This window comes from Actinacidiphila yeochonensis CN732 (assembly GCF_000745345.1).
GTDB lineage: Bacteria > Actinomycetota > Actinomycetes > Streptomycetales > Streptomycetaceae > Actinacidiphila > Actinacidiphila yeochonensis.
The window spans coordinates 3,973,702-4,204,387 of record NZ_JQNR01000005.1; the positions used below are offsets into that span (position 1 = coordinate 3,973,702).

Annotated in this window: 161 protein-coding genes, 14 pseudogenes and 3 riboswitches (2 of these 178 running past the window's edge); of the genes and pseudogenes, 107 read left to right on the forward strand and 68 right to left on the reverse strand. The window is 74.6% G+C overall.

What is annotated here, in order from left to right; all coding sequences use genetic code 11:
* Positions 1–1,341, forward strand: a pseudogene (locus BS72_RS28150) (primosomal protein N') (it extends 701 nt beyond the left edge of the window).
* A gap of 277 nt (positions 1,342–1,618) precedes the next feature.
* Here BS72_RS28150 and BS72_RS28155 read toward each other — a convergent pair.
* Positions 1,619–2,056: a hypothetical protein gene (locus BS72_RS28155; protein WP_037914571.1), complete on the reverse strand. Its 438-nt coding sequence runs from the start codon at positions 2,054–2,056 to the stop codon at positions 1,619–1,621.
* A gap of 514 nt (positions 2,057–2,570) precedes the next feature.
* Here BS72_RS28155 and def point away from each other — a divergent pair.
* The 3 genes from def to BS72_RS28170 all read left to right on the forward strand — a co-directional run bounded on the left by def (position 2,571) and on the right by BS72_RS28170 (position 5,867).
* Positions 2,571–3,116 (forward strand): peptide deformylase, encoded by a 546-nt coding sequence (gene def / locus BS72_RS28160; protein WP_037914572.1) that lies wholly within the window; start codon positions 2,571–2,573, stop codon positions 3,114–3,116.
* Positions 3,117–3,292: 176 nt separating this feature from the next.
* A complete protein-coding gene (fmt, locus tag BS72_RS28165) occupies positions 3,293–4,225 on the forward strand; it encodes a methionyl-tRNA formyltransferase (protein ID WP_037914573.1) in 933 nt (310 codons plus the stop codon).
* A gap of 211 nt (positions 4,226–4,436) precedes the next feature.
* Positions 4,437–5,867 carry an RsmB/NOP family class I SAM-dependent RNA methyltransferase gene (locus BS72_RS28170; protein WP_037914575.1) on the forward strand — a complete coding sequence of 477 codons (1,431 nt, stop codon included), beginning with the start codon at positions 4,437–4,439 and terminating at the stop codon, positions 5,865–5,867.
* Between the two features lie 90 nt (positions 5,868–5,957).
* Here the strand turns inward: BS72_RS28170 and BS72_RS28175 are convergent, their stop codons facing one another.
* Together BS72_RS28175 and BS72_RS28180 are read right to left on the reverse strand one after the other, a co-directional pair.
* Complete coding sequence (locus BS72_RS28175; protein ID WP_037914577.1) at positions 5,958–7,592, reverse strand: glycoside hydrolase family 27 protein; 1,635 nt, start codon at positions 7,590–7,592, stop codon at positions 5,958–5,960.
* A 220-nt stretch (positions 7,593–7,812) separates the two neighbouring features.
* A complete protein-coding gene (locus BS72_RS28180; RefSeq protein ID WP_037914580.1) occupies positions 7,813–9,960 on the reverse strand; it encodes an MMPL family transporter in 2,148 nt (715 codons plus the stop codon).
* 370 nt (positions 9,961–10,330) lie between these two features.
* Between BS72_RS28180 and rpe the strand changes: the two genes are divergently transcribed.
* The 6 genes and pseudogenes from rpe (at position 10,331) to BS72_RS38880 (ending at position 15,598) form a co-directional block, all read left to right on the forward strand.
* Positions 10,331–10,996: a ribulose-phosphate 3-epimerase gene (rpe, locus tag BS72_RS28185; RefSeq protein WP_037914581.1), complete on the forward strand. Its 666-nt coding sequence runs from the start codon at positions 10,331–10,333 to the stop codon at positions 10,994–10,996.
* A gap of 325 nt (positions 10,997–11,321) precedes the next feature.
* Positions 11,322–12,307, forward strand: a pseudogene (locus BS72_RS28190) (sugar-binding transcriptional regulator).
* Positions 12,308–12,462: 155 nt separating this feature from the next.
* Positions 12,463–12,711: a hypothetical protein gene (locus BS72_RS28195; RefSeq protein WP_157856348.1), complete on the forward strand. Its 249-nt coding sequence runs from the start codon at positions 12,463–12,465 to the stop codon at positions 12,709–12,711.
* A 214-nt stretch (positions 12,712–12,925) separates the two neighbouring features.
* A complete protein-coding gene (locus BS72_RS28200; RefSeq protein ID WP_037914585.1) occupies positions 12,926–14,365 on the forward strand; it encodes a GuaB1 family IMP dehydrogenase-related protein in 1,440 nt (479 codons plus the stop codon).
* A 244-nt stretch (positions 14,366–14,609) separates the two neighbouring features.
* Positions 14,610–15,185, forward strand: coding sequence for a PRC-barrel domain-containing protein (locus tag BS72_RS38875; RefSeq protein ID WP_232792550.1), 576 nt, complete (start codon positions 14,610–14,612; stop codon positions 15,183–15,185).
* Positions 15,182–15,598, forward strand: coding sequence for a YsnF/AvaK domain-containing protein (locus BS72_RS38880; RefSeq protein WP_232792551.1), 417 nt, complete (start codon positions 15,182–15,184; stop codon positions 15,596–15,598). The genes BS72_RS38875 and BS72_RS38880 overlap by 4 nt, the downstream gene beginning before the upstream one ends.
* A 122-nt stretch (positions 15,599–15,720) precedes the next feature.
* On the opposite strand, the gene BS72_RS38885 is transcribed toward BS72_RS38880, so the two are convergent.
* From BS72_RS38885 to BS72_RS28225, 4 genes are all read right to left on the reverse strand, one after another.
* On the reverse strand, positions 15,721–16,830 hold the full coding sequence (locus BS72_RS38885) for a DUF5995 family protein (RefSeq protein WP_051951776.1): 1,110 nt from the start codon (positions 16,828–16,830) through the stop codon (positions 15,721–15,723).
* Positions 16,831–17,855: 1,025 nt separating this feature from the next.
* The gene (locus tag BS72_RS28215; protein WP_037914588.1) at positions 17,856–19,139 is read right to left on the reverse strand and encodes a S53 family peptidase; all 1,284 of its coding nucleotides are present in this window, start codon (positions 19,137–19,139) and stop codon (positions 17,856–17,858) included.
* 23 nt (positions 19,140–19,162) lie between these two features.
* Positions 19,163–21,550 (reverse strand): hypothetical protein, encoded by a 2,388-nt coding sequence (locus BS72_RS28220; protein ID WP_037914590.1) that lies wholly within the window; start codon positions 21,548–21,550, stop codon positions 19,163–19,165.
* 394 nt (positions 21,551–21,944) lie between these two features.
* Positions 21,945–24,893, reverse strand: coding sequence for an ATP-binding protein (locus tag BS72_RS28225; protein WP_198545970.1), 2,949 nt, complete (start codon positions 24,891–24,893; stop codon positions 21,945–21,947).
* Positions 24,894–25,396: 503 nt separating this feature from the next.
* Here BS72_RS28225 and BS72_RS28230 point away from each other — a divergent pair.
* Complete coding sequence (locus BS72_RS28230) at positions 25,397–26,785, forward strand: uracil-xanthine permease family protein (protein WP_037914592.1); 1,389 nt, start codon at positions 25,397–25,399, stop codon at positions 26,783–26,785.
* Between the two features lie 30 nt (positions 26,786–26,815).
* Here BS72_RS28230 and BS72_RS28235 read toward each other — a convergent pair whose 3' ends face one another.
* Positions 26,816–27,307, reverse strand: coding sequence for a GNAT family N-acetyltransferase (locus BS72_RS28235; protein ID WP_037914595.1), 492 nt, complete (start codon positions 27,305–27,307; stop codon positions 26,816–26,818).
* Between the two features lie 96 nt (positions 27,308–27,403).
* Between BS72_RS28235 and BS72_RS28240 the strand changes: the two genes are divergently transcribed.
* On the forward strand, positions 27,404–28,300 hold the full coding sequence (locus BS72_RS28240) for a LysR family transcriptional regulator (RefSeq protein WP_037914597.1): 897 nt from the start codon (positions 27,404–27,406) through the stop codon (positions 28,298–28,300).
* 22 nt (positions 28,301–28,322) lie between these two features.
* On the opposite strand, the gene BS72_RS28245 is transcribed toward BS72_RS28240, so the two are convergent.
* Entirely contained in the window at positions 28,323–29,549 is a 1,227-nt protein-coding gene (locus BS72_RS28245; protein WP_037914599.1) for an MFS transporter, read from the reverse strand.
* Positions 29,550–29,727: 178 nt separating this feature from the next.
* Here BS72_RS28245 and BS72_RS28250 point away from each other — a divergent pair, with 178 nt between their 5' ends.
* From BS72_RS28250 to BS72_RS34830, 10 genes and pseudogenes are all read left to right on the forward strand, one after another.
* Entirely contained in the window at positions 29,728–30,933 is a 1,206-nt protein-coding gene (locus BS72_RS28250) for an ROK family transcriptional regulator (protein ID WP_037914600.1), read from the forward strand.
* A 256-nt stretch (positions 30,934–31,189) separates the two neighbouring features.
* A riboswitch (FMN riboswitch) is annotated at positions 31,190–31,320 on the forward strand.
* 508 nt (positions 31,321–31,828) lie between these two features.
* Entirely contained in the window at positions 31,829–32,446 is a 618-nt protein-coding gene (locus tag BS72_RS28255; RefSeq protein WP_037914602.1) for a riboflavin synthase, read from the forward strand.
* A complete protein-coding gene (locus BS72_RS28260; RefSeq protein ID WP_063836157.1) occupies positions 32,443–33,180 on the forward strand; it encodes a nicotinamide mononucleotide transporter family protein in 738 nt (245 codons plus the stop codon). The genes BS72_RS28255 and BS72_RS28260 overlap by 4 nt, the downstream gene beginning before the upstream one ends.
* The gene (locus tag BS72_RS28265) at positions 33,177–34,448 is read left to right on the forward strand and encodes a bifunctional 3,4-dihydroxy-2-butanone-4-phosphate synthase/GTP cyclohydrolase II (protein ID WP_037914604.1); all 1,272 of its coding nucleotides are present in this window, start codon (positions 33,177–33,179) and stop codon (positions 34,446–34,448) included. Before BS72_RS28260 ends, BS72_RS28265 begins: the two co-directional genes overlap by 4 nt.
* 100 nt (positions 34,449–34,548) lie before the next feature.
* A complete protein-coding gene (gene ribH, locus BS72_RS28270) occupies positions 34,549–35,034 on the forward strand; it encodes a 6,7-dimethyl-8-ribityllumazine synthase (protein WP_037914605.1) in 486 nt (161 codons plus the stop codon).
* Between the two features lie 33 nt (positions 35,035–35,067).
* The gene (locus BS72_RS28275) at positions 35,068–35,340 is read left to right on the forward strand and encodes a phosphoribosyl-ATP diphosphatase (RefSeq protein WP_037914607.1); all 273 of its coding nucleotides are present in this window, start codon (positions 35,068–35,070) and stop codon (positions 35,338–35,340) included.
* A gap of 269 nt (positions 35,341–35,609) precedes the next feature.
* The gene (hisG, locus tag BS72_RS28280) at positions 35,610–36,467 is read left to right on the forward strand and encodes an ATP phosphoribosyltransferase (RefSeq protein ID WP_037914609.1); all 858 of its coding nucleotides are present in this window, start codon (positions 35,610–35,612) and stop codon (positions 36,465–36,467) included.
* Between the two features lie 53 nt (positions 36,468–36,520).
* Complete coding sequence (locus tag BS72_RS28285; RefSeq protein WP_037914611.1) at positions 36,521–36,997, forward strand: PH domain-containing protein; 477 nt, start codon at positions 36,521–36,523, stop codon at positions 36,995–36,997.
* A gap of 288 nt (positions 36,998–37,285) precedes the next feature.
* Complete coding sequence (locus BS72_RS28290) at positions 37,286–38,614, forward strand: hemolysin family protein (RefSeq protein WP_037914613.1); 1,329 nt, start codon at positions 37,286–37,288, stop codon at positions 38,612–38,614.
* Positions 38,611–39,705: pseudogene (locus BS72_RS34830) on the forward strand (hemolysin family protein); the annotation flags it as partial. The gene BS72_RS28290 and the pseudogene BS72_RS34830, both read left to right, overlap by 4 nt.
* A gap of 174 nt (positions 39,706–39,879) precedes the next feature.
* Here BS72_RS34830 and BS72_RS28300 read toward each other — a convergent pair.
* Together BS72_RS28300 and BS72_RS28305 are read right to left on the reverse strand one after the other, a co-directional pair.
* Positions 39,880–41,853: an AAA family ATPase gene (locus BS72_RS28300; RefSeq protein WP_037914617.1), complete on the reverse strand. Its 1,974-nt coding sequence runs from the start codon at positions 41,851–41,853 to the stop codon at positions 39,880–39,882.
* Between the two features lie 681 nt (positions 41,854–42,534).
* A complete protein-coding gene (locus BS72_RS28305) occupies positions 42,535–43,122 on the reverse strand; it encodes a uridine kinase family protein (protein ID WP_037918030.1) in 588 nt (195 codons plus the stop codon).
* Positions 43,123–43,387: 265 nt separating this feature from the next.
* Here BS72_RS28305 and BS72_RS28310 point away from each other — a divergent pair, with 265 nt between their 5' ends.
* The 6 genes and pseudogenes from BS72_RS28310 to BS72_RS28335 all read left to right on the forward strand — a co-directional run bounded on the left by BS72_RS28310 (position 43,388) and on the right by BS72_RS28335 (position 52,890).
* A complete protein-coding gene (locus tag BS72_RS28310) occupies positions 43,388–44,518 on the forward strand; it encodes a M24 family metallopeptidase (RefSeq protein ID WP_037914619.1) in 1,131 nt (376 codons plus the stop codon).
* A 344-nt stretch (positions 44,519–44,862) separates the two neighbouring features.
* On the forward strand, positions 44,863–46,101 hold the full coding sequence (locus BS72_RS28315) for a peptidase C39 family protein (RefSeq protein WP_107498904.1): 1,239 nt from the start codon (positions 44,863–44,865) through the stop codon (positions 46,099–46,101).
* A 206-nt stretch (positions 46,102–46,307) separates the two neighbouring features.
* A pseudogene (locus BS72_RS28320) lies at positions 46,308–47,545 on the forward strand (carbohydrate-binding protein).
* Between the two features lie 452 nt (positions 47,546–47,997).
* On the forward strand, positions 47,998–48,816 hold the full coding sequence (locus tag BS72_RS28325) for an SAM-dependent methyltransferase (protein WP_037914620.1): 819 nt from the start codon (positions 47,998–48,000) through the stop codon (positions 48,814–48,816).
* Positions 48,813–50,987 carry a putative bifunctional diguanylate cyclase/phosphodiesterase gene (locus BS72_RS28330; RefSeq protein WP_037914622.1) on the forward strand — a complete coding sequence of 725 codons (2,175 nt, stop codon included), beginning with the start codon at positions 48,813–48,815 and terminating at the stop codon, positions 50,985–50,987. The genes BS72_RS28325 and BS72_RS28330 overlap by 4 nt, the downstream gene beginning before the upstream one ends.
* A 727-nt stretch (positions 50,988–51,714) precedes the next feature.
* Positions 51,715–52,890: an acyl-CoA dehydrogenase family protein gene (locus BS72_RS28335; RefSeq protein ID WP_037914623.1), complete on the forward strand. Its 1,176-nt coding sequence runs from the start codon at positions 51,715–51,717 to the stop codon at positions 52,888–52,890.
* Positions 52,891–52,955: 65 nt separating this feature from the next.
* Here the strand turns inward: BS72_RS28335 and BS72_RS28340 are convergent, their stop codons facing one another.
* Positions 52,956–54,428 carry a carboxypeptidase regulatory-like domain-containing protein gene (locus tag BS72_RS28340; protein WP_051951777.1) on the reverse strand — a complete coding sequence of 491 codons (1,473 nt, stop codon included), beginning with the start codon at positions 54,426–54,428 and terminating at the stop codon, positions 52,956–52,958.
* A gap of 382 nt (positions 54,429–54,810) precedes the next feature.
* Here BS72_RS28340 and BS72_RS39335 point away from each other — a divergent pair, with 382 nt between their 5' ends.
* Positions 54,811–55,611 carry a PaaX family transcriptional regulator gene (locus tag BS72_RS39335; RefSeq protein ID WP_037914626.1) on the forward strand — a complete coding sequence of 267 codons (801 nt, stop codon included), beginning with the start codon at positions 54,811–54,813 and terminating at the stop codon, positions 55,609–55,611.
* A 166-nt stretch (positions 55,612–55,777) separates the two neighbouring features.
* Here the strand turns inward: BS72_RS39335 and BS72_RS28350 are convergent, their stop codons facing one another.
* Complete coding sequence (locus BS72_RS28350; RefSeq protein WP_051952054.1) at positions 55,778–56,164, reverse strand: hypothetical protein; 387 nt, start codon at positions 56,162–56,164, stop codon at positions 55,778–55,780.
* Positions 56,165–56,767: 603 nt separating this feature from the next.
* Between BS72_RS28350 and BS72_RS28355 the strand changes: the two are divergent.
* The 5 genes and pseudogenes from BS72_RS28355 (at position 56,768) to BS72_RS28375 (ending at position 63,765) form a co-directional block, all read left to right on the forward strand.
* A pseudogene (locus BS72_RS28355) lies at positions 56,768–58,020 on the forward strand (D-arabinono-1,4-lactone oxidase).
* Between the two features lie 147 nt (positions 58,021–58,167).
* Entirely contained in the window at positions 58,168–58,608 is a 441-nt protein-coding gene (locus tag BS72_RS28360; RefSeq protein WP_037914628.1) for an Lrp/AsnC family transcriptional regulator, read from the forward strand.
* A gap of 101 nt (positions 58,609–58,709) precedes the next feature.
* Positions 58,710–60,389, forward strand: coding sequence for an amidohydrolase (locus tag BS72_RS28365; RefSeq protein WP_037914630.1), 1,680 nt, complete (start codon positions 58,710–58,712; stop codon positions 60,387–60,389).
* A gap of 980 nt (positions 60,390–61,369) precedes the next feature.
* Entirely contained in the window at positions 61,370–62,998 is a 1,629-nt protein-coding gene (lnt, locus tag BS72_RS28370) for an apolipoprotein N-acyltransferase (RefSeq protein WP_037918036.1), read from the forward strand.
* Entirely contained in the window at positions 62,995–63,765 is a 771-nt protein-coding gene (locus BS72_RS28375; RefSeq protein ID WP_037914631.1) for a polyprenol monophosphomannose synthase, read from the forward strand. Before lnt ends, BS72_RS28375 begins: the two co-directional genes overlap by 4 nt.
* 134 nt (positions 63,766–63,899) lie before the next feature.
* Here the strand turns inward: BS72_RS28375 and BS72_RS28380 are convergent, their stop codons facing one another.
* On the reverse strand, positions 63,900–64,667 hold the full coding sequence (locus BS72_RS28380) for a DUF1345 domain-containing protein (protein ID WP_037914633.1): 768 nt from the start codon (positions 64,665–64,667) through the stop codon (positions 63,900–63,902).
* A gap of 304 nt (positions 64,668–64,971) precedes the next feature.
* Between BS72_RS28380 and fxsA the strand changes: the two genes are divergently transcribed.
* Entirely contained in the window at positions 64,972–65,580 is a 609-nt protein-coding gene (gene fxsA / locus BS72_RS32875) for an FxsA family membrane protein (protein ID WP_078901696.1), read from the forward strand.
* Between the two features lie 74 nt (positions 65,581–65,654).
* Here the strand turns inward: fxsA and BS72_RS28390 are convergent, their stop codons facing one another.
* Positions 65,655–66,566, reverse strand: coding sequence for an SDR family oxidoreductase (locus BS72_RS28390; RefSeq protein WP_037914635.1), 912 nt, complete (start codon positions 66,564–66,566; stop codon positions 65,655–65,657).
* A gap of 119 nt (positions 66,567–66,685) precedes the next feature.
* Here BS72_RS28390 and BS72_RS28395 point away from each other — a divergent pair, with 119 nt between their 5' ends.
* Positions 66,686–67,276, forward strand: coding sequence for a TetR family transcriptional regulator (locus BS72_RS28395; protein ID WP_037914638.1), 591 nt, complete (start codon positions 66,686–66,688; stop codon positions 67,274–67,276).
* A 433-nt stretch (positions 67,277–67,709) separates the two neighbouring features.
* Here the strand turns inward: BS72_RS28395 and BS72_RS28400 are convergent, their stop codons facing one another.
* Together BS72_RS28400 and yczE are read right to left on the reverse strand one after the other, a co-directional pair.
* A complete protein-coding gene (locus BS72_RS28400) occupies positions 67,710–68,084 on the reverse strand; it encodes an RNA polymerase-binding protein RbpA (RefSeq protein WP_031517570.1) in 375 nt (124 codons plus the stop codon).
* Positions 68,085–68,499: 415 nt separating this feature from the next.
* A pseudogene (yczE, locus tag BS72_RS28405) lies at positions 68,500–69,060 on the reverse strand (membrane protein YczE); the annotation flags it as partial.
* A 99-nt stretch (positions 69,061–69,159) separates the two neighbouring features.
* Between yczE and yczR the strand changes: the two are divergent.
* A pseudogene (yczR, locus tag BS72_RS28410) lies at positions 69,160–70,667 on the forward strand (MocR-like transcription factor YczR).
* Positions 70,668–70,751: 84 nt separating this feature from the next.
* Here the strand turns inward: yczR and BS72_RS28415 are convergent.
* Positions 70,752–72,485 (reverse strand): hypothetical protein, encoded by a 1,734-nt coding sequence (locus BS72_RS28415; protein ID WP_078901698.1) that lies wholly within the window; start codon positions 72,483–72,485, stop codon positions 70,752–70,754.
* A gap of 226 nt (positions 72,486–72,711) precedes the next feature.
* On the reverse strand, positions 72,712–72,906 hold the full coding sequence (locus BS72_RS28420) for a hypothetical protein (RefSeq protein ID WP_037914642.1): 195 nt from the start codon (positions 72,904–72,906) through the stop codon (positions 72,712–72,714).
* Between the two features lie 364 nt (positions 72,907–73,270).
* On the opposite strand from BS72_RS28420, the gene BS72_RS28425 reads away from it, so the two are divergent.
* The 3 genes from BS72_RS28425 to BS72_RS28435 all read left to right on the forward strand — a co-directional run bounded on the left by BS72_RS28425 (position 73,271) and on the right by BS72_RS28435 (position 76,518).
* Complete coding sequence (locus BS72_RS28425; RefSeq protein WP_037918044.1) at positions 73,271–73,897, forward strand: nucleoside/nucleotide kinase family protein; 627 nt, start codon at positions 73,271–73,273, stop codon at positions 73,895–73,897.
* Positions 73,898–74,446: 549 nt separating this feature from the next.
* The gene (locus BS72_RS28430) at positions 74,447–75,130 is read left to right on the forward strand and encodes a GNAT family N-acetyltransferase (protein WP_232792552.1); all 684 of its coding nucleotides are present in this window, start codon (positions 74,447–74,449) and stop codon (positions 75,128–75,130) included.
* Between the two features lie 407 nt (positions 75,131–75,537).
* Positions 75,538–75,689, forward strand: a riboswitch (cyclic di-AMP (ydaO/yuaA leader).
* A gap of 4 nt (positions 75,690–75,693) precedes the next feature.
* Entirely contained in the window at positions 75,694–76,518 is an 825-nt protein-coding gene (locus BS72_RS28435) for a M23 family metallopeptidase (protein ID WP_037914644.1), read from the forward strand.
* A 120-nt stretch (positions 76,519–76,638) separates the two neighbouring features.
* Here BS72_RS28435 and rho read toward each other — a convergent pair.
* The 4 genes and pseudogenes from rho to BS72_RS28455 all read right to left on the reverse strand — a co-directional run bounded on the left by rho (position 76,639) and on the right by BS72_RS28455 (position 83,204).
* Positions 76,639–77,807: pseudogene (gene rho / locus BS72_RS28440) on the reverse strand (transcription termination factor Rho).
* A gap of 551 nt (positions 77,808–78,358) precedes the next feature.
* Positions 78,359–80,485, reverse strand: coding sequence for a restriction endonuclease (locus BS72_RS28445; RefSeq protein WP_037914647.1), 2,127 nt, complete (start codon positions 80,483–80,485; stop codon positions 78,359–78,361).
* Between the two features lie 106 nt (positions 80,486–80,591).
* Positions 80,592–81,890 (reverse strand): D-alanyl-D-alanine carboxypeptidase family protein, encoded by a 1,299-nt coding sequence (locus BS72_RS28450; protein ID WP_037914650.1) that lies wholly within the window; start codon positions 81,888–81,890, stop codon positions 80,592–80,594.
* A gap of 312 nt (positions 81,891–82,202) precedes the next feature.
* Complete coding sequence (locus BS72_RS28455; RefSeq protein ID WP_037914652.1) at positions 82,203–83,204, reverse strand: LLM class flavin-dependent oxidoreductase; 1,002 nt, start codon at positions 83,202–83,204, stop codon at positions 82,203–82,205.
* 164 nt (positions 83,205–83,368) lie between these two features.
* On the opposite strand from BS72_RS28455, the gene BS72_RS28460 reads away from it, so the two are divergent.
* Positions 83,369–84,664 (forward strand): transglycosylase family protein, encoded by a 1,296-nt coding sequence (locus BS72_RS28460; protein ID WP_037914653.1) that lies wholly within the window; start codon positions 83,369–83,371, stop codon positions 84,662–84,664.
* 89 nt (positions 84,665–84,753) lie between these two features.
* Here the strand turns inward: BS72_RS28460 and BS72_RS37555 are convergent, their stop codons facing one another.
* Entirely contained in the window at positions 84,754–85,170 is a 417-nt protein-coding gene (locus tag BS72_RS37555) for a phosphatase PAP2 family protein (RefSeq protein ID WP_198545971.1), read from the reverse strand.
* Between the two features lie 656 nt (positions 85,171–85,826).
* Positions 85,827–86,828 carry an aldo/keto reductase family protein gene (locus BS72_RS28470; protein WP_037914654.1) on the reverse strand — a complete coding sequence of 334 codons (1,002 nt, stop codon included), beginning with the start codon at positions 86,826–86,828 and terminating at the stop codon, positions 85,827–85,829.
* 536 nt (positions 86,829–87,364) lie between these two features.
* On the opposite strand from BS72_RS28470, the gene BS72_RS28475 reads away from it, so the two are divergent.
* Entirely contained in the window at positions 87,365–88,183 is an 819-nt protein-coding gene (locus BS72_RS28475; protein WP_037914656.1) for a class I SAM-dependent methyltransferase, read from the forward strand.
* Positions 88,184–88,202: 19 nt separating this feature from the next.
* On the opposite strand, the gene BS72_RS28480 is transcribed toward BS72_RS28475, so the two are convergent.
* Positions 88,203–88,889 (reverse strand): hypothetical protein, encoded by a 687-nt coding sequence (locus BS72_RS28480; RefSeq protein WP_037914658.1) that lies wholly within the window; start codon positions 88,887–88,889, stop codon positions 88,203–88,205.
* A gap of 490 nt (positions 88,890–89,379) precedes the next feature.
* Here BS72_RS28480 and BS72_RS28485 point away from each other — a divergent pair, with 490 nt between their 5' ends.
* From BS72_RS28485 to BS72_RS28495, 3 genes are all read left to right on the forward strand, one after another.
* Positions 89,380–90,570: an argininosuccinate synthase-related protein gene (locus BS72_RS28485; protein WP_037914660.1), complete on the forward strand. Its 1,191-nt coding sequence runs from the start codon at positions 89,380–89,382 to the stop codon at positions 90,568–90,570.
* A gap of 128 nt (positions 90,571–90,698) precedes the next feature.
* On the forward strand, positions 90,699–91,994 hold the full coding sequence (gene egtA / locus BS72_RS28490) for an ergothioneine biosynthesis glutamate--cysteine ligase EgtA (protein WP_037914663.1): 1,296 nt from the start codon (positions 90,699–90,701) through the stop codon (positions 91,992–91,994).
* A gap of 217 nt (positions 91,995–92,211) precedes the next feature.
* Complete coding sequence (locus tag BS72_RS28495; protein WP_037914666.1) at positions 92,212–93,171, forward strand: nitrilase-related carbon-nitrogen hydrolase; 960 nt, start codon at positions 92,212–92,214, stop codon at positions 93,169–93,171.
* Between the two features lie 81 nt (positions 93,172–93,252).
* Here the strand turns inward: BS72_RS28495 and BS72_RS28500 are convergent, their stop codons facing one another.
* Positions 93,253–93,987 carry an SDR family oxidoreductase gene (locus tag BS72_RS28500; RefSeq protein ID WP_037914667.1) on the reverse strand — a complete coding sequence of 245 codons (735 nt, stop codon included), beginning with the start codon at positions 93,985–93,987 and terminating at the stop codon, positions 93,253–93,255.
* Positions 93,988–94,300: 313 nt separating this feature from the next.
* Between BS72_RS28500 and BS72_RS28505 the strand changes: the two genes are divergently transcribed.
* The 7 genes and pseudogenes from BS72_RS28505 to BS72_RS28535 all read left to right on the forward strand — a co-directional run bounded on the left by BS72_RS28505 (position 94,301) and on the right by BS72_RS28535 (position 106,011).
* A complete protein-coding gene (locus BS72_RS28505) occupies positions 94,301–94,813 on the forward strand; it encodes a TetR-like C-terminal domain-containing protein (RefSeq protein WP_051951781.1) in 513 nt (170 codons plus the stop codon).
* Between the two features lie 239 nt (positions 94,814–95,052).
* Positions 95,053–97,802: pseudogene (locus BS72_RS28510) on the forward strand (alpha/beta fold hydrolase).
* Positions 97,803–97,881: 79 nt separating this feature from the next.
* Complete coding sequence (locus tag BS72_RS28515) at positions 97,882–98,688, forward strand: ABC transporter permease (protein ID WP_051951782.1); 807 nt, start codon at positions 97,882–97,884, stop codon at positions 98,686–98,688.
* 362 nt (positions 98,689–99,050) lie between these two features.
* Positions 99,051–100,430: a S53 family peptidase gene (locus BS72_RS28520; RefSeq protein ID WP_037914669.1), complete on the forward strand. Its 1,380-nt coding sequence runs from the start codon at positions 99,051–99,053 to the stop codon at positions 100,428–100,430.
* Positions 100,431–101,122: 692 nt separating this feature from the next.
* On the forward strand, positions 101,123–102,553 hold the full coding sequence (locus BS72_RS28525) for a glycosyl hydrolase family 18 protein (RefSeq protein ID WP_407639026.1): 1,431 nt from the start codon (positions 101,123–101,125) through the stop codon (positions 102,551–102,553).
* A gap of 198 nt (positions 102,554–102,751) precedes the next feature.
* Entirely contained in the window at positions 102,752–103,588 is an 837-nt protein-coding gene (locus BS72_RS28530) for an undecaprenyl-diphosphate phosphatase (protein ID WP_037914671.1), read from the forward strand.
* 146 nt (positions 103,589–103,734) lie between these two features.
* A complete protein-coding gene (locus BS72_RS28535) occupies positions 103,735–106,011 on the forward strand; it encodes an RICIN domain-containing protein (protein WP_407639027.1) in 2,277 nt (758 codons plus the stop codon).
* Between the two features lie 192 nt (positions 106,012–106,203).
* Here BS72_RS28535 and BS72_RS28540 read toward each other — a convergent pair whose 3' ends face one another.
* From BS72_RS28540 to BS72_RS28555, 4 genes are all read right to left on the reverse strand, one after another.
* The gene (locus BS72_RS28540) at positions 106,204–107,319 is read right to left on the reverse strand and encodes a Gfo/Idh/MocA family protein (RefSeq protein WP_037914674.1); all 1,116 of its coding nucleotides are present in this window, start codon (positions 107,317–107,319) and stop codon (positions 106,204–106,206) included.
* Positions 107,316–108,074, reverse strand: a complete 759-nt coding sequence (locus tag BS72_RS28545; RefSeq protein ID WP_037914676.1) for a sugar phosphate isomerase/epimerase family protein — start codon at positions 108,072–108,074, stop codon at positions 107,316–107,318. The genes BS72_RS28540 and BS72_RS28545 overlap by 4 nt, the downstream gene beginning before the upstream one ends.
* A gap of 159 nt (positions 108,075–108,233) precedes the next feature.
* Positions 108,234–109,154: a sugar phosphate isomerase/epimerase family protein gene (locus tag BS72_RS28550; protein WP_037914679.1), complete on the reverse strand. Its 921-nt coding sequence runs from the start codon at positions 109,152–109,154 to the stop codon at positions 108,234–108,236.
* 2 nt (positions 109,155–109,156) lie between these two features.
* A complete protein-coding gene (locus BS72_RS28555) occupies positions 109,157–110,236 on the reverse strand; it encodes a Gfo/Idh/MocA family protein (protein ID WP_078901700.1) in 1,080 nt (359 codons plus the stop codon).
* 262 nt (positions 110,237–110,498) lie between these two features.
* Between BS72_RS28555 and BS72_RS28560 the strand changes: the two genes are divergently transcribed.
* Positions 110,499–111,668, forward strand: a complete 1,170-nt coding sequence (locus BS72_RS28560; RefSeq protein ID WP_037914682.1) for an ROK family protein — start codon at positions 110,499–110,501, stop codon at positions 111,666–111,668.
* Between the two features lie 123 nt (positions 111,669–111,791).
* On the opposite strand, the gene BS72_RS28565 is transcribed toward BS72_RS28560, so the two are convergent.
* Complete coding sequence (locus tag BS72_RS28565; RefSeq protein WP_051951783.1) at positions 111,792–112,226, reverse strand: NTP pyrophosphohydrolase; 435 nt, start codon at positions 112,224–112,226, stop codon at positions 111,792–111,794.
* Positions 112,227–112,233: 7 nt separating this feature from the next.
* Positions 112,234–113,322: an aldose epimerase family protein gene (locus BS72_RS28570; RefSeq protein WP_037914683.1), complete on the reverse strand. Its 1,089-nt coding sequence runs from the start codon at positions 113,320–113,322 to the stop codon at positions 112,234–112,236.
* Between the two features lie 994 nt (positions 113,323–114,316).
* Here BS72_RS28570 and BS72_RS28575 point away from each other — a divergent pair.
* Positions 114,317–116,548 (forward strand): SpoIIE family protein phosphatase, encoded by a 2,232-nt coding sequence (locus BS72_RS28575; RefSeq protein ID WP_078901701.1) that lies wholly within the window; start codon positions 114,317–114,319, stop codon positions 116,546–116,548.
* Positions 116,549–116,587: 39 nt separating this feature from the next.
* On the opposite strand, the gene BS72_RS28580 is transcribed toward BS72_RS28575, so the two are convergent.
* The gene (locus BS72_RS28580; RefSeq protein WP_232792553.1) at positions 116,588–118,249 is read right to left on the reverse strand and encodes an immune inhibitor A; all 1,662 of its coding nucleotides are present in this window, start codon (positions 118,247–118,249) and stop codon (positions 116,588–116,590) included.
* A 502-nt stretch (positions 118,250–118,751) separates the two neighbouring features.
* Between BS72_RS28580 and BS72_RS32885 the strand changes: the two genes are divergently transcribed.
* Positions 118,752–119,540 (forward strand): hypothetical protein, encoded by a 789-nt coding sequence (locus BS72_RS32885; protein ID WP_051951784.1) that lies wholly within the window; start codon positions 118,752–118,754, stop codon positions 119,538–119,540.
* 461 nt (positions 119,541–120,001) lie between these two features.
* On the opposite strand, the gene BS72_RS28590 is transcribed toward BS72_RS32885, so the two are convergent.
* Entirely contained in the window at positions 120,002–123,433 is a 3,432-nt protein-coding gene (locus BS72_RS28590; RefSeq protein WP_037914685.1) for a SpoIIE family protein phosphatase, read from the reverse strand.
* Between the two features lie 446 nt (positions 123,434–123,879).
* On the opposite strand from BS72_RS28590, the gene BS72_RS28595 reads away from it, so the two are divergent.
* From BS72_RS28595 to BS72_RS28620, 6 genes are all read left to right on the forward strand, one after another.
* A complete protein-coding gene (locus BS72_RS28595; protein ID WP_037914687.1) occupies positions 123,880–124,809 on the forward strand; it encodes an NADP-dependent oxidoreductase in 930 nt (309 codons plus the stop codon).
* Positions 124,810–125,251: 442 nt separating this feature from the next.
* Positions 125,252–125,860, forward strand: a complete 609-nt coding sequence (locus tag BS72_RS28600) for a lamin tail domain-containing protein (protein WP_037914689.1) — start codon at positions 125,252–125,254, stop codon at positions 125,858–125,860.
* Between the two features lie 531 nt (positions 125,861–126,391).
* Entirely contained in the window at positions 126,392–127,648 is a 1,257-nt protein-coding gene (locus BS72_RS28605; protein ID WP_051951786.1) for an aromatic acid exporter family protein, read from the forward strand.
* 381 nt (positions 127,649–128,029) lie between these two features.
* The gene (locus BS72_RS28610) at positions 128,030–132,304 is read left to right on the forward strand and encodes a discoidin domain-containing protein (RefSeq protein ID WP_051951787.1); all 4,275 of its coding nucleotides are present in this window, start codon (positions 128,030–128,032) and stop codon (positions 132,302–132,304) included.
* Positions 132,305–132,631: 327 nt separating this feature from the next.
* Positions 132,632–134,131 carry a ricin-type beta-trefoil lectin domain protein gene (locus BS72_RS39340; RefSeq protein WP_078901703.1) on the forward strand — a complete coding sequence of 500 codons (1,500 nt, stop codon included), beginning with the start codon at positions 132,632–132,634 and terminating at the stop codon, positions 134,129–134,131.
* Between the two features lie 255 nt (positions 134,132–134,386).
* On the forward strand, positions 134,387–134,899 hold the full coding sequence (locus BS72_RS28620) for a mycothiol transferase (protein WP_037914691.1): 513 nt from the start codon (positions 134,387–134,389) through the stop codon (positions 134,897–134,899).
* A gap of 62 nt (positions 134,900–134,961) precedes the next feature.
* Here BS72_RS28620 and BS72_RS28625 read toward each other — a convergent pair whose 3' ends face one another.
* Positions 134,962–135,366: a VOC family protein gene (locus BS72_RS28625; protein WP_037914692.1), complete on the reverse strand. Its 405-nt coding sequence runs from the start codon at positions 135,364–135,366 to the stop codon at positions 134,962–134,964.
* Between the two features lie 117 nt (positions 135,367–135,483).
* On the opposite strand from BS72_RS28625, the gene BS72_RS28630 reads away from it, so the two are divergent.
* The gene (locus tag BS72_RS28630; RefSeq protein WP_037914693.1) at positions 135,484–136,569 is read left to right on the forward strand and encodes a helix-turn-helix transcriptional regulator; all 1,086 of its coding nucleotides are present in this window, start codon (positions 135,484–135,486) and stop codon (positions 136,567–136,569) included.
* Positions 136,570–136,609: 40 nt separating this feature from the next.
* On the opposite strand, the gene BS72_RS28635 is transcribed toward BS72_RS28630, so the two are convergent.
* Positions 136,610–137,239, reverse strand: a complete 630-nt coding sequence (locus BS72_RS28635) for a signal peptidase II (protein ID WP_051951788.1) — start codon at positions 137,237–137,239, stop codon at positions 136,610–136,612.
* A 285-nt stretch (positions 137,240–137,524) separates the two neighbouring features.
* Here BS72_RS28635 and BS72_RS28640 point away from each other — a divergent pair, with 285 nt between their 5' ends.
* Together BS72_RS28640 and BS72_RS28645 are read left to right on the forward strand one after the other, a co-directional pair.
* Entirely contained in the window at positions 137,525–139,243 is a 1,719-nt protein-coding gene (locus tag BS72_RS28640) for an MFS transporter (RefSeq protein ID WP_078901704.1), read from the forward strand.
* Between the two features lie 30 nt (positions 139,244–139,273).
* Complete coding sequence (locus BS72_RS28645) at positions 139,274–139,711, forward strand: MarR family winged helix-turn-helix transcriptional regulator (RefSeq protein ID WP_037914695.1); 438 nt, start codon at positions 139,274–139,276, stop codon at positions 139,709–139,711.
* Between the two features lie 20 nt (positions 139,712–139,731).
* Here the strand turns inward: BS72_RS28645 and BS72_RS28650 are convergent.
* Positions 139,732–141,284: pseudogene (locus BS72_RS28650) on the reverse strand (MFS transporter).
* A gap of 357 nt (positions 141,285–141,641) precedes the next feature.
* On the opposite strand from BS72_RS28650, the gene pgm reads away from it, so the two are divergent.
* Complete coding sequence (gene pgm, locus BS72_RS28655) at positions 141,642–143,282, forward strand: phosphoglucomutase (alpha-D-glucose-1,6-bisphosphate-dependent) (RefSeq protein ID WP_037914699.1); 1,641 nt, start codon at positions 141,642–141,644, stop codon at positions 143,280–143,282.
* 169 nt (positions 143,283–143,451) lie between these two features.
* On the opposite strand, the pseudogene BS72_RS28660 reads toward pgm, so the two are convergent.
* The 3 genes and pseudogenes from BS72_RS28660 to BS72_RS37560 form a co-directional block, all read right to left on the reverse strand.
* A pseudogene (locus BS72_RS28660) lies at positions 143,452–145,217 on the reverse strand (ABC transporter ATP-binding protein).
* 1,046 nt (positions 145,218–146,263) lie between these two features.
* Positions 146,264–146,515 (reverse strand): DUF5133 domain-containing protein, encoded by a 252-nt coding sequence (locus tag BS72_RS28665; RefSeq protein WP_037914701.1) that lies wholly within the window; start codon positions 146,513–146,515, stop codon positions 146,264–146,266.
* 670 nt (positions 146,516–147,185) lie between these two features.
* Positions 147,186–147,359 (reverse strand): hypothetical protein, encoded by a 174-nt coding sequence (locus tag BS72_RS37560; protein WP_198545972.1) that lies wholly within the window; start codon positions 147,357–147,359, stop codon positions 147,186–147,188.
* Positions 147,360–147,900: 541 nt separating this feature from the next.
* On the opposite strand from BS72_RS37560, the gene BS72_RS28670 reads away from it, so the two are divergent.
* A complete protein-coding gene (locus BS72_RS28670) occupies positions 147,901–149,145 on the forward strand; it encodes an MFS transporter (protein ID WP_051952058.1) in 1,245 nt (414 codons plus the stop codon).
* A gap of 414 nt (positions 149,146–149,559) precedes the next feature.
* On the opposite strand, the gene BS72_RS40070 is transcribed toward BS72_RS28670, so the two are convergent.
* Together BS72_RS40070 and BS72_RS40075 are read right to left on the reverse strand one after the other, a co-directional pair.
* Positions 149,560–149,838 carry a YchJ family protein gene (locus BS72_RS40070; protein ID WP_037914703.1) on the reverse strand — a complete coding sequence of 93 codons (279 nt, stop codon included), beginning with the start codon at positions 149,836–149,838 and terminating at the stop codon, positions 149,560–149,562.
* 66 nt (positions 149,839–149,904) lie between these two features.
* Positions 149,905–150,180, reverse strand: a pseudogene (locus tag BS72_RS40075) (hypothetical protein); the annotation flags it as partial.
* A gap of 113 nt (positions 150,181–150,293) precedes the next feature.
* On the opposite strand from BS72_RS40075, the gene BS72_RS28680 reads away from it, so the two are divergent.
* Positions 150,294–150,665: a hypothetical protein gene (locus BS72_RS28680; protein WP_037914706.1), complete on the forward strand. Its 372-nt coding sequence runs from the start codon at positions 150,294–150,296 to the stop codon at positions 150,663–150,665.
* Positions 150,666–150,715: 50 nt separating this feature from the next.
* On the opposite strand, the gene BS72_RS28685 is transcribed toward BS72_RS28680, so the two are convergent.
* Both BS72_RS28685 and BS72_RS28690 read right to left on the reverse strand, forming a co-directional pair.
* A complete protein-coding gene (locus BS72_RS28685; RefSeq protein ID WP_037914708.1) occupies positions 150,716–151,393 on the reverse strand; it encodes a hypothetical protein in 678 nt (225 codons plus the stop codon).
* A 136-nt stretch (positions 151,394–151,529) separates the two neighbouring features.
* Positions 151,530–153,074: an ATP-dependent DNA ligase gene (locus tag BS72_RS28690; RefSeq protein WP_037914712.1), complete on the reverse strand. Its 1,545-nt coding sequence runs from the start codon at positions 153,072–153,074 to the stop codon at positions 151,530–151,532.
* 86 nt (positions 153,075–153,160) lie between these two features.
* On the opposite strand from BS72_RS28690, the gene BS72_RS28695 reads away from it, so the two are divergent.
* From BS72_RS28695 to BS72_RS28705, 3 genes are all read left to right on the forward strand, one after another.
* Positions 153,161–153,799: an alpha-ketoglutarate-dependent dioxygenase AlkB gene (locus tag BS72_RS28695; protein ID WP_232792554.1), complete on the forward strand. Its 639-nt coding sequence runs from the start codon at positions 153,161–153,163 to the stop codon at positions 153,797–153,799.
* A gap of 376 nt (positions 153,800–154,175) precedes the next feature.
* Entirely contained in the window at positions 154,176–154,715 is a 540-nt protein-coding gene (locus BS72_RS28700) for a type 1 glutamine amidotransferase domain-containing protein (protein WP_037914717.1), read from the forward strand.
* Entirely contained in the window at positions 154,712–155,218 is a 507-nt protein-coding gene (locus BS72_RS28705; protein WP_037914720.1) for a DUF5709 domain-containing protein, read from the forward strand. The genes BS72_RS28700 and BS72_RS28705 overlap by 4 nt, the downstream gene beginning before the upstream one ends.
* 115 nt (positions 155,219–155,333) lie before the next feature.
* On the opposite strand, the gene BS72_RS28710 is transcribed toward BS72_RS28705, so the two are convergent.
* A complete protein-coding gene (locus tag BS72_RS28710) occupies positions 155,334–156,155 on the reverse strand; it encodes a hypothetical protein (RefSeq protein ID WP_157856349.1) in 822 nt (273 codons plus the stop codon).
* A 569-nt stretch (positions 156,156–156,724) separates the two neighbouring features.
* Between BS72_RS28710 and BS72_RS28715 the strand changes: the two genes are divergently transcribed.
* The 4 genes from BS72_RS28715 to BS72_RS38905 all read left to right on the forward strand — a co-directional run bounded on the left by BS72_RS28715 (position 156,725) and on the right by BS72_RS38905 (position 161,470).
* Complete coding sequence (locus BS72_RS28715; RefSeq protein WP_157856350.1) at positions 156,725–157,855, forward strand: lactonase family protein; 1,131 nt, start codon at positions 156,725–156,727, stop codon at positions 157,853–157,855.
* The gene (locus tag BS72_RS28720; RefSeq protein ID WP_157856351.1) at positions 157,852–158,349 is read left to right on the forward strand and encodes a hypothetical protein; all 498 of its coding nucleotides are present in this window, start codon (positions 157,852–157,854) and stop codon (positions 158,347–158,349) included. The genes BS72_RS28715 and BS72_RS28720 overlap by 4 nt, the downstream gene beginning before the upstream one ends.
* Positions 158,350–158,879: 530 nt before the next feature.
* On the forward strand, positions 158,880–159,296 hold the full coding sequence (locus tag BS72_RS28725; protein WP_037914727.1) for a hypothetical protein: 417 nt from the start codon (positions 158,880–158,882) through the stop codon (positions 159,294–159,296).
* Positions 159,297–160,045: 749 nt separating this feature from the next.
* Positions 160,046–161,470 (forward strand): GH12 family glycosyl hydrolase domain-containing protein, encoded by a 1,425-nt coding sequence (locus tag BS72_RS38905; protein WP_037914730.1) that lies wholly within the window; start codon positions 160,046–160,048, stop codon positions 161,468–161,470.
* 266 nt (positions 161,471–161,736) lie between these two features.
* On the opposite strand, the gene BS72_RS28735 is transcribed toward BS72_RS38905, so the two are convergent.
* The 9 genes from BS72_RS28735 to BS72_RS28780 all read right to left on the reverse strand — a co-directional run bounded on the left by BS72_RS28735 (position 161,737) and on the right by BS72_RS28780 (position 175,743).
* Complete coding sequence (locus BS72_RS28735) at positions 161,737–164,385, reverse strand: discoidin domain-containing protein (RefSeq protein WP_051951789.1); 2,649 nt, start codon at positions 164,383–164,385, stop codon at positions 161,737–161,739.
* A 493-nt stretch (positions 164,386–164,878) separates the two neighbouring features.
* Entirely contained in the window at positions 164,879–166,852 is a 1,974-nt protein-coding gene (locus BS72_RS28740; RefSeq protein WP_051951790.1) for an alkaline phosphatase family protein, read from the reverse strand.
* Between the two features lie 210 nt (positions 166,853–167,062).
* On the reverse strand, positions 167,063–168,340 hold the full coding sequence (efeB, locus tag BS72_RS28745; RefSeq protein ID WP_232792555.1) for an iron uptake transporter deferrochelatase/peroxidase subunit: 1,278 nt from the start codon (positions 168,338–168,340) through the stop codon (positions 167,063–167,065).
* Entirely contained in the window at positions 168,337–169,806 is a 1,470-nt protein-coding gene (locus BS72_RS28750) for an EfeM/EfeO family lipoprotein (RefSeq protein ID WP_232792556.1), read from the reverse strand. Before BS72_RS28750 ends, efeB begins: the two co-directional genes overlap by 4 nt.
* Positions 169,807–170,056: 250 nt before the next feature.
* Positions 170,057–170,272 (reverse strand): SH3 domain-containing protein, encoded by a 216-nt coding sequence (locus BS72_RS36855; protein ID WP_051951791.1) that lies wholly within the window; start codon positions 170,270–170,272, stop codon positions 170,057–170,059.
* Positions 170,273–170,816: 544 nt separating this feature from the next.
* Positions 170,817–172,184 (reverse strand): glycoside hydrolase family 3 N-terminal domain-containing protein, encoded by a 1,368-nt coding sequence (locus tag BS72_RS28760; RefSeq protein ID WP_078901709.1) that lies wholly within the window; start codon positions 172,182–172,184, stop codon positions 170,817–170,819.
* 237 nt (positions 172,185–172,421) lie between these two features.
* Positions 172,422–173,345, reverse strand: coding sequence for a carbohydrate ABC transporter permease (locus BS72_RS28770; protein WP_037914736.1), 924 nt, complete (start codon positions 173,343–173,345; stop codon positions 172,422–172,424).
* The gene (locus BS72_RS28775; protein WP_051951792.1) at positions 173,342–174,361 is read right to left on the reverse strand and encodes a carbohydrate ABC transporter permease; all 1,020 of its coding nucleotides are present in this window, start codon (positions 174,359–174,361) and stop codon (positions 173,342–173,344) included. The genes BS72_RS28770 and BS72_RS28775 overlap by 4 nt, the downstream gene beginning before the upstream one ends.
* Positions 174,361–175,743: an ABC transporter substrate-binding protein gene (locus BS72_RS28780; RefSeq protein ID WP_078901710.1), complete on the reverse strand. Its 1,383-nt coding sequence runs from the start codon at positions 175,741–175,743 to the stop codon at positions 174,361–174,363. The genes BS72_RS28775 and BS72_RS28780 overlap by 1 nt, the downstream gene beginning before the upstream one ends.
* 665 nt (positions 175,744–176,408) lie before the next feature.
* Here BS72_RS28780 and BS72_RS28785 point away from each other — a divergent pair.
* Positions 176,409–177,410: a beta-ketoacyl-ACP synthase III gene (locus BS72_RS28785; protein WP_037914738.1), complete on the forward strand. Its 1,002-nt coding sequence runs from the start codon at positions 176,409–176,411 to the stop codon at positions 177,408–177,410.
* Between the two features lie 479 nt (positions 177,411–177,889).
* Here BS72_RS28785 and BS72_RS28790 read toward each other — a convergent pair whose 3' ends face one another.
* Complete coding sequence (locus BS72_RS28790) at positions 177,890–178,960, reverse strand: phosphotransferase family protein (RefSeq protein WP_078901711.1); 1,071 nt, start codon at positions 178,958–178,960, stop codon at positions 177,890–177,892.
* Between the two features lie 331 nt (positions 178,961–179,291).
* Here BS72_RS28790 and BS72_RS28795 point away from each other — a divergent pair, with 331 nt between their 5' ends.
* The 6 genes and pseudogenes from BS72_RS28795 to BS72_RS28820 all read left to right on the forward strand — a co-directional run bounded on the left by BS72_RS28795 (position 179,292) and on the right by BS72_RS28820 (position 185,703).
* Positions 179,292–180,554: a phosphodiester glycosidase family protein gene (locus tag BS72_RS28795; RefSeq protein ID WP_037914741.1), complete on the forward strand. Its 1,263-nt coding sequence runs from the start codon at positions 179,292–179,294 to the stop codon at positions 180,552–180,554.
* A 42-nt stretch (positions 180,555–180,596) separates the two neighbouring features.
* Positions 180,597–180,992 carry an RNA-binding S4 domain-containing protein gene (locus BS72_RS28800; protein ID WP_037914743.1) on the forward strand — a complete coding sequence of 132 codons (396 nt, stop codon included), beginning with the start codon at positions 180,597–180,599 and terminating at the stop codon, positions 180,990–180,992.
* A 97-nt stretch (positions 180,993–181,089) separates the two neighbouring features.
* On the forward strand, positions 181,090–183,357 hold the full coding sequence (locus tag BS72_RS28805; RefSeq protein ID WP_051951793.1) for an MMPL family transporter: 2,268 nt from the start codon (positions 181,090–181,092) through the stop codon (positions 183,355–183,357).
* Between the two features lie 175 nt (positions 183,358–183,532).
* Positions 183,533–184,120: pseudogene (locus BS72_RS40080) on the forward strand (metallophosphoesterase); the annotation flags it as partial.
* A 214-nt stretch (positions 184,121–184,334) separates the two neighbouring features.
* Positions 184,335–185,000: a 4'-phosphopantetheinyl transferase family protein gene (locus tag BS72_RS38910; protein ID WP_078901713.1), complete on the forward strand. Its 666-nt coding sequence runs from the start codon at positions 184,335–184,337 to the stop codon at positions 184,998–185,000.
* Between the two features lie 112 nt (positions 185,001–185,112).
* On the forward strand, positions 185,113–185,703 hold the full coding sequence (locus tag BS72_RS28820; RefSeq protein WP_051951794.1) for a hypothetical protein: 591 nt from the start codon (positions 185,113–185,115) through the stop codon (positions 185,701–185,703).
* Positions 185,704–185,768: 65 nt separating this feature from the next.
* On the opposite strand, the gene BS72_RS28825 is transcribed toward BS72_RS28820, so the two are convergent.
* From BS72_RS28825 to BS72_RS28835, 3 genes are all read right to left on the reverse strand, one after another.
* Positions 185,769–186,629 (reverse strand): DUF6227 family protein, encoded by an 861-nt coding sequence (locus tag BS72_RS28825; protein WP_051951795.1) that lies wholly within the window; start codon positions 186,627–186,629, stop codon positions 185,769–185,771.
* 283 nt (positions 186,630–186,912) lie between these two features.
* The gene (locus BS72_RS28830; protein ID WP_232792557.1) at positions 186,913–187,560 is read right to left on the reverse strand and encodes a ThuA domain-containing protein; all 648 of its coding nucleotides are present in this window, start codon (positions 187,558–187,560) and stop codon (positions 186,913–186,915) included.
* Between the two features lie 733 nt (positions 187,561–188,293).
* Positions 188,294–188,938, reverse strand: coding sequence for a TetR family transcriptional regulator (locus BS72_RS28835; RefSeq protein WP_037914748.1), 645 nt, complete (start codon positions 188,936–188,938; stop codon positions 188,294–188,296).
* 143 nt (positions 188,939–189,081) lie between these two features.
* Here BS72_RS28835 and BS72_RS37570 point away from each other — a divergent pair, with 143 nt between their 5' ends.
* Positions 189,082–189,234: a hypothetical protein gene (locus tag BS72_RS37570; RefSeq protein ID WP_198545974.1), complete on the forward strand. Its 153-nt coding sequence runs from the start codon at positions 189,082–189,084 to the stop codon at positions 189,232–189,234.
* 146 nt (positions 189,235–189,380) lie between these two features.
* Positions 189,381–189,653, forward strand: a complete 273-nt coding sequence (locus tag BS72_RS33365) for a hypothetical protein (protein ID WP_037914751.1) — start codon at positions 189,381–189,383, stop codon at positions 189,651–189,653.
* 143 nt (positions 189,654–189,796) lie between these two features.
* On the opposite strand, the gene BS72_RS28845 is transcribed toward BS72_RS33365, so the two are convergent.
* A complete protein-coding gene (locus tag BS72_RS28845) occupies positions 189,797–191,257 on the reverse strand; it encodes a glycine hydroxymethyltransferase (RefSeq protein ID WP_037914753.1) in 1,461 nt (486 codons plus the stop codon).
* Positions 191,258–191,281: 24 nt separating this feature from the next.
* A riboswitch (ZMP/ZTP riboswitch) is annotated at positions 191,282–191,369 on the reverse strand.
* 286 nt (positions 191,370–191,655) lie between these two features.
* Here BS72_RS28845 and BS72_RS28850 point away from each other — a divergent pair.
* From BS72_RS28850 to BS72_RS28870, 6 genes are all read left to right on the forward strand, one after another.
* The gene (locus BS72_RS28850; RefSeq protein WP_037914755.1) at positions 191,656–192,645 is read left to right on the forward strand and encodes an enoyl-CoA hydratase/isomerase family protein; all 990 of its coding nucleotides are present in this window, start codon (positions 191,656–191,658) and stop codon (positions 192,643–192,645) included.
* Between the two features lie 272 nt (positions 192,646–192,917).
* Positions 192,918–193,064: a hypothetical protein gene (locus tag BS72_RS36860; RefSeq protein ID WP_157856352.1), complete on the forward strand. Its 147-nt coding sequence runs from the start codon at positions 192,918–192,920 to the stop codon at positions 193,062–193,064.
* Between the two features lie 10 nt (positions 193,065–193,074).
* Positions 193,075–193,842, forward strand: coding sequence for a class I SAM-dependent methyltransferase (locus BS72_RS28855; protein ID WP_037914756.1), 768 nt, complete (start codon positions 193,075–193,077; stop codon positions 193,840–193,842).
* 233 nt (positions 193,843–194,075) lie between these two features.
* The gene (locus tag BS72_RS28860; protein WP_198545975.1) at positions 194,076–195,101 is read left to right on the forward strand and encodes a LacI family DNA-binding transcriptional regulator; all 1,026 of its coding nucleotides are present in this window, start codon (positions 194,076–194,078) and stop codon (positions 195,099–195,101) included.
* A gap of 265 nt (positions 195,102–195,366) precedes the next feature.
* Positions 195,367–197,271 (forward strand): ricin-type beta-trefoil lectin domain protein, encoded by a 1,905-nt coding sequence (locus BS72_RS28865; protein ID WP_407639028.1) that lies wholly within the window; start codon positions 195,367–195,369, stop codon positions 197,269–197,271.
* 603 nt (positions 197,272–197,874) lie between these two features.
* The gene (locus tag BS72_RS28870) at positions 197,875–198,852 is read left to right on the forward strand and encodes a lysylphosphatidylglycerol synthase domain-containing protein (protein ID WP_063836158.1); all 978 of its coding nucleotides are present in this window, start codon (positions 197,875–197,877) and stop codon (positions 198,850–198,852) included.
* Between the two features lie 349 nt (positions 198,853–199,201).
* Here the strand turns inward: BS72_RS28870 and BS72_RS28875 are convergent, their stop codons facing one another.
* Positions 199,202–200,788 carry a bifunctional 3'-5' exonuclease/DNA polymerase gene (locus tag BS72_RS28875; protein ID WP_407639029.1) on the reverse strand — a complete coding sequence of 529 codons (1,587 nt, stop codon included), beginning with the start codon at positions 200,786–200,788 and terminating at the stop codon, positions 199,202–199,204.
* A 341-nt stretch (positions 200,789–201,129) separates the two neighbouring features.
* Positions 201,130–201,507, reverse strand: coding sequence for a thioredoxin (gene trxA / locus BS72_RS28880; RefSeq protein ID WP_037914760.1), 378 nt, complete (start codon positions 201,505–201,507; stop codon positions 201,130–201,132).
* Positions 201,508–201,628: 121 nt separating this feature from the next.
* Here trxA and BS72_RS28885 point away from each other — a divergent pair, with 121 nt between their 5' ends.
* Positions 201,629–201,853 carry a hypothetical protein gene (locus tag BS72_RS28885; RefSeq protein ID WP_037914761.1) on the forward strand — a complete coding sequence of 75 codons (225 nt, stop codon included), beginning with the start codon at positions 201,629–201,631 and terminating at the stop codon, positions 201,851–201,853.
* On the opposite strand, the gene BS72_RS28890 is transcribed toward BS72_RS28885, so the two are convergent.
* A complete protein-coding gene (locus BS72_RS28890; RefSeq protein ID WP_078901715.1) occupies positions 201,840–203,384 on the reverse strand; it encodes a citrate/2-methylcitrate synthase in 1,545 nt (514 codons plus the stop codon). The two genes, BS72_RS28885 and BS72_RS28890, sit on opposite strands and share 14 nt — an antisense overlap.
* 121 nt (positions 203,385–203,505) lie before the next feature.
* On the opposite strand from BS72_RS28890, the gene BS72_RS28895 reads away from it, so the two are divergent.
* The 4 genes from BS72_RS28895 to pspAB all read left to right on the forward strand — a co-directional run bounded on the left by BS72_RS28895 (position 203,506) and on the right by pspAB (position 207,493).
* Complete coding sequence (locus BS72_RS28895) at positions 203,506–204,657, forward strand: citrate synthase/methylcitrate synthase (protein ID WP_037914762.1); 1,152 nt, start codon at positions 203,506–203,508, stop codon at positions 204,655–204,657.
* Positions 204,658–204,833: 176 nt separating this feature from the next.
* Complete coding sequence (locus BS72_RS28900) at positions 204,834–205,787, forward strand: quinone oxidoreductase family protein (RefSeq protein WP_037914763.1); 954 nt, start codon at positions 204,834–204,836, stop codon at positions 205,785–205,787.
* Positions 205,788–206,030: 243 nt separating this feature from the next.
* Positions 206,031–206,936: a zinc metalloprotease HtpX gene (gene htpX / locus BS72_RS28905; RefSeq protein ID WP_037914764.1), complete on the forward strand. Its 906-nt coding sequence runs from the start codon at positions 206,031–206,033 to the stop codon at positions 206,934–206,936.
* Positions 206,936–207,493, forward strand: coding sequence for a PspA-associated protein PspAB (gene pspAB / locus BS72_RS28910; RefSeq protein WP_037914765.1), 558 nt, complete (start codon positions 206,936–206,938; stop codon positions 207,491–207,493). The genes htpX and pspAB overlap by 1 nt, the downstream gene beginning before the upstream one ends.
* Before the next feature lie 148 nt (positions 207,494–207,641).
* On the opposite strand, the gene BS72_RS28915 is transcribed toward pspAB, so the two are convergent.
* Both BS72_RS28915 and BS72_RS28920 read right to left on the reverse strand, forming a co-directional pair.
* Positions 207,642–209,195: an APC family permease gene (locus BS72_RS28915; RefSeq protein WP_037914766.1), complete on the reverse strand. Its 1,554-nt coding sequence runs from the start codon at positions 209,193–209,195 to the stop codon at positions 207,642–207,644.
* Positions 209,196–209,607: 412 nt separating this feature from the next.
* Entirely contained in the window at positions 209,608–210,561 is a 954-nt protein-coding gene (locus BS72_RS28920) for a hypothetical protein (RefSeq protein WP_037914767.1), read from the reverse strand.
* Between the two features lie 315 nt (positions 210,562–210,876).
* On the opposite strand from BS72_RS28920, the gene BS72_RS28925 reads away from it, so the two are divergent.
* Positions 210,877–212,307 carry a hypothetical protein gene (locus BS72_RS28925; protein WP_232792559.1) on the forward strand — a complete coding sequence of 477 codons (1,431 nt, stop codon included), beginning with the start codon at positions 210,877–210,879 and terminating at the stop codon, positions 212,305–212,307.
* Positions 212,308–212,507: 200 nt separating this feature from the next.
* Here the strand turns inward: BS72_RS28925 and BS72_RS28930 are convergent, their stop codons facing one another.
* Entirely contained in the window at positions 212,508–212,948 is a 441-nt protein-coding gene (locus tag BS72_RS28930; protein ID WP_037918122.1) for a nitroreductase family deazaflavin-dependent oxidoreductase, read from the reverse strand.
* Positions 212,949–213,402: 454 nt separating this feature from the next.
* Here BS72_RS28930 and BS72_RS28935 point away from each other — a divergent pair.
* The 9 genes and pseudogenes from BS72_RS28935 (at position 213,403) to BS72_RS28975 (ending at position 224,470) form a co-directional block, all read left to right on the forward strand.
* A pseudogene (locus BS72_RS28935) lies at positions 213,403–214,451 on the forward strand (CaiB/BaiF CoA transferase family protein).
* A 51-nt stretch (positions 214,452–214,502) separates the two neighbouring features.
* Positions 214,503–215,717 (forward strand): acetyl-CoA C-acetyltransferase, encoded by a 1,215-nt coding sequence (locus BS72_RS28940; protein ID WP_037914769.1) that lies wholly within the window; start codon positions 214,503–214,505, stop codon positions 215,715–215,717.
* A 176-nt stretch (positions 215,718–215,893) separates the two neighbouring features.
* Positions 215,894–218,068, forward strand: a complete 2,175-nt coding sequence (locus tag BS72_RS28945; RefSeq protein WP_037914770.1) for a 3-hydroxyacyl-CoA dehydrogenase NAD-binding domain-containing protein — start codon at positions 215,894–215,896, stop codon at positions 218,066–218,068.
* A 370-nt stretch (positions 218,069–218,438) separates the two neighbouring features.
* Entirely contained in the window at positions 218,439–218,960 is a 522-nt protein-coding gene (locus BS72_RS28950) for a GNAT family N-acetyltransferase (protein WP_051952063.1), read from the forward strand.
* A 176-nt stretch (positions 218,961–219,136) separates the two neighbouring features.
* Positions 219,137–221,497, forward strand: coding sequence for a Tex family protein (locus BS72_RS28955; RefSeq protein ID WP_232792561.1), 2,361 nt, complete (start codon positions 219,137–219,139; stop codon positions 221,495–221,497).
* 164 nt (positions 221,498–221,661) lie between these two features.
* On the forward strand, positions 221,662–221,844 hold the full coding sequence (locus BS72_RS28960) for a hypothetical protein (protein WP_037914771.1): 183 nt from the start codon (positions 221,662–221,664) through the stop codon (positions 221,842–221,844).
* A 59-nt stretch (positions 221,845–221,903) separates the two neighbouring features.
* On the forward strand, positions 221,904–222,449 hold the full coding sequence (locus BS72_RS28965) for an MOSC domain-containing protein (protein WP_037914772.1): 546 nt from the start codon (positions 221,904–221,906) through the stop codon (positions 222,447–222,449).
* Positions 222,450–222,456: 7 nt separating this feature from the next.
* Entirely contained in the window at positions 222,457–223,083 is a 627-nt protein-coding gene (locus BS72_RS28970) for an NADAR family protein (protein WP_051951796.1), read from the forward strand.
* 7 nt (positions 223,084–223,090) lie between these two features.
* Positions 223,091–224,470, forward strand: a complete 1,380-nt coding sequence (locus BS72_RS28975) for an FAD-dependent oxidoreductase (protein WP_037914773.1) — start codon at positions 223,091–223,093, stop codon at positions 224,468–224,470.
* 47 nt (positions 224,471–224,517) lie between these two features.
* On the opposite strand, the gene BS72_RS28980 is transcribed toward BS72_RS28975, so the two are convergent.
* Entirely contained in the window at positions 224,518–225,486 is a 969-nt protein-coding gene (locus tag BS72_RS28980) for a hypothetical protein (RefSeq protein WP_232792562.1), read from the reverse strand.
* Positions 225,487–226,427: 941 nt separating this feature from the next.
* Between BS72_RS28980 and BS72_RS28985 the strand changes: the two genes are divergently transcribed.
* The 3 genes from BS72_RS28985 to BS72_RS40085 all read left to right on the forward strand — a co-directional run bounded on the left by BS72_RS28985 (position 226,428) and on the right by BS72_RS40085 (position 229,813).
* Positions 226,428–226,763 (forward strand): YnfA family protein, encoded by a 336-nt coding sequence (locus tag BS72_RS28985; protein WP_037914780.1) that lies wholly within the window; start codon positions 226,428–226,430, stop codon positions 226,761–226,763.
* A 161-nt stretch (positions 226,764–226,924) separates the two neighbouring features.
* Complete coding sequence (locus tag BS72_RS28990) at positions 226,925–227,329, forward strand: roadblock/LC7 domain-containing protein (RefSeq protein ID WP_037914782.1); 405 nt, start codon at positions 226,925–226,927, stop codon at positions 227,327–227,329.
* Between the two features lie 546 nt (positions 227,330–227,875).
* Positions 227,876–229,813 (forward strand): DUF6397 family protein, encoded by a 1,938-nt coding sequence (locus BS72_RS40085; protein WP_107498907.1) that lies wholly within the window; start codon positions 227,876–227,878, stop codon positions 229,811–229,813.
* Here the strand turns inward: BS72_RS40085 and BS72_RS29000 are convergent.
* Positions 229,720–230,686 carry the final stretch of a DEAD/DEAH box helicase gene (locus tag BS72_RS29000; protein ID WP_037914786.1) on the reverse strand. Its footprint extends 1,547 nt past the window's final position, so 967 of the gene's 2,514 nt are visible here — the last part of the coding sequence; the start codon falls outside the window, past its right edge; its stop codon occupies positions 229,720–229,722. The two genes, BS72_RS40085 and BS72_RS29000, sit on opposite strands and share 94 nt — an antisense overlap.

Here is a 230,686-nt window from a genome sequence, read left to right on the forward strand (position 1 = left end):
CTGGTCGGCGCCGGCCGGCACGTGCTGCTCACCGCCGACGCCGGCCCCGAGGAGCGCTACCGGCGCTGGCTCGCGGTGAGCAGGGGAGCGGTGCGCGCCGTCGTCGGCACCCGGGCGTCGATGTTCGCCCCGGTCGCCGACCTGGGCCTGGTCGCCCTGTGGGACGACGGCGACGGCAGCCACGCCGAACCGCACGCGCCCCAGCCGCACGCCCGTGAGGTGCTGCTGCTGCGGGCCCGCGAGGAGCGCGCCGCGCTGCTGCTCGGAGGTGTCACCACCACGGCCGAGGGGGCCCAGCTCGTCGACAGCGGCTGGGCGCTGCCACTGGCCGCCGCGCGGGAGCAGGTGCGGGCCGCCGCTCCGCTGGTCCGCACCGTCGGCGACCTGGACCAGGCCCGGGACGAGGCGGCCCGCGCGGCCCGGCTGCCGTCGCTGGCCTGGCAGGTCACCCGCGAGGCCCTGGCCCGCGGCCCGGTGCTGGTCCAGGTGCCGCGGCGCGGCTACGTACCGCGGCTGGCCTGCGACAACTGCCGCGAGCCCGCCCGCTGCGCCGCCTGCGCCGGGCCGCTGGAGATCCGCGAGGGCGGCGGCCCGCCCGCCTGCGGCTGGTGCGGGCGGCCGGCGGCGGACTGGCACTGCCAGGAGTGCGGCGGCTTCCGGCTGCGGGCCCGGGTGGTGGGTGCCCGCCGTACCGCCGAGGAGCTGGGCCGGGCCTTCCCGCAGGTGCCGGTGCGCACCTCCGGCCGGGACGCCGTGCTCGCCACGGTCGGGGACGCGCCCGCGCTGGTGGTCGCCACGCCCGGCGCCGAGCCGGTGGCCGACCGCGGGTACGCCGCCGCGCTGCTGCTCGACGGCTGGGCCCTGCTCAACCGCCCCGACCTGCGGGCGGGGGAGGAGGCACTGCGGCGCTGGGCGCTGGCGGCGACCCTGGTCCGGCCGGCGGGGGAGGGCGGCACGGTCGTGGTGCTCGCCGAGCCGACGCTGCGCCCGGTGCAGGCACTGGTGCGCTGGGACCCGGCCGGCCACGCCGTGCGGGAGCTGTCCGAGCGGGCCGAGCTGCGCTTCCCTCCGGTCGCCCGGATGGCGGCGGCGGCCGGGCCCTCGGCGGCGCTCGCCGAGTTCGCCGAGCTGGTCCGGCTGCCTCCGGGCACGGACGTCCTCGGCCCGGTGGCCTATCCGCGGCCCTCCGGGGAACCGTGGGAGCGGCTGCTGTACCGGGTGGCGCCGGGCGGCGGCGCCGCGCTCGCCGCGGCGCTGAAGACCGCGCAGGTCGCCCGCGCGGCCCGGCCCGGCCACGGCGGGCCGCTGTACGTCCGCATGGACCCGCCGGACATCGGCTGAGGCGCCCGGACCGCCCGGACCGGTACGGCGGGCGCGCTCCGTGGGCAGCCAGCCAGCCGTACCCGTCCGAGGCGCGGCCGGCGCCGAGGGGTGCCGACGGCGGGGGTTCGCCTCGCGCGGGACCGGCGGGCGGCGCCTGCCGGGGCGACCTGGCCCTGGGCGCCCGAACCTCCCGCGCGCGGGGGGCGTGAACCCCGTCCGCTGTCTGGAGGGGCCCCTGCCGCCTGCCGCCTGCCGCCTGCCGCCTGCCGGTCTCCGGGGCCGGGGACCGCGGCGCCTACGGGTTGCGGGGGCCGGGGAAGACGGGCGCCGGGTCGTCGCGGACCGTGCGGGCGGCCGGGACCGTCGGGGCGGCCTCCTCGGCGGCGGGGCGGCGCCCTCCGTAACGGCGGTGCACCGCCTGCTTCGTCACACCGAGTGCCGAACCCACGGCGTCCCATGAGAAGCCCAGCGAGCGGTCGAACTCCACCGCCGCCGTCACGAGGGTCTCGACGCTGTCGCGCAACTCCTGCGCGAGCCGGACGGTGGGCGCCGGGGCCCGGCCGTAGACCACGAAACCCGCGCTGGGGCCGCCGCGCCGCGGCCGGTAGACGTTGCCCAGCTGGGCGGTCAGGGTGCGCAGGGCGTCCACCTGGCGGCGGACCCGCTCGATGTCCCGCACCAGCAGGTGCAGGCTCGCTCGCGCCTGGGCGTCGGGGGTTGCGTGGTCGGGCATCGACAAGCCTCTCCAACCGGCGGTTCCATGGACGGGCGGCGCGATCGAGCCCTGCGCCGACCCGGTTTCAGTCACACTCTCTTGCCCAACGCGCCACAGCCCCGCTGGTCACGCTCAGCAGGCGCGGCCCGCCGGTGAGGGGGCGTGCGCCCCCTCACCGCGCACCCCCTGGCCCGCCGTCCACGCCCCAGTCGCGCCGGGGCGCGCGGACCCGAACCGGCCCACCACGAGTGCCCGCCCGTACGGGTGTTCTGGAGGAATCCGCACAGCGTCCGGTCCGGGAACGTCACGGTCTGCCCGCTCGCCGCCCTGGCACGGCCGTCCGCCGCGTTGCGGTACCGGCCGAGCAGGCCCACTACGAGGCCGGTTCGGCGCCTTGCGGCTGACCGCGCCAGGACACCTCGCCACCGGGCGAACCTCGCCAGCCACGGCACTAGAATCGGACGCCCGCCCGGACCCGCGGCCCCCGCCCGGGTCCCGCGGCCGAACCGCCCGACCGCAAGGGAGGGGCCCCGTGCCCGTCAAGCCCATCCGCCTGTTCGGTGATCCGGTGCTGCGCATGACGGCGCAGCCGGTCACCACCTTCGACAAGGAGCTGCGCACCCTCGTCAAGGACCTCACCGAGACCATGCTGGAGGCTCCGGGCGCCGGCCTGGCCGCACCCCAGATCGGCGTGTCCCTGCGGGTGTTCACCTACAACGTCGCGGGCGAGGTCGGCCACCTCGTCAACCCCGAGCTCACCCTCGGCGAGGAGGAACAGGACGGGGCCGAGGGCTGCCTGTCGCTGCCCGGTCTGACGATGGACTGCGTGCGCGCGCTCACCGTCGTCGCCAAGGGGTTCGACATGCACGGCGAACCGGTGGTCCTCCAGGGCAGCGACCGGCTCGCCCGCTGCATCCAGCACGAGACCGACCACCTCGACGGCGTGCTCTTCATCGACCGGCTCGACCGGGAGCGGCGCAAGGCCGCGATGAAGGCCATCCGGGAGACCGACTGGGGCGCCGAGGGCGCCCCGCAGGTGAAGATCTCACCCCACGACACGTTCGGCCGCGCCTGGTAGGTCCCGCGAGCCGGCCCGGGCCGAGCCGTACGGCACCAGGCACGGCTCGTACGACACGCCGGCGCTGACCGCCGCCGCCCCCGTTCCGCCCCCGTTCTCCTTCCGCGACTCTCCGCGACTCTTCTCGACCGTCCACCTTTTCCGCGACCGCCCACCCGAGAGGCACACCCAGCACGATGAGGCTCGTCTTCGCCGGCACCCCCGAGGTAGCCCTGCCCGCCCTGGACGCCCTGCTCGCCTCCGGGCGGCACGAGGTGGCCGCCGTCGTGACCCGGCCCGACGCCACCGCCGGCCGCGGGCGCAAGCTGCTGGCCAGCCCCGTCGCCCAGCGGGCCGAGGAGGCCGGCATCGAGGTGCTCAAGCCCGCCCGGCCGCGTGACGAGGACTTCCTCGTCCGGCTGCGGGAGATCGCCCCCGACTGCTGCCCGGTGGTCGCCTACGGCGCCCTGCTGCCGCGCACCGCGCTGGACGTGCCCCGGTTCGGCTGGGTCAACCTGCACTTCTCGCTGCTGCCGGCCTGGCGGGGCGCCGCGCCGGTGCAGCACGCCGTGATGGCCGGCGACGAGGTCACCGGCGCCTCCACCTTCCTCATCGAGGAGGGCCTGGACTCCGGCCCCGTCTACGGGGTGACGACCGAGCTGATCAAGCCCGCCGACACCAGCGGCGACCTGCTGGAGCGGCTCGCGCACAGCGGCGCGGGGCTGCTGGCCGCCACGATGGACGGCATCGAGTCCGGCGAGCTGACGGCCCGGCAGCAGCCCGAGGAGGGCGTCAGCCTGGCCCCCAAGATCACCGTCGAGCACGCCCGGGTGGACTGGAGCGCCCCCGCGCTGCGCGTCGACCGGCTGGTGCGCGGCTGCACCCCCGCGCCGGGCGCCTGGACGCTCGCGGCGGGGGAGCGGCTGAAGCTCGGTCCGGTCTCGCCCGCGCCCGAGGTGACCGGTCTGGCCCCCGGCGAACTGGCCGTCGGCAAGAACGCCGTGCACGTGGGCACCGGCAGCCACGCTGTCGCCCTCGGCGAGGTGCAGGCCGTCGGCAAGCGCCGGATGGCGGCGGCGGACTGGGCCCGCGGCACCCGCGTCGCCTCCGGGAGCCGACTCGGGGAGTGACCCCCCTCGGCCCCCGGCGGCACCCGGTTCGGGCCGTGGCCCGCGTGGCGCAGGGCGGCCGACCGGCGGCCCCGCGCCGCGCCGGCCAGCCACCCCGTACCCTTGACTGGCGGGCCACTTCCCGCAGGTCGGAAGGCCGGACGCCCGCAGCGTCCGGCGGTAGCGACGGCCTCCCCGCCCTCCAGCTCGACCCCAGCACACCGGAGCACCTTTGAAGACCACGCAGGCGAAGCCGTACCGGCGTCCCAAGCGCGACCCGGTCCGCATCCTGGCCTTCGAGGCGCTGCGGGCCGTCGACGAACGGGACGCCTACGCCAACCTGGTGCTGCCCAGCCTGCTGAAGGACGCCGCCGAGGAGGCCGTGGCCAAGGGCCGCACCTTCGACCGGCGCGACGCCGCGCTGGCCACCGAGCTGGTCTACGGCACCCTGCGCAACCAGGGCACCTACGACGCGGTGATCGCCGCCTGCGTGGACCGGCCGCTGCGCGAGGTCGACCCGCCGGTGCTCGACGTCCTCGCGCTCGGCGCCCACCAGCTGCTCGCCACCCGCATCCCCAGCCACGCGGCGGTCTCCGCCACCGTCGAGCTGGCCCGGGTGGTGCTCGGCGACGGGCGGGCCCGGTTCGTCAACGCGGTGCTGCGCCGGATCAGCGCCCGGGACCTGCCGGACTGGCTGGAGCAGGTCGCGCCGCCGTACGACGAGGACCCGGAGGAGCACCTCGCGGTGGTCCACTCCCACCCGCGGTGGATCGTCTCCGCGCTGTGGGACGCGCTCGGCGGCGGCCGGGCCGGGATCGAGGAGCTGCTGGCCGCCGACAACCAGCGGCCCGAGGTGACGCTGGTGGCCCGGCCCGGCCGCGCCACCCCCGAGGAGATCGCCGCCTCGCTGCCGCCGGAGGCGGCCGTGCCCGGCCGCTGGTCCCCGTACGCGGTGCGGCTGGCCGAGGGCGGCGATCCGGCGGCGGTGCCGGCCGTGCACGAGGGCCGGGCCGGCGTCCAGGACGAGGGCAGCCAGCTGGTGGCCGCGGCGCTGGCCGCGGCGCCGCTGGAGGGCCGCGACACCCGCTGGCTCGACGGCTGCGCCGGCCCCGGCGGCAAGGCCGCGCTGCTGGCGGCGCTGGCCGCGCGGCGGGGCGCGACGCTGGCCGCGGCCGAGAAGCAGCCGCACCGGGCCCGCCTGGTCAGCCGGGCGCTGGCCGGCAACCCCGGCCCCTACCAGGTGGTGGTCGCCGACGGCACCCGCCCGGTGTGGGCCGAGGGCTCCTTCGACCGGGTGCTGGTCGACGTGCCCTGCACCGGGCTGGGCGCGCTGCGCCGCCGCCCCGAGGCGCGCTGGCGGCGCCGGGCCGAGGACGTCGACGGGTTCGGGCCGCTCCAGCGGGCCCTGCTCACCGAGGCGCTGCGGGCGGTACGGGTCGGCGGGGTCGTCGGCTACGCCACCTGCTCCCCGCACCTGGCCGAGACCCGGGCGGTGGTGGAGGACGTGCTCGCCTCGGCCCACGCCCCGGCCGCCGAGCCGATCGACGCCCGCCCGCTGCTGCCGGGCGTCCCCGACCTCGGCGACGGCCCGACCGTCCAGCTGTGGCCGCATGTGCACGGCACCGACGCGATGTTCCTGGCCCTGCTGCGCCGCACGGCCTGAAAACCGGCCGCCGCCCCGCCGCGTACGGCGGGGGCGGGGCTCACGGGCTCGCTGGGCCGGGGTTCAGGCCGGGTTCGGTCCGGGTCGGGATCAGGTCAGCGACCACTGCTGGTTGGCGCCGCCGTTGCACGTCCACAGCTCCAGGGCGGTGCCGTTGACGTTGCCCGACGCCTGGTCGCCGCCGGTCACGTCCAGGCAGAGCCCGGACTGGACGCCGGTGACGGTGCCGTCGGGGTTGAGCCGCCACTGCTGGTTGGCGCCGCCGTTGCAGCCCCACAGCTCGACCTTGGTGCCGGTCGAGGTCTGGTTGTTGTAGGCGTCCAGGCACTGCGTCCCGTTGTAGAGGCGCAGTTCGCCGGCCGCGGTGGGCGTCACGGTCTGGTTGGCGCCGCCGCCGCAGTCCCAGATCTCGATCTTGGTGCCCGCGGCGGTCTCGTTGTCGTAGGCGTCCAGGCAGCGGTGCGAGGACGCGCCGAGCAGCGCGTGCGTGGTGCCGGTGCTGCTGCCGCTGCCGGTCGCCACCCGGTACATCACGGTGCCGTGCGCCGGGACGGTGGCGGAGATCGATCCGGAGGTGCTGCTGACGGCGTTCGACCAGAGGTTGGTCAGCTTGTACGACGATGCTGACGGCAGGCCGACGGCGGCGGCGGTGGTGGAGACCGTGGCCGCCGAGGAGTTCTCGTTGAAGAGCACCACCGACACGTCGCCGTTGCTCAGCGGCTTGGCCAGCACGTCCAGCCCGCCCGAGGAGGAGACCTCGGTGCCCTGGCGGCCCAGCGAGTCCTGGTCCACCGCGATCACCGAACGGTTGCCGTACAGGGACAGCGTGGCCGCGCTCGCCTGGCGCAGGTCGGTGCCGGCGATCAGTGGCGCGGCCATCTCCGCCCAGAGGCTGAACTCGCTGCGGTCCTCGGTGAACGACATGCCGTTGCCGACCTCCAGCATGTCCGGGTCGTTCCACGCGCCGGGGCCGGCGTACCGCGCGAGCCCCACGTTGGAGTGGAAGATCGACAGCATCGAGCCGAAGGAGGCGTTGATGTCCCCGGTGGTGCGCCACAGGTTGCCGGTGGGCGCGCCCCACGTCCACACCGAGTCCTCGCCCCACTCGCACATGCTGAAGACGATCGGCCGTCCCGTGGCGGCCAGAGCGTCGCGCATCGCGTCGTAGCGCTGCTGCCAGTCCACGCCCTGGTTGTTGCAGTTGTCGTACTTGAGGTAGTCGACGCCCCAGGCGGCGAAGCTGGCCGCGTCCTGCTGCTCGTGGCCGAGGCTGCCGGGGTAGCCGGCGCAGGTGGCGGTGCCGGCGTCCTCGTAGATGCCGAGCTTGAGGCCCTTGGCGTGGACGTAGTCGGCGGTGCCCTTGATGCCGTCGGGGAACTTGGCGGGGTCGGGTACGAGGTTGCCGGACGCGTCCCGGGACTTGGTCAGCCAGCAGTCGTCGATGTTGACGTACGTGTAGCCGTCGTCCTTGAGGCCGGAGGAGACGAGGTAGTCGGCGGTCTGCTCGATCAGCTGCTCGCTGACGTTGCAGCCGAAGGCGTTCCAGTCGTTGAAGCCCATCGGGGGCGTGCGGGCCAGCCCGTTGTCGAGGGCGTGGGCGCTCTGCGCCGGGCCGAGCAGCAGCAGGGCCGGCAGGAGCAGCAGCAGGGCCGCCGCGACGGCCGTGGCGGCGCGCGGCAGGGGGCGGGCGGCGGGGATGGAGAGCGGGTGGGGCGAGGAGCGCATGGGCCTTCTCCCGGGTGGGGGGCGGAGAGAGTGCGTGGACGACGGCCCGGCCTCCGGCAGGAGCGCGCGGACGTGTGCCAACGTGCGCGGACCTGTGGGAAGTTGGCCGGTCGCAGTGTCGGCTTATGATGGGGTCACGTCAAGATGCCGCGTCGTGGTGCCGCCCGGCGCCCAGGTCAGGGAGCGGACATCGACCAGGCCCCGCCGTACTGGCGCCCCGTCAGGAGTCCGTGTCGTGCCCCCGCGCCGACTCCGCCGCCGTCCCGCGGCCCCGCGACTGCGCCGGCACCCGGCTGGGCAGCCACACCCGGTCGCCCAGGTCCAGCGAGATCGCCGACACCAGCACCGAGCGCACCACGAAGGTGTCCAGCAGCACGCCGAACGCGACCGCGAACCCGATCTCCGCGAACGCCACCACCGGCAGCGTGCCCAGCACCGCGAAGGTGCCCGCCAGCACCAGGCCGGCCGAGGTGATCACGCCGCCGGTGGCGGCGAGGCCGGTCAGCACGCCCTCGCGGGTGCCGCGGCGCATGCTCTCCTCGCGGATACGGGTCATCAGGAAGATGTTGTAGTCGATGCCCAGCGCGACGAGGAAGACGAACACGAACAGCGGGAACGCGGTGTCCTCACCGGCCCAGTGGAAGACGTGACGGAACGCCAGCGCGCTCACCCCCAGCGCGGCGGCGAACGACAGCACCACCGTGGCGATCAGCACCAGCGGAGCCACCACCGCCCGCAGCAGCAGCCCGAGGATGACCAGTACCACCACCAGGATCAGCGGGATCAGCAGCTTGTTGTCCCGGTTGGCCGCGTGCGCGGTGTCCTTGAGCACCGCCGCCCCGCCGCCCACCTTCGCGTCCGCCCCCGGGATCGCGTGCAGCGCGGTGCGCGCCCGCTCCACCGTCTGCCGGGCGGCGTGGCTGTCCGCCCGGGCGGTGGTGGTCGCCTCCAGGTAGACCAGCCCGTCGCGTACGGCCGGCACCCCCGGCGGGGTGCCCACGCTGCGCGGCACCACGCCCGCCACGCCCGCGAGCGCGGTGCGCACCCGGGCCGCCTGACCGGCGTTCGCGATGACGACCAGGGGCTGCCCGGTACCGGCGGGGAAGTAGCGGTCCTCCAGGCGCTGCCCGACCACCGACTCCGGGGTGTTGGTGAAGCCCTGCGCGCTGGACAGGCCGACCGCGTTCAGCGCGACCAGGCCGAAGGACAGCGCCGCCAGCACCAGTGTGGTGCCGACCCACACCGTACGCGGACGGCGCGCCACCCGGCCCCCGATCCGCGACCACACCCCGGTCGCGGTCGGCTCCGGCGTGCCCAGGTGCGGAACCACGGGCCAGAACACCCAGCGGCCGAAGACCACCAGCAGCGCCGGGAAGAGCGTCACCATCGCCAGCAGCGCCACCGCCACGCCCACCGCGGCCACCGGACCCAGCCCCGAGGTCGAGTTCATCTCGGCCGCGAGCAGGCACAGCATGGACAGCGCCACGGTGGCGGCGCTGGCGATCACCGCGGGGCCGGCCCGGTGCAGGGCCAGCGCCATCGCCTCGTGCCGGTCGGCGTGCCGCCGCAGCTCCTCCCGGTACCGGGCCACCAGCAGCAGCCCGTAGTCGGTGCCCGCGCCGAAGACCAGGACGGTCAGGATGCCGGCGCTCTGCGCGTTCACCGTCAGGCCGCCGTGCCGCGCCAGCAGGTAGACCACCGCCTCGGCGGTGAACAGCGCGACCACCACCGAGACCACCGGCAGCACCAGGAGGGTCGGACTCCGGTAGGTGATCAGCAGGATCACGATGACGACGGCGAGCGCCGCGAACAGCAGGGTGCCGTCGATCCCCTGGAACGCCTTGCTCTGGTCCGCGCCGAAGCCGCCGGGCCCGGTCACGTGGACCTGGACCCCGGTCAGCCCCCGGGCGGCGGTCGACCTGACGGAGTCGACGGCGTCCGGCAGCTTGTTCCAGCCGTGCTCGCCAACGACGATCGGCACCACCAGCTCGGCCGCGCGGGGCGCGTGCGCCCGGTCCGGGATCGGCCCGACGGTACGGCTGCCGGAGATGCCGTGCGCGGTCAGCTGCCGCACGTCGGCGGTGTTCCGCTCGATCTGCCCGAGGTCGGCCGCGGTCAGGCCGCCGTCCCGGGTGAACACCACGACCGCGGGCGCGGTCTGCGGCACGAACGCCTTCTGCAGGTTCAGCACCTTCGTGGACTCCGCGGAGCTCGGCAGCCAGCTGGCCGCGTCGTTCTTCTCCGCGTCGGACAGCTTGCGGGCCAGCGGGCCGAGCGCCACCAGCAGCACGATCCACACCAGCAGGACCGCCCACTTCGCCCGCCGCCCGCACACCAGGTGCGCCACCCGTCCCGCTCCGTCCGCCATCGCCGCGTCCCCTGGTCGGTTGCGCCGTCCCCGACCCGCCTGCCGCGCCCGGGAGCTGAACGGGCACCAGCCTGGCACCGGGCGGCGCGGTCCGCGCGCAGGAAGGCGCACCCGGAGGACCGCCCGGCGATCCGACGGCCGATCCGGTCCTGCCACCGGTCTCCGGTCTCCGGTCTCCGTCCCCGCTCCCGGCACCCGGTCCTGTCTCCGGCTTCCGCTCCCGGTGCCCGGTCCGGGGGCCCGGGAGTCCCCGGCGGACCGCCGGGAAGTGCGGGCGGCCGGCGCGGACCGGGGGCGCCCGGTGCCCGGTGCTGGAGGGCGGTGCGGGGCCGACTTCGCACCCCGCGCGGCCCTCTGCTTTGCTGACCCCATGAGTGTGCAGATCAGCCCCAGTATCCTTTCCGCCGACTTCGCCCGGCTCGCCGAGGAGGCGCGGGCGGTGGAGGGCGCCGACTGGCTCCACGTCGACGTGATGGACAACCACTTCGTGCCCAACCTGACCCTGGGCGTGCCGGTGGTGGAGTCGCTCGGCAGGGCCACGTCGACCCCGATCGACTGCCACCTGATGATCGAGGAGCCCGACCGCTGGGCGCCCGCCTACGTCGACGCCGGGGCCGGCTCGGTCACCTTCCACGTCGAGGCCGCCGCCGCGCCCGTCCGGCTGGCCCGGGAGATCAGGGCCAAGGGCGCCCGCGCCTCGATGGCGCTCAAGCCCGCCACGCCGATCGAACCGTACGAGGACCTGCTGCCCGAGCTGGACATGCTGCTGGTGATGACGGTCGAGCCGGGCTTCGGCGGCCAGGCGTTCCTCGACATCATGCTGCCGAAGATCCGCCGGGTGCGCTCGCTCATCGACCGGCACGGCCTCGACCTGTGGCTCCAGATCGACGGCGGGGTGTCCAGCGAGACGATCGAGCGCTGCGCCGAGGCCGGCGCCGACGTGTTCGTGGCCGGCTCGGCCGTCTACGGTGCCGAGGACCCGGCCGCGGCCGTCCGCGCGCTGCGGGCCCAGGCGCAGGCGGCGCGCGCCCGCTGAGCGTCCGCCGGCGCGGACACACCGGACGCCCAGAGGCCGGCGGAGACGCCCGGAGGCGGGCGGGGGCTGCACGAGGGATACGCGGGTGAGCCGGGGCCGGCCGGGTACAGGGCGAGGGCGCGGGGTCCGGTGCGGTCCGGGGGCGCCCGGCCGGTTCGAACCGGCGTGCAGGCCGCGCGAGTCGGCGTCCGCGCCGGGCGGACAGGCCCCGCGGGCTTGCGCCCGTAGGCCCTCACGTCTGGGAGGATGGGCGCGCGGGCCGACAGCGGACCGCGACGGGTGACCGGGGAGAGGCGACGTGAGCACAGGCCGCGCACAGGTGCGCATGGGCCCGGGTGAGATGGTCCAGGCCGCGGCGATGGCACGGCGCTTCTACCTGGAAGGCCGGTCCAAGATCCAGATCGCCGAGGAGTTCGGCGTCAGCCGGTTCAAGGTCGCCAGGGTGCTGGAGACCGCGCTCGAACGCGATCTGGTGCGGATCGAGATCCGGGTGCCGGCCGAGCTCGACGCCGAGCGCTCCGACGCCCTGCGCGCCCGGTACGGACTGCGCCACGCGGTCGTCGTGGAGACGCCCGCCGACCAGGCCGACGTGCCCGACCCGGAGAACCTGGGCGCGGTCGCCGCCGACCTCCTCGGCGAGCTGGTCAGCGACGGCGACGTCCTGGGCCTGGCCTGGGGCCGCTCCATCATCACCATGGCCAACGCGCTGGAGCGGCTGGCCCCCTGCACGGTCGTGCAGCTCACCGGCGTCTACGACGTGGGCACCGCCGAACGCGGCTCGGTGGAGGCCGTGCGCACCGCGGCGGCCGTCTCCGGCGGCGAGGCACACCCCCTGTACGCGCCGATGGTGCTCGCCGACCCCGCCACCGCGGGGGCGCTGCGCGCCCAGCCCCAGATCGCCGCGGCCATGAGCCACTTCGAGGAGGTCACCGTCGCGGTGGTCTCCGTCGGCTCCTGGGAGGCCGGCATCTCCACCCTCCACGACGCCCTCACCCCCGCCGAGCGCGAGCACTACGCCGGGCTGGGCGCGGCCGCCGAGATGTCCTCGCACCTCTTCGACGTACGGGGCCGGCGGGTCGGCCGCGACCTCGGCGACCGCTGCATCACCATCGACACCGAGCGGCTGCGCCGCATCCCCGAGGTCCTGGCCATCGCCGGCGGCCGCCGCAAGGGCGACGCGATCGACGCGGTGCTGCGCTCCGGTCTGGTCACCAGCCTGGTCACCGACACGGCCGCCGCCGACTACCTGATGGACACCGGCCGCCCGGCCCCCGCCCCGCCCTGGACCGGGCCGGCCCTGACGGAGCCTGATCCGGCCGGGGGCCGTCCCTGACGGAGCCGGATTCCGGCCAGGAACCGCCCCTGACGGAGCCCGATCCCCGCTCCCGGACCCCGTTGCGGGTCTGTGACACTGCTGTGACGCCGACGTGCGCGGTCCGCCCCGCCGGAACCGTAGGCTGCCGCGCATGCCTATGGGGGACTACGCACAGCACACGAGCAGTCATACGAGCAGCCATTCCGGCAGTCATTCCAGCAGTCACTCGATCGGCCGTTCCAGCGGCCACTCGTCCCTGCTCTCCCGCCACACCACGCACCACTACGGCAACAGCGGTGGCGGTGGCGGCGGGGGGTTCGGGGCGGTCGTCGCTGTCATCGTCGTCGTCGCGGCGGTGGTGCTGGTCGTCTGGCTCGTCAAGCGCAACGGCCGGCAGTGACGGATGGGACGGCGGTGGCGGCGGCCACGCCGGTTCGGGCGAAGACACAGACCTGCCGCGCGTGGTTGGGGCGATGGTACGAAGCCCGTGCCCGGGAGTGCCGCGACCAGCGGATATGGGCGATGATGGAGCAGGAGCCGCAGCCGGGAACCCGCGCGACGGGCCGGGCTGACTCCCCGCCCGCCCATGTACCGCCGCAGGTGAGAGAGTCGGAATGCGCTTCCTCAATGATGTCAAGCCCGCGTACGACCTGACGTACGACGACGTGTTCATGGTGCCCGGCCGCAGTGCGGTGGGCTCCCGCCAGGACGTGGACCTGCGGGCGCCCGACGGCACCGGCACCACGATCCCGCTGGTGGTGGCCAACATGACCGCCATCGCCGGCCGCCGGATGGCCGAGACGGTCGCCCGCCGCGGCGGCCTCGTGGTCATCCCGCAGGACATCCCGATCGATGTGGTCACCGAGGTGATCGGCTGGGTCAAGCAGCGCCACCTGGTGCTGGACACCCCCATCACGCTCGCGCCCTCGCAGACCGTCGCCGACGCGCTGGCGCTGCTCCCCAAGCGGGCGCACGGCGCCGGCGTCGTGGTGGCCGACGGCCGCCCCGTCGGTGTGGTCACCGAGTCGGACCTGACCGGCGTGGACCGCTTCACGCAGCTGTCCGAGGTGATGTCCCGCGACCTCTTCCTGATCGCCGCCGCCGCCGACCCGCGGCAGGCCTTCAACCAGCTGGAGGACGCCCACCGCAAGTTCGCCCCGGCGGTCGGTGCCGACGGCCGGCTGGCCGGCATCCTCACCCGCACCGGCGCGCTGCGCGCGACCCTCTACCAGCCGGCGGTCGACGCCGACGGGCGGCTGCGGGTGGCCGCGGCCGTCGGGATCAACGGCGACGTCGCCGGCCGGGCCAAGCTGCTCCTTGACGCCGGTGTGGACACCCTCGTGGTGGACACCGCGCACGGCCACCAGGAGTCGATGCTGAACGCGCTGCGGGCGGTGCGCGCGCTGGACCCGCAGGTCCCGGTGGTGGCGGGCAACGTGGTGGCCGCCGAGGGCGTGCGCGACCTCGTCGAGGCGGGTGCCGACATCGTCAAGGTCGGCGTCGGCCCCGGCGCCATGTGCACCACCCGCATGATGACCGGTGTGGGCCGCCCGCAGTTCTCCGCGGTGCTGGAGTGCGCCGCCGAGGCCCGGCGGCTGGGCAAGCACGTGTGGGCCGACGGCGGTGTGCGGCACCCCCGGGACGTGGCCATGGCGCTCGCGGCCGGCGCGTCCAACGTGATGATCGGCTCCTGGTTCGCCGGTACCCACGAGTCCCCGGGCGACCTCCAGCAGGCGGCGGACGGCCGGCTGTACAAGGAGTCGTTCGGTATGGCCTCGGCCCGCGCGGTGCGCAACCGCACCAGCGAGGAGTCCGCGTACGACCGGGCCCGCAAGGGGCTCTTCGAGGAGGGCATCTCCACCTCGCGGATGTTCCTGGACCCGGCCCGCCCGGGCGTGGAGGACCTGATCGACTCGATCGTGGCCGGGGTGCGCAGCTCCTGCACCTACGCCGGGGCGGCCTCGCTGGCCGAGTTCGCCGAGCGGGCCGTGGTCGGCGTGCAGAGCGCGGCCGGGTACGCCGAGGGCAAGCCGCTGTACGCCAGCTGGCAGTAGCCGCCCGGCGGGGACGCAGGGAACACGGGGTGCGGGTCCGCCGGACGGCGGGCCCGCACTCGTACGTTTGTCCGGGTGGGACTGCGGCGCCCGGGCGGGGCGGGTCGGAACGGGGGCGACGACACGCTGACTTCACGGGGTTTAGTGGTCATTTGTCCGGCCTGTGATGTTTTGCTCCCCCCGATGGGGTAACGCGCTGGAGTGAGGCCGAAACCGGCCGCGGCAGCCCCCAAGGAGGCCACACATGATCACGCGCGACCAGATCCCCCAGGTCGTGGGCCATCCGGTCCATGACGCCCAGGGGAAGAAGATCGGCGATGCCAAGCACATGTACCTGGACGACGCCAGCGGCGACCCGGAGTGGGTGACGGTCAAGACCGGCCTCTTCGGCAACAACGAGACGTTCGTGCCGACGCGCGCCGCCCGGATCGTGCAGGACCACTTGGAGGTGCCCTACGAGAAGGAGCAGGTCAAGGGCGCGCCCAACGTGGACGTCGACTCCGGCGGTCACCTGTCGGCCGAGGAGGAACGGCACCTCTACAGCTACTACGGCCTGGAGAGCCGCAGCGGCGGGCAGACCGGGGAGCGCTCCCGGGACACCGGGGACATGGGGCCGGCGGCAAGGCGGCCGCGGCCGGCGCAGCGGGCGGGATGGCGGGAGCCGCCGCAGGCGGCCAGAGCTCCCGAGGCGCGGTGGGGGAGGACGCGGGCGGCAAGGCGGCGGGCACGCGCGAGGAGGGCACCGGCGGCGCCGCCTACGCGGCCGGCACCACCGGCGCGGCGGAGCGCCTCGGCGGGGTCGAGACCGGCGAGGCCATGACCCGCTCCGAGGAGGAGATGCACGTCCACGTCGAGCGGCAGACCACCGGCCGGGCCCGGCTGCGCAAGTTCGTCGACGTCGAGGAGGTCGAGGAGACCGTGCCGATCCGGCACGAGGAGGTCCGGCTGGAGCGCGAGCCGATCACCAAGGCCGACCGGGCCGCCCTCGGGGGTGACATCAGCGAGGCCGACCAGTACGTGACCCTCCACGAGGACCAGGCGGTCGTCGACACCGAGATCGTCCCCAAGGAGCGCGTCCGGATGCGCGTCGAGGAGCACGTCGAGCAGAAGACCGTGCACGGCCGGGTCCGCAAGGAGCGGATCGAGACCGAGATGACGGGCGCTGACGAGGCGACGCGGAAGGGGCCGTCCGAGGGCGGCACCGACCCGTCGTCCGACAAGCGCTTCCGCTGACGGCGCCGCGGGCAGGGCGCCCCGCCTCCCGGACCACCGGGGAGCGGGGCGCCCGCACGCGTGCCTGCCGACCTGCCCGGCGCTGTCCGTCCTGCGGCCGGGCCGCCGTGGCCCCGACCGCCTCAGGAGCGGGCCGGGGACGGGACCGGCGCGGGCTCCGCCGGACCGGCGACTGCGGCGTCCGCGGCAGACGCGGCGGGTGCCGGGTGGCGGGGGGCCGGGGCGAGCAGGGCGCGGACGGCCAGTGCGGTGGTGCGGTCCAGCCCCGTCGCGCAACGGGCGAACCCGCGGGGGTGGTCCCGCAGCGCCCACAGCACCCGGGCCGCGCCCCAGGCGCCCGAGCGGGCCCGGGCCAGGCTCCAGCAGCCCACCGCGTGGGTGACGGCGTCGAACCGTTCCAGCAGGTCCGGCCCGGGCATCAGCTCCTCCCGGACCCGCTCCTCGACCGCGGCGAGCACCGCGCCGACCTCGGTGAAGTCCGCGTCGAGCCCGGCCGGCGGGCAGCCGGCCTCGCGGCAGGCGTCCACCACGGCCAGCGCCAGGTCGTGGCCGACATGCGCGGTGATCCCGGCCAGCGCGAACTGGAGCGGTGCCGCCGTCCGCCGCCCCCGCGCCCGCAGCAGCGCCCGCCAGCAGGCAGGGGCCGCGGCCGGCGGGCCCTCCACCGCCGCCAGGTACCGCTCGGCGAAGACCACGGTGAGCCGCGCGGCCCGCGGCCCGTCGGGGAACTCACCCGCGGCCATCCGGTGCCGCACCTCGTCGGTGACCGCCAGGTAGACCCGGTTGAACACCGCGACCCCGTCGTTCGGCGGCAGGTCGGCGGCCAGGGCCCGCATCCGCGCGGCCACCCTCCCGACCCCCGCGGTCCGGGTCCGGGGCCGCCGGGGAGTCACCGGCCCGGGCACCAGGGAGCCGGCCGGCAGCGGGAAGAGCGTCCGGGCGGCGAACGCGGCACCGGCGTCGGGCGCGCGCCTGCCCGTGCCCGTGCCCGTGCCTGTGGCTGTGCCCGTCGCCGCGCCGAGGGTCCGACCGCGGGCCTCCCCGCGCCCGTCCGTGCCGGGCGCCACGGTGTCCAGGACGGCGGCCCCGGCCGGAGAACCTGCTGACGGGCCGGTCGACGCGGCGGCCTTCGGGACCGAGGGCGAGTCGGCCTTCCGGTCCGAGGGCGAGCGGGTGGTGGGCGGGTCGAGGAGCAGGCCGGGGAGCGTGGCGGGAGGCGAGCTTGCGGTCATACGGTCAGCTTGTCGCTTCTGCCAATCGGCGCTGCCCCGCCGCGCCCCACTCGCTCCCGCCCGGTCCCCAGGACGGACCACCGGCCTGGAGAACCGGCGGCCACCGGCCGTGCCCCGGAGCACCGGCCCGCAGGGTGGGGCCGGACCGGAGGGCACCCGCGCCGCGGGCCGTCCCGACCGTCGGGGAGAGCGGACGGGAGCCGGGCTCGGCGCGCGATCACGCGCCGCGGCCGCGGGCGGTGGCGGCGTCCCGGCCGGAGGAGTGCGGGCCCGGCTGGAGGAGTGCGGGGCCGGCTGGGAGGACCGCCGACCGCTCTGGTCGCCGAACCGCGAGCGTCCAGCGCGCCGTTCGCGCGGCTCGGGGACGACCGCGAGGTCGCGGCGCGCCCTTCCGGCGCCAGGCACTTCCACCCCCTGTGGCCGGGTGGACCGGAGCCGGCGGGCGAGCTGTCGCCCACCGGCGGCCGCGGGCGGCGACTGGCGGTGTTCGCCGCCCGGCCAGGCGCCGGGTCGTACGAGCGGTGCAATTGCTCCGGGCGGCCGAGCCCCGGGGCCGGGGCGCCGGGCCGGAATCACCCAGCTGACCTGCGCTGACGCTCTCCCCGGCGGCCTGGGTCCCGCGATCCTGTGCCATGGCGTGTTCGCGCGGCAGGAATTCTCCGGCTCCCGGTCCGACGGTGCGTGAGGCGACGCTAACGTGGAGGCACGGTCCGGCGGGCTCGATTCCCCCGTGCGCGCCCGCTGGACCGCCCACGCCCGATCGGCGGCGCCCCCGTGCGCCGCGCGCCGCCACGTGACGCACCCCGCGGCGGCGCTTCGGAGCAATCCCGTCTCCACGGCAGCTGTTCCGCGGCACGCCCCGGCTGCCGGGGCGGCACGCGGAAGGGGCGACCGCGCGGCGCTGAGTGCGCCGCACGGCCGCCCCGGGGCGCCGTTCACCTCCGACCGCGGCTCCCGAACCGGGCTGAGTGCCCCGGGCCGGGCCAGGCCAGGACAGGTCGGGTCAGGACGAGCCAGGCCAGGCCCTAGAAAGCGGCGAGGCCGTTCGGGGTGCCCAGGCCCGTGGGTCCGTCGTAACCGCGGGCGCTGTTGCACAGGTTGTCGCCGCCGCAGTCGAAGCCGTAGGCCGCGTTGGAGCCGCCGGTCACGTCGTACAGGTCGGCGGTGTGGGAGTAGAGGCGGGAGGCGTCGGAGAAGTCACCCGGGTTTCCGGCCAGCGCGATGACGGAGGCGACGATCGGGGAGGAGAGGCTGGTGCCGCCCGCCTCGACCCAGCCGGGGTAGGGGAAGTCGTCCGGGGTGGTGTCGTAGACGGCGAGTCCGCCGGTGTCGGGGTCGGCGTCCGCGGACACGTCGGCGGTGACGCGTCCGGGGCAGTCGGGAACGCCCGTCTGCCAGTCGGACTTGCCGTACCAGGCCGAGCAGCCGCTGCTCGACTGGCCCCAGGCCGTCTCCGACCAGCCCCGCGCGGTGCCGGGGTCCCGTACCAGTGACGTGCCGCCGACGGCCGTCACGGAGGGCAGCACCGCGGGGAACTTCGGCACCGAGAAGCCGAGGTCGCCTGAGGCAGCGGTGATCGCCACCCCGGGGTGGCGGTAGGCCGACTCGTACGCGAACATCCCCCACCCCTCGTCGTCCCCGTAGCTGTTGGAGATCTCGGTCGCGCCCAGACGCGCGGCGGTGTTCTCCGCGGCGGCCATGTCCTCGTCGTTGTTGCTGTCCGCCTCGACCAGGAGGATGTGGCAGGCCGGGCAGACCGCCGACACCGCGTCCACGTCGAGCGCCGTCTCCAGGCTCCAGCCGGAGTACTGGTCGTTGGCGGGGTAGCCGGACCGCTTGCCCTCCTGGTTGGCCTTGGTGAAGCAGCCGTTGGCGGTGGTGCAGGCGGGCAGCCCGTAGGTGGCGCGGTAGACCGCGAGGTCGGCCTCGGCGGTGGGGCTGTCGTAGGCCTCGACGACGGCGACGGTCTGCCCGGCGCCCCCGGTGGACGGCAGGTTGTAGGCGGAGCGGATGTCGGCCGGGCTGTACCCGGTCGGCAGTGCGTCCGCCGCACCGGCCGCGTGTGCGGCGCGGCCCCTGGCACCGCGGCCGCCGTGCACGTCGGTGCGGATCAGGGCCATGCAGCGGACCTGGCCGGGCGAGGCCGCCGGGCAGGCGTCCTGGAGGTTGGCCGGCTGCTGGTTGTGCTGCTCGTGCTGTGCTGGGTGCGCGGCGAGGCCGGCGGCCGTCGCACCCGGCGCCGCGCAGAAGAGGGCGACCGCGGCCAGCGCGGCGGATATCGCCGTGGCTGGGAAGAGGCGTCCGAACATAGGGCTCGTTCCTTCCGGCTGGATCAGCGCGCGTGCGCGGCGATGGTGTAGGCGTTGTCGACGACCTGGGTGATCGACCCGCCGTCGGCGTCGGTGGCGGTCACCCGCAGCGCGGGGCTCGTCCCGCGGGCGGAGGCCGGGTTGGGCCAGCGCGCTGTGTAGGAGCCGTGGTGCCCGCCGACCACCGCGTGCCGCCAGGTGGTGCCGCCGTCGAAGGACACGTCCACCGAGGCGGAGGTGATCGCGGCGTGCGACCCGATGCCGTCGTAGGTCAGGTGGCCGACGTTCAGCTTCAGCTGCTGCACCGGGGCGGAGCTGGTGTTCAGCTCGTCGGCCGCCAGTTCGTAGTTCAACGTGAGCACCGGCAGGATCTCGCAGGAGCCCTGGACGGGGTACTCGGAGCACTGGTAGCCGGCCGGCAGCGCCATGTCCGCGGGCGGCTGCTTCTTGTAGGCGAAGCGGAACGTCAGGTCCGTGTGGGTCGAGGTGGCCTGGCTGTACTGGGGCGTCTGGGGCGACAGCACGGTGTCGTACACCAGGCGGTACGTCCTCGGCTCGGCCGGGGTGCTGCCCGCCGAGAACGGGTGGTCCTCGATGCAGGCGGGGTAATCGGAGAACTTCTGCCCGTCGATGGAGCAGGTCCCGCTGTCGTAGAGGTACCGGATACCGGTCGCGGCCTGCTGGCTGTCCTGGGCGTCGGTGGCGTAGAACGCGGTGAGGTAGTCCTCGTCCGCGTTCTCGGTGACGCACGCCGAGCAGTTCTCGTACAGGGCGTCCGGCCGCGGCAGGTGCTGGCCCCACTGCGGTGTCAGCGGTCCGCGGCCCCAGTCCGTCGAGTACGTGTGGCCGCCGGCGTAGGTGCGGGGATCGGCCATGATCTCGTTCAGGCTGTAGCCGGGGCCGATGCCAGCGTTGAAGATCCAGTCGCCGCCGTCCGCGGTGCCGACGTAGTCGGTGAAGTCGCCGGGCGCCACGCGGGTGAGCCCGTCGTTGACCTGGACCGCGGCGATATCCGCCGGCAGGACCGGGTCGATGGAGGCCTTGGAGAACTCGAAGTTCGCGGGCGTCTGCGCCGGGTCGGCGTAGAGGTGCTCCTTGACGGTGGCCAGGTCGCCGCCGCGCACCTTGTACGGGCCCTTCGGGATCGTGTTGTCCCAGCCGAACGCCAGGTCGTACCGGTAGGGGTAGGCGCTCTCCCCCTTGTACGGGAAGCTGCCGCCGGACGCGGGCGCGATGCCGTCCCACTGCACGAAGTAGCGCAGCCTTCCGGCGGACGGGCCCGAGGACGTCGGTGCGACGTAGATGTCGGCGCCGGGGCTGCCCTGGATGTCGGTGCCCTTCGCGCCGTAGAGCGTCGCCGAGATGACGTCCCAGTCGCCGGTCGCGCTCTGCAGCCCCCAGGCCGCGGTCTCGTTGATCTGCCGGGAGGGCCGCGGGGTGGCGGCGGCGGAGCGCGACGTGGCGCTCTTCTCGTCCAGGGACACCTCGGTGACGGCGCCGCTGCTGGCGGGAACGGTGAAGCTCGCGCTCACGTACCGCAGTTCGACCGGGTTGCCCTCGTCGTCGAACTCGGCGAACTGGGCGACGGCGAAGTAGTGGCCCTCAGGGACGGCGATCCGGGCGACACCGCCGGCGGACGCGAACGTGGTCGACAGGGTCTTGAACGAGTCCATGTCCCACAGCCTGATGATCGCGTTCGCCGGGCCGGTCAGACCCGGCGTGTCGAGCTGCGCGATCTGGTAGGCGTACTGCGGGGTCGCGCCCTGGCCGGGCGCGGCCGCTGCCAGCGCCAGCCGGTTCACGCCGGGCAGGGGAGTGGTGCCGGCGGCCCGGCCGGCGGTGACGTCGGCGGCGATCCGCTCGCGCAGGTACGCCGCGAACTCCCCGGCCGAGGAGGGCGTCATGTAGCCCACGGCGCTGATGCCGCCGCCGGAGGAGGTGAGGGTGATGCCGGGCGGCGGGGTCGCGTCGGCCGTGCTGAAGGACAGCGCCACGGGGATCCTGGCCCCGTCGGTGATGTGGTCGCGCACCAGCGCGGAGACATCGAACAGCGCCCAGTCCAGCGACCGGCCGGCGTAGGGCGCGGCCTCCGCGGGCACGACGTAGCGGTCGCCGTTCGGGCCGGTGTAGTTCAGCGTCGGGCCGCCGCCCTGGACCACCTGCGTGCCGTCGGGGCGCACCAGGATCTTCCCGCCGGTCAGCGTGGTGACGGTCTGTCCGCTCCCGGGGGTCTGCGGCCCGGCGGTCGCCTGCGGGGCCGGTGCGGCGGCCGAGTCGGCCCGCGCGGGGTCCGCGTCCAGCGTCGCGGTCAGCGACAGCGCCAGCAGCGGCGCCGCGAGGACGGCCAGCCACCGCACGGTCCGGCGGCTCACCCCCGCCGGCGGCCGCGGGCGGCTTCTGTGGTCACTCATCACTCGACTTCTCCTTGTGCCAGGGATATGCGGAGGAACGTGCGGAGGAACATGTGGAGGGATGCGTGGAGGGATGTGCGGAGGAACGCGTGAGGGGTCGCGCGGTTTCGGCGGCGTTGCCGAGGCGGGCTGGCGGAGTCCGGTCCGGCCGGGGGCGTCCGGCACGTGCGCTCGGGGCGCCGCCGGCCGTCGGCCCGGACCGCTGCGCGCCCACCTCCCGGACCTGCCGGGCCGGGAGGTCCCCCTGGCCCGGCAGGTCCGGGAGGAGCCCCCCGTACTCCGCCCTACGGGCGGCTGACACCGTTGTCGACAGACGCCTCGCCGGACTCGGCGACCTGTGGCGCGCTTGTCCGGCCACTGTGGCCCGGGCGAGCCCGGCCGAGTATCCGACGGATCACCTATTTTTGGCCACGGCGCCGGGTTCCTGGTCCGGTACGTCCCGCTGTGCGAGTTCCGCGACCGTGCTGCCCGCACCGGTGGCGAGCACCGCCAGGGCGGTACGCGAGGAGACACCGAGCTTGCGCATCGCGGAGCTCAGGTGCTGGGCGACCGTCTTCGGGGACAGGAACAGCGCCTCGGCGATCTGCCGGTTGCTGCGCCCGGTGGCCACCAGGCGGGTGACCTCCGACTCCCGGGGCGACAGGCCGTTGCCGTAGCCGCGGCGGCCGCCGCGCTGCGGCCGCTTCGCCGCGACGCCGTGCTCGCGCAACGTCGCCACCACCCGGTCGGCGTCGCCCAGGGCGCCCAGCGCGATCAACTGCCCGCGCACGCCGGCCAGGAGGGCCAGAGCGGTTTCGGGCCGGCCCGCGGCGAGCTGGCAGCGGGCCTGCTGCTCCTGGGCCAGCAGCGCCTCGTAAGGGCGGGGGAGGTCCTGCCAGGCCGCGGCCGCCCGGGCGAACAGCCGGGCGGCCGCGGTGTTCTCGCCGCGCGCCTGGGCCAGGATCGCCCGGCAGGAGGCCAGTCCGGCCTGCGGCCCCGGGGCGTCGCGGCCGCGCAGCCCGCGGGCGAACGCCGCGGTCAGCCGTCCGGCCTCCTCGACGCGGCCGGCGGCGGCCAGCGCGGCCACCCGCGCCGGGCCGAGATCCGCCGCCCAGACCCAGGTGCGCTTGCGGGCGATGACGGCCGCCGGCTCCTCGGTGATCTCCAGCGCCTCCTCGGCGCGGCCGCCGATCAGCGCCAGCCGGGACAGCGCCGCGGCGGCCTCCATGGAGTCCGCCAGCGCGCCGCTCCGCACCTCCTCGGCCAGCACCAGCCGCAGGCGCTCGGCCGCCGGCTCGTACGCGCCCGCGGCGGCCTGCAGCAGCCCGGCGACCAGGAGCGACTCCAGCCGGGCGAGCGGGAGGATGTCCTCGCCCTCGGCCAGCGCGGCGGCCCGCTCGGCGAGCCCGTCCCAGGCGCCGGTGAGCCAGTCCAGATGGGCCCGGGTCACCATGGCGGCGGACTGGTAGCGCCGGTACCGGCGGCGGCCAGCCAGCGCGAGGGCCCGGTCCAGCCGCCGCTCGGCGACGGCGTACCGGCCCCACAGCATCGCCATGTCACCGATGTTCAGGTTCGCCCGGGATATCTGCTGCCACTCCGCCGGGACGGCGGCGTCGTCGGGGATCCGCGCGGCGAGCGCCCACCCGTCCATCTCACCCAGCATCAGCCGGGCCGTGGCCTGGTCCGCGGCGAAGCCGAGCCGGTCGGCCGCCGTCATCGACGGAACCTCCACCTGGGCCGCGCGCTCCAGCCAGCGCAGATGGGCCGCGACGGGCCAACTGCTGCTGCGCGGCCAGCCCAGCCGCATCATAGCCCTGGCCGCCTCGGCCGGGTCGTGGGCCAGATGCGGGAGCGCCCGCTTCAACTCGGCGCGGCCGGCGTCGTCCTCGCCCATGAACAGCAGCAGGTTGCCGAGCTGTACGCGGACGTCCGCCTCCTCGCCGGGCCCCCGTACCCCGGAGTCCAGCGCGGCGCGCAGGGGAGGCAGCAGCTCACGGAACCGGGCCGGCCCCGCGAACGACGCGAACGGGAACTTCCTGATCAGCCGGACCACCGACGCGGCCGGCAGGCCGGCGTTGACGACCAGGTCGTGCAGCAGCGCTCCGGCGGTCGTCTCGTCACCCGAGGCGAGCGCCAGGTCGGCGGCCCATTCGCCGTACCGGCACCACTCGCTTCGCTCGCCGGCCGCGCGGAAGTGGCCGGCCAGTTCGGCCACCGGCTGCGGCGCCAGGCCCTCAAGCGTCCGCCCGGCGCGCCGGTGCAGGGTCCGCCGCCTCGGCCGCGGTATGGCGTCGTACACCGCCTGGCGCGCCAGCACATGACGGAACGCCACCTGCCCCCAGCCGTCGTCGTCCAGCAGCCCGCCGTCCAGGGCCTCGCACAGGCCGGCCTGCGCCCGCCCCGCGGCAAGGCCCGCCACCGCCTGCACCGTTGACTCCTCGGCCGGCCGGCCGAGCACCGCCGCGGCGCGCAGCACCGCCTGCGCCTCGGGCCCGAGCCGCCCCACCCGCTCCAGCACCATGTCGCGGACCGTGGCCGGAACACCGATCTCGTCCAGGTGCCGGCGCTCCCACCCGCCGCCGTGGAAGGTCAGATCGGCCCGGTCGGCCAGCAGCCGCACCGCGCCCTCCACCGCCAGCGGCACCCCGTCGGTCCGCCGGTGAAGGAACCCCGCGAACCGCTCGGACACCTGCACGCCGGACAGCATGGACGACACCAGCCGCGCCGTACCGGCCACATCGAGCGGCGCGAGGGTCAGCCGCAGCCGCCCCGCCGCCGAGGCGGAGTCCGCGGCGAGCCGGGTGGCCAGCCGCCGCAGCAGCGAGCCGCTCGGCACGTCCTCCGGGCGGCAGGTGACCACCAGGCCGACGGGCTGCGGCACCCTGGAGGTCAGGAACAGCAGGAACTCCAGCGTGGCCTCGTCCGCCCAGTGCACGTCCTCCACGACCAGCACCGCCACGCGCAGGCAGCCCAGCAGTTCGGCCAGCGCCCGGAAGGCCCGGTGCCGGACCGCCGTCGCGTCCTCGGCCGGTCCCGGCGCGGCCGGAAGGACCCCGGCCCACTCCGGGAACAGCGGCCGCAGCGCCCCGGCCAGCGGGCTCAGTGGCAACCCCTCCACGGTGTCCGCCGCCTGCCGCACCGCGTCCACCAGCGGGGCCAGGGTCTGCGGGTGGTGCAGCGGCGGGCAGCGCGCGACCAGCACCCGGTCCGCCCTGGCCGTCCGCGTGGCCAGGTACTCCCGCAGCAGCCTGCTCTTGCCGACCCCGGCCTCGCCGTCGATCCACACCACCGGCGGCGGCGCGGCGAACGCCCGGCGGAGCTCGGCTATCTCCCGCCCGCGGCCCACGAACTCGGGAGCATGCACGGCCGCCGCCCGGCCACTTCCCCCACGTACGGAAACATCCATGCCGGCCCTTCGTTCCTCGTGCCTCTCCCGGCAAGACGTGCCCCGCTCACCCCCCTGGCACGCCCTGCCCCAGCCCCCGACCGGGGGTGTCCCGGGCTCCGTCGGCCGGCCCCCGAGCAGGCGCGCCACGGGGCTTGCGGCCGCCTGGCGTCCACACCTGCCAGACCGCCTCGCCACCAGGCCGACCCCGCCGGTCCCGGAACCATCTGTTCCACCAGGCAGGAGGATACGGCGCCGAGTTGACCAGACCGGCTGCCGCCGACCGCCGCTCAGGACCGCGGCCGACCCCGGGGCCCCGTCCCACCGCGCCGCGGCTCCCGGGCAACTCCTGGCCGCCGGGCTGAGCGGTTCCCGTGCCGTGGGCGTCCGCGATGCGACGATGGGCGCCACCGACGCGGCGCGAGCCGCGACGCAGGACGCCGGCCCGGCCGCGGGCGGCGGAGCGCGAGGAGGAGCCGGACATGGGGCGAGTCGCGGGCTGGAAGCTCCACGGGGACGGGCGCAGCCCGGCGCCCGGCGCCGTCGTCCGGCCGGACGAGCGGCTGTCCTGGGGCCGTACCGCCGGCCTGGGCGCGCAGCACGTGGTGGCGATGTTCGGAGCCACGTTCGTGGCCCCGGTCCTCATGGGGCTCGACCCCAACCTCGCCGTGATGATGTCCGGCTTCGCCACCGTGCTGTTCCTGCTCACCACCGGCGGCCACATCCCCAGCTACCTGGGCAGCAGCCTGTCCTTCGTCGGCGTGGCGGGCGTCATCCGGGCCCAGGGCGGCGGCAGCGCCACCGTCACCGGCGCGCTGCTGGTCACCGGCGCGGTGCTGCTGCTGTGCGGCCTGGTCGTCCGGGGCCTGGGCGCGCGCGTCGTGCACGCCGTGCTGCCGCCCGCCGTCACCGGCGCGGTGGTGCTGCTCATCGGCTTCAACCTGGCGCCCGTGGCGGCCGGCACGTACTGGCCGCAGGACCCGTGGACGGCGCTGCTGACGCTGGCCGCCACCGGCATCGGGCTGGTGGCGCTGCGCGGCTTCCTCGGCCGCGTCGCGATCTTCCTCGGCCTGGTCTTCGGCTACGCCGTCTCCTGGCTCTTCGACCGCGTCTTCGGCCGTATCCACAGCCCCGACAGCGCCGGACACGCCGTCACCCGGTGGCGGCTGGACCTCGGCGGGGTGGGGAAGGCCGACTGGTTCGGCTTCCCGCCCACCCACGCGCCCGACTTCAAGGCGTCCGCCGTCCTGGTGGCGCTGCCGGTGGTGATCGCGCTCATCGCGGAGAACGCCGGGCACGTCAAGGCCGTCGGCGAGATGACGGGCGAGCCGCTGGACGAGCGGCTGGGCACCGCGGTGGCCGCCGACGGCGCGGCCACCGTCGTCTCCACCGCGTTCGGCGGCCCGGCGACCACCACCTACGCCGAGAACATCGGCGTCATGGCCGCCACCCGCGTCTACTCCACGGCCGCCTACTGGGCCGCCGCGCTCTTCGCGATCCTCTTCGGGCTGTGCCCGAAGTTCGGCGCGGTCGTCGCCGCGGTGCCCGGCGGGGTGCTTGGCGGCGTGACCGTCCTCCTCTACGGCATGATCGGGCTGCTCGGCGCCCGGATCTGGGTCGACAACCGGGTCGACCTGGGCGACCCGCGCACGCTGGTGCCGGTCGCGGCCGGCGTGATCATGGGCATCGGCGACGTCACGCTCACGTTCACCGACACCTTCTCGCTCAGCGGGATCGCGCTCGGCACCGTCGTGGTGCTGGCCGGCTACCACGCGGCCCACCTGGTCCGCCTCCCCGCCGCGTCCCCGCCTCCCCTGGACCCGCCGCCGGGCTCCGGGAGCTCCTCGGCCTCCGCACCGGCGGGGGAGTAGGCGGCGGGACCTGCCGAGCGGTGCCGGACGTCAGGGCAGTTCCATGAAGATGTCGGCGCGGGCCGGGTAGCCCTCCACCGGGATGCGGTCGCGGGTGGTCCTGACGAACCCGGCGTCCTCGTACAGGTGGACGGCGGCGGCCAGCCTGCCGCTGGTGCCGAGGAACAGCCGGGCCGCGCCGAGCGCCCGGGAGCGGTCGATCGCCGCGGCCACCAGCAGGCGGCCGATGCCGCGGCCCTGCGCGGCCGGGGCCACGGCCATCTTCGCCAGCTCGAACACGGCGTCGGGATAGCGGAGGAGCGCGACGCACCCGACGACCTCGGCGCTGCCCGGCTCACGGGCCAGGAGCACGTCGCCGCCGGGTTCCACGACGCGGCCGTACGGGTCTTCGAGGACGGCCCGGTCCCAGTCCTGGAGGGTGAACAGCCTGGAGATCCACTCCGCGTTGAGCTCGCGGAACGCGGCGGCGTCGCTCGGTGAGGCGATCGGGGAGACCACGGCCGGGGCGGGGGCGATCGACATGGGACGGGCGTCCTTTCGTACGGCTGCCGTCAGCCTCCGGCTCCGGACACCCATATGTCCAATACCCGCTGCGGCCTCCATCGATAAGCTCGAACTATGGATCAGCGCGTCGAGCTCCGCCACCTGCGGTACTTCCTGGCCGTGGCCGAGGAACTGCACTTCGGCCGCGCCGCACAGCGGCTGCACATCGCGCAGCCGGCCCTGTCCCAGCAGATCAGGCAGCTGGAGAGGATCGTCGGCGTCGAACTCCTGCGGCGGACCTCCCGCAGCGTCCGCCTCACCGACGCCGGAGCCGCCTTCCGGCCCCGGGCGGCCGAACTCCTGGGGCGGCTGGCAGCCGACCTCGACGAGGCCGGCCGGGTCGGCCGCGGTGAGGCCGGCCGGCTGGACATCGCCTTCATCACCTCCGCCACCGTGATCCTCGGCCAACGGCTCCGCGCGTTCTCGCTCCGCCGCCCGGACGTCCAGGTCCAGCTGCACGACGGCTTCACCGTCGAGGTCCTGACGGCCCTCCGGCGGGGCACGGCGGACGTCGGGATCGTGCGGGACCCCGAGGAGCACGACGAGATCGACCTCTCGCCGCTGGCCACGGAGCGGTTCGTCGCCGTCGTCCCCGCCGAGCACGCCGCCGCCGGGCGGGACCGGGTGGACGTCTCGGAGCTGGCCGCCGACCCGCTGATCCTCTTCCCGCGCGTGGCGGGCGCCCACGCCTTCGACGTGAACACGCAGCCGCTGCGGGACGCCGGAATCGACGTCGAGGTCGCCCAGGAGTGCTCGAACTGGCACACCATCGTCATGCTCGTCGCCGCCGGTCTCGGCGTCACCATCGCGCCCTACAGCATCACCACCCTGCTCCCGCCGGGCGCGCGGCGGCTCGAACTCGACGGCTCCGCCGGCCCGAGCCGCATCTTCATGGCCACCCGCCGGGGGGACGACCGCCCCCTCGTACGGGCCTTCGTCGCGGCGCCCGAATCCGCCGCCGGCGGGCGCTGAGCGGGGACGGGTCGGGGCCCGGCTACTCCGCCGCCGCGCCGGCCCGGGTGCCCGGCCGGGCGGGTGCCGGGGTCTCCGTCGCGGGGGCCGGGCGCAGGACGCCCGCGCCGGCCACCAGGCCCAGCGTGAGGAGGGTGACCAGGGCGAACGACACGGTCAGGGAGGTGGCGCCGGCGATGCCGCCGATGGCCGCGGGGGCGATCAGGCCCGAGGTGTAGGTCACGGTCGCCACACCCGCGATGGCCTGGCTCGGCACCGGGCCGCGCCGTCCGGCCGCCGCGAAGCACAGGGGTACCGTCACCGACACGCCCACCCCGATCAGCGCGAAGCCGATCACCGCGGGCACCGGGGTGTGCGCGGTGACCACCAGCAGCCCGCCGACCGTCGACAGCGCCCCGCCGGCCCGCACGGCGCGGACCGCGCCCACCCGCCGTACGACCAGGTCGCCCAGCAGCCGCGCGGAGGTCATGGTGCAGGAGAAGGCCGTGTAGGCGAGCGCGGCCACGGCGGGGGAGGCGTGGGCCACGTCCCGCAGGTAGACCGCGCACCAGTCGGAGCTGCCGCCCTCGGCGAACACCCCGCAGAAGCCGATCGCCCCGATCACCAGCGCGGCCTTCGGCGGCAGCGCGAACCTCGGCGGCGCCGCCTCGTCCTCGTCCGGGCGCACGTCCGGGGTGCCCGCGGTGACCGCCAGCGCCGCGGTCAGCAGCACCGCCGCGGCCAGCGCCAGGTGCAGCCGCCCGTCCAGCCCGGCGTGCACGGCCGGGACGCCCACGGCGGCGCCGAGCAGGGTGCCGCCGCTCCACATGCCGTGCAGCCCGGACATGATCGAGCGGCCCTTGTGCTCCTCCACCGCCAGGCCGAGCGCGTTCATCACCACGTCGGCCAGGCCCGCGGTGGCACCGAAGACCAGCAGCGACAGGCACAGCCAGGGCAGCCCCGGGGCCAGCGCGGGCAGCGCCAGGGAGGCGCACCACAGGGACAGCAGCAGCCGCAGCGCCGTACGGGAGCCGAACCGGTGCATCACCCGGCCGGCCAGCGGCATCAGGGCGGAGGAGCCGATCGCCGGGCAGACCAGCGCCAGGCCCAGCGACGCGGCGCTCAGGCCCAGGTGGTCCTTGATCCAGGGGATGCGGGTGGCGAAGCTGCCCTGCACGGCGCCGTGCACGGCGAAGGCCGCGCGCAGGGTCAGATGGGCTCGGCGGGTCCGGGCCGGAGACCACGGGTCAGGGGCGGCGGGTCTGTGCATGGGCGGGAAACTATCAGGAAGCTTGCCTGAAAATTAAGCTGATGATCGGACGGTGGTATCCGGTGGGGAAGCGCGGGCCCGGTGCCTGAGGGCGCGCCCGCCCGGCGGGGGCGCCTCGGGCGCCGGGCCGCCCCACCACGCTCCGCCGGGCGCGGAGACCTCTGGAAGGATCGACCGCATGACCGCCACCCGCGAGCACCCCGGGAGGGGCGCCTCACCCCGCACCGCCCGAGCCATCAACGACCGGTTGGCGCTGAGCCTCCTCCAGCGCGAAGGGCCGCTCACCGCGGGGCGGTTGAAGGAGCTGACCGGGATGTCCCGGCCCAGCGTCGCGGACCTGGTGGAGCGGCTGCGGGAATCCGGCCTGATCGAGGTGGTCGGCGAGTCCGCCGAGACCCGGCGCGGCCCGCGGGCCCGGATCTACGGCATCGTGGCCGACCGCGCGTACGTCGCCGGGCTCGACGTGCGCGTGGAGAGCGTCGGGGTGGAGATCGCCGACCTGCTGGGCCGCACCGTCCTGCGCGACGAGTGGGCCGTACCGCCGGGCGCCGACCCGGCGCGGGTCGTCGAGGACGGCGTCGCACTGCTGCTCGGCGCCGTCGAACGCAGCGGCACGGGCGGGCGGCTGCACACCGCGGCCCTCGGGGCGCCCGGCCTGGTCGACCCCGGCACCGGACGGCTCAGCCCGTTCGGGGCGCTGCCCGCCTGGCACGGCGCCCTCGTCGACGAGCTACGCGCCCGGCTCGGCGTCCCGGTGCTGCTGGAGAACGAGGTGAACCTCGCGGCCGTGGCCGAGCAGCGGGTGCGGAACTTCGGCGACGAGACGTTCGTGCTGCTCTGGATCGGCGGCGGCGTCGGCGCCTCGGTGGTGCTCGACGGGCGGCTGCGCCGCGGGGCGTCGGGCGGCGCGGGCGAGGTCGGGTTCCTGCCCGTCCCCGCCGAGGGCGGCCTGCCCACCGCCGCGGACTGCGACCACGGCTACCACGGCATGGTCGGCAGCCGGGCGGTGTGCGCGCTCGCCCGCGCCCACGGCCTGGCCGCCGCCGGGGGGCCGCAGGACGCCGACGCCGCCGCCGACGCGGTCCGGGCGGCGGTGGAGCGGCCGGGCGCCGGGGCGTTCCTGGACGAGCTCGCCGGCCGGATCGCGGTGGGCGCCGCGGCGGTGTGCGCGGTGCTCGACCCGGGCCGCGTGGTGCTCGCCGGCGAGGTCGGCGAGGCCGGCGGCGCGCGGCTCGCGGCCCGCACGGGGGCGGCCTTCGCCCGGATATCCCCGCTGCGGACGTCCTTCGAGACGACGGCGGTGCGGGGCGGCGCGATCCTGCGCGGGGCGGTCATCACGGCGATGGAGGCCGCGCAGTCCGACCTCTTCGCGCCCGCGGTCTGAGCGGCCACCCGCGGCGCCGCCCGTCAGGGGCGCCGCCTGCCCGTCCGCCGTCCTCGTGCCACGACCGCCGGCGGGCTCGCGCCGGGCCCGCCCGCCGAGCCGCCGCGCCCGGCGCGTGAGCCCCGATGCGAGCCCCGGGTCGGGCCCCGGGCCGGGCCCCGACGCGAGCCCGACGTGAGCCCGATGTGAGCCAGGGCACAGGCGGCCGGCGGATGACCGGGCGAGGAGCGTGGCAGACTTAAGGCAGAAGTGACGTTCGCGCACTCCGGGGTCGGTGTAATTCCGAACCGGCGGTTACAGTCCGCGACCCGACCGCAGCCTGCGGCCGGTTGACCAGGTGAAATTCCTGGACCGACGGTGAAAGTCCGGATGGGAGGCAGTGCGCGGCGGGCGTTCACTCGTCAGGTCCGCGCCAGCGTGACCCGTGCCCACCGCACGGGTTCGTGCCGCCGAGGCCCCGGCGTTGCGGACGGACCGCTGTCAAGAGCCCCGGAGTCCGTGCCCTATGAGGCAGGAGGACCCGGTGGCCACCACCACGGAAGCAGGCGCTCGGCGCCGCGCCGTCGTGCTGCCCGCGCCCACCCCCGGCTCCGCCGGGTACCCGTGCGCCCCCTCTCACCGCCGTACCGGCCAGGCCCGTTCCGTGCCCCGCCGGCACCGGCTTCCCTCCGCCGCCACGGCGGCGCCCCCCGCACCGCCGCGTCCGGAATCAGCCGCGCCCCGCGGGCGTTCCGCCCCGACGTACCCGGCGACCGCTGCCGGGTGCGCCTCGGCGGGACCGGACAACGGCGCCCGGCCCCGCCCGGAGCACCGCGAACGCCACGCAGGCGGCCGACGCCGCCGTGCCTCCCCGCTGTTCCTCCCGCCGTCCCCACAGCCCACCAGGAGAGCTGACGTGTTCACCGGAATCGTCGAAGAGCTGGGCGAGATCACCGCCGTCGAGAAGCTGACCGACGCCGCCCGTTTCACCGTCCGCGGCCCCGTCGTGACCGCGGACGCCCGGCACGGCGACTCGATCGCCGTCAACGGCGTCTGCCTGACCGTCGTCGACCTGCTGGACGGCGCGTTCACCGCCGACGTGATGGCCGAGACGCTCAAGCGCTCCAGCCTGGGCGTCCTCGCCCCCGGCTCGCGCGTCAACCTGGAGCGCCCGACCGCGCTCGGCGGGCGGCTCGGCGGGCACCTGGTGCAGGGCCACGTGGACGGCACCGGGACGGTCCTGGAGCGCACCCCCGGCGAGCACTGGGAGGTCGTCAGGATCGCGCTGCCGGCCGAACTCGCCCGCTACGTCGTGGAGAAGGGCTCCATCACGGTGGACGGCGTGAGCCTCACCGTGGTCGACGCCGGCGCGGACTCGTTCACCGTCAGCCTGATCCCGGCCACCCTCGCGGCCACCACGCTGGGCGTCAAGCAGCCGGGCGAGCCGGTCAACCTGGAGGTCGACGTGATCGCCAAGTACGTCGAGCGGATGCTCGGCGGCCGCGCCGCGGCAGGGCCGGAGGCCGTTCGATGAGCGTGGTCCACTGGCTCAACTCGCAGGCGTTCACCGCCTTCGACCAGCACGTCATCTGGTCCGACCTGATCGGCAACCTGCTCGGCCTGGCCGCCCTCGCCCTGGGCTGGCGGCGGGCGATGCTCACCTGGCCGGTCCAACTCCTCTCCGGGGTCGTCCTGGTGGCCGCCTTCTGGGGCGCCCACCTCGGCGGCGGCGTCGGCAAGCAGTTCGTCGTCATCACCGTGGCCGTGTGGGGCTGGTACCAGTGGCGGCGCGGCAGCGCCGAAGGCGCCCGGGTCGGCGTCCGGTTCGCCACCTGGCGGGAACGGGCCGTGCTGGTGGCCGCCACCGGCCTGGGCACCGCCGCCGTCGCCGCGGTCTTCCTGGCCTGGCCCACCCTGTCGTGGAACCCGTGGCCCGACGCGTACATCTTCGTCGGCACGCTCGCCGCGATGTACGCGCAGGCCCGCGGCTGGGTGGAGTTCTGGATCGCCTGGCTGGCCGTCGACGTGGTCGGGGTGCCGCTGAACTTCCACAGCGGGCTGCCCTTCTCCGGCCTGGTCTACATCGTCTACTTCGCGCTGGTGATCGCCGGCATGGCCGCCTGGTGGCGGCAGGGCCGGGGCGGCGCGGCCGCGGCGGTGCCCCAGGCGCAGGCACCGGCGCAGGCACGGGAACAGGCACAGCTTCTGGAGCAGACCCAGGTACAAACCCAGGCACCGGCCCAGGCCCAGGAAGGAGTGGCGTCATGACCGTCACGACCGCGTCCCCCGAGCGGGGCCTCACCGAGGAACTGGTCCTCGACCCGATCGAGCGGGCCGTCGCCGACATCGCCGCCGGCCGGCCGGTCGTGGTCGTCGACGACGCCGACCGGGAGAACGAGGGAGACCTCGTGGTGGCCGCGGAGAAGGTCACCCCCGAGATCGTCGCGTTCATGATGAGCGAGTGCCGCGGCCTGATCTGCGTGCCGATGGCCGGACCCGACCTCGACCGGCTGGAACTGCCGCAGATGGTCGCGGACAACACCGAGTCGATGAAGACCGCCTTCACCGTCTCCGTGGACGCCTCGGGCGCCCACGGCGTCACCACCGGCATCTCCGCCGCCGACCGGGCCGCCACCATCCGGCTGCTGGCCGAACCCGCCAGTGCCGCGGGTGACTTCGTCCGCCCCGGCCACGTCTTCCCGCTGCGCGCCCGGTCGGGCGGGGTGCTGGTGCGCCCCGGCCACACCGAGGCCGGCGTCGACCTGGCCCGGCTGGCCGGGCTGCGGCCCGCCGCGGCGATCGTGGAGATCGCCCGTGAGGACGGCACCATGGCCCGGCTGCCCGACCTGGTGCCCTTCGCCCGCCGGCACGGGCTGTCCATCGTCTCCATCGCCGACCTGGTCGCCTACCGCCGCGACGCGGCGCCGGCCGTCCGCCGCGAGGCCAGCACCACGCTGCCCACCGCGTACGGCGACTTCCGCGCCTACGGCTACCGCGGCACCGAGGACGGCGTGGAGCACGTCGCCCTGGTCGCCGGGGACCTCGGCGACGGCCAGGACGTGCTGGTGCGCGTCCACTCCGAGTGCCTGACCGGGGACGTGTTCGGCTCGCTGCGCTGCGACTGCGGCCCGCAGCTCCAGGCCGCGCTGCGCCGGATCGGCGAGGAGGGCCGCGGCGTGGTGCTCTACCTGCGCGGCCACGAGGGGCGCGGCATCGGCCTGATGTCCAAGCTGCGCGCCTACGAACTCCAGGAGCGCGGCCGCGACACCCTGGACGCCAACCTGGAGCTGGGCCTGCCCGCGGACGCCCGCGACTACGGCGCCGCCGCCCGCGTCCTGGCCGACCTCGGGGTGCGCTCGCTGCGGCTGATGACCAACAACCCGGACAAGACCGGCGCGCTGGTCCGCCACGGCCTCGACGTGCTCGGCCGCGAGCCGATGCCCGTCCAGGCCGGCGAGCACAACCTCCGGTACCTGCGCACCAAGCGGGACCGGATGGGCCACGACCTGCCCTGGCTCGACGCGGCGGCGCGCTGACCGCCGCCCGTCCCCGGAGCGTGAGCCCGCCCGGCTCCCGCCCCCCGATCTGCCGTACCCGTCCCACCACCCCTGAAGAGAAAGCACCGAGGACCGAAAAGTGAGCGGTAAGGGCGCCCCCGAGCTGACCGTGAAGAACTGCGGCGACCTGCGTGTCGCGGTGATCGCGGCGCAGTGGCACACCGAGGTCATGGACGGCCTCGTCGACGGAGCCGTGCGCGCGCTGCACGAGCTGGGCATCGAGGAGCCGACCCTGCTGCGGGTGCCCGGCAGCTTCGAACTCCCCGTCGTGGCCAAGGTGCTGGCCGGCCGCGGCTACGACGCGATCGTCGCGCTGGGCGTGGTCATCCGCGGTGGCACCCCGCACTTCGAGTACGTCTCCCACGGCGTCACCCTGGGCCTGACCCAGGTCGCGGTGGAGACCGGCGTGCCCGTCGGGTTCGGCGTGCTCACCTGCGACACCGAGGAGCAGGCCCTGGACCGGGCCGGACTGCCGGGCTCCAGCGAGGACAAGGGGCACGAGGCCGTCACCGCGGCCGTCGCCACCGCGGCCACGCTGCGCTCGGTTGCCGAGCCCTGGCGCTGAGCGGCAGCGGCGGCACCGTAGGCTAGGACCACCATGGCCAACAAGACATTCGAAGAGCTCTTCGAGGAGCTCCGGCAGAAGGCCGCCACCGGCGACCCCGGCACGTCCCGCACCGCCGAACTGGTCGGCAAGGGCGTCCATGCCATCGGCAAGAAGGTGGTCGAGGAGGCCGCCGAGGTGTGGATGGCCGCCGAGTACGAAGGCGCCGACGCCACCGCCGAGGAGATCTCCCAGCTGCTCTACCACGTCCAGGTGATGATGGTCGCCCGGGGGATCTCCCTGGAGGACGTCTACGCCCATCTGTGAGCGGGCCGGCCGTACCCGGCCGCCCCGCCACCGCCGAGGGCCCGTGCCGGCCGGGGCGCCACCGCGCCCCGGCCGGCCTCTGACCTGCGGCGACCCCGCCACCCGCACTGACGTGTACTGACGTGTACTGACCCCGCACCGCACGGCGAGCCGCCGGCGGCGGGCCCGGGCCGGGACGTCCCGGCCCGGGCCCGCCGCCGGGCGCCTCCCCGAAGCCCACGCATCACCAAGATCCCGACCGGCTCCTCCGAACAGAAGGAACACGCACCATGCTGCGCATCGCCGTCCCCAACAAGGGCTCGCTCTCCGGACCCGCGACGGCCATGCTCCATGAGGCCGGGTACCGCCAGCGCAAGGAGTCCAAGGAGCTCGTCCTCGTCGACAGCGCCAACGGCGTCGAGTTCTTCTACCTGCGCCCCCGCGACATCGCCATCTACGTCAGCTCCGGCCGCCTCGACATCGGCATCACCGGCCGCGACCTGCTGCTGGACTCCGGGGCCCAGGCCGAGGAGATCCTCCAGCTCGGCTTCGCCCGCTCCACCTTCCGCTTCGCCGCCCGCCCCGGCACCGCCCAGAGCATCGCCGACCTCTCCGGGCAGACCGTGGCCACCTCCTACGAGGGCGTGGTCGCCAAGCACCTGGCGGACAACGGGGTGGACGCCTCCGTGGTGCACCTCGACGGCGCCGTGGAGACCGCGATCCAGCTCGGCGTGGCCCAGGTCATCGCGGACGTGGTGGAGACCGGCACCTCGCTGCGGAACGCGGGCCTGGAGCCGTTCGGCGAGCCGATCATGGAGTCCGAGGCCGTGGTCATCCGCCGGACCGGCGCCGACCCGGCCGACCCGCAGGAGCCGAAGGTGCAGCAGTTCCTGCGCCGCCTCCAGGGCGTCCTGGTCGCCCGCCGCTACGTGATGATGGACTACGACATCCGCGCCGAGAACGTCGAGAAGGCCGTGGCCCTCACCCCCGGCCTGGAGTCGCCGACGGTCTCCCCGCTGCACCACGAGGGCTGGGTGGCCGTGCGGGCCATGGTCCCCGCCGTCGAGGCCCAGCAGATCATGGACGCGCTCTACGACCTCGGCGCCCGCGCCATCCTCACCACCGGCATCCACGCCGCCCGGCTGTGACCCCCGAGGGCGCACGCCCCGGTCCGGGACCCCGGCCGGGGCCGGACACCCCGGTGTCCGGCGCCCTGGCCGGGCTGCCGGTCGTCTTCCGGCCGGTGCTGACCCGGGTGGTGCTGCTGACGCTGGCCGCCGCGGTGCTGGTGGCGCTCTGCTCCCTGGCGGTGCTGGTGCCGCACGACGGGGCGCAGCCCTGGGGGTTCGGGCAGCGCGCCGGGGTGGTCGTCTCGGCGGTCCTGGTGGCCGGCCTGCTGGTCCTGCTCAGCCGCCCGAAGGTGGTCGCCGACCGGGACGGGCTGACTGTGGTGAACCTCACGCGCCGCCGCCGGCTGGCCTGGGCCGAGGTGCTGCGGGTCAACCTCGGCCACGGCGACGCCTGGGTACGGCTCGACCTCGCCGACGGCACCACGCTGCCGGCCATGGGCATCCAGCCCGGCATCGCCCGCCGCCAGGCGCTGCGCGACGCCCGGCGGTTGCGGGACCTCGTCGACGTCCTCGGCACCGCCCACGTTCCGGAGCGCCCCGGCCGCTGACCCGCGCCCGGCCCGGCCCGGCCCGCGCCGGGCGAAGCGGGGCGCGGCGCCGTACGGGCGCCGACGCGGAGCCCGCACGGCCGCTGTCTCTTCGCCACCGCGGCCGGAATGACTACCCTGGAGCGAGCGGCGCCCCGCGCGCCGCCCGACCGCCCGCCGAGCGCGGGCGGCCCGCGGTCGCCGCGGGAACCCGAACCACCCGAGGAGTGACACCCACACCCCGATGGACGAACCGTCCGGTAGTACCTGCGCCGCCCCTCCCGCACCACACCGGGGAGTGGCGGCCCGATGAGCACGTCCCTGCTGCTGCTCGCGGCAGCCTTCCTCCTGATCCTCGCCAACGGATTCTTCGTCGCCGCCGAGTTCGGCCTGGTCACCGTGGAACGGTCGGCCGCCGAGCGGGCCGCCGAAGCCGGCGACCGGCGGGCCCGCACCGTGGTCGCCGCGCTGCGCGGACTCTCCTTCCAGCTGTCCGGCACCCAGCTCGGCATCACCATCACCTCCCTGGTGGTCGGCATGCTCGCCGAGCCCGCCCTCGGCGACCTGCTCGCCGGCCCGCTGCGGGCCGCCGGGCTGCCCGCCGGCGCCGCCCCCGGCGTGGCCGTGGTGGTCGGCATGATGGCCGCCTCCGGCGTCCAGATGGTCATCGGCGAGCTCGTTCCCAAGAACTGGGCGGTCTCCCGCCCGCTGGCCGTGGCCCGGGTGGTCGCCGGCCCGCAGGGCGCGTTCTCCCGCGCCTTCCGGCCGGTCATCGACCTGCTCAACCGGGTCTCCAACCGGCTGGTGCGGGCCCTGGGCGTCGAGCCGGCCGACGAGCTGGCCTCCGCCCGCACCCCCACCGAGCTGGTCTCGCTGGCCCGGCACTCCGCGCTGGCCGGCGCCCTGGAGCCGGACACCGCCGACCTGTTCGTACGGACCATGGCGCTGGGCGAGCTCACCGCCGAGAACGTGATGACCCCCCGGGTGCGGGTCAGCGCCCTGGAGGACACCGCCACCGCCGCGGACGTGCTCAACCTCACCCGTGCCACCGGCCTGTCCCGCTTCCCCGTCTACGACGAGCGGGTCGACGACATCACCGGCATGGTCCACCTCAAGGACGCGCTGGCGGTGCCCGCCGAGGAGCGCTCCCGTACCCGCGTCGGCGCCCTCGCGAAGGCCCCGCTGCTGGTGCCCGAGAGCCTGCCGGTGCGGCAGCTGCTCGGCCTGCTGCGCAGCCAGCAGCCGATAGCCGTCGTCGTCGACGAGTACGGCGGCACCGCCGGCCTGGTCACCCTGGAGGACATCGTCGAGGAACTGGTCGGCGAGGTGCGCGACGAGCACGACGCCGCCGACCGGCCCGAGCTGGCCCGGCCCCGCCGAGGGCGGCGCCCCGCGTGGACCGCCGACGGCGGCACCCGTGTCGACACCCTGGAGCGGATCGGCCTGGCCGCGCCCGAGGGCCCGTACGAGACGGTGGCCGGGCTCGTCGCCGACCTGCTCGGGCGCATCCCCGCGCCCGGCGACACCGCCGCGCTGCCCGGCTGGCGGCTGCGGGTCGAGGAGGTCGACCACCACCGTGCGGCCCGGGTGCGGATCGTGCGTACCCAGGACCCGGCGGGGGAGGTGAAGGAGCGATGAGCTTCCTCCAACTCCTCTTCACCGCCCTGCTGATCCTCGGCAACGGCTTCTTCGTCGGCGCCGAGTTCGCCCTGGTGTCGGTCCGGCGCAGCCAGATCGAACCGCTCGCCGCCGGGCAGCGGGCCGCCCGCACCGTGCTGTACGGGCTGGAGCACCTGCCGCAGATGATGGCGGCGGCCCAGTTCGGCGTCACCGTCTGCTCGCTGACCCTCGGCGCGGTCGCCGAGCCGACCGTCGCGCACCTGGTGGAGCCGCTGTTCTCGGCGGCCCGGGTGCCCGACGACCTGGTCCACCCGGTCGGGTACGTGCTGGCGCTCGCCCTGGTGGTGTCGCTGCACCTGGTGATCGGCGAGATGGTGCCGAAGAACCTGGCGATGGCCGACCCGGAGAAGGCGGCGCTGAAGCTGGCCCCCGGCCTGGTGGGCTTCGCCCGGGTGTTCCGGCCGGTCATCGCGGTGCTCGGCGCCTGCGCCCGGCTCGTCCTGCGGGCCTTCCGGGTCGAGCCCAAGGACGAGATCGAGGCGGTCTTCACCAGCTCCGAGCTGACCGTCCTGGTGGACGACGCCCGCGCCGCCGGACTGCTCGACTCCGACGAGCAGGAACGGCTGGAGGACGCCCTGGAGCTGGGCTCGCGCCCGGTCACCGAGGTGCTGCTGCGGCCGGACCAGCTCGTCACCCTCGCCGCGTCGGCCACCGCGCGCCAGGTCGAGGAGCTGACCGTGCGCACCGGGTACTCCCGCTTCCCCGTGACCGCGCCCGGCGGCGGGGCCGGCTACGTCGGCTACCTCCACGTCAAGGACGTGCTGGACGTGGAGGACCGCGACCGGCCGGTGCCGCCGCGGCTGTGGCGGCCGATGACCACGCTCCGGGCCGACCTGCCGCTGGACGACGCGCTCACCGCGATGCGCCGGGCCGCCAGCCACCTGGCGTCCGTCACCGACCAGGCCGGGCGCGTCCTGGGCCTGGTCACCATGGAGGACGTGCTGGAGATGCTGGTGGGCGAGGTCCGCGACCCCGCGCACCGGGACGACGGGCCCGAACCCGAGCCCGCCGCGACGGCCCCGGCCTCCGCCGTGCCGCAGCCCGCCGCCGGACCCGACCCCGCCGCGTCGGCGCGGGCCGGCTCCGGGCCGCGTCCGGCCCCGGTACCCGAGGCGGCGCCGGGCCGCAGCGGGGCGAGGTGTCCGGGCCGTCCGCCGGGGAGCTGGTGCGCTGACCCGTTCCCGGCCCCCGCGCGCCCTCGTGCGCGGGGGGGCCGGGAACGGTCAGTCGGACTCGGGCGGCTGCGGGATGCCGGGGCCGCGCCCGGACAGCACCTCGCCGTACGCCTGCATCAGGTCCGGCAGCCGCAGCGTGGACAGCTCCTCGCGGCCGGGCAGCTCCGGGTACTCCGACAGCCGCAGGTCCCGGTAGGCGCAGCTTTTCTCGTACAGGGTGCGCAGCAGGCGGCCGTTGCCCAGCTCGTCGATCCACCCCTCCTCGACCACGTGGCCGCTGATCGCGCCCAGCTCCTCCAGCGCCTCCTCGTCCCACCGGTCGCCGTTCTCCGCGGCCAGCACCTCGCCGATCCGGGTCAGCTCGGCCGGGCGGTAGCTGGGGAAGTCCACCCGGGTGGTGAAGCGCGAACCGAGCCCCGGGTTGGCCGCCAGGAGCCGGTCCATCCCCTCCGGGTACCCGGCGAGGATCACCACCAGCCGGTCCCGGTTGTCCTCGGCCCGCTTCAGCAGCACCTGGAGCGCCTCGTCCCCGTACGCGTCGCCCTTGCTGTAGCCGGAGTTGGACAGGGCGTACGCCTCGTCGACGAAGAGCACCCCGCCCAGCGCCGAGTCGATCAGCTCGTTGGCCTTGACCGCGGTCTGCCCCAGGTACTCCCCGACGAGGTCGGAGCGCTGCGCCTCCACCAGGTGGTCCCCGCCGAGCAGCCCCAGCGCGTAGAAGACCCGGCCCAGGATGCGGGCCACCGTGGTCTTGCCCGTACCGGAGGGGCCGGAGAAGACGAAGTGCCGTTTCGGCGGCTGCACCGGAAGGCCCTGCCCGGCCCGCAGCCGGGCCATCCGCAGCTGCGCGGACAGCGCCCGTACCTGCCGCTTCACCGGCTCCAGGCCCACCATCCGGTCGAGTTCGGCCAGTGCCTGCGCCAGCAGCACCGGATCGGAGCCGCCGAGCCGCACCTGCGACCCGCCGGGCGGCGCCCCGGCCCGGCCCCGGCCCATGTCCTCCAGGGCGCCGGCCAGCAGCAGCGACTCGTCCAGGTCCGGCGCCGAGCCGCCCGGCGGCGGACCGGCGCCGAACTCCGCGGGGAAGCCGGCGCCGAACTCGGCGGAGAGGCCGGCACCGTAGTCAGCCGGGAACTCGCCGGCGAACTCCGGGGCGGCCTCACCCGGCACCGGCTCCACCCCGTCGGCCGCCTCCGGGACCGCCTGACCGCCGCCGGCCAGCGACACCGCGGCCAGCCCGGCGCCCTCGTCCAGCCCGTCGTCGGCCTCGTGGATCGCGGCCAGCCTGGCGGCGGTGTCCATGAACGCCGGGTCCACCCGGTGCACCGCCCGGTACAGCGGCAGCGCCGCCGCGGTGCGGCCGGTGCCCTCGTAGGCGCGCGCCAGCCAGTAACGCAGCTCCTTGCGCTGCGGCTGCTCGCTGCGGCAGCGCATCAGGGCGGCGGCCAGCAGCGGCTCGGCCTGCCCGCACATCTCCAGCCGCACCCGGGCCATCCCGCCGAACAGCCCCGCCTCGATGCCGAGTACGGGATCGCCCAGCAGCGGCTCGGTGTGCCGCACCAGGTGCTCCCAGTCCTTGACCAGGTACGCCCGGCAGGCGTGCAGGAACCGCACCTGCGGGTCGGTGTCCACGGGCGGGCAGCCGGCCAGCGCCTGGTCCAGCTCGGCGACGTGCCTCCCGTCCAGCCAGTGCGAGGCGTGCGCGAGCAGCAGGTCCCGGCTGGTCTCCAGCACCGGCTGCACCCACCAGCCGAGCCAGTACCAGGAGTTGAGGGTGCGGCGGTGGGCGGCGCGCTGGTCGCCGAACCGGTCGCGGTGGCGGTACATCTGGAGCAGCGCCGTGGCGGTGTCGGCCCGCAGCGCGTGCAGGCCCAGCCAGGCGTCGGCCATACCGGGGTCCAACCGGACCGCTGTCCTGAACTCCTCCTCGGCCTGCACGTAAGCGCCCACGGTGTAGGCGTCCACCCCGCGCAGCCAGGCCAGATCGGCTGGTGAGCCCGGGCGGTCCGTACCGTAGTCCATCAAGTCCCCACCAGCCCCACCCTGTCCTTCCCCCCTGCCCTCGCCGACTCGCCCTCCAACCCGTGGCCGACGGGGAGGAGTTGAGGCGGTGGCGGACGCCTCCCCAGGCACCGCGTCCCGCCCCTTCGCCGCATCGTACCCGCGATACCTGGAACACCGAAGGGCGCGCCGAGGCTGCCCGCGAGCGGGGTCGACCGCCGGAGCCGCCTTTCACGGGCGCGCGGGACCCGCGAGCGGGACGGCGCGGGGTCGCGGACCGGGGCGCGGGAATCCGGCGGTTGCTCCGGAAGCGGGGGCATCGCGGCGGGGCCGCCCGCCCGTTCGAGGAGGCGGCCGGCCGTCCGTACGGGGTTCGAGCGCTGCTCCGCAGGACCGGCGGAGGATGTCGGATGATCACAGCGGGTGAGATCACGGGGGTGGTGGACGGCGCGGCGCCGGCCTGCTCCGGACAGGACGAAGCCCCCGGTCACGGGGGAACAACCGAGGGCTTCGTGTTCGAGGAGCGGTCACTCTCACCGCTAGTTGAAAACGTAATTGCTCAATACCCCCGTGGTCAAGCAGACAAGCCGACGATCGTACCTGTTGCGTGGTGCGGTCGGCCGTCCCGACTGCCGCCCGGCCGGGGGGTGTTCGCGCCCCCGTGGCGCCCTCCCGGGCGGAGCTCCCGGCCACCACCTCCGGTTACCTACGGTCACCTCGGGTGCGGGCCGCCGGACCGGGCAGTGCCGTGTAACCGCCCGGCGCGGGCCGGTCCTGACGGACCAGCAGGTCGGCGAAGGGCCGCGTCGGGTCGGCGGCGAAGTGCTCGTCCTCCGCGCGCGTCCAGCCGTTCCAGAAGTGCTCCAGCTCCGGACCGTCCCGCCGCCGGCCGCGCACCCGCGCCTCGTGCGGGGGCACCTCCAGCCACAGCGTCAGCGCGAGGTACGGCCGCACCGCCGCCTGCCCCGACCCCACCCCCTCCACCAGCACCACCGGAGCCGGCGGCACCTCGCGGACGGTCGCGAAGGTACGCGCGTGCCAGTCGTAGACGTCGTGCCGCACGGGGCGCCCCTCGGACAGCGGGGCCAGCACCTGCCCGGCCAGCCGCCCGGCCCAGCCGAACGGCTCCTCGTGGGTGGCCAGGTCGTCGGTGTGCACCACGGGTGCCCCGCCCAACTCCTCGGCCAGCCGCTCGGCGAGCGTGCTCTTGCCCGCCCCCGCGTGGCCGTCCACCGCCACCACCCGGGCCGCCCCGCAGCGCGGGCGGGCCCGCAGCACGGCCGTCGCCATGCCGCCCAACGTCAACTCCTCCGCGTCCGTCACGGACCGACCCTATGCGCCCCGGCGCCCCCGCCCACCGCACGACGCGTCCGCCGGGCGGCGCTTCCGCCCGCTCCGGCGAGCCGGTCCCCCGGGGCACCGTGAGGACCCCGCCGGCGCCGCCGAGACCCCTCCCGGACGCCGCCGCGGGTCCTCCTGACGCCGCGTCGAAGCGGGCCCGCCCGTCCGGCGGGGCTCGCTGGCCGCGCCGGACGGGCCCGTCTACCGTGAGCGGATGAGCGATGCGACGGAGGAGGGCGGCCTCTACCCGCCCGAGCGGGTGGCGCGGGCCCAGGAGGCGGCGCGGGACGCCGGGCTGGACGCCCTGCTGGTGACGCCGGGCGCGGACCTGCGCTACCTGACGGGCTACCAGGCGCTGCCGCTGGAACGGCTGACCTGCCTGGTGGTGCCGGCCGAGGCGGACCCCTTCCTGGTGGTGCCCGCGCTGGAGAAGGCCGCGGCCGAGGCGTCCCCGGCCGGGCGGCTCGGCATCGAGATCACCGGGTTCGCCGAGACCGACGACGCCTACGAGCTGGTGGCCCGCCGGCTGCCGCCGGGGACCACCCGGTTCGCGGTGGACAACCACATGTGGGCCGAGAAGCTGCTCGCCTTCCAGGACGCGCTGCCGCGGGCGCGGGCCGGCCTGGCCGGGGACGTGCTGGCGGGCCTGCGGATGCGCAAGAGCGCCGCCGAGGTGGAGGCGCTGCGCCGGGCCGGCGCCGCCATCGACCGGGTGCACCGCCGGATGGGGGAGTGGCTGCGGCCCGGACGGACCGAGCGCGAGATCGCCAGGGACGTCGCCGACGCGATCCTGGCGGCCGGGCACGCCACGGTGGACTTCGTGATCGTCGGCTCGGGGCCCAACGGGGCCAGCCCGCACCACGAGGTCTCCGACCGGGTGGTGCGGGCCGGCGACCCGGTGGTCGTCGACATCGGCGGCACCACCCCGGACGGCTACTGCTCCGACTCCACCCGTACCTACGCCGTCGGCGAGCCGCCGGCCGAGTTCCGGGAGCTGTACGAGGTGCTCCAGGGGGCCCAGGCCGCGCAGACGGGCGCGGTGCGCCCGGGGATCACCGCGCAGGAGCTGGACGCCGTCGGCCGGGACCGGATCGCCGCGGCCGGCTACGGCGAGCACTTCATCCACCGCACCGGCCACGGGATCGGCCTGGAGACGCACGAGGAGCCGTACATCGTGGCCGGCAGCGCCCGGCCGCTGGAGCCCGGCATGGCGTTCTCCGTCGAGCCGGGCATCTACCTGCCGGGCCGGTTCGGCGCCCGCATCGAGGACATCGCGGTGTGCACCGAAGCGGGCGGTGAACGGCTCAACCTCACCGGCCGCGACCTGGTCGTCCTGCCCGCGTGACCGCCAGTGGTCTGGACCAAAGTCGCTACGGGTCGGAACACAACAGCCCTGGTGGAAAAGGCATCCAGCAGCAATAGTTGGGCGACCCGCCGTTGTCCGGAACGGACCCGCCGGGCCTTTTCCCGTTCACGTCAAGGGGAACCGAGGTACCCGCACATGAGCAGAAACGCGCCCCGGCGTGCCGTGCTGACCGCCGCCGTCGCCGCTGCCGCCGCCGTCGCGGCCGGCGCCGCCGCGCAGAGCGCCGCGGCGGCTCCGGCCGCGGCGGCCACCGACAAGGGGCCGAGGCGGGCTCCGCGCCGGCCGCCGGCAAGGCCGCCGCCCCGGCCGCCGACGACGCGCCGGTGGAGTACCACGCCTGGTCGTCGTACCCGGACTGGCTGTTCGGCTCGCACCGGGGCACGCTGCCGGTGCCCGGGGCGCGTCCCGGAGTGGCGATCGCCCGCGCCGCCGGCACGCTGGACTACGCCGACCCGCACACCGGCACGACCACGGCGTACGAGTACGCCTCGTGGACCTCGCCGGCGCACCGGCTGCCGTTCCCGGCCACCGAGCTGGTCTCGTCCTGGAACGCGCACACCCCCACGGGCACCTGGATCCAGGTGGAGCTGCTGGGCACCTACACCGACGGCACCGCCACGCCCGCGTACGTGATGGGCCGTTGGACCGCAGGCGACACCGACGAGGACATCCGCCGCACCTCGGTGGACGACCAGGGCGACGACACCAGCAGCATCTACACCGACACCTTCTCGGTCGACGACCCGAGCGCGGGCCGGCTGCTGGCCTCCTACCAGCTGCGGCTGACGCTGTTCCGCAAGCCGGGCAGCCGCGAGACGCCGACCGTGTGGCGGCTGGGCGCGTTCGCGTCGAACGTCCCCGACCGCTTCACGGTGCCCGCCTCCACCCCGGGGCTGAAGGGCGCGGTCGAGCTGCCCGTGCCGCGCTACTCGCAGGACGTCCACTCGGGCCAGTACCCGCAGTACGACAACGGCGGCGAGGCGTGGTGCAGCCCGACCTCGTCGACGATGGTGATCGAGTACTGGGGGCGCGGCCCGAGCAAGGCCGACCTGGCCTGGGTCGACCCCGCGTACGTCGACCCGCAGGTCGACCAGGGCGCCCGCTACACCTACGACTACCAGTACGAGGGCTGCGGCAACTGGCCGTTCAACGCGGCCTACGCGGCCACGTACCAGGACCTCCAGGGCGTCATCACCCAGCTGCGCTCGCTCAACGACATCGAGGTGCTGGTCAGGGCCGGTATCCCGGTCATAACGTCGCAGTCGTTCCTGTCCACCGAGCTGGACGGCGCCGGGTACAACACCTCCGGCCACCTGATGTGCATTGTCGGCTTCACCGCCGAGGGCGACGTCATCGCCAACGACCCGGCCAGCCCGGACGACGACGCGGTGCGCCACGTCTACAAGCGGGCGCAGTTCGAGACCGTGTGGCTGCGTACGAAGCGGATCACCGCCAGCGGCGGGACCGGTTCCGGTTCCGGCGGCGTGGCCTACCTGTACTTCCCGGTCGCGCCGAGCCCCGGCCAGCGCCGGGCGCTCGCCGCGGTGGGCGTGCGGGCCTGACGCTTCCTCAGGGCCCCGCCGCCGCGCTTCCCGCGCGGCGGCGGGGCCTTCGCCGTGCCCGGGGACCAGTGCCGCTACCGGGCAGGCCCTGCCGGTCGCGACACGGGACCGATCTTGTGGGTTGGTCCAAAGGTCTGGACCAACATATTGACGTGTTCCCGCCAGACGGTCCACGCTGCTGCCACGTTCCCCCACAGGAGGTTGACGTGAACCGTCTCAAGGCCCTGGGTACCGGGCTGGCCGCCGCGGCGCTCGCGGTGGCCGGGCTCGGCACCGCGGCGGCGGCCGGCTCGGGCGGCGGCGCCGCGCCCGCCGCCGGCGCGGCCCTCAGCAGCAACTGGTACGCAGCCGCCCCCTACCTGATGCCGCTGGACAACAACCCGCCCAGCGCCACCGCCATCATGGACGCCACCGGGCTCAAGGCGTTCCAGCTCGCCTTCGTCCTGGCGCCCAACGGCGGCGGGTGCAGCCCCACATGGGGCGGCACCAGTGCCGTGTCCTCCGACACCGCGGTGGCCTCGACCATCTCCGCCATCCGGGCCAAGGGCGGCGACGTGTCGGTCTCCATCGGCGGCTACGGCGGCACCAAGCTCGGACAGGCGTGCTCCACCGCAGCCGCCACCGCCGCGGCCTACCAGCAGGTCGTCGACAAGTACCAGCTCAAGGCGATGGACTTCGACCTGGAGGAGCCGGAGTACGAGAACACCGCCGCCGTCGCCAACGAACTGGGCGCGGCCAAGATCCTCCAGCAGAACAACCCGGGCATCTTCATCTCCGTCACCACGGCGGGCACCGCGGCCGGCACCGGCTGGTTCGGCACCCAGATGCTGAACGAGGCCAAGTCGATCGGCTTCACCCCGAACAACTTCTCCATCATGCCCTTCGACGGCGGCTTCAGCGGCGCCGCCTCCCAGACCGCCGCGCTGACCGCCTTCAACGGCCTGCTCCAGTCCACCTTCGGGTGGGACGCAGCGACCGCCTACGCGCACGAGGGCTTCTCCGGCATGAACGGCCGCAGCGACTCGGGCGAGTACTTCTACCAGTCCGACTTCCAGACCGTGCTGGACTACGCCACCAGCCACGGGATGGGCCGCTTCACCTTCTGGTCGCTCAACCGGGACCGGCAGTGCACCCCGGCCGACAACAACGGCACCACCTCCGGCACGTGCAGCTCGGTGCCGCAGGCCGACTGGGACTTCGCCAAGTACTCGGTGAGGTTCGCCGGCGCCACCCCGCCCACGGCGCCCCCGACCACCACGCCCCGACCACTCCGGTCGGCGGCGGCTGCGCCGGGGTGCCGGCCTGGAGCGCCTCGGCCGTCTACGTCGGCGGCAACGAGGTCTCCTACAACGGCCACAAGTGGCTGGCCCAGTGGTGGACCACCAACGAGGTCCCCGGAACCACCGGCGAATGGGGCGTGTGGAAGGACGAAGGCGCCTGCTGACGGCTCGTACACCGCACGCCGGCGGATTTCCGGAAGTCCGCGAGGCCGTCGGTCGGCTTTCCCCGCGGTAACGGCCGCCGACGCGGGATACGCCCCGGCGGGATACGGAATGACCGCCTGCGATAAGGGCTCGCGGCGCAATTGCGCCGCGAGCCATCGTATTCCCGGCGTCTTCGTGCCGCTGCGCAGACGCGCACGTGCACATGCCGGTGGTTGTTGTCCAAAACGGACGGTGGATCTCCAGTTCTGTGTTCCGCTCCGAACACGTGATCAGTAGCCTCTGAGAGGACCGCGCGCCACCCCGCCGGCGCCACCCCCTCGAAACCGGGTACCGGCCCGTCGCCCACCGGCTCCGTCCGGCTCCGACAGGCTCGGTCCGGTTCAGCCTCCGGCGCCGTCCCGGCCGGCGCACCGGTGCCACCGCCCCATCCGCCCACGACCTGGAGTACCACGTGACCGACCGCCCCTCCTGGGCCCCGCAGGGCATCGACCTCAGCGTCCCGAGCGTCTCGCGGATCTACGACTACTTCCTCGGCGGTTCCCACAACTTCGAGGTCGACCGGGAGGCCGCCAAGGTCGCCCTGGCCGCGCTGCCGGGCATCCCCAAGGTCGGGCAGGCCAACCGCGCGGTGATGCGCCGCGCGGTGAACCTCGCGGTGGAGCGCGGCATCACGCAGTTCCTCGACATCGGCTCCGGCATCCCCACCTTCGGCAACGTCCACGAGGTCGCCCAGGCCCGCCGCCCCGGGGCCAGGGTGGTCTACGTCGACAACGACCCCGTCGCCGTGCAGCACAGCCGGGCCGTGCTCAGCGACAACCACGACGCCACCATCGCCGCCGCGGACCTGCGCGACCCCGTCTCCATCCTGGAGGCCCCCGAGACCCGCGCGCTGCTGGACCTGGACCGGCCGGTCGCGCTGATGCTGGTGGCCGTCGTCCACTTCCTCAGCGACGCCGACAAGCCGGCCGAGATCATCGCCACCCTGCGCGACGCCCTGGCCCCCGGCAGCATGATGCTCATCACCCACGGCACCGCGTCCGAGGCCGGCATCCTCCCCGGGCAGCGCAACGTCCAGCAGGTCTACCAGCGCACCGCGACCCCGCTGATCCTGCGCAGCGCCGCCCAACTGGAGCCGTTCTTCGAGGGCTTCGAGATCCTGGAGCCCGGCATCGTGCCGCTCCCGCACTGGCGCCCCGAGGGCGACGGCGACCCGCAGTACGACGACCCGATCGTCCTCACCGGACTGGCCGGCGCGGGGCTGAAGCGGTGAACTCCACCGCGGGCGACGGCCCGGAACCCACCGGAGCGGTCGCCGAACCCCTCGACGGGCTGCGCCGGTTCGCGGCCATCTGGAGCCGCGCGGTCTACCCGGCGACCGCCACGTCCATGAACCGCGAGGAGTTCGAGGCCCACCTCGTCCCGCTCGCCGGCCTGCTGCGCGAGGCGCTGAACGCCACCCCCTTCGAGCCGAGGGCCGCCGTCCCGGTCGGCGCCGCGCTGGTCGACGCCCACTGCACCGACCCCGACGCGCTGCCCAGCATCCTCGGCGTCATCGACGCCTACCTGGTGCTGTACTGCCCGCCGGGCCCGGCGCTCACCGCGGAGGACGCGCGCGCCCGCTGCGCCCGCCTCCAGCACAGCGTGGCCTACGGCTTCGCCCAGGCGCTGCGCGAACGCACCCTCGCCGAGCAGGAGGCGATCTCCCGCGCCGCCCTCGCCGCCCAGTCCGAGGCCGAACGCGCGCTGGCCGCCAGCGAGGCCCGCTTCCGCGCGGTCTTCGAGGGGGCCGCCATCGGCATCGGCATCGCCGAACTCGACGGCCGGGTCGTGGAGGTCAACGGCGCCCTCGCCAGGATGTTCGGCGGCGAGCACCACCTGCGCGGCCGTACCGTCGCCGACCTCGCCCACCCCGCGAACCCGCCCGACGCCACCGACCTCAACGGCGCGCTCGTACGGGGCGAACGCGACAGCTACCACCTGGACAAGGTCTTCCCGCGGGCCGACGGCTCGGCGCTGTGGGGCAACCTGAGGGTGTCGCTGCTGCGCGACGCGGCCGGCCGCCCCCAGTACCAGCTCGCGCTGCTGGAGGACGTCACCGAGCGCCGCCGCCTGCTGGACCGGCTGCGCCACCAGGCCACCCACGACGCGCTGACGGGGCTGCCCAACCGCGCCCTGTTCTTCGAACGCCTCGGCAAGGCCCTCACCGACACAGGCACCGGCGCCGAACGCCGGATCGGCGTCTGCTACCTCGACCTGGACGGCTTCAAGGCGGTCAACGACAGCCTCGGCCACGCCGTCGGCGACCGGCTGCTGGTCGCCGTCGCCGAGCGCCTCGCCGGCTGCCTCACCGACACCGACCAGATCGTCGCCCGCATCGGCGGCGACGAGTTCGTCGCCCTCTACGCCGACCCGCCCTGCCAGGACGCGGTCACCGCCCTCGCCGACCGCATCCTGGACGCGCTGTCCGCCCCGCTGCTGCTGGACGGCCGCGAACTGCCGGTGCACGGCAGCATCGGCATCGTCTACGGGCCGGTGGCCGGCCGTGCCGCCGCCGACGTGCTGCGCAGCGCCGACATCACCATGTACCGGGCCAAGGAACTCGGCGGCAGCCGCTACGAGATCGCCGACCCCGACGCGGACGCCCGTGCCATCACCCGGCACGGCCTGACCAACCGGCTGCCCGGAGCCCTCGAACGCGGCGAGTTCTTCATCGAGTACCAGCCGCTGATCGGCCTGGGCGACGGCCGGGTGCACGGCGCCGAGGCCCTGGTGCGCTGGTGCCACCCCGCGCACGGGGTGCTCGGCCCGGACCAGTTCATACCGCTGGCCGAACGCACCGGCCAGATCGTGCCGCTGGGCCGCTGGGTGCTCCTGGAGGCGGCCCGGCAGGCCCGCGCCTGGCACGACGAGTACGGGCCCGAGTCCTGGCGCCGGGTCAACGTCAACCTCTCACCCATCCAGCTCCACCAGGGCGACCTGGCCGGGGAGGTGGCGCGGGTACTGGACGAGACCGGCCTCGCCCCGCAGGCGCTGTGCCTGGAGGTCACCGAGAGCGCGCTGATCGGCGCCGAGCCGGACACCGTCAAACCACTGCGGCAGATCGCCGAACTCGGCGTCGAGATCGCCCTGGACGACTTCGGCACCGGCTACTCCAACCTCTCCTCGCTGCGGTGGCTGCCGGTCAGCGTCCTCAAGCTCGACCGCGCCTTCAGCCGCGGCATGCGGCGCAAGCCCGCCGACCCGCTGGACCTGAAGATCGTCGAGGGCATCGTCTCCCTCGCCCACGGCCTGGGCCTGTCGGTCACCGTGGAGGGCGTCGAGACCGGCGCCCAGGCGGAGCAGCTCCGCCTGCTCGGCTGCGACACCGCCCAGGGCTGGTACTTCGGCCGCCCCGGCCCGCCGGACCGCCTCGCCAGCCTGGCCCTCGCCCAGACGGTCTGAGCACCGCCCCACCGGAAGGCGGGCGGCCCCGGCCCCCGGAGCCGCCCGCCTTCGGCCCCGGCCTTGGCCGAGCCGTGCCGCGCCGTGCCGTGCCGTGCCGGGCCGGGGCGCGCTGTGCCGTGCCGGGGCGCTCCCGACCGTCGGGACGGCGCGGAGCGCGCGCGGACGAGAGGGTCCGACGCGATTCCCCTCGCGTCGCCGCCGAATGGACCGGCGGATTCCGGGTCGATTCCGGGCCGGTTCCAGGATGCTTCCGGGCTGTTTCCGGGTGAAATCCGAGTGAAAGCCGGGTCGATTCGGGCGCGATTCGGGTTCGATTCGAGGCCGAATCGGAGGCGGATCGCGATCGGTCGGAGGCTGGTTCGGAGTCGCCGCGGAGTCGGCGCGCGGGTGAATCGAGTGACGGAGGCCCCGCGTATCCCTCTCAATACCTCCGGAACCGCTCCAGGCCGGTCGTGGGCAGGTCGTGGCCCGTTTTCCGGGCGGCGTTGCCGGGCTCTCTCCCCGCGGCCGTTCCCCGGGCCGACGGAATCGGGGTGAAGACCGTCCGGATACGTGTGGTAGCCGCCCGCGCTCTTGGGCATACTCCATTCGCCGGACCCGTCGATCACCCTTCCCGCGACCCGGAACGGGGGTGGTCGGCCGTGCCCGGGGCCACCCACCTCGGACGGCCGCCGAACCCGGCGCCCGGACCGCCGCCCACCCGTACCAGGGAGGATGTGCCGCAATGCCGCAGCAAGGCCCCCCGCCGGTCGTCCGGCAGCTGCCCACCGAAGAGTCCCGCGCGCTGCTGGCGCTCACCCGGGACCTCGCCCAGCGCGAGATCGCGCCCGCGGCCGCCGCGGAGGAGGAGGAAGGGCGCTTCCCGCGCGAGACCTTCCGCCTGATCGGCCGCTCCGGCCTGCTCGGCCTGCCCTACGGGGAGGAGCACGGCGGCGGGGGCCAGCCCTACGAGGTCTACCTCCAGGTGCTGGAGGAGCTGGCGGCGGCCCGGCTGACGGTCGGCCTGGGCGTCAGCGTGCACACCCTGGCCTGCCACGCGCTCGCCGGCTCCGGGAGCAAGCAGCAGCGGGCCGACCACCTCCCCGCCATGCTCGGCGGCGAACTCCTCGGCGCCTACTGCCTGTCCGAACCCGGTGCGGGCTCCGACGCCGCCAGTCTGACCACCAGGGCCGTACGCTCCGGCGACCGGTGGACGATCGACGGCACCAAGGCGTGGATCACCCACGGCGGGGTCGCCGACTTCTACACCGTGCTGGCCCGTACCGGCGGCCCCGGCGCCCACGGCGTGTCCGCCTTCCTCGTGCCCGGCGACGCCCCCGGTCTGAGCGCGGCCGCGCCCGAGCGCAAGATGGGCCTGAAGGGGTCGCCCACCGCGCAGGTCCACTTCGACGGCGTCGTGGTCGGCGACGAGCGGCGGATCGGCGAGGAGGGCCAGGGCTTCGCCCTGGCTCTGGCCGCCCTGGACGCGGGCCGGCTCGGCATCGCCGCCTGCGCGGTCGGCGTCGCCCAGGCCGCCCTCGACGCGGCCGTCGCGTACGCCGGGGAGCGGCGCCAGTTCGGCCGTCCCGTCGGGGACTTCCAGGGGCTGAGGTTCCTGCTCGCCGACATGGCCACCCGGATCGAGGCCGGCCGCGCCCTCTACCTCGCGGCGGCCCGGCTGCGCGACACCGGGCAGCCGTTCAGCCGGCAGGCGGCCATGGCCAAGCTCTTCTGCACCGACGCGGCGATGCAGGTCACCACCGACGCCGTCCAGGTCCTCGGCGGGTACGGCTACACCGCCGACTTCCCGGTGGAGCGCTACCTCCGCGAGGCGAAGGTGCTCCAGATCGTCGAGGGCACCAACCAGATCCAGCGGGTGGTGGTCGCCCGCTCACTGCTCGGCCCCGAGTCCGCGGCCTGACGCCGCCGCGGCGGCCGGAGTACCACCCGGCCGCCTCGGGCCCCGTCGGGCCGGGGGCGTACGGCTCAGGACACGGTCGCTCCGGTCGCTCCGGTCGCTCCGGCAACTCCGGTCGCTCCGTCCAGCGCGAAGTCGGCCTGGACCACCGCTCCCGGTCGCAGGTGCCTGCGCTGGACCGCGGGTGTCCGCCCCGCCGCGGACGCGATGATGATCAGGTGGCCCTCGGGCAGCCCGGCCAGCGCATACCCGCCGTCCTCGTCGGTGGTGGTCCGGACCAGCCGGCGCCCGTGGCCGTCCACGACGGTGACCGCGGCGTGGCGGACGGGACCGAGACCGGCGCCGTGCACGGTGCCCACCAGGTCCGGTTCGCGTTCCCCGAAGTGGTGGCGGTGTGCCGGCAGGGCTGTGGGGGCGGGATAGTCCAGGGCCGGATCGTCCGCCGGCGGCTCCGCGGGCTCCGCGAAGCCCGCGCTCTCCGCGCTCTGTGCGAAGCCCGCGCTCTGTGCGATCTCCGCGACGTCCGGGACGTCCGGGACCCCCTCCCGCGCCGCGAGGTCCCGCCGCGCGGCGTCCCGGGCGTCGCGGCGGTGGTGCAGCAGCGCGTCCAGGGCCATCAGGCCGGCGCCGGCCGCGATCCACCCGAGCAGGACGAGGACGGGTTTGAGCGTCCCCGCCCCGTCGAAGTAGACCGTCCCCCGCAGCGCGTCGACGGCGTTGCCGAGCGGCATGACGGAGTGCAGGAACCGGAAGACGGGCGGCAGCAGCGGCGCCGGGGCGGGCCCGCCGCTGGTGGGGATGCTCAGCACGATGAACATCCCCATGCCGACCGCCGGGAAGAACTGCCGGGTGAAGGGCGCCAGTCCCGAGGCCGCGGTGGCGACGGCGGTGGTGAGCAGGAAGGCGATGCCCATCGTCGACGGCGTCACGGGCAGGTAGCCCAGCCCCGCGCTGACGGCCGAGCCGGCGGCGCTGAACAGGGCGGCGACGCCGAGGACGACGAGGAACCTGCGCCGCCGGTCGAAGGCGACGGCCCGCAGCAGCGCCGTCGCCAGGAGGTAGCCGGGGACGCTCCAGGCGATGGCGAGGTAGACCGCGGACGTGCCCAGCGGGTCTCCGGCGGTCGTGGGGACGACGTCCCGCACGGTGAGCTTCTGCCCGTGCCCGGCGGCGACCGCGGTCATGATCGCGCCCATCTTCTGGGAGAGCGACGCCCCGTCCGCCGTGGCCACGTACAGCACGGGGGAGTCGCCGGTCACCAGGCCCGCCGCCGCGTCACGGTCGAGCACCGCCTGCCGGGCCGCCGCCGCGTCGGACACCGAGGAGACCTCGAACCCGCCGGGGTACTGCCGCCGCAGGTCCGAGGCGACCTGCGACGCGGAGCCGGCGACGGCGACCCGGGCGTGGTGGGGTGCCGGCGAGTGCAGCGCCGGGGCGAAGCAGAAGAGGAAGCCGAGGAAGAGAGCCGCCGGGAACCAGAGGGTCTCCGCGAGGGTCCGGCCCGGACGTATCCGGGGGGCGGCGTGCGACGGCTCGGTCATCGCCCCACCCGCGGCGCGGGGGTGGACGCGGCCGCGTACGCCGCCGGGGCCGTGGGCCGCGGGGCGCGTACGGCCCCCGCGAGCGCGTACCCGGGGCCGGCGGTCGGCGGGGCCTGCGGGGCCGGGCGGACGTGTTCCTTGTGCATGCGTGTCCGTGCTCTCGGGCAGCCGGTTCGCCGGCCGCGGCGGGTGGCCCGGTGTGCGCCGCCGACCGTCGGGACGTGCCGTCGGGACGGTCGGCGCGGCGGGCCGGGCGTCATGTGTGTCAATAGTACGACGGCCGTAGTCAGGGTGACACACACGCTGCGCGGGTCTGCGGGAGAATGCCGGAGGGCCCGTCCACCGGCGGCCTCGGTCCGACGCGAACCTGGGAGACGCGGAAGTGAAGCCACGGCAGCTGGTCTTCGAGCTGTTCGGCGACTACCTGCGGCACCGCACCGGTGAGGTGCGGCTGCGGGGACTGGTCGCCGTCATGGCCTGCTTCGGCATCCCGGACACGACCGTCCGCGTGGTCGTGGCGCGGATGCGGAAGGAGGGACTGCTCGCGGCGCGGCGGGAGGGCAGGGAGACCGTCTACTCGCTCACCGACGCGGGCCGGGAACTGCTGGAGGAGCGCGGCGAGCGGATCTTCGGCCGGGCGCCCGCACCCTGGGACGGCCGCTGGCACCTCGTCACCTACTCGGTGCCCGAGACAGAACGGCTCCTCCGGGAGCATCTGCGCCGGAAGCTGGCCCGCCACGGGTTCGGTGCGCTCTCCCCGGCGCTGTGGGTCAACCCGCACGACCGCACGGAGCCCGTCCTGGCCGCCTTCGCCGATCAGCCCGCCGTCAGGCTGGACGTCTTCCGCTCCGACGCCGCCGGGCCGGAGGCCGATCGGAGCATCGCCGCCCGGGCCTGGGACCTGGCGGCCCTGGACCGCGCCTACGCGTCACTGCTCGCGGCGCACACCCCGGCGCTGGCGGCGCTCCGCGGCGGCGGCACGGCGGGCCGGACGGCTCTGACGGAGCGCGTCACCCTGATCCACGACTTCCGCCCGATCGTCTTCACCGACCCCGACCTGCCGCCCGAGCTGCTGCCCGCCGACTGGCACGGCGGCGCGGCCCGCGCGATGTTCCTCGAATCGCTCGCCCACTCCCGCGAACCGGCCCACGCCTTCGCCGACGAACTCGTCGCGAGCGCCTGACGCCCGGGCGCCGAACCCCCCGAGCGCGCGGGCCCGCCCGCGCGGCCCGTGCGGTGCGGACGGGCCGCACGGGCGCCGGCGGGGCGGGTGCGCGCGTCGTTGGAGGAGCGGGCCGTCCTGGGCCGTCCTGGTCCGGTCCGGCCGGAGGCAGCCGGGGGAGAGCGGGTCAGGCCGCCAGGTGGGGGGTCCGCACGGGCTGCGCCGGCAGCCGCATCGGGCGCGAGCCGGGGCCGCCGACGTGCGAGAACGGCTGGGTACGCCAGTCCAGCCCGGCCGGCAGGGTGAGCAGGGTGCCGAAGTCGGCCCCCTCGCGCCGCGCGGTCGCGGTCACGTCGGCGACCTGCGGCAGGGCCTCGGCGACCGCGCGGCCCGAACCGGCGCAGACCGTCAGGCCGAACGGGTCCCAGGGCGTGGGGCACAGGGCGTGCTGGGGGAGGAGATCCCCGTCGCCCAGTACGGTGATCGGGCGGCCGCAGTCCGGGCAGGTCACCCGCAGCAGGTCCGCGTCGTCGTCGAAGCCCTCGGCGGTGCCGGCGTCCTCCGCGTCCTCGATGTCGTCGCCGTCGAAACCGTCGGCACCGTCGAAACCGGGGAATCCGGCGGAGTGGTCGAGCTCCGCCTCGCCGTCGTCGTCGAAGCCCTCCGGCACCCCGGTGCCGAACGCGCCGAACGCGCCGCGCCCGCCGAACGCCCAGGACCCGTCCGCCGGGCCGGTGACCTGCGACAGCGCGGCGCCCTCGCGGGCGGGGCGCAGGCCGGACACCCGGCGGTCACGGGAGGCGGAGGCGGCGGGTGTCCCGCGTTCGTGCCCCTCCTCGAACGCCGGCTGGGTCCGCTCACCGCGGCTGTGACGCACATGGTTACGCATACTGCGCTCCCCCTTGGGTTATGCCCTGGCGTTGGGCCGGCCCGGCCCGGCTGCCTGGCCTGCTCGGCCTTAGCGAGGATTTCCCGTCGCGCTCCGCGGGTAATCACGCCACACCGCACCCAGGGGGCGGCCCTGGTGTGGCCTTCGTCACATGATAGGGAAGCGCTGGGGGCGCGCCCCCAGCGTGCGCCCGGGCGCCCCCGATCCGCTCCGGCCCGCACCCCGTACTAGGGTTCTGGGACGCGCGCGACCAGGAAGGTTGGCGCGCCAGCCGGGAACCCGGCGGGAATGGGGCGGACCATGCGGAGCAACTGGGCGGGCAACCTCACCTTCGGAGCGGCGCGCGCGCACCGCCCCGCATCGGTCGACGAACTGCGCGCCCTCGTGGCCGGAAGCACCCGGGTCAAGGCCCTCGGCAGCGGCCACTCCTTCAACGCCGCCGCCGACACCGACGGCGACCTCGTGGAGCTGTCCGGGCTGCCGCCCGAGATCGACGTCGACTCCGCCGCCGGCACCGTCCGGGTCGCGGCCGGCGTGCGGTACGCCGAACTCGCCGCCGCGCTCGACGCGCGCGGCTTCGCGCTGGCCAACCTCGCCTCCCTGCCGCACATCTCCGTGGCCGGCTCCGTCGCGACCGGCACCCACGGCTCGGGCGACGCCAACGGGTCGCTCGCCACCGCCGTACGCGGCGTCGAACTGGTCACCGCCGACGGCACCACCACCGCCCTCACCCGCGAGGCCGACGGCGACACCTTCGAGGGCGCGGTGGTCGCCCTCGGCGCCCTCGGCGTCGCCACCCACCTCACCCTCGACGTCGTGCCCTCCTTCCAGGTCCGCCAGCGGGTGCGCACCGGGCTCGCGCTCGCCGACGCCCTCGACCACTTCGACCGGATCACCGGCGCCGCCTACAGCGTCAGCCTCTTCACCGACTGGCGGGCCGAGCGGTTCGGCCAGGTCTGGCTCAAGCAGCTCGACGGCGCCCCGACCCCGACCTGCCGTGGACCGCCCCCGCGCCCGGCCCGTTGCACCCCGTGCCCGGCGTCGACCCCGTCCACTGCACCCCGCAGGACGGCACCCCGGGCCCCTGGCACGAGCGGCTGCCGCACTTCCGCCCCGACTTCACCCCCAGCAACGGCGAGGAGCTCCAGGCCGAGTACCTGGTGCCGCGCGAGCACGCCCCCGACGCGCTGCGGGCGCTGGCAGGGCTGCGCGAGGCCATCGCGCCGGTGCTCCAGATCTGCGAGGTCCGCACGGTCGCCGCCGACCGGCTCTGGCTCAGCCCGGCCTACGGCCGCGACAGCGTCGCCCTGCACTTCACGCTGGTCAAGGACGAGGCCGCCGTCGCCCCGGTGCTGGGCCGCGTCGAGGCCGCGCTCGCCCCCTTCGGAGCCCGGCCGCACTGGGGCAAGCTCTTCACCACCGCCCCGGCCACCGTGCGCGCCCTGTACCCGCGGATGGACTCCTTCCGCGCGCTGGCCGCGCGGATGGACCCCCGGGGCACCTTCCGCAACGCCTACCTGGACCGCCTCCTGGAGGGCTGACCCCCCCACGGCCCTCCTCGGACCGGCCCCGGACCGGCCCCTCCGCCGGGCGGCGGCGGACCGCCCGCCGGAGCCCGCGAACGGCCGCGAACGGCCGTGAACTGCGCGGGCGTACCGCTCCGCGCGCCGGACCGGTAAGGTCGATCCGTGGAGGAGCTGGACCGTCGCATCGTTGAACTGCTCGTCGCCGACGGGCGGATGAGCTACACCGACCTGGGCAAGGCCACCGGCCTGTCCACGTCCGCCGTGCACCAGCGGGTGCGCCGGCTGGAGCAGCGCGGCGTGATCCGCGGCTACGCGGCGGTCATCGACCCCGACGCGGTGGGGCTGTCGCTGACCGCCTTCATCTCGGTGAAGCCGTTCGATCCGAGCGCCCCCGACGACATCGCGGAGCGGCTGACCGAGGTCCCCGAGATCGAGGCGTGCCACAGCGTGGCCGGCGACGAGAACTACATCCTCAAGGTCCGCGTCTCCGCGCCCATGGAGCTGGAGCACCTGCTCAGCCGCATCCGCACCCTCGCCGGCGTCTCCACCCGCACCACCGTGGTGCTCTCCACCGCGTACGAGGCCCGCCCGCCGCGGATCTGAGCCGGCCCCTCGGGCGCGGCCGCCGCGGCCCCGGCGGCCCGCGCGGCCCGCCCGCCACCCCTGCGCGCGGACGGCGGCGGGGCCGGGGGAGACTGGGCGGTATGCGCACCACCTCCGCGGCAGCGGCCACCGACACCCCGGAACCCCGACGGCCACCCGGCGGCCCGCCGCCCGGCACCCTGCTGCTGCGCGGCGGCTTCGTCTACAGCCCCGCCGACCCGTTCGCCACCGCCATGGTCGTCGAGGGCGGCACCGTCGCCTGGGTCGGCTCCGAGGGCGCGGCGGACTCCTTCGCCGACGGCGTCGACGAGGTCGTCCACCTGGAGGGCGCCCTGGTCACGCCGGCCTTCACCGACGCCCACGTGCACACCACCAGCACCGGCCTGGCGCTGACCGGGCTCGACCTCTCCCCGTCCGGCTCCCTCGCCGACGCCCTGGCCCGCACCACCGCGCACGCCGCCGCCCACCCCGGCGAGCGGGTCCTCCTCGGCCAGGGCTGGGACGAGACCGCCTGGCCCGAGGGCCGCCCGCCCACCCGCGCCGAACTCGACGCGGCGACCGGCGGACGCCCCCTGTACCTCGCCCGTGCCGACGTGCACTCCGCCGTCGCCACCACCGCCCTGCTCGACCTCGTACCCGGCATCCGCGACCTGCCCGGCTTCCGCCCCGACGGCCCGCTGACCCGCGACGCCCACCACGCGGTGCGGGCCGCCGCCCACGCGGCCGTGACCCCCGCCCAGCGCGCCGCCGCCCAGCGCGCCGCCCTGCGGCACGCCGCCGCCCGCGGCATCGGCAGCGTCCACGAGTGCGCCGGCCCGGACATCTCCTCCGAGGACGACCTCACCGCCCTGCTCGCCCTGGCCGGACAGGAGCCCGGCCCCCGGGTCCACGGCTACTGGGCCGAGCCCATGCTGGAGGAGGCCGACCTGGAACGGCTGCGCGACCTCGGCGCGGTCGGCGCGGGCGGCGACCTCTTCATCGACGGCTCCTTCGGCTCGCACACCGCCGCCCTGTGCGCCCCCTACGCCGACGCCCCCCACACCGGCACCACCTACCTCGACGCCGACACCGTCGCCCGCCACCTTGCCGTGTGCACCCGTGCCGGGGTCCAGGCGGGCTTCCACGCCATCGGGGACGCCGCCACCGCGGCCGTGGCCGCCGGAGCCCGCGCGGCGGCCGAGGAGGCCGGTACCGGCCGCGTACGGGCCCTCCGCCACCGGGTGGAGCACGCCGAACTCCTCTCGCCGGAGACGATCGCCGCCTTCGCCGAGTTCGGCCTGATCGCGTCGGTGCAGCCGGCCTTCGACGCCACCTGGGGCGGCGAGGACGGCATGTACGCGGCCCGGCTCGGCGGCGAACGGGCCCGCGCCCTCAACCCCTACGCCGCCATGGCCCGGGCCGGCGTGCCCCTCGTGCTCGGCTCCGACAGCCCGGTCACCCCGCTCGACCCCTGGGGCGCGGTCCGCGCCGCGGCCTTCCACCGCACCCCCGAGCACCGGATCTCGGCCCGCGGCGCCTTCCACGCCCACACCCGGGGCGGCTGGCGCGCGGTGGGCCGCGACGACGCGGGCGTGCTGGTGCCCGGGGCGCCCGCGGACTACGCGGTGTGGCGGGTGGGCGACCTCGTCGTCCAGGCCCCCGACGAGCGCGTCGCCAACTGGTCCACCGACCCCCGCTCCGGCACCCCCGGACTGCCCGACCTGAGCCCCGGCGCGGAGCTGCCCGAGCTGCTCCGCACGGTGGTCGCGGGCCGCCCGCTGTTCCCGCCGCCGAACGGGTGAGCTGGGCTTTTGCGGATGCGCCCGAACGGTGTGCCGTCGGCGGGCGGCGGCGTGTCGCCCGCTTGCGTCCACCTCGTCACTGACCTGCCGCTTTGTCGGATATCCGCAGGTCACACCGGTGTTGACAGCCGCTGGTCGGAGGCGAGTAGTTTCGGCGACGTCCACCACAGGACGTCGGACCGGGGGCTGCCCCGCGTTCGCGTCGGCCACCGCTGGGCCATGGGGCGCCGCGCCACCGCGCGCCGCCACTGGCAGCCAGGTCCAGCGCCGCGACGCGGGAACGCGGGGCGACTGCAGCCCGATCCGCAGGTGTGACCCGGAAAGGGCCCGGACGCCCAGTAGACAACGGCCTCGGCGCGGATCGCAGCCAGCGGTTCCCAGGTCGGCCCGAAGGGCGTCCGGGCCCATTCCGTTGCGTCCGCCTTGCTCCGGGCCCGCCTGCCTCTGGGACCGGGCGTTCTCCGGGCCCGCCTGCCTCTGGGACCGGGCGTTCTCCGGGCCCGCCGCTCTCCGCGTCCGCCCGGCTCCGTGACTCGCCGGCCTCCGTGTCCGCCGCCCCCTCGCCTGCGGGCGTCTGAGGCGCGCGGCCGACCGGCCGGCCGGCACGCCCGCCCGCCTGCTCCTCCCGGGCTCCGTCCGGGGTCCGGGGCGCCCGGGCCGCGGCGCGCCCGCGAGGATCGGATCGCGGGGGCGCGGGGAGCCGTGGGGCGGGTGGGGAAAAGGGGCCGGGCTTTGCCGCCCCCGGGGGGAATCCTCGGGGAACAGGAGGTACGGTCACCTTCACAAGTCCCCGAGGAACCCCAGGAAGCACTGTGCGCCTGCGCCCCCCGAACGCCCCCGCGGCGCCCTCCGCGCCCGGCAGCGCCGTCGAGCCGCAGGAGCCGGCCGAGTCCGCTCAGCGGGTCGCGGACGAGGAACGCGGACGGACGGCCGCGGGTGAGGAGCCCGCGGAGGCGGCGCCAGGGGAGGCGGCGCCCGAAGTGCCGGACCCCGGGGCCGCGCGGGAGGACCCCGCGGCCGCGCGCCCGAGCCGGCGGCGGCGCTTCGCGGCCACCGCCCGGCGGGCCGCGCCCAGCAGCGCCGTCGCGGCGGGCGCCGGGCTGGCGATGGCCGCGGCGTTCCCGCCCTACGGGGTGTGGCCGCTGTCCGTCGCCTCCGTCGCCGCTCTGACGCTGCTGCTGCGGGGCCGGACGGTTCGTCAGGGCGCCTGGCTGGGCTTCGCGTTCGCCTTTCCCTTCTTCCTCTGGCTCATCGTGTGGCTGCGCTCGGTGACGTGGCTGGCCGTCGTCGTGCTGGCCGCCGTCGAGGCGGTCTACTTCGTGCTGATGGCCGCGATGACCGTGCCGGTGCTGCGGCGCCGCGCCTGGCCGCTGTGGTGCGCCTGCCTGTGGGTGACGCAGGAACTGGTCCGCGACCGGCTGCCGTTCGGCGGCTTCTCCTGGGGCCGGCTGGCCTTCGCCAACACGTCCTCGCCCTTCACCCCGCTCGCCGCGCTCGGCGGCGCGCCCCTGGTGTCGTTCGCGGTGGCTCTCAGCGGCACCCTGCTGGCCGCCGCCGTCCTCGCCGCCGCCCGTCTCGCGTGGCGGCCCGGCGGGCGGTCGGCCCGGGCCGTGCTGGTCGGGGCGGCCGGCCTGGTGCTGTCCGCCGCGGTCCTGTGCGCGGGCCTGTTCGTACCGGTGCGCACCGACGCGGCCGGGCACGTCCGCATCGCCGTCGTCCAGGGCAACGTGCAGCAGCCGGGCATGCACTTCCTCGGCCGCCCGATGAAGATCCTCGACAACCACGTGCAGGCCACCCTCAAGCTGGCCGCGGACATCAAGGCCGGCAAGGTGGCCAAGCCGGACCTCGTGCTGTGGCCGGAGAACTCCTCCGACCTGGACCCGTTCACGTACCCGCAGGCGTACGCCAAGATCACCGAGGCGGTGCAGGCGGTCGGGGTGCCGGTGCTGGTCGGCACCCTCGTCGACGGCCCGGACCAGGACCACGTGATGAACGAGGGCATCGTCTGGGACCCGCTCTCCGGCCCCGGCGCCCAGTACACCAAGCAGCACCCGGTGCCGTTCGGCGAGTACGTGCCCTTCCGCGAGGAGCTGACCAAGGTCGTCCCGATGCTCGACGAGATCCCGCGCGACTTCTACCCGGGCGACCACACCGGCGTCCTCCAGATCGGCCCGGCCCGGCTCGGCGACGTGATCTGCTTCGAGGTCGCCTACGACGGCATCGTCCGGGACACCGTGAACGCCGGTGCCCGCGCCATCGTCGTGCAGACCAACAACGCCACCTACGGCCGCACCGGCGAGCCCGAGCAGCAGCTCGCGATGTCCCGGCTGCGGGCCGTCGAGCACGGCCGCGCGGTGGTGATCGCGGCCACCAGCGGCATCAGCGCGGTCGTCGCCCCCGACGGGAAGGTCGAGCAGCGCACCAAGGAGTTCACGCAGGCGGTGCTCAGCGCCGACATCCCGCTGCGGGACGGGAAGACCCTTGCGGACCGCGTCGGTGCGGCACCGGAGTGGACGCTCGCTATGGTGGGGCTCCTGTCCTGTGCGGCCGCGGTCGCGATCGGCAGGATCGAGCGCACCCGCACGGCGAAAGGGCGATCCCAGCAGTGAACGACGACGAGCAGCGAAGCTTCGAGCCGCTCGGCCGGGTCCTGGTCATCATCCCGACCTACAACGAGGCTGAGAACGTCAAGCCGATCGTCACGCGGGTCCGCGCCTCCGTGCCCGAGGCGGACATCCTGATCGCCGACGACAACAGCCCGGACGGCACCGGCAAGCTCGCCGACGAACTGGCCGCCGCCGACGACCACGTCCACGTCCTGCACCGGCGGGGCAAGGAGGGGCTGGGGGCCGCCTACCTGGCCGGCTTCCAGTGGGGCATCGACCGCGATTACGACGTGCTGGTCGAGATGGACGCCGACGGCTCCCACCAGCCGGAGGAGCTGCCGCGGCTGCTCACCGCGCTGAAGAGCGCCGACCTGGTGCTCGGCTCGCGCTGGATTCCCGGCGGGCGCGTGGTCAACTGGCCCAAGTCCCGCGAGATCCTCTCGCGCGGCGGCAGCACCTACTCCCGGCTGATGCTGGACGTGCCCATCCGCGACGTCACCGGCGGCTACCGGGCCTTCCGCCGCGGCACCCTGGAGGGCCTGGGGATGGGCGACGTGGCCTCCGCGGGCTACTGCTTCCAGGTCGACCTGGCCTGGCGCGCCGTCAAGGCGGGCTTCCACGTGGTGGAGGTGCCGATCACCTTCGTCGAGCGCGAGCGCGGCGACAGCAAGATGAGCCGCAACATCGTCGCCGAGGCGCTGTGGCGGGTCACCACGTGGGGCGTCTCCTCCCGGGCCGAGAAGATCACCGGGCGGCGCCCGCTGCCGTAGCGGGGCCGGGCAGCCGGAGCCGGGCAGCCGGAGCCGGGCGGGCGGCCCCCGGCCGGCCGCCCCCCGGTCGGGGGAGCAGGGGACCGGCAGGGGGTCGGGGAGGTCCGGGGGTGTCCGGGGGATCAGCCGCCGTCCTAGCCGAGGATGTTGACGGCCCGCGCCACCACCAGCACCACCGTGACCAGGGACACCGCCGACTGCGTGAGCATGTAGCCCTTGGCCTTGCGGGTCATCGGCATCACGTCGGTCGGGCTGAACGCGGTGGAGTTGGTGAAGGACAGGTAGACGTAGTCGAAGTAGGCCGGCTCCCAGTCCGGCTGGGCCAGCTCCGGGGCCTGCATCTGCGGGAAGAGGAAGTCCGGTACCTGCCTGACGCCCCCGGCGCGCGCGACCGGCCCGCCGCGGTCCAGTTCCCAGTAGATGAGCGCGAAGACCACCACGTTCACCAGCCAGATCCCCCCGCCGGTGAGCAGGAGCGCCCCCGCCGCCAGGTGGCTGCGGCCGTGCACCAGGTCGACGGCCAGCCGTACGGCCGCGTAGAGGTTGGCGCCGGCCGTCGCCGCGGTGAAGACCAGGCTGAGGGCCCGGTAGGCGGCCGAGCGGCGTTCGATCCGGTGCGGGTTGAGGGCGACCAGGCAGGCCAGCAGCGCGAACTCCACCGCGGGCAGGAGCGGCCGCGGGTGCACCACCAAGCGGGCGGGCAGCGTGGACTGCACGACCAGTACGAGGGCCACCGAGGCCGTGACGGCCCACCGTGTCTCGCCCTGGGTGACCCGGCGCCAGGCCGGCAGCGCCTCCCGGCCCGCCCACTCGGAGCCGGCGCGCGGCGCGGCCATCAGCAGGGACTCGATCCGGGCCAGCCGGCTGTCGAGGACGTCCGCGTGCCCGTGGCCGTTCGCCACCGGCCCGGCGCCGTGCCCGGCCCGCCGCCTCCGGCGGGGTGCCCGCCCGCCCCGCCGGACGGCGGCGGTGCGGCGGGTGCGGGGGCGGGTACGGCTGCCGGCGCGGCGGTCGGCGGTGGGGCGGCAGCCGGTACGGCGGCGAGCGGGCGGTCCGGGGCGTTCGCCGCCGTACCGGGCAGGTCCATGCCCTGTGCGGGCTCCTCGTGCGTCACGCGTGACATCGTTGCCGCCGAACCCGGCCGGGTCCACCGCCGGCGGGGAACCGCCGTCCGGCCTTTACCCGCTCTTTGGCACACTTGGGGGTATGACGACGACACCGCCCCCGTTGCGCCCGGGGGAGCGTCAGGAGCAGCGCCCGCCACGACGCTCTCGCCGCCCGCGCCTCGGCACCGTGGTCCCGCTGTCCATCGCGGCCTGGGCCGTGGTGGAGATCTGGCTGCTGGTGCTGGTGGCCCAGGCCACCAGCGGCCTCGTGGTGCTGCTCATCCTGGTGGCCGGGTTCGTGCTGGGGGCCGCGGCCGTCAAGCGGGCGGGCCGCAGCGCCTGGCGGAACCTGACGGCGTCGGTGGCGGCGCAGCAGCAGGGCACGCCGCCGGTCGCGCCGGACAAGGACGGGCGCAACGGGCTGGCCATGCTCGGCGGGCTGCTGCTGATGGTGCCCGGCCTCCTCTCGGACGCGGCCGCGCTGCTGCTGCTCGCGCCGCCCACCCGCCGACTCGCCGGCCGGCTGGTGGACCGCGCCATGCGCCGCCGGGGCGTCCCCGTCGACGCCTTCCCGCCCCGTGGCCCGGGCGACCCGCGGCAGGGCGGCCCGTTCCCCGGTGGCCCGTTCCCCGGCGGCAACCCGGGCGGCCCCTCCTCGGGCGGCGGCAAGGTCATCCAGGGCGAGGTCGTCGACCGCGACCGCCCCTGACCGCCCCGAGCCCGGTTCGGCGCCGCCGCGTGCTGCTGCCGGGCGTCCGGGCGCGCGGTGGGGGAGTGAGCGGGTCAGGCGGCCGGCGCGGCCAGGTAGTCGCCGTGTTCCAGGTCGTCGAGCAGGGTCGGGTGGGTGGGCGACCAGCCGAGCAGTTCCTGGGTGCCGGAGCTGGAGACGGGCCCGTCGAAGCCGTAGGCGACGGCCATGAACGGGCTCGCGAAGTGTGTGGCGGCCTCCTCGGGGGTCAGTGACGCCGTGGGCAGGTCCAGGCCGCGGGCGATCGTCTCCGCGACGCTCTTCAAGGTGACGCCGCTTTCGGCCACTCCGTGCAGCACGCTGCCCGCGGGCGCCTTCTCCACCGCCAGGCGGAACAGGACCGCGGCGTCGGACCGGTGCACCGCGGGCCACCGGTTGGCGCCGTCGCCGACGTAGGCCGAGACGCCGGTCTTCCGCGCCGTGGCGACGAGCATGGGGATGAAGCCGTGGTCCTCGGGGCCGTGGACGGTGGGGGCGAGGCGGAGCACGCTCGCGCGCACCCCCCGGGCGGCGAAGCCCAGGCAGGCCCGCTCGCCGGCGATGCGGAAGGCGGCGATCCCGGCCTGGTCGGGCTCGTCGCGCTCGGTGCTCTCCCGGCCGGCGGGCATGACCAGGGTGCCCGAGGTGACGACGAGCGGCCTGCCCGAGCCTTCCAGCGGCCGGCCGAGGGCCTCGATGGCGGTCCGGTCGCGCCGCATCATGTCGTCGAGGTCGGAGAAGTCGCCGCCGTAGGCCATGTGGAGGACGCCGTCGGCGGCTTCGGCGCCGCTGCGCAGACTGTCGAGGTCGTCCAGGGATCCGTGGTGCGGTGTGGCGCCCAGCGACTCCAGCCGGGCGGCGGCGGCGTCCGAGCGGGCCAGGCCGGTGACGTGGTGGCCGGCCCTGATGAGTTCGGTGACGACCGCCGGGCCGGTCTGACCGGAACCGCCGGTGACGAAGACACGCATGGCAATCTCCCGCTGAATGTCAGTGACTGGCGCTACGCAGCGCCGGTCGCGACTCTAGGTAGCGCCAGTCACTGGCGTCAAGAAGCGCCGGTGACCGGCGTGTGCGGTACCCTCGGTCCGTGCCACGGAGCGGAGCAGAAGCGCGTCGCCGCCTTCAGCAGGCGGCCCTGGAGCTGTACCAGGAGCGCGGGTTCGACCGGACCACCACGGCCGAGATCGCCGCCCGGGCCGGAGTCAACGAGCGCACGTTCTTCCGGCACTTCCCCGACAAGCGCGAGGTGCTCTTCGACGGCGAGTCGGATCTGCGCGCCGCGCTGACGCAGGCGGTGGCCGAGGCGCCCGAGGGCCTCCAGCCGCTCGACGTACTGCTCGGCGCCTTCCGGAAGGCCGAAGGAATCCTTGAGGGCAACCGCCCCTTCGCCGAACCCCGGCTCCGGCTGATCGCGGCGACTCCGGCGCTCCGTGAACGCGACCTGGCCAAGGCCACCTCGGTCACCGAGGCCATGGCGGAGGCGCTGCGGCAGCGCGGTGTCGCCGACCGGCTGGCCGGGCTGGCCGCCCGGACCGGGTGGGCGGCCTTCCACCAGGCGGCCCAGGACTGGATCGACGACCCCTCGCGGAGCCTGGACGAGCACCTCCTGGAGGCGTTCGACGACCTGCGCGCCCTCTCCGGGCCCGTCCCGTCGGCGCGGGCGCGGTCCGGAAGCTGAGCCGCCCGCCAACGGCTCGTCGAGAGGGGAGCCCGATCCGGCCCGCCTCGGTACGGCGGCTTCGCGTGACCGAGGCCGAGGCCGGGACCGGGACCACCGCGAGCCGTACACGACCTGCCCGGGGAACCGGCGTCCGGAGCGCGCGGGGCCGTCCGCCGCGAGCCTGAGCCGGGACCTCGCGCATCCGGGACCGGGCGGCCGCGGCGACCGCGGATCCGGGCAGCGCGACGGCCCGGCCGGCCCGCCGTGAAGGCAGGGCCGACCGGGTCCGTAAACTCGGGCGCCCGGTCCGGAGCGGGGCTCCGGCCGGGCGGAAAGGGTGTGCGGGCCCAGTGCGCACCGCGGCGGGTGCGGGGTCCGGGCCGCCGGGCCCGCGACGGAGCGGGCCCGGCGCCTGAACAGCCTCAGCCTCGGCTTCGGCCGATCAGACGGATCAGGCGGTCTTGCGGTTGTCGCGCGGGTGCACCGCGATGTTCATGGCACCGGAGCGCAGGACGGCCAGCCGCTCGGCCAGCACCTCCTCCAGCTCCTCCAGCGTGCGCCGCTCCATCAGCATGTCCCAGTGCGTGCGCGCCGGCTTCGTCGTCTTCTCCTCAGGGCCCTCTCCGTCCACCAGGAGGGCGGTCTGGCCGCATGCGCGGCACTCCCACTCCGGCGGAATCTCGGCCTCCACCGAGAACGGCATCTCGAATCGATGGCCGTTCCTACATGCGTACTCAACGGTCTGGCGCGGTGCCAGATCGATGCCGCGGTCCGTCTCGTAGCTGGTGGCCCCGAGTCGCGTGCCGCGGAGAGCTCGCTCACTCATGAATCGTGCCTCCCGGGCATATGGTCGCCCACAGGACAGGTGTCGCTGTCGTCGTCATCCGGTCAACGTCCGGTCGGCGGTGAAGATTCCCGTTAAGGGATTGCGTCGCCCGTCGTGTCGCCCCTGTTTGTACCCAGCAACATCCGATTTGTCACACCTGTCCGGATTTGTCACCCGGGGTCGGGGCAGTTTTTGCGTGCAGTGACGGTCAGCTGGCTGGGCCAACCGCGTACACTACCCGTCCGCACCGCCAAGGGCTAAACCGGGTCCACTGCCGAGGCTTCCGGCGGTTCCCGGACAACCTCCGCACATGCCGCGGAACCGGCTCCCACCGCCGGAACGGAGGCGGGGGCCGGCTGCCGCCGGACCGCCCGCCGTGCGCCGCCCGCGCCGCCTCCTCCCGTGCCCGTCCGTCGAACCGGTGCAGGAAGAACTGGGCGAGCGGCCCGATCGCCACCGCGTAGAGCACTGTCCCCACCCCTACCCCGCCGCCCAGCAGGTAACCGGCGGCCAGCACCCCCAGCTCGATACCCGTGCGGAGCAGCCGCAGCGACCGGCCCGTCCTGCGGTGCAGCCCGGTCATCAGCCCGTCGCGCGGGCCCGGCCCGAACCGGGCGGAGATGTACAGGCCGGTCGCCGCGCCGTTGAGCACCACCCCCGCGAGCAGCAGCGGCACCCGCACCGCGAGCTCCGGGCGGTAGGGGAGCAGCGCCATGGTGGCGTCGACGGCCGAACCGACCAGCACCACGTTGGAGAGCGTGCCGAGCTGGGGGCGCTGCCGCAGCGGCCACCACAGCAGCAGCACCACGGCACCGACGATGATGGAGACGGTGCCGATGCCCAGCCCCACCCTCATGGCCAGGCCCTGGTGGAGGACGTCCCAGGGGTCCAGGCCGAGTGCGGCGCGGACCAGCAGCGCGTCGCTCACGCCGTAGAGGACGAGGCCGGTGTACAGGCGGAAGAGGCGACGCAGCACGGAAGGACCCCCCTGGCGGCCGGATGATCGTGCGTGTCACTATGTGGCCTGTGGTAGGCCTCGCACCATGGCCAATCAACGGAAGGTGGACTGGAACTGATGCCCCAGTGGACCGCTTCGGTGAGTGCCGCCCATCTCGCCCGGCTGCTGCGCCCGAGAGCCGTGGCGGACGCCCGCGGCGGCGGCCGGCCAGGCGCCCGCCGGGCCCCGCCTACCGTGAGCTGGCCGACGGGGTGCGCCTGCTGGTGCTTGAGGGCCGGGTACAGGTCGCCGCGCGGCTGCCGGCCGAACGCGAGCTGGCCATGGCCCTGGGCGTCAGCCGCACCACCGTCGCCGCCGCGTACGAGGCGCTGCGCGCGGAGGGCTTCGCCCGCTCCCGGCGCGGCGCCGGCAGCTGGACGGCGATCCCCGAGGGCCACGTCCTGCCCTCGCGCAGCCTGGAGCCGCTGCCGCCGGACAGCGCCGGCTCGGTGATCGACCTGGGGTGCGCCTCGCTGCCCGCCCCCGAGCCGTGGCTGAGCGAGGCCATGCGGGGCGCACTCGCCGACCTGCCGGCCTACGCGGCCACCCACGGGGACTTCCCCGCCGGGCTGCCGGTGCTGCGCGAGGCCATCGCCGACCGCTACACCGCCCGGGGCGTGCCCACCATGCCGGAACAGATCATGGTGACCACCGGCGCCATGGGCGCCATCGCGGCGGCCACCCGGCGGCTGGTCGGGTTCGGTGAGCGGGTCGCGGTGGAGTCGCCCAGCTACGCCAACGTCCTGGAGCTGTTCCGCGAGACCGGCGCCCGTCCGGTGCCGGTGGCGCTGCGGGACGGCCTGGCCGGCTGGGACCTGCCCGCCTGGCGCCGGGTGCTGCGCGAGGCCGCCCCCCGGATGGTCTACGTCCAGCCGGACTACCACAACCCCACCGGCACCCTCGTCTCGGACGAGCAGCGCCGCGACCTGGTGGAGGCCGCCCGCGCCGCGGGCACCGTCATCGTCGCGGACGAGACCATGGCCGAGCTCACCCTCGACGGCGAGGAGTCGCAGGTGCGGCCGATGGCCGCCTTCGACCGGGGCGGCACGGTGATCACCGTCGGCTCGGCCAGCAAGGCGATCTGGGCCGGCCTGCGGATCGGCTGGGTGCGCAGCACCCCCGACGTGGTGCGCCGGCTCGTCTCCGCCCGCGCGTACCTCGACCTGGCCTCCCCGGTCGTGGACCAGCTCGCGGTCGCCTGGCTGCTGCGCGGCGGCCACTGGGACCAGGCCCTCGCCGAACGGCGGGCCCGCGCCCGCGAGTGCCGCGACGACCTGGCCGCCGCGCTGCGCGCCCAGGTGCCGGAGTGGAGCTTCACCCTCCCGCGCGGCGGGATGACGATGTGGGTGCGCACCGGCGACGTCTCCGGCTCCCGGGTGGCCGTGGCGGGGGAGCGGCTGGGCGTGCGGGTGCCGTCGGGCCCGCGGTTCGGGGTCGACGGCGCCTTCGAGTCCTACGTGCGCGTCCCCTTCACGGTCAGCGGCCCCGTCGCGGAGGAGGCCGCCGCGCGGCTGGCCCAGGCCGCCGACCTGGTCCGCTCCGGGGGCGGTGCGGACGGCGAGCCGACCGGCCTCTTCGTCGCGTAGCCGCACCCGCCCGCCGGGGTCCTGCCGCGCCCGCCGGTCGCACCCGCCGGGGTTCGGCCGCCCGGCGGGGGCCGGGCCGGGCGGTCAGCCCAGTTCGAGGTCGGCGACGGTCCGCACCACCGCCTCCTTGCGCAGCACCACCGCCTCCGGAAGCGGCTCGGCGACCCGTTCCGGCTCCGGCCGCGGCTCCTGCGGCGCCGCCTCCACGGCGGGCTCCAGGGTCTTCGGCAGCACCTGCCCGGGTTCCTGCTCCGGGGTGCCCGAAGCGCCCTCGTCCGGCGGCAGCAGCGCCATGACGGCCGCCCGCTCGGGCTCCGGCGCCTCCTCGTCGTACGGGTCGGGCGTGGCCGGCACCTGGAGGCGCAGCACCGGACCGCCGCCCAGCCGGGCGTAGCCGCGACCGGGCGGCACGTCCGCCGCCGGCGTGGTGCGCTGCGGCGCCCCCAGCACCGCCTGCACGTGCTCGGGGGCCAGCGCCCCGAGCACCACCCGGGCCCGGGTCTGCGCGATGACCACCGCGGCCAGCGCCTCGGTGGCGTCCAGCTGGTCGGCGACCGCCACCGCCACGTTCGCCGCCCGCCCGTGCCGCAGCGGCACGTCCAGCAGCGCCTGCGGGTCCGGGCTGCCCTCGGCGTGCGCGAGCTGGGTCAGCGCGGTCGGCCGGTCCACCAGCACCCACAGCGGGCGGCGGGCGTCGTCGGGGGCCGGGGTGCCGGACTGCCGGGCCCGGCTGACCGCGATCAGCCGCCGCTCGGTCTCGTGGGCCACCCACTCCAGCGTCGCCGCCGCGCCCATCAGCCCGTCCTCGACGGCGAGCACGCCCGGCCGCCCGGCCAGGCACGCGTACTCGCCCGTCCCGCTGCCGTCGACCACCACCACGTCGCCGTGGGCCAGCGCCTGGAGCGCGATGGACCGCAGCAGGGTGGTGGTGCCGGTGCCGGGCTGGCCCAGCGCCAGCAGGTGCGGCTCGGTGGAGCGAGGGCCGGTGCGCCAGACCACCGGCGGAGCGTCCCGCAGGGCGCCCGCGGCCCCGCCTGCCGCGCCCGCGGCGCTCTCCCGGCCGCCGGCCGGCACCGCCACCGGCAGGGTGCGCTGCACGGCGGCGTCGTCGGTGAAGCCCAGCACCATCTCGCCGGGGGCGGTGACGAACCGCTGCGCGGCCACGTCGGTCGGCAGCGGCGGCAGGGTGGTGAGGGTGAGGTGGTTCTCCTCCTCGTTCCAGTCGAAGCGGTACTCCCGCCCCCGCCCGGCCTTGGCGTGGAGCAACTGCTCCACCCGGGCGCGCGACTCGGCCTCGCCGTCGGTGAAGTACGCCGGGTAGCGCAGGTGCAGCCGCGCCAGCCGCCCGTCCTGGAAGGCGTAGGAGGTGAACGCCTGGTCCCAGGCGCCGTCGTGGGCGTAGAGCGGGGCCGGGTCGGCGGCGTCCGAGAGGTAGGGGACCAGCGCCTCGTACAGCGCCTGGAGCCGTACGACCTCGGCCTCGGTGGGGCCCTTGTCCGCCGCGGAGTCGGCGCGGTCGCGCCCCATCCACCCGGCGGAGACCAGCAGCGCGGCGATCCCGGCGATCGGCCCGTACGGCATCATCGCCACGATCACCACCGCCGCGGCGGCCAGCACCAGCGCCGGCCCGCGCCGGTCCTTCGGGGTGCGGGCCCACCAGGTCCCCGCCCACCCGGCCTGGCGGCGCACGCCGCGGGCGATGGTGATCACGGGGTGGAGGACGTCGCCGGCGCCGTCGGCCGCGGTGCGCGCGAGGTCGCGGCCGCGCACGAGCGACGGCCGGGGCTTGAGGATGCTGGGGAGGGGACGCCTGGCCACGGATGCTCCATGGGTGTTTCGGGGGTGTGGGGATCGGTTCCGGCGCGGCAGCCGGCGCGCGGTACGGGGGAGCGCGGTCGCGCCGGCCGTCTTCCGGCCCCCGCCGCCTGCCGGGCGCGGCGGACCCGGAGCGGCGGAACGGAAACGGGCACGGACCCGGCGGCGGTGTGCGACCGCTGCCGGGCCCGTGACCGGGGTGGGGCAGGAGTGGCCGTCGCGGGACGGCCTAGATTTTGAGCCCGCCGATGAGGCTGGCGAGACTCGCCCCACCCGCGGTGATGCTCGGGGCGATGGCCGAACCCGCGAGGTAGAACCCGAAGAGGGCGCAGACCACGCCATGGGACACCTTCAGGCCGTCCTTGCGGAAGAACAGGAAGCAGATGACGCCGAGCAGTACGACGCCGGAGATGGACAGGATCATGGGGCTCTTCTCCTGTAGGTGATGGGGACGGTCACCATGAGTGGTTCCAGGCTCACAAAAAGTCCTCGATCACGCGCGGCGGCGAACGGGTGATTCCTGGCCGCGCGCGGGCGAACCCGTCGGTCCGGTCGGGTGCGGACGGGCCGTGCGGCGGGGCGGACCCGTACGGCGCCCCGCCCGGCGGGAGCCCGCCATACGGCCGCCGGAACGGCCGGAGCGGTCCGGGAACCGGCGCGGCCTGGGCCGTCCAGGTGACGCGCGGGCGGCCGGCGGACGGGGAGCTCCCGGGGCCCGCAACCGTCCCGCCCCGTTCGCCGGGGGCGTGCCGTACCGGCGTGACGGGTGGTCGGGCAGGATGGCGGACGTGCGCGTGACCCCCATCTCCTGGCCGAAGCTCGCCGGCGCCCTGGCCGAGCGGATCGCCGACGGCACCCCGCCCGGCCCCTGGTGGCGGGTGGCCGTCGACGGCGCCCCAGCCGCCCGCCCGCAGGACCTCGCCGACGCCCTGGCCGAGCAGCTGCCCGCGCTCGGCCACCCCGTCCTGCGGGTCAGCGCGGCGGCCTTCTGGCGCCCGGCCTCGCTGCGGCTGGAGTACGGCCACGAGGACGTCGAGGCCTACTACAACCTGTGGCTCGACACCGGGGCGCTGCGCCGCGAGGTGCTCGACCCGCTCGGCCCCGGCGGCACCGGTCGGGCGCTGCCCTCGCTGCGCGACCCGGCCACCGACCGCTCCACCCGCGCGGAGTACACCACCCTGCCGCCGGGCGGCGTCCTCCTGCTGGACGGCCCGCTGCTGCTCGGCCAGGGCCTGCCGCTGGACTTGGCCGTCCACCTGCACCTGTCCCCTGGCGCGCTGCGCCGCCGCACCCCGCCAGGAGAGCTGTGGACCCTCCCGGCCTACGACCGGTACGCGCGCGAGGCGCTGCCCGAGGAGGCCGCGGACGTACTCGTCCGCGCCGACGACCCGCGCCACCCCGCCTGGGCCGGCTGACCGCCGGGGACACCCCGCGCGGTCCGCGGCGGCCGCGGCGGCGCTCCCGGTGCCGGACCCGCGCCGACCGGGGTCCGCGGTGCCCCGGGAGCCGCGGTGATCCGGGGTTTGCGGTGCTTCGCGGGCGCCCGTCCCGGGCTGTCCGGTGCCGCCGGTACGGTTCGGGCGACCCCGCCTTGCCCTGGGGGCGCGGCCCCCGATAGCGTCCGCGACCACCATGACTGTCGCCATAGCGCCGCTGACACCCGAGCACATACCCCTGGCCGCGCAGCGCTACGACCGCTGGTTCGCCCGCGCACGGCGTCCTCCCTCGCAGCGGTCCTGGCTCGCCGACGGCCCGGTGCGCGGCGACACCCTGCTGGAGCGGCTGGCCGGCGCCCCCGGCCTGGAGGCGTGCCGGGCGCTGGACGGCGACGGCAACCTCGTCGGCCACCTCGCGGCGGTCCCGCTCGACCTGGCCCCGACGATCCCGCCGCGCTGCGCAGCCACCCCCGTTCCGCGCACATCCCGCACGGCGGCCACGCGCTGCCCTCGGGCCGGGAGAGCGAGGTGCTGCGCGCCCTCTACGCGCGGGTGGCCCAGCGCCTGGTCGCCGACCGGCGGCTGGTGCACTACGTCGACGTCCCGGCCGGGGACGCCGCCACCACCCCGTGGTCCGACCTGGGTTTCGGGCGGGAGCTCGTGCAGGGGCTGATGGCCGTCAAGGCCCGCGGCCGGCAGCCGCGCGGGGTGGACGGGATGGTGATCCGCCGGGCCGGCCCCGGCGACCTGCCGCAGGTGGGCCGGATGGCCGCCGAGTCGGCACGCCGGCAGCGCGGCACCGCGACCTTCCAGCCGCAGCCCGAGGCAGCGCTGGCCGCACTGCGGGTGCGGTACGCCGGCGCGCTCGGCGACCCGCGCTGCGCCGCCTGGATCGCCTCCCGGCGCGGCGAGGAGATCGGCATGGTGCTGCTGGCGCCGGCCGAACCCGACCCGGTGGTGCCCGCCTCCTGTGTCGAACTCCTGGAGACCTACGTCGAGCCGGCCTCCCGCGGCGAGGGCATCAGCCGGGTCCTGCTGGCCACCGCCGTCGCCTGGGCCTACGACAACGGGCACCGGTACATGTCGGCGCGCTGGCCGTCCGCCTCGCCGCTGGCGGCCGGGCACTTCCCCGCGATCGGCTTCCGTCCGGTCGCCTACCGGCTCAGCCGGGTCCTCGACTCCCGACTCACCGGCCAGGCCGGCACCTTCTGACCCTTTTGTGGTGGTTTGTCGAGGCCCCGCCGCGTCGTTGCACCGCCGCCGATCGCGGCTCCCGGGCCATCCGAACACTCGTCAAAACGGGACAAAGCGGCACGTTGTGAGGGGTATCACCTAGAGGGTGCGATACGCCGCCAGGCAGGTACGTACGGTGGCGGAGCGGGCGGCGGAACCGTCGATCCGTCGCTCGATCCGGAGGGGGCGGTCGCGGAGGGTGGCCACCGCGGCGACCTGGTGTGCGCGACCGGTCGCTTCAGGTGACAGCGGGGGTGGATGCCCGAAAGGGAGGGGTTTGCCCGAGGCGGGCGGCTGCGCCTAGGTTCCGATCAGCAAGCGGGCCGAGGAAGCGCCCGCACCCGCCGGGCGGATCGCCGAATCCTGCCACCGCCCGGTCAGCGGGAGCATCCAACCCACCGACGGCAGGAGCGGGGGACCCACAGGCAAGCCGCCGTCCGCACCGGACGGCTCGGGGTGAAGCCGTGCCCACGGGCCCGGCCGGGCATCTCCTGCCCGAACCCGACAGCTCACCTCGCAGGCGTAGGAGAGGACGTTTCCCCATGCCCGCAAACGGCCGCAACCGCAAGCCCCGCCGCCTCACCCGCCTCTACGCCACCGCCGGCGTCGGCACCGCCGCCGTCGTCCTGCCGCTGCTGGTCGGCACCGCCGCCCACGCGGCGACCCCGGCCCACACGGCCGCCCCGGCGCACTCCAAGCCCGCCACCTACCGGGTCGTCAAGGGCGACACCCTGGCGAGCATCGCCCGGGCGCACCACATCAAGGGCGGCTGGAAGAAGCTCTACGCCGAGAACAAGGCCGTCATCGGCGCCAACCCGTCCGTCATCACCCCGGGCGAGATCCTGACGCTGCGCGCCCCGGCGCACGCCGCGAAGGCCCCGGCTCAGAAGGCCGCCAAGCCGGCCGCCAGGACCACCGCCATCCACGCCGCCAAGACCGCCGCCACCACCCCGGTCAACACCGGCTGGATGAAGCCGGTCGGCGACGCCGCCATCGGCACCGGCTACAAGGCGTCCGGCTCGCTGTGGTCCAGCGGCTCCCACACCGGCGTCGACTTCCTGGTAAACAGCGGCACCCCGGTCCACGCGGTCGCCGCCGGCACCGTGGTCTCGGCCGGCGCCGACGGCGCCTACGGCAACGACGTGATCCTCAAGCACGCCGACGGCAGGTACACCCTGTACGGCCACCTGACCACGCCGCTGGTGTCCGCCGGCCAGACCGTCACCGAGGGCCAGGAGATCGGCATCTCCGGCGCCACCGGCAACGTCACCGGCCCGCACCTGCACTTCGAGGTGCGCACCACGCCGTACTACGGCTCCGACATCGACCCGGTCGCCTACATGGCCGGCCACGGCGTCACCATCTGAGGCCGGCTGAAGGAGTCTGACCCCGCCCGGCGCCACCTGACGCCGGAACGTGCCCGCCCGGTCCCCGCGACCGGGCGGGCACCGGCGCGTCCGGCCCCGGGAGGCGGCTCGGGAGGCGGCTCAGGCGGCCGCTGACGCGGCGCCCGGGACGGTCGCGAGGGCGTGGCGGACGAACGCCGCGTTGTCCGGGGTCTGCCGCAGCCGCTCCAGGAGGGTTTCGAGGCCGGTGTGCGGGTCCCGTCCGGCCAGCGCGCGGCGCAGGCCGTACTGGACGGCCGACTCCGCGGGGGAGAGCAGCAGCTCGTCGCGGCGGGTGCCGGAGGAGGCCAGGTCGAGGGCGGGGTGCACGTGGCGCTGTGCGAGGGTGCGGTCGAGCCGCAGCTCCATGTTGCCGGTGCTCTTCAGCTCCTCGAAGTAGAAGTCGTCGGCGCGCGATCCGGTCTCGACCAGCGCGGTGGCCAGGATGGTCAGCGAGCCGCCCTCCTCGGCCCGGCGGGCGGCCCCGAAGAGCCGCTTGGGGCCGAGCAGCGCCGCCGCGTCCACCCCGCCGGACAGGGTGCGCCCGGAACTCGGGGCGCCGGTGTTGTGGGCCCGGCACAGCCGGGTCAGCGAGTCGAGCAGCACCACCACGTCGCGGCCCTGCTCGACCATCCGCTTGGCGCGTTCGACGGCGAGTTCGGCGAGCGCGATGTGGCGGCGGGCGGGCTCGTCGAAGGTGGAGGCCAGGACCTCGCCGCCGTGCGCCCCGACCCGGGCGCGCATGTCGGTGACCTCTTCGGGCCGTTCGTCCACCAGCAGCACCATCAGGTGGCTCTCGGGGTGGTTGGCGGCGACGGCCGCCGCGAGGGTCTGGAGCAGCACGGTCTTGCCGGCCTTGGGCGGGGCGGCGATCAGGCCGCGCTGCCCCTTGCCGATCGGCGCCATCAGGTCCACCAGCCGACCGGTCACGGCAGCCGGGCCGCGCAGCAGCGGACTCTCCAGGCGCAGCCGTTCGCCGGGGTGAACCGGCGTCAGGTCGGCGAAGCGCGGGCGGGAACGGTCGGGTGGCAGCCCGTTGACGGTGCGGACCTCGGCGAGGGCGCCGGGTCGAGACAGGGTGCCGTCGACGAGGTCGCCGGCGCGCAGGCCGTGCCGGTCGATCAGGGCCCGGGGACGGCCGGGTCGTCCGGCGCGGGGCGCAGGTCCGGGCGGCGCAGCCGGCCGGGGCCGTCGCGCCCGAGGTCGAGCACGCCGGCCGTCCGCTGCGGGACGGCCGGTGCGGCCACCGGGCGTTCGAGGGTTTCGGTCATGGGGTTCGTCCTTTCCGGACGGGAAGAGTGTGCGGGGCGGCCGGGTGCGGCCGGCGGCCCGCGGAGGGAGGAGAAGCGCGGGAGGGGGGAAGCGGCAGGGCGCGGCGGGTGCGGAGGGATCACGCGGGCCGCGGGCCGGGCGGCGGCCCCGGAGGGTTGCCGCGGCGCGGACTCACGGCCGGAGCCGAGCCGCCGTGGCGGACCGGACCCGGGCGTACGCGAAGCGCGGCACACCGGTGCGGGAACGGGCTTCCTCGGAGAAACACAGAGGCGAGGCCATCCGGGACGACGCGCAGAAAGCGGTGGGATGGCGGCGATGTTCGGGCCCTGAAGAAAGGGAAACCCTACGTCTCCGAGAGGAGCATAGCACGCCATGTGTGCGCGCCTCAAGCCCCTCCGGGCCGGCGCCGGTGCCGGGCCCCGCGCCGGGCCCCGCGCCCCACCCCGTCCCGGGACCCCTCTCAGCCCCGCCGTACCCGCCGCGTACCGCCGTACCCGACGTACCAGCCGATCCCGGCCCGGGGGGCGGGGCCGTTCAGCCCGGCGCGCGGTCAGTCGACCTCGATGCCGTGCTCCTGCACCAGCTCGACGAGGCCGCCCTCGCCCTCGTAGCCCTTGCCGCCGGGCACGAAGTCCCAGTCGCCGCCGGCGCGTCGCCGGAAGGAGCCCAGTACCAGCGCGGTCTCGCCCGGGCGACCGTCGGAGACCGCCAGCCGGCCGGCCTCCGCGCCACTGGGGTCGGTCAGCCGGACGGCCGCGCCGGTGAAGCCCGTCAGGTCGGCGGCCGGGTCGACCTCCGGGTCGATCGCCGCGACCAGCACCACCCGGTCCGCCGCGGCGGGCAGCCGGTCGAAGTCCACCCACACCGCGGCCCGGTCGCCGCCCGTGCCGGGCATCATCCGCACGGTGCCGTCCGGGGTGCGCGGGTTGTTGTAGAAGACGAACCAGTCGTCGCCGAGCGCCCGGGTGCCGGCGCACACCAGCGCGCACACGTCCAGCGCCACCGCCCCCTCCCAGCGCAGGCCCAGCACGCTGGCGTCCGGCTCGTCGTCCACCCCGGGCCCGGAGTCCGGGCCGCCGTCCGGCTCGGCGCCGGACGGCGACGACGCTGCGGCCGCGCCCGGCGCCGGGCCCAACCGCCCGGCCAGGCCGTGCTCGTGGAGCATCTTCACGAGGTCGGTGCCGGACACCAGGGTCAGCGGCTTGCCGCCCGCGAAGGCGTGGGAGGTCGGCCCGAAGCCCGACGTGGTGATCAGCACGCCCTTGATCGCGCCCTGGTCCTGCACGGTGCCGTAGAGGTCCCGCACCGCGCTCGGCGAGACCGTGTTGCGGTACCGCTTGACCTGCACCACGATCCGCCCGCCGCGGATCGGGTCCGAGTCCAGCGCGTCGACGTCCACCCCGCCGTCGCCCGAGCGCACGGTGGTGACCGCGTGCATGCCCATCGCCCGGAACAGCTCGGCGACCAGCTCCTCGAACTCCAGCGGGTCCATGGCCAGCAGGTCCGGCTCCTCGCCGCCGCCGTGGGCCGCGACCGTCCGGCCCGCGCCGCCCGGCACCCGCAGCGGCTCCACCGCCGCCCGCCGGTCCGGCCGCGCGGACAGCTGCCCGCCGAGCCCGTCCACCAGGCAGTCCACCGCGTTGACCTGCGCCAGGTTGACGGCCTCGAAGGCCGTCCGGGAGGCCGCCACCGTGGCCAGGAACTCCGGGACGCGGTGCCCGGTGGCCGGATCGGTGTCGTCCACGAAGCCGTTGAGCGCCACCGACTCCAGCAGCCCGAACGGATCGGCGGCGAAGACCTGGTGCAGCACCAGCAGCATCACCTGCGCCAGCAGGTCCCGGTAGGCCGCCCGCCGCTCGGTGACCGGACGGGCCGTCTCCTTGTCCCGGTCGGCACCCGGCAGGTAGCGCACCAGCGCCGTCTGCGGCACCACCGAGAAGGCCGGCAGCTCCCAGTTGAGCACCAGCCGCCGCTCCGGCCCCTCGTAGGTGGCCGCCAACTGGCGCGGCAGGACCTCCGGGAAGGCCGGCGACGCGTACAGTGCCGCGGTCAGGTACTCCTCGACGGCCTCGGGCTCGCCGCGCCGCACCCGGGCCAGCGACTCGCGCACCCCCGCGTTGTGCCGGCGTATCTCGGCCAGCCGCTGCTCGGCCCAGCGCTCGTACCGGCCGCGGTAGTCGGCCAGCCTGGCCTGCCGCTCCGCCTCGGCGGCCCGCGCGGTGCCCAGGTCGCGGTCGTACGCCTCGCGGGCCGCCCGCTGCTCGCGGCCGCCGCCCAGCCCCCATCCGGCCCGCCGCGCCGGGTACGCCTCCTCGCGCGGCATCGGGACCGGCACCGCCAGCGGGCCGGGGGCGAACGGCTCCACCCGTTCGGGCAGTTCGAGCGAGGCGGGGGAGAAGGCCGGTGCGGCGCAGCCGGCCCGCAGCAGCCCGGCCAGCTCGGCCGAGTGGCGCGCCAGCGCCTCGGTGCGGCGCCGGGCCTCCTGCTCACGCCGTTCCCGGTAGGCGGCCTGCTGCTCGCGCCGGGAGCGGGCCAGGGCCCGTTCGGCGGCCAGCTGCTGCCGTTCGGCGGTGCGCTGCTGCTGGAGCCGGGCGCGGCGCTGGGCCTCAGCCTGCCGCTGCTGCTGCCGCTGGATCTCCGCCCACGTGGACACCAGCCCGCTCTGATGACGGCTCATGCGGCTCTGCTCCCCCCGGCGGCACCCTCGGAACCTGGCGACCGCCGGTATCCGCCGCCGCCCGGCCCGGTCGCCGATCACCGAGAGTACCTCCTCTCCCCGTGGGTCAGTGGCCCTTCCCCGCCGAGCGCCGGCGCAGCAGGATCGCGCAGGCCGCGGCCACCAGGACGAGCCCGCCGCCCACCGACCAGGCGGCCGTCGAAACGGTGGAGGCGTGCGCGGCCGCCTTGCCGGCCGCCGCCTCGCGGGGGCGGTCGGTCGGCGTCGACGTCTCGTCCTGGCGGTCCCGGCCCGACTGCCCCCGCGCGTCCGCCCCGCCGGCGGCCGGTGCGGTCGCGGTGTCCGCCGGGTGGGCGGGGGGCGCGGCGTTGAGGGTGCCGACCGAGGTGGTGCGGCCGGCCGCCGCGAAGCCCCAGTCGAGCAGCTCGGACGCCTCCGAGTAGACGGCGTTGTAGACCCCGGACTGCGGGTTCATCAGCGACACGATGATGGTGCGGCCGCCGCGCCGGGCCGCCGCCACCAGCGTGTTGCCCGCGTTGGTCGTGTAGCCGTTCTTCACGCCGATCAGCCCGGGGTAGGGCGTGACGCCCTTCGCGCCGGTCAGCAGCCGGTTGGTGTTCTCGATACCGAAGGACGGCACGTAGCTGCCGGCGTCGTCGTATCCGCCCGGGAACTGGGCGTCCTTGGTGGACGCGTAGGAGGCGAAGTCCCGGTCGGCCAGGCCGGTGCGGGCGAAAACCGCCAGGTCGTAGGCCGAGGAGACCTGGCCCGGCTCGTCGTAGCCGTCCGGGGTGACCACGTGGGTGTCGTCCGCGCCGAGCATCCGCGCCTTGGCCTGCATGTCGGCGACGGTGTGCGCGACCGAGCCGTTCATGTTCGCCAGCACGTGCACCGCGTCGTTGCCGGAGGCGAGGAAGACCCCGCGCCACAGGTCGGCGACGGTGTACGTCTGCCCCGGCTGCACCCCGACCAGGCTGCTGCCCTCGCCCAGGCCCGCGAGGTCGTTGTCGGTGACCTTGTGCCGCAGCGTCGCCGGGAAGCGCGGCAGCACCGTGTCGGCGAAGAGCGTCTTCAGGGTGGAGGCCGGCGGCAGTTCGCGGTGCGCGTCCTTGGCCGCCAGCACCTCGCCGCTGCGGGCGTCGCTGACCGTCCACGACAGCGCGGACAGGTCCGAGGGGAGGGACGGCGTGTCCGCCTCGGGCCGCACCTGCACGCCCGGCTCCGCCAGCAGCGCGCCGCCGACGGCCCGGGAGGACGACGCGTCGGCCGCGGAGCCGTCGCCGCCGTCGGCGGCCGCCGCGGGCGGAGCGGCGAGCGCGGCCAGGCAGCAGGCAGCGGCCACTCCGGCCGCGGCGGCGGCGAGGGGGCGCGGCAGAGGGCGGCGGGACCCGCGGAAGGCGTTCATGTGGTCACCGTAAGAACGCATCGACACATAGGCGCGACAAAGTGGCCCATCCTGGTGAGTCCCCCGCGCGTGCGGGTGACACCGCTCCCGCCAATCGGACGAGCCGTCACATGGGAGCCGGCCGGGTGCCTTCGCCGCGGTCGCCGCCCCGGGGGCGGACGGTGACGCCCCGCCAGGTACGGCAGGGCTCCGAGAGTGTCGGACACCTCCGACGGACCGTCAGCGGCGCTCCCGGGAGCGGGATCTGGAGACGGTGGCGCACCCGGACGCCTCGCCGTCCGACGCCGCGTCAGCCCCTCTGCCCGTCGCGGCTCACCGCAGCAGCGCCGCCAGCAGGCGGTAGGACTCCAGCAGCTCCGCCCGGTCGTAGGCGCTGGTGGTGACCAGGAACTCGTCGGCGCCCGACCGGGAGAGCAGGCCCGCCAGCTCGGCCTCGACCTGCTCCGGCGTGCCGTGGATGTGCCCGCCCATCGCCTGCTCGAACCGCTCCCGCTCCTGCGCCGTCATCTCCCGCCCGGCCACCGCCGCGTACGGGGCCAGCGGCGGGAACTCCCCGTGCGTACGCGACCAGGCCGCCGACCACGCCTCGGACACCAGCAGCCGGCGGGCCCGCTCGGGGGTGGCGGCCACCGCGACCGTGCCGGAGAGCACCACGTACGGCCGTGCCGCCCACACCGAGGGCCGGAACGCCGACCGGTAGCGCTCCACCGCCCGCAGCAGCGCGTCCTCGCCGCGCGGGCCACCCACCACCAGCGGCAGCCCCAGCCGCGCCGCCAGGTCCGCGCCGCTCCCGGTGGCCAGCACGAACGGCGCCGGGCGCAGCCCCTCCGCCGGCCACGCGTGCACCCCCGGGTACGCGGCCGGGCCGCCCTCGAACCAGTCCAGCAGCTCGCCGACCTGCTCCTCGAACCCCTCCGCCGCCTCCCTGCCCTGGCCCAGAGCCTCGCGCACGGCGCCGGTGAAGCCCACCGAGCGGCCCAGCCCCATGTCGATCCGCCCCGGGTACAGCGCCTCCAGCACCCCGAACTGCTCGGCGACCACCATCGGCCGGTGGTTGGGCAGCATCACCCCGCCGGTGCCCACCCGGATGCGGGAGGTCGCCGCGGCCACGGCCGCCGCCAGCACCGTGGGCGCCGAGCCGGCCACCCCGGGGACGCCGTGGTGCTCGCTGACCCAGAACCGGTGGTAGCCGAGCGTCTCGGCCTCCCGGGCGAGCGCCACGGTCTCGCGCAGCGCCGCCGGCCCGTCCGCGCCCTCCCGGACGCGGGACCGGTCGAGGACGGAGAAAGGGGTGTCACGCAGTACGGAACTCACTCAGGTGACAACGCCCGGGATGCTCCTCCTCATCCCACCTGTGGCGTTGCGGGGGGCCTTGTGGCGGGGTGGGCGGCGGGCCTACTCTTTGCCCGCCCGGGACCGCCCGGGTGCACGGCCGCGCAGGCCCCCGCCAGGGGGCCGTCCCGGAGAGGACACGTGTCATGGCCTTACGCGGACGCCACCGCCGCTACCGTCCGAGCCGGGTCTCCCAGGCGTCGCTGACCGTCACCGCCGGCGGGGCCGGCCTCGCCCTGCCGCTCGTCGCCGTCACGAGCGCGCACGCGGCGTCCGAAGGGGTCTGGGACAAGGTCGCCAAGTGCGAGTCCTCCGGCAACTGGCAGACCAACACCGGAAACGGCTACTACGGCGGCCTCCAGTTCACGACCAGCACGTGGAAGGCGTACGGCGGCGGCGCGTTCGCCTCGCGGGCCGACCTCGCCACCAGGGCCGAGCAGATATCCGTCGCCGAGAAGGTGCTGGCCGCGCAGGGGCCGCGGGCCTGGCCGGTGTGCTCGCTGCGCGCCGGGCTGACCCGGGAGGCCGCGACCGCCTCGCACACCGTGGACCTCGCCGCCGCGAAGGCGAAGCCCAAGCCCAAGCCCGCGTCCGAGTCCACGACGGAGCCGAAGGCCAAGGCCACGGCCCAGCCCAAGGCCGAGCCGAAGGCGGACGCGAAGAGCGACGCGAAGACGGCCTCGGCGCCGAAGAAGGCCGCGGCACCGGCGAAGGCCGCCGACAGCGGGCGCTACACCGTCGCCCCCGGCGACAGCCTCTCGCAGATCGCCGCCGACCACGAGGTCAAGGGCGGCTGGCCGCAGCTGTACGACGACAACCGCACCGTCGTCGGCGCCGACCCCGACCTGATCCTCCCCGGCCAGCGGCTCACCCTCGACGGCGCCGCGCCGGCCGCCAGGCCCGCGCCCCGGAAGGCGGGCACCGAGACCGTCGCGAGGACCGTCAAGCCCGCGGCGAAGCCCGCCGCGAAACCGGCGGCCAAGCCCGCCGCCAAGCCCGCCGCCAAGGCCACCCATCACACCGCCGCGCCCGCCTCCTCCAGATGGACGGTGCCGGTGCACGCGGCGATCGGCACGGGGTACCACACCAGCGGCAGCAGCTGGGCCAGCGGCTACCACACCGGCGTCGACTTCCTCGTCGGCACCGGTACCGCCGTCCACGCGGCGGCCTCCGGCACCGTGGTCACCGCGGGGTGGGGCGGCTCCTACGGCTACCAGATCGTCATCCGGCACGCCGACGGCTACTACACCCAGTACGGCCACCTGTCGCAGATCTCGGTGAAGGTCGGCCAGCACGTCAACGAGGGCCAGCGGATAGCCCGTTCCGGAGCGACCGGCAACGCGACGGGGCCGCACCTGCACTTCGAGGTCCGCACCGGACCGGTCTACGGCGACGACGTCGACCCGCTGAAGTTCCTGCGCGCGCACGGCGTCAGCGTCTGACGGGCGCGCGGCCCCGCCGGACGGCCGTCCGGCGGGGCCGCGCGCCCGCGTCCGAACCGGGGCTCTGGGAGCTCAGCCGTCCCGGCCGGTCATGCCGTTCGTGCCGTTCGCGTCCCTCGGGCCGCTCGGACCGTCGAGGGAGCCGCCGGCCCGGTCCGGCGGACGAACGCCGTCAGCGGCGGCAGCACCAGCGCCAGCCAGCAGCCGGCGAACAGCCACCCGCCGATGACATCGCTCGGCCAGTGCACGCCCAGGTAGACGCGGGTGCAGCCGACCGCGACGGCCGCGAGCACGCACAGTGCGGCACCCGCCCGGCCCGCTGCCGGCGGCAGGGCCCGCAGCAGTCCCCAGGCGAGCAGGCCCGCCGCCACCGCGCTGGACGAGGTGTGCCCGGACGGGAACGCGTACCCGGCGGCGTGCGCGGCCCAGTCAGCCGCCGGGGGCCGGGCCGGTGGAAGGCCGTCATCAGGGCGCCGCGTACCAGCTGTTCGGCCAGCAGCGCGCACATCGCGAGCAGCGCGGCCGGCAGCCCGGCGAGCAGCCGTCGGGCCGGCGGTCCGCCCCCGCCCGCCAACAGCCCGCCGGCCGCCGCCGCGAGGTAGGGGTAGGGCCCGGTTCCGGCGTGCGTGACGATCCGGGCGGCCGTCACCCACCCGTGCGGACGGTGCGCCACCGACCAGCGGTGCGGGCCGGTGTCGAAGCCGTACGGCGTGCCGTGCCGGGCCAGCACCAGCCAGGCCACCAGGGCGAAGGCGGCGGCGAGCACCGCCGCCGCGAGCAGGGCGCGGGAGGGGCGGGGCGCACGCGGGCGGGTGCGGTGCGGAGCCCGCGGGGCGCCGGGTCGGGACGGGACATGGTGTGCGGGCCGCTCCTCTCCCGGCGGACACGGTCCCGCGGTCCTCCCGGACGCGGCCGCGCGACCGCCCACGGGACCCCGGCGGGACCGGTGCGCCTGCGCGGGTTCTGACCGTCTACATGGTTGTCGTCACACCCTACGCCCTTCCCGCCCCGGGCCGTCGGAACCCGGCCCGGGCGGCCGGCGGCGGCGCGCCGCACGCGGCACGGGGCGCGGCTCCGGGAGTGGGGGCGTGCGGGCGTGCGGGGCGGAAAGCGGACCGCCGCCCCCGGGGCTGGCCCGGAGACGGCGGTGGGGTACCGGTTCTCAGCGCTTGGCGGGCACGTTCTCGTGCACCTTGAGCGGGTCGGTGACCGCGACCGGCGCGAGGATCTCGTCGATCCGCGCCTTCAGGTCGGCGTCCAGCTTCACGCCCGCCGCCTTGGCGTTCTCCGTCACCTGCTCGGGACGGGAGGCGCCGACGATCGCGGCGGAGACGTTCGGGTTCTGGAGCACCCACGCCACGGCGAGCTGCGCCAGGCTCAGCCCGGCCTCGGCCGCCAGCGGCTGGAGCTGCTGCACCCGCTCCAGCACCTCGTCCTGCATCCAGCGGCTGATCATGTCCGAGCCGCCCTTGGCGTCGGTGGCACGGGAGCCCGCCGGCGGCTGCTGGCCCGGCAGGTACTTGCCGGTGAGCACGCCCTGGGCGATCGGCGACCACACGACCTGGCCGAGGCCCAGCTCCTCACAGGTGGGGACGACCTCGCCCTCGATGATCCGCCACAGCGCGCTGTACTGCGGCTGGTTGGAGACCAGCTGGACGCGCAGCTCGCGGGCGAGCGCGTGCGCGCGGCGGATCTGGTCCGAGGTCCACTCGGACACGCCGATGTAGTGCGCCTTGCCGGAGTGGACGACGTCGGCGAACGCCTCCATCGTCTCCTCCAGCGGCGTCGAGACGTCGAAGCGGTGCGCCTGGTAGACGTCGACGTGGTCGGTCTGGAGGCGGCGCAGGGAGTTCTCGATCGACTCCATGATGTGCTTGCGCGACAGGCCGCGGTCGTTCTGCCCGGGGCCGGTCGGCCAGAAGACCTTGGTCAGGATCTCCAGGCCCTCCCGGCGCTCGCCCTTCAGCGCGCGGCCCAGGACGGACTCCGCCCGGGTCTGCGCGTAGACGTCGGCGGTGTCGAAGGTGGTGATACCCGCGTCGAGGGCGGCACGCACGCACGAGGTGGCGGCGTCCTCCTCCACCTGGGAGCCGTGGGTGAGCCAGTTGCCGTAGGCGATCTCGCTGATGAAAAGGCCGCTGCGGCCGAGGTGACGGTATTCCATGCGGAGGACTCTAATTCGTCGCGGTGCCGGCGGCGGCGGCAGGTGCGCGCGGCGGTACGACGCGTCGCAGCACGTCGGGGCGGGTTGGGAGGGTCGGGGCCCGTTGGTGCGGGTCGGCACGGGTCGGTGCGGTTCGGTGCGGTTCGGCGGGGGTGTGCGGTGATACGGGCGGTACCGGGCCGGGCGGGCGGACGTTCCGGTGCCGGCGGACGGGAGCGGGGGGACGTTCCGGTGCCGGCGGACGGGGGGCGGGCCGACGGGCAAAGGCCGCGGGCCGCACCGTTCCTCACCGGGCTCGTGGACGGGCCGGAGAAAGTGCGCCGGCGGGCCGGCGGAAAGGGCCCGTGACGGTCCGGCGTCCCGTTGCGGAGGCCCTCGCGCCCCGCACCCGGACGGGCCCGGTCCGGCCGGGCACGGCAGGCCCGCCGCGAGCCGTCCGGGCGCTGCGCCCTCGCGGCGGCCGGGTGCGGGGTGCGCGGCAGCCGCCCTACGATCCCCGCACCGAGGGGACGCCGAGGAGATGAGGAGCCGTACCCATGGACCACCGCATCCGCACCGTGGACGACGTACTGGGGCTGCTGGACGGCCTGTTCGCGCCCGCGGCGGACCGCTGGACGGCCGCTGCCGGGCCCTGGTGGGACGCCTTCTACGCGGACCGGTCCCGCGGCATCCCGTTCTTCGTGCGGAAGCCGGACGAGAACCTCGCCTCCTACCTCGACCGGGGCCTGGTCCCGGCGGGCGGCCGGGCCCTCGACCTCGGTTGCGGCCCCGGCCGCAACGCCCTCTACCTGGTGGCGCGCGGCTTCCGCGTCGACGCGGTCGACCTCTCGCCGGTCGCCGTCGCCTGGGCCGAGGAGCGGGCGGCGGCGGCCGGCGTGCCCCGGCTGCCCGGCGCGCGCGACACACCGAGTGCTCTCGGGCCGTCCGCTGCCGGGCTGCGGCTGCTGTGCGGGGACGCGTTCGCGCTGCCGCCCTCCGAACTGGACGGCCCCTACGACCTGGTGCACGACTCCGGCTGCTTCCACCACCTGCCGCCGCACCGCCGGATCAGCTACCTGGCGCTGCTCGACCGCGTCCTGGCGCCCGGCGGCCACTTCGCCCTCACCTGCTTCACCGACGGGCAGACCGGCTCGGAGCTGCCCGACCGCGCCTTCTACGAGCGCGCCGGGCTGGAGGGCGGCCTCGCCTACAGCCAGGCGGACCTGCGGTACGTCTTCGCCGACCTGGACGAGGTCGAGCAGCGCGTCATGCGGGACGAGACGGCCGACTCCCCGTACTTCGGTGAGCCGTTCCTGCGGACCGCGCTCTTCCGCAAGCCCGGCGGTGCGGCCGCCCCGGTGCCGGGCACGAGGTGAGCCCGCCGAGGGCGCCGGATCACCGCTGGCGGGGCGAGGCCAGGAGGAAGGAGACTCCCGCCCGGGTGCGGTGCGCGGTGGCCTGCCAGCCGAGCCGGGGGAGGAGTTCGGCGATCCGCGCGAGGGAGGCGGCGGCCGAACCGGCCTCGGACCACGCGACCTCCGTCAGCCCGGTCAGTCCGGGATGGGCCGACTCCGCCACCAGGTACCCGGGCGAGCCCGCGCGGGCGGGCGGCACCCCGTGCGCCTCCAGGGCGAGCGCGACCGCGTGCACGGGCCGCTCCGCCTCCCACCCGGCGGGCAGCTCCGTCCGGCCGTCGCCCAGCACCCGGCGGATCTCCACCAGCCCCGCCCACGCGGCGGCCACCTCCCGCTGCCGCCCGGCCCCGGGCACGACGGCCCCGGACCCGTCGTCGGCGGTGAACCCGCCGCCTCCGGCCTCCCCGTCCCGCGGCGGCTTTGCCGCGCCGCCCTCCCCTGCCGCCGGGCCCGGCTCCGCCGCGACGGCAGCCCTCAGCAACTCGCCGCGCAGCCGCAGCCCGTCCTGCGTCAGGTAGACCGCCTGGTGCCCGGCCCGCCCGTGCCGCACCGCGAACCCCGCCCTCACCAGCGCCGCACACACCTGCTCCCGAGCCGACACCCGCCCGGTCGCCGCCTCCGACTCCGCCACGGCCCGCTGCTGCGCGCCCGTCAACCCTCTCGCCACACCCCGACGCTACCCCGCCCCTCGGACACCCCGGGCCGCCCGACGGGCCTTTCCCCGGGGGCGCGCCCTTTCCCCGCAGGGTGAGCGCACCCGTCGGGGCTCCGGGTAAATCCCCTGGTTTTTTAGTTCGGCTCTCTATGGGATGTGCCGTCCTCGCGAAGTTGCGCATTCACGCTTTTCCGGCCCGGCGTCGAGGGAGTGGGTTGGCAACCATGCTCCCGTTTGTGCGGGGAGTGGAACCGTACGCGGCCTGCCGGATTTTCGCGTGCACATATGGGCGTAGGTGCTTCCCAGGTGAGTGCCGGGATAGGCCGGGGCGGGCCGGGAAATGAGCCCGTGCAATTCTCCGCGGGGGTTGCCCGTACGCCGAATGGCCGTGCCGCCGCGACCCGGCTAGGGTGATGCACGTGGCCGATTTCCGGCGATTCCCCCTTCTTCATTTTCTCTCGGTCGAGTCCGATGCAGCAGCAGTGGGTTCGGAGGGACGTATATGAGGCACGCCCAGCTCATCCGCTCGTTCCAGCAGATCACCGCAGACAATCTCGACCCCGCCCGCCCGGTCGTCACGCTCTTCAGCGGGGGCCTCGACAGCAGCTATCTGCTGTACCGGCTCGCGGAGGCGGGGTTCCGCGAGGTCCACGCGGTCAGCATCGACCTGGGAGAGGACGAGACCAGCGAGGAGAAGCGCCTGATCGCGGAGCGGCTCGGTGCGCGGCTGCACATCCTGGACGGCCGGCAGGCGTTCGCCGAGGAGTTCCTCCGCCCGGCCATCGCGGCGCAGGCCGTCTACCTGGACACCCATCCGGTCAGCTCCAGCCTCAGCCGCCCGCTGATCGCCAGGCTCGCCCTCGGCCTCGCCCGCGAGCTGGACGCCTGCGCGGTGCTGCACACCGCGAACCGGTCGCAGAACACGCTGCGACGGCTCAACGGCGGCCTCTCGCTGCTCGGGTTCAAGGGCTGGTACGGCAGCCCGTACGACCTCGACCCCGTCGACCGCGAGCAGAAGATACGGGAGTTGAAGGAGGTCGGCCTCGAACAACTCGGCGAGCGGGTGGTGAGCGGCGACTCCAACCTGTGGTGCCGCGAGTTCGAGTCCGGCGTCCTCGACGACCCGGAGAACCACGAGATCCCCGAGGACATGTACCGGTGGAGCGCCGTACGCAACGACAGCCCCCAGGACGTCGTGGAGATCGGCCTCACCGGGGGGACCCCGACCTCGCTCGACGGCGCCGACATGCCGCTCCAGGAGCTGATCGCGGCGCTCAACGTCCGGGCGGGCCGCTACGGGATCGGCCGCTACACCGGCCTTGAGCACCTGGACAACGGCGAGAAGGTGCTGGAGATCCGCGAGATGCCGGCCGCCACCCTGCTGCTGCGCTCCTACCGCCAGGTGGAGTCGGCGACGCTCGGCGCCGAGACCATGCGGGAGAAGATGCACCTGGAGCAACTGTGGGTGCGCGAGGCCCTGGAGGGCCGCTGGTTCGGTGAACTGCGCCACGCCGTGCAGTCGTTCATGGACACCTGCGCCATGCGCGTGGACGGTTCGGTCCGCTGGTCGCTGCGGGTGGGCGCGGCGGAGACCAGGGCCATCCACGCCGACCGCCCGGCCTATCTGCGGGACCGGGAGGCGTGGGAGAAGGAGTCCATCCGCATCGAGGGCTCCGCGTACGGCCAGTTGTGACCGGGCCGCCGGCCCCGCCGCATGCCCCTGTGCCGCCGGTGCCACCACCGGCACCGGCGGTCGGCGCCGCCCGTATCGGACACCCCCGCCCCGACGCCCCCGCCCCGGAACCCCCGGAGGTCCGCACCATGCCTCAGCGCACCACGACACCAACCACGCTGTCACCGGCCGACGCCGAGGAATGCGCCCGGTACGCGAGTGAGACGTGCCTGCGGACCGGGCCGCCGCGACTCGTCGGCGTCGAGTTGGAATGGCTCGTCCAGGACGTCCGCGACCGAGCGTTCCCCGTGGACGAGTCGCGCCTGAGCGCCGCGCTCCAGTCCGTCTCCACCTCCTCGCGGCTGCCGCTGGGGTCCGCGCTGAGCCGCGAACCCGGCGGCCAGGTGGAGCTGAGCTCCCTTCCGGCCCCCTCGCTGGCCCGGTGCGTCGCGGACGTCCGCGAGGATCTGCGGGTGCTGCGGGACGGCCTGTCGGCGTACGGCTACACGCTCGCCGGACTCGGCATCGACCCGTGGCGGCAGCCCCAGCGCGCCATGCTGCACCTGCCCCGCTACCAGGCGATGGAGCGCCTCTTCGACTCCTTCTCCCCGGCCGGCCGCTTCATGATGGGGGCCTCGGCCTCGGTCCAGGTGTCCGTGGACGCGGGCACCGCCGAGCCGGGACCGCTCGGCCACCGGCGGCGCTGGCTGCTGGCGCACCTGCTGGGACCGGTGCTGGTGGCTTCGTTCGCCAACTCGCCCATGGCGGCGGGCCGTCCGACGGGCTGGCGGTCCACCCGGCAGGCCGTCTGGGCGCGGTTGGACCCCTCGCGCACGCTCGCGGCGGCCGCCGCCCCGGGGACCGAGCCGCGGACCGGATGGGCGCGGTACGCGCTCGACGCCGCGGTGATGTGCGTACGCGGCGCCGACGGGAACGGACCGTGGTCCCTGCTGCCCGGAATGACGTTCCGCCAGTGGATCGAGGGCGGCGCCGACTCGGCCGCCGGCCGGCCGCCGACGCTGGACGACTTCGCCTACCACCTGGGCACGATGTTCCCGCCGGTGCGGCCGCAGGGCTATCTGGAACTGCGGATGATGGACGCCCAGCCCGGCGCGGACGGCTGGGTCGTGCCGCTCGCCCTGACCGCCGCGCTCTTCGACGACGTCCAGGCCACGCACGCGGCCGAGGACGCCGTGCGGCAGCTCACCGTGCCGCAGGGCCCGCTCGCCCCGCGCAACGCGCTGTGGCTGCGCGCCGCCCGCCACGGCCTCACCGACCCGCCGCTCCAGCGCGCGGCGCTGGCCTGCTTCACCGCCGCCGTCGCCGCCCTGTCCCGGATGGGACTGCCGGACCTCCAGGCGGCCGTGGCCGAGTTCGCCGACCGCTACGTGGCCCGCGCCCGCTGCCCCGCCGACGACCTGCTCGTCGCGGCGGCCGCGCGATGACGGCCGCGATGACGCTCGCCGCCATGACGGCCGGGACGACGCCGGACGGGATGACGCCGGCCGGGCGGGCGGAGGGGCGAGCGGGGGACCACGGGCCCGACTGGGCGGAAGGCCGCACGGGCAGCCTTACGGGTAGCCGCGCCGCCGGGGGCGCCGGCGATGGCGCCGCCAGGCGTCGCCGACAGCCCCGCCGACAAGCCGTGAAGGAGCCAGGTGGATGTCCCGCGTGACCGCTGCCGTCGTCCAGGTCGGCTCGTACCTCTTCGACACCCCGCGCACCCTCGCCAAGGCCCAACAGGCCATAGCCGAGGCGGTCGCCGGCGGCGCGCGGATCGTGGTGCTGCCCGAGGCGTACCTCGGCGGCTATCCGAAAGGGCTCACCTTCGGCGTGACGGTCGGCGAGCGCAGCCGTCCGGGCCGGGACGAGTTCCGCCGCTACTTCGAGTCGGCGATCGACGTACCCGGTCCGGAGACCGACGCCCTGGCCGCGCTCGCCCAGGACCTGGGCGTCCACATCGTCACCGGCGCGGTCGAGCGCTCCGGCGGCACGCTCTACTGCGTGGCGCTCTTCCTCGGCCCGCGCGGCGGGCTGCTGGCCAAGCACCGCAAGCTGATGCCGACCGCCGCGGAGCGGCTCATCTGGGGCATGGGCGACGGGTCCACCATGCCGGTCGTCGACACCGGGGCGGCCCGCCTCGGCGCCGGCATCTGCTGGGAGAACTACATGCCGCTGTTCCGGGCGGCCATGTACGCCAAGGGCGTCGACATCTGGTGCGCTCCGTCCGTGGACCACCGCGACGCCTGGCAGGCCACCATGCGCCATGTCGCGCTCGAAGGCCGCTGCTTCGTCCTGTGCGCCAACCAGTTCCTGACCCGCGCCGAACTGCCGCCCGACGTCAGCCCGGTCCAGGGCGAGGCCCCCGGGACCGTCCTCATCAACGGCGGCAGCGTCATCGTCTCCCCGCTCGGCGAGGTCCTGGCCGGCCCCCTGCGGGACGCCGAGGGCATCCTCACCGCCGAGCTCGACCTCGCCGAACTCCCCCGCGCCCGCTTCGACTTCGACGCCCACGGCCACTACTCCCGCCCCGACGTCTTCACCCTCCACGTCGACGCCCACCCCCACCCGGGCACCCGCTGGTCCGGCCCGCCCCCCGAAGGCCCTGACGGCGCGCCGTGAGGGACGGGGCGGCGCGGCGGGGCGGGCGCGGTGCCGGACGCCCGGGGGTGGCGGGCGCGGCGGAGGCGGCGGGGGAGGCCGTCAGGCGATGCCGCCGTTGGCGAAGAGCACCTGGCCGTTGACCCAGCGGCCGGGGCCGGCGAGGAAGGCGACCGTCTCGGCGATGTCCTCGGGCGTGCCCAGGCGCTCCAAAGGGGCCTGGGCGGCCAGCCGTTCGACCGTCGCCTCGTCCTTGCCGTCGAGGAAGAGCGGTGTGGCCGTGGGGCCGGGGGCCACCGCGTTGACGGTGATGTCGCGCCCGCGCAGCTCACGGGCCAGGACCAGCGTCATCGCCTCGACGGCACCCTTGCTCGCGGCGTAGGCGGCGTAACCGGGGGCGGCGAGGCGGGTGATCGAGGTGGAGAAGGTGATGACGGCGCCGCCCGCCCGGAGCCGGCGCGCGGCCTGCTGGGCGACGACGAAGGTGCCGCGGACGTTGGTGCGGTGCATCCGGTCCAGGGCCTCCAGGTCGAACTCGGCGACCGGCCCGAGCGTCATCACCCCGGCGGTGTTGACGACGACGTCGAGGCCGCCGAACTCCTTCTCGACGGTGTCGAACGCCTCGGCCATCGCTGCCTCGTCGGCGACGTCGCCCCGGACGGCGACGGCCCGGCCGCCGGCGCGCCCGACGGCGTCCACGACCTCCCGGGCGGCGGCCGGATTGCCGGCGTAGTGGACGCCGACCGCCATGCCGTCCGCCGCCAGCCGTTCGGCGACGGCGCGGCCGATGCCGCCGGACGCTCCGGTGACCAAGGCGACGCGTGGGGCGTGGGACATCGGAATTCCGCCTCTCGACGAGTTCGGTAATGAACGCTTGGTTCATATAAGCAGATGGTGGACGCGGCGTCCATATGTCACAGTGAGTGTTCATCGACGAGGCGAGGGGATGGCTGATGCGGGAGCCGGCGGAACGGGCCCACACGGCGGAAGGCCGGGCGGCGGAGGCGCGAGCGGCGGAACAGGTGCCGGACACCCAGGGCCCGGAGCAACCGACGCCCGTCCCGGTACGGCGCGGCCGGGGGCGGCGGCCCGCGGGCGAGGTGCGGGACCAGGTCCTCACCGCCGCGGGGCGCTGCTCCTCCGGGAGGGCATGGCCGCGTTCACCATCGAACGGGTGGCCCAGGAGGCGGCGGTCAGCAAGACGACGATCTACAAGTGGTGGCCGTCCCGCGGCACGCTCGCCCTCGACGGCTACTTCCACGGCGTGGAGTCCACCCTGGCCTTCCCCGACACCGGTGACATCGCGGCCGATCTCACGGCGCAGGTCCGCGCGTTCGTCCGGCTGCTCTCGGAGACGGAGGCGGGCCGGGTCATCGCCGAACTCGTCGGGCAGGCGCAGACGGACCCCGACCTCTCCGCCGCGCTCCTGGAGCGCTACTCCGGACCCCGCCGCGACCTCGCGGTGGACGCCATGCGCCGTGCCCAGACCCGTGGCCAGCTCCGTGCCGGCGTCGACCCGCAGGTGCTGGTGGACCAGCTGTGGGGCGCCTGCTACCACCGGCTGCTGCTTCCCAACCTGCCGCTGACCGAGGAGTTCGCGGCCCAGCTGGTCGACAACCTCCTGCACGGCGTCGCCGCCGGTGCCCCCGGGGCCGCCGGCTGAACCCGGCCCGCGGCGGCGCGGCGTGGGGGTACGCGGGCGGCGCCGGGGGGGCGAACTAGGATCACAGGATGGGTCTTCGGTGGGGGCGCGGTCGGAACCGGGTGCGGGGAAGGTGGGTCGCGCTGGCCGGCGCCCTGATCGTGGTCGCGGGCGCGGTCACGGGCGGGATCGCGGCCGGACGGGGCGGCGGCGGGCCCGCCGTGCGGGAGAGCGACGCGATGCTCACCGGCGCCGGCGGGGTGCGGCTGGACACGTCGTACTTCACCACCCCCGGCGGCGGGCGCCGTCCCGCCGTGCTGCTCGCGCACGGCTTCGGCGGGAGCAAGGACGACGTCAGGCAGCAGGCGCGGCAGCTGGCCCGGCACGGGTACGCCGTCCTGACCTGGTCCGCGCGGGGGTTCGGCGACTCGGGCGGGCGGATCGGGCTGAACGCCTCCGACGGCGAGGTCGCCGACGTCTCCCGGCTCGTCGACTGGCTGGCGAACCGTCCCGAGGTGCGGCTCGACGCTCCGGGCGACCCGAGGGTCGGCATCAGCGGCACCTCCTACGGCGGCGCGATCTCGCTGCTGGCCGCCGCGTACGACCACCGCGTCGACGCCGTCGCTCCCCGCGAGACGTACTGGAACCTCGCCGACGCGCTGTTCCCCGACGGCGTCTACAAGAAGCTCTGGACCGGCATCCTCTTCTCCGACGGCTCGCCCGAGATCGCGACCGGCACCGGAGCAGCCCCCTCCGCCTCACCCTCCGCCTCCGCGCCGCCCGGCGGCACCGCCACCGGCGCGGCCGAGGCCCGGGCAAGGCCGCTGCCAGCGCCACCCCGGCCGCCGGTCCGAGCACGCCGTCCGCGGCGTCCGCCGCCCCCGGCTGCGGCCGGTTCGAGCCGTCGCTGTGCGCGCTGTACGACCGGGTCGCCCAGGCGGGCCGGCCCGACGCCGCCGCCAGCGCCCAGCTCGCCGCGCTGAGCCCGTCCGCCGTGGCGTCGCGCATCGACGTCCCCGCGCTGATCGTGCAGGGGCAGACCGACTCGCTCTTCCCGCTCGACCAGTCCGACGCGATGGCCGCCGCGATCCGTGCCAACGGCGCCCCGGTGGACGTCGACTGGATCGCCGGCGGCCACGACGGGGGCGACGTCGAGCAGCCGCGGGTGGACGCGCGGGTCACCGCGTGGTTCGACCGCTACCTCAAGGGCGACCGGTCCGCGTCGACCGGCCCCGCCTTCCGTGTCACCCGCACCGGCGGCCTGGACTCCACCGACGGCACCACCGTGCTGCGCGGCGCCGACGCCCCCGCCTACCCGGGGCTCTCGGGCACCGCCAGCCGGCAGATCGCGCTGATCGGGCCGCCGCAGCGGATCACCAACCCGGCCGGCGGCTCGCCCCCGGCGATCTCCGGCGTGCCCGGCTCCGGCGCGCTGGCCCAACTCTCCCAGCTCAGCCCGGACGCCGGCCTGGCCACCGACTTCCCCGGCCAGACCGCCGCCTTCGTCTCCGCCCCGCTGGCCGCCCGCACCACCGTCACCGGCGCCCCGGAGGTCACCGTCCGGGTGGCGACCAGCGCACCCGAGGCGGTGCTCTTCGGCAAGCTCTACGACATCGCCCCCGACGGCAAGCGCACGCTGGCCGCCGGGCTCGCCGCCCCGGTGCGGGTGGCGGGGACGCCGAGCGGCACCACCGTGCGGGTGCGGCTGCCCGCCGTGGACCACGCCTTCGCCGCCGGCCACCGGGTCGGCATCGCCCTCGCCACCACCGACCTGGCCTACGCGAGCCCGACCGCGCCCGCCACGTACGACGTCTCCCTGGCCGGCCAGGACGCGGTGGCCCTGCCGACCGACCCCGCGCTGACGGCCGAGGCCACCGGCGTACCGCGCTGGGTGTGGGTGGCACCGCCCGTCGCGGTGCTGCTGGCCCTCCTGCTGCTGGCCACCGGACGCCGCCGGCTGCGCCCCGGCCCGGCCGACCCCGCACTGGCCGGGGTGCCGCTGGAGATCACCGGCCTGGGCAAGCGGTACGCGAAGTCCAACGACCGCTGGGCGGTGCGCGAGCTGTCGTTCCGGGTCGAGCGCGGCCAGGTGCTCGGGCTGCTCGGCCCGAACGGCGCGGGCAAGACCACCACGCTGCGGATGCTCATGGGCCTGATCCGCCCGGACGAGGGCGGCATCCGGGTGTTCGGCGAGGCGGTGCGGCCCGGCGCCCCCGTCCTGTCGCGGATCGGTTCCTTCGTGGAGGGCGCCGGCTTCCTGCCGCACCTGACGGGCCGGCAGAACCTCGACCTGTACTGGCAGGCCACCGGCCGGCCCGCCCAGGACGCGCACCTGGCGGAGGCGCTGGAGATCGCCGACCTCGGCGCCGCGCTGGACCGGGCGGTGCGCACCTACTCGCAGGGCATGCGGCAGCGCCTCGCCCTGGCGCAGGCCATGCTCGGCCTGCCCGACCTGCTGATCCTCGACGAGCCCACCAACGGCCTGGACCCGCCGCAGATCCGGGAGATGCGCGAGGTGATGATCCGGTACGCGGCCGGCGGGCGGACCGTCATCGTCTCCAGCCACCTGCTGTCCGAGGTGGAGCAGAGCTGCACCCACCTGGTGGTGATGGACCGCGGCCGGCTGGTCACGGCCGGTCCGGTCGCCGACATCGTCGGCTCGGCCGACACCGTGCTCGTCGGCGTGGAAGGCGGCACGCGCGCGACGCGCGCGACGCACCCGGCGGGCGGGGCCGTCGGGACGGACGCGTCGGACGGGACGGACGGGGCCGTCGGGACGGTCGACGTCGGCCAGGACGTGGTCGGCCAGGACGTGGTCGACGCGGTGGCCGCGCTGCCGGGCGTCGCCGCCGCCGTCCGGGAGGAGGACGGGCTCCTGGTCGTGCTCGACGGCGCCACCCCGGCCGTCCTCGTGGCCGAACTGGTGCGCCTGGGCGTGCCGGTGGCGCGGGTCGGCCCGCACCGCCGGCTGGAGGACGCCTTCCTGACCCTGATCGGAGGCTCGGCATGACCACGACCGCGGACGGCGCGAGGACCCCGCCGGCCCCGGCCGGGCCCGGGGGCGCCCCGGCTACCGGCCCGGAAGGACGCTGCGCCTGCGGGTGGAGGCGCGGCGGCAGCTGAGGCGGCGGCGCACCATGGTGGTCGGCGCGCTGCTGGTGGCGCTGCCGTTCGTCCTGATGGCGGCGTTCGCGGTGGGCGGCACCCCGTCCGACGGTGTCAACGGGCCGACGCTCGTCGACACCGCGACGGCCTCCGGAGCCAACTTCGCCGCCACGACGCTGTTCGTGTCCGCGGGGTTCGTGGTGGTGGTGCCGGTCGCGCTCTTCTGCGGCGACACGGTGGCCTCCGAGGCGGGCTGGTCCAGCCTCCGCTACCTGCTGGCCGCGCCGGTGCCCCGGGCCCGGCTGCTGGCGGTGAAGCTCACCGTGGCGCTGGGCTTCAGCGCGGCCGCGACGGTGCTGCTGCCGGCGGTCGCCCTGGCCGCCGGGACCGCCGCGTACGGCTGGGGCGGGCTCCAGCTGCCGGCCGGGGGAGTGCTGCCGGCCGGCACCGCGGCGGCGCGGGTGGGGATCGCGGTGGCGTACATCTTCGTGGGACAACTGGTCACCGCGGCCCTGGCCTTCTGGCTGTCCACGGTCACCGACGCGCCGCTGGGCGCGGTGGGCGGCGCGGTCGGGCTGACCATCGTCGGCAGCGTGCTGGACGCGGTGACGGCGCTGCACGGCTGGCGCAGGGTGCTGCCGGCGCACTGGCAGTTCGCGTGGCTGGACCTGATGCAGCCGACCGCCGAGTGGTCGGGGATGCTCCAGGGCGCGAGCGTGTCGTTCTGCTACGCGGTGGTGCTGGTGGCGCTGGCCTTCCGCGGCTTCCGCACCAAGGACGTGGTGTCCTGAGGCCGGTGGCGCACCGGCGCCCGTCGGCCCCGGGGCCGCGCCGGGTCGGGCCGGACGCCGTCGGCTGAGCCGGTGTCACACCCCTTGCCGGGCGGCGCCGTTACGTGTGTCATGGTCACGGCCACGTAAAAAAGTCCTCCGTTCGGGTAAAACGACCGCCGGTGATCGTTTGCCGGCCTTGTCCTGGGCATGATCTGTGAGGCCGCGACGGGCGCCAACCGCCGCGGCAACCGTGTGCCGGGACCGCCCGGCCGCGGCGTCCCCTGTCCGCACCGCACCCGCACGTGAGCAGCAGAGCAAACCCGCACCACGTACGAGCAGCACGAACACGCCAGGAGAGCCGCCACCACGAAGGAGAGTCCATGCACACACCCCGCCCTCGGCGCACAGCCGCGGTCGCCGCGGCAGGGGCAGCCGCCCTCACCGCCGCCACACTGGCCGCCGCACCGTTTTCGGGTACGGCGGCCGCTGCCGGCCACGCCGCGGCCCCGGTCGTCAAGGCGGTGCCCGCGGTGTCCGGGCACGAACTCGTCAAGGGTGCCGGCAGCCCGCTGACCACCGCCCAGTGCCAGGCCCAGTGGGGCATCAACTGCTACAGCCCGCTGCAGTACCGGCAGGCGTACGACCTCAATCCGCTCTACCGGGCCGGCGTGACGGGCCGCGGCCGGACGATCGTGATCGTGGACTCGTTCGGCTCCCCGACCATCCAGCACGACCTGGACGTCTACAGCAAGCAGTTCGGGCTGCCCAGCACCCAGGTGCAGGTGGTCAAGTGGGGCGACGTGCCGCCGTTCGACCCGACCAACTCCGACCACACCGGCTGGGCCGGCGAGACCACGCTGGACGTCGAGATGGCGCACGCGGTCGCCCCCGGCGCCCACATCGTGCTGGTGGAGACGGGCGTGGCCGAGACCGAGGGCGTCACCGGCCTGCCGGAGATGATGGACGCGGAGAAGGCGCTGATCGACAAGGGTGTCGGCGACGTCATCACGCAGAGCTTCGGTGCGACCGAGGACACCTTCCCCGGCTTCGACCAGAAGGACTTCTCCAGCATCGAGAACCTGCGGTACGCCTTCAAGGACGCGGAGCGGCACGGCGTGACCGTGCTGGCCTCCTCCGGTGACGGCGGAGCCACCGACTCCACCGAGGACGGCTCGGACGACTACCCGTACCCGGTCAACTCCTGGCCCTCCGCGGACCCGCTGGTCACCTCGATCGGCGGCACCCAGCTCCACCTGGACGCGACGGGCGACCGGACCGCGCCCGACAGCGTCTACAACGACTACGGCGCCGGCGGCGGCGGCCAGTCGCACGTCTTCTCCCGGCCCGCCTACCAGAACGGCGAGCGCCAGGTGGTCGGCGCGCAGCGCGGCACGCCCGACGTGTCGATGGCCGCCGCGGTGAACGGCGGCGCCTGGGTGTACAGCAGCTACGACCCGACCGCCACGGGCTGGGACGTCTACGGCGGGACCAGCGAGGCCAGCCCGCTGTTCTCCGGCATCATCGCCCTGGCCGACCAGGCGGCCGGCCACCGTGTCGGCGACATCCACACCGCCCTCTACGCGCTCGCGAAGACCGGGAAGCTCGGTGGGGTGGTCGACGTCGCGGACGGGACGAACAACAGCTACGACGGCGTCACCGGCTACACCGCGGTGAAGGGCTACGACCTGGCGACCGGCGTCGGCACCGTCGACGCGGCCCGCTTCGTGCCCGCGCTCGCCCTGCTGAGCCCGCGGCGCTGACCGTCGCCGGGCGCGCCCCGCCAGGGGCGCGCCCGGCCGGGCCCGGCGGCCGGCCCCGAACGGGGGCGGTGGCCGCCGGGCCCGTCGGTGTGCGCGGAAACCGGGTGGAAGCCGCGTGGAACGCCAAGGACACCACGCGGAAGCCGGTCGGAACGGGCTCGGCCGTGGGCCCGACGGGCGCCGCGACCGGCGCGGGGGGAGAGCAGGCGCAGGGGGTGCAGGGGGCGCGAAGGTGCCTGCTCGGGGGTGCGCGCACCGGCCGGGCGCGGGTGTGCGGGCCGTGCCGCGCCGGCGTGCGGGCGGAGGATACGGCCCGCGTGCCCCGGCCGGGGCAGGTTCGCCCCATTGGGACAGCGGAGATCACCAACCTGGTTACGGTCGGTCAACCGCCTTGATTGGCAGGACTCTTGACAGTCAGGTGGTCCAGACCAACAGTATTGGTCCAGACCAGCACTGCCCCCGGTGCCGGTAGACCCCACCCCGAAGGGAGCGCGGTCCATGACGGGACCCGTTCGCGAAGTCTCCACCCCGGCCGCCCCGGCCCGAGCCTGGCGCCGCCCCCGCGCCCTGCTCACCGCGGCGGTCACCGCAGCCGCCTCGGCCGGCCTCGTGCTGACCGGCGCGGCCGCCCACGCGGCCGCCCCGGCCGCCGCCACCCCCGCGCGTCGGCCGCCACCGCGCTGCCCAGCCACGTGTTCGCCCCGTACTTCGAGGCGTACAACGGTGACAGCCTCTCCGGCCTGGCCACCTCGTCCGGCAACAAGTACCTGACGATGGCCTTCCTCCAGACCGCCAGCGCGGGCTCGTGTACGCCGGACTGGAACGGCGACAGCTCCACCCCGGTGGCGCAGGCGAACTTCGGCAGCGACATCGCCTCGATCCAGGCGTCCGGCGGCAACGTCATACCCTCCTTCGGCGGCTACGCGGCCGACACCACCGGCACCGACATCGCCGACAGCTGCACCAACGTGAACTCGATCGCCGCCGCGTACGAGAGCGTCGTCACCACCTACAACGTCACCCGCATCGACCTGGACGTCGAGGCCGACTCGCTGAGCAACGCGGCCGGCCTCAAGCGCCGCAACCAGGCGGTCAAGCTGGTGCAGGACTGGGCCGCCGCCAACGGCCGCACCGTCCAGTTCTCGTACACCATGCCCACCACCACCTCGGGCCTGACCAGCGGCACCCTCGGTGACGGCTCCGGCTACTCGGTCCTCCAGGACGCGGTGGCCGAGGGCGTCAAGATCGACGTCGCCAACATCATGACGTTCGACTACTACGACGGCGCCACCCACAACATGGCGACCGACACCGAGACCGCCGCCCAGGGCCTGCACGACGAGCTGGCCCAGCTGTACCCGTCGAAGACCGACGCCCAGCTGTGGAACATGGTCGGCGTCACCGAGATGCCCGGCGTGGACGACTACGGCCCGGCGGAGACCTTCACCACCGCCAACGCCACCACCGTCTACAACTGGGCGGTCGCCAAGGGCATCAACACGCTGTCCTTCTGGGCGCTCCAGCGCGACAACGGCAACTGCCCCGGCAGCGGCGCGTCCGACACCTGCTCGGGCATCTCGCAGAGCACCTGGCAGTTCAGCCACGCCTTCGAGCCGTTCAGCGGGGGCAGCGGCACCACCACGCCGCCGGCCACCAACGACTTCTCGGTGTCGCTGAGCCCGGCCGCCGGCTCGGTCGCCGCCGGCGGCTCGACCACCACCTCGGTCAAGACCGCCGTCACCGCCGGCAGCGCCCAGAGCGTCTCGCTGAGCGTGGCCGGCGCGCCCTCCGGTGTCACCGCCACGCTGAGCCCCGCCTCGGTCACCGCCGGGGGCAGCGCCACCCTGACGCTCAAGGCGTCGTCCCCGGTGGTCAACGGCAGCTATCCGCTGACCGTCACCGCGAAGGCCGGCACCACCAGCCACACCGCCACCTACACCCTCACCGTGACCGGCGGCACCTCCGCCTGCACCGCGCAGCAGTGGAGCTCGTCCGCCATCTACGTCGGCGGCGACACGGTCTCCTACAACGGCCACACCTGGCTGGCCAAGTGGTGGACCACCGACGAGGTCCCCGGGACCACCGGCCAGTGGGGCGTCTGGCAGGACGAGGGCGCTTGCTGACCGCAGTGCCCCGAGGTCGAACGGACCCGGCTCATCCAATAGAGTCTGTCCACACGTCTACGCTTGTGTAGTCACCGGCTGTAGCAGGACGGGATCGGGCACGCCCCTGGGCGTGCCCGATCCCGTCCGCACGGGTGGCACCGCGTCGGACGGACCACGGAAGAGAGCACCGCGACACCCAGGGGACGGGAACCACCCATGAGCGCCATCGGCGTCGGCCAGGCCGTCATTCTCGGCATCGTGGAAGGACTGACCGAGTTCCTGCCGGTCTCCTCCACGGGCCATCTCAAACTGGTCGAGGGTCTGATGAACATCCCCGTCGACGACGACTCCGTGGTGGGCTTCACCGCGGTGATCCAGGTCGGCGCGATCGCCGCGGTGTTCGTCTACTTCTTCAAGGACATCGCCCGCTTCGTCAGCGCCTGGCTGCGCGGTCTCACGCACAAGAGCGAGCGCACCAACCACGACTACAAGTTCACCTGGTGGGTGATCTACGCCACCATCCCCATCGTCATCGTCGGCCTCGCCGCCAAGCCCCTCATCGACGGGGCGCTGGGCTCCCTGTGGGTGGTGGCGATCTCGCTGATCGTCGGCAGCGGTGTGATGTGGGCCGCCGAGCAGATGGCCCGCTACAAGCGCACCGAGGAGCAGGTGACCTTCGCCGACGCGATGATCGTCGGCTGCTCGCAGATCCTCGCGCTGCTCTTCCCCGGCTTCTCCCGCTCCGGCGCCACCATCTCCACCGCGCTCATCCGCGACCTGGACCGCATGGCCGCGACCCGCCTGTCGTTCTTCCTCGGCCTGCCCGCGCTGACCGGCGCCGGCCTGTACGAGCTCAAGGACGCGACCAGCGGCGGCGTCAGCACCTCGGCGCTGGCGGTCGGCACCCTCGTCTCGTTCGTCGTCGCCTACGCCTCCATCGCCTGGCTGCTGCGCTACGTCGCCCGCCACAACTTCAACATCTTCGTGGTCTACCGGATCATCATCGGCTTCCTGCTCATCGGCCTGCTGGTCACCGACACCGTCCAGCCCTGAGCCGGCGAGCCGCGAACCGTCCTCCGCGCCCGGCGCGCGGAGGACAGTTCGCGGCTCGTTCCCGGTTCCGCATTGACTCCCCGGTTGGTCCGGACCTACGGTCCAGAGCGCATCGCGATCCCCACAACGCGACCGAGGAGACCCGTGTGACCAGAGCTCCCGCACCGTCCTCCCGCGCCACCCCCACCCCCACCCGCCGCCGCGGGCGCACCGCCGTCCTGGCCGCGCTCCTGCTGATCCCGGCCGGCGCCGGCATCGCCCTCGCCGGCCCCGGCACCGCCGTGGCGGACACCGTCCCCACCCTCCCCACCGCCCCCACCACCGTCGTCAACGCCGGCAGCGGCAAGTGCGTGGACGCGAGGTCCGCCGCCACCGCGAACGGCACCGCCGTGCAGCAGTACACCTGCAACGGCACCGCCGCCCAGACCTGGCAGTTCACCCCCACCGACAGCGGCTACTACCGGATCGGCGCCGGCTCCGCCCCCGACCAGGTCTGGGACGAGACCGACGTGTCCACCGCCGACGGCGCCCTCACCCAGCTGTGGCTCTACGGCGGCGGCGCCAACCAGCAGTGGCAGCCGGTCGCCGAGTCCGGCGGCACGTACCACTTCGTCAACCGCAACAGCGGCAAGTGCCTCGACGTGCCCTCGGCGTCCACCGCCGACAGCGTCCAGCTCCAGCAGTACACCTGCAACGGCACCGCCGCGCAGTCCTTCACCGTCACCGGCTCCGGCGGCGGCACCACCACCCCGCCGGCCGGCACCCCGGACTTCGGCCCGAACGTCACCGTCTTCGACCCGTCGACGCCGACCGCCACCATCCAGGCGGACGTCAACGCGGTCTACAGCGCGCAGGCAGGCAACGAGTTCGGCACCCAGCGCAACGCCCTGCTCTTCACCCCGGGCACCTACAACGTCGACATCCCCGTCGGCTACTACACCGAGGTGGCCGGCCTCGGCCTCAGCCCCGACCAGGTGAACATCACCGGCGGCGGCGTCCACGTCGCCGGCCACACCAGCGACGGCAACGCCACCCAGAACTTCTGGCGCGACGTCGAGAACATGTCCGTCACCCCCAGCTCCGGCAGCACCATGTGGGCGGTCTCCCAGGCCGACCCCTTCCGCCGGATGGACGTCCACGGCGGCATGCTCCTCTACGACAACACCCACGGCAGCTCCGGCAACTGGTCCAGCGGCGGCTACATCGGCGACTCCCGCGTCTCCGGCCAGATCAACTCCGGCACCCAGCAGCAGTTCCTCACCCAGGACACCGCGATGACCGGCGGCTGGACCGGCAGGAACTGGAACATGGTCTTCGTCGGCGACACCAACGCCCCCGCGACCAGCTTCCCCAACCCGCCCTACACCACCGTCGCCCAGAGCCCCACCACCGAGGAGAAGCCGTTCCTCTACGTGGACGGCGACGGGAACTGGCAGGTGTTCCGGCCCGCCCTGCGCACCAACGCCCAGGGCCCGGACTGGACCAGCGGCACCCCCGCCGGCACGTCCATCCCGATCAGCCAGTTCTACATCGCCAAGGCCGGCGACACCGCCGCCACCATGAACGCCGCCCTCGCCGCCGGCAAGAACCTGCTCGTCACCCCCGGCGTCTACCACCTGTCGAGCCCGCTGAACATCACCCGGCCGGACACGGTCGTGCTCGGCATGGGCCTGGCCACCCTGGTGCCCGACAACGGCGCCACCGCCGTCACCACCGCCGACGTCGACGGCATCGACATCGCGGGCCTGCTGATCAGCGCCAACACCACCAACTCGGCCACGCTCATGCAGATCGGCCCCAGCGGCGCCACCGCCGGCCACGCCGCCGACCCGACGGTGCTCCAGGACGTGTTCTTCCGCGTCGGCGGCGACATCGCCGGCAAGGCCACCACCACGCTCGTCATCAACAGCGCCGACGTCATCGGCGACGACCTGTGGCTGTGGCGCGGCGACCACTCCAACGGCGTCGGCTGGAACACCAACCCCGCCCAGCAGGGCCTCGTCGTCAACGGCGCCGACGCCACGATCTACGGCCTGGCCGTCGAGCACTACGAGAAGTACCAGACCACCTGGAACGCCAACGGCGGCCGCGTGTACTTCTACCAGAGCGAGACCCCCTACGACGTACCCGACCAGGGCAGCTGGACCACCAGCGGCGGAGACCTCGGCTACGCGTCCTACAAGGTCGCCAACTCCGTGACCTCCCACGAGGCGTGGGGCGTCGGCGTCTACGCCTACCTGCGCGACAACCCCTCCGTCGTCCTCGGCCACGCCATCGAGACCCCGACCCTGTCGACGGTGAAGTTCCACAGCATGGTCACCACCGTCCTCGGCGGCGACGGCACGATCAACCACATCGTCGACTCCTCCGGAGGGCAGGTCACCCCGAGCAGCAACGTGGCCGACCTCGTCAGCTACCCGTAGGCCCGGTCCGACCGCAGCCGCGGCGGAGACAGGAACGGCGGCTCCCCGGTCCGGAGACCGGGGAGCCGCCACCTGCCGCCCGGCCCGTCCCCCACCGGCAGGTCAGCGGGCGACCGGGAGGGCCGTGCCCGTGCCCGGCAGGGCCGGCGGCGCGCCGGGTCAGGCCGGCGCGCCGCCGGGGCCGGGCCGGGCTCAGGCCAGCGTCGCCTCGGTGGGCTCCCACCCCTCGGGCAGCAGCTCGACCCGCGGCGCCGCCGACTCCAGCGCGAGCACCTCGTGGCGCTCCGCCGAGTCGGTCACCGTGGACATCAACTCCAGCACGTGCTGGGCGAGTTCGCCCGAAGCACGGTGCTCGCCGCCGGACCGCAGCGCCCGGGCCATGTCCAGCACGCCGATGCCGCGCCCGGCCGTCGTCCCGGTGACCGGCAGCTCGCGCCAGTCCTCCTCGCCGAACGCCTGGACGCGCACCGGCCCCTCGAAGGTGTTGGGGTCGGGCACCGACAGGGTGCCCTCGGTGCCGGTGATCTCGATCATCCGGCGCGACACCGAGGAGTCGAAGCTGAACGTCGCCGACGTGCTCGGCCCGCCGGCGAAGTCCAGCAGCGCGTGCACGTGCGTGGGCACCTCCACCTCGAACTCCGTGCCCGCCTTCGGCCCGGAGCCGATCACCCGGCGCTGCCGCGCCTGCCGGGCGGTGGCCGACACCCGGGCCACCGGCCCGAAGAGCGCCACCAGCGCCGTCAGGTAGTACGGGCCGATGTCGAACAGCGGCCCGGCGCCGCGCTGGAAGAGGAACTCCGGGCTCGGGTGCCACGACTCCGGCCCCGGGCCCTGGGTGACCGCGGTCACGCTGACCGGCTCGCCGATCAGCCCCGCCGCCACCGCCCGCGCGGCCGACTGCAGGCCCGCGCCCAGGAAGGTGTCGGGCGCGCTGCCCACCCGCAGGCCGTGCTCCTGCGCCTCGGCGAGGATCTTCGCCCCGTCCTGCGGCGCCAGCGCCAGCGGCTTCTCGCCGTAGACGTGCTTGCCCGCCCGCAGCGCCGCCGTCGCCACCTCGGCGTGCGCCGCCGGGATGGTGAGGTTGACGACGATCTCCACCTCGGGCAGCGCCAGCACCGACGCCACGTCGCCCGAGTGCGGCACGCCGTACGCGTCGGCCTGGGTACGCGCCCGCTCCTGGTCCAGGTCCGCCACGCCCAGCACCCGCACGTCCGGGAACGTGCTCAGCGCCTTCAGGTACTGGTCGCTGATGACCCCCGCGCCGATCAGCGCGACGCCGACCGGTCCCGCCCCGCTGCCGCCGCTCATGCCAGGCCCGCCTCAAGTCCGACCAGGTACGAACGGCTCTCGGCCACCGCGTCGAAGATGTCGGTGGCGCAGGAGTCGAGCTCGACGATGCGCTGCGCGTTCGGCGCGGCGGCCAGGATCGACGGGATGTCGATGACGCCCTGGCCGGCCGCGGTGTGCGGCTGCTCCTTGACGCCCGGGCCGTCCTTGACGTGCAGCGCCCGCACCCGGTCGCCCAGGGTGCCCAGCAGCTCCGGCACGTCGGCGCCGCCCACCTGCGCCCAGTAGGTGTCGACCTCCAGGAAGACCTCCGGGGCGAGCTGGTCGGCGAGCACCTCCAGCGCGGTCCGGCCCTCGAAGCGCGGCTCGATCTCCCACCAGTGGTTGTGGTAGCCGATCCTGATGCCGTGCGCGGCGGCCTTCTCGGCGAAGCCGTTGAGCAGGTCCGCGGCGCGGCCCAGTCCGTCGGCGGTGGTGAACCACTCGTGCTCGATGCCGCCGGGGATGATCGCCAGGTCGGTGCCGACGGTCGCGACGGCGTCGAAGACCTCCCCCGCGTCCCTGTCGAACAGCGCGTACGCGTGGGTGCTGGAGACGGTCACGCCCAGGTCGTCGAGGAGCTTGCGGAAGCCGGCCGGGTCGGCGGTCGGGTCGTACGCCTCGACCTGGCGGTAGCCGATCTCGGCCAGCCGGGTCAGGGTGCCGTCGCGGTCGGCGGCGATCTGGTCCCGCAGGGTGTAGAGCTGGATGCTCAGCGGGTACGGGGATGCGGTCATCGAGACGATGCCTCCATGGCAGTACGGCGGGTGAGGAGGTGCGGGTGGGCGGGGGCGCCGCCGGGCGGCCGCCGGGGCCGTCGGGCGGCCCCGGCAACCGGGTGTCCGGGGTGGCCGGGTGTTCGGGGTGCGGGTCCGGTCGCGGGCGACCGGGACGGCTCATCCGACGATGAGTGGCCGCAGCGTGCGGTGGGCGATCTCCAGGCCCTGGGTGACCCGCTGGACGTCGCCGCTCCAGACCGGGTCCTCGTGCTCCACGGAGAGCACTCCGGTGAACCCGCCCTCGTAGAAGGTGTCCACCACGCGGCGCCAGTCGACGTCGCCCAGGCCCGGCACCCGGTAGCGCCACCAGCCGCTGTCCCAGCCGTCGGCGCGGGCGACGGTGCGGCCGAAGAAGCCGTAGCGGTCGCGGGCGCGCGGGTCGAGCTGCGCGTCCTTGGCCTGCGCGTGCGGAATCCGGTCGATGTACGGCTTGAGCGCCGCCACCGGGTCGATGCCCAGCCACATCAGGTGCGACGGGTCGTAGTTGAGGTAGAAGCCGAGGTCGAACATCCACTCCCACAGCTCCGGGGAGTAGGCGAGGTTGCCGGGGTAGCCGTCGGGGTGCCACCCCTCCATCACGCAGTTCTCGATGATGATCTTCACGCCGCGCTCGCCGGCGTACTCCACCAGCGCCGGCAGCTCCCGCTCCGCCTGGGCCAGGTTCTCCTTGACCGACAGGCCCGGGTGGCGGCCGATGAACGTGCCCACGTAGTCCACGCCCAGCAGCGCCGCCGCGTCCACGTTCGCCCGCACGTGGGCGGCGATCTCGGCCCGGCGCGCCGGGTCCGGGTGCAGGTTGTTCTCGTAGTAGGCCAGCGCCGACAGCTCCAGGCCGTGCCGCTCGAACAGGCCGCGCACCGCGTCCGCGTCGGCCTTGCCGAACGAGGCCACGTCGATGTGGCTGGCCTCGAACTCGCGCGACCCGGTCGACGGCCAGGTGGCCACCTCCAGCGCGTCGTAGTCGTGCGCCGCCGCCCACTCGGCGATCCGCTCCAGCGGCAGTTCCGGCAGGCAGGCCGTCAGGAATCCGAGCTTCATGGTCAGTCGACCTCTTTCCAGGACCGGTCGGCCGCCGAGGCCAGCACGGCCTCGGTCAGCCGCACCATGCGGGCGGCATCGTCGAACGTCGGGAAGGACGGTGCGTCCTGCCCGCCGGTGCCGCCCTCGCGGACGGCCGTGTGGACGTCGCGGACGAACGCCGCGAAGCAGTCCAGGTAGCCCATGGGGTGGCCGCCGGGCACCACCGACAGCCGCGCCGCCTCGGGCGACAGCAGCGCGGGGTCCCGCAGCGCCTCGACGTTCTCGCCGCGGCTGCCCACGAAGAGCGACTCGGGGGCCTCCTGGTCGAAGGCGAGCGCGGTACGGGCGCCGTCCACCTCGAACCACAGCCGGTTCTTGCGGCCGGGGGAGATCTGGGAGACGGTGACCGCGCCGGTCGCCCCGCCGTCGGTGCGCACCAGCAGCTGCACCACGTCCTCGGTGGCCGGCCGGCCGCCGGCCCGGTCCACGGTCTGGGTGAGCGCGGTCAGCTCCACCACCCTGTGGCCGGTCACCCACTCCACCAGGTCGAACCAGTGCGAGCCGATGTCGGCGAACGCCCGCGAGGGGCCGCCGGCCACCGCGTCCACCCGCCAGTTGGTGTCCTCGGGCAGCGCCAGCCAGTCCTGCAGGTAGTGGCCGTGCACCAGCCGTACCTCGCCGGCCCGCCCGTCGCGCACCCGGGCCCGCGCCTCGGCGGCCATCGGGTGGTAGCGGTACACGAACGGCACCGCCGCCACCACGCCCCGCGCCCGCGCCAGTCCGGCCAGCGCGTCGGCCTCGGCCGAGGAGGTGGTCAGCGGCTTCTCGCACACCACGTGCTTGCCCGCCCGCAGCGCCAGCTCCGCCAGGCGGGCGTGCGCGTCGTTGGGCGTGCAGATGTGCACCACGTCCACCTCGTCGCTGGTCACCAGCTCCTCGGAGGAGTCGAACGCCCGCTCCACGCCGAGCGCCGTGGCGGCCTCCTTCGCCCGTGCGGGCGTCGAGGCGCTGACGCCGACCACGGGCGCTCCCGTGCGGCGCACCGCGTCCAGATGGACCCGCCCGATCATGCCGGTTCCGGCGATAGCCGTACGCGGCAACGACGGATTCCTCGCTGTATGACCCAAGACTGCCCTCCACTTCGGTTCGGGAAGACGCTAACCACCAGTCTTTAGGTTTGACAATGGCGAGATTTACGCTAACTTCTGTCATAAATCAGTTCGCGCCGCCTCGCTCCCCGCCGGCGGTGGCCGCCCGGCCCGCCGCGGAGCCCGCCACGGGCCCGGCCGGGACCCCGCCGCGCCGCACCGCGCGGGCGGCACCCGGGCCGGCGGGCACCAGCAGCGAAGGGCAGGCGCAACCGTGGCCTCAAGTGGCGATCGGCAGCTCGGCTCGCTGAGCCAACTGGCCGGACTGGTGGCGAGCGGCACCACCCGGCGCAGCCAACTCGCCACCGCCACCGGCCTGTCCAGGGCCGCCGTCGCCCAGCGGGTGGACCTGCTCATCGACCGCGGCCTGCTGGTGGAGACCGGCACGGTGGCCACCGAACGCGGCCGCCCGCCGCTCGCGCTGCGGCTCTCCTCGGACAGCTCCGTGGTGTGCGCGGTCGACCTCGGCGCCACCCACGCGGCCGTCGCCCTCGCCGAACTCGGCGGTACCGTCGTGGCCGAGGCCACCGACGACATCGACATCAACGACGGCCCCGACGCCGTCCTCGCCGCCCTCGGCGGCCAGATGGGCCGGCTGCTCGCAGCCGCCGGCCGCCCCGCCGAGCACGTCCGCGCCATCAGCATCGGCCTGCCCGGACCCGTCGAGGCCAGCACCGGAACCGTCGTGCGGCCCCCCATCATGCGCGGCTGGGACGGCTACCGGGTGCCCGGCTTCTTCGAGGGCCGCTACGCCGCCCCCGTCCTCGTCGACAATGACGTGAACATGATGGCGTTGGCCGAGTACGCCCACCGGCCGGACACCGCGCACCTGCTGTACGTCAAGGTCGGCACCGGCATCGGCTGCGGCATCGTCTCCGGCGGTGTCGTCCACCGCGGTGCCAGCGGTGCGGCCGGCGACATCGGCCACATCCGGGTGCCCGGCCACGACGACGTGCTGTGCCACTGCGGCAACACCGGCTGCGTGGAGGCCGTGGCCTCCGGCGCCGCCATCGCCGCCCGGCTGCGCGAGGCCGGTCTGCCCGTCGAGCACGCCGCCGACGTCGTACGGCTGGTGGCCGCCGGGGACCCGCTCGCCCGCCGCCAGGTGCGGCTGGCCGCCCAGCGGATCGGTGACGTCCTCGCCTCGCTCGTCAGCTTCTACAACCCCGACGCCATCGTCCTCGGCGGCAGTATCGCCAGCCTCCACGACGACCTGCTCGCCGACATCCGCGCCGCCGTCTACCGCCGCGCCCTGCCGCTGGCCACCCGCACGGTCGCCATCGAGACCACCGTCCTGGGCCACCGCGCCGGTATCGAGGGCGCGCGCCGCCTCGCCGTCAACCACCTGCTCTCGCCGGCCGGCATCGCCCGCATCCTCAACTGAGCCGTCCCGGCGCGGACTTCCACGTCAGGGGTCAACGGGTCCGCGGAACAGGCGGCATGACGGTTCGTCGGATATCCGCTGACTGGTCGGCGCGGCGTCAAGTACCCCGCTCGTGGCCCGGGTTCAGGTCCGGCGCACCGAGCGGGGGCCGGTGACGGCCGCGCCCTGTCCTTCCACGCGGGCGCGCAGGCCGCGGTCCGCCGTCACCACCAGGCAGCGGCGGCCGGGGGCCGAGGCGGCCACCCGCGCCGCCAGCTCCGCGACCAGGTCGTCCCCGCTGCCGGGCGCCGACTCCACGGCCACCCCCGGCACGGACGGCACGCCCCGGGCGGCGCCCTCCACCACCAGCACAACCTCCACCGGACCGCCCACCGCCCAGTCCGGCACGCCCTCCCGGGGCGGGAGGCCGGCCGCGGCCACCGGGACCAGCGCGTCCCGCAGCCGCTCGGCCGCTCCGCGCCGGTCCCGCCACCAGCCGTCCGGCACCGAGCCCACGACGTTCGCGCCGTCCACCACCACCAGCAGCGGGAGCGGCCGCCCGCCCGCGGGCCCGGTCACCGCCGGCTCACCTGCCCTCGCCGTCCACCGGGTCGGCTTCGGCGGACAGGTGCGGGAACCTCAACTCCATCCGGCTGCGCAGCACCTCGCCCGGCCGCAGCACCGTCGAGGGGAAGTCCGCGCGGTTCGGCGAGTCCGGGAAGTGCTGCGGCTCCAGGCACACCGCCCCGTGCGGCCCGTAGCGGTGGCCGTCCGGACCGGTCAGCGAGCCGTCCAGCGAGTTCGCCGTGTACACCTGCAGGCCCGGCTCGCTGGTGCGCACCTCCAACGTCCGCCCGCTCTCCGGGTCGTGGAGCACCGCCGCGGTACGGGCCGCACCCGGCTCCGGAGCCTCCCGCAGCACCCAGCAGTGGTCGAAGCCGTCGACCGCCCGCACCTGCCGGTCCGGCGAGGCCACCCCGGCGCGCAGACCGCGTGCCCGGGTCAGGTCGAAGGCGGTACCGCGGACCGGCAGCGGCGGCCCGTCGGGGATTCCCACCGCGTCGATGGGCAGGTACGCGTCGCCGTCCACCCGCAGGGTGTGGCTGAGCACGTCGCCGGAGCCGGCGCCGGCCAGGTTGAAGTACGCGTGGCTGGTCAGGTTCAGCACGGTGGCGCGGTCGGTGTGCGCCTCGAAGTCCAGGGACAGCGTCCCGTCGTCGTCCAGCGCGTAGACGGCCGTCACCCGCACCTCGCCGGGGAAGCCCATGTCGCCGTCCGGGCTGACCAGGGACAACCGCAGCCCCGCCCCGTCCGGCAGCGCCTCCGCCGCCCACACCCGCCGGTCGAAGCCCTCCGGCCCGCCGTGCAGGGTCTGGCCCCGGTCGTTGGCCGGAAGCGTGTACGTCTCGCCGTCCAGCGTGAACGTCCCGCCGGCGATCCGGTTGCCGTACCGTCCGATCAGCGCGCCGAAGTACGGGCTGACCTCCTGGTACGACTCCAGGTCCGGCAGGGACAGCACCACGTCCGCCAACCGCCCCCGCTCGTCCGGCACCCGCAGGGCGTGCAGAATGCCACCGTAGGTGAGCACCTCCACCTCGACCCCGCACCCGGCCTTCGCACTCCACCGCTCCACCCCGGCGACATCGCCGAAGGGCTCCCCGCTCCACACGACCATCCCACACTCCCAAGGCTCGGCCCCGTGCCCCTACCGTCGCATACGCGCGGTGCGGGTCCGCAGGCGGGGGAGCGCTCACAAGCGGAGGCGGATACGCGTACCCCCCGGGGCGGTTGGGGCGGCCCGCCCGCACGTGGGGCCGCGGCGGACGGGCCGGGGCGGGCGGTGCCGGACGCCGGGAGCGGACGGACGTCGTGCCGCGTGGGGGCGGTGCGGCGGGCCGGGGCGACGGCGGTGGACGCGGGCGCGGGGCCACCCGGTTTCGCGCTCCGCCGTGCCGGGGCCGCCGTCATGTGAGCGCTCGCCATCGCGTGGCATGAGGGCAGCCCCCTCCGGTCCGATCGTCACACCGGGTAGGCGTGAGCCCCCGCCACCCCGTGAGCCCCCGCCGCCCCGCGAGCCCCCGCCGCCCGCGGGCGGCGGCGCCGGGGGACGGCATCGGGGACGGCTCGGGTGTCGGTGGAACCGGGTCGGGGGCCGGTGTCGGCGGGACCGGGTCCGGCGCGGGCCCGGGCGGCAGCGGGCCCGGGCCGGGCGGGGCGGGCACGGGGTGCGGCGACGGTCCGGGTACCGGGTTCGGCGCAGGGGTGGGGACCGGGTCGGGTCCCGGTACGGGCTCGCCCGGCCGCCGGGGTGCTGGTGCGGGGAACGGCTCGGTCATCGGGACTCCCGTCGCAGGACGTGTCACCCGGCGACAGGCCGCCACCGGGCCCCGCCGGAGCGCCCTGGGGTCCGCTCCGACGCCCGGTCGCCTACCCGGCCGCTCTCCCGGCACACCCGGTGCCGCCGGGTGGCGTCCGAGCGGGTCGGGTTCCCCTCCCCTCCTCGAATCTCCTCGAAACCCGTTTGAACCAGCACAAGAGCCCATACCACGGACAACTGCGGCGGAAAGTGGGCGAAGCTATCCTTGAAGCCGTCCTCACCACGTCCCTACGTCCTCAACACTCCTCACCTACGCGCTCCCCAGCTGTGCCCCCGACCCCGGAGCAGGTGGATGACAGCCAGCAACCACACCGGACGCGCCCGCTACGACCCCCGCACCGGCGCCTCCGCCAGCGGACGCCCCGTCCCGCCGGACACGGCACCGGGGGAGCGGCTGGCCCTGACCGGCATGGGCAGCTTCGACTGGGACCTCGACCAGGGCGTGATCGACCTCGACGAGGCCGGCCTGCGCGTCTTCGACCTGCGGCGGGAGGAGTTCAACGGCCGCCCCGACGCCCTCGTGACGCGGGTGACCCGCGAAGAGGGGGACCGGCTGGACCGGGTGGTGCGGCAGGCCGTGCAGTCCGGCGGCCGCACCTACGGCGCGTACTTCCTGATCACCCGGCGCGACGGTGTCAGGCAGTGGACGCACACGCAGGGCACCGTGGTGCGCGACGCGACGGGACACGCGAGCCGGGTCGTGGGCATCGTCCGGGATGCCACCGCCGAGCTGAGCCAGCTCCCCGGCGGCGTCTCCGGCGAGGGCGGCACGGACGCGGCGACGCTCCCGGGAGGCTCCGGCACCCAGCGCGCGGGCTTCCTGGCCACCCCTTTCCCCACCGCCGTCGCCCGCACCACCGAGGCGCTCTCGCACGCCGTCACGGTGGAGGACGTGACCGCGGTCCTCGCCGGCAGCGGCGGCCTGGAGCGGTTCGGCGCCGACGGCCTGGCGCTGTCCCTGGTCGAGGGGACCGCCATGCGCTTCGTGGCCGCCAACGGGGAGCTCGCGGAGCGGATGATGCCGCTGGAGCCGGTACGGCTGGAGACGGCGCTGCCACTGGCCGACAGCGTGCTCCACCAGCGCCCGCACTTCTTCGCCGACCCGGACGAGCTCCGCGAGCGCTTCCCCCTGATGCTGTCCTTCCTGGAGCGCAGCAGCTCCGTCGGCTCGGCCGCGTTCCTGCCGCTGATCGCCCAGGCGCGGTCGGTCGGCGGGCTCGCGCTCTTCTACCGGGGGCGCGTTCCGTTCACCCGGGAGCAGCGCGAGCTGGCCGTCGTCATCGCCGGGATCGTCGCGCAGTCCCTCCAGCGCGCCGTCCTGTTCGACCAGGAACGCGAGTTCGCCACCGGCCTCCAGGCGGCCATGCTGCCGCGCCACATACCCCGCTTCGAGGGCGCCGAGATCGCCGTGCGCTACCACGCGGCCTCCGTCGGCCGGGAGGTCGGAGGCGACTGGTACGACGTGGTGGCCCTGCCGCAGAACCGCGTGGGACTGGTCGTCGGCGACGTCCAGGGGCACGACACGCACGCCGCCGCCGTCATGGGCCAGCTGCGCATCGCGCTGCGCGCCTACGCCGCCGAAGGCCACCCGCCCTCCACGGTGCTGGCCCGAGCCTCCCACTTCCTGGCCGAGCTGGACACCGAACGCTTCGCGACCTGCTCGTACGCCCAGGTCGACCTCACCACCGGCACCGTGCACACGGCCCGGGCCGGCCACCTGGGGCCGCTGGTGCGGCACACCGACGGCCGCACCGGCTGGCCCAACGTGCGCGGCGGCCTGCCGCTGGGCCTGGCCGAACCCCTCGACCAGCCGGAGTTCCCCGAGACCCGGCTGGACCTGGTCCCCGGCGAGACCCTCGTCTTCTGCACCGACGGCCTCGTCGAGGAGCGCGACACCGACATCACCGTCGGCATGGAGGCGCTGGCCGAGGCCGTCCACCGCGGCCCGCAGCGGGTGGAGGAGCTGGCCGACCACCTCGCCGAAAGCCTCTGGCGGCGCTGGGGCTCCAACGACGACGTCGCGCTGCTCGTCCTGCGCCGCACCCCCGACCCCGGCACCTCGCGCGCTCCGCGCGTCCACCAGTACGTCCACCAGGCCGACCCCGAGGGGCTGGCCGACGCGCGGCTGGCGCTGCGGCAGGCGCTGACCGCGTGGCACTTGGACGAGTTCGCCGACGACGTGGAACTGGCCGCCGGAGAACTGCTGGTCAACGTGCTGCTGCACACCGAGGGCGGGGCCGTCCTCACCCTGGAGGTGCTGCCCGAACCCGAGCGCCGGGTGCGCCTGTCGGTCCAGGACCGCTCCAGCGTGTGGCCGCGCCGCCGCTCGCCCGGAGAGGCGGCGACCTCCGGCCGCGGCCTGCTGATGATCGACGCGCTCGCCGCCGCCTGGGGCGTCGAGCCCCGCGGCGACGGCAAGGCCGTCTGGTGCGAGTTCGGGCCCGCCCGGGCCGGCGCCGCCCCCGCCGAGGGGAGGACGACCGCCGGGCCGGACGGCGCGGGGGCCGCGCCGGACGCCGCCTGACGGCTGGTCAGCGGGTGCCCGGGGCGCCCCCGAAACGCGTCAACCGACGTTCAGCGCCGTGTCGTCGACCACGAACGACGTCTGGAGCTTGGACCCCTCGACGCCGGTGAACTTCAGCGTCACCGTCTGCCCGGCGTAGCCGCTCAGGTCGAAGGTGTGCTGGGCGAAGCCGGAGTTCGCGTCCACGTTGGAGTAGCTCGCCAGCGTCGACAGCACCGTGCCCGAGGAGTTGAGGACCTGCGCCTTGAGCGTGTCGTACGCGGTCGAGCCGGTCTCGGCGGTGTCGATGTGCAGCCAGTAGCTCAGCGACGCCGCGCAGCCCGCCGGGATCGCCACGCTCTGCGACAGGGTGTCCGTGGTCGCGGTGCCGTAGCCGTCCAGCCACGCCTTGTAGGAGCCCGTACGCGCCGGCTCGGCGGTGGCGTTGGTGATCACCTTGCTGCTGGCCGTCCAGCCGGTGTTGCCCGACTCGAAGCCGGGGTTGGCCAGCAGCTGCTTCGCGGTGCAGCCGCCGCTGCCGCCGGTGGTGCCGGAGGTCGAGCCGGTGGTGGTGCCGGTCGTCGTACCGGTGGTGGTGCCCGAGGTCGTGCCGGACGTGGTGCCGGTGGTGGAGCCGGACGTGGAACCCGTGGTGGTGCCGCCGCTGGTGGTGCCCGAACCGCCGCCCGCCAGCCATGCGGTGGCGTTCAGCGCCAGCGCCGCGTCGGTGCCGGCCGGGTCGGTCCAGCCGTCGTACAGGTCGTTGCCGGACTGCCCGGTGCCGTCGTCCGCCGGCGAGCTGTCGCCCCAGATGGCCACCCGGCCGCTGCCGAACGTGCTGGTGACGAAGAAGGCGCCGGTGTTCCCCGAGTAGCCCGTCCGGTACAGCAGGCCCTTGACGTCCGGGTTGTCCGCCGGCTTGAGGGTGAACGTGGTGCCGTCGCGCAGGATGCTGCCGGTGACCGCGCCGAACGGGCCGTGCAGCACCGGGTCGGCGGCGTCGCTGATCGCCCGGGGGTTGTCGGTGCTGATGTCCAGGGAGTCCACGGAGAAGCCGAACGGGTCGGTGTTGTCCACCCCGTTGCTGGTCAGCAGGTCGTTGATGACCTTCGGCGAGTCGTAGCCGTCGTTGTTGCGGTCGCTGCCGTTGTGGTCGGAGATGAGGAACAGGCCGCCGCCGTTCTTCACGAACGTCATGACGGCGGTCTTCTCCGCCGAACTCAGCAGCGTGTTGGGCTCGTCGATCACGAAGGTGTCGAAGTCGGCCAGGTCCTGCGGGTTCGACGAGTCGCCGTAGGTGATCGTGTGCCCGGACGGCAGGGTGTCCAGCTGGTATCCGCCGGCCTTCTGGAGGGCCACGCCCCAGGAGGACAGGGCGCCGGTCCAGTCCGTCTCGGCGCTGGGGGAGGAGTCCTCGCCGAGCGGGTCCGGCTGGCTGGTGCTGATGATCCAGTCCGCGTTGCCGGCCGTCTCCGCCTTGGTGTTGTCGAAGAGCACGCGGTGGGTCGCGGTGGCGGCCGGCCGTGCCGCGGCCGAGGCCGCTCGCGGCGCCGCCGCGGCCGAGGCGTTGCCCGAGGCCAGGCCGGCGCCGCCGGCGGCGACCAGGCCCAGGGCGGCCGCCGCGCCCAGCAGCGTCCGGCTGCGCAGGACGACGGGCACGAGCGGGAGCCGCGTGGCGGCGCGGGGTGTGCGGGACGCGCGGGGTGTGCGGGAAACGGGCATCTCGAACCTCCAGGTGGGGGCGGTACTTGAGGACCGTGGGTGGAAGTGCGATGTGCGGGGTGCGGGGTGCGGGGTGCGGGGTGCGACGGGGCCAACGGCCGGTGCGGACCGGTGCGGGGGATCGGGGCGGTGCGTCGGTGCGTCGGTGCGCGGGACCAGTGGGGGTCCCGACGCGACAGCGGGAGGGTGTCGGAAGGGATTCTCCGCGCGTAGAGCCTGAAAGGGATGTGCCCTGTGTGACGGGTTGGTGAACGTCCGGAGGCGTGGTCATGCGCCCCACAGGCCCCAACTCACTCTTTCGAGTGGCTAGTCGAACCACCAGAGCGGCCGAAAACCGACCCTGTGTGCGAGGTTTCGGAGACGCCTCCGGACGCCGCGCACACGGCGCACCGCCCGGTCCGGTCGGTTGTCGACGGTCAGCCGACGGTCGGGTGGCTTCGAGGCCGTGACGAACCTGCCTTCCGCCCTTACAGTGTTGGCACGTTGACCTGGGGGGAAGTCGATGATCGGTGAACCGGAGCTGACCGGAGCCAGTGCCGGGGTGCCGTCACGCCGGCCCGAACTCGCCGATGTGGTCCGGGACCCGGGCGTCTCGGACCGGCGCGGGCCGGCCCGTGGACCGTGGCTGAAAGGCGCCCTGTCCGGAGCCGCCGCGGTGTGCGCGGTGTGGGCCGGTACCGCCTCGGCGGCGGGCTCCCCGGCGCCCGGGCCCGACCTGCACGGCCTGCGGATCGGCTCCAGCCCCTGCGCCGGCGCCACCTTCGGAGCGCTCGAACGGGCGGTCGGAGCGGGGGGTGCCGACGGCGTGGGCGGTGCGGGCGGTGCGGGCGGTGCGGGCGGCGTCGCCGTGGCGCCCGCCGTCTTCTCGCACGGTCCCGCCCTGGACAGCGCCCGCTGCGAGGTCTCCGTCCAGGCCCCGCCGCGCCGCGGCGCCGACGCCACCACCCGCTACGACGTCACCCTCACCGTGGACCTGCACAAGGCCACCGACCCGCGGCCGGAGTTCGACGACCAGCACGCGCTGGACCCCGTCACCCTCGCCGCGGCCGAGCGCACCACGGAGCTGACGGGTCTCGGCGACGAGGCGTACGCGCTCGCGCTGGCGGACGGCTCCGAGGCGGTCAGGGTGCTGCGCGGCGGCGCCGTCATCACCCTGCGGCTGACGACCTCGGCGGTGAGCACCGGCCCCGCCCCAGCCGCCCCGCCGCCGTCCGCCGCCCCGGAGCCGAGCGACCTCGCCCCCGCCCTCGCCGACGCCGCCCGCACCCTCATCGCGGCGCTGGCCACGTAGGGCGGCCTCGCGGCGGATCCGGCGAGCCCGCACGGGGGCCTGTGCCCACGGTCCTCGCCGAGCCCGGGACCGGGGCAAGGCGCACGCGGCCGCGCGGGTACGGCTCGTAGCCCTGGCGGCTCCGTTAGCCGATCCGTGTCGAGTCGCGTTGAGTTGCGTCGTGTCGCGTCGAGGCCCGGCTCGCTCGTGTCCGGCTGCCGCTACGAGGCGCCCAGCAGGCCGACGGTTCGAGGTGGAACGGCGCCGGGGGACGCGGCAGCGCCTGGTGCCCGGACGGGGTGGACGGGATGAGAAGTCCTTCGCCGGTGCCGGTGCGGGTGCCTGTTCGGATGGCGGGGCGCGGGTTCGCGCGAGGTGGCGGAGGGCCCTGCCGGGACCGCCCCCCGGGGTGTCGGGTCAGGACGCCCGCGCCGACCGTGATCCGGGCGGATGTACAGGCTCCGGCGCAGGCGGGCGGCCCGTCAGGCGTCCCCCTGCGCGGCGCCGACCGGCGAGGGCGGAGCCGCGTCCCGCGCGCCGTCATCCGGGCCGTTCTCCGCGCCGTCCCGGCCTGCGGCGCCCTCCTCCTCGTCTCCCTCGGCCCCCTCGACCTCGTCCCCCTTGGCGGAGTCGAGGCGGGCCCAGATGCACTTGCCGCGCTCGGTGAAGCGGGTGCCCCAGTGGTCGGCGAGCATCGCGACGAGTTGCAGACCGCGGCCGAACTCGTCGTCCAGCAACGGGTGGCGGACCCTGGGCAGCGCCTGCGAGCCGTCGTACACCTCGCAGACCGCCGACGAGCCCAGCCGCAGCAGTCGCAGGCGTACCGTTCCGTCGCTCTGCTCCGCCGTCTCCTCCGCGCCGTTCAGCCCGCCGTGGCCGATGAGCGACTCGAACCCCTCCAGGTCGTCGCCGACGTCCCCGCCGATATCGCCCTCCTGCACCGGCGGTGCCGGCTTGATGCCCACCGCGTGCCGGATCGTGTTGCCCATGAGTTCGCTGATGATCAGGCTCACCGTGTCCGCCAGCCCGTCCAGTCCCCAGGTGGTCAGGCGCTCGGAGACCAGGTCGCGGGCCTGCCCGGCGGACTCGGGCGCCCAGGGCAGGCTCCAGGAGGCGATGTCCTCCTCCGGCACCCGGCTGGTGGCGAGGGTCAGCAGCGCGGCGTCGTCGTGGCGCATCGGCTCGGGCGGCAGCCCGCCGACAACGGCGTCGCACAGCCCGTCCAGCCAGGCGCGGCGTGCCGCGGCGTCGGTCGGCTGCCCGGAGAGCGGGCTGCTCGCCGCGTATCCGGTCACCGTGGTCGTCAGCCGGGACACGTCGGGCGCCTGGGCGCCCAGCAGGCCGTCGGTGTAGAGGAGCAGCACGCTGTCGTCCTCCAGCAGTACCTCCGTGACCTGGGCAGGAACCTGCCCCAGGCCCAGCGGGGGGGCCGACGGGATGTCCAGCGGCACCGCCTCGCCGCCGGGGGCCAGCAGGATCGGCGCGGGATGGCCGGCGCTGGCGATGCTGCACGTCCCCTTCGTCGGGTCGTACAGCAGCAGCAGGCAGGTGGCCGAGACCGCCGGATCGCCGGTGCGGGCGCCCATCCGTACCGCGACGTCGTTGAGGTGCGCCAGTACTTCGTCCACGGGCAGGTCGAGCGCGGCCACGGTGAGGGCCGCGTGCCGGAGGATGCCCATGGAGATCGCCTCCTCCAGGCCATGGCCCAGCACGTCGCCGACCACCGCCAGGGTCCGGCCGCCCGGCAGCGGGATCGTGTCGTACCAGTCGCCGCCGACCTCCCGGCCGTCGGCGGCGCTGTAGCGGGCGACCGCCTGGACGGCCGTGGTCTCGGGCAGCTCACCCGGCAGCAGCTCCTCCTGGAGGCGCTCGGCCCGGTGCCGCGCCTCCTCGTACTGCCGGGCGTTGGTCAGCGCCTGGGCGATGATCACGGCGACGGTGCCCAGCAGCGACGTCTCGTCCTCGGTGAAGAGGTGCGGGGCCGCCCAGCCGATCACGCACGAGCCGACCTTCGTGTCCCCGACGACCAGCGGGAGCGCGGCCCACGCCCCGCCGTCGTCCGGGCCCTCGGGCGTCCGGGCCGCCGCCGCGTGCGCCGCGGCGCCGGCCGCCACGATGTCGCCGGCCTCGGCCAGGGCTCCGGTGTGCGAAGCGCCGCGGGCCTCCGCGCCCGTTCCGGCCGGCGGCTGGGCGGCGGCTTCCGGGGTGGGCGCCAGCCCGGCGCTGCCACCCACCACCAGCGACTCCAGGCCGGCCGTGCCGCTGTGCGCGCGCAGCCGCGTGACGAACGGTGCCGGCCGGCCGGTCTCACCGACCAGGCGCGGCTCCGGGCCGGAGAGGTCCTCCACGATCAGCCCGTCGGCGTCGACCAGGGGCAGCAGATGGGTGGTGATCGCGGCCACCACGTCGGAGGTGTTCAAGGCGCTGACCAGTGCCTCGTTCAGCTCCGCGACGTGCCTCCCCCGTTCGGCGGCCGCCCGCGCGGCGGCACGCTGCTCGGTGACGTCGGCCATCTGGGTGGCGACGAACCCGCCCACCTCCACCGCCCGCACCCGGTAGAAGGTGCCCGTCGGCCGTCCGTCGGGGCCGCTGAGCGGGACTTCGCCGGTGGCGGCCGTCCCCGGCGTGGAGCGGGCCCGGGTGAGGAGGTGCAGGAGGTCCGGCGCCTCCGCTGCCTCCGCCGCGGCCTCACCCCCCGCCGCGTCCTCGGTGTCCTGGGCGTTCTCGGCCTCCTTCGGGCCCGCCTGGCCGGCCGGGCCCGGTTCCTGCCGGGACCGGTCACCGCCCGTTCGGCCGGCCGGGTGGTCCCCGCCCGTGTCGGACGCGCCGTGCGGGCCGCCGCCGCGTCCGGCGAACCAGTCCACCAGCTGGACGCCCTCGGTGGTGCCCATCTCGCGGGCGGCCTTGTTCGCCCACTCCACGCGGTTGTCGTCGTCCAGTACGTGGATCGGGTCCGGGTGCAGCTCCAGCAGCCCGGCCAGCCACTCCAGGCGACCCCGCCGCTCCGTGACGTTCCAGGCCGTGCCGACCATGCGCACGGGGTGGCCGCCGTCGTCGAACTCGAACGTGGCCCGCAGCTCCAGCCAGCTGATCTGCTCGTCCTCACCCACCACGCGGTACTCCACGGCGTAGGGGCGCTCCGACGACATGGCGCGGCCGAGCGCGTCGCCGACCCACGTCCGGTCGTCCGGGTGGATGTGCCGGAGCCAGGTCTCCATCCGGCGGTCCCAGCTCTCCGGCGGGACTCCCGCGGCGCGCATCAGCTCGGCCGCGACCTCGTCCACGTCCAGCAGGCCGGTGGTGAGGTCCCAGCTCCAGGTGCCCACGCTGATCTGCCTCATCACCCGGCCGCGCAGCCCGGGAGGCACCTGCCACCACGGGTCCCGGCCGCCGCCCCGCCCGGCGTGGGGCAGCCGCTCGCCGACCGCGGCCGCCACCGCTCCCAGGAACTCCCGGCGATCGGCCGCCGGCTCGGCGCCGACCAGCACCGACAGCACGCCCACCGGCTCACCCTCCACCAGCACCGGTGCCGACAGCACCCCCACAGCCGGGCCGGCGCCGCCCAGTTCGGCGGAGGCCGCGACCCACGCCGTGCGCCGCTCGCGCGCCGCAAGGGCCGGTGCCTGGGCATCCGCCAGCTCCACCCGCGCCCAGTGCCCGGCCACCACCTCCGGCAGCCCGGCCGCCGAGGCCAGCCTCAGCACCCGGCCGTCGGAAGCGGTCAGGTGCGCCATGCCGCCCAGCGCGCCCAGGGCGCCCGAGGCCTGCTCGGCCGCCAGCGCCAGCAGGTCCGCCTCGCCGAGCCCGGCTCCGCGCAAAAGGGCCAGCCGGACGTCGTCCGATGCGGCCGACGGAGTGGCGCCCGCCGGTCGGCCGTCACCAGCACGGCTGCCGACCTGCTCGGGACGGCCCATCGTGTCACCTGCCTCCACTGCTCCGGCGCCGTGCGGCCGCGCCGCACTGCCCGCCACCCGACTCGTGCCCGCCCGGTCACCGGATCGCATGTCCGGATATGTACAGATCGGCGCACGAACCATTCTTGCGCAAACGTGGCATCCGCCACTCCTGGACTCCTTCTTCCTGTGGATAACTTTCGGCGCCGGAGCGGAGCGCCGTCCCGGCCGTCCGGCCCTGGTGTTGCCGCTCGGGGCTCCGAGGGTTGCACCCTCCGTCCGACGCCGACGCCGACGCCGACGCCGACGCCGACGCCGACGCCGACGCATCCAGCCCGACCGGCCTCCCCGAAGAACGCGCGAACCGTGGAGAACGCGCGAACCGTGGAGAACGCGCGGACCGTGGAGAACACGCGAACCCGCGAGGATCGCGGACCCCGCACCCCCCGCATACCGAGGAGCAGCAGATGAACGCCACCGCACGCGCTGTCCGCTTCGACGAGTACGGCGACCGGAGCGTCCTCTACGTCGCCGACGTGCCGGTGCCCGAGCCGGCCGAGGGCGAGGTGGTGGTCGCCGTCCGCGCGGCCGGCATCAACCCCGGCGAGGCGTCGATCCGGTCGGGCGCCCTGCGTGACGTCTTCCCCGGCCCGCTGCCCTCCGGCCAGGGCAGCGACCTTGCGGGCGTGGTCACCGCGGTCGGCCCCGGTGCCGGCGAGTTCGCCCCGGGCGACGAGGTGCTGGGCTTCTCCTTGCGGCGCAGCAGCCACGCCACCCATGTGGCCGTCCCCGTCGCCCAGCTCGTGCCCAAGCCCGAGGGCATGGACTGGTCGGCGGCCGGTGCCCTGTACGTGATCGGCTGCACCGCGTACGCGGCCGTACGGGCGGTCGACCCGCGGCCGGGGGAGACCGTCGCGGTGTCGGCGGCGGCCGGCGGCGTCGGCAGCGTCGTCGTGCAGCTGCTGGCGGCCCGCGGTGTCAACGTCCTGGCCATCGCCTCGGCCGGCAACGCGGACTGGCTCGCCGCCCTCGGCACTACGCCCGTGCCGTACGGGGAGGGCCTGCGCGAGCGGCTGGTCGAGGCGGCGCCGAAGGGCGTCGACGCCTTCATCGACCTTTTCGGCCCCGAGTACCTCGACCTGGCCGTCGACCTGGGCGTGCCGCCCGACCGCATCGAGACGATCATCTCCTTCGCCCGTGCGCGGGAGCTGGGTGCGAAGGCGGAGGGCAGCGACGGCGCCTCCACCAAGGAGGTGCTGGCGGAGATGGCCGGGCGGGTGGCCGCCGGGGAGATCGAGATCCCCGTCGCCGGCACGTATCCGCTGGACCGGGTCGCCGACGCCTTCGCCGAGCTGGAGCGGCGGCACACGCACGGCAAGATCGTCCTGATCCCCTGAGCGGCCGGCGGCGGGCGCGCCGCGCCACCGTCTCTCCGACGCGCGCGGGAGGGTGCGGCCATCGGTGGCCCCGGCCCTCCCGCGCTTCGGACGCGACGCCCGGCGCGGGCGCCTCTCCGCCCGCCGCGCTGTTACCGGAGCCGGGACCGGCCTCCGACGGGCGGGCCGGCCCTTGTTCGAGGCGTTGCCCGGTGTCGCGGCCCGGCAGGGACAAGCGGCGTATGCGTGAGAACGGTTACCGATACGTCCGCGACACGCCGAAGAATCCGAATGATGACCGCTACAGATGACTGTTGCTGGAATGTCCGGATTCGGTAACACGAATCGTTTCCTCCGGATACGCGCCGCCCGAAGGCAGCACTGTGATGCCTCCGGCACCTCGCCGGGACGCACAGTCGGGCGCGGCTCCCGGTCGCGCCCTCGTATACGAAAGGGGACGTACGTGTCCCGTTCTGCCATGCGCCTGGCCGCGACCGCCGCAGCCTGCGGCGCCATCCTGGCCGCCGTCGCGCTGCCCGCCTCGGCCGCCGGTCACGGCGGCCACCGCGCTCCGCGTCCGGTCCAGCAGTACTCCCAGGTCGCCCTGGGCGCGGTCCAGGCCGACAGCCCCGGAGCGGACAACGGCTCCGCGCGGTCGCTCGACAACGAGTGGGTGACCGTCGTCAACAACGGCCGTGGCGCGGTCGACCTGAGCGGGTGGACGCTGTCCGACGCCGAGCACCACACCTACCGCTTCCACCACCTGCGGCTGGCCGGCCACCAGTCGGTGCGCGTCCACTCGGGCTTCGGGCGGGACACCGCGCGCGACGTCTACCAGGACAGCCGCACCTACCTGTGGCGGAACGAGGCCGACACCGCGACCCTCCGCGACAGCCGCGGCCGCGTCGTGTCCGAGCGCTCCTGGGGCCACCACGTGACGCCGCCGAGCCGCGGCGGCCAGGGCGGCCAGGGTGGCCACGGTGGCCAGGGCGGCCACGACAGCCGTAGCGGCCACGACAGCCGTAGCGGCCACGACAACCGTGGCGGCCACGGTGGCCGCGGCGGGCGCTGACCGGCGCCCGCTGAGCACCCCCCGGGCCGCCGGGTGAGGTGAACCGCCTTCCGTGGGGGCACGCGAGCCATGCGGGCCCCCACGGATCAGGGGCGGTGCGGCGGCGTCACCCGTGTCCGCGCGCCGCCGCGCCGCCCCCTCCAGTCCCTCGGACCTCCAACCCGCCAACCCTCCGACGCCCCGCCCTCGACCCCCGCCCTCGACCCCGGCCCTCCGACGCCCCGGCCACTCCGCCCGCCGGATCGCCGCGCCGCGGCCGCGCTCCGCAGGGTCCCGCGCCTGTCCGCGCTGTCCGTACCCGGCCGTCCGCGTCCCCTTCGGCGGCCGGGCCTATCCCGATGAGTGAGCCCCACCGCCACGGCCGCGCCGCGGCTCCCGCCGGACTTCCGGCCTCCACGGCCGGAAGAGCGGACCGCGTCGCGGCCGACTCCGTCCGGATTGTCCCCCCGCGTGCCGAACGCGTCCGGGGAAAGATCGACTCTAGGCTGGCGCGGGAGCAGTGAGACGGCCGCGAGCGGGAAAGGGCACGGGATGCCCGACGTACCAGAACCCATGGTCAAGCTGGTCCGCTGGACGGCCGAGCCGGCCGCCGTGCAGATCGGCCGCTCCACCGCCGCGGCGGTCATCGCCTACGTGGTCGCCGTGCGGCTGCTGCCCCAGCCGGTGCCGCTGACCGCCCCGCTCACCGCCCTCCTCGTCGTGCAGGTCACCCTCTACTCGACGTTCATGCTGAGCATCCGCCGCGTGAACGCGGTCGTGGTCGGCGTGCTCATCGCCGTCGCCTTCAGCTCCCTGGTGGGGCTGAGCTGGTGGAGCCTGGGCCTGATCATCATCACCGCCCTGCTGATCGGACGGGTGGTGCGGGCCGGGGAGTTCGAGGCCGAGGTGGCGATCAGCGCGATGCTGGTGCTCGGCGTGACCCGGGTCTCCTCCACCGCCTGGGACCGCGTCTACGAGACCCTCATCGGCGCCGGGGTCGGGCTGCTGTTCAACCTGCTGTTCGCGCCCCCGGTGTGGGTGGACACCGCCGGCGGCTCGATCGAGGCGCTGGCCCGCCGGATGGGCGGGCTGGCCCGCGACATCGGCAGCGGCGTGGACGGCCACCTGTCGGTGGAGCGGGCCGCCGCCCGCCTGCACGAGGCGCGCCGGGTCGACCACGACATCGCGGCCGTCGACGAGTCGTTGCGGCAGGCCGAGGACTCCCTGCGGTTCAACCCGCGGGTACGCGAGGGGCTGCTGTCCAGGGTGGTGCTGCGGACCGGTCTGGACACCCTGGAGATCTGCGCGGTGGTGCTGCGGGTGCTCTCGCGCACCCTGACCGACCTGGCCAAGCACCGCGTGGAGGAGGCGCTCTTCGGGGAACCGGTCGCCGTCGAGGTGAAGCTGCTCTTCGAGCAGGTCGCCAGCGCCATCGAGAGCTTCGCGGTGCTCATCACCACCCAGGTCTCCGAGAACGCCGAGGCCGCGGAGGCGCGGCTGTTCGAGGCGCTGGCCGAGGCCGGGGAGGTCCGCGACCGCGCGGCCGAGCTGCTGCTGTCCGGCGTGCAGGCGCACCCGCGGCAGTGGCAGCTGCACGGCGCGCTGCTGGCGGAGGTGGACCGCATCCTGGACGAACTGGCGGTGGAGAAGCGCTCCGAGCGGCTGGTGGAGGAGCTGGACCGGCAGACCAGGGAGATGAGCGAGCGCCACCCCCGGCTGGCCATGCTGCGCCGCCGGATCAGCGGCTCGGCCCTGCGCGGCTCGGCGCCCGTCCGGGCCGCCCGCCGTTTCGCCGGAAACGGCGACTGAGCCGCGGGCCGCCGGAGACCGCGGCCACGGCGAAGGCCCGCCCGCCTGCCACCGGCGCCCGCCGCGGGCCCCTCGCGCCGCCGCTCGCATCCGGACCGCCGTAACCGCCGTACCCGGCATCATATCTGACGGTCCGTCACATCACGCACCCGCCGTTGCCCGCGGCGGGTGCGCGGCCGTGCCCGCATCCGGAATCCGTGCTGTCGCGAGGATAGACGCCGCCGTAGCGCGTCTGTAACACTCTGCCAACACGCCGCAAATATCTCGCAGATCATTGCTGGATCTGCTGAGGATCAGTGCAACTTCCACGGGCTCCATCCGCACGATTCCGATTGCGCACCGGTCCGGCCGTCGGCCGGGCCACGACCTCAAAGGGACGCCATGAGACCCAAGCGGTCCATCACGCGGCTGGTGGCGGGGGTGACCGCGGCCGGCCTGCTGCTCCTGGGCGGACAGGCGCTGCCCGCGGCCGCCGCCGGCCGAACGGCCACGCCTGCCGGGGGAGCCGCCTCGGCCAGCAGTACGGACGGGAAGAACACCGCCGCGCATCTGAACGACGGCAAGCAGGACTCCTACTGGCAGAGCTCCGGCAAGGCGCTGCCGCAGTGGGCGCAGATCGACCTGGGCAAGGACCAGCTGGTCGACCAGGTGCGGCTGAAGGTGCCCGCCTCCTGGAACGCGCGCAGCGAGACGCTCGCCGTCCAGGGCAGCGAGGACGGCGCGCTGTTCGACACGATGGTGAGCTCGGCGAAGTACACCTTCACCCCGGCGCGCGGGAACACGGTCACGATCTCCTTCCCGGCGCAGAAGGCCCGCTACATACGGGCCGACGTGACGGCGAACTCGGCCGGCGGGACGGCCCAGCTCTCGGAGTTGACGGCGGTGCCGGCGGTCGACTCGACGGTCAACCTGGCCAAGGGCAAGACCACCTCCGAGTCGGGCCACAACGACGTCTACCCGTCGGGGAACGCCGTCGACGGCGACGCGAACACGTACTGGGAGAGCACCAACAACGCCTTCCCGCAGTGGCTCCAGGTCGACCTCGGCAGCGCCACGGCCATCGACAAGGTGGTGCTGAAGCTGCCGCCGTCCACCGCGTGGGCGGCGCGCACGCAGACGCTCTCGGTGCAGGGCAGCGCCGACAACAAGACGTTCTCCACCCTCGTCGCCTCCGCCGCGTACACCTTCGACCCGTCCAGCGGGAACACCGCGACGATCACCTTCAACTCCACCACCACCCGGTACGTGCGGCTGAACATCACCGCCAACACCGGCTGGCAGGCCGGCCAGGTCAGCGAGTTCGAGGTGTACGGGCCGACGACCGGCGACACCACCGCGCCCACCGCGCCGACCGGCCTCGCCTACACCCAGCCGGCGTCCGGGCAGATCAAGCTGACCTGGAACGCCGCCACCGACGACACCGGCGTGACGGGCTACGACATCTACGCCAACGGGACGCTGCGCACCTCGGTGGCCGGCACCGTGCTGACGTACACCGACAGCCAGCCCGACACGGCGACGGTGACCTACACCGTCAAGGCGCACGACGCCTCCGGAAACCAGTCCGCGGCGAGCAACTCCGTGACCCGCACCGGCTCCTCGGGCGACACGCAGCCGCCGTCCGCGCCGGCCGGCCTGGCGTACTCGCTGCCGGCGTCCGGGCAGATCAAGCTGACCTGGAGCGCGGCCAGCGACAACACCGCCGTCACCGGCTACGAGGTGTTCCGCAACGGGACCAAGGCGGCCACCACCGACGGCACCACCCTCACCTGGACCGACAGCCAGCCCGACAGCGCCACCGTCTCGTACTACGTGCGGGCCGTGGACGCCGCCGGCAACGAGTCGGCCAGCAGCAACACCGTGACCCGCACCGGCACCGCGCCGCCGACCGGCACCAACCTGGCGCTGGGCAAGCCGATCACGGCCACCTCCACGGTGCAGACCTACGTGGCGGCCAACGCCGACGACGGCGACACCAGCACCTACTGGGAGGGCTCGGGCACCAGCTCGCTCACCGTCCAGCTGGGCTCGAACGTCGACACCAGCAGCGTGGTGGTCAAGCTCCCGCCGTCCACGGCCTGGGGGGCGCGCACCCAGACCATCCAGATCGACGGCCGTGAGCAGTCCGCGACGTCGTTCACCACCCTCTCCGCCGCCAAGAGCTACGGCTTCGACCCGGCGACCGGCAACTCGGTGACGATCCCGGTGACCGCGCGGGTCGCCGACGTGCGGCTGACCTTCAGCAACAACACCGGCGCCGGCGGCGGCCAGGCCTCCGAGGTGCAGGTGATCGGCGTGCCCGGGCCCAACCCGGACCTCACCGTCAGCAGCCTCACCTCCTCGCCCGCGGCCCCGGTGGAGACCGACCCGGTCACCCTCACCGCCACGGTGCAGAACATCGGCACCAGCGCGTCCACCGCGACCACCGTCAACTTCTACCTGGGCACCGTGAAGGCCGGCAGCGCCAACGTCGGCGCCCTCGCGGCCGGCGCCAGCAGCACCGTCTCCCTCGCGATCGGCGCCGAGAACGCCGCCACCTACCAGGTGACGGCGAAGGTCGACGAGGCGAACACCGTCGTCGAGCAGAACGAGTCCAACAACTCCCTCACGTCCTCGCTCGTGGTCAAGCCGGTGAGCACCTCGGACCTGGTGCCCGTGGTCGCGTGGTCGCCGGGCAACCCCTCGGCCGGGCAGAACACCACCTTCACCGTGGCGCTGAAGAACCAGGGCACGGTCGACTCCGCGTCCGGCGCCCACGCCGTCACGGTCACGCTGCTCGACGCGACGTCCGGCAGCACGATCAAGACCCTCACCGGCTCCTACAGCGGGTCGATCGCCTCCGGGGCGACCACCTCCCCTGTGAGCGTCGGCAGTTGGACGGCCGCCAACGGCAAGTACACGGTGAAGACCGTGGTCGCCGTGGACGGCAACGAGGTGTCCATCAAGCAGGCCAACAACACCGCCAGCCAATCCCTGTTCGTCGGCCGCGGCGCCAACATGCCCTACGACGCCTACGAGGCGGAGGACGGCACCGTCGGCGGCGGCGCCACCGTCCTCGGGCCCAACCGCACCATCGGCGACCCGGCGGGCGAGGCGTCCGGCCGCAAGGCGGTCCAGCTCAACGCCACCGGGCAGTACGTGCAGTGGACCACCCGGGCGGCCACCAACACCCTGGTGACCCGCTTCAACATCCCCGACGGCACCGACTCGACCACCCTCGACATCTACGTCGACGGCACGTACCTCAAGCCCATCACGCTGACCTCGAAGTACGAGTGGCTGTACGGCGACGAGACCAGCCCCAACAACTCCGCGGGCTCCGGCGGACCGCGCCACATCTACGACGAGGCGAACGTCCAGCTGGGCACCACCGTGGCGGCCGGGCACACCATCCGGCTGGAGAAGGACGCGGCCAACACCTCGTCCTACTACAACATCGACTACGTCGACCTGGAGCAGGCCACCGCGGTGGCGAACCCGGACCCGACCAAGTACGTGGTCCCGGCCGGGTTCACCCAGCAGGACGTGCAGAACGCCCTGGACACCGCGCGGCAGGACACCACCAAGCTCGGCGTCTACCTGCCGGCCGGCGACTACCAGACCAGCAGCAAGCTCACCGTCTACGGCCGGGCCGTCAAGGTGGTCGGCGCCGGACCGTGGTTCACCCGGTTCTTCACCCCGCAGGGCCAGGAGAACACCGACGGCGGCTTCTCCGTGCAGTCCACCGCCAACGGGTCGACCTTCACCGGGTTCGCCTTCTTCGGCAACTACACCAGCCGGATCGACGGCCCCGGCAAGGTCTTCGACCTCAACGGCGTCGCCAACCTGACCGTGGACAACCTCTGGATCGAGCACATGATCTGCGGCGTGTGGGCCACGAACGTGGACAACTCCTCGTTCACCAACCTGCGCATCCGCGACACCTTCGCCGACGGCGTCAACCTCACCAACGGCAGCACCGGCAACACCGTCAGCAACGACGAGGCCCGCAGCACCGGTGACGACTCCTTCGCGCTCTTCCCCGCCATCGACAACCACAACGAGCAGGAGACCGGCAACACCTTCTCCAACCTGAGCGTGCAGACCGTGTGGCGCGCGGCGGGCCTGGCGGTCTACGGCGGCGGCGGCAACACCTTCAGCAACCTCTACATCGCCGACAGCCTCACCTACCCGGGCATCACCGTCGGGTCGCTCGCCTTCGGCGGCATCCCGGCGCTCGGCTTCGAGTCCTCGCCGCAGACCACGTTCTCCAACATCACCCTGGCCCGCGACGGCGGCCACTTCTGGGGGGGCCAGGTCTTCCCGGCGCTGTGGCTGTACTCCGCCGAGTTCGCCTTCCAGGGCATCCGGATATCCGACGTCGACATCAGCGACCCGACGTACTCCGGCGTGATGTTCCAGACCAAGTGGAACGGCAGCACCCCGCTGAACCCGATCACCGACACCGTCATCACCGACCTGAGCGTCACCGGCGCCCACAAGAGCGGTGACACCTACGACGCCAAGTCCGGCTACGGCCTGTGGGCCAACCCGCAGCCCGAGTCCGGGCAGGGACCGGCGGACGGCTCGGTGACGATCAACGGGCTGCACGAGAGCGACAACTCGGTGGACATCGAGAACACCACGTCCACCTTCACCATCAACGTCCAGAACTAGCGGCGGCCAGAAGGGCGGTGGGCGTCCCGGCAGCGTTTACGCCGGGGCGCCGTACCGCCGCAAGGCTGCCCCGACCTGCGAGGCGTTCTGGCCGGATGATCCAACTCGACACTTTCGGGCCCGCGTTCACCCTTCGAACGCGGGCCCGTCCCGGTTGCGCTGATCAGCGCCGGGCGGTGCGGAGCGCGTTCACCCGATGAACGCGGGGTCTTGACGGCCTATTGGTCTAGTCCTACCGTCACCGATGCGTCCGACAGTCACGTCGGCGTCCCGCGTTCATTCCTGTGAATGGACGCGGTCTGGCTGTCCGTCACGGAAGGCCCCCCCATGCAGCCCTCCAAGGAACCGCTCACCGCGTCGCCGGCCCGCCCCACCCGCTCCGCCACGCACCGGCCCCGGCTGAAGACGCTGGGCGCCCTGCTGGCCACCCCCGTGCTGGCCGCGGGCGCGCTGCTCGCCGCCGGCGGCACCGCCCACGCTGCGGCCAACGCCGGCCCGGGCTTCCCCACCCAGTACGCCGCCCCCTACGCCGAGGTGTGGAACTCGCCCTCGGCGCTGACCACCGTGCGCAACGCCACGGGCCTGAAGTACTTCACCCTCGCCTTCGTCATCGACGGCGGCGGCTGCAACGCCACGTTCAACGGCGACACCTCCATCACCGACAGCAGCTGGACCTCCGCGATCAACAGCCTGCGCGCGGCCGGCGGCGACGTCATCGCCTCCTTCGGCGGCGCCTCCGGCACCGAGGAGGCCCTGGCCTGTACGTCCGTCTCCAGCCTGGAGACGCAGTACAAGCGGGTCATCGACGGGCTCAACCTCACCCGGCTGGACTTCGACATCGAAGGCAGCGCGCTGGACAACACCACCGCCAACGACCGCCGCAACCAGGCGCTGGCCGACCTCCAGAGCCAGTACGCCGCGCAGGGCAAGAAGCTCGACATCGACTACACCCTGCCGGTGGACACCACCGGACTGGAGTCCAACGCGATCAGCCTGCTGAACAACGCCAAGAGCCACAACCTGAACGTCAACCTGGTCAACATCATGACCATGGACTACGGGCCCACCACCGACATGGGCAACGCCGCCATCTCCGCCGCCCAGGGCCTGCACACCCAGCTCGGCCAGATCTGGACCGGCAAGACCTCCGCGCAGCTGTGGGCGATGGAGGGCAACACCCCGATGATCGGAGTCAACGACTCCACCAACGAGGTGTTCTCCACCTCCGACGCCACCGACCTGGCCAACTTCGCCAAGACCAACGGCATCCAGGAGCTGTCCTTCTGGTCCCTCGGCCGCGACTCGGCCTGCTCCAGCACCGGCACCCTCTCCGACTCCTGCAGTGGAACCCCCCAGTCGGCCTGGCAGTTCTCCAGCACCTTCAACTCCATCACCGGCACCAGCTCCGGCGGGGGCGGCACCACCCCGCCGTCCGGCGGCGCCACCGGCCCCATCCAGTCCGGCTACGCCGGCAAGTGCGTGGACGTCGCCGCCGCCGGCACCGCCAACGGCACCGCCGTCCAGCTGTACGACTGCAACGGCACCAACGCGCAGAGCTGGACGGTCGGTTCGGACGGCACACTGCGGGCGCTGGGCAAGTGCATGGACGTCACCTCCGCCGGCACCGCCAACGGCACGCAGGTCCAGCTGTACGACTGCAACGGCACGGCGGCGCAGGCGTGGCAGAAGGGCTCCGGCAACACCCTGGTCAACACCGGCTCCGGCCGGTGCCTGGACGCCACCGGACCCAGCTCGGCCAACGGCACCCGGCTGCAGATCTGGGACTGCTTCGGCGGCAGCAACCAGCAGTGGACGCTCCCGTCCTGACCCGGCGCGAGGTCCCGGTCGGGGTCCGCTCCGGTCCGGAACCGCCCAGCCCCCGATCCGGCCGGGCCTGGCCTGACCCGGGCTGGTCCTGACCCGGGCTGGTCCTGACCCGGGCCCGGCTCCGGCTCCCGTGGCGGCCGGAGCCGCGCGCCGCGCGCGGTATCGGCCCGGGAAACGGGTAAGGCTGGTCCGCGGGCGCCCGACGGGTGCCCGCGGACCACGACCGAGACCCCGACCGCGGTAGGGAGCTGCCCGATGAACACCGCCGAACTGCTCGCCGACGCCTACGGCCGTATCCAGGAGGCCGTCCACGAGGCCGTCGACGACCTCTCAGCGGAGGAGCTGTCCTGGCGGCCGGACGAGGGCGGCAACTCCGTCGCCTGGCTCGTCTGGCACCTCACCCGGGTGCAGGACGACCACGTCGCCGATGTCGCCGGCCGTGAGCAGCTGTGGACCGCCGACGGCTGGCGGGACCGCTTCGGCCTGCCCTTCCGCCCCTCCGTCATCGGCTACGGGCAGTCCGCCGCGCAGGCGGCCAAGGTGCGGGTGGACGACCCCGCGCTGCTCACCGGCTACTACGACGCCGTCCACGAGGCCACCCTCGGCTACGTCGCCGGCCTGGCCGACGGCGATCTCGACGTGATCGTGGACGAGCGCTGGGACCCGCCGGTCACCCTCGGCGTCCGCCTGCTCAGCGTGGTCAACGACGACCTCCAGCACGCCGGCCAGGCCGCCTACGTCCGGGGCCTGCTCCTGCGCCGCCGCTGAGCCCGGGCACCCCGGGCACCCCGGGGCAGCGGGACCGCCCGCCGCGCCCGGCCGGGCACGGCCTACCGCCGGCGGTCCTGCCTCCCGATGGCCTCGGGGGTGACGGGCGTGAAGAAGTTGACCAGGTTCCCGTCGGGGTCGCGGAGGAGGGCGGAGCGGTTGCCCCACGGCATCGTCGTCGGCTTCTGGACGAACTCCTGTCCGAGGGCGGCCAGGCGCTCGTACTCGGCGTCGACGTCGGAGACGCGGAACTCGATGATCACGCTGCGGTTGGCCGCCGGCTCGGCGGAGCCCGCGCCGAAGAGCGCTACGGTGCGCTCGCCCGCCACCGCCAGGGTGCCCGAAGCCGTCACGAGTTCGGCGAAGTCGGGCGTCGACCAGGCCGCGGAGGCCGCGGTGGCCTGCTCGTAGAAGGCGACGAGGCGGGCGACGTCGCCGGTGATCACACGGATCGAGGTGAAGTTCACGAGGGGTTCTCTCCTGCCGGGAACGGTGCCGGGCCGGCACCGGACGGTGGGTACGCCTCGCACGCTACGGCCGATACCGGACAGGTTCCGCCCGGTATGCAGGGCAGAATTTCGGATATGACGACCTCGTCGACGACCCGGCTGCTCGCGTTGCTGGAGATCCTTCAGAGCGGCGGCACCCGCACCGTCCCGGATCTGGCCGCGCGCCTCGGCGTCGACGAGCGCACCGTGCGCCGCTACGCGAGCCGGCTGCGCGACCTCGGAGTGCCCGTCGACCCGGTCCGCGGCCGGTACGGCGGCTACCGGCTCGCACCGGGCTACCGGATGCCGCCGCTGATGCTCACCGACGAGGAGGCCCTCGCCCTGCTGCTCGGCCTCCAGGCCGCGCAGCGGGCCGGGCTGGTCACGAGGTCGGCCGCGGCGGGGGAGAGCGCGGCGGCGAAACTGCGGCGGGTGCTGCCCAAGGCGCTGGGCCGGCGGTTGGAGGCGCTGCTGGACACGGTCGGCTTCACCGAGCGGCCCCGTCCCGCCGCGGCCCCCGAGACGGAGGTGCTGCTCGCACTCGCCGAGGCCGCGCGCGACCAGCGCCCGGTGGTGATCGGCTACACCGACCGAGCGGGTCGCGCCAGCGAGCGCACCGTCCGGCCGTACGGCCTCGTGGCGCACTCCGGGCGCTGGTACCTGACCGGCGCCGACCCCGCCGCGGGCGAAGGGGAGGTGCGCACCTTCCGGCTGGACCGGATCACGGCCGTGACACAGGGGACCGGCTCCTTCGCCGTACCGCCCGGCTTCGACCCGGTGGCCGCGGTGCTGGACGGACTGGCGCGGACGCCGTGGACCCACGACGTCCGGGTGCGGGTGCAAGCCGACGCCGACCACGTCCGGCGCCGTCTCCCGGCCGGCGTCGCCACGGTGACCCCGGTCCCCGGCGGGGCCGCGCCCGGAGCCGCCGGGGCCGAGGAGGGTCCCGGCGGGGCCGCGGCGGCGGACGGGCCGGCCGGGTGGGTGCAGGTCCGGGTCCGGGCCGAGCGGCTGGACTGGCTCCCCGGCGTCCTGGCCGGCCTGGACCGCCCCTTCGTCGTCGAACGCCCGGCGGAGCTGCGTGCTCTCGTACGGGCGCTGGCCCGCCGGCTCGACGGGTACGCCGCAGAGCCGGAGCCGCCGTCGGACGGGGAGCCGCCACCGGGCCGGGCACCGGCCTGACGCCCGGTCCGGTGCCGCTCCCGCCGCCGCGGGGGCCGCCTCAGCGGCCGCCGGGCAGTGCCCCGGAGGCGACGCGCGGCGACGGCCGGCGCGCCCGCATCGGCACACCCCGGAAGGTCTGCACCAGGATCGTCAGGGCGCCCGCCGTGACGCACTGGTCGGCCAGGTTGAAGATGCCCGAGTGGCCGACCTGGATGAAGTCCAGCACCGCGCCCCGGCCGAAGCCCGGTGTGCGGAAGAGCCGGTCGGTGAGGTTGCCGCCCGCGCCGGCGAAGACCAGGCCCAGGCCCACCGCCCATCCCGTCGAGCGGACCGAGCCGGCGGTGCGCGCCACGAACGCCAGCACCCCGAGCGCCAGCAGGGTGAAGACCAGCGTGGCGTGCGGCGCGAACGACCCGGCCGCCCCGGAGTTGCGGAAGGCCGTGAACGTCACCGCGCCGCCCAGCGCGTGCGAGGGCTGGTGGCCCTCCACCGCCACCGCGGCCACGGCCTTCGTCACCTGGTCGACCGCCAGCCCGGCCGCCGCCGTCAGCCACAGCAGCCGCTGCCGGGTGCCGCCCTCCGCGGCATCCGGGTCCGCGAGGTCCCCTCCGGCCGGGTCTCCCCGCCGCGCCCGCCCCGGGCCGCCGGCGGCATCCGCCGCGCCGCCGGCCTCCACGTCCTGTGCCATCGCCCGCCTCCCGTGCGCGCCCACCCCGGTCGGTGCCTGCCCGCGCACCGGAGAACCGTTTCGGCGCCCGAGGAGTTCCCGACCCTGCCCCGAGCGGGCGACCACGCTCCGCCGAGCGGGCGACCGTGCTCCGACCGGCGCGTTCTGTTCGGCGCCGCCCGGGGGCGCGCGAAGGGGTCGCCCACGCCCCCCTGTGCAACCGGTCCAACCTGCTTGCGGCCAGGCGCCGATGGTAGAGTTACTTAACCTAAGTTAACTAACTACGCGGGTGGGGTGTAGCGCCGCATGGCGACCGAAGAAGACGCGACGACACGAATACAGCGAAAAGCCCCGCGCATCACCACGGACCACCCGAAGTACAAGTGGGTGGCGCTCTCCAACACCACGCTGGGCATGCTGATCGCGACGATCAACTCGTCGATCGTCCTGATCTCGCTCCCGGCCATCTTCACCGGCATCAACCTCAACCCGCTGGAGCCGGGCAACGTCAGCTACCTGCTGTGGATGCTGATGGGCTACATGCTCATCACCGCGGTGCTGGTGGTCACCCTCGGCCGGCTCGGCGACATCCTCGGCCGGGTGAAGATCTACAACGCCGGCTTCGTGATCTTCACGATCACCTCCGTCATCCTGTCCGTCGACCCGATGCACGGCGGCGGCGGCGCGCTGTGGCTGATCGGCTGGCGCGTCATCCAGGCGGTCGGCGGCTCCATGCTGATGGCCAACTCCGCCGCGATCATCACCGACGCCTTCCCGGCCAAGCAGCGCGGTATGGCGCTGGGCGTGAACATGGTCGCCGCCATCGCCGGCTCGTTCATCGGGCTGGTCCTCGGCGGCCTGCTCGCCGAGTGGAACTGGCGCTCCATCTTCTGGGTGAACGTGCCGATCGGCCTGATCGGAACCGTCTGGGCCTACCGCTCCCTGCACGACACCGGTGTCCGCCGCCCGGCGAAGATGGACTGGTGGGGCAACATCACCTTCGCCGTCGGCCTGATCGCCCTGCTCGCCGGCATCACCTACGGCATCCAGCCCTACGGCGGCCACACCATGGGCTGGACCAACCCGTGGGTGCTCGCCGGCCTGATCGGCGGCGTCGCCATCCTGGGCGTCTTCTGCCTGGTGGAGTCCAAGGTCGCCGAGCCGATGTTCCCGCTGAAGCTGTTCCGCAACGCGGCCTTCGCCGGCGGCAACCTCGCGACCCTGCTCGGCTCCGTCGCCCGCGGCGGCCTCCAGTTCATGCTGATCATCTGGCTCCAGGGCATCTGGCTTCCGCTGCACGGCTACAACTACGCGGACACCCCGCTGTGGGCGGGCATCTACCTGCTGCCGCTGACCGTCGGCTTCCTGGCCGCCGGCCCGATCTCCGGTGCCCTGTCGGACCGCTACGGCGCCCGGATGTTCGCCTGCGCCGGCTTCGTGGTGATGGCCGGCTCCTTCGCCGGGCTGCTCCTGCTCCCGACGGACTTCAACTACTGGGCCTTCGCGCTGGTGGTCTTCCTCAACGGTGTGGGCGGCGGCCTGTTCGCCGCGCCGAACACGTCGATCATCATGGCCAGTGTGCCCGCCGAGTCCCGAGGAGCCGCCTCCGGCATGCGGGCGACCTTCCAGAACGCGGGCATGGTGCTGTCCATCGGCGTCTTCTTCTCGCTGATGGTGGCCGGCCTGGCCCGCAGCCTGCCGCACACCCTCAGCACCGGGCTGGCCGCCCAGGGCGTGCCCGCGGCCAACGCCCACGCGGTGGCGAACACGCCCCCGGTGGGCACCCTGTTCGCCGCGTTCCTCGGCTACAACCCGATCCAGCAGCTGCTGGGCCCGGACCTGCTGCACAAGCTGCCGAAGGCCAACGCGGACAAGCTCACCGGCCGGGAGTTCTTCCCGCACCTGATCTCGGGGCCGTTCCACGACGGGCTGGTCGTGGTGTTCTCGCTGGCGATCGTGATGTCCTTGGTCGCGGCGGCCGCGTCCCTCATCCGCGCCCGCAGGACCCGCGCCGAGCAGGTCTGACCGCAACAAGCACCAGGAGGCGCCCCCGCCATGACCGACTCCGACGGGCGCGGGGGCGCCTCGCCGGCCGCGATCGCGCTGATCGTCGCCCGGCTCTACCGACAGCTCGCCCAGGCGTCCGCCGACGACCGCAACCTGACCTACGCGCAGCTGTCGGCGCTGGCCAGGATCGGACAGGCCGGCCCGCTGCGGGCCGGTGAGCTGGCCGCCCGCGAACAGGTGGCGGCGCCCTCGCTCACCCGCACCATCCGGCCGCTGTACGAGGCCGGGCTGATCGGCAAGGAGCCGGACCCCTCCGACGGCCGCTCCGCGATGCTGCGGATCACCACCGAGGGCCGGGCCTTCCTGGAGCGGATCCGCCGCGAGCGGGCCGAACTCCTCGCCCGCCGGATGGCCCGCCTCTCGGCGGACCAGCGCGAGGCCCTCGACGCGGCGCTGCCCGTGCTCGAACTCCTCCTCACGGAGTAGCCGGACCGCTCCGCCCCCCGCTACGAACTCTCCTGCGGGCTCTGCCGCGAGCCCGGCTGAGGGCCCGGTCGCGAGCGCGTCCCGGGCTCCAGCGGGGGAGCGGAGAACCCGCAGTTCGCCGCGCACTGCGGCCGCGCCGCCGGCTCCTTCGGCGGCGCGCCCAGCGCCCCGAAGGCACCAGCAGCAGGGCCAGCGCCGCGCTGGCCGCGCACAGCCCCGCGCACACCGCCATGGCCCGCCCGAAGGCGGTGTTGACCGCGTGCGGCGAGGTGTAGGCGTGGCTGGACAGGCCCACCACCAGCGGCAGCGCGGCCACCACCAGCAACTGGGCCACCCGGGCCGCCGCGTTGTTCACCCCGCTGGCCACTCCGGCGTGGTCCACGGCCACCGACGCCAGAACCGTCGCCGTCAGCGGTGCCACGAACATGCTCATGCCCAGCCCCTGCACCACCACCGCCGGCAGCACGTCCACCCAGTACGACGTGGTCGAGGGCGACACGCGGGTCAGCAGCAGCATCCCCGCCCCCGCCAGCACCGGCCCGACCGTCAGCGGCCAGCGCGGCCCGATCCGCTGCGCCAGCGCCCCGGCCGGCGCCGACAGCAGCAGCATCAGCACCGTCACCGGCAGCGTGGCCAGACCCGCGTGCAGCGCGTCGTACCCGGCGGCCGTCTGGAGCTGCACCGGCAGCAGGAAGAACACCCCGCCGATCGCCGCGTACAGGCACAGCGTCACCAGGTTCATCGCCGAGAAGAGCCGGGAGGAGAAGACGGACAGCGGCAGCATCGGGTGCGCCGAGGTCCGCTCGGTGCGCAGGAACGCCACCGCACACGCCACACCGGCCAGTGCCGGCAGCCCCACCGTCAGCAGCGACGCGTGCCCGGAGGCCGAGATCAGCGCGTACGTCACCCCCGCCAGGGCCAGCGCCGCCAGCGCCGCGCCCCGTACGTCGAAGGAGCCCGACGCGTTCCGGTCCCGGCTCTCCGGCACGTGCCGCACCGCGATCAGCGCCACCACCACGGCCAGCGGCACGTTGACGTAGAAGATCCACCGCCAGCCCGGTCCGTCCACCAGCCAGCCGCCCAGGAACGGGCCGATCGCCCCCGCCACGCCGCCCAGCCCGGACCACGCGCCGACCGCGCGGCCCCGGTCCTCCTCGCGGTACGTCGACTGCACCAGCGCCAGCGAACCCGGCGTCAGCAGCGCGCCGCCCACCCCCTGGAGGGCCCGGGCGGCGATCAGCGTCCGGCTGTCCTGAGCCACCCCGCACAGGGCCGAGGCCGCCGCGAACCACACCACGCCGATGGTGAACACCCGCCGCCGCCCGTAGCGGTCGCCCAGGCCGCCGCCGAGCAGGATCAGCCCGGCCAGCGTCAGCAGATAGCCGTTGAGCACCCACTGGAGGTCCGCCAGCGAGGCGCCCAGGTCCCTGCCCAGCCGGGGCAGCGCGATGTTGACGATGGTGCCGTCCAGCAGCGCCATGCCCGAGCCGAGGACGGCGCAGGCCAGCACCCACCGGCCGGTGCGCGAGGCCAGCGGCACGCCACCCGCGGCCGGCAGCCCAGCCTTCGCCATCGCCTCGCCGCCTCTCGCCGTGCCGATCCGGCTCCCGATCCCCGCCGCCTGGGCGTCCGGTGCGCGAGGCCGCCCGGACGCCACCCTAGGGCGTGCCGGCCCCGAGGCCCGGACCCCGCGCCGCCCCGCCGCGCGGGCGCGTCGCGGGCCGCCGGCGGCGCTCACGGGCGGGCCGGCGGGCGCGGTTCGGGCGGCGGGCGGCACGGTGCCCGCCGAGCCGGAGAGCCCGGGCCCGGACCGGGGTACGAGAATGGGGCGGGCCGGCCGCACGGCGACGACGCCGCGGCACCCGGGAAACCCACCCGGCGGATACCTGACGAACACCCGACGAACAGTGGAAGAGCGAAGGAGACGCGGATGCCGCACGAGCGCGCAGGAACACCGGCCCGGCCCCAGGACCTGGTGGACGTACCGCGCCTGGTCACCGCCTACTACGCGCTGCACCCGGACCCCGACGAGCCCGCCCAGCGGGTGGCCTTCGGCACCTCCGGCCACCGCGGCTCGTCCCTGGCCACCGCGTTCAACGAGGACCACATCGCGGCCACCAGCCAGGCCATCTGCGAGTACCGCGCCCAGCAGGGCACCGACGGGCCGCTCTACCTCGGCGCCGACACCCACGCCCTGTCAGAGCCGGCCCGGGTCACCGCCCTGGAGGTCTTCGCCGCCAACGGCGTCACCGTGCTCGTCGACGCGAACGACGGCTGGACGCCCACCCCGGCGGTCTCCCACGCCATCCTCGCCCACAACCGGGGCCGCACCTCGGGCCTGGCCGACGGCGTCGTCGTCACCCCCTCCCACAACCCGCCCACCGACGGCGGCTTCAAGTACAACCCGCCCAACGGCGGCCCGGCCGCCTCCGACGCCACCGGCTGGATCCAGGACCGGGCCAACGCCCTGATCGCCGGCGGCCTGAAGGGCGTCCGCCGCATCCCCTACGCCCGCGCGCTGGCCGCCGACACCACCGGCCGCCACGACTTCCTCGCCGGCTACACCGACGACCTGCCGGCCGTGCTCGACCTGGACGCCGTCCGCGAGGCGGGGGTGCGCATCGGCGCCGACCCGCTCGGCGGCGCGTCCGTCCAGTACTGGGGCCGGATCGCCGAGCGGCACGGCCTCGACCTCACCGTCGTCAACCCGGAGGCGGACCCGACCTGGCGGTTCATGACGCTGGACTGGGACGGCAGGATCCGCATGGACTGCTCCTCGCCGTACGCCATGGCCTCCCTGATCGCCCGCAAGGACGACTACACCGTGGCCACCGGCAACGACGCCGACGCCGACCGGCACGGCATCGTCACCCCCGACGGCGGCCTGATGAACCCCAACCACTACCTGGCCGTCGCCATCTCCTACCTGTACCGGCACCGGGAGCAGTGGGGACCGCAACTGGCCGTCGGCAAGACCCTGGTGTCCTCGTCGATGATCGACAAGGTGGTCGCCGACCTGGGCCGGCCGCTCACCGAGGTGCCGGTCGGCTTCAAGTGGTTCGTGGACGGCCTGATCGGCGGCACCCTGGCGTTCGGCGGCGAGGAGTCGGCCGGGGCGTCCTTCCTGCGGCGCGACGGCGGGGTGTGGACCACCGACAAGGACGGCATCCTGCTGGCGCTGCTGGCCGCCGAGATCACCGCCGTCACCGGCCGCACCCCCTCGCAGCACTACGCCGACCTCACCGACCGGTTCGGCGCCCCCGCCTACGCCCGGGTCGACGCGCCCGCCGACCGCGAGCAGAAGGCGGTGCTGGCGAAGCTGTCGCCGTCCCAGGTGCCCGCCAGCGAGCTGGCCGGCGAGCCGGTCACCGCCGTGCTCACCGAGGCGCCCGGCAACGGCGCCGCCATCGGCGGTATCAAGGTCTGCACGGAGAACGCCTGGTTCGCCGCCCGGCCCTCGGGCACCGAGGACGTGTACAAGGTCTACGCCGAGTCCTTCCTCGGCGAGGAGCACCTCGGCCGGGTCCAGGAGGAGGCGCGGTCGATCGTCTCGGCCGCTCTGAAGGCCTGACGGGAGGCCTCCGGGGCTTGGAGGAACCCCGCCGGCTGGAGGGCGCCTTCGCGGACCCGAGGAGTCCCCTGCGGGCCGACGGCCGGTCGGACGCGGCCGTCGGCCCTGAGCCCCACCCGCGCTTCCGGGCGGTCCCCTCGCGGGCCGCCCGGGAGCGCGGACCTCGTGCTCAGGCCAGCTGCGCGGCCTGGAGCCCCGCGTAGGTGCCGCCGCGGCGCAGGAGTTCGGCGTGCGGGCCGATCTCCACGATGCGCCCGTCCTCCATCACCACGATCCGGTCGGCGCCCCGGATCGTCGACAGCCGGTGCGCCACGACGAAGACCGTGCGGCCGCGCACCAGCCGGCCCAGCGCCTGCTGCACCAGCGCCTCCGAGCGGGAGTCCAGCGCCGACGTGGCCTCGTCGAGCACCAGCACCCGCGGATTCCGGATCAGCGCCCGGGCGATGGCCAGCCGCTGCTTCTGGCCCCCGACAGCCGGGCGCCCCGCTCGCCGACGACCGTGTCCAGGCCGTGCGGCATCCGCTCGATGAACTCCAGCGCGTTCGCGTCCCGCAGCGCCGCCAGCACCCGCTCCTCGGGCACCTCGTCCATGCCGTAGATGACGTTCTCGCGCACGCTGCCCTCGAAGAGGATCGAGTCCTGCGGCACCACCGACAGCCAACTGCGGTAGTCCCGGAGGTCGAGTGTCTCCATGTCGACACCGTCGAGGAGGATGCGGCCCTCGGTGGGGCGCAGGAAGCCGATCACCAGGTTGAGCACCGTCGACTTGCCCGCGCCCGAGCCGCCGACCAGCGCGATCGTCTCGCCGGGGCGCACGTCCAGGTCGAAGCCGGTCAGCGAGGGCCGGTCGTTCTCCGGGTAGGTCAGGCCGACGCCGCGGAACTCGAAGCGGCCCACGACGCCCTCGACCGGCGCCTTGCCGTCGTTCTGCTCCAGATCCGGCGCCTGGAGCACCTCGCCGATGGAGCGGACCGACTCAAGGCCCTTGCCGATCTGCGGAGTCAGGGTGAGCAGTGTGGTGACGGAGGCGGTCAGGCTGGAGAAGTACGCGCTGAGCATGACCACGGTGCCCGGGGTGACGTTCAGCCAGCCGTAGTAGGCCACCAGCGCCGAGCCCGACAGGCAGGCCACGCCGATCGCGTTGAGCAGGATCCAGGCGATGGACCCGAACCAGCCGTTGAGCCGGTCCAGCCGCAGCCCGGCGTGCAGCACCTCGCCCAGGGTGCGGTCCATCCGGTGCAGGGCGGCGTTCTCCAGGCCGTGTGCTCGGGTGATGGGGATCAGCGCGGTCATCTCCGTGACCCGCGAGGACAGCTGCTCCACCTGCTGGCGGAAGAGCTCGTTGCGGTCGCGCAGCCGCCGCCGCAGCCGTACGACCAGCACGGCCGAGGCCGGCACCACGACCATGTAGACGGGCAGGAACGCGGGAGCCTGGACGCCGATGACCACCAGCCCGCCGGAGAGCGTCGCGATGGCCGCGAGCCCGTTGTCGGCGGTCTGCTGCGCCGCCGTCTCGATCGTCTCCACGTCCCGGATCACCTTGGCCTGCAGGACCCCGGCGCTGACCCGCGCGTGGTAGCCGATCGACAGCTGCTGCATGCGGTGGCACAGCGCGGTGCGCAGCCGGGTGCCGGTGCGCCGGATCGATCCCTGCATGCAGCGCACGTACGCGAGGTGCAGAGGGAGGTTGAGGACGAGGATCACCAGCAGCACCGAGGAGTTCCACCACAGCACCGATATCGGCTTGTGTTCGACGACGACGTCGACGACGTTGGCGGTGATCAGCGGCAGCAGCCACACGGGGGCGTGCTTGGCGAGGAAGGCGGCGACGGCCAGGGCGACCCGGCGGCGGTCGGGGTGGAAGAGGTAGAGGAGGGTTCTGAGCGGATGCTCGCCACGGTAGCGGTGGCTGAGCGTGCCGTGTGGCAGCGCCATGGGCGGGCTCCTCGGATCACGTCTTCGCGGTGGTGCGGCATGGCGGCGGCGGGGTGTCGCGCCGCCGCGCGAGGCGTGCTTCGGCGCTGAAGCACGCGGGTGCGCGTGTGCGCGCAAACACCTTAGAGGCCGAGTGCCGTGGGGCACCCGGCTGTTTTCCGCGGCTGGTCCGGGGAGGGGCGGGAGGAGCCGGCGCCCGCTCGGGCCGGAGCTTCAGCGGGGGCCTGCGGCGCGGGCCCGGCGGTAGAGCGCCGAACCGCCCAGCAGGGCGAGCGCGCCCGCCGCACCGGCCCAGCCCGGACCGCAGGACCCGGTGCGCGCCAACTCCGGTGCGGGCGGCGGGGGTCGGCGGCGGGGGAGGCGGGCGGCGGCGCCGTGGCCGGCCCGTCGGGAGGGGCGGCCCGATGGGAGGGGTCGGCCTGCCGGGTGAGTTCGGTTCGTTGGGCGGGGCCGGAACCGGCAGGTGCGACGGCGGCGGGGGAGTGGCCGGGCCGCCGTTCGCCGCGCCGCCGTTCGCCGCGTCGTCGGCGAAGGCCGGGGCGGGCACGAGGGTCCGGCCCGCGACGCCCTGGGGCGTTCGGGCGCCGCTGCCCGACGTGAGGCCGGGCGAACCGGCGGCGCGGGCGGGCGAACCGGCGGCGCGGGCGCCCGCGGCGTCCGCCGGCGCGCAGCCGGCCGAGGCCAGCACGCCGCCGGCGACCATCGCGGTGACCAGACCTCTGCGGGCGGCGGCCCTGTCCATACGCTCACTGCCTTCCGGGAGCCCTCACCGGCGGCATTGCCCGCTCCGTGCCCGGAACAACACCTGGCGCGTCCGAATGAGCCGCGTTGAGCGCGGAATTCCCCCGGACGGGCCAACCCCCGCGGGTCCTCCGGGCCGCGGGACCGGGCGCCGCCGCGGGGAGGGACGGGCGGGGGCCGCGCACCCGGCCCGCGCCCCTGTTCGGGGTCGGGGCGTCGCGGACGGCTTCGGCCGCGGTGGCCGGGTACGCGGCCCCAGGGGCGGGACCGCCGGTTCGGTGGCGCCTCACGGGCGCGGCGGGGCGTCAGGCCGCTGTGGCGTCGGCTTCGGGGACCAGGGCGACCGATCGCTCTATGTGAGCGCGGGCGGCCGAGAGCGCGTCGGAGATCTGGCGGGTGCCGGTCGAGACGCACAGGGTGTACATGGTGTCCTGAAGCTGCTGGAGGACGTTCGAGTCGGAGTCCGAGCCGTCGGCGTGCTGCTCCTCGACGAGGAGGCGGAGCGCCTCGTAGCGCTCAACGAGCTTGGTCAGCACGGTCGGGTGGGCCATCAGCATGTCGCAACTCCTCGGTGAATCGGCGAAGTCGAGCCGCGTATTCCCGCTCCTTGCGTCGGCATGCCCAATGCCCGGAAAATTTACGTCGATAGCTGCATGAGGCGCGTCACATGAACAGCGGCGACCGGCGTAGGCCGCAGGTCGTGAGGCGGTCGGGGCGTCCGTCGGATTCCTCGCGTCCGCGCCCGGCGGCGCCCTCGTCGGGCCGTCCCCGCCGTCGGTCCGGGCGGTTCAGGCCCGGTCCCCCGCGGCTCCGGGTCGGCGCGGCGGGGCCGCGCGCGGGGGGCGGGAAGGCTCGCCCGTCCGGCGTCAGCGGCCCTCCCTGGAGGACAAGTTGACGGCGCGCCAGGTTGCGGAGGGTGACGGTCGGCGTGTCCTTCAACGGCGGTCGGCGGGACGCCACGCGGCGCGTCCTCCGTCTCCCGTCGCTGCCCGCCCGCGCGCAGGCGGCCGGCCGGCACGTGTGGGCCGTACAGGCAAGGCCCGTCCAGGCAGGGGAGTTGAGGCCGGGCGGCCGGGGACGGCGCGCGGCGGCGCAGGGCGAGAGGGCCTCGGGCGGCCGTGCTGTCCCCGGGGTGCGGGGCGCGGGCCCGCACCAGGGCGCGAGCCCGCACCGCGCGGGCACCGTGCCCGTGCCTGCCGCCGGTTGCCGCCGCCCGGCGGCCCCGCGTCAGTCGATGCTGCGCAGGATGTGCGTCTCCCAGGGGTCGTCCTCGTACCCGGCGAGACGGATGGGCGCGCACCGGGCCCAGGCGTCGAGGGGGAGTTCCTCGTTCATGAGCGCGGCGCCGTCGCCACCACGCCGCACCGTCTTCTCCGTGAGTTCGACATCTTCTGCTGACACCGCGGACTCCTTAGCGTCGCGTGGACCGGAACGCACCGGCGCGGGGTTGGCTCGCGCGTCTGCGGCGCCCGGCCGGGATTCCTGGTCGGAGGTCGGTTGGACGCGGTGGCGCCTGGGGGTGCCGGAAAGGCCGCCGAGTCGGCGGTGGTCCCGGGACGGGCTCCGGGGTGGTGTACGTCCCTGGGAGCCGGTTCGTCGCGGTCAGCCTATGCCGGTGCCGCGACCGCCACCAGCCGGTTCCGCGCCGTAAGGGCATTCATCGGACCCTTCTGTCACCTCTCCGGGACCGCCGGTCGCACGCCTGGCCGACACTTTCCGTACACGTGGGCGTACTCCCCGGCTTCGTATCCCCCTTCCGGGGGCTGTACAGGCGTGGTCCGCATACCGGACCAGCCTCCCCCGGAAGGGTGAACGGTTGCTACGGTTTTGCGTGCTCAACAGTGAAAAGGACCATGAGCCCGGGACTGCGCCATCCGGGTCACCGGGTCCGCCCGTCCCCGCGGCGCCCGATCTCCCGCGTCCCGTCCGGCGCCGTTCCCGGCTGCTGGCCGACATCTCCCCGCTGCGGGAGCACGCCGACTTCCGACGGCTCTGGTTCGGCAACGGGATCTCCGCGATAGGCCAGCAGATGACCGCCATGGCCGTGGCGCTCCAGGTCTACGCGATCACCGGCTCCAGCTTCTACGTCGGCCTGGTCGGCCTCTGCTCGCTCGTGCCGCTGATCGTCTTCGGCCTGTACGGCGGGGCCGTCGCCGACGCGGTCGACCGGCGCCGGCTGGGGATGACGACGGCGTTCGGGGCGACGGCGCTGTCGGCGGCGCTGGCCGCCCTGGCCATCCTCCACGTGCACAAGGTGTGGCCGCTCTACACGGTCGTGGCGCTCCAGGCGGTCTGCTTCGCCATGAACTCGCCGGCCCGCTCCTCGATGATCCCGCGGCTGCTGCCGGCCGAGAAACTGCCCGCCGCCAACGCCCTCGCCTCCATGGCCGGCGGCGTCGAGCAGATGGCCGGGCCCATGCTCGGCGGTGTCTTCGTCGGCTTCTGGGGCTACCAGTCGGCCTACCTCATCGACGTCGTCGCGTTCACCGCCTCCCTGTACGCGATGTGGCGGCTGCCGGCGATGCTGCCGGGCGACGACGGCGAACCCGGAAGCGGCGCCCCGGCCGTCCGGCGGCGGCCCTCGGTGACGGAGGGCCTGCGCTACCTGGCGGCCCGGCCGAACCTGCGGACCACCTTCATCTCCGACCTGGCCGCCATGGTGCTGGCCCAGCCGCGGGTGCTCTTCCCGGCGCTGGCAGCGCTCTGGTACGGCGGCGGCAGCCGCACGGTCGGCCTGCTCACGGCCGCCACGGCGGTCGGCGCGCTGATCGGCGGCGTCTTCTCCGGATGGCTTGAGCGCGTCAACCGCCAGGGCTTCGCGGTGCTCATCGCCATCGCCTCCTGGGGCGCGGCGATGACCGTCTTCGGACTCACCCACGACCTCCTGCTCGGCCTGCTCCTGCTCGGCCTGGCCGGATGCGCCGACACGGTCTCCATGGTCTTCCGCAACACCATGCTCCAGTCCGCCGCCCCCGACGACATGCGCGGGCGGCTCCAGGGCGTCTTCCTCGTCGTGGTGGTGGGCGGCCCCCGGCTCGGCGACTTCCTGGCCGGCTCCGCCTCCGACATCTTCACCCCGACCGTGGCGATCGTCGGCGGCGGCCTCGCGTGCGTCGTCGCGATCACCCTCATCGGACTGCTGCAGCGCAGCTTCGTCCGGTACGACGCCCGCACCCCGGTGGCCTGAGCGCGGAACCCTCCCCGCGTCGCGTTCTCCGGGGTCTCGGCGGTTCCCGGGGGTTCTCCTGGGTGCCCGGGGGGCTTACGCGGACAACTGGGGGTTCTCGGAGGACGGCGCGGCGACGCGGGCGGGGCGGGGCGGGCCCGGCCCGCTCCGGTGCGGCCGCCACCGCGGCCCCGACCGGGCCTGGCACCGCCCTGAGCAGGCCGACGCCGCCGAACGCGCGGGCCGTGCCCACCACGAGCCACCCGCGCGGCAGCGCCCGCGCTCGGGGCAGCCTCGGCCGGCACCTGCCGCGCCTCGGCCCCGACCGTGTGGCGCGCCGCGACGTCCACGCCACCGGGGAGCGGACCCCGCGCCCGCCTCGCCCTCGTTCCCGTGCCCGCGCTCGTGCCGGCGGCACGCCGCCTCGCGACGTCCTCAGCGGACCTCGTCGACGTACACCCACGCGCCGTCCTCGCGGACGAAGCGGCTGTTCTCGTGCTGCTCGCCGGCCCGGCCGCCGGCGGTGAAGCGGGCGGTGAACTCCACCGTGCCCTCGGTGTGGAAAGCGGTACCGCCGGTCGCCCCGTGGATGTCCAGCCCGGTCCAGCTGATGCCGGGGTCGAGCTGGAGTTCGCGCGGCCGGGTCGGCCGCGACCAGGTGCGCAGCAGGTACTCGGTGTCGCCGACGGCGAACGCGGCGTAGCGCGAGCGCATCAGCAGCTCCGCGGTCGGGGCGGCGGACCGGCCCGCGTGCAGGGCGCCGCAGCAGTCGCCGTACGAGGCGCCCAGCCCGCAGGGGCACGGCTCGGCGTCCGAGGGCGCGTCGGGGCGGGCGGTACGGCGGCAGGGCGCGCGGTCCGGGAGGAACGGGCGGCGGAGCGGGGACGGGACGGCATCCCCCGATTGTGCCGGACCGCCCGCGCGGCGGCGGAGCCACCCGGACGGTCGGCGCCCGGACGGCGCAGCCCGGGGTTTTGCCCCGGCCTCAGGGGAAACGCGGTGTGCGAGGGCCCTGACATGCCTGACCGCCCGACCGGTCCCGACCGCTGCGGGCACCCGCCCGTCGCCCCGGCGCGGGAGCCCGGACCCGGGACCGCGTCCGGCTGAACCCGATCCGGGTCCGAGGACCGGACGCCGGGGCCGAACCGCACCTCCGAGAGGACGTATCCGTGACCACCGCGCACGACTCCACCACAGACCCCGAGGCCCAGGTCGCCGTCGTCCTCGACGGTTGCCCCACGGACGACGCGCGCGCCGTCCTGGACGCGCTGCGTGCCAGCTTCACGGCGTCCTCCGGGGACAGCCCGCACGACGTCGAGGAGGACACCACCGTGTGGACCGCCACCTTCGACGTCTCCCGCACCATCGGCCTGGCCGGGCCGGCACGGCTCTCGGCCCCCGTCACCGTCACCGCCCAGGGCGGCTACCGGGCGGTGGACCGGCTGCGCGAGGGCCTCGCCGAGGCGTTCGCCGTCCGGGTCGTCGGCACCGCCTCGGGGGACCAGGAACAGGAGGCGCAGCTCAGGCTCGACAACCGGTAGCGGTTCCGCCTGAGCCCCGGGCCGGTCTCTCCGCGGCGGCCGCCCGGGGCTCAGGCCGCAGCTGCCGCCTCCAGCACCCGTCCGGGAGCGGAGCGGTCCAGGGCGACGCGCACCAGCGCCGACGCCAGGTGGGCCGGGTCAGCGCCGTCCGAGGCCCGCACCAGCGCCGCCGGGCTGTCGGGGAGGCCGAGGCTGCGGGCACCCTGGAGGGCCTTGCCGTCCACGTAGGGCGCCGGCCGCGGCCACACGGCCTGCGCCTCGCGCAGGAAGATGTCCGCGCCGGCCGGGCCCACGCCCGGGAACTCCTGGAGCAGGCCGCCGATCCGCGCGGTGTCGCCGCCGGCCCGGTCCCGCAGCCGGCGCAGGTCGCCGCGGTACTCCCTGAGCAGCAGCTCCGCGCCCTCGCCGAGCCGGGTGGCGGTGCTCTCGTCGTAGCGCCGGTAGCCGCCGCGGCCCAGGGCGTCCACCCGCTCCTGCCAGCGGGCCGCCGCCATCCGCCGCGGGTCGCGCAGGCCCGCCGCCGACAGCTCCCTGGCCGCGGCCACCGCCACGCCCGCCCGGATCCGGGTGCTGAGCAGATCCGCCAGCACCAGCAGCCGGTACAGCGGCTGCGGCGTGTCCCGCAGCCGGATGCCCGCCTCCTGCGCGTACGTCCGCCCGTAACCGTCCAGCAGGGCGCGTACCACCGCGCGCCTGGGGGGTCCGGACCGTTCGCGGGATGTGGCCATGTCGCTCCACCTCCGTCGTGCTCTCCTCCAGGACGTCCTCGCGGCTCTGGCGGGTACCCCACGCGGGCACGAGCAACCAGGACCGACCCCTCGCACCGGCGGCGGCCGGACCGGGCGGTGCGGGCGGCGGGCGGTTCTACCCGCCGCCCTCGTGGGCGGCCCGGACCGCCGCCACCGTGTCCGCCTGCCCCGGGGGCTTGTCCGGGCGGTAGCGCAGCACCCGGGCGAAGCGCAGGGTCAGCCCGGCCGGGTAGCGCGAGGAGGCCTGCACCCCGTCGTAGGCGACCTCGACGACCAGCTCCGGCCGGACCGTGACCACATGCCCGTCGTCCTCGGTGGCGCGGGCCAGCAGCTGGCCGGTCTGCCACTCCAGGAGGGCGTCCGTGAGCCCCTTGAACGTCTTGCCGAGCATGACGAAGGAGCCGTCCTCGGCGCGGGCGCCCAGATGGAGGTTGGACAGCTTCCCGGTACGGCGCCCGTGCCCCCACTCGGCCGCCAGCACCACCAGGTCCAGCGTGTGCACCGGCTTGACCTTGATCCACGAGGCCCCGCGCCGCCCCGCCGCGTAGATCCCCTCCAGGCCCTTGACGACCACCCCCTCGTGGCCGCGCCGCAGCGTCTCGGTGAAGAACTCCTCGGCTTTCTCCGCCGCCCCCGGCGCCTCGGGGGCGGGCAGTGTGAGCCGCCGCACCCGGTGCGGCTCCGGCACCAGCTCCGCGAGGACGGCGTGCCGCTCGGCGCAGGGCAGGTCGAGCAGGTCGCGCTCCCCGGCCGAGAGCACGTCGAAGAAGACCGGCCGCACCGGTACCGCCCGGGCGGCCGCGGCGACGTCCACCGTGGACCCCACCCGCCCGGCGGTCTCCTGGAAGGGCCGCGGCCGGCCGGCCTCGCCCAGCGCCAGCACCTCGCCGTCGAGGACGAAGCGGTCGGCGGGCAGCGAGCGGGCGGCGGCCACCACCTCGGGCAGCCGCTCCGTCACGTCGTCCAGGGTGCGGGTGAAGACCCAGATCCCGTCGCCGTCGCGGTGCACCTGAACGCGTATGCCGTCCAGCTTCTCCTCCACCGCGCACGGCCCGAGCTTCGCCAGTGCCTCCCGCACCGAACCGGCCGAGGTCGCCAGCATCGGCAGCAGCGGCCGTCCCACCGCCAGCCGGAAGTCCTCCAGGGCCGCCGGTCCGCGGGCCAGCAGCGCCTCGGCGACCGGCTCCAGGGCGCCGGCCAGCATCACCGACCGGCGCACCGCCGCCGGCTCGGCGCCCGCGGCCGCGGCCAGGCCCTCCACAGCGGCCGCCTGCAGGGCGCCCTGCCGCACCTCCCCGGTGAGCAGCCCCAGCAGGTACTCCTGCTCGGGCGCGGTCGCCGCCGCGAACAGGTCCTGGACCAGCGCCCGGCGGCCTGCCTGCGCGCCCTGCCCGGAGACAGCGGCCAGCTCCGTGAGCGCGGCGTCCACCCCGAGCACCGTCAGGGAGGGCTCGGGCGCGGGGTCCGCGCGCTCCCGCAGCGCCGCCCAGCCCACGCCGATCCGGCCCTGCGGCAGGCGTCCGGACAGGTAGGCGATGGCGACCGGCGCGTCCTGCGGCCGCGCGGCGGCGAAGAAGTCCGCGAGCAGCCGCGTCTTGCGGGACCGCGCGGACGTCCGCGCCACTTCCCGCGACACCCTGGCGACCTCGGCGAAGAGCATGTCCCCATCCTGCTCCGCGGCACCGACAGCCGCCCCTCCACCGGCTTAATCGAATGAATGTACGAAGAATGAGTTACCGTGAAAGCATGCACCAGCAGGGCTCACTCTTCGCCGCCGGCGAGCCCGGCCTGTCCGATCTGGCCGACCCGTCCGGTCTGCCGACGGCCTGTCGCACCCACCTCGGGTCCGGCGCCTGGATCGACGTGCTCCCGGGCTGGCTCACCGGCGCCGACGCCCTCTTCGAACGGCTCGCCGCCGAGGTGCCCTGGCACGCCGAACACCGCCGGATGTACGACGACGTGGTCACCGTGCCCCGCCTGCTCTGCCACTACGCGCAGGGCGCGCCGCTCCCCGACCCGCTGCTGGAGCGCGCCCGCACCGCGCTCAGCGCCCACTACGCCGCCGAGCTCGGCGAGCCCTTCACCACGGCCGGCCTGTGCTTCTACCGCGACGGGCGCGACAGCGTCGCCTGGCACGGCGACCGCTTCGGGCGCGGCGCGAGCGGCGACACCATGGTGGCGATCGTCTCCCTGGGCGAACCGCGCCCACTGCTCCTGCGCCCGCGCGGCGGCGGCCCCGCCGAGGCCCGCGTGCCGCTCGGCCACGGCGACCTCATCGTCATGGGCGGCTCCTGCCAGCGGACCTGGGACCACTCCGTGCCCAAGACCCGCGCCGGCGTCGGTGGCCGCATCAGCGTCCAGTTCCGGCCGCGCGGTGTCTCTTGAGCGGTTCCGTCCGCCCCGACCCGTCCGCCCGGGCCCGGCCCGTCTGCCCCGGCCCGTCTGCCCGGGCCCGACCCGTCTGCCCCGGCCCGGCCCGGCCTTGCCCGTCCCGCCCGCTCTGCCCCGCCCGCCGCCGCGGTCGTCCATCGGGTCCGCGGCGGCCCGGGCCCGTTTCCGTGATCGCAGCAGGGGTAGCCGAGGCGTCGTAAGGGCAGGAAGCACCGCACGTCCCGGCGGTCCGCGGAGCCGCGGCAGCGCGGGTCCGCTCGGTTCGGGGCGGCGGACACGACCTGATGGACGGCGACCTGATGGACGGCGACCTGATGGACGGCGACCTGACGGACGGCGGACACCCGACGGACGGGAGGAGCGCGACACCGTGACCACCGCATTCCTCGTGGCGCCCGAGGGCGTCGAACAGAGCGAGCTGACCTCCCCCTGGCAGGCGGTGTCGGCGGTCGGCGGCGACCCGCGGCTCATCTCGACCGCGCCGGGCAGCGTCCAGGCGTTCCAGAACCTCGACAAGGGCGACACCTTCCTGGTGGACGCCACCGTCGACCAGGCGTCGGCCGTCGACTACGACCTCCTGGTGCTGCCCGGCGGTACCGCCAACCCCGACGCGCTCCGCTTGCACGCCGGGGCGGTGGCCTTGACCCGGGAGTTCTTCGCCGCGGGGAAACCGGTCGCCGCCATCTGCCACGCTCCCTGGCTGCTGATCGAGGCCGGTGTGGTCAGGGGCCGCACCCTCACCTCGTGGCCGAGCCTGCGGACCGACCTCGGCAACGCGGGCGCCACCTGGGTGGACGAGGAGGTGCGGGTCTGCCGCGCCGGCCCGAACACCCTGATCACCAGCCGCAAACCCGCGGACCTCGACGCTTTCGGCGAGGCCGTGCTGACCGAGATGAGTGCCCGCACATGACCGAGCAGGCCGCGGACGGCCGCGGAGACGACGTCTACCAGCCCGACGGCGACGACCGTGAGGTCCATGAGGACACCGGGCTGCTCGACCCCGAGGACACCCTGGTCGACCGGGGTGTCGCGGAGGCGCTGGACGAGGGCTTCTCCCCGCCCGAGCGCCCGCTGGCGGTGGAGGGCACGGGACTCACCGGCAGTGAGCAGCGCGCCGGGGAGACCCTGGACCAGCGGCTCGCCCGGGAGCGCCCCGACAGCCCGCCCCTCTCCGGCGACGGCCTCGGCGACGCGGAGGACACCGACGGCGAACTCGTCGACCCCGAGGCGGGCGGACCCCGCTCCGGACGCCTGCTGGCGCCCGACGAGGGCGCCCACCCGCGCACGGACGGCGTCACCGGCGAGGACGTCGGCATCGACGGCGGGGCCGCCTCGGCGGAGGAGGCGGCCGTCCACCTCGTGGACGACGTCGGCCTGACCACCTCCGCGGAAGCCGACGGCGACCGCGGCTGAAGCACTCCGGCCCGGGTTCCCCCGTCCGGGTGACGGCGAGGCGGCCGGCCGCCGTCACGCCGTCACCTGCCGTCACCTGGCGTGACGGCAGGAAACGCCTGGCGCCGGCCGGGGCTCACATGCTGTTGGAGGCGGCCCGGATGTTCGGCGGGGGCAGGGTGGAGCCGTATCCGGAGATGAAGGCCACGTGGGTGTCGAAGCTGTCGGCGTAGGACACGGTGCCGACGCACTGGGTGCCCGTGCCGCACTCGGTCACGAGCGTGCCCTTCGTCACGTCGAAGATCTCGATGTAGTAGGGCGTGGAGCCGACATCGGCACTGCTCGTCGCGGTCAGCACACCGTCGTACGGCGGGTAGTCCAGGGACAGCCCCGTCATCGACACGCTGTAGTACGGCGCGAGGCCGAACACCCAGGCGACGTAGGTGGTCATCGACGTCGCCTGGACTCCGGTGGGCGGGTAGGACGACGCGTACAGCGCGACGGTCGCCACGTAGGCGTGCGTGGTCGTGGAGGTCTGGCTGACGCTGGCCGAGCACGCGGTGCCCGAGCCGCAGGCGGCCACCAGGGTGTTGGCGGTGAGGTCCCAGATCTGGATGTAGTACGGGGTCGGACCGACGTCCAGGGACGAGTACACGCTCAGTGTGCTGCTGTTGGACCCGTTCACGACGAGCAGGCCGTTGACCGTGTTCCGGCTGGCCTCCAGCGTCATCCACGGGGCCGAGTCGAGCGGTTTCGCCGTGCGGGGCTTCGCGGTCGTCGCGGTGGTCGTGGAGGTCGAGGACGCCGGGCGGGCCGCGCCGGGCTCGGTGTTCGCGGCCGCCGGACCGACGGACACCAGCGAGGCGGCGAGTACCGCCGTGGCCAGCGCGGCCAACGCCGCCAGCCGACCGGGCCGGGATCTACCGATGAGGTATTTTAATATGCCGGGAAAACGCAAGGGAAACCTCCGAATAACGAGGTGAACGCTGCCTGGTGTGTGCGCGGACCGGTTCTGGTCCGCCGTACTGCCGGAGCGCCAGATCGGCTGCATCGGATGAAGATGCCGGACGGAGCCCAGTCGGCCTGTCTGGTATGCCATGCCACTGATCGAGCGTCAACCCACCTTGCGGGAAACGCGATCGAGGTGTCGTGGCGGAGGGGATCGAACTCCGCGGATGCCCGCCATACCGGATTGCCGGCGAACGCGCCAGACGTAGGACAGGGCGTGAATAGCGGGGGGAATTCCGCGGCTTCGGGAAAACCGAGGGGACGTCCTCGCCGGCGGCTTCCGGACACCCTGGGAGGTGCCGCCGCGCACGGTGCGGGCAGGCCCTCCGGCTTCGCGGCGGTATCCGCGGGACTGCGGCCGGCGGTGCACGGTCGGTACCGGCACCGGCCGGTCGTTGAAGGACAAGCGGAGGTCAACTAGCCTCATCCGCACGGCGCTTGGGGAAAGCGCCGCCATGGGGGACCGCGGAACCGGGGGATCGCGCCCGGCCGTGCCCTCGCGTGAGTTTGGGGGGTTTCATGCGATTCAGGAAGACCGCGGCCACGATGGCCGCCGCGGTGGCGGCCGGGGCCGCCTTCGCCGTACTGCCGGCCACGCCGGCGGCGGCGGACGCCGCCTATCCGGCCCCGCGCATCGTGCTGGACGAGCGGAACCAGCACGTCTACCTCAGCACCGAGGGCCAGCTGCCCTACGTCGAGGTCTTCGACCTGGACGGCAACCGGGTCGGCGAGATCGACGGCCAGGCCGACGCCGGCTGGATGACCCTCTCACCCGACGGCGGCACGCTGTACATCGCGCACGCCGAACTCGGCACGATCTCCGCGGTCAGCACCACGACGCTCCAGCAGACCGCGGTGTACCGGACCGGCGTCGGCACGGGGCATCTGGCGTTCGTCGACGGCCGGCTGTGGTTCAGCTACAGCGGGGGCGCCCAGCCCGAACCCAACGGCATCGGCTCCGTGGACGTGGGGGCGCAGACCCCCACCGTGAGCCTGGACCCGCAGTGGCAGTGGCCGGACGCGGCCCCGATCGTCCTTGCCGACCCCGCGGAGCCGGACCAGCTGGTCGTCACCACCAGCTTCGGCGACGGGGGGCTCGGCGTCTTCGACGTCTCCACGGCCACCCCGGTGGAGACGAAGCAGTACGCGGACTGGAACGGTTTCAACGACGCCGCGATCACCCCGGACGGCAAGGACGTGGTCGTCGCCTCGCTGGCCGGGATCTCGTTCTTCCGCCTCAGCGACCTGCAGCCCGAGGACAAGGAGCTCTCCGCGAGCGACGCCTACGCGGTGGCCGTCGCTCCGGACGGCACCCTGGCGGTCGGCAGCTGGGCGTACTGGTCCGTTCCCGAGGCCGGGGTGTCCGTGATCGCGCCGGGCGAGTCCGCGCCGCGACGCACCTTCTCGCCGCCGGTCGACGAGGGCGGGCTGGCGTGGTCCTCGGACGGATCGCGGCTGTACGCGGCCTCAGGGGGCGCGTCGGGCCTGGGGGACACCCTTCCGGTGCTCAACGTCTACGACAACCCCGAGCGGGGCGACACCACGATGACCCTCACGCCCCGGCGGAAGCCGAGGCGGGGACGCCCTACACCGTCGAGGGGGCGTTGGCGTCGGCCGGCGCGTTCGCGGCCGGGCAGACCGTGCACGTGACGCGCACCGACGCGGCGGACCCCGACGGCACGGCGCTGCCGGACGCCGCGGTGGGCGCGGACGGCACGTTCTCCTTCACCGACACCGCGGCCGCCGAGGGCGAGGTCTCCTACCAGGTCGCCTACGACGGCGACGCGGGCCACGCCCCGGCGGGGCAGTCGGCCTCGGTGACGGTCACCAAGCCCGCGAAGGCCGACACCACGTTGTGGCTGCAGTTCGAGGACCGCGCCAAGGTCGGCAGGAAGCTCAAGCTGGACGGCCGGCTCACCGCCGCGGACACCATCCCCGCCGGCGCCACCGTCACCGTCACCCGGCAGGACGCCACCGGGCCCGGCGCGGCCCTCGTCGGCACCCGCAAGGTCGCCGCCGACGGCACGTTCCAGATCGCCGACGTCCCCCTGGTGGCCGGTCCGGCCGTCTACACCGTCACGTACGCGGGCGACGGCGCGTACAACGGGAGCACCGTGTCGGCGACGGCCCAGGTGGCCCCGTAACAGCGCGACCGGCACCCGGGGGCAGGCGGCCGGGAGGGCCGACGTGACGGTGCCGCCCGCCGCGCGCGGTTCCGCGGCGATGCCCGGCCGCACCGGGCATCGCCGCCGGGCCGCTCTCAGGACGGCCCGGGGGCACCCCGGCGAGCGTCCGTGAAGCAGGCCCGAGCCGCGGCCAGGGGCTGCCCCGGCGACCTCGGCGAGACCGCCGGGGCAGCCGGGCGGGCCCGACCGGCCGACCGTGGGAAGCGCGGACGGCCGGTCCGTAGCACCGTAGGACGTGCAGGCCCCCGCCCGGCTGCCCGCCGGCAGGCCGGGACCCGCCCGACCGGCGGGCGCAAGACAAGGAGTCGGTGGCATGAGCGAAGCGAGCGAGCGCGAGGACACGCCCGAGCGCGTCCCCCAGAGCGCGGTCGCGCCCGGCGACGGCGCGACCCGGCCGGCCCCCGCGGCGGCGGGGCGAAGGGCGCGGCGGCTGGGCGAGCCGGCTGCGCTCCCGGCTGCACAGCAGCCCCGAACAGCCGCCCACGGGCGTGGCCGCCAGCATGATCACCTCGGGCGGGCTGCTGCTGGCCATGGTCGAGGACCTCAGGATGCGCGGCGGCACCCGGCCCGAGGACGTCCGTCCGCTGGCCGACACCTTCGCCCGGCACTGCGCCGCGAAGGAGGCCACCGTCCGCAAGGCGCTGGAGCGGCACGGCGAGTCCGTCCGCGTCGTGCAGCGCGACCGCCAGGAGGGCGACCTCATCCAGGGCATCCTCGACCGGGCCCTGACCGGTCGCCATCCCGAGGACACCCGCACCCTCACCATCGACGGCGGCCTCACCCAGATGTACCAGTACCTCTTCCACGAGCGGCGCGACCTCGTCCCGGCGCTCCAGCGGGCCGTCCCCGCCGACGAGAGCGCCACCCTGGCCGAGGCGTTCGAGGCCGCCAACCGCGCGGCCTGACGCCCCTGGGGCGGGGCAACGGATCCGGGCAACGGGCCCGGGCCACCGGAGCGGCGTCGAAGCGGCGACGGCGTCGAAGGCGGGCGGCGAGGTCGGCCCGTCCTCCGGGCACCCTCCGGCACGCACCCGCCCGAAGGCGGCGACGGCGCGCGACGCCGTCGCCGGACCCGCTCGGCGCGCGCGGAGCCCGCCGCCCGCCCGCCGGCGGCGCGTGCCGCCCGCCGTGCCGACCCCTCGGACGATCTCACCGCCGGTGGCGACCCGGGACGCCGCGCTCCTGCGGAAAGACGCGGCGCTCCCGCTGAAGCCCGCGCCGGCCCCGGGATCACCTCCGACCATTCGTTCACCTCCTGCCGGAGCGGCCCCGCCCGAGCCGCCTCCCCGCGCCTGCCGCCTTCGACCCCCGACGCCGCGGCGGCGCCCCGCCGGACATCCGGGCGGCCGACAGCAGCAGGGTGCCGCCCGTCCCTCCGCGCGCCGCCCGGACCCGCGACGGGCGCGTAACGGCACCTCGTGGCGGCACCGCGCGGGCGGCGCGGTCGCCGGCGGCGCGACCGGACGTGAGGTACCGGCCCGAGCGGGCGAGCCGAGGGCGCGTGGGCGGGCGTTCACCTCATGAACGCGGTCGGGCCCCTTGACGGCGCCGGGCCGCGCTGGCTTGATGTGAGACGGCACCGAGTGGGAGCGCTCCCACCCCAGGTGCCGTGGCACCCGACCATCCCCCACGTTCCGGTGAAGGGACCACCTCCGTGACACGCCTCTTCCGCCGTACACGCCCCCGCGCGCCCCACCGCGCCTGGCGCACGCGCGCCGCCGCCGTGCTCACCGCCGCCGCGACGGTGCTGCTGCCGCTGACGCTGGCCCAGTCCGCGCACGCCGCGACCAGCACGTGCGACCCCGAGGGCACCATCGCGGCCGGCGCCTACATCGTCCAGGCCAACGAGTGGAACTCCACCCTCCAGCAGTGCGTCTCCTACAGCGGCGGCACCTCCTGGTCGGTGGACACAGCGAACTTCTCCACCTCCACCAGCGGCGCGCCCGCCACCTACCCGTCGATCTACAAGGGCTGCCACTGGGGCGACTGCACCTCCGGCAGCGGTCTGCCGATCAAGATCAGCGACCTGGGCAGCGCGACCTCCTCGTGGAGCACGGTGCAGCCGTCGAGCGGCGCCTACGACGTCGCGTACGACCTGTGGATCAACTCCACGCCGACCACCGTGGGCCAGCCCGACGGCACCGAGATCATGATCTGGCTCAACAGCCGCGGCGGTGTCCAGCCCTTCGGCGGCAAGACCGGCACCTCCACCGCGGCGGGGCACAACTGGGACGTGTGGACCGGGCAGCAGACGTCCTGGAAGATCATCTCGTACGTGCTCCAGGGCGGCGCCACCTCCGTCTCCGGCCTGGACGTGAAGGCGCTCATCAACGACGCCGTCGGGCGCGGCTCCGTCAACCCGGCGCACTACCTCATCGACGCCGAGGCCGGGTTCGAGATCTGGCAGGGCGGGCAGGGCCTGGCCACCACCGGCTTCTCCTTCGACGCGAGCACCGGCGGCGGCACCACCACCCCGCCGGCCGGGGACACCCAGCCGCCGAGCACGCCGACCGGGCTCACCGTCACCGGCACGACGGCGAGCAGCGCCACACTCAGCTGGTCGCCGGCCACCGACGACACCGGGGTGGCCGGGTACGACGTCTACCGGAGCGGCAAGCTGGTGGGCACCGCCACGGGGACGACGTTCACCGACACCGGGCTGAGCGCGTCGACGGCCTACACCTGGACGGTCACCGCCCACGACGCGGCCGGCAACACCTCGGCCGCCTCCGCCGGGGCCACCGCCACCACGGCCTCCGGCGGCGGCACCCCGCCGGCCGGCGCCGGCTGCACCGCCTCCTACACCGTCAGCAGCGACTGGGGCGCCGGCTACACCGCCAACGTCACCGTCACGGCGGGCAGCTCCGCGGTCCACGGGTGGAAGGTCGGCTGGACCTACGGCGGCAGCCAGCACATCACCAGCGCGTGGAACGCGACGGTGACCCAGTCCGGCACCGCCGTCAGCGCGTCGAGCCTGGACTGGAACGGCTCGCTGGGCGCCGGCACGAGCACCTCGTTCGGCTTCCAGGGCACCGGCTCGGGCGGGGGCGTGCCCACCCCGACCTGCACCGCGAGCTGACCGCGGACCACTGACCGCTGAGAGCGCAGGCCCGGCCGACGGGGGCATGGTCCCCCGCCCGCCGGGCTCGCGTGCGTCCGGGCCTGGATCGTGCCGGTGCCGTGCGGGTGCGGTGCCGGTGCGGGTGGGGAGCGGCGGGACGCGCGAAGGGCCGCCGCCCCCGGGACGGGGGACGGCGGCCCGGTGCGGGTACCGCGCTCCCGGCCCGGCTCGACGCCGGTGCCGGGAGGCGGAGCCCGCCGTTCACCTCGTGCGCGCGGCTCCGGTCACGGGTAGCTGGTGACCGTCGACGGGGTGGTCGACGTGCCGGAGGTGCCCGGCCCGGTGTCGTTGATCACGTGGGCGTACTGGCCCATTCCGCCGAGGGAGACCACGAGCAGGTCGTGGAACTTCACCCCCGGTGTGTTGGGCGCCTCGAACCCGTGGTCCTGGACGATCGTCGGGTCCGCGGTGAAGTTGCAGTAGCTGCCCAGCCCCCAGCCCTCGTGGGTGGTGACGTTGGCGTCCACCTTGTAGGCGGCGTAGCCGCGGGTGCTGCCGTTCTGGACGGCCGCCTGGTTCGGCGGATCGTAGGCGATCTCGTTCTGGAAGAAGATCGTTCTGCCGTTCTGGCCGGCCCACTCCACGTCGTACTTCTCGAAGTGCTCCACGAACAGGCCGGTCGCCAGCACGTTGTTGCCGTTGACCTTCAGGCCCTCGTCCGCGGGGTTGCTGGTCCACCCCACGCCGGCGCCGTGGTCGGCCCGCCACAGCCAGGTGTGGTCGATGATCACGTCGTTGCTGTTGATCTCGAAGGCCGTACCCGCCTGGCCCGCGCCCGCGCCGCCGATCCGGGCGAACACGTCCTGGATGGTCGTCGGGTCGGCGGAGTGGCTGGCCGAGGAGCCCGGGGCGCCCACCTGGAGCAGCTGCGGGGACTTGCCGGTGCCCGCGTCGATCAGGAAGCCGGCCAGCTTCACGCCGTCGACGTCAGCCACCTTCACCGCGTCCACGCCGTTGTCCGGCACGACTGTGGCGTAACCCAGGCCCAGCACGACGGTGTTGGCGCGGGTGACGTTGATCGGCTGGTCCACGTGGTAGATGCCCGGGGTGAGGACCAGGTTGAGGCCCTGCGCCAGCGCCGCGTTGATCGTCTCCGCGGAGACGCCCGGCTTCGCCACGTAGAACTGGGTCAGCGGGATCGAGGTGCCCGGCGTGTTCGGCCAGTCCACCCCGCTGGCGTTGGTGCGCGTGTTCGGCACGAACACCTGGTAGTTGCCGCTGCCGTCGATGTACATGTACGGCTTGTCGCGCGACTCGGGGGTGGTGGCGAGGGTGGTGTACACCGGGTTGGGGAAGCCCTGCGCGGGAGCGCCCTGGACCCCGGAGAAGACCATGTTCCACACGCCGTTGGTCCAGCCGCCGACGGAGCTGTCGCGGGTGTACCACTGCTGCTGCGAGTACGGGCCGACCGTGCCGTCGATCTTGCTGTCGGCGATGTACCCGCCCGAGGCCCAGCCGTAGCCGTTGGGCGCCAGGTTGAGGCCGCCCTCGACGTGGACGCGGCGGAACGGCGCGGCCTGCGCCACCGCCCACCGGTCGGTGCCGCTGACCGGCTTGATGGCCATGTTCTCCACCGAACGCCAGAAGTTCTGCGTGGCGTTGCCGTTGAACCAGCCGGCGTCCACGGTCATGTCGCCGTTGATCTGGACGTCGTCCGGGTTCTTGCCCAGACCGGAGACCGAGGTGTAGAAGCCGATCTGGTCGTTGATGTTGTTGTACGTGCCCGGCTTGAAGAAGACCTGGTAGCGGGCGTCGCCGAACTGGTTGCTCTCCTGCTGCGCGAAGATCGAGTCCAACTGCGCCTGGATGTCGGGCGTCGAGGGGTCGAAGACCTTCACGTTCGGGCCGAGGTCGCCGCCGCCCTGGATCGGGCCGGTGGTCCCGGTCCCCCCGGTGCTGCCGCCGGTCGAGCCGCCGCTGTCGTCACCGGCCGTGCCGTAGACCTGGAACTCCCAGAGCGAGTAGCCGTAGCCGGTGGCGCGCGCGGTGCCGTACAGGCGCACGTAGCGGCCGGAGCCGGAGACGTTCAGCGTCTGGTTGCCGCCGGTGCCGGTGGTGGTGGAGTAGACGTCCGTCCAGTTCGAGCCGTCCGAGGAGACCTGGATCTCGAACGCCTTGGCGTAGGCGGTCTCCCAGTTGAGGACGACCTGGCTGATCGTCGAGGTGGCGCCGAGGTCGACCTGGAGCCACTGCGGGTCGGCGGCGGCGCTCGACCAGCGGGTCGCGGTGTTGCCGTCGACCGCGTCGGCGGCCGGGGTGCCGGCGTTCTCGGTGGAGGAGGCGGTCGCCGGGCGGCCCTGCGAGATCAGCGTGGCCTGGGACGGCGGGGTGGTGCCGCCGGCGGTGCCGTAGACCTGGAACTCCCAGAGCGAGTAGCCGTACTGGGTGGCCCGCTGGGTTCCGTACATCCGGACATAGCGCCCGGAACCGTTTACGGAAACCGTCTGGTTGCCGCCGGTGCCGGTGGTGGTGGAGTAGACGTCCGTCCAGTTCGAGCCGTCCGAGGAGACCTGGATCTCGAACGCCTTGGCGTAGGCGGTCTCCCAGTTGAGGGTGACGGAGCTGAGGCTCGCGGTGGCGCCGAGGTCGACCTGGAGCCACTGCGGGTCGGCGGCGGCGCTCGACCAGCGGGTCGCGGTGTTGCCGTCGACCGCGTCGGCGGCCGGGGTGCCGGCGTTCTCGGTGGAGGAGGCGGTTGCCGTCCTGCCCTGCGAGAGCAGGGTGCCGGCCGCGTGCGCCGCGTGCAGGGGCACGAAGAGCAGCAGCGAGGCGAACAGGGCGGTGACCACCGCCGCGACGATGTTGCGCTGTCTGCGCAGGACGGACGGCGGCGCCGAACCGGGCGAAGCCGACCCGGTGGGGGGTGGGAGCATGCGGCACTCTCCTGGATGCGTGGTGGGGGGCAGGGAAGGTGAACGCCCGGCGTTCGCTGCCCAGTTCACCACTGAGAGCGCTCTCCTGACGTATGCGCAGATGGTTCTCCCTGTGTTTCGTCCATGTCAAGAGTTGTGCACAACGGCCGCGGTCGGGGGCGCCGCTCCCCTTCCGCTCCGGTCTGCCGCCGCCCGGTGCGGCGCCGCTGCGCGGCCCGTCAGGCGCCCGCCCGTCACCCGTACGCCAACCGCGGTACACGGAGACAGTGTTCAGACGGTGAAGGCGGCGGCCCGGAGACCGCCGCCGAAGGTTCAAGGGGTTCACCCCCGCCGGGGGCACGGCGAAGGGGGCCGCCTCCCGGACCAGGTCCGGAAGGCGGCCCCCTTCGGGCCGTCCGCCCGCGGGTGGCGGACGTCAGCGGTGGAACTCAGCCGCGGTCACTCGGCCGCGGGCGGTCGTGCCGCCCGTCGGCCGGGTGTGCCGGGCGTGCGGTCACGCCGCCACCGAACGGTGGCTGCGGTGGCGCCGCGCGTAGTACAGGGCACCGCCGCCGACCAGCAGCACGCCCGCGGTCACGCCCAGCGGCAGCGCCGGGGAGGAACTGCCGGTCTCGGCCAGCTGCGTCGAGACGTCGTTGCCGCCGGAGGAGCCGGTGCCGGAGCCCGAGCCGCCCGCGCCGGAGCCGTTGTGGCCGCCGTTCGAGCCGCCGTTGCCCTTGCCGTTGTCGTTGCCCTTGCCGTTGTTGCCGGTGCCGCCGTTGTTGCCGGTGCTGATGGTGCGCACCGACTTCACGGAGCCGTTGCTGTTCAGCAGCACCTGCTTGTCGTTCGGGTGCTTGAAGTCGAAGGCGCCGTTGAGCGACCCGGCCCGGGTGTCGAAGGACGCGTCACCGATCCGGCCGGTCTTCCAGTTGTCCTCGATGAACTTGGTGATCGACGCCTGCTCGGTGCGGTCGTGGTCGATCGAGTTCGCCTTGCTGTAGGGCGAGATGACCAGCAGCGGCTGGCGGGTGCCGGGGCCGCAGCGGTCGGCGTAGCCGCCCAGCGCGGCCGGACCGGCCTGGCACATCGGGCTGTCCGTGGTCTTGCCGTTGGAGCCGACCGTGGTGTCCTTGGAGCCGTTCTGCGGCGTGGCGACCACGTGGTCGTACCAGCCGTCCGAGTCGTCGTAGGCGACGACGACGGCGGTGTCCTTCCAGTCCGCGGAGGACTGGACGGCGTTGATCTCCTTGACGATGAAGTTCTGCTCGTCGGTCGGGTCGGAGTAGGCGGCGTGGCCGTCCTGGTACTCAGCGGCCTTCAGGAAGCTGACGGAGGGCAGGTTGCCCGCCTTGAGCGCCGCGTCGAAGTCCGTGAGGTCGTAGTTGTGGTTCGCCTGGCCGTTGTGGCCGATCTCCGCGACGTTCTTCGGCGCCAGGTGGTGCGGGTTCGACGTCGACTTGTAGTACTGGAACGGCGAGTGGTGCGGGCTGTAGTCCACCGACGAGGCGCCGGCGATGTTGGTGTGCGTGCTTCCCAGGCAGCTGGCGTAGTCGCCCTGCTTGCCGTCCCACGCGGTGGACGGACGGAAGCCGCCCTGGAACCAGCCCCACGTCACGTTCTTGGAGTTGAGCAGGTCGCCGACGTTCTTGCCCGTCATCTCACCCAGCGCGTTGGTGCTGGTGTGGCTGTTGTCCGAGCAGTCGTCGTAGGCCGGGTCGGGGTCGTTGGCGACGGTGCCGACACCCTTGGCGTTCGGCGAGGCCACCGTGTACGCGTCGGGCGTGGTGGTCTGCTTCGGGTTCTCCGTGCCGGACGCCGGGTCCACGGAGACGACGCCGTGCGTCTGGCCCGAGACCAGGTTCAGCGCGCCCGGGGTGGACGGGCCGAAGTTGGAGCTGAAGGAGTTGTCGCCGAGCGAGTAGTTCTGCGCGTAGTTCCACATCGCGGTGACGGTGTTGCCGTCGTAGTAGTCCATGACCAGACCGGGCTGGTAGAACAGGCCGCCCGAGCACTTGCCCGAGTCGGTGTTCTGGACGTACGAGTCGGCCTTGCCGCCGTTGGCCGCGTACTGCTCGGGGCCGTAGGAGTGGTTCTGGTCGCAGGTCACGGCATCGGTGCTGGCCAGGCGCTGCGGGGCGTACTGGTTGGGGTTCTTCTTCAGCAGGCCCGAGTTGGTGAGGTTGTTCGCCTTCGGCGTGTTCTTCGCCGCGGTGAACTTCGTCCCGTCGGTGTTCGCCGCCTGCGGGTACGTGCCGAAGTAGTGGTCGAACGACACGTTCTCGTCGTAGATGACGACCAGGTGCTTGATCGGCGTGGTGGTGCTGGTGGTGCTGGTGGTGCCGTGGTTCGAGGGGGCGGGCGAGGCGTAGGCCGGTGCGGCGGCGCCCGCCAGCATGAGCGCTGCGGCTCCGGCGAACGCCCCCCAGCGCGCGGCCCGTACGCCCGGACCCCTTCTCGTCGTGCCATTCCCGCCAGTGCTGGTCATGCTCTGTCAGCCTCCGCTGTGTGGTGCTTTCATCCGTACGCGAACACGTTGGCGCACGGTGTCGGTCGCGATCGTTCTGGTGGGCCTCGACGGGACTGAGGACCTCTGGTGACCGGCCGGTGAACACGAGGAGTCGGTTCCGTTCCCGATATCGTCGGTCGCGGCCGTTCCCGCTACCGTTCGCGACGACTGCCGTACGGCGTCGGGGAGTTAGCCCAACAGGGCGCTTCCGTACCAGTCGGAGCGGTCCCGGACGCCGGGCAGCGCGAAGAAGTAGCCGCCGCCGTACGGCGAGATGTAGTCCACCAGCGGTTCACCCGCCAGGCGCTTCTGGACCGCCTCGAACTGCCGCTGGAGGTCCTGCTGGTAGCAGACGAAGACCAGCCCCATGTCGAGGTTGCCGTTGACGTCCATGCCGTTGTCGTAGTTGTAGGCCCGCCGCAGGATGCGCTGGTCGTCGGTCTGCGTGGTGCGCGGGTTGGCCATCCGCATGTGGCTGTCCAGCGGGATGACGTCTCCCATCGGGTCCTGGGCGAAGTTCGGCGTGTCGAACTCGTGGTCGCCGTCGAGCGGTGCGCCGGTGTCGCGGTTGCGGCCGAACATCCGCTCCTGCTCGGTGATCGACACCCGGTCCCAGAACTCCACCAGCATCCGGATCACCCGCACCACCTGGTACGAGCCGCCGGCCGTCCACGCCGGCTCGGCGCCGCCGGAGCCCACCCACAGCAGCTTCTCGGCCACCGCCGGTTCGGTGATGTCCGGCTGGGAGGTGCCGTCCTTGAACCCCAGGTGGTTGCGGGGGGTGCCGGAGGGCCGCGACGGGCTGGAGAAGCCGTCCATGCGCCACCTGACCTGCATGCCGCCGCGGGTGTGCCGGGCTATGTCGCGCAGCGCGTGCAGCACCGTGTCGGTGTGCGGGGCGCTGAGCTGGAGGCTCAGGTCGCCGTGGCACCACTCCTCGCGCAGGTCGTCGTCGGGGAACGCCGGCATCGCCGACAGCCGCAGCGGCTTGCGGTCGCCCAGCCCGAACCGCCCGTCGAAGAGCGAGGCGCCCACGCCGACGGTGACCGCCAGCCCGTCGGCCGGAACCTTCGGGCCGAGGGTGCCGCTGTCCGAGGGCGAGTCGGTGATGCCCACGGCCTGCGGCGTGCCGCCCGTGGCCAGGAACCGGGCCCGCTCCGTGAGGGTGTGCATCAGCTCGGTCAGCTCCCGCCGGTCGGCGGCCGTCACGTCGAACGCCAGCGTCACCGAGGCGTTCTGGACCGGCTGGGCGACGCCCGCCTGGTGCACGCCGTGGAACGGCGCGGTGGCCGCCGCGGCCTTCTGGGCGGGCGTCGGGGAGGCGGCCGAGGCCGTGGCCCCGGCCAGTACCGCGGAGCCGCCCGCCGCCGCGCCGATCGCGCCCGCGCCCAGCGCCGCCCCGCGCAGGAAGCCGCGCCGCCGCATGCTCCCGGTGCCCTGTCCGACAGCGGTGCCGTCGCCGTTCATGCCGTCCTCCGCACATCGAAGATCGCCGCCACCGGGGCGAGTTGTTCCAGAAGGTCGCCGAAGTCGGCGTCGAGTCGCTCGCGTTGGGAGCGGGTGAGTTCGTCCACCGGGGTCCACTTCCCGCCGTGCTCGAACGAGGCCGCGTAGGCGCGGGCCCGCGCCAGCGAGGCGTCCAGCTCCGCCAGGTTCGTGTCGCGGGTCTTCAGCAGCGGGCGCAGCCGGTCCAGGATCTGCCGCGAGCCGTCGAGGTTGGCCACCGCCGTCGCCAGGTTGGTGCCGCTGCCGTAGTCCGTGCGGCTGGTGAGCTCGAACTGGAGGGTGTTCTCGACGATCTCGTGGGCCCGCAGGGCCATGTTCGCCGGGTCCATCTGCTGCTTCGTCCAGGTGGTCCGCAGGTCCCGCGCGGCCTTGTCCAGGGTCTGCGCCTGCCCGCGCAGGGAGGCGGCGGACTCGCCGTGCCACAACCCGTACTCGATGCGGTGGAAGCCCGTGAAGCCGTCGGCCTCGGCGGGGTCGCCGCCCAGCGGCGCGGTCCCGTTGATCACGCCGTCGGCGTCCCCGAAGGTGTCGTACGCGGCGCCCATCCGCTCGTAGACCAGGTGGCCCGACAGCCAGTCGCGGCGCGCGGCGGAGAGGTCGCCGCGGTCGATGTCCGCCTTCAACCTGCCTGTCTCCGTGGTGAGATCGGCCATCCGGCCGTTGATCCACTTCTGGTAGGCGAGGGTCGGCGGGATCAGGTCGTGCACGGTCACCGGCAGGCTGGAGGGTCCCTGCGGGGTGTGGCCGGGGACCTTCACGGAGGGGCCGGTCACCGAGTCGGTGTCCTCCTGCTGGCACTCGAAGGCGTAGGTCCCGCTGCCGAGGTCGACCAGCATCTGCCGGTCGGCCCCGGGCGCCAGGCCCTCCACCTCCGCGTAGAGCCGGCCGGTGTGCGGGTCGGTGAGGTACACCTCGCTCGCCGAGGAGCCGGAGTTGTGCAGGTCGAAGACCTGCGTCCCGGCGCGCGGCGCGGCGGAGGCGTCCCAGCCCGTGCCGCAGTTGCTCGGGGAGATCTCCACCGCGGTGTGGCGCATCCCGTCGGAGGCGGCCGCTGCCGACGGGTGGCCGGTGCCGCTCGTGTGGCGGCCGGACGCGACCAGCGCGCCCGCGGCCACGGCGGCGACGACCACCGCGGCGGCGGCCGCCTGGACGCCGCGCGAGCGCAACAGGCCGCGGCGGGCCGCGGGGGCGCCGTCGGAGGCGGCGGAGGCGGCAGGGGCGTCGCCGGTCCCGCCGGCAGCCGCTGTCGCTTCGGCGGTTCCGGTCGCATCGGTCGCTTCGGCGGCGGGGTCCGCTATGCCGTCAGGGGACGCGCTGGACGGCGTGTCGGCCGCCTCGCCTCCGCCGGACCCGGCGGCGGGCTCCGACTGGGGCGAACTGCCCGACGGGGCTGCCGCGGCGGGATCGGGATCGGGTTCGGCGGACACCGGACCTCCGGATTCGGTGCAGTGGATCGTGGTCGCCGCAATGCTATGCACGCCGCGGCACGCCACCCCAGCAGCTCAGTGCCAGGAACCCATAATTCCCCCGCAGTTCACTATCGCGACATCGTAAGGGTACCCTAACTAACCCTTTCGGGCTGGTCGGCGACCCGGAAGGCCGCCGTGGGGAGCCGGACGCGCCCCGTCGGGGTCCGGCGGGGCGCGTCCGGGAGGGCTCCGGGGAGTCAGTCCGCTGTCAGCACCACGGGACGGCCGACAGGTTGTCGACGTAGCGCGCCGCCACATACCCCTTCTTGCCGGCGCCCAGCCGGTACCAGCGGTCGTTGCCGTCCACCTTCTCGCCGACGACCTTGCACGTGAGCGCGACCACCGCGCCGGGCTGGAGGGTGCCGAGAGCGCGGGAGTCGCTGCTGGCGTACTCGCGGACCGTCAGGGGCAGGCGGGAGACCACCCGGCCCTTCGGCTCGGCCGCGGGCTTCGTGGGCTTCGCCGGCTGGGCGGCGGCGCCCGAGCCGCCCGCGGAGCCGGCGGCGGGGGCGGTGGGGTGGCGTGCGGGGCGGCCGGCCCGGTGGACGCCGTCGACACCGCGCCGGCGGCGGAGGCGCCAGCCGCCGGGTCCGCGGCGAGCGCGGGGGTGGCGACCAGCACGCCCGAGCCGGCGATCAGCAGACCCGCGACCGCCGTGGTGACACGGCGCTTGGCAAGGCTTGAGTACATTCCTGTCCTCTTTCGTGGAAGAGCTGCCGTTGCCTCCTTCATGGCATGCGGGACGGCCGGGTGGGGCCAGGGGAAGGCATCTCCACCCGGATGGACCGCACCTGACGCCCGCCTGCCGTCATCCGCGCCCCGCCGCGCCCATGGCCCCCTCCAGCGCCGGGTGTTGACGGGGCAGGCAACCGCGGAGGGCGGCCGGCCCCGAGGGTCCCGACAAGGTCCGGAAAGCGTCATATCCCGGTCAAGCGGCGGTCATCCGCGGTCCAGCGGTACGGCCGCGGTCATCCGCAGGTCAGCAGACCGGCGTCGGCCTTCGCCCGCAGCACCCGCTTCACGCTGTCGTCGACGTCTGCGCGGAAGGCCGCGTCGGAGGACATCCGGGAGAGCACGGCCGCGGCCATCGGGGCCACGGTGTCGGTGCTGACGGTCAGGACGACGTTGCCGCCCGCCGCGATGAAGTCGACGGCGCGGGCGCCCGCGGAGCGGTCCGAGACGGCCACCGCCTGCCCGAGGTCGTCGGAGATGACCGGGCCGGTGAAGCCCAGCCGGCCGCGGAGCACGCCGCGGATCACCGTGGTGGAGAACGCGGCCTGGTTGTGGCTGTCGATCCGGCTGTAGATCGCGGAGGAGACCATCACGAAGGGCACGCCGGCCTGCACGGCGTTGCGGAACGGCAGCAGGAAGGGATCGTCGCGGGTGGTGGTCGGGTCCGTCACACCGGAGCTGAAGTCGGTGTTGCCGCGCACCCGGCCCAGGCCGGGGAAGTGCTTGGCCGTCGCGGTCACCTTCGCCTGCGCCATCCCCTTGAGGAACGCGGTGCTGTGCGTGGCCACCGTCGACGGGGTGGTGCCGTACTCGCGGTCGAGCTGGCCGATCGGGGCGTTCACCGACGTGAGGTCGGGCGGCACCGTGTCGGCGACCGGGGCGAGGTTCATGTCGACGCCGGCCGCCTGCAGCTCGCGCCCCCACTGGGCGGCGCGCGACTGGAGCAGCGAGGCCGACCAGGTGCCCTGCGTGGTGGCGGCCGGGATGGTGCTGAAGCCCGGCCCCCGCAGTACCTGGACCTGGCCGCCCTCCTGGTCGGTGGAGACGAACATGCCGAGCTTCACCCCGTGCACGGAGGTGGCGAGGCCGCGCACCTTGTCGGTGATCGCCTTCACCGACGCCGAGCCGGCGTTGGTGCGTCCGCTGAGGAAGACCGAGCCGGCCCGGCTGGAGCGGATCGCGGCGGCCTGTGCGCTGGTCAGACCGGTACTGCCGACCGGCGTCATGAGCAGCTGCCCCACCCGCTGGGCGTTGTCCATCGCGTTGAACGCGGTGGAGACGCAGGCGGCCGGCTGAGCGGTGGCCGGGCCGGAGGTGCTCGCCGACGGGGCGGCGGTGCTCGCGCTCGTGGCGGGGGAGGAGGTGGCCCGCGGCGAGCCGGTGGTGGCGGGGGTGGACGTCGACGGGGCAGCCGGCGTCGTGGTGGACGACGACCCCCCGTTCCCGCCGCAGGCGGCCACCGCCACCAGCAGGCCGAGGCAGAGCGCGCCCCGCCTCGCCCGGACGGAGTAGGGCGTCCTGACGGCGTGTGGACCCGGACCGGGACCTGGACCTGGCACCTTGCGCACGGTGTGACCTCGCACCTCGGGTTTCGGGGGTGACATCTGTGCTCCTTGATTCCACCTGAGACCGAGGTTGTCCCGTCCGGCGCGAATTAACCCCCGTGAGGGTCCCCCCGCCGTCAGCCGAACGGACGCCCCCGCCGCGCGCCGGCCCGGTGCGGGCGGCGCGCGGCGGGGGCGTGGCGGTCACCTGTGCGGTGTACCGTACCGGCTCCGCGCCGTGCCCGGAGCGGCGGACGGGCACGGAGCCGCGGGCGGGTGCGTGCCCGGCGGTGCCGGTCAGCCCTTGCTGGAGCCGAGGGACAGCCCCGCGATGAACTGGCGCTGGAGGCACAGGTAGACCACCAGGGTCGGGATCGCGGCGATCATGGCCGCTGCCGCGATCATGTTCTGGTTGCTGACGAACTGTCCCTGGAGGTTGGCGAGCGCCGAGGTGACCGGGCGCTTGTCGCCGGACGACATCAGGGTGATGGCCCAGAAGAAGTCGTTGTAGATCCAGGTGGTCAGCAGCGTCGCCAGCGCCGCGAGCGCCGGACGGCACAGCGGGACCGTCAGCCGCCAGAACCGCGTCCACAGGCTCGCGCCGTCCACCAGCGCCGCCTCGTACATCTCACCCGGGATCGAGCGCATGTAGTTGCTGAGGACGAAGACGCAGAAGCCCATCTGGAAGGCGACGTTGATGACGACCAGACCGAAGATCGAGTTGTACATCAGGCCGCTGTGCGCGATGAAGTGCGGCAGGTGGATCTTGAGGTAGATCCGGTACAGCGGGGTGATGACCACCTGCTGCGGCAGCAGGTTGCCGGCCGTGAAGACGATCAGCAGGGCCACGTTCACCCTGATGTTCACCCGGGTCAGCACGAACGCGACCCCGGAGGAGAGCGCCAGCACGACGGCCACCGCGGGCACGGTGATCAGCACCGAGTTCCAGAAGAAGTGGAGCATGTCCGACTGCGTCCACGCGTCGCGGAAGTTGTCGAACGTGATGTGGTGGGGCAGCGACACGTACCCGTACTTGCGGGTGTCGGAGTACGGCCGCAGGGCCACGTAGAGGGCGAACAGGATCGGCAGCACCCACAGGACGGACGCGATGATCAGGAACGCCTGGGAGGCGATCTGGCCCCACGCCTTGGGTTTGCCGCCGGGGCCTCCCGGGCGGGCGGACGACGGGGCGGCCGGGCGGGCCAGTGTCTCGGTGCTCACGGTGCTTCCTCCCGGCGGAAGGTCTGGTAGAGGAAGATCGAGATGGGCACCAGGGAGATCACCAGCAGCACCACGCCCAGCGCCGACCCGTAGCCGACCCGCTGGGTCTCGCCGACGATGTTGGAGGTCACCAGCACCGACAGCAGCTCCAGGCCGTTGATGCCCTTGTTGGTGATGTAGACCAGGTCGAAGGCGCGCAGCGACTCGATCACCGTGACCACCATGATCACGATGTTGATCGGCTTCATCACCGGGAAGACGACCCGCCAGAACGTCTGCCACGGGTTGGCGCCGTCCATCAGCGCGGCCTCGCGCAGCGTGGGGTCGACCGCCTTGAGCCCGGCCAGGTAGAGCACCATCACGTACCCGGCCTGTCGCCAGGTGGCCTCCAGCAGCACCGCCCACAGGTTCAGATGGGGGTTGCCCAACCAGTCGATGGCGTTGCTGTTGCCGTTCCGGCCGATGACGGTGTTGATCAGGCCGTAGTTCTGGGAGTACACGAACTCCCAGATGATGCCGATCAGCGCCAGCGACAGCATCACCGGCAGGAACAGCAGGCTCTGGTAGATGCGGGTGCCGCGCAGGCCGCGGTCGAGCAGCACCGCGAAGAGCATGCCGAGCGGGGTGGCGATCACCACGAACACCGCGAGCCAGATCAGGTTGTGGCGCACGGCGGGCCAGAACGACGGGTCCAGCGTGGCGGCCTGATGGTAGTTCTGGACGCCGAACCAGCAGCCGTTGTTGAGGATCGACGGCATGTTCGGCTGGCACGTCTTGCTGTGCAGACTGCCGACGCCGTTCCACTTGGTGAACGACAGCAGCACGGTGCCGATGGCCGGGAACCACACGAAGACGAGGTCCAGCAGCAGGGGTATGCCCAGTAGCAGCGCGACGACGACGCGGTCGCGCGTGTTCATCGTGCGCAACCGCCGACGGCGGCGCCGGGCCGGGGCCGGGAGGCCCGCGGACTGTTCCGACACCGCCGCCGGGGTGCGCTCCTCGGAGGGTGCGCTCATCAGGAGTAGATCGCCTTCGCCTGCTTCTCGGCGCTCTGCTGGAGCTTGGCGATGTTCGAGGTGCTCGGGTCCTCGATGAAGCTCTGGCAGATCTTGATCATCGCGTTGGCCATCGCCGGGTCCGAGTCGCGGTCCATGAACTGCGCGACGGCCTTGCACTTGCCGATCTCGGTGACCGACTTCTTCTGGATGGCGTTGTAGGTGGGCACCTGGAGGCCCGAGACCAGGCCGACGTCCCACTGGTCGGTCTTGAGGTAGGAGCTCTCGGCGGGGCCGGTGCCGATGTACTCCAGGATCGCCTTGGCCGCGTCGGTGTTCTTGGCCTTCTTGCTGAGCATGAAGCCGTCGGTGGGGGCGTCCATGTAGTCCTGGCCCCACTGCGGGTTGACCGCGGGGAAGGTGAAGAAGTCCAGGTCGTCCAGGTCCGCCTTGTCGGTCACGTACTGGGCGGCCACCTGGTTGGTGCCCTGGAACATCATGCCGGCCTGCTTCTGCTCCAGCGCCTTGGCGGCGTCCTGCCAGACCCGGCCGTTGGCGCCGGTCTGGAGGTAGGGCATCAGCTCGGCCCAGTGCTGGAAGACGGTGTGCACGCCCTGGTCGGTCCACGGCACTTCGTGCTTCATCAGCTTGATGTGGTAGTCGTACCCGTTGATCCGCATGTTGAGGATGTCGAACGTCCCCAGCCCCGGCCAGCCGTCCTTGTCGGCGAACGCGATCGGGATCAGCCCGTCGCCCTTCATCTTCTTCGCCAGCGCGATGTACTCGTCCCAGGTGGTCGGGACGGAGTAGCCGCGCTTGGAGAACTCGCTCTTGTTGTAGAAGACCACCCACGGGTAGTTGTAGATCGGCACCAGGTACTGGTGGCCGTCCAGGCCGGTGGAGAGCTTCTTGGCGGCGGGGGAGAAGTTCGGGCCGATCTTGTCCCACACGTCGTCGAGGGGCTGGGCCAGGCCCTGCGCCGCGAAGTACTGCATGCGGTAGCCGGCGAACCAGGTGAAGAGGTCGTCCGGCGTGCCCTGCAGGTAGCTGGTGATGTTGTCCTGGAAGGTGTTGTGGTCAACGGTGTTGATGTTGACCTTGACCTTCGTGGAGGCGGTCGCGCCCGAGGTCAGCGCGGCGAACGCGGCCTTCGCCGCCGGGTCGGAGTAGTTCGACCCGAAGGTGACGCTGCTTCCCGCGACGGACTTGGTGCTCGTCCCGGAGCCGCTCTTCTTGTCGTCGCCCGAACCGCCGCCGCCGCAGGCGGTCAGCAGGCCGCCGGCCGCGGCCACGCCGGCGGCGCCGGCCACCCCCCTCAGCAGGTTCCGGCGCGACGCGGACAGCGGCCCGGACACGGTGGTGCTGTCCGGTGTGCTGCTGCCCGTCGACTCGACGTCCGACATGGTGCCTCCATGTGTGTGTGGGCGTATCAAAGGGACGGCAGGCGAAACGTTGGCGGCGGACAATTCCCAGCGGCTCTAACGCCGATCCGTTTCCAACAGAAGTCACCAAGATAAAACGCCATCGCAACTGAGTGGTAGTTCTACGCCACATGCCCAGGGTCGTCAACGCCCTGTTCCCGATGCGTTGCCGGACCGTGATACGCAGCCCGTGTTTGAACCTGTTCGCTTCCGTCAACTCCCGTCCGGTGGAGGGCCGTACGCGAGCCGCGTCGGTCGGTCCGGGTGCGGACGGGGCGGTTCGGCGGGGTACTTGACGTGCCGTCATGATCGTTTCACGTGCCGCTGGTTCGTGCCGACCCCTTTATCGGCCGATGGTCGATGGCCGGCGGCCGGGCGGACGCGCGGGGGGTAGGGCCTGCCCGGACCGGCGGACCGGGCGGCCGCCGGGGTCCGGTCCGGGTCGCCGTCCGGCGGCTGTTCGGGTGGCGGGCGCGGCGGCGGGTCGGGGTGCCCGTTCGGGCGCCAGTTCGGGCCGCCGTTCGGGCGGCGGTTCGGACGGGTGCGTCGGTCGGCGCACCAGGCGCGGGAGAATCGTTGCGGGCGCCCGCGAGGGCGCCCGTGGCAGCGGGGACGGCCCCCGCCGGCCTCTGGCCTGAAAGGTCCCCATGAACGCTGAGTTCGCCGTGCCCGCCGGGGCGCCGCACAGCCGGATTCTCGGAGTGGGCGCGTACCGCCCGCGGCGGATCGTCGACAACGCGGAGGTGTGCCGCCACATCGACTCCTCGGACGAGTGGATCCGCTCCAGAACCGGCATCGTCACCCGCCGCTGGGCCGGTCCGGACGAGACGCTGGGGGTGATGGCCGAACAGGCGGCGTCCAAGGCCATCGCGTCGGCGGGTATCTCGCCGGAGGACATCACCTGCGTGATCGTGGCCACCTTCACCCACCTGATGCAGACGCCGGCCGTCGCCACCGAGATCGCCCACCGGGTCGGCGCCGTCCGCGCCGCCGGGTTCGACATCTCCGCCGGCTGCGCCGGCTTCGTGCACGGCCTCGTACTCGCCTCCGACGCCGTGCGGGCCCGCGGCGGCCACGTACTGGTGGTGGGCGTGGAGCGGATGACCGACATCCTGGACCTGTCCGACCGCTCGACCGCGTTCATCTTCGGGGACGGCGCCGGCGCGGTCGTGGTCGGACCCTCCGAAACGCCGGGGTTCGGGCCCGCCGTGTGGGGCGCGGACGGTTCGCAGGCCGACGTGATCCGGCAGTCGGTACCGTGGGACGCCCTCAGGGACGAGCCGGGCCACCCCTTTCCGGCGCTGCGCCAGGACGGCCAGCGGGTCTTCCGGTGGGCGGTCTACGAGATGGCCAAGGTCGCCCGGGAGGCGCTGGACGCGGCGGGCATCGGCCCGGAGGACCTCGACGCGTTCATCCCGCACCAGGCGAACGAGCGGATCATCGACAGCATGACCCGTTCCATGGGCCTGCCGGCCCGGGTCACCGTGGCCAAGGACATCGTCACCAGCGGCAACACCTCCGGGGCGTCCATCCCGATGGCGATGGAGGCCGTCCTGGCCTCCGGACAGGCTCCATCCGGCGGTACGGCGCTGCTGCTCGGCTACGGGGCGGGTCTGTCGTACGCGGCGGTGGCCGCGCGGCTGCCCTGAGGCGACGGCGGGGGCCGACCCGGGGCAAGGGGGCGGCGGAGCGGCGACGGGCGTTCGGTGCCGCGTACCGGAGGTGACGCGTCCGCTCGCCGGAGGCCGGTGTGCGGTGCGGCGAGGGCCGGCACCCGTCGCCTCCGGTTCGGCCACGGCGGTGCGGCGGGCCACGGGTCCCGGGGCTCGGGCTTCGGCGATCCGGACGGACACACGGAACGGCGGCAGTCCAGGGTCCGCCGCCGTTCCGGCGCGCCCCGTCCACGGGGCGCCGCAGCTTACGGCCGTGTCAGGGCGGCCGCGAACCGCAGGGGCATACTCTCAGAGTCGGTCGGTCCGCCGAAAGATTCCGGCCAATTCTTCTGCGGCGTGGCGCGGACCCCGACCGCTGCCAGGACCGCCGCCGACCGTCCGGCGGCCGGGCCAACTCCGTTGCCCGCGCGGTCCGGACCGGCGCGACCCGGCGGGGACGGGGGCGCGCGGAGCGCTCAGCGGGTCGCGGCCACCAGCTGGGCGGTCAGCCTCGGGGCGACGAACTCGCGTACGAACGCGAGGTGTTCGCCCGAGTCGCCGCGAGGCACCACCTCGACCAGCATGATCAGGTAGAGGTAGGCGCGGTACAGGGCGGTGCGCCGGGCCGCGCACGGGTCCCACTCCAGCCGCCCGCCCGCCTCGCGGTACCCGGCCAGGAACGCCGGGTCCTCCTCGGGCGGGGTGTCCATCAGCGACAGCGAGGCGAAATCGGCCAACGGGTCGCCCCAGAACATGCGTTCACCGTCGATCAACCCGGTGATCCGGCGGCTGCCGGCCGGGCCGCCCAGCAGGACGTTCCCCCGCCACAGGTCGAAGTGGACCAGTGCCGGCCCGGTGGCCCGGGCGAGGTCCGGGCCCGCCGCGGCGAAGACCGCGCGGAGCTCGCCGAGGGGGACGGGCAGCCATGGCCGGAATCGTTCGGCGTCGGCCAGCAGGGCCGCCGCCATCGCGCCGAACGCCGTCTCCCAGCGCTCGGACAGCGGCGCGATCCGCTGCGCCGGATAGCCGAAACCGGGTCCCGGAACGGCGTGCAGCCGGGCCACCATCGCTCCCAACTCGCGGCGCAGCCGGTCGCGTTCGGCCGCCTCCAACTCCTCGGCCAGCTCCGACCAGGGACGGCCCGGGCAGTACGTCATCACCGCGTACGGTTCGGTCCCGCTCCCCTCCTCCGGCTCGGCCCGCAGCAACCTGGGCGCCGGTACGCCGACTTCTGCCGCCCGCTCGGCGAAGACGGCCTCCCCGTGGAGGAGTTCGGCCTCGTAGCGCAGCCGCGGCCGGTCGGACGGCGGCGGTACCTTCAGGACCAGCCGGTCGCCGCCGGCCAGGTCGACGGCGTAGAGGGAGTTGTACGAGCCGCCGGTCAGCGGGGTGCACCCCGTGACGTCGTCGACGGGTACGCTGGCGCGCGCCAGCAGCGGGCCCACCCGCCCGCCGGGTACGCGGCCGCCGCCCGCCGTGCCCGGACCGCCCTCCGGCGTGGGACGTGTCCCCGTGGCCGTGCCCGGTGCCGTTCCGCCGTCGGTCATCGCAGCTCCCCTGGACGGTCTTTCCTGGACGGTTTCCCTGGACTGTCTTCTGCCGGACGGTGCGCACGGCCCGCTCCGGCGCCGCACCGGTGCCACCCTACGGTCCGGCCGCCTCCGTCCACCGCGCCCCTCGCGACCCGCCGAGCCGCCCACCCGGGCCGTCCGGCGGGGCCCGACGCGGGGCGGCGGGATCGGCCCGGCCCGACCTGCGCGCGTGCGGCGGGCGGGTGCTTTCCACCCGGCCCCGATACGGCGACGCCGGAAGCGGTCATCAAGGAGGAGCTGGGACGAGTACGAGGACACCGCCGCGTGAGTGGTGGAAAGGAGCGGCATGAGCATCGCGGAACGGCAACCCGAGGGCGGCACCGCAGGACCGTCCGGACCCGGCCCCGGGCGCCGCCGCCGGCGCCTGCTCCCCTGGAAGCACCGGCGTGACCTCACCCCCGGCCAGCTGCGCCGCAGGCGGCTGGCCACCCGCGGCGCCCTCGGTGTGTGCCTGGTGTGCGCGGGCACCGTCGGCTGGTCCGTCGGCCGCGCCCTCACCTACCCGGGCAAGGACAGCACGCAGGCCCGGCTGGCCGAGTGGGCCCGCGACCACGACCTCGGCTTTGTCGTCGACCGGCTGGAGGACGTCCAGTACCGCATGCACCCGCCCAAGGTCGGCGGCTCGCTGTCCGCCGCCGAGCTGGCCCGGATGAAGGCGACCACCGCGGCGACACCGGCCGCGACGCCGGCGGCGGGTGCCCCGCCTGTCCCCGGCGCCTCCCTCGTCCCGCCGCGCGCCCCCATGGCGTCGCTGGTCAGCCCGGCGCTCCCCGGCGAGGGCGTGTACCGGACACTGGCCACCGCGCACGGCGAACCGATCGTCCAGGGCACCTACGTCCGTCCCGACGACGAGCACACCTCCTACGAGGCGGCGGTCGCCTGGATCAGCGCCGCGCACGCCCGGTTCCAGCTCCACCCCGGCTTCAAGGAGCCCGGCGGCACCTTCGACGTGCCGCCCACCATCCCGAAGGGGCAGCGCACCGGCCTGGTCGCCACCTGGAACGGCGGCTTCCGCGTCACCGACGGCGGCTCCCGCGGCGGCTTCTACCTCGACGGCAGGACGGACGGCGAGCTGCGCGACGGAGCCGCCTCGGAGGTCTTCTACCAGGACGGCTCCATCGGGATCGGCCAGTGGGGCCGGGACGTGCGGATGACGCCGGACGTCGTCGGCGTCCGCCAGTGCCTGGAGCTGATGGTCGACGGCGGCCGCGTCGTCCCCGACATCGACGACGACTCCAAGTGGGGCGCCGGCGACCAGAGCCGCATGTACGTGCCCCGCTCGGGCGTCGGCGTCACCGCCCAGGGCGACATCGTGATGGTCGTCGGGCAGGCCCTGTCCGCGCGGACGCTGGCGCGGCTCATGCAGCACGCCGGTGCGGTGCGCGCCATGCCGCTCGACATGAACCGGGCCTGGCCCTCCTTCATGTCCTACGACGGCAGCCGCGACCCGTCCGACCCCAGGCCCGCGAACATCCTCGACTTCGAGGACCCGCCGGACCGCTACTACGCGCAGGCCACCCGCGACTTCGTCGCGGTCTACGCCCGGTAGCCCCCACAAAAAGGGCTTGCCGGGCGCCGTAGGCTCGGGGGCATGGCGCAAGAACACGGAGCGGGGACGGGCAGCGTCCGCGTGGACAGCTGGATCTGGTGCGTGCGGCTCACCAAGAGCCGGTCCCTGGCGGCAACGGCCTGCCGGGCCGGGCACGTGCGGGTCAACGGCGAGCGGGTGAAGCCGGCCCAGACGGTCAAGGTCGGCGACGAGGTGCGGCTCTTCCACGCGGGCCGCGAGCGGGTGGTCGTCGTCGCCGAACTGCTCCTCAAGCGGGTCGGCCCGCCGCTGGCCGCCAAGGCGTACGTCGACAACAGCCCGCCGCCGCCCCCCAAGGAGGACGCCCTGGCCCTCGGCGTACGCGACCGCGGCACCGGCCGCCCCACCAAGCGCGAGCGCCGCGACCTCGAACGGCTCCACGGGCAGCGCCGGGGCTGACTCCACGGGAGGTGCGCGGCGCGTCGCGACCGGAATGTCCGCCAGGCGCATATGATCCCGAAAAGCTCGGGAGAAGTCGTCGACGGTGGGAGGCGCGATGGCCACGCGCGTCGCGAGTCCCGGCGGTGGACCGTCCTCGCAGGGCCCGGGGGCGCTGCGGCGGCTCGGGGCGTTCTGCGCCCGCCACTGGGCGCTGGTCCTCGCCTGCTGGGTCCTCGTCCTGGCCGGGCTGCTGACGGCCCAGCACAGGGCGGGCGGCTCCTACAGCGACGACTTCTCGCTGCCGGGCACCCAGTCGTACGAGGGCCTCCAGGTGCTCCAGGCGGACGCCCCCGACGTGGGCGGCCAGTCCGCCCCGGTGGTGCTGCACGACGCGCACACCCCGCTCACCGACCTCAGCGACCAGATCGGGCAGGCGTCCGACGCCCTCGCCAAGCTCCCGCACGTGTCGTCCACGACGAACCCGCTGGCGTCGGGCTCCGGCGCCCTGTCCTCCGACCACCACACCGCGTACATCACCGTGCGGTTCGACACCAACCCGAACTCGCTCGGCCGCTCCTACCTCCACGGGGTCGACCAGGCCGTCGCCCCGCTGCGGTCGGCCGGCGTGGAGGTGGAGTACGGCGGGTCGCTGGGCGAGCTCGCCCGGCCCTCCGCCAACGACAAAACCAGCGAGGCGATCGGCTTCGGCGTGGCGATCGTGGTCCTGCTCGTCGGCTTCGGCAGCGTGCTGGCCGCCCTGGTGCCCCTGGTGTCCGCGCTGCTGGCGGTGCTGGCGGGCCTCGCCGTCCTGGCACTGGTCGCGAAGGCGGTCACCTTCGCCAGCGTCTCGCCGACCCTGGCGACCATGATCGGGCTGGGCGTCGGCATCGACTACGCCCTCTTCCTGCTCACCCGCCACCGGCAGCGGCTGATCGACGGCGCCGACCCCGTCGACGCCGCCGGCCGCTCCATCTCCACCAGCGGGCGGGCCGTCCTGGTCTCCGGCGTCACGGTGGTCATCGCGCTGTCCGGACTCTTCGTCTCCCGGGTGTCGTTCATCGGCCGGCTGGGCGCGGCGGCCGGCATCACCGTCGTCACCGCCGTCGTCGGCGCGCTCACTCTCGCCCCCGCCCTGCTGGGCCTGGCCGGCCGGCACATCGACCGCCTTCGGGTGCGCACCCCGGTGGCCGAGACCGACGCCCCGCCCGGTGAGGAGCCGCGCGGGGTCTGGCACCGGTACGCGCGCCGGGTCGAGCGGCGCCCGTGGTGGTTCCTGGCCGCCGGGATCGTCGTCCTCGCGGTGCTGGCCATCCCGCTGCTGTCCGTGCGGCTGGGCCACATCGACGACGGCGCCGACCCCACGAGCTTCACCGACCGCCGGGCCTTCGACCTGATGTCGGACGCCTTCGGGCCCGGCTCGAACGGGCCGCTGACCGTCGTCGTCGACCAGTCCCGCGTGCCCTCCTCGCAGCGCGCCGCCCTCGCCGACCAGGTCTCCACGACGCTCACCGGGGTGCCCGGCGCGGCCAGCGCCACCCCGCCCAAGGCCGCGGGTAACGGCGACGTCCTGCTCTCCACCGTCCTGCCGCGCACCGCGCCCCAGGACGCCGGCACCACCGACCTCGTCAACAACCTCAAGGACGACGTGCTGCCGCAGGCCGTGCGCGGTACGCCCGCCTCCGCGTACGTCACCGGAACCACGGCCTCCCAGGTCGACTTCCGCGACATCGTGGCGGCGCGGCTGCCGGCGATCATCGGCGTGGTCGTGGGGCTGGCCTTCCTGATCGTCCTCGCCGTGTTCCGGGGGCCGGCCGTCGCACTGAAGGCCGCGGTCCTCAACCTGCTGTCCATCGGCGCCTCGTACGGCGTCGTCGTGGCCGTCTTCCAGTGGGGCTGGGGCGGCCCGGCGCTCGGCGTGCACGGGAAGGTGCCGATCGAGAGCTATGTGCCGATGATGATGTTCGCCATCGTCTTCGGCCTGAGCATGGACTACGAGGTCTTCCTGCTCTCCCGCGTCCACGAGGCGTGGCTGCGCACCCGCGACCCCCAGGGCAGCGTCGCCCACGCCCTGGAGATCACCGCCCGGGTCATCTCCTGCGCGGCCCTGATCATGGTGAGTGTCTTCGCCGCGTTCCTTCTCAGCGACAGCATCGTCGTCAAGATGCTCGGCCTCGGCCTGGCGGTGAGCGTCCTGGTGGACGCCACCGTCGTCCGGCTGCTGCTGGTCCCCGCCGTCATGACACTCATGGGCCGGGCCGCCTGGTGGGTGCCGCGATGGCTGGACCGGCTGCTCCCGCACATCGACACCGAGGGCACCGAGGGCGCGGATGCCCCCGAGGGCACGGACGGCCCCGGAAGCAGCGAGGGCATGGCCCAGGGGTAGGCCAGGGTAGCGCCGTTCCGGCAGGATCGCCCGGAAGCACTCAGGGGTTGCCAACTGCCGGGCGCCGTCTGGAAAAATCCGTGGAGTGCAGACACCGACCAGCGACACCCCGCACCTGCTCGCCATCAGTGACCTGCACGTCGGGTACGAGGCGAACCGTGCCCTGGTGGAGCGCATGCGCCCGGGCAACGACGGCGACTGGCTGATCCTCGCCGGTGACGTCGCCGAACGCGTCGACGACGTGCTGTGGGCGATCCGCACCCTGAAGCAGCACTTCGGCACCGTCGTCTGGACGCCCGGCAACCACGAGCTGTGGACGCACCCCGCCGACCCCGTCACCCTGCGCGGTGAGGCCCGCTACCTGCACCTCGTCGAGGAGCTGCGCGGCCTGGGCGTCCACACCCCGGAGGACCCCTACCCGCTGTGGGAGACCCCCGAAGGCCCCGTCGCGGTGTGCCCCATGGCCCTGCTCTACGACTACACCTGGCGCGACGGCACCCCCGGCGCCACCACCAAGGAGGAGGCCCTCGCGCAGTCCCGGGAGCTCGGCGTGGTCTGCACCGACGAGGCGATGCTCCACCCCGACCCGCTGCCCGGCATCGACGACTGGTGCCGGGCGCGGGTCGCGGCCACCGCCGAACGCCTGTCCGCCCTCGGCCCCGACCTGCCGACCGTCCTCGTCAACCACTGGCCGCTGCACCGCGACCCGACCGCCGTGCTGCGCTACCCGTCCTTCGCCCTGTGGTGCGGCACCGAACTGACCGAGGACTGGCACATCCGCTACCACGCCACCGAGGTCGTCTACGGCCACCTGCACATCCCGCGTGTCATCTGGCGGGACGGGGTGCGGTTCACCGAGGTCTCCCTCGGCTACCCGCGAGAATGGGGCGCCCGCCCGCCGGACCCGCGGGGCCGCGCCGGATCCTTCCCGGACGGGCGGGGGCCGGCCGGTGATCGAGCACCTCGTGCCGCCCGCGGTGCGCACCCGCGCCGCCTACGGCGACGAACTCGACCACGCCCCCCTCCACCCGGAGGAGGAGGCAGCCGTCGCGCGGGCCGTCCCCAAGCGCGGCAACGAGTTCCGCGCCGGCCGTGCCTGCGCCCGGGAGGCGCTCTCCCGGCTGGGGCGAGGGCCCGTCGCCATCCCGCGTGACACCCGGCACGGCGCTCCGGTCTGGCCCGACGGCGTCGTCGGCAGCATCACGCACTGCCAGGGCTACCGCGCCGCCGCCGTCGCCCTGGTCGGCGACATCCTCACCCTGGGCATCGACGCCGAACCGCACGAGCCGCTCCCCGACGGCGTCATCGACGTCATCCACTCCACCGACCGGGAACGCGCCGCGCTCGCCGCGCTCGCCGGGAGCGCACCGGGCACCCACTGGGACCGGCTGCTGTTCAGCGCCAAGGAGACCGTCTACAAGGCCTGGTACCCCTATCACCGGCGGATGCTCGACTTCACCGAGGCCGAACTGCTCTTCCAGGCCCCCGAACCGGCCGCCCCCGACCGCGGCACCTACACGGCCCGGCTGCTCGTCCCGGGCCCCCTGCTGGCCGAAGGCGTCGGCCCCGAGGTCTTCACCGGACGCTGGACCACCCGCGGCGGACTCGCCGTCACCGCGATCACGGTTCCGAACGGGCCGTGAGCGCACCGCCCGGGGCGACCGGCGGCGGCCGGACGGGGAAGGCGGGGGAGGGCCCGCCGGGGGTCGGCGGCGCGGCGCGCGCAAGGGGCGGGGCGTCCGGCAGAGTGGGAGCATGGATCAGCCCGAGGTCCCGGCGCCGCACGACCCGCACGTACGGCACCTGCGTGTCCTCTTCCTGGCCGTGATCACCGGGAGCCTCCTCTTCCTGGTCCCGTGGATCGGCTACCTGGCGGTGAGCCTTCCCGAGCACCACGAGGTCGACCAGTGGCGCCTGGCCTGGGTCGGCTTCGACGGGGCGCTGGTCGCGGCTCTCGGCACCACGGCGTGGTGCGCCTGGCGCCGGCTCCAGATCTTCGTCCCGTGGGCGCTGGTCACCGCCGCTCTGCTGTGCTGCGACGCGTGGTTCGACATCGTCCTCGACTGGAACAGCGACGACCTGCTCGGCGCGATCCTCACCGCGGCCCTCGCCGAACTGCCCCTCGCCGCCTTGCTGGTGTACGCGGCCCGCAAGATGATGCGGCTGACCCTCCTCCTCGCGTGGCGGCGGGTCGGCCGCACGGGCCCGGTGCCGCCGCTGTCCCGCCTGACCCTGGTCGAGCTGACCGGCGACGGCCCCGCGGCGCAACCCCCGCGCCCCGACGGTGACCGCGGCGGCCGGGGCGGCCGCGGTCCGGGCCCGCGCCGCCGGGGCGCCCGCTCCTGACGGTTCCGGACCTCACCGGTGTCCCTCTGGTGTCCGGACCTGGTCCGCGCGGGCCCGGGTGGCCCTCAGCCCGCCTCGATCCGGCGCACGGCGACGTCGAGCGCGGCCTCCCGCGTCCCGTAGACCTCGCACACCGGACCGCCGTCCGGGGTCCTGGTGTGGTCGATCTCCCACAGGCTCAGCTCCGTGCCGTCCGGCAGCAGGAACGCGTGCTCGTACAGGCTCCAGGACACCGACCGCCCGCCGATCACCATGCTGCGACGGGCCTCGATGCGGATCGCGTAGCCGACCGAGGCCCGCAGCCGCCGCCGCGTCTCCGTGCCGGGCGCGTCGGCGTTGGACGCCCTGCGCATCAGCCGCCGCGCGTGGTCGGGTGAGCCCTGCTCGGTGTAGTCGCGGCGGTGGCACCCGGACTCGTCCGGGTCCGGTACCAGGTCGAACAGGCCCGTGGCGTCGGCGTCGGCGGCCTCGTCGGTTGCATCGCGGACCGCCGACGGCGCGCCGGGTTCGAGGGAGAGGGCTTCCGCAGCGTGGGGCGCGCGAACGCCGGGCCCCGCGTGCAGGTCGAAGACGGCGTCCACGGCCCATTCCGCGGCGGCCAGCTCCAACGCGTCGCCGAAGACCAGTCGGTGGACGGCCGTGCCGGGCCCCGTGTCGTGCTCCAGCTCCCACACCAGCCGCACCCCGCCGTCGGGAAGCAGGAAGCTGTGCCGGTAGGTACGGCGGTCCATCGGCCGCGGCGGCCCGTTGGTGTGGCGGCAGGACTGGACCGCGCACCAGTGCAGCAGCGCCGAGCGCACCTCGGCCAGCTCCACCGCGGCGGCCTCCCCGTTCTCCGCCCGGTCCAGTAACGCCGCCAGCTGATCCGCCGGCAGACCACCGCTCCTGGCGATCCCCTGCTCGCCCCGCACAGGCTCCGCGTCCATCAGGCCCTCCCGGCTCCCCACCGTCCCGCGCCTCCGCGGGCGACACACGGTAGTAGCCCGTTCGCGCACCGCACCCCGGAACGGGCACAAATCCCACCACGTCTACGCTCCGGTCCACACGGCCTACGCCGTTCGGGCCCTATTCCCTACGCCATAAGCACACCCGTTGTGATTCGTCCACTTTTCGCCGGGGACTTCATTCGTACGGACGACGTGCTCGGTTCCTCTGGTCCGCCCCTGGGAGAGGGGGAGCTGACGACCCGTCCGGGCGGTGACGGCCGGTCTACCCCTCCAGCCCGGCGCACCACCGCAGCGCGCCCAGCAGGTGGCCGCGGAAGCCGGGGTCGGCGTAGGCCGAAGGGAGGTGCCCGAGCGCCGTGTACAGCACCCGGCCCCGCCCCACCTCGTGGCACCAGGCCACCGGGTGGGGCGCGCCCATGGTGCCGCCCTCGTACGACGCCTCGTCCACCTCGGCGAGTACCCGCACGCCGCGCCCGGCCGGGCCGGCGCGGAAGTCGTACCACTCGTCGGTCCACCGCCACACCGCCGGCAGGTGGGCGGTGGCGGGGTGGTCCCGGTCGCGGACCAGCACGTCACCCGGCTGGATCTCGGGGTGGCCGGCGAAACGGGCGCCCAGCAGCTGGCCGTAGTAGGGCCAGCCGAACTCCGCGCAGGTCGCCGCGTGCACCGCGAGGAGCCCGCCGCCGGCCGCCACGTAGCCGCGCAGCGCCGCGCGGGCCCGGTCGTCGAGCACCTCGCCGGTGGGGGAGAGGAACACCACCGCCGCGCAGCCGGCCAGCATCTCCGGCCGCAGGGCGCGGGTGTCCTGGGTGTGGAGCGTCGACAGGCCGCATCCGGTGGCGAGTTCGGCGAGAGCCGCGGCACCCGGCGCGATCGACTCGTGCCGGTAGCCTGCCGTCGCGCTGAACACCAGAACGCCGGTGGCCGCCCTCACCTCGGACCGCCCGGCCGGTCCTGCCGGCTGCCGGGCTCCGCGTCCCGGCCGCCGCCTCGGGCTTCCGCGCCCGCGGCGGGGGAGGCGCCCGACGGCGCCTCCGGGGGACGGCGGAAGGGGGCGGCGCGGCGGGGAAGGGTTCGCCGCACCGGGCGCACGCCGGTCCGGCGGTCTCGCGGAACGCCCCGCACCCGGCGCAGACCCGCTCCAGCCAGCACGCGGGGTCGCCGCCCTGCTCACCGGGTCCGGGCCCGGCGTCCCCGGGGCGGGTCACGGGCGCGCCTCCCGCCGGGCGAGGGCGGTCGACCGCCGCGCCGGCGGTATCGGCGGGGCGGATGCGGGGGTGCGGTCCATGCCGTGGCCTCCTCGCGTCTCCGGCGCCCTGGGCGGTCCAGGGCCGGTACGAAGGGCCCGGCCGGTGTCCGTGCCCCGGCGCCCGGCCGCCGCTCGCGGACCGCCCCGACGACCGGGGCCGACGCTGCCTCCGGCTCCGGCTCCGGCGGGAGGAGGCCGGGGTGCGGAGGGGCGGGCGGCGGTCCGGGCGCGAACGGGTCCTCGGGTGGTGCGGCGGTGCGCCACGGCAGCTTACGCGCGATCCGGGGCGTTCGGCCCGCCCCGAATCCGCCGAACCCGCCGGCCAAGGGGCAGCCCCGGAGCGGCCCTTCCCGCATCCGGTCGGCCCGGCTGTCCGCTGGTGGGCGGGCGGCCGCTACGCCCGGTCGTCCAGGTAGTGCCGCCGGCCCAGGCCGATGATCCGCATGCGCAGCCGCGCGTCCCCGGTCACCCGCTCGCGCGCGGCGGGGTCGTCCGGCGCGGCGTCCAGCAGCCCGGCCGCAGTGGCCACCATGTCGTCCACGTACAGCTTGGCGAGCACCAGCAGTTCCCGCCGGGACCAGCCCTTCGAGACGGGCTGCACGGACAGGCCCGCGGCCACCTCGGCGGTGAACCGGTCGAGCTGCGCCGCTATCGCCTCGCGCACCGCCTGGACCCCGCCGTGCCGTTCGCGGGCGATGAAGCGGACGTGCGGACGGTGTTCGTCGACGTAGGAGGTGGTGAGGGAGACGGCCCGCTCGATGAGCGCGTCCGGCGAGGTGTCGTCCGCGCTCCGCGCCAGCACGGTCTGGATCATGGCGTGCAGGCTGCCCAGCGCCTCGTCGACGAGGGCGACCCCGAAGCCGTCCATGTCCGGGAAGTGCCGGTAGAAGGCTGTGGGCGAGACGCCCACCTCGCGGGTGAGTTCGCGCAGGCCCAGGCTGCTGAGGTTCTGGTGCTTCAGGAGCCGCAGCCCCGCGTCCAGGAGGGCCTGCCGGGTCTGCGCCTTGCGCTCCTGCCGGACGCCCGGGGTGTGACTCATGTCATTCAGTAAACAACTGTTCCCCTTGGGTCGCCAATCTAGACTGATGGGTCAGTGAACAAGTGTCATCTGAAATGCCGGAACCCGGCCCGCCCGCGGGCCTTCGCCGGACCACCGCCAAGCGCACCGGAGGTGCCGCAGTCATGAGCCTGGTCGTCCTGCTGATCGGCATGGGCATCCTGATGGGCGCGGCCGCCCACATTTCGCTCACCGTCTTCACCGCCGCCGCGGCCGCCATCGCCGTATGGCTGCTGGTCTTCGCGGTCCGCGAGCGCCGCGACCGCGACCGCGGCTGACCCCACCCGACAGGCGCTCAACGGCCGCCCAACGTCCGCGCGCCGCCCCCCGCGCCGCCCGCCCTGCGCGCCGCGACAGACGGGCCCGCGAGGCCCGCCGGGTCCGCCGAACCCGAGGAACCCGCCGACTCCGGAGAGGAACTCCCGTGAACACCACAGCGCACCCGGTCCGCCCCGCCGCGTCCACGCGTGACGCCGACGGGATGGCCGTGGCGTCCTTCCTGCTCGGCCTGCCCGGCCTGCTGGTGCTGAACGTCGTCCTCGGGCCCGCGGCCGTGCTGCTCGCCCTGACCGCCCTCGCCCGCGGCACCCGGCGGCGGGGCCGCGCGGTGCTCGGCCTCGTGCTGGGCGTCGGCGACCTGCTCCTGATGGCCGGGCTGACCGTCGCCGGCCACGGCGTCCTCTGGTCGTTCGGCTGACCCGCGGCCGCTGGGCGCGGACAGGACGGACAGGGGCGAGGCCCGCACGGACGGTTCCGTGCGGGCCTCGCCCCTGCGTCCGACCCGCGGGCCCGACGCCGCGGGCAGTGCCAGGGCGGTTCCGGTACGGGGTCGGGGCCAGGTCAGGACAGGTCGATCCCCGGGTAGAGCGGGAAGCCCGCGAGCAGGTCGGCGGCGCGCCGCGACACCTGGTCGGCCACCTTCTCGTCCAGGACGTAGTTGGCCTTCGACGTGCCGCCCTTGGCCGCGGCGGCCGGGGTCGTGCCGGAGAGCACCGTGTCGATCAGGCCGGCGATCTCGTCCATCTCGCCGGTGCCGAGGCCGCGGGTGGTCAGCGCCGGCGTGCCGATCCGGATGCCGGTGGTGTACCAGGCGCCGTTCGGGTCCTGCGGCACCGAGTTGCGGTTGGTCACGATGCCCGCGTCCAGCAGCGCGGCCTCCGCCTGCCGGCCGGTCAGCCCGTAGGTGGAGGTGTCGATCAGCACCAGGTGGTTGTCGGTGCCGCCGGTCACCAGCTTCGCGCCGCGGCCGAGCAGGCCCTCCGCCAGCGCCCGCGCGTTGTCCACCACCGACTGCGCGTAGGTGCGGAACTCCGGGCGGGACGCCTCGGCCAGCGCCACCGCCTTGGCCGCCATCACGTGCGGCAGCGGGCCGCCCAGGACCATCGGGCAGCCGCGGTCCACGTGCTCGGCCAGCGAGTCGTCGCACAGCACCATGCCGCCGCGCGGGCCGCGCAGCGACTTGTGGGTGGTCGTGGTGACGATCTGGGCGTGCGGTACCGGGTCGAAGTCGCCGGTGAGCACCTTGCCCGCGACCAGGCCGGCGAAGTGCGCCATGTCGACCATCAGCGTGGCGCCGACCTCGTCCGCGATCTCCCGCATGAGGCGGAAGTTGACCAGCCGGGGGTAGGCCGAGTAGCCGGCGACGATGATCAGCGGCCGGAACTCGCGGGCGGTGGCGCGCACCGCGTCGTAGTCGAGCAGCCCGGTCTCCGGGTCGGTGCCGTAGCTGCGCTGGTCGAACATCTTGCCCGAGATGTTCGGCCGGAAGCCGTGGGTGAGGTGGCCGCCCGCGTCCAGGGACATGCCGAGCATCCGCTGGTTGCCGAAGTCGGCGCGCAGCTGCGCCCAGTCCTGCTCGGAGAGGTCGTTGACCTGCCGGACGCCCGCCTTCGCCAGCGCCGGGGACTCCACCCGCTGGGAGAGCACCGCCCAGAACGCGACGAGGTTGGCGTCGATGCCCGAGTGCGGCTGCGCGTAGGCGTGCGCGGCGCCGAAGACCGAGCGGGCGTGCTCGGCCGCCAGCGACTCGACGGTGTCCACGTTGCGGCAGCCGGCGTAGAAACGGCGGCCGACGGTGCCTTCGGCGTACTTGTCGCTGAACCAGTTGCCCATGGACAGCAGCACGGCGGGGGAGGCGTAGTTCTCGCTGGCGATGAGCTTCAGCATCTCGCGCTGGTCGGCGACCTCGGCGGCGATGGCGTCCGCCACCCGGGGCTCGACCTCCCGGACGACGTCCAGGGCGCTGCGGAAGGCGGTCTGCGCGGCGCCGGCGGAGGAGGGTACGGCGGAACTCTCGGCCATGGGATGTCCTTAGGGTGACGGCTGCGGGACGGCCCAGGCGCACGGCACACGGTCGAACGGGCCGCTCCCTGATGGTTGACCCCATCCCAGCGCGCCAGTCACGGCCCGCCGTGAGCGTACCAATCCTGCGGGGGCGCGTGCGAACAGGAAACGCTCGCGCCCTCGCGCCGCCGGCACGCGGAGTCCGGCATCCGCGTTCCGCGAGGAACGGAGGCTCCGTGGGGCCCTGGGCGCGGCACGCCGCGGCGTGGTGCTTGGATGGCGGTGCGGCGGGCTCCGGCGGTGGTGCGGCGTCCGCAGCGTCACGGGCGGGTCGGGAGCAAGGCGAGGAGTCCGCCGCGGGACCGGGCGCAGGGCCCGGACCGGGCCCACGGGGACGACAACGAGGAGGCGGCCGGGTGAGCGTCAACGCACGGGTCGGCGGCGCGGGGGTCGCGGTGCTGGAACTGGACCGGCCGCGCGCCCTGAACGCGCTCGACCTCCCCATGGTCACGGCGGTACGGGACGCGCTGCGCGCCTGGCACGACGACGACTCCGTGCGGGCCGTGGTGGTCCGCAGCACCTCCCCGAAGGCGTTCTGCGCCGGCGGTGACATCCGCGCCGTGCGTGAGGCCGGGGTGCTCGGCGACGACGCCGCCGTACGCGCCTACTTCACCGCCGAGTACGGCCTGAACCTGGCGATCTCCGACTTCCCCAAGCCCTGCACGGCGCTCGTCGACGGCTACGCCATGGGCGGCGGCCTCGGCGTGTCGGTGCACGGCTCGGCTCTGGTGGCCACCGAACGGGCCACGCTCGCCATGCCCGAGACCGCCATCGGCTTCTTCCCCGACATCGGCGCCAGCTGGTTCCTGCCGAGGCTGCCGGGCGCGGTCGGCTGGTACCTGGGCCTGACCGGGGCAAGGCTGTCCGGTGCCGCCGCCGTGGAGTGCGGTCTGGCCACCCACTTCGTACCCGCCGCCGATCTGGCCGCCCTGGAGGAGGCGCTGACCGGAGCCGACGGCGTGCGGCCGCAGGCGGTGCTGGACCGCTTCGCCCGCCCCGCGCCCCCGTCGGAGCTCGCCGGCCACCGGGAGGCGATCGCCCGCTGCTTCACCGCACCCGACCTCGCGGGGGTCTTCCACCGGCTCGCCGAGGAGCGCGCCGACCGGGCCTGGGCCGAGGAGACGCTCGACGCGCTGCGCCGGGCCAGTCCCATGAGCCTTGTGGCGACCTTCGACGTGCTGTCCTCCGGCGCGGCCGCGCCGTCCCTCCGGGACTGCCTGGCCACGGAGCTGGAGCTGGCCTGCCGCACCGCCCGTGAGCCGGACTTCCACGAGGGCGTCCGCGCGGCACTCGTCGACCGCGACCGCGCCCCCGTCTGGACCAGCAGCCTGCCGTTCCCGGTCTGAGGCAGCGGGAAGCCGGGGCCGGGGACGTAAGAAGGAGCCGCGCGACCCGGTACGTCGACGCCGCCCGTCCCCCGGCTGCTTCCGTCGTGCCCCGGCACGCCCCCGCAGCGGCCTGTGGCAGCTCCCGCCCTGCGAGGCGGCCGGCCCCCGGGAGTGCGCCGTTCAGCACCCATGTTCAGTATATGAGACGCCCGTGTCAGGATGCGGGACATGCGGCGTACCGTTGGCGGAGGAGGGCGCCCCGGCTCCGGAGTCCGACATGGCCGGCCCGGGTGCGCAGAAGAACCGCGGCGACGGCCGTGCTCGACCGCGAGCCGCGCGCGAACGAGGCGGCGGCCGGGTACGGCGCCGCCGAGAACGCCGACAACGCCGAGAACGCTGAGAACGGCGCCGAGAACGACGACAACGCCGTCGGATGAATGGAGCGTCATGCCCAGGGAATGGGACGCCAAGACCTACGACTCACTGCCGCTGCCGCATCTGGGATGGGGCCGCCGCACGCTCGCCCGGCTCCCGCTGCGCGGTGACGAGCGGGTGCTCGACGCCGGATGCGGCACCGGGCGGGACACCGTCGGCCTGCTCGACCGGCTGCCGGAGGGCCGGGTGGTGGCCCTGGACGGTTCTGTCCGCATGCTGGATGAGCTGCGCGTGCGACTGGCCGGCCGGCTGGACCAGGTGGAGGTCGTGCACGGGGACCTGACGAAGGTGCCGCTGCCCTTCGACGGCGAGGTCGACGCCGTCTTCAGCGTCGCCGCCTTCCACTGGATCGAGGACCACGCCGCGCTCTTCGCCGCCCTGGCCGGCCGTATGCGCCCCGGCGCCCCGCTGATCTCCGACTGCGGCGGGCGCGGCAACATCGCCGCCGTGAAGGCCGCCGTCGCCGAGGTCGCCGGCCGCGGTGGGGAAGGCGACGAATCCGCCTCCGACAGCTGGGAGTTCGCGGGCGTCGAGGACACCCGTGAGCGGCTGGCCGCGGCCGGCTTCACGGACATCGAGGTCTCGCTGCGCCCCGACCCGGCCGTCCTCCAGCCCGGCGAGCAACTGGAGGCGTTCCTCGCCACGGTGGTCCTCGGCGCCCACCTGGACGCCATGCCCGAGGGCGAGCGCGAAGGGTTCGTCAAGGCCGTCGCCGCCCGGCTCGCCGAGCCGGTGGTGGACTACGTCCGGCTGGAGATCTCGGCGGTACGCGGCGGCTGAGCGCACCCGGCGGTCGGGGGGGCGGGCCGCGACGGCTGACCGGCCGACGGTGGAGGCCGGCGGGGATCGGCGGCCGCCCCCTGCCGCTGAACCGGTTGGGCCGCGCGGGGACCGCCCGGCGGGCGGGAGCGCCACCGGCCCTGCCCGCCCGCCGGGCGCCGTTGTTAGGGTTGGCGGGCCGGTCCGCCAGAACCGCCCGCGCCGTGCGGGCCCTTGCCACCCCCCGAGGCAGCATGAGCCCCTTGAAGCGTCCCACCATCGCCGACATCGCCGAGGCCGCGGGTGTCTCCAAGGGCGCCGTGTCCTACGCGCTGAACGGCAAGCCCGGGGTCTCGGACCGCACCCGGGCGCGCATCCTGGAGATCGCCGGCCGGATGGGCTGGCATCCGAGCAGCGCCGCCCGCGCCCTGTCCGACGGCCGTTCCGGCGCCGTCGGCCTCGTGGTCGACCGGCCCGCCTGGGTGCTGGGCGTCGAGCCGTTCTTCATGCAGCTCATCTCCGGAGTGGAGGCCGGCCTCGCGGACGCCGGGACCGCGCTGCTGCTCCAGGTCACCGAGGACGCGGGTGCCGAGACGGCCGCGTACCGTCGCTGGTGGGGGGAGCGCCGGGTGGACGGCGTGCTCCTGGTCGACCTGCGCGAGGACGACCCCCGGCCGGAGCTCCTGGCCGAACTCGGCCTGCCGGCGGTCGTGGTGGGCCACGCGGCGGGGACCTCGGCGGTACCGTCGGTGTGGCTCGACGACGGCGCCGCCGTCCGGGAGACGCTGGCCTACCTCGCCGCGATGGGCCACCGGCGGATAGCCCGCGTGGCCGGGCCCCGGCACTTCGTCCACACCCGCGAACGCGGCGAGGTCTTCGCCGCCGTCGCGGACGAGCTGGGACTGCACGGCGTGCCGTGCCTGTACACGGACTACTCCGGCGAGGAGGGCGCCCGAGCCACGCGCCGGCTGCTGTCGGGCGCCGAGCGGCCCACCGCCGTGGTCTTCGACAACGACGTGATGGCCGTCGCGGCGCTCGGCGTCGCGCAGGAGATGGGCGTCGCCGTGCCACGCGAACTGTCGCTGGTGGCCTGGGACGACAGCGCGCTGTGCCGCCTGGTCCATCCGGCGCTCACCGCGGTGAGCCGGCGCGTCCCGGAGTACGGCGAGCGGGCGGCGGTGGCGCTGCTGGCCCGGATCGAGGGGGGGCGGGTGCCGGACACCCTGCTCGACCCACCGGTCCTCGTCCCGCGCGGCAGCACCGCTCCGGCCCCGCGCTGAGGACCGGCCTGCTCCGTGGCTCCCTCCGCTCCCAGGCCCGTCCTGAACCCGCTGCTGTTACACGGCGTTTCATTCGTCCGGCCCGCGTCGGAAGCCTTGACGCCCTTGTGGGGCGCGAGTTGAATCACGTCACGACATAAGCCGTGAAACACGCTGGAACAAGCGCGTGGACCCCCTCGCCACACGGTTGTCCGCTGTTCTCACGGCTGCGCTACAGGCATATATATGTCAGGTCCATGTCATTCTTCGAGAAGGGCAGCGAGCTATGAGCGCAGCACCGCGCCCCCGCGCGGGGAGAACCCGTCTGCGGCGCACCCTCGTCGGGACGCTCACCGCCGCCGCGGCGGCCGTCGCCCCGATGGCCGCCCTGCCGGCCACCGCGCACGCCGCAGGTGAGAGCGTCCAGGTCTACCTGACCACCACCAGCGACTCCGGCGGCCGCACCGTCGCCAAGGGGCTGGAGCAGCAGGCTCCCCTGGCCTTCGGCGCGGGCACCGGCGGCTCCGGCCAGCAGGTGACCGTCGACGAGAACACGCAGTACCAGCAGTTCACCGGCGCGGGCGCGTCGTTCACCGACACGGCGGCCTGGCTGATGAACTCCAGCGGCGCACTGTCGGCCACCACCCGGGACCAGGTCATGAAGAAGCTCTTCGACCCGGTGAACGGCATCGGCATCGACTTCCTGCGCAACCCGATGGGCGCATCCGACCTGGCCCGCTCCAGCTACACCTACGACGACCTGCCGGCGGGCCAGACCGACCCCACCCTGGCGCACTTCTCCATCGCCCACGACCAGGCCGACATCCTGCCGCTGACCAAGCAGGCCAAGCAGCTCAACCCGAGCCTGAAGGTCATGGGAACGCCCTGGACCCCGCCGCCGTGGATGAAGGACAACGGGAGCTACGTCCAGGGCTGGCTGCAGTCCCAGTACTACGCCGCGTTCGCGCAGTACTTCGTCAAGTACATCCAGGCGTACCAGGCGGCCGGCGTGCCGATCGACTACGTGTCGGAGCAGAACGAGCCCACCGTCGGCGGCGACTACCCCGGCGCCCAGTGGAACGGCTCCGGCCTGGCCTACTTCGCCAAGAACGACCTGCTGCCCGCCCTGCACAGCGCCGGGCTGTCCACCAAGGTGCTGGCCCTGGACTGGAACCCGGACTCCTACGACAGCTACGCCGCGCCCACCCTCGACGACGCGAGCATCCGCACCGACCCCAACTTCGGCGGCATCGCCTGGCACGGGTACGAGGGCGACGTCACCGAGCAGACCACCATCCACAACGAGTACCCGGACGTCCCCTCCTTCGACACCGAGCACTCCGGCGGCACCTGGATCGCCGACCAGCAGAAGGAGGACATGGAGAACCTGATCGACTACACCCGCAACTGGGGGCAGAGCTGGGTCAAGTGGAGCCTGGCGGTCGACCAGAACATGGGCCCGCACAACGGCGGCTGCGGCACCTGCACCGGCCTGGTCACCGTGCACAACGGCGACAGCCGCAGCGGGCAGGTGGACTACACCATCGAGTACTACACGATGGGCCAGCTCACCAAGTTCGTGAAGCCCGGCGCCCACCGGATCAGCTCCAACGACAACTCCACGATCCGCAACGTGGCGTGGAAGAACCCCGACGGCTCCAAGGCGCTGATCGCCTACAACGAGTCGACCTCACCGCAGCAGTTGCGGGTCAACTGGGGCAACGAGTCGTTCGCCTACACCATGCCGGCCGGCGCGTCGGCCACCTTCACCTGGGCCGGCACCCAGAGCGGCACCGCCACGACCGGTCACACCGGAGCCATCACCGGCTACGGCGGCAAGTGCGCCGACGTCGCCGCCGCCAACTCCGCGAACGGTACCGCCGTACAGCTCTACGACTGCAACGGCACCAGCGCCCAGCAGTGGACCGCCTCCGGCTCCACCCTCCAGGCACTCGGCAAGTGCATGGACGTCACGTCCGCCGGTACCGCGGACGGCACGCCGGTGCAGTTGTACGACTGCAACGGCACCGCCGCGCAGAGCTGGACACGAGGCAGCGGCGGCACACTGGTCAACGCCGGCTCGGGCAAGTGCCTGGACGCCACCGGACCCAGCTCCGCCAACGGCACCCGGCTCCAGATCTGGAGCTGCACCGGAGCCGCCAACCAGCAGTGGACGGCGCCCGCCGCCTGACCACTGCCCCGAAGCGGCCGGGCGGCGGACCTCTCAGCGCCGCCCGGCCAGACAGAAGGAAGCGGGGGGAGGGGCGCCAGGAGAACGGCGCCACCGGGACAGGGAGACGGGAAACAGGGCAGACAGGGGACGACGGGCAAACAGGGGAAACAGGGAAGAGGGCGGAACCGGCGTCCGCGCCGGCGGCGTCGCACCCGCCGGCAACGGGACACCCCACGGCGGCCGGTGACGCCAGTGGCGCAGGGGGGCGTCGGTCCGTGCGCGCACACGCACGGACCGACGGCCCCCGCCGTCCACGGCCGGTGCGCCGGGCGGGAACGTCGATCTGCCAACCACGCTGCCCGGAGGCATGGGTGGCGTGGCGTCAGTCATCCCACAGGCCCGTTGTCTTCGCTCCGATCCCTTTGAACGGGCAGGCGAAGGGGGCGCCCACAGGTGTCGGGAGGGCGTGCTTGTGGCGGCGCGAGCCCCCTTCGGGGGCGCGGCACCCTCCTGTCGGCTGATGTTCCACGGCGCGTTGACCCGTGTGGCCCTGTGGTGGTGGGACAGTGCGATCGGGCGCCCTAGCCTGGACGGGCCGTCCCCCCGTGCCGAGGAGTTCCCGTGTCCGCCGTACGCAACGAGGGCGCCGTCTGGCAGCGCGCGCCGGTCCGCTCGGCCGCCGTCATCCTGCCGCTGGCGGCCGTGGCGGCCCTGCTCGCCGCGAAGTGGTCGCTGATCGGCTCCGGCGCGGGCCGGCTGGGCTCCGCCGACGGCGAGTGGCTGGGCGCCGCCTGCGTGGCAGCCGGGCTCACCTGGGTCTGCTCCGCCGTCACCCAGCAGGGCGCGGTGGTCGAACGGCTGCCCCCCGGCAAGCTGCTGGCCTCGCAGTTCGCCGCGTCCACCGCCAACCACGTATTGCCCGCGGGGGTCGGCGGGAACGCGGTCAGCCTGCGCTTCCTGGTGCGCCGCGGGCTGAGCCCGAGCCGGGCGCTGGCCGCCCTCGCGGTGCGGGCCGCGGCCGCCGTCACCGGTCGGCTGGTGCTGCTGCTCGTGGCGCTGGTCACCTTCCCCGGGGCGCTCCACATCCGCCGCGTCGTCTCCCGCCGGCCCGCGCTGCCGGGCCATCCGGTGCTGCTGTCCGTCGGCGCCGTCGCGGCTGCGGCAGGGCTCTTCCTGCTGCTGCGCCACGCCCGGCGGCTGGGGGCGCGGCTGCGCGGATTCGTCGCCTCCGTCGTCCTGGACGTGCGCGAGGTGCACCGCAACCGGGCCCGGATCGCCGCGCTGTGGGGTGGCGCGCTGGCCTTCCCCCTCATGCACGGCCTGGTCGTCGTCGCCGTCGTGCGCGCGGTGCACGCGCCCGTGCCGGCCAGCGGCGCGATGGTGGCCTACCTGTGCGCCAGCACCGCGACGGGCTGGCTGCCCACCCCGGGCGGACTCGGCTCCCTCGACGCGGCCCTCGCGCTCGCCCTGGTCACCGCGGGGGCCGGCGGCGTCACGGCCACCTCGACGGTACTCGGCTACCGGCTGCTGACCACCTGGCTGCCCCTGCTGCCGGGCGGCCTCGTCCTGACCCTCCTGCTCCGCCGCGGCGACCTGTAGGCGCCGGGTGGTCCGGAGACCGTCGGTGTCCACGTGCCTCGGGCCTGACCAGCGGAACCACGCCTCGCCGCCGTCGACGTGCGGGAGGGATTCGTCCACCGGTCCCGAGGGCGGCACCATCGTCAACTCCGGCGAGACACGCTCGTGGACCTCGTCGAAACCGTTCGAAGTCTTCCGCCTCCAGGACACAGAGGACCTCCGCGCCGACCGAGAGCCTCGGGCCCGGTAGCGTCGCTCCCCCCAAGGCGGCCGGCCTCTGACGGGTGAGCCTCGGGCGAGCGGGCCCCGGCCCCGCCGCAACCACCGCCCGAGCCGTGGTACGGCAAACGAGCCGCGGTACGGCCCCGGCCTACTTCGCTTCGGCGTAGCACTCGACCGCCCGGGTTTCGAGCGGGAAGGGCACCGGCGTCGTGCCGAAGACCAGCCGGCGGGCCTCGTCCCCGGCCGCCTCCACGGCCTCCCGCACCGCCGGGGCGAGTCCAGCCGGGGTGTGCACGATCACCTCGTCGTGCTGGAAGAAGACCAGGCGCGGCTGGGGACCGAGCGCGGCCAGCCGCCGCCGCAGGGCCGCGAGGGTGGCCAGCGCCCAGTCGGCCGCGCTGGCCTGGATGACGAAGTTGCGAGTGAACCGTCCCCAGGTACGTGCGGCGCGAGGGTCGGGGCTCGCACCCTCCTGGGGATCGGCGTCCTCGTCGAGGAAACGGTTCGCCGAGGGCACCGGGGAGGTACGTCCCAGCTGGGACCGGACGGTGCCGCCCGCCTCGCCGGTGCGGGCGGCGGCCTCCACCAGCGCCAGCGCCGCGGGGAACCGGCGGCGCATCACCGCGAGCAGCTGCCCGGCCTCGCCGCTGGTCTGCCCGTACATCGCGGCCAGCAGCGCGATCTTGGCCCGCGCCCGGTCGCCGCCGAAGGCGTCCCGGGCCAGTCCGGCGTAGAGGTCGCCCGCCACCGCGGCCCGGACCAGCCCCCTGTCGCCGGACATCGCGGCCAGCACCCGCGGCTCCAACTGGCCCGCGTCGGCCACCACCAGCCGCCACCCCGGGTCGGCCACCACGGCACCGCGCAGCAGCCGCGGAATCTGCAGGGCGCCACCACCCCGTGTCGCCCATCGGCCCGACACCACGCCGCCCACCACGTACTCGGGCCGGAACCGGCCCTCACGCACCCACGCCTCCCGCCAGGCCCAGCCGTGCGCGGCGTGCATCCGGGACAGCTCCTTGTAGCGCAGCAGCAGCGCGGCCGCGGGGTGCTCGACGCGCCGCAGCTCGTGTGAGCGGGTGGTACTCAGGTGGACACCGACCCGGGCGAACGCGGGCAGCACCTGGGCGGGGGAGTCGGGGTTGACGGGGCGGCCCAGCGCGTCCTGGATGCGCCGGGTCAGATCGTTCAGGACCGCCGGGCGGGCCCCTCCGGCGGGGCGCGGCCCCAGTAGCCCCGTGAGCAGCTCGTCGTGCGCCGCCGCGCTCCACGGCAGCCCGTCGCGGCCCATCTCCACCGCGGCCAGCGCACCCGCCGACTCCGCCGCCACCAGCAGCCGCAGCCGCTCCGGCTGTGGCGCCGATCCGACACGGTGCCGCTGGGCGACGCGCACCTGGAGCAGGGCTTCCAGCGGGTCCACGCCCGGCGGCAGATGGTCCCGGTCGGGGGTGAAGAGCCCCGGCTGTCCGCCCGCACCCTGCTCCGGCGGGTCGGGAGGCTCGGGGAGCCCGTGCAGCCGGGCCCACGTGGCGCCCAGGGAGCGGGGGCGGCCGTGGCGCCCCTCGGTGCCGAGCAGCAGCGACTCGGTCAGCTTCACGTCGTGGCAGCGCGCCGGACGTACCGCCCCGTTCTCCAGCAGCCGGGGGTACGTCTCGTCCGTGGCCGCCCACACCCAGCGCGGCGCGCCGGCGGCCTCCCGCCGGGCCACCTCCGCGGCGAGATCGGGCACCAGGACCACGGCACCCGAGGACCGGCCGTCGGCTCCTATCCGCACAGCCGACCGCCCGTGCCCACCGGGTCGGGCACCACCGCCGTCTCGCTCTCCACAGGACCGACCCTAGGCGCCGCCGCCGACAACGCCGCCCGTGGGCGCCGACACGCCCGTACGCCCTGTCGCGCCACGTCACGATGCGTCGCTTCCTGTCACGACTGTCAGCCGTGATGCCTGGCCGACCCGCCTTCAGGCACACGCGGGACGGACAGCACCGCAGTGCGACCGCCGACGCGGCCTCCCACGGCCCAGAGGCCCGGAGCCCGGCAGGGAGCTACCGGGCCCTTACGGCCGACGGCCGCGGCACGTCACTGCGCCGCGCCGCCCGCCTGCGCCTCGGCCACCGCCTTGTGCACCTCGGCCATGTCCAAGGCGCGGGCCTGCGCGATCACGTCCTCCAGCGCGGGCTCGGGCAGCGCTCCCGGCTGGGCGAAGACGGCGACCTTGTCGCGGACGATCATCAGCGTCGGGATCGACTGGATCTGGAACGCGGCGGCCAGCTCCGGCTGGGCCTCGGTGTCGACCTTCGCGAAGACCAGGTCCTCGTGCTTCTGCGAGGCCTTGTCGTAGACCGGTGCGAACATCCGGCACGGCCCGCACCAGGCGGCCCAGAAGTCGATGAGGACGAAGTCGTTGTCGGACACGACCTCGTCGAAGTTCTCCTTGGTCAGCTCCACAGTGCTCATGACCACACAACGGACGGTCGCGAGCGGAAATTCCGGCGCCGTGCGGCACATCTGTCACTCGTTCGAGTGTGGAGCGTGCCGACGTAGTGGCGCGGGTCGGGCCGCGGTCGTTGAACGGCTCATGGCAGCAACGAAGTGGGTCCGCCAGGACCTCACCGCCAGCGGTGGAGCCGGTGCCGGGTCCGCCCGCGGCAGCCAGGGCGTAACGCTTCTGCAGGCCCCGGACGCGCCCCTGTTCGCCGCTCTCGTCAGGCAGTGGCAGTCCGCGGGCCGCATGGTCCCGGGGCAGACCGACCACGAGTGGGCGGAGCTCGTCGGCAGGGTGCCGCGCCTCACCGGGGTGTGAACTCGGGACGCGGCAGCGGCTGCCCGGGTGGCGGGCCGTCGTAGGCGCCCACCGGTCGCATCCGCAGCGGCCGCTCGCCGTACTCCTCCATGGCGTGGGCGATCCAGCCGGCGGTGCGGCCCACCGCGAACACGGCCTCCCCGGCGTCCGCCGGCATCCCGTGCGCCACGGACAGCACGGCCAGTGCGAGATCCACGTTGGCGTGCAGGTCAGGGTGGCGGGCTGCCGCGGTGGCCGCCAAGTCGCGGGCCGCGGCCAGCGCTCCGGCCGCCGCGGAGTCACGCTCCAGCAGCGCGAAGAGCGCCGTCGCCCGCGGGTCCTCGCCGCGGTAGAGCCGGTGGCCCAGACCCGGTACGCGCTGCCCCGAGCGCAGCACCTCAGCGACCACCGGACCGGCCCCGCCGTGCTCGGCCACGGCCGTGAGGGCGCGGTGGGCCAGGGCGCTGGCCTGCCCGTGGAGGGGCCCGTCCAGGGCGCCCAGCCCGGCGGAGACGACCGCGTAAGGGTGCGCCCGGGCCGAAGCGGCCACCCGTGCGGCGAGGGTCGAGGCGGCCAGGTCATGGTCGATCAGCAGCGTCAGCGCGGCGTCCAGCACCCGCAGCCCGGCCTCGTCCGCGGGTGCCGGGGTCAACCGTGTCCACAGCCGCAGGGCGAGCCGGTCCCCGCCCGTCCCGGTGGAGGCGGCGCCCGCCGCGGGCGCCGCCGGAGCCTTGCCCTCATCGGTGATGTCCGCCGCCCCTGGGGGCGAAGTCCTGGCGGAGTCCTCCCGGGCGGCGCCGCCGGACGGTGCTCCCACCGGGTGCGCCGCGGGCGGGAGGGCGTCGACCAGGACGGCCACCAGGCCGCGCGCTGTGGCGCGTACGGCGTCCGCGGAGAGGTCGAAGCGCAGCGGGTCCGCGCTCGCCGCGGCCGGCACCGCCACCCTCAGCCGGTCCATAGGACCGCTGGCCGGCGGCAGCGCGGCCGCCGCCGCCCGGGCCGCGGCCAGGGGACCGGGCGGCGCGGTGAAGCGGGTGTGCGGCAGCAGCACCCCCGTCCACAGCCACAGGGCCGCCTCCTCGTATCCGTGGACCGCCGCGAGCTGTACGGCGTCCACGCCCCGGAAGCTGTACCGGTCCTGCTCGATCAGCGTGATCCCGGTCCGCACCCGGCCGAGGCCGCCGCTGCCCGCGGTGGAGGGCGGCTCCGGGACGCTCTGCCCGGGCGCCGCGGTCCCCGCCGCGCCCGCGCGGCCCCGGCGGGCCAGCGCGGCCACCTCGTCGGGGTCGAAGGTGCTGCCCCGCCCGCCGGGTGCCCGACTGCTGCCGAGCAGGCCCCGGCTGACGTAGGCGTAGAGGGTCGCCGGCTTGACGCCGAGCCGGCGTGCCGCCTCGCGTGTGCCGATCCTGCTGCTGCCCGTGCTGCCCGTGCTGCCCGTGCCGCCTTCCGGCGCCGTGCCGCCGTCGCGCCCCGCGCCGGCGGCACGGCGCCGGACGCCCGCTGCCGCGTCGTGGTGGGGACCGTCGTCCGCTGTGCCGACCTGCTCCGTCATGGCCTCACCGTATCCGCCCGTGCCCAGTCGCTATCAATGTTGATTGTCGGGGGCCTAAATCAACGTTGACATCAATAAATCAATCATGGAGAGTCAAGTCAACGGCTCACGAGGAGGACCCATGGCGACCACGGACACCATCGACGTACCCCGAGGCTTGAAGGGCGTCGTCGTCACCGAGACGGAGATCGGAGACGTCAGGGGGGAGGAGGGCTTCTACCACTACCGCGAGTTCTCCGCGGTGGAGCTCGCCGAGACGCGCACCTTCGAGGAGGTGTGGCACCTCATGGCCTACGGCGGCCTGCCGGACGACGAGCAGCTCGCCGCCTTCCGTGCCCGTACCGCGGGGCTGCGGCGGCTGCCCCCCGAGGTGGCCGCGGCGCTGCCGGCGATCGCCCGGGCGTCCGCGCTGTCCGGGCCGCTCGCCGGGCTGCGCAGCGCCCTGTCGCTGACGGGTGCCGCCGCGGGCTTCCGGCCGCTCTACGACATCGATCCCGAGCGGCGTCTGGCCGACGCCCTGGCCGCCTGCTCGGCCGTGCCGACCCTGGTGACGGCGCTCCACCGGCTGGGCCAGGGACTGGAGCCGGTGGAACCGCGCGAGGACCTGACCTATGCGGCCAACTACCTCTACATGCTGACCGGGCAGGAGCCCGAGCCGGCCCGGGTGCGGGCCATCGAGAGCTACCTGATCTCCACCGTCGACCACGGCTTCAACGCCTCGACGTTCACCTCCCGGGTGATCGCCTCCACCGGGGCCGACCTGGCGGCCTGCCTGGTCGGAGCTGTGGGCGCGCTGTCCGGGCCGCTCCACGGCGGCGCGCCCAGCCGCGCCCTGGACACCCTCGACGCCATAGGGACGCCGGACCGGATCGACTCCTGGCTGCGTGAGCAGGTGCTCGCCGGCGAGCGGCTGATGGGCTTCGGGCACCCCGTCTACCGCACGGAGGATCCGCGGTCGCGCATGCTCAAGGGCATCGCCCGCTCCCTCGGCGGCGATCTGGTCGACTTCGCGCTGCGCGTCGAGGAGGGCGCCGAGGCCGTGCTCGCCGAGCTGAAACCGGGCCGCGACCTGCACATCAACGTCGAATTCTACGCCGGCGTGGTGATGGAGCTGTGCGGCCTGCCGCGCGGGATGTTCACCCCGACCTTCGCGTGCGCCCGGGTGGTCGGCTGGAGTGCCAACATCCTGGAGCAGGCGGAGGACAGCAAGATCATCCGGCCTCTCGCCCGCTACGTCGGCCCGCCGCCGGCCGCGCTCTCCCCGGCCGGCTGACCCGGCCCGCCGCGCCGGCGCGGCCTGGACTCCGGGGGCGCCCGGGCCGCTTCGGGGGGCGGCGGGCGACGGCACGCGCGTACGGTGCGTGCACTCCAAACCGACCAGTCGGTAGTGTCGGGTGGTGCAGGCCCCCGGCCAGGCGGGGAGCCACCCGGACGGAAGGTGCGGCTGCCGTGCGCGCGATCCAGATCACCGAATTCGGCGGCCCAGAGGTGCTCACCCCCGTCGAACTGCCCGATCCCGTCGCCGGGCCGGGCCAACTGCTGGTCGAGGTGGACACCGCCGGGGTGAACTACGCCGACACGCACGCCGTGGACGACAGCTACCTCTCCCGGACCGTCCTTCCCGTGGTGCCCGGCAGCGAGGTCCTCGGCCGCACACCCGACGGCCGCCGTGTCATGGCGCTCGCGGGCACCGGCGGCTACGCGCAGCGCGCCGCCGTGCCCGAGTCCCTGGCCCACGAGGTGCCGGACACCGTCGAGGACGGCCCCGCCCTCGCCATGATCGTCCAGGGCCTCACAGCGTGGCACCTGCTGCGCACCGCCGGGCGGCTGGAGAAGGGGGAGACCGTCGTCGTGCACGCGGGCGCCGGGGGCACCGGTTCGCTCGCCGTACAGCTCGCGCGGTTCTTCGGCGCCGGCCGGGTCGTCGCCACCGCGTCCACCCCGAAGAAGCGCGACCTCGCGCTGGAGCTGGGCGCCGACGCGGCGGTGGACCCCGAGCCGGAGGGCCTCGCGGAGCGGCTGAAGGAAGCAGGCGGCGGCAAGGGCGTCGACATCGTGCTGGAGATGACCGGCGGCCCCGTGTTCGACGCGTCGCTGGAGGCGCTGGCCCCCTTCGGGCGCCTGGTCACCTACGGGATGGCCTCCCGCACCCCGGCGATCCCGGTCGAACCCGCCCGCCTCATGGCCCGCTCGACGGCCGTGATCGGCTTCTGGCTGGCCCGTCTGCTGAGCCGGCCCGGCACCTACCACGAGCCGCTGGACGAACTGCTCTCCATGACGGCCGACGGGCGGCTGCGCCCGCTGATCGGCGGTGTCTACCCCCTCGCCGAGGCCGCCCGCGCCCACGAGGACCTGAGGGCCCGCCGCACCACCGGCAAACTCGTCCTGGACGTCCGCGACTGAACGGACGCGCGACGGAACCGGATGACGGCTTCCCCCGTTCGGCGTACGTCCCGGTGGAACCCCCCGGCGTCCTGGGACGTTCCACGAGTGGACGGTTCCCCCGGACCGCCCCGGGGTCGACGCGCGCCGACTCGGGGTGATCCGGCGGCACGGCCCAGGACGCACACTGGACTCACAACCGCGCAACGGAGCACGTCGGGCCGCGGCCTGGCGATCCGCGCCCAGCACGACTCGGGAGGGGCCATGCAACGCAACCGCTTCGCGCCCGACCGGGGACTGACGACCCGCATGGTCGTCACGATGTTCCTGATCGGACTGCTCTACGTCGTCTTCGTCGGTGCGCTGCTCGCCCTGCTGCGTGGCGCCTGGCCGCTGATCCTCATCATCGCCGCCGCCATGTTCGTGGCGCAGTTCTGGTTCAGTGACCGCATCGCCGCCTACAGCATGGGCGCGCGGGAGGTCACCCCCGAGCAGGCGCCCGAGCTGCACGGCGTCGTCGACCGCATCTGCGCCCTGGGCAACCTGCCCAAGCCCAAGGTCGCCATCGCCGAAACCGATGTGCCCAACGCCTTCGCCACCGGGCGCAACCAGAAGAACACCATGGTGTGCGCCACCACCGGACTCCTGCGCCGCCTCGGGCCGGAGGAGTTGGAGGGCGTCATCGCCCACGAGCTCTCGCACGTCGCCCACAAGGACGTGGCCGTGATGACCATCGCGTCCTTCCTCGGCGTCCTGGCCGGCACCATCACCAGGATCGCCCTGTGGAGCGGTATGGGCCGCCGCGACAACCGCGACCCGAACACCGCCATCCTGTTCATCGTCATCCCGCTGGTCAGCGCCGTCGTCTACGCCATCAGCTTCCTGCTGACCCGGCTGCTGTCGCGCTACCGCGAGCTGTCGGCGGACCGCGCCGCCGCCTACCTCACCGGCCGCCCCTCGGCGCTGGCCTCCGCGCTCACCAAGGTCAGCGGCCAGATCGCGGCCATCCCCACCGAGGACCTGCGGCGCTCGCAGCCCTTCAACGCGTTCTTCTTCGCCCCGGCGCTCGGAGCCGGCGCGGTCACCTCCAAGCTGCTGTCCACCCACCCCACCCTGGAACGCCGGCTGGAGCAGCTGGCCGACATCACCCGTGAACTGGACCGGCGCTGATGGGCCTGCTGGACGTACTGCTGGGCCGCAGCAAGCCGGTCCGCCCGGACCTCGACCAGCTCTTCGGCCTCAGCTCCGCGGCCATCACCCTGGAGGCGGCCAGCGAGCTGCGCCCGACCGGTCTCGGCTCGGTGTGCTTCGCGGCGGTGGAGGGCGGAGCCTTCGCCGAGGCCCAGCAGGGCCTGCACGCCCTGCTGCCCCTGGAGACCAGCCAGGACTCCTACGGCTACACCTGGCTCCTGTCGCGGCACGCGCCCGAGGAGACCACCGACCTCGTCACGGACCTGCACGCGGTCAACTCGACTCTGGAACAGAACGGCTTCGGCCCCCAGCTGCTGTGCTCCCTGGTCGCCTTCAAGGACCCCGCGGGCCGTTCCATGGCCCTGGTCTACCTGTACAAGCGAGGTACCTTCTACCCGTTCTGCCCGCTGCCGGGGGAGAAGCGGGACAGTGCGCTCGAACTCCAGGTCAAGGCCCTGGTCGCCAACGACCTGCGGTTGGAGGAGGACCTCTCCCGCTGGTTCCCGGTGTGGGGCGCCCCCGGCCTCGGCGACTGACGCGGACGCGTCGCTTCGGCCGCGCGGCGGCGGAGGGGCGTCTCCGCCGCGCGGTTCCGTCGGCCCGGCGCTGGTACGGAACCGCCCCTGCCGGCCGGAGAGAGCCGGCCGACAGGGGCGGGAAGGCAGGAGCGGGGAGAAGCCGGGGTCAGGCCGAGCGCCCGCCGCCCGCCTCCCCGGCGGTCGCGGCCTTCTCCAGTTGGAACGCCTCGTTGCCCTGCCCGATCCGCGCGTACACCTCGGGCTTGGTGCTGCGCAGCACCAAGCCGTACACGAGGCCGATCACCGCGGCCAGGGCGATGATGCCCGGCAGTATCCAGCGCAGCCCGTGGCCGGGGTCGGCGCCGAGCAGGACCGCGAAGTCCTTCACCGAGTAGACGAAGATCACCGCGAGGCCGATCGCGGCGAGTCCCGACGTCACCAGTCGCCATCCCTGGACACCGGCCGCTCCGCGCTTGACGAAGAAGGTGATCACCGCGATCGCCGCCGTGCACATCAGCAGTACGACGCCCAGGGCGCCCACGTTGCCGGCCCAGGTGAACAGGCGCAGCACCGGGGCGGTCGGGTCGGGGCCCATCGCGGAGAAGCTGCCGTGGTCGGTCACCGCGAACGCCACGACCACCACGAGGGAGATCACGGACTGGAGGAACGACCCGACCGCCGGGGCGCCGGACCCCTTCGCGGTGCGGCCGACCGCCGAGGGCAGCAGGCCGTCTCGGCCCATGGCGAAGGCGTACCGGGCGACGACGTTGTGGAAGCTCAGCATCGAGGCGAAGATCCCGGTGATGAAGAAGACGTTGAGCACGTCGGTGAAGGTCGAGCCCAGCCGGCCCTCGTTGAGGGCGAAGATCAGGTTCGCGGACTGCTGCCGGGACTGGCCCACCACGTGCGAGGGGCCGGTGGCCACGGTGATCGCCCAGGAGCTGAAGGCGAAGAAGACCGTGGCGAAGCCGATCGCCAGGAACATCACCTTGGACACCACGCGCTGCGGGTCGCTGGTCTCCTCGGCGTAGACCGGCGCCTGCTCGAAGCCGACGAAGCCGGCGATCACGAAGCACAGCGCGGTGCCGAGCCCGGCGCCGCTGAGCGCGCCGGGGCTGAAGGCGTGCATCGACACGCCCTGCGGGCCCGGGTCGCTCAGGAAGCTGATGTCGAACACCACGGTCAGCACCGTCTCGATGAGCAGCAGGAGGCCGAGGGTCCTCGCGTTCAGGTCGATCTTCATGGCGCCGAAGACGGCCGTCAGCACCACTCCGCACAGCGCCGGGATCCACCAGGCCACGTTGTGGTGCCAGTGCTGGAAGATCTGCCCGGAGATCTCGAAGCCGAAGATCCCGTAGGTGCCGATCTGCATGATGCTGTAGGCGAAGAGGGCCACATAGGACGCGCCCGCGCCCATGGTGCTGCCCAGGCCGCGCGAGATGTAGGCGTACAGGGCACCCGCGTTGTGCACGTGGCGGCTCATCTCGGCATAGCCGAAGCTGAACAGTGCCAGCACCACGCCGACGATCACGAACAGCAGCGGGACACCGACGATGCCCATCGCGCCGAACGTGCTGGGGATGACGCCCGCCACCACCATCAGCGGCGCGGTGGCCGCCAGGACCGACAGCAGCAGCGCCGGAGCGCCGATGCGGTCCGCACGCAACGCGCGCTGTTCCCCCTTGAACGTGCTGATCTCAGATGTACTGCCCGTCAGCATGGCTGCGGTTCCCTCCGTGGCATATCCGTCTATCGGCGTTTCGGGTGTTTCCGGTGCGTCCTGCGTACCGCCGCGGCTGCGGAGGGCTGTTCGGCCCGCGCGGCCCGGCGGCGCGGACGTTCCGCCTCGCGCGTGCTCCTGGTGGTGCCGTTCTGCTGGGTCGTGCGGGGGCCGTACGCGGCCGTGCGGGGGACGCGACGGGTGGTGCCGGGTGGAACTGGTCGGGCGGTACGGGGTCGTACTCTGCGCAGCTCTCGGTCATCGGCGGTGCGGACGGGCCGCGCGGTGCCGGTGACGCGAGGGGTGTGCGTGTCGTACAGGCGTACGCCGTCGTGAACCGGACCGCGCCATGGGGCGGTCCGGGCTGGTGCTGCGTTGGTGGTGCGGGTGGTGCTGACTGCGGTGGGTGGTGCTAGGAACCGAGACCGAGCGCGTGGCGGCGCGCGGCCCGGAACACCTTCTTGGGGTCGCGGTCGTGGTAGGACCACGGCACCCGGGTGGCCTGGTGGCCGATCCGGTTGAACAGCGCGGCGGCCTCCACCGTCTCGCCCGCGTGGTACTTGCCGAACGCCAGGTAGTTCAGGTCCACGGCCAGCCGCGGGTAGGGGCGGCCGTCCCAGTCGAGGAACCAGTCGAATGCCGCGCGCACGCTGGTGCGCGCCCGCGGGCTGGTCCAGTAGGGCAGCCTCGACGGGTCCGGAGGCATGGCGCCCGTTCCCGCCAGTACCCGGTACCGCTCCACGAGAGCGACCAGCGGCAGCGCGGTCAGCGGGGAGCCCCGTCCCGCCTCTCCCGCCGCCCACTCGGCGAACTCGTACACCTCGTGGAACGGGTCGTCCCCATTGGTCATCTGACGCTCCGACAGGCACTGGGCCATCAGATGGTGGGCGTGGTGGTGGCCGAGGTGGCGGCCGCGCACCTGGTCGAAGGCGCGGACCTGCTCGTCGTCCGTCCCGGTGCGGCGGGCGAGCACCAGCAGGAACAGCCACGGCGTCGGGTCGCGCGGGGTGCGGTCGGCGGCCCGGACGCACGCGGCGCGGGCCGACTCGGGGCTCTGCCGTCCCGCTATCGCCCGGAAGACGGCCGCGCTGGCGCCCAGTGCGGCGGCGTCCACGCTCTCGGGTTCCGCCAGGCGCCACTCCTCGGCCCAGGCGGCCGAGGACCGGCCCTCACCCAGGACGACCAACCGGTGGCCGCGGGCGTCCCAGTCCTCGCCGGTACGGGCCAGCAGGGCGCGCACCTCGGTCCACCGGCCCTGACTGAGGGCGGCGCGCGCGGCGACCAGCTCCTCGTCGCCGAGCGCGGGGTCGAAGGCCACGTCGTCCTTGCCGCGGGCGAAGCGGAAGGGTGGCGGCGGTGGGGTCATCCGCGAGCTGCCCTCCACGGCATGTGACATCAAGTGATCGCGAACAGCCAACCGGTAGGCGGCTGTTCGGGACAAGTGCGCACTCGTTGTCTCCCTGTAGTCCCGTATTGTTGCCGGGGTTTGGGAGCGCCGCTCCCTGTCGGGGGACCCCTGCCGCCAGTGCCGGTCCGGTTGGCGCGCGAGGCCGGACCTTTGATATCCGAGTGGCTGATCGTGCCTGATTCCGAGTGGCTGAGCGCGCCGCGGCGCACACCGCGCAGCCGCGGCGCGCGGACGGCGGACGCAGTGGGGACCGGGGGAATGGACGAGCGAAACGTGGCACGTGACAGACCGTCCGCTGCCTGGCCCCACCCACTGGGCGAGGTGCGGCGCGCTCACGGGTGGAGCTACCAGGACCTCGCCCGGGTCATCGCCGAGCACGCCCGTGCGCTGGGCGTGCCCATGGCGGCGCGCCGGGAGAAGGTGTGGCGCTGGGAGCACTGGGGAGTGGTACCCGAGGCCGACAGCCAGCGGGCCCTGGCCCGCGCCCTGGACATCCCCTTCCGTGAGCTGGAACTGCGCCCCTGGCCGCGCTGGCTGCCCGCCCGCGGCCGCATGCCGGACGGGCTGCCCTGGACCGCCGATGGCGCCCGCGCGGCCCTCTCGGCCCTCCTGGAGGGCAGCGCCGCGGAGCCCTCCGCCGCTGCCGACATCGAGGACGAGACGCTGCGCGACGCGATAGCCGAGTGGGACGCGGCCCCGCGGCCCAGCCGCGCGCAGGGCTGTCAGCCCGCGGCGGACCCCTCCGGCGGTGATCCCGCGCGCGGGCAGCGGCCCGCCGTCGCGCCGGCGTCCCGGGAACGGACCTGCCCCGCCCCCGGCGCCGACCCGCGGGTGCCCGCGCAGGCGGGGGCGCCCGGAGTCGTGGACGCCGCGGTCCTGGAGTGGCTGGAGTCCGGCGCGGCCGGTCTGCGGCACCTGGCCCACAGCTTCGGCGGCGAGTCGGTACTGCACCGTGTCGACGCCGACCTGCGGGTGATCGCCGACCTGCTCGGCCAGTGCCCGCCGGGCCGCTCCGCGGAGCGGGGCCTGCTGCGCATCGCGGCCGGCCTCGCCCAACTCGGCGGTCGGGCAGCCGCCGACGCGGGGCGCCACGCCGCCACCCGGGACTACTGCCTGACGGGGCTTCGGCTCGCGCACGCCTGCGGCGACCGGGACCTCGCCGTCGCCCTGTGGAGCGTGGTCTGCCTCGACGCCGTCACCACCGGACGCGCCCGCGACGCCCTCGCCGCCGGCGAGGCGGCGGTCCGCGCCGCGGGCGGCGGCCCGCCGGCGGTCATGGCGCTGGCGGCGAGCCGGCTGGGCCGCGCGCACGCCGCGCTGGGTGCCGAGGGTGCCTTCCGGCGGGCCGCGGCCGAGGCGGAGCGGCGCCTGGCGACGGCCGGGGGCGAGCCCCCGCCGCCCTGGCTCTCCGGGCTGGACGCGGGTGAACTCGCCGTCCAGCGCGGGCTGGCACTGCTGGACCTCGGTCTCGCCGCTGAGGCGCGTCCGCTGCTGGAGCTCGGCCTGGCCGTCTGCGACCCCGCTCGCATCCGCGACCGAGCCCTGTACGCCGCCCGCGCCGCCCGCGCCCGCGCGCTCACCGGCGACCCGGACGGCGCCCGCTCACTGGCCCGCGAGGCCTTCCGGCTCTCGGCCAACTGCGGCTCCCCGCACCTGACCGGTGTCCTGGAGCCTCTGGCCCCGCTGCTGGCCCCGGAGCGCTGAGACCGCTGACGGCCGGCTGCCCGGCGGTCCGTCACGGCCTCTGCGCGGCAGGACTGACGACGACGGCCAAGGGCACATGGCCAAGGGGGTGAAGGACCTGTGCCGCGTAAGGGCCGCGGCTCCTGGCTGACGCCCCTTACCACTGCTGCCTCGGGCCCCTGTGGCCAGGTGTCCCCGGGGCGCGGCCGGCCGGTCGCGCGTCAGACGCGGGTCAGCCGCACCACGGGGATCTCCCGGTCCGTCTTCTGCTGGTACTCCTCGTAGGGCTGGTACACCTCCACAAGGTGCGGCCACACCCGGGCCTTCTCGCTGACGGGCAGCACCTCGGCGCGCGCGGTGAACCGCTCGCCGCCGACCCGCAGATGCACCTCGGGGTTCTCCTGGAGGCTGAGGAACCACACCGGGTGGCTGTCCGAACCGCCCTTGGAGGCGACGATCAGGTAGCCGTCGCCGTCACGGCCGTAGATGAGCACGGTGCGGCGCCACGTGCCGCTGCGGCGTCCCTGGTAGTCCAGCAGCAGGCAGGGCGAGCCGTTGAGGTCCGTCCCCTCGGTGCCGTCTGACTCCTCGTACTTCTTGGCCTGTTCGGCCACCCACGGCGTGGGGCTGATCTGTACGGCGGCAGGGTCGTACGCGCTCATCGCGGAAGCCTCCATAGGGAGTCGGTTCGTTCGGCGCGGTACCGCGCGGTACCGCGCAGGACGCTCCCGGCACGGACGGCCCGGCGGGAGTCCCGCACCGCCGCCGCACCGGGGCGCAACGCCACACTAGCGCCGAGACCGGCCGGAGCCGCCTGTCAGCGAGGTGTCATGCCGGTTTCCGGCACCGCGCCCGCGGGGGCGGCCCATGCGCGGCCACGGGGGCGCCAGGCGGAGTGGATCGTGCCGGGAGGGCACGACGCACGGGTACGGGGCCGCCCCCCTCCGACCCGCTGAGCGAGCGCTCAGTCGGACCTTGCCAAGAGGGGAACCCGTTCCTAGCATCGCGAAGGTGACGTCAGAACCGTCGAAACCGGAGCCCGGCCCTCCGGCCGGCCCGCTGGCAGGTGTCCGTGTCCTCGAACTGGCCGGCATCGGTCCCGGACCCTTCGCCGCCATGCTCCTCGCCGACCTGGGCGCCGACGTGGTCCGGGTCGACCGTCCCGGGGGCCAGGGACTGGGCATCGATCCGGCCCACGACGTCACCAACCGCAACAAGCGCTCCGTGCTGGTCGACCTCAAGTCCCCCGGAGGCGCCGCCGCCGTGCTCGCCCTGGCGGCACGCGCGGACATCCTCGTCGAGGGCTGGCGCCCCGGCACCGCCGAACGCCTCGGCGTCGGCCCGGAGCCCTGCCTGGCGCGCAACCCCCGTCTGGTCTACGGCCGGATGACCGGCTGGGGCCAGGACGGCCCGCTGGCCCCCGCGCGGGCCACGACATCGCCTACATCGCCGTCACCGGAGCGCTGGCCCTCTCCGGGCCGCCCGACGGCGCGCCCACCGCGCCGGCGAACCTGCTCGGCGACTACGCCGGCGGCGCCCTCTACCTGGTCTCCGGGGTGCTCGCCGCCCTTCACCACGCCCGCGCCCACGGCGTCGGCCAAGTCGTGGACGCGGCCGTCGTGGACGGCACCGCCCACCTGACCGCCTTCCTCCACGGCATGCGCGCCGCCGGCGCCTGGCAGGACCGGCGCGGCGCCAACCTGCTGGACGGCGGCGCCCCGTTCTACGGCGTCTACGCCACGCAGGACGGCGGCCACATGGCCGTCGGGGCCCTGGAGGAGCGCTTCTACGGCGAGTTCTGCGACCGCCTCGGGCTGACCTCCAAGGAGGCCGGACTGCGCGACGACCCGGACAGCTGGCCGCGGCTGCGCGACCGGATAGCCGACCGCTTCCGCACCCGCACGCGCGAGGAGTGGACGGCCGTCTTCGAGGGCGGGGACGCCTGCGTGGCGCCCGTGCTCGACCTCGGCGAAGCCCCTGGCCATGCCCACCTGGCTGCCCGAGGCACGCTCACCTCGTACGCGGGTGCGGTCCAGCCGGCGCCCGCGCCGCGCTTCTCCGCCACCCCGACGGCCCTGCGCCGCCCGCCCGCCCTTCCCGGCGCGAACACCGCGGAGGTCGCCCGCGACTGGGACGCCCCCGCGCTGGTCCCGACCGCGGACTGACGGTCGTGCACCGCGCCCGCACCGCCCGCCCACCTCACCGAAAGGCCCGACGTGAGCACCGAAGCCTACGTCTACGACGCCATCCGCACCCCCCGCGGGCGCGGCAAGCCGAACGGAAGCCTGCACGGCACCAAGCCGATCGACCTCGTCGTGGGCCTCATCCACGAGGTCCGGCGGCGCTTCCCCGGCCTGGACCCCGCCGAGATCGACGACATCGTCCTCGGCGTCGTCAGCCCGATCGGCGACCAGGGCTCCGACATCGCCCGCGTCGCCGCCATCGCCGCGGGGCTGCCCGACACGGTCGCCGGCGTCCAGGAGAACCGCTTCTGCGCCTCCGGCCTGGAAGCGGTCAACCTGGCCGCCGCCAAGATCCGCTCCGGTTGGGAGGACCTCGTCCTGGCCGGCGGGGTCGAGTCGATGTCCAGGGTCGCCATGGGCTCGGACGGCGGCGCCTGGGCCATGGACCCGATGACCTCCTTCGAGACCGGCTTCGTCCCCCAGGGCATCGGCGCCGACCTGATCGCGACGCTCGGCGGCTGGACCCGCCGCGACGTCGACTCCTACGCGGCCATGTCCCAGGAGCGCGCCGCCGAGGCGTGGAAGGAGGGCCGCTTCGACCGCTCCGTGGTCCCCGTGGCCGACCGCAACGGCCTGACCGTCCTCGACCGCGACGAGCACATGCGCCCCGGGACCACCGCGGAGTCCCTGGCCGCCCTCAAGCCGTCCTTCGCGGCGGTCGGCGAGGCCGGCGGGTTCGACGCCGTCGCGCTGCAGAAGTACCACTGGGTCGAGCGGATCGACCACGTCCACCACGCCGGCAACTCCTCGGGCATCGTCGACGGCGCCGCCCTCGTCGTCATCGGCAGCAAGGAGGCCGGCGAGCGCAACGGCCTGACCCCGCGTGCCCGCATCGTCTCCGCCGCCGTCTCCGGCTCCGAGCCGACCATCATGCTGACCGGGCCCGCGCCCGCCTCCCGCAAGGCACTGGCCAAAGCCGGCCTGGGGGTCGAGGACCTGGACCTCATCGAGATGAACGAGGCGTTCGCCGCGGTGGTGCTGCGCTTCGCCTCCGACCTGGGCGTCAGTCTGGACAAGGTCAACGTCAACGGCGGCGCCATCGCCATGGGGCACCCGCTGGGCGCAACCGGGGCGATGCTCCTGGGCACCCTCGTCGACGAACTGGAGCGCCGCGACCAGCGCTACGGCCTCGCCACCCTGTGCGTGGGCGGCGGCATGGGTGTGGCCACCGTCGTCGAACGCCTCTGACGCCCTCAGGACCGCCCACGACGGGCCCACGACGGCCGCGACCACCGCTGACGGCTCTTGACGGCCCTTCGCGGCCCTGAACGGCCCGGTCGCCCTCTCGCCACCCGACACCCGCCGCGCATCATGCCCCAGCCCCGCCCACGCCCCCGCACCGGACCCGACGGAGCACCCACCCCATGAGCGAGCCCACCACCATCCGCTGGGAGCAGGACGACGACGGCGTCGTCACCCTCGTCCTGGACGACCCTTCCCAGTCCGCCAACACGATGAACGCGGCCTTCATCACCTCCCTCGACGCCGTCGTCGACCGCCTGGAGGCCGAACGCGACAGTATCCGCGGTGTGATCGTCACATCGGCCAAGAAGACCTTCTTCGCCGGCGGCGACCTGCGCGACCTGGTGCGCGCCACCCCGGAGACCGCCGAGCAGGTCTTCACCGACTCGCTGCGCGTCAAGCGCGCACTGCGCCGCCTGGAGACCCTCGGCAGGCCCGTCGTGGCCGCCATCAACGGCGCCGCGCTGGGCGGCGGCTTCGAGATCGCCCTCGCCTGCCACCACCGCGTGGCCCTGGACACGCCCGGCACCCGGATCGGCTGCCCGGAGGTGACCCTCGGCCTGCTCCCCGGCGGCGGTGGGGTCGTGCGCACCGTCCGCCTCCTCGGCATCGCCGACGCCCTCCTCAAGGTGCTGCTCCAGGGCCGCCAGTACGACGCCCCGCACGCCCTGGAGGCCGGCCTGGTCCACGAGACCGCCGCCGACCGCGACGAGCTGCTCACCCGGGCCCGCGCGTTCGTCGACGCCAACCCCGAAGCCCGCCAGCCCTGGGACGAACCCGGCTACAAGATCCCCGGCGGCACCCCCAGGAGCCCCGCCCTCGCCGCGAACCTGCCGGCCTTCCCCGCCAACCTCAGCAAGCAGCTGGCCGGCGCCCCCTACCCGGCACCCCGCAACATCCTGGCCGCCGCGGTGGAGAGTTCCCAGGTCGACATCGACACGGCCTCCACCATCGAGGCGCGCTACTTCGCCGAGACCGCCTGCGGCCAGACCGCCACGAACATGACGCAGGCGTTCTTCTTCGACATGCAGGCGGTCAACTCCGGCGCGAGCCGCCCCAAGGACGTTCCCGTCCGCAAGGCCGCCAAGGTGGCCGTCCTGGGAGCCGGCATGATGGGCGCCGGCATCGCCTACTCCTGCGCCCGGGCCGGTCTTCAGGTCGTCCTCAAGGACGTCACCCCGGAGGCCGCCGAACGAGGCAAGGCCCACTCCGCCGCCCTGCTCGACAAGGCCCTGGCCAAAGGCCGCACCACCCCCGAGAAGCGCGACGCCCTGCTCAGCAGGATCACCCCCACCGCCGACCCCGCGGACCTGGCCGGCTGCGACACCGTCATCGAGGCCGTCTTCGAGGACGCCGCCCTCAAACACAAGGTATTCCAGGAGGCCGAGGGCGCCGTGGCGCCCGACGCCCTGCTGTGCTCCAACACCTCGACCCTGCCCATCACCGCCCTCGCCGAAGGCGTCGGGCGCCAGGCCGACTTCGTCGGCCTGCACTTCTTCTCGCCCGTGGACCGCATGCCGCTGGTGGAGATCATCCGCGGCCGCGCCACCGGCGACGAGGCACTGGCCCGCGCCTTCGACCTGGTGCGGCAGATCCGCAAGACGCCCATCGTGGTCAACGACTCCCGGGGCTTCTTCACCTCCCGGGTGATCGGCCAGTTCATCAACGAGGGCATCGCCATGGTCGGCGAGGGCGTCCCCGCAGCGTCCGTCGAGCAGGCCGCCGCCCAGGCCGGCTACCCGGCCAAGGTGCTCTCCCTCGTCGACGAGCTCACCCTCACCCTGCCGCGCCGGATCAGGGCCGAGGCGCGCGCCGCCGTCGAAGCCGCCGGCGGCACCTGGCGGCCCCACCCCGCCGACGAGGTCGTGGACCGCATGGTCGACGAGTTCAAGCGCCCCGGACGCAGCGGCGAAGCCGGCTTCTACGAGTACGAGGACGGTCACAGGACCCGGCTGTGGCCGGGACTCGCCGAGCATTTCGGCCGCCCCGGCGCCGAGAGCGCCGTGCCCTTCCGCGACCTGCGCGAACGCATGCTCTTCGCCGAGGCGCTGGAAACGGTGCGGCTGCTGGAGGAGGGCGTGCTGACCTCCGTCGCCGACGCCAACATCGGCTCCCTGCTGGGCATCGGCTTCCCGGCCTGGACCGGTGGCGTCCTCCAGTACGTCAACGGGTACGAGGGCGGTCCGGCCGGCTTCCTCGCGCGGGCCCGCGAGCTCGCCGCCGCCTACGGCGAACGGTTCAGCCCGCCCGCGCTGTTGGAGCGGAAGGCCGCGTGCGGCGAGCCCTTCACCGACTGAGCGGCCACGCGCCTCCGGCGTAAGGACCGCTTTCCAGACGGTCCGGTCCTTACCGCCCACCCGGTCCCCGAGGTCAGCGGCCGGCGGCACACCCGAAAGGGCCACCCGCCGGCCTACCAGCGGCCGGCGGGGCGCACCCCGCCGCGGGCTCCCCGCCGGCGGTCTCCGCCCCACGCCTCACCACCTTCGCCGACGCACGCTGAAAAGCCGTCAGCAGGACGGAGACAAGCGGCGGCCGCGCCGGCGGGGCCAGGGAGCCGTCCAAGCGCTGCCAGCGCCGACGAAGCGCCGACGAAGCGTCGATGAGCGCCGATGACGCGTCGACGAAGCGCCGATAAGAGGATGCGCACGCCCGGGCGGCGCTGCCAGGATGCCCGGCGTGACAGCAGACCCCGGCCTGCGGGCGCCCCTGAGCGTGCGGCCCCACCCCGTGGCCGCCCCGGAGTCGCAGGCCCTCCTGCGGCGCTACTACACCGAGTTGGTCAGCCGGTACCACGGCCGGCCCACCGACGACGCCGAGGTCTCCGCGGTGCTCGCCGAGGAGCCCAGCGACGACCTGACCCGCCCCACCGGCGAGTTCACCGTCGCCCGGCTCGACGGCATCCCTGTCGGCTGCGCGGGGGTGCGCGCGGTGAGCGGCGCCACCGTCGAACTCACCCGCGTCTACGTCGCCCCCGAGGCCCGTCGCCGCGGCGTCGCCTCGGTACTGGTGGCCGCTGCCGAGGAGCTGGCCCGGGAGGCGTTCGGCGCCTCGCGTATGCGGCTGGACACCCGCCGCGACCTGGTGGAGGCCCGTGCCCTGTACGCCCGGCTCGGCTACCAGGAGGTGGCGGCCTTCAACCGCAGCCCCTACGCCGACCACTGGTTCGAGAAGCCGCTGAGCCGTACCTGACCCAGCGCCGCAGCCGCGCCACGCCGCCGTGCCGTCCGGGGAGCCCGCCTTCCCGTACCCGGCCGCCGCCTCCTCTACGATGCAGACGAACGGCGGACAGCCGCCAGACGGCGGGCCCGCGAACGGGCCCCCTCCGCGCGGCGGGCGAGCTTAGGAGCGAGATCATCAGCGGCAACGTGTCGGTCGAAGCCAGGATCGCCGAGGAACTCGGCGTACGCGAAGGACAGGTCAGGGCGGCCGTCGACCTGCTGGACGGCGGAGCCACCGTCCCGTTCGTCGCCCGCTACCGCAAGGAGGCCACCGGCGCGCTGGACGACGCCCAGCTGCGTGCCCTGGAGGAGCGCCTGCGCTACCTGCGGGAGCTCGACGAGCGCCGGGCGGCCGTCCTGGAGTCCATCGAGGCGCAGGGCAAGCTGGACGACGCGCTGCGCGCCCAGATCGAGGCCGCCGACTCCAAGGCACGCCTGGAGGACATCTACCTGCCCTACAAGCCCAAGCGCCGTACCAAGGCGCAGATCGCCCGTGAGGCGGGCCTTGAGCCCCTCGCCGACGCGCTGCTGGCCGACCCCGGCGTCGACCCGCAGGCGGAGGCCGCGCGCTACGTCGACGCGGACAAGGGCGTGGCCGACGCGTCCGCCGCCCTCGACGGGGCCCGAGCCGTCCTCACCGAGCGCTTCTCGGAGGACGCCGACCTGGTGGGCGAGCTGCGCGAGCGCATGTGGCAGCGCGGCCGGCTGGTCGCCAAGGTCCGTGAGGGCAAGGAGGAGCAGGGCGCGAAGTTCTCCGACTACTTCGACTTCGCCGAGCCCTTCACCAAGCTGCCCTCCCACCGGGTGCTGGCCATGCTCCGCGGCGAGAAGGAGGAGGTCCTCGACCTCACCCTGGAGCCCGAGGAGCCCACCGACGGCCCCACCAGCTACGAGCGGCGCATCGCCCAGCGCTTCGGCGTCGCCGACCGCGGCCGGCCCGGCGACCAGTGGCTCGCCGACACCGTCCGCTGGGCCTGGCGCACCCGCTTCCTCGTCCGGCTCGGCATCGACCTGCGCGTCCAACTGCGGCAGAACGCCGAGGACGAGGCGGTTCGGGTCTTCGCGGCCAACCTGCGGGACCTGCTGCTCGCCGCGCCCGCCGGCACCCGCGCCACCATGGGGCTCGACCCCGGTCTGCGCACCGGCGTCAAGGTCGCGGTCGTCGACGGCACCGGCAAGGTCGTCGCCACCGACACCATCTACCCGCACGTCCCCCGCAACCGCTGGGACGAGTCCCTGGCCACCCTGGCGCGCCTGGCCGCGGCTCACCAGGTGGATCTCATCGCCATCGGCAACGGCACCGCCTCCCGGGAGACCGACAAGCTCGCCGGCGAGCTGATCAGGAACCACCCCGAGCTCAAGCTCACCAAGGCCGTGGTCTCCGAGGCCGGCGCCTCCGTCTACTCGGCCTCCGCGTACGCCTCGGCCGAACTGCCCGACATGGACGTCTCCCTGCGCGGGGCCGTGTCCATCGCCCGCCGCCTCCAGGACCCGCTGGCCGAGCTGGTGAAGATCGACCCGCGCTCCATCGGCGTGGGCCAGTACCAGCACGACCTTTCCGAGGCGAAGCTGTCGCGCTCCCTGGACGCCGTCGTGGAGGACTGCGTCAACGGCGTCGGCGTCGACGTCAACACCGCCTCGGTGCCGCTGCTGCGCCGGGTCTCGGGCGTCACCGAGGGCCTGGCCGCGAACATCGTCTCGCACCGCGACGCCAACGGGCCGTTCCGCACCCGCAGGCAGCTCAAGGACGTCGCCCGGCTGGGTCCCAAGGCGTACGAGCAGTGCGCCGGCTTCCTGCGCATCCAGGGCGGCGAGGACCCGCTGGACGCCTCCAGCGTGCACCCGGAGTCCTACCCGGTGGTGCGGCGGATCAGCGCCAGCGCGCAGACCGACATCCCCTCGCTGATCGGCAACACCGCGGTCCTGCGCGGTCTGCGCCCGAAGGAGTTCGTCGACGACTCCTTCGGCCTGCCCACGGTCACCGACATCCTCGCCGAGCTGGAGAAGCCCGGCCGGGACCCGCGCCCGGCCTTCAGGACCGCCGCCTTCAAGGAGGGCGTCGAGGCGATGACCGACCTCCGCCCGGGGATGATCCTGGAGGGCGTGGTCACCAACGTGGCGGCGTTCGGCGCCTTCGTGGACGTCGGTGTCCACCAGGACGGCCTCGTCCACGTCTCCGCGCTGTCCGACGCGTACGTCTCCGACCCGCGCGAGGTCGTCAAGCCGGGTGACATCGTCCGCGTCAAGGTGCTCGACGTCGACCTCCCGCGCAAGCGGATCTCGCTGACACTCCGCCTGGAGGACGAGGCCCGGTCGCAGCGCGGCGGCGGGGCCGGCCGCGGCAATCCGCCTCGGCAGGGGGGAAACCCGCCCCGCCAGGGCGGACGCGGCGGTCAGGGCGGCCAGGGCGGCGGTCAGGGCGGCCAGCGGCGCGGATCGGATCAGCCCGCCCCCGGCGGGGCGATGGCCGACGCGTTGCGCCGCGCGGGCCTGACCGGGGGCCGCTGAGCTCCGCTCCGTCCAGCCGCCGCGGGGGCGGGACGCCGTAGACCGGGGCGTCCCACCCCCCCAGCGGCACGGCGGGAGCCGGGAACCGGACTCCCCCGCCGAGCGTTCACAGGTAGCAGAGGCGAGGACGCGGCGCGTACCGCCGCGGAACGGAGGCGGGGAGCATGACCAGTCGTGGAAAGGTCGCCGTCGGCGGCGTGGCGGTGGGGCTGATCCTGCTGCTGTGGATTCCCTGGTGGCTGTCGGTCCTGATCGTCCTGGGCGTCCCGGCGGTGGCCTACTTCAGCCTGGACTCGTCCCAGCGGCGCCGCCTGCGCCGGATCTCCCGCCGGCAAATCGGTCGCTGACCTGGACGCTCCAGCGTAGGGTCGGTTGCCAGGCAGGGCGTCCGACCGAGGGGGATCCCATGGACAGCGGTACCGTCGTCGCGGTCAGCCGGGACGGGGACCACCGGTTCAGCAAGCCCGTGCGCAGCCGCATCCGCCTGCTGGCCGGCCTCGGTGTCGAGGGCGACGCCCACCTCGGCACCACCGTCCAGCACCGGTCCCGGGTCAGGCGGGACCCCACCCAGCCCAACCTGCGCCAGGTCCACCTGATGCGCGCCGAGCTCTTCGAGGAGCTGAGCGCGAGCGGGTACGAGGTGGGGCCCGGCGAACTCGGCGAGAACATCACCACGCGCGGCCTGGACCTGCACTCCCTGCCCACCGGCACCCTGCTGCGGATCGGCGGTGAGGCCGTCGTGGAGATCACCGGCCTGCGCAACCCCTGCCGCCAGATCGAGGCATTCCGCAGCGGCCTCCTCAAGCAGGTCGTCGGGCACGACGCCGACGGCGGCGTCGTCCGCAGGGCAGGCGTTATGGGTGTCGTCGTGGCCGGCGGGACGGTGAAGCCGGGCGACCCCGTAGTCGTGGAACTGCCCGCCGGCCCGCACCGTCCGCTGGAAAAGGTCTGAAGGTCCGATGACGACCGCACACGCGATCGGCGTACCAGGTGACGCGGCGCGCCCGGCCGGGGCAGTCCGGTGCGTCGACGCCCTCGTCGCCCACCTCGACGCCAAGGGCAGCGCGAAGTACCTGTACTTCTGGGGCCACCGTCCGCAGCGCGACGGCTCGGTGGGCACCGGGTGCCTGAGCCAGTGGTGGCCGTCCCCCTTCACGGTCGACGGCGTCGCCCATGCCACGGCGGAGCACTGGATGATGGCCGGCAAGGCCCGCCTCTTCGGTGACACCGACGCCGAGGAGCGCGCTCTGGCGGCGCCCCACCCCAAGGCGGCCAAGTCCGTCGGCCGCGCCGTACGCGGCTTCGACGAGGAGATCTGGTGCCGGGAGCGCTATGCCCTCGTCGTCCAGGGCAGCGTCCACAAGTTCCGCGCCCATCCCGACCTGCGGGCGTTCCTTGCGGGCACCCGGCGCAGGGTGCTGGTGGAGGCCAGCCCGCTGGACCGGGTCTGGGGCATCGGCCTGGCGGCCGACGACGAGCGGGCCGCCAACCCCCGCTCCTGGCGCGGCCTGAACCTGCTCGGCTTCGCCCTGATGGAGGCACGCGAACGCCTTGCCGCGGAGGACACGGCCGGGGCGGCCGAGTGACCGCGGCATGAAGGAGCGCGTGGTCGTCGTCGGCGGCGACGCCACCGGCATGTCCGCCGCCTCCCAGGTGCGCAGGCGGCGGTCGCCCGAGAATCTGGAGATCATCGCGTTCGAGAGGGGACGGCACGTCTCCTACAGTGCCTGCGGCATCCCCTACTGGGTCGGCGGCGTCACCGGCGGGCCCGGCGCCCTGGTCGCGCGCAGCGTGGACGACCACCGTTCCCACGGCATCGACGTGCGCCTGGGCACCGAGGTGACCGCGCTCGACCTCGAACGGGGGCGGCTCCTGGCCCGCGAGCCCGACGGCCGCGAGAGCTGGACCTCCTACGACCACCTGGTGCTCGCCACGGGCGCCACCCCGGTGCGCCCACCGCTTCCCGGTATCGGCGCCGAGGGCGTCTACGGCGTGCAGACCCTCGACGACGGGGAAGCGGTGCTCCGCGGCCTGGAGCGCGGCGGAGTGCGCCGAGCCGTGGTCGTCGGCGGTGGCTACATCGGCGTGGAGATGGCCGAGGCGATGCTCCGCCGGGGCCTGGAGACCACCCTCGTCGAACGCGGGCCGCAGCCCATGGACACCCTCGACCCGGACATGGGGAGAGCGGTGCGGGAGGCCATGGAGAACCTGGGCGTGGCCGTCGTCTGCGACGCCCCGGTCCGGGAGATCCGCACCGACGGGGCCGGCCGGGTGCGCGCCGTGGCCACCGACGACGCCGAGTACCCCGCCGACCTGGTGGTGCTCGGCCTGGGCGTGCGTCCGGCGACCGGCCTCGCCCGGGACGCGGGGCTACCGCTCGGAAAGCAGGGCGGACTCCTCACCGAACCGTCGATGCGGGTGCGCGGCGCCGAACGCGTCTGGGCCGGCGGGGACTGCGTGGAGGTCCGGAACCTGGTCTCCGGCGCCTTCCAGCACATCGCCCTGGGCACCCACGCCAACAAGCACGGCCGGGTGATCGGGATCAACATCGGCGGCGGCGAGGCGGAGTTCCCGGGCGTGGTCGGCACCGCGGTGAGCAAGGTCTGCGACGTGGAGATCGGCCGGACCGGGCTGAACGAGTCCCAGGCACGGGCCGCCGGACTGGACTTCGCCGCCGTCCGTGTGGAGTCATCCAACCGGGCCTCCTACTATCCGGGCGCCGCCACGATGACGGTGAAGATGCTCGCCGAGCACGGCACCGGGCGGCTGCTGGGTATGCAGGTCGTGGGCGGTGAGGGTGCCGCCAAACGGGTGGACCCCGTCGCCGTAGCCCTCACCGCGCGGATGACCGCCGAGCAGGTCGCCGGCCTCGATCTCGGCTACGCGCCGCCGTTCGCCACCGTGTGGGACCCGGTGCAGGTCGCCGCCCGCAAGGCCGTCGACGCCGTCGCGGCAGGACCTCGGGGCGACTGAGCGGGCCGACCAGGCCGGGCGTTCCGCGCGTGTGGGCCCGCCGGCGCTCAGGGCGCCGCGGCTACAAGACCGCCCAGCGCCCCCAACAGCCTCGGCAGGGACGGGCCCCGGCCGACCGGCAGGACCTCGCCCGGTGCGTCGTCGAGGAGGACGAAGGCGACATCGTCGGCCCGGCCGACGAGACTCCAGCCAGGGCCGTCGGCCCGTACCGTCCCGTAGGCGGTCCGCACCCGCCCGGGCGGAGGCGGGGTCCGCACGTACTCCTCGGCGGCGGCGAGGACGGCCCGCACCCCGGGATGCGAGACGCCGGGCGCGGCGCCGGGCACCGGGCCGCCGTCCGCCGCGGCCGCGTCGGCTGCGTCCGGTGCCGGGCTGTCCGAGTCCGGACCGTCCGAAGGAGCGGCGGCCTCGCCGGACGACCGGCCACCGCCGGCGCTGTCCGGGCCGGTCCCGGCCGGGGGCGCTCCCGCGCCGTCCACCGCGTCGAAGGCGTCTCGCCACTTCCGCCAGCGCATCGCGATCTCGTCGGCGCCCTGCCGCCGCTGCGCCGGACCCCACACCGACACGTCGGGCGGTGCCAGGACGGGGCCGGCGTCGGCCTCCTCGCCCGGATCATGCGGCTCCGGCACACCGGGCGCGGCGACGGCGAGGGGCAGCGGCCAGCCCGGCAGGGAGGCGATCATGGTGTCCTCGTCCGGCGACAGGTCGTACGGCAGGCCGCAGTCCCAGGCAGCCAGGGCGCAGGCGACCATCGCCGCGTCGGTGGTGGCCACCGTCCACCGCGCCCCGGCCCTGTCCTGGCCGAACACCAGCCCGTAGCCGGTCGGCAGCGCCGCAAGGCCCAACTCCGCACAGGCCGCCGGGTAGTCGTCCCCCAGCACCGCCGGATAGCGGCCGGGAGTGAGTGTCGCCGCGGTGAGCACCAGCAACTCGCCCTCGTCCAGAACCTCGGCGCCAGGAGGGGCCGCTGCGTCCGGCGGGGCCGCCGACGGGCGCTCCGGTGTGTCCTGACCCATTCCGTTCCTCCCTCTCCCCCGGTCCGCCGCACCCTAACCAGCGGGTAACGTCCGAGTCGAGGGGGCGTGGCGTGCCGAAATCGCGAGAGTCCGGTGACGTTTCCGCAGACGGGTGGGAGAGGCGCCCGCCTCGGATGCGGGGCATGTCGCCCGTTGGCGCGCCCACTTCGTCTGCCCGTCGTGCCGTGTCTCCCGGAAGACGGAGCCCGGCATCCGGCGCGAGCACGCCACCCGCAGGGGCGGAGGCTCCTCGGTCGACGCCGGTCCGCAGTTCGCCGAGCCGCGCCGACGCGATGTCCCGGCCCGGCGTGCCGTCTCCGCCCTGCTCGCCGTAGAGCTGGCCTTCCACCGGGCGTGCGCGTGCTGCGACGACGGGCCGGGCTACCGGCCTCGCACGCCGCGCGGGGGCCGCTCGCGGCTCGCCCGTGCGGCCGCAGCGGGGGTGCCGCGCGCGGTGGCGCCGGCCTGCCCCGCTCCGGAGAGAAGCGACTGTCCTCCGGCAAGCGGGGCGTTCCGTCTCCCGGCGGAGATCACCGGGCTCCGGCGGGGCGCAGCCGGAGCGGTGCCTCCTGACCGTCGGCGCCGGACGGGGCGCCGCCAAGCCGTCGAGTAGCCGGAGTTCCCAGCCGTTGGCCGCCGGCACCCTGCCCACCTGCGGCTGAGTCCCGGATGCCGGCGGGGCTCGGAGTGCGTCCGTGCCGGGCGGCCGGTTGCTCGCGGCCGCAGGCGCGGGCAGGGGCCCGCCGTCGGGGGAACCCCACGCTCCCACCCGGCCGCGCCTGCCGGGAAGAACTCCCGGACGCTGTCCGGGTCGCGCGCCTCGTACCCGGGGCCGCCGTCCCGCCCGGTGAGGGTCCAGGGGCGCCGGGGCCGGAGCCCGTCCGCCAGGCCGGCGCCGATCCTCGGAGCCGCCGAGGATTTCCGCCGTGCATCATGGTGGCATGATCACGCTGCGCTCGGTCGGCCTCTTCCTGCTCGCCGCCGTCCTGGAGATCGGCGGCGCCTGGCTGATCTGGCAGGGCCTGCGGGAGCATCGCGGATTCGGCTGGATCGGTGCGGGTGTCGTCTCCCTCGGGCTTTACGGGTTCGTCGCCACCCTCCAGCCGAGCGCCGACTTCGGCCGCATCCTCGCCGCCTACGGCGGGGTCTTCGTCGCGGGATCGCTGGTCTGGGGCATGGTGCTCGACGGTTACCGGCCCGACCGGTTCGACGTGCTCGGGGCCGTGGTGTGCCTGGCCGGTGTCGGGATCATCATGTACGCGCCGCGCGGCGGCTGATTCCGGCCGTTCCTGCCGCGGCAGGCGGCCCGCCTCGCCCCCGCGACCATGGGGAAGTCGCGGACGGGCCGGCGGCGCGGGCGGCCCTGCCCCAGAAGGGGGTTGCTGTTGCGGGCCCGTCGTACCAGGCTGCGTACCGTAGCGGAGAGGGGAGGTCGGCCATGGCGACGAGCAACGGACTCGCGTGGCTGCTCGACGATATGACCCAGCGGGTACCGCATGTGCGGCACGCGCTGGTGCTGTCCAGCGACGGCCTGGTCACGGGTGCCAGCGGAGACCTGGACCGCGGGAAGGCGGAGCATCTTGCGGCGGTGTCCTCCGGGTTCCACAGCCTGGCCGCGGGGGCCGGCCGGCGCTTCGAGGTAGGCGAAGTGCGGCAGACCATGGTCGAGTTCGACGACGGGTACCTCTTCGTCACCGCTGCCGGGGACGGGAGCTGCCTGTCCGTGCTCAGCGGAACGGACGCGGACATCGGGCAGATCGCGTACGAGATGACGCGGCTGGTCCGCCGAGTCGGCGAACACCTCGGGGTCGCAGCCCGCCAGACCGGCATAACACCCGTCTGAACTGCGGTTTTCTCGGAACCGAAAGAGTTATCCACAGGGGCTCGGACGCGTGTCCGCGCCGCGCGTTAGATTCGTGACCGTCGGTGATGAGCGCTGACGTTGAGCGAACGACGCGAGGAGCGATCGGACATGTGTACTCAACAGGGGATGCCCGAGCGGCAGGAGCGGACGCAGGACCAGGAGAGCCGGCCCACCCGGCAGCAGACGGCCGGGCGGATCGCCCTGCCGGCCGATTCGGTGGGTGCGGCATCGCGAAGGCGACGGCTGGGAGCACGCGCGGACGGGGCGGGGGCGCCGGACGGGCGTGTGATGTTCCCGGGGGCCAGCGGTGCGGCGCCGCCGGGGGAGCCGCTTCAGCGGCCGTCGTCCCGGGAAAGGCGGGTTGCGCTACCCGGCCCGGCGGCCCCACCGGGTGCCCCGGCGCCGTGTGCCGATGGGGGCGTCCGGCATGCGGCAGGTTCCGGGGGTTCCGGGGGTTCAGGGAGTGTCGGGGGTACTGGAGGTGCCGGGGGTGCCGGGAGCGCCAGGGGCGGGGGACTGCTCGGCATGAGCGAGGCCCGGCAGGTACTCGGCCTCGACTCCCGCGCCTTCGACACCGCGGTGCAGCTCGGTGAAGTACCTCTGGTGCCCTGCGGACCCCGTACCTGGCGGGTACGCGCGACGGAGGTGGCGCGGCTGCGCGCCGAGCCGGACCACCCCGCGCCGCTGCTGAGCAGAACCCGGCTCGTTGGCAGCACCGAGGCGGCGCGGCTGCTCGGTGTGGGACCGGAGCGGTTCTTCAGGCTGGCCCGCGCGGGCTTCATCCGCCCCGTCCGCTGGTACGTCAACCGCTACCAGGCGCTGGTGTGGCTGTACGCGGCCTGTGAACTGCCCGCCTTCGCCGAGCGGAGCCCGTCGCTGTTGCGGGGCCCGCTGCCGCTGTGGCTGCGCGAAGCCGTCGCCGCGGGCCAGGATGAGCGGGCCCGCGGCTGGCGTGCCCGTCGCGCCGCCCAACTGGTCCGCGACGCCGCTGACGCGTGGGACGAGGCCGCTGTCTGGTCGGCGCTCCTCGGCCCGCAGATGGCAGCAGCGGCCGTGCCGGATGCCGCTGAACGTGCCTACCTGCGGCGGCTGCGTCCGGCGCTGCCGCCGGGCCGGCCGGGGGTGGCGCCTCCCGAGCTGGTGAGGGAGGTGACCCAGGCAGACCATCCGGACGAGATCGCGCTCGCCCTGCTGGCGCTGGCCGATGCCCTGGGCCGGGCCCGCTCCGAGCGCCCGGCTCCGGCAGCGGCCGCGGCGCCTGGTACGGGCGGGGACCGTTCGCATGTCCTGTCCACCGATCCGGTCGTGACGCACGGGACCTCCCTGCTGCGTTTGCCCGTGGCCCCGGCCTCGCAGGCGGCCTCGCCTCCGACGCCGCTCGTCTCGCTTCCGACTCCGCCGCGGGCCGCAGACCTCGCCCGGCCACCGGCTCCGGCTGTGCGGCCGGACCCGCCGGTGAGGGCCGCCACCGCCTCCGAGACGGCGGTCCCGGCACCGGCCGCAGTCCCGGGCGCCGGGTTCCAGCGGTCCGCCGCGGTATCCGGCGCCACGGTCCAGGAGTCCGCACCGGCCGAGCGGTTCGGCCACGTCCGCCCCGGTGTTGAGTCCGTCGCCCGGGGCACGGCGCCGCCACCGCTTCCAGGCCCCGCCACCGGGTCCGACCGCCTGTCCGGGCCGTCCGCCCTCGTACGGGTGCCCGCCGAGAAGGCCGTGCTGCCGCGTCCGCTGCCGCCGGTCTCGGCCGCTTCTCTCGCAGCGGCTCGGTCGGCACCTGTCCCTGCCCCTGCCACCTGGCGGCCGGGGGCGGCTTCGCACGGTGCCTCCGGGGGTGGGGAGTCCTTGCTCCCGAGCGCGCCGCCGCCCGCCGGTCACCTGGTGCGCCCAGCGCGGCCTGGAACCACGGAAGCCGTGCTCCGCCGCCTCGCCCAAGGGCCGGCGGGCGAGTGGCCGCGCGGATCGGCCCCCGCAGACCCCGCAGTTCCCGCAGTCCCCGCAGATCCTGCGGACGCAGGGGCGATCACCTGCCTCGCCGACCCGCCCGCGATCCCGGGACACGCGGCGCCGGAGACCGTGAGCCGCTCGGCCAGGACCGCGGGCCCGGAGCGGGCCCGGGCTTCCGCACGGCCGACGAAAGCCCCTGGCGGCCGACACGCCAGGCCGGGCGGTGGACCAGGAGCGCTGCTGCGGCTGCTGCGCCGCAACCGGGGGGGCCTGAGGCCGCCGGCCGGCCGGCGGCAGGGGTTGTCGTTCCCGCCCGCACGCCCCAACCCCCCGCAGCACCCGGCAGCGGGGCCGGAGCCGGCAGAAGGCGGCCGGGCGGTCGGCGTCCCGTTGTGGGCCGGCCGGCCTGGCCGGCCGGCCCACAGCAGTCAGAGCTCGCCCACGGCAGTGATCCGCAGGACCGCCCGTCCCTCCTCGTCGGAGGCGGCGAGGTCCACCTCAGCAGAAATGCCCCAGCCGTGATCGCCTTCGGGGTCCGCGAAGGTCTGCCGCACCCGCCAGCGGCCCTCGCGCGGCTCCTCCTCGATCCGCAGCAGCTTCGGCCCGCGCGCGTCGGGTCCGGTGCCCAGGTCGTCGTACTCGTCCCAGTAGGCGTCCATCGCGTCGCCCCAGGCGTCGGCGTCCCAGCCGGCGTCGGCGTCCAGATCGCCCAGCTCCTCGTACTTCTCCAGCGCCGCCAACTCCACACGACGGAAGAGCGCGTTGCGTACCAGTACCCGGAAGGCACGGGCGTTGGCGGTCACCGGCTTGACCTGGTCGGCCCGTTCGGCGGCCTGCTCGGCGCTCTCGTCCTCGGGGTTGGCCAACTGCTCCCACTCGTCGAGCAGGCTGGAGTCGACCTGGCGGACGAGCTCGCCGAGCCAGGCGGTGAGGTCCTGGAAGTCCTCGGACTTCAGGTCGTCCGGCACGGTGTGCTCCAGCGCCTTGTAGGCACCGGCCAGGTAGCGCAGCACGATGCCCTCGGTGCGGGCCAGCTCGTAGAAGGAGACGAACTCCGAGAAGGTCATCGCCCGCTCGTACATGTCGCGAACGACGGACTTCGGCGACAGCGGGTGGTCGCCGACCCACGGGTGGCTCTTGCGGTAGACGCCGTAGGCGTGCAGGAGCAGCTCCTCCAGCGGCTTGGGGTGGGAGACCTCCTGGAGCCGCTCCATCCGCTCCTCGTACTCGACCCCCTCCGCCTTCATCTCCGCCACGGCCTCGCCGCGCGCCTTGTTCTGCTGGGCGGCGAGGATCTGCCGCGGGTCGTCGAGGGTGGACTCGACGACGGAGACCATGTCGAGGGCGTAGGAGGGCGATTCGGGGTCGAGCAGGTCGAAGGCGGCCAGCGCGAAG

What these genes read in the sequence shown, in the direction of transcription:
- BS72_RS28155 (WP_037914571.1), bottom strand. Translation starts at nt 2,056, where the DNA reads ATGCCCGACCACGCAACCCCCGACGCCCAGGCGCGAGCGAGCCTGCAC.
- fmt (WP_037914573.1), top strand. Translation starts at nt 3,293, where the DNA reads ATGAGGCTCGTCTTCGCCGGCACCCCCGAGGTAGCCCTGCCCGCCCTG.
- BS72_RS28175 (WP_037914577.1), bottom strand. Translation starts at nt 7,592, where the DNA reads ATGCGCTCCTCGCCCCACCCGCTCTCCATCCCCGCCGCCCGCCCCCTG.
- BS72_RS28180 (WP_037914580.1), bottom strand. Translation starts at nt 9,960, where the DNA reads ATGGCGGACGGAGCGGGACGGGTGGCGCACCTGGTGTGCGGGCGGCGG.
- rpe (WP_037914581.1), top strand. Translation starts at nt 10,331, where the DNA reads ATGAGTGTGCAGATCAGCCCCAGTATCCTTTCCGCCGACTTCGCCCGG.
- BS72_RS28195 (WP_157856348.1), top strand. Translation starts at nt 12,463, where the DNA reads ATGCCTATGGGGGACTACGCACAGCACACGAGCAGTCATACGAGCAGC.
- BS72_RS28200 (WP_037914585.1), top strand. Translation starts at nt 12,926, where the DNA reads ATGCGCTTCCTCAATGATGTCAAGCCCGCGTACGACCTGACGTACGAC.
- BS72_RS38875 (WP_232792550.1), top strand. Translation starts at nt 14,610, where the DNA reads ATGATCACGCGCGACCAGATCCCCCAGGTCGTGGGCCATCCGGTCCAT.
- BS72_RS38880 (WP_232792551.1), top strand. Translation starts at nt 15,182, where the DNA reads ATGACCCGCTCCGAGGAGGAGATGCACGTCCACGTCGAGCGGCAGACC.
- BS72_RS38885 (WP_051951776.1), bottom strand. Translation starts at nt 16,830, where the DNA reads ATGACCGCAAGCTCGCCTCCCGCCACGCTCCCCGGCCTGCTCCTCGAC.
- BS72_RS28215 (WP_037914588.1), bottom strand. Translation starts at nt 19,139, where the DNA reads ATGTTCGGACGCCTCTTCCCAGCCACGGCGATATCCGCCGCGCTGGCC.
- BS72_RS28220 (WP_037914590.1), bottom strand. Translation starts at nt 21,550, where the DNA reads ATGAGTGACCACAGAAGCCGCCCGCGGCCGCCGGCGGGGGTGAGCCGC.
- BS72_RS28230 (WP_037914592.1), top strand. Translation starts at nt 25,397, where the DNA reads ATGGGGCGAGTCGCGGGCTGGAAGCTCCACGGGGACGGGCGCAGCCCG.
- BS72_RS28235 (WP_037914595.1), bottom strand. Translation starts at nt 27,307, where the DNA reads ATGTCGATCGCCCCCGCCCCGGCCGTGGTCTCCCCGATCGCCTCACCG.
- BS72_RS28240 (WP_037914597.1), top strand. Translation starts at nt 27,404, where the DNA reads ATGGATCAGCGCGTCGAGCTCCGCCACCTGCGGTACTTCCTGGCCGTG.
- BS72_RS28245 (WP_037914599.1), bottom strand. Translation starts at nt 29,549, where the DNA reads ATGCACAGACCCGCCGCCCCTGACCCGTGGTCTCCGGCCCGGACCCGC.
- BS72_RS28250 (WP_037914600.1), top strand. Translation starts at nt 29,728, where the DNA reads ATGACCGCCACCCGCGAGCACCCCGGGAGGGGCGCCTCACCCCGCACC.
- BS72_RS28260 (WP_063836157.1), top strand. Translation starts at nt 32,443, where the DNA reads ATGAGCGTGGTCCACTGGCTCAACTCGCAGGCGTTCACCGCCTTCGAC.
- BS72_RS28265 (WP_037914604.1), top strand. Translation starts at nt 33,177, where the DNA reads ATGACCGTCACGACCGCGTCCCCCGAGCGGGGCCTCACCGAGGAACTG.
- BS72_RS28275 (WP_037914607.1), top strand. Translation starts at nt 35,068, where the DNA reads ATGGCCAACAAGACATTCGAAGAGCTCTTCGAGGAGCTCCGGCAGAAG.
- hisG (WP_037914609.1), top strand. Translation starts at nt 35,610, where the DNA reads ATGCTGCGCATCGCCGTCCCCAACAAGGGCTCGCTCTCCGGACCCGCG.
- BS72_RS28290 (WP_037914613.1), top strand. Translation starts at nt 37,286, where the DNA reads ATGAGCACGTCCCTGCTGCTGCTCGCGGCAGCCTTCCTCCTGATCCTC.
- BS72_RS28300 (WP_037914617.1), bottom strand. Translation starts at nt 41,853, where the DNA reads ATGGACTACGGTACGGACCGCCCGGGCTCACCAGCCGATCTGGCCTGG.
- BS72_RS28305 (WP_037918030.1), bottom strand. Translation starts at nt 43,122, where the DNA reads ATGGCGACGGCCGTGCTGCGGGCCCGCCCGCGCTGCGGGGCGGCCCGG.
- BS72_RS28310 (WP_037914619.1), top strand. Translation starts at nt 43,388, where the DNA reads ATGAGCGATGCGACGGAGGAGGGCGGCCTCTACCCGCCCGAGCGGGTG.
- BS72_RS28335 (WP_037914623.1), top strand. Translation starts at nt 51,715, where the DNA reads ATGCCGCAGCAAGGCCCCCCGCCGGTCGTCCGGCAGCTGCCCACCGAA.
- BS72_RS28340 (WP_051951777.1), bottom strand. Translation starts at nt 54,428, where the DNA reads ATGACCGAGCCGTCGCACGCCGCCCCCCGGATACGTCCGGGCCGGACC.
- BS72_RS28365 (WP_037914630.1), top strand. Translation starts at nt 58,710, where the DNA reads ATGCGCACCACCTCCGCGGCAGCGGCCACCGACACCCCGGAACCCCGA.
- fxsA (WP_078901696.1), top strand. Translation starts at nt 64,972, where the DNA reads ATGACGACGACACCGCCCCCGTTGCGCCCGGGGGAGCGTCAGGAGCAG.
- BS72_RS28390 (WP_037914635.1), bottom strand. Translation starts at nt 66,566, where the DNA reads ATGCGTGTCTTCGTCACCGGCGGTTCCGGTCAGACCGGCCCGGCGGTC.
- BS72_RS28400 (WP_031517570.1), bottom strand. Translation starts at nt 68,084, where the DNA reads ATGAGTGAGCGAGCTCTCCGCGGCACGCGACTCGGGGCCACCAGCTAC.
- BS72_RS28420 (WP_037914642.1), bottom strand. Translation starts at nt 72,906, where the DNA reads ATGATCCTGTCCATCTCCGGCGTCGTACTGCTCGGCGTCATCTGCTTC.
- BS72_RS28435 (WP_037914644.1), top strand. Translation starts at nt 75,694, where the DNA reads ATGCCCGCAAACGGCCGCAACCGCAAGCCCCGCCGCCTCACCCGCCTC.
- BS72_RS28445 (WP_037914647.1), bottom strand. Translation starts at nt 80,485, where the DNA reads ATGAGCCGTCATCAGAGCGGGCTGGTGTCCACGTGGGCGGAGATCCAG.
- BS72_RS28450 (WP_037914650.1), bottom strand. Translation starts at nt 81,890, where the DNA reads ATGAACGCCTTCCGCGGGTCCCGCCGCCCTCTGCCGCGCCCCCTCGCC.
- BS72_RS28460 (WP_037914653.1), top strand. Translation starts at nt 83,369, where the DNA reads ATGGCCTTACGCGGACGCCACCGCCGCTACCGTCCGAGCCGGGTCTCC.
- BS72_RS28470 (WP_037914654.1), bottom strand. Translation starts at nt 86,828, where the DNA reads ATGGAATACCGTCACCTCGGCCGCAGCGGCCTTTTCATCAGCGAGATC.
- BS72_RS28475 (WP_037914656.1), top strand. Translation starts at nt 87,365, where the DNA reads ATGGACCACCGCATCCGCACCGTGGACGACGTACTGGGGCTGCTGGAC.
- BS72_RS28485 (WP_037914660.1), top strand. Translation starts at nt 89,380, where the DNA reads ATGAGGCACGCCCAGCTCATCCGCTCGTTCCAGCAGATCACCGCAGAC.
- egtA (WP_037914663.1), top strand. Translation starts at nt 90,699, where the DNA reads ATGCCTCAGCGCACCACGACACCAACCACGCTGTCACCGGCCGACGCC.
- BS72_RS28495 (WP_037914666.1), top strand. Translation starts at nt 92,212, where the DNA reads ATGTCCCGCGTGACCGCTGCCGTCGTCCAGGTCGGCTCGTACCTCTTC.
- BS72_RS28500 (WP_037914667.1), bottom strand. Translation starts at nt 93,987, where the DNA reads ATGTCCCACGCCCCACGCGTCGCCTTGGTCACCGGAGCGTCCGGCGGC.
- BS72_RS28505 (WP_051951781.1), top strand. Translation starts at nt 94,301, where the DNA reads ATGGCCGCGTTCACCATCGAACGGGTGGCCCAGGAGGCGGCGGTCAGC.
- BS72_RS28520 (WP_037914669.1), top strand. Translation starts at nt 99,051, where the DNA reads ATGCACACACCCCGCCCTCGGCGCACAGCCGCGGTCGCCGCGGCAGGG.
- BS72_RS28530 (WP_037914671.1), top strand. Translation starts at nt 102,752, where the DNA reads ATGAGCGCCATCGGCGTCGGCCAGGCCGTCATTCTCGGCATCGTGGAA.
- BS72_RS28540 (WP_037914674.1), bottom strand. Translation starts at nt 107,319, where the DNA reads ATGAGCGGCGGCAGCGGGGCGGGACCGGTCGGCGTCGCGCTGATCGGC.
- BS72_RS28545 (WP_037914676.1), bottom strand. Translation starts at nt 108,074, where the DNA reads ATGACCGCATCCCCGTACCCGCTGAGCATCCAGCTCTACACCCTGCGG.
- BS72_RS28550 (WP_037914679.1), bottom strand. Translation starts at nt 109,154, where the DNA reads ATGAAGCTCGGATTCCTGACGGCCTGCCTGCCGGAACTGCCGCTGGAG.
- BS72_RS28570 (WP_037914683.1), bottom strand. Translation starts at nt 113,322, where the DNA reads ATGGTCGTGTGGAGCGGGGAGCCCTTCGGCGATGTCGCCGGGGTGGAG.
- BS72_RS28575 (WP_078901701.1), top strand. Translation starts at nt 114,317, where the DNA reads ATGACAGCCAGCAACCACACCGGACGCGCCCGCTACGACCCCCGCACC.
- BS72_RS28580 (WP_232792553.1), bottom strand. Translation starts at nt 118,249, where the DNA reads ATGCCCGTTTCCCGCACACCCCGCGCGTCCCGCACACCCCGCGCCGCC.
- BS72_RS32885 (WP_051951784.1), top strand. Translation starts at nt 118,752, where the DNA reads ATGATCGGTGAACCGGAGCTGACCGGAGCCAGTGCCGGGGTGCCGTCA.
- BS72_RS28590 (WP_037914685.1), bottom strand. Translation starts at nt 123,433, where the DNA reads ATGGGCCGTCCCGAGCAGGTCGGCAGCCGTGCTGGTGACGGCCGACCG.
- BS72_RS28595 (WP_037914687.1), top strand. Translation starts at nt 123,880, where the DNA reads ATGAACGCCACCGCACGCGCTGTCCGCTTCGACGAGTACGGCGACCGG.
- BS72_RS28605 (WP_051951786.1), top strand. Translation starts at nt 126,392, where the DNA reads ATGCCCGACGTACCAGAACCCATGGTCAAGCTGGTCCGCTGGACGGCC.
- BS72_RS28610 (WP_051951787.1), top strand. Translation starts at nt 128,030, where the DNA reads ATGAGACCCAAGCGGTCCATCACGCGGCTGGTGGCGGGGGTGACCGCG.
- BS72_RS39340 (WP_078901703.1), top strand. Translation starts at nt 132,632, where the DNA reads ATGCAGCCCTCCAAGGAACCGCTCACCGCGTCGCCGGCCCGCCCCACC.
- BS72_RS28620 (WP_037914691.1), top strand. Translation starts at nt 134,387, where the DNA reads ATGAACACCGCCGAACTGCTCGCCGACGCCTACGGCCGTATCCAGGAG.
- BS72_RS28630 (WP_037914693.1), top strand. Translation starts at nt 135,484, where the DNA reads ATGACGACCTCGTCGACGACCCGGCTGCTCGCGTTGCTGGAGATCCTT.
- BS72_RS28635 (WP_051951788.1), bottom strand. Translation starts at nt 137,239, where the DNA reads ATGGCACAGGACGTGGAGGCCGGCGGCGCGGCGGATGCCGCCGGCGGC.
- BS72_RS28640 (WP_078901704.1), top strand. Translation starts at nt 137,525, where the DNA reads ATGGCGACCGAAGAAGACGCGACGACACGAATACAGCGAAAAGCCCCG.
- BS72_RS28645 (WP_037914695.1), top strand. Translation starts at nt 139,274, where the DNA reads ATGACCGACTCCGACGGGCGCGGGGGCGCCTCGCCGGCCGCGATCGCG.
- pgm (WP_037914699.1), top strand. Translation starts at nt 141,642, where the DNA reads ATGCCGCACGAGCGCGCAGGAACACCGGCCCGGCCCCAGGACCTGGTG.
- BS72_RS28665 (WP_037914701.1), bottom strand. Translation starts at nt 146,515, where the DNA reads ATGCTGATGGCCCACCCGACCGTGCTGACCAAGCTCGTTGAGCGCTAC.
- BS72_RS40070 (WP_037914703.1), bottom strand. Translation starts at nt 149,838, where the DNA reads ATGCGCTCGCGCTACGCCGCGTTCGCCGTCGGCGACACCGAGTACCTG.
- BS72_RS28685 (WP_037914708.1), bottom strand. Translation starts at nt 151,393, where the DNA reads ATGGCCACATCCCGCGAACGGTCCGGACCCCCCAGGCGCGCGGTGGTA.
- BS72_RS28690 (WP_037914712.1), bottom strand. Translation starts at nt 153,074, where the DNA reads ATGCTCTTCGCCGAGGTCGCCAGGGTGTCGCGGGAAGTGGCGCGGACG.
- BS72_RS28695 (WP_232792554.1), top strand. Translation starts at nt 153,161, where the DNA reads ATGCACCAGCAGGGCTCACTCTTCGCCGCCGGCGAGCCCGGCCTGTCC.
- BS72_RS28705 (WP_037914720.1), top strand. Translation starts at nt 154,712, where the DNA reads ATGACCGAGCAGGCCGCGGACGGCCGCGGAGACGACGTCTACCAGCCC.
- BS72_RS28715 (WP_157856350.1), top strand. Translation starts at nt 156,725, where the DNA reads ATGCGATTCAGGAAGACCGCGGCCACGATGGCCGCCGCGGTGGCGGCC.
- BS72_RS28735 (WP_051951789.1), bottom strand. Translation starts at nt 164,385, where the DNA reads ATGCTCCCACCCCCCACCGGGTCGGCTTCGCCCGGTTCGGCGCCGCCG.
- BS72_RS28740 (WP_051951790.1), bottom strand. Translation starts at nt 166,852, where the DNA reads ATGACCAGCACTGGCGGGAATGGCACGACGAGAAGGGGTCCGGGCGTA.
- efeB (WP_232792555.1), bottom strand. Translation starts at nt 168,340, where the DNA reads ATGAACGGCGACGGCACCGCTGTCGGACAGGGCACCGGGAGCATGCGG.
- BS72_RS28760 (WP_078901709.1), bottom strand. Translation starts at nt 172,184, where the DNA reads ATGTCACCCCCGAAACCCGAGGTGCGAGGTCACACCGTGCGCAAGGTG.
- BS72_RS28775 (WP_051951792.1), bottom strand. Translation starts at nt 174,361, where the DNA reads ATGAGCGCACCCTCCGAGGAGCGCACCCCGGCGGCGGTGTCGGAACAG.
- BS72_RS28780 (WP_078901710.1), bottom strand. Translation starts at nt 175,743, where the DNA reads ATGTCGGACGTCGAGTCGACGGGCAGCAGCACACCGGACAGCACCACC.
- BS72_RS28785 (WP_037914738.1), top strand. Translation starts at nt 176,409, where the DNA reads ATGAACGCTGAGTTCGCCGTGCCCGCCGGGGCGCCGCACAGCCGGATT.
- BS72_RS28790 (WP_078901711.1), bottom strand. Translation starts at nt 178,960, where the DNA reads ATGACCGACGGCGGAACGGCACCGGGCACGGCCACGGGGACACGTCCC.
- BS72_RS28795 (WP_037914741.1), top strand. Translation starts at nt 179,292, where the DNA reads ATGAGCATCGCGGAACGGCAACCCGAGGGCGGCACCGCAGGACCGTCC.
- BS72_RS28800 (WP_037914743.1), top strand. Translation starts at nt 180,597, where the DNA reads ATGGCGCAAGAACACGGAGCGGGGACGGGCAGCGTCCGCGTGGACAGC.
- BS72_RS28805 (WP_051951793.1), top strand. Translation starts at nt 181,090, where the DNA reads ATGGCCACGCGCGTCGCGAGTCCCGGCGGTGGACCGTCCTCGCAGGGC.
- BS72_RS28820 (WP_051951794.1), top strand. Translation starts at nt 185,113, where the DNA reads ATGGATCAGCCCGAGGTCCCGGCGCCGCACGACCCGCACGTACGGCAC.
- BS72_RS28825 (WP_051951795.1), bottom strand. Translation starts at nt 186,629, where the DNA reads ATGGACGCGGAGCCTGTGCGGGGCGAGCAGGGGATCGCCAGGAGCGGT.
- BS72_RS28835 (WP_037914748.1), bottom strand. Translation starts at nt 188,938, where the DNA reads ATGAGTCACACCCCGGGCGTCCGGCAGGAGCGCAAGGCGCAGACCCGG.
- BS72_RS37570 (WP_198545974.1), top strand. Translation starts at nt 189,082, where the DNA reads ATGAGCCTGGTCGTCCTGCTGATCGGCATGGGCATCCTGATGGGCGCG.
- BS72_RS28845 (WP_037914753.1), bottom strand. Translation starts at nt 191,257, where the DNA reads ATGGCCGAGAGTTCCGCCGTACCCTCCTCCGCCGGCGCCGCGCAGACC.
- BS72_RS28855 (WP_037914756.1), top strand. Translation starts at nt 193,075, where the DNA reads ATGCCCAGGGAATGGGACGCCAAGACCTACGACTCACTGCCGCTGCCG.
- BS72_RS28860 (WP_198545975.1), top strand. Translation starts at nt 194,076, where the DNA reads ATGAGCCCCTTGAAGCGTCCCACCATCGCCGACATCGCCGAGGCCGCG.
- BS72_RS28865 (WP_407639028.1), top strand. Translation starts at nt 195,367, where the DNA reads ATGAGCGCAGCACCGCGCCCCCGCGCGGGGAGAACCCGTCTGCGGCGC.
- trxA (WP_037914760.1), bottom strand. Translation starts at nt 201,507, where the DNA reads ATGAGCACTGTGGAGCTGACCAAGGAGAACTTCGACGAGGTCGTGTCC.
- BS72_RS28885 (WP_037914761.1), top strand. Translation starts at nt 201,629, where the DNA reads ATGGCAGCAACGAAGTGGGTCCGCCAGGACCTCACCGCCAGCGGTGGA.
- BS72_RS28890 (WP_078901715.1), bottom strand. Translation starts at nt 203,384, where the DNA reads ATGACGGAGCAGGTCGGCACAGCGGACGACGGTCCCCACCACGACGCG.
- BS72_RS28895 (WP_037914762.1), top strand. Translation starts at nt 203,506, where the DNA reads ATGGCGACCACGGACACCATCGACGTACCCCGAGGCTTGAAGGGCGTC.
- htpX (WP_037914764.1), top strand. Translation starts at nt 206,031, where the DNA reads ATGCAACGCAACCGCTTCGCGCCCGACCGGGGACTGACGACCCGCATG.
- pspAB (WP_037914765.1), top strand. Translation starts at nt 206,936, where the DNA reads ATGGGCCTGCTGGACGTACTGCTGGGCCGCAGCAAGCCGGTCCGCCCG.
- BS72_RS28915 (WP_037914766.1), bottom strand. Translation starts at nt 209,195, where the DNA reads ATGCTGACGGGCAGTACATCTGAGATCAGCACGTTCAAGGGGGAACAG.
- BS72_RS28920 (WP_037914767.1), bottom strand. Translation starts at nt 210,561, where the DNA reads ATGACCCCACCGCCGCCACCCTTCCGCTTCGCCCGCGGCAAGGACGAC.
- BS72_RS28930 (WP_037918122.1), bottom strand. Translation starts at nt 212,948, where the DNA reads ATGAGCGCGTACGACCCTGCCGCCGTACAGATCAGCCCCACGCCGTGG.
- BS72_RS28945 (WP_037914770.1), top strand. Translation starts at nt 215,894, where the DNA reads ATGAGCGAGCCCACCACCATCCGCTGGGAGCAGGACGACGACGGCGTC.
- BS72_RS28950 (WP_051952063.1), top strand. Translation starts at nt 218,439, where the DNA reads ATGCCCGGCGTGACAGCAGACCCCGGCCTGCGGGCGCCCCTGAGCGTG.
- BS72_RS28960 (WP_037914771.1), top strand. Translation starts at nt 221,662, where the DNA reads ATGACCAGTCGTGGAAAGGTCGCCGTCGGCGGCGTGGCGGTGGGGCTG.
- BS72_RS28965 (WP_037914772.1), top strand. Translation starts at nt 221,904, where the DNA reads ATGGACAGCGGTACCGTCGTCGCGGTCAGCCGGGACGGGGACCACCGG.
- BS72_RS28970 (WP_051951796.1), top strand. Translation starts at nt 222,457, where the DNA reads ATGACGACCGCACACGCGATCGGCGTACCAGGTGACGCGGCGCGCCCG.
- BS72_RS28975 (WP_037914773.1), top strand. Translation starts at nt 223,091, where the DNA reads ATGAAGGAGCGCGTGGTCGTCGTCGGCGGCGACGCCACCGGCATGTCC.
- BS72_RS28980 (WP_232792562.1), bottom strand. Translation starts at nt 225,486, where the DNA reads ATGGGTCAGGACACACCGGAGCGCCCGTCGGCGGCCCCGCCGGACGCA.
- BS72_RS28985 (WP_037914780.1), top strand. Translation starts at nt 226,428, where the DNA reads ATGATCACGCTGCGCTCGGTCGGCCTCTTCCTGCTCGCCGCCGTCCTG.
- BS72_RS28990 (WP_037914782.1), top strand. Translation starts at nt 226,925, where the DNA reads ATGGCGACGAGCAACGGACTCGCGTGGCTGCTCGACGATATGACCCAG.
- BS72_RS40085 (WP_107498907.1), top strand. Translation starts at nt 227,876, where the DNA reads ATGAGCGAGGCCCGGCAGGTACTCGGCCTCGACTCCCGCGCCTTCGAC.